This is a genomic window from Aliiroseovarius sp. xm-d-517 (assembly GCF_013283135.1).
Lineage (GTDB): Bacteria > Pseudomonadota > Alphaproteobacteria > Rhodobacterales > Rhodobacteraceae > Aliiroseovarius > Aliiroseovarius crassostreae.
Genome location: NZ_WBXT01000001.1, coordinates 3005292 through 3177654 on the forward strand (window position 1 = coordinate 3005292; position 172363 = coordinate 3177654).

Sequence of the window (172363 nt, forward strand, 5' to 3'; positions counted from 1 at the left end):
GCATTGCAGTGCTGGTGGTGGTGCTGACCTTTGCGCTGGGGATGCTCAGCCTGCTGGCGGACCCGCCGATGGAGCATATTCCCCTGCCGCGCGGCACCATTGATGCGATCGGATTTGGCCGGGCCGCGATGTTGCATGACACCTCCTATCTTGCGGGAGGGTTTGGCCTCTTGGTGGGGCTGGTGTTGATGGGGCGGAAAGTCAGACATGCGCGCCGCTCTTTCTAAGACGCTGCTGTTCGGGCTGGGGCTGATCGCCGTGGTGGCGGGCTGTGCCCGTCCGCTGACCCCAAATGAGCGCGCTTTGGCGCAGGAGGTTTTTGGCGACAGTTTCGACCCGGAGCCGGTGCGGGTGCGCATCGGGATCGGGCTGGCAGCCCTGCCAACACAGGCGCCATCTGATGGACGCGCGGCGCGTCTGGCGGAAAAGACGGGGCAAGATGGCGGGCGCCCTGCGCCTGTCCCGGGCAACGATATTCCCAAGGATGCCTGCGACCGGGTGGCCACCCCTGATGCGGTGGGCTGGCGGTTCCCGGCAGGGTTCGTGCTGGGCAATCAGGTGTTTTTGGTGCGTGCCGCCTATCGCCCCGACATGTTTGCGGGCTGGCCAGCGGCGCTGCCCATGGCGCAGTCGCTTCTGATGGCACATGAACTGGTCCATGTCTGGCAGTATCAGAACCGCGCGCGGACCGGGTTCACCACGCTGAAATCCGGGGCCGAATCCTTCCGCGAAGGTGACCCGTATTACTGGCCCGACAAAGGCCACAACACGCTGCTGGCCTTCAATTTCGAAGCGCAGGCCACGATTGTCGAAGATTACCTGTGTTACAGCCTGCTGTTGCCGGACCATCCAAAACGTGCCGAGCTGGCCGCGCTCATTGGGGACACGCTGCCCGTGACCCGAAATTTCGGCCCCTGAAGCCGCGCGTTCACCTGCAGGACCGGTCGTGTTTTTCCCCGCGGCGTGGCAAGGGCAGGGGGGCATTTGGCGGGGCATGACGCATCGGATCGGCGCCTTATCTGGCGGACGGAGTGCGTCCATGTCGCTTTTTCCCTGTTTTCGGTCGGCCAGACTTTGAGATGCAACCGGATTTGCGGCACAAATACGCAAACAGTTTTCCCAAAGGGAGTCGTCCATGAAAACTCAAGTCAAAGCGCTTGTCGTCGGCGGTGGTGCCGTTGGCACGTCGATCGCCTATCATCTGGCCAAAGCGGGCTGGGATGATGTCATGCTGATCGAGCGTGACGAGCTGACCTCCGGCTCGACCTGGCACGCAGCAGGCCTGCTGCCGCTCTTCAACATGAGCTATGCCACCACCCACATCCACGACTATTCGGTCAAGTTCTATAAGGAACTGGAAGCGGAAACCGGGTTGAATGCCGGTTTTGCCGTGGTGGGCAACCTGCGGATGGCGCAGACTGATGAGCGGATGGACGAATACCAGCTCTACGCCTCGACCGCGGACACCGTGGGCATCAACTATGAGTTCCTGACCCCGGACCAGATCAAGGAACGCTGGCCGCTGATCGAGACCTCGGACCTGAAGGGTGCGCTTTACCACACCGAAGACGGCTATATTAACCCCGCCGACGTGACCCAGGCCATGGCCAAGGGCGCCCGTCAGCGCGGCGTTGAGATTGTGCGCAAGATGCAGGCCGATGACTTCCACTGGAACGGCACCCACTGGGAAGTGACCTGCACCAAGATGGTGGAAAAAGGCGGCAACCTGATTGAGAGCGATGAGAAGGTCGTGATCACCGCTGAACACGTCGTGACCGCCTCGGGCAACCACGCCCAACGCACCGCCAAGATGCTGGGCATCAAGATGCCGGCGATCCCGGTGGAACACACCTTCATCGTTATGGACCAGGATCCCGAACTGGTGAAATGGCGCGAAGCGGGCAACCCGGAGCACCCGGTTGTGCGTGACGCCGACAACGAATCTTATGCCCGCGAAGAGCGTGGCGGCTGGATCCTCGGCATCTATGAGCGCGGCGCCCCGGCCCGTTTCGAACATGGCGTGCCGGACAGCTTCCGCGCCGACCTGTTCCCGCTGGATCTGGACCGGATTGCGGATCAGTATATGGCAATGGCGGAACGCGTGCCGTCCTGTGCTGAATCGGGTCTGAAAGACGATTTCAACGGCCCGATCTGCTACACCCCCGACGGCAACCCGCTGGTCGGTCCGGCGCCGGGTCTGCGCAACATGTGGCTGGCCGAAGGCTTCTCCTTCGGGATCACCGCGGCTGGCGGCACCGGTTACTACCTCGCCCAGATGATGGTCGATGGTGAGGCCGAGATCGACATGGCGTCGCTCGACCCGAAACGCTATTCATCCAACTGGATGACCACCGAGTTTGCAGCGCGCAAGAACGAAGAATGCTACGAGCATGTCTACATTCTGCACCACCCGGACGAAGAGCGCCCGGCCTGTCGCCCGCTGCGCTGCTCGCCCGCCTATGACCGGCAAAAAGAGCGCGGTGCGCAATTTGGCTGGGTCAACGGCTGGGAACGCCCGAACTACTACGGCCCGCTGAACGCACCGGAAAACTTCGACGAAGAAAGCCGTTCGTTCCGCCGGGGTGAGTGGTGGAAATACGCCGTGGAAGAAGCCAAGGCGATCCGCGAAGGCGTCGGCCTCATCGACGCCACCGCCTTCACCAAACACGTGGTCAAAGGCCCGGGTGCCACCCAGTTCCTCGACTGGTTTACCTGTAACAAACTGCCGAAAATCGGCCGCATCAACCTGACCTATGCCCTGACCGAGGCCGGCACCACCCGCACCGAATACACCATCGTGCGCAATGGCGAGAACAACTACTACCTCGTTTCCGCCGGTGCCTGGACCGAATATGACGCCGACTTCCTGCGCAAAGCCGCAGAAGATAAAATGGAAGAGTTCGGTTACATCGAGATCCAGGACGTGACCACGCAGTGGGGCGTGTTTGCCATCGCAGGACCCAAGTCGCGTGACGTGCTGAACGAGATCATCGTGGATGCCGATCCGGCCACTGCGCTGACCAACAAACGCTTCCCGTGGCTCTCGGCCAAGCAGATCGAACTGGGCATGTGCCCGGTCAATGCGATCCGTGTGGCGTACACGGGTGAGCTGGGTTGGGAACTTCACCACCCGATCGAAATGCAGAACTATCTGTTTGATCTGCTTGAAAAAGCTGGTGAGAAACATGGCATGAAGCTGGTTGGCGCCCGTGCACAGAACTGGCTGCGTCAGGAGAAATCCTACCGTGCGTTCGGCACCGAGCTGGGCCGCGACGCGACCCCGGCCGAGGCCGACCTGCCACGCTTCATCGACCTGGAAAAAGACTTCCACGGCAAAGAAGCGATGATCGAGAAAGGCGTGCGTTTCAAATGCTGCACCCTCTTGATCGACGGGCCGGATGATGCGGATCCGTGGGGCCGCGAGGCGCTGTTCCTTGATGGCAAGAAAGTGGGTCGTCTCACCTCGGGCGGCTACTCGGTGGCGTTTGAGAAGTCGATCGGCATGGGCTACCTGCCGCCGGAGCTTGCCGTTCCGGGCCAGAAGCTCAAGGTCAAGATCATGGGCAACCTGTGGGATGCGGAAGTGACCGTCGACAGCCCCTATGACCCGAAAAACGAAACCATCCGCAAAAACGCAGAAGGTGCGTAACCGCGATCTGGTTTGAAACTGGAAAAGCCCCGGACATGTGCCGGGGCTTTTTCTTTATCTGGCTATGGGGGCGATCAGGGTGCCGGTGAAAGCAGGCGCAGGGTGGTCTGTTACGCGGAGGTCTTTACCAGGCGTCGAGCTCGTGGGCGGTGATGCTGCCATCAAGGTCGGTGTCCACCCGCTTGAACCAGAGGGCAGAATTGCCCTGATATTCGGCCTTGCTGACCAGGCCATTCCCGTCAAGGTCGCTTTCCTCCCAGCTCAGGCTGGCAAGGATACGGTGCGGTTTGTCGCCAAGGGCGCTGACCTCGGGCGTGGCCTCATGCGCGGCATGGGCAAGGGTCAGGCGGGCAAACTCCTCGGCTGTCAGAGCCCGGTCCCCATCCATATCAAATTTCAGGAAGTCCGCCGTGCGCGCCGAGGCGAGCTCCTTGAGGCTCACCGACTGGCTGCCATCCGTGTCAAACTGGGCAAAGAAATGACGCACCATGGCCGAAGGTTCCGCCATGGCGGCCCCGGTTGCTAGGCTGATGGCGACAAGGGTCGGGGGGAGAAGCAAAAAGTGGCGCATGGGGTCCTCTGCGGTGGGGTGTCCTGCCGCCTGCCTGTCATTCCCGCCCCGGTTTCGCAAGCAAACACCCCGGTTATGCGGCGCTTTGTCACCGCATAACCCCTTAACATGTATATGGAAATCAGCCCTGAATCTTCTCCAGAATGTCGTCCATCACCGATCCGTCGCCATCTGCGTCAAGAAAAGAAGTCAACAGATCCAGAGCCGGGCCGGATTTGGGGGCATCGTCCATTGACTTGCCCAGAACCCCGCTGACCAGTGACATCAACCCACCTGCGCCGGTTCGCTCAGGCATCATGGTGGAAAGCGTCTCGTCCGGCATGGATTTCTGCAACCCGCCCTGGACCATCGCCGCGAGCGCCGGCAGGAATGCAGCGATCTGGTCAAGCTCGATCCCGGTGCTGCTGGCCGCTTGTTTGGCAAGGTTTTTGGTGCCTTTGTCGCCCAGAATGCCGGTCAGGAACTGGGCGCCCTGTGCCTGGCCCTGCGCGCTTGCGGCAAGGCTTGCATCCTCATATAGCGCGGCCTGTTCTTGCCCCTGCAACGCGCCGATCACACCGGACAGGCCGCCGTTTTCAACCTGTGCTTTGGTGGCCTGACCAAGCTGAGGGGCCAGCATCTCGGTCAGCTGGGTGGCCTGTGCCGGATCCAGGCCAATCTGTTCGGCCAGCACCGACAGGCCCTGACCGTTCTGGGCTTGTTGCAAAAGATGTAAAAGGGACATGGGGGTCCTCCGCCCTGAAATGGTTACATTCTGCCTTTCTTCACGGATCCCTGGGCGGGCAAAAGGGGAAAGCTTGCGAAACCCTCCCCGGTTTGAAACTGTGGCAGCAATGAACTGCGAAAGGGTTTCAGAATGAGTGACATGATCCAGGGACGCTGCCATTGCGGCAAGGTCACCTTCGAAGTGAGCCGTCCGGAATTTGCGGTGCGGTGCAATTGTTCGATCTGTCGCAGATATGCCGCCACATGGGCGCATTGCCCCCCGAATGAAGGGCGTATCCTGACCGGGGAGGATCACGTGACCAGCTATTCCTGGGGCGACCACCTGATTGATTTTCATGCCTGCAAAACCTGTGGCTGCGTGACCCATTGGGGGCCGGGGTCCGCCGCGGATCAGGATCGGTTTGCCGTCAATCTGAACATGGCAGACCCCGCAGCATTGCACGGGCTGCGCATCCGCCGTTTTGATGGGGCAGACAGCTGGGAGTTTTTCGACTGATCAGGACCCTTGGCGCCGCGATCACACCGCGATCAGGTGGTTGTCCCAGGCCCACTCGCCCGCCACCGGGGTAAAGTGATCGCCCAGGGAGTCATGGTGAAACAGCCCCCCGTCACAGGAAATGATCAGCCCGCCCGCGCGGCTGCGTGCCACGCCAGAGGCCGTCCCGAGGGAGCGCGCCCCGGCAGGCTGTCCTTCGGCGTCAAAGTAAATCACCACGCTGCCTTTCGGGCCGGTGACGGCAAATCCCCCATCATGCGGCGCATAGGCGATCGATCCGGCATAGTTTTTCAGCTGCCCCTGCTCGGGATGGGTCAGAAGGGTGATCTCTTCGCCCCGCTTATGGCGCGCCACCAACGGCACGTCATCCAGCGGGTTGCCCTGCCATTGCAGCGCCATCAACACCGCGCCATCGGCGGCAATGTCGATATGACGGATCGAGTTTTTCTGCATGTTTTCAGGTAGAAACACCTGTTCCTCCAGCACCCCTTTCGCATCCAGATAGACCAGAGAGGAGCGCATGCTGGGGATGTTCAACCGGGCGCGGGGCATATCGGGATGGGTCTGAATTCCCCCATTGGCAACCACAAACCCACCTTCCTCACGGCGCAGGATTTCATGGGGGCCAAGGCCGCCGGATGGCAGTTCTCCCACCCGCCGATAGGCCCTGTCAGCATCGTAAATGCCAATTGCCCCGGTCAGGTCATCATAGTTGTTTTCGGTGGCAAACAGGAGGTTACCATCAGAGGAAAACGCGCCATGCCCATAGAAATGGCGCCCGGGCGGGCTGATGATCCGCGCGCGTTCCCGTCCCCTCACGCAGTCCAGCACAACCGCAAACCTGCCCGGGCGGCGGGCAAACCCGACCACTTCGGCGCGGGTGGGATGGGGCGTGGCGCCATGGCCGCGACCGGGCAGGGGCAGTTGGAAACACAATGTACCGTCTGCCTGCAGCCCGACCAGCCAGGTGGATTTGTCAGGCCGGTTGGCGGCGGTGATGACATCCGGTGCGCCTACTGCGGCCCACCCGGTCAGGCCGGGGGCGGTGGCAAGGGCGGCGGCAGAGGCCAGAAAGTGGCGTCGTTTCATCTGATCAATCCCCATCCCCTGCGCTGAACCCGGCCTGCAGGCCAAGTGCCGGGCCCACCGTGTCCTCAAGATAGATCTGCAGGGTCTGAAACCGGCTGATCACCCCTTCGATCCGAACCCGTAAAAGCGGATCTTCCACCGCATTCTGCAACGGTTGATCAATCTTTTCCAGCCGTTGTGCGAGGTCGGAAAGCCTCCGGGTCAGCTCTGCCCGGATTTCCTCCGGGAGGGCCGGGCCAAACCCGTTCGAGATCACCGGTTCCATCCCGTGCAGCTGGGCGGCGATGATCCGGGTGCTGAGCCCCGCGCGCCAGGCTTCGGCACGTTTCGGAAAGGCACGTTGATAACTGCCCAGCGGGCGTTTCAGGCGATGGTCACGCATCCGCAGGATGGAAAACCCAAGCGCGGTGAACATCTGGCGCGAAAACTCCTGATCGCTCAGATAGGTCGGGTTGTCCGGCCCGGCGCTGCGCACCAGATCCGCCCAACCCGGCTGGCCGAACCACTGATCGTAAAGGGCGTTGGATGTGGCGGCCAGCTGGCCGGTGATGCCGATCAGGACCGGGCATTGGGCGGGGGCGTCACGCGGGGCATCAAACAAAAGCCGTTCAATTGCCGGCAATCCCTGCGCCGCGACCGAATAGCGTGCGATGACCGCCGGATTGGCCTGCTCCTCGGCCGAGAGCCGCCGCAGCTGTGTCAATGCCCGCCCGACAAACCCTTTCTTGTCCGGGAAAAAGTTCACCCGCAACGCCGCGCCGAGGGTTTCCATCGGACCGAACTGATACGGGTCGAGGGGCGCCCAGGCAAGCCAGGTGGCGCGAAAGGCGGAAGTGACCTCTTCTTCCGTGCTGCGCCCTGCGCAAAACCCCTCTGCCTCCTCGGCCAGCTGGGTCGCATGGGTCTGGAACGTGCCGAATTGATGCTGCAACACGCCTAACAGCCGGTCGCCCATGGCGCCATGATCGGGGTTTCCGGCCCAACCGGTCAGGGGAAGCAGGCAGGCTGCTGCGATGACAAGGAAAGGTTTCATAGCGAACTCACAAAAGAAATCAGATCGTTGCGGTCAGAACGCGTCATTTGCTGCACCCGGTTCCGGGCGGCCTCTGCCTCGCCCCCATGCCACAGGATCGCCTCAAGCAGGCTGCGCGCGCGCCCGTCATGCAGATAGGCCTCGCGCCCCGAGACCTGCCGGGTCAGGCCAATGCCCCAAAGCGGCGGTGTGCGCCATTCGCGTCCGGTTGCCAGCCCCTCCGGGCGGTGATCCGCCAGCCCCTCGCCCATGTCATGTAACAACAGGTCGCTATAGGGCCAGATCAGCTGGAACGAGCGGGTGGGGTCCCCGTCCAGCGGGTGGGTGACAAATTTGGGGTTATGACAGGCGGCGCAACCGGTGTCGTAGAAAAGGGCCTTGCCGCGCAGCACCTCGGGGGCGTTAGGAGAGCGACGGGCGGGCACAGCCAGATTGGCCGTATAATGGGTCAGCAGATCCAGCGCCTGTGCCCCCAATTCGACATTGTCCTGGCTGGGCGAGTTGCCATCCCGCTCAGTGCGGCACGCTGTCTGCGCGTCGGTGCAATCGCCCCAGGCTGCGGGAAATAAGGGGCTGGAAAGGCCGATATCCCCGTTTGCCGCATCTGCCGATTGCTGGCGCAGGGTCGGATTGCCGGCCTTGTGACCAAACCGGCCCAGCATCCATTGGTCATATTCGCGTGACCAGACCTTTTGCGCCTTTCCGGAAATCCCATCACCATCCCTGTCCTCGGGGTCCGCAAGGGCAAGGATATCGGCCTCGGGGATGGCTTCAAGCAGCCCCAGCCCGATCATCTGCGGAGCAATCCGGGGGGAGGTCATCAGCGCCTCTCCGGGGGCACCATGAGAGAGCTGGGTGATTTCATATTCGGGCCTGCGCAGCTCAACCACCTCACCCTCCGCCAGCAGGACCGGCGTGGTCGTGTGGCGCAGTTGAAGCTTGCCCTCTGCCGCGTGGCCGGTGATGGCGCGGTCCTGCAATTGCGCGCCATAGATCGGGTGCGGCCTGAACGGGGCGTTTTCTTCCGCACCGGGCACTGATAGCCGCAGCACCAGCCCCGGCGTTGGATCCATGGCATCCTTGGGGGGCATCCCACGCCCATCCTGCTGGTGGCAGGCGGAACAGGCGCGTGCATTGTAAAGCGGGCCCAACCCGTCGGAAGATATGGTGGAGGAAGGGCCCACCACCCAAAGCTTTTCAAACAGTGCCTCGCCGAGGCTGAAATCCAACCGTGCCTCTGCGCTCAGCTTCGGTGCGGGGGTGGAAAAGGGGGGGCGGTCAGAAGGGGCCAGCTGTGTGCTGATCCCACCGGGAAGGGCTTCGAATGTCTCGGGGGTGGTGAAGTCCTCGGTCCATCGCAGCGCGGCCGCCCGTTTTGCCTTTTGCGCAGCGGTCAGCGGCAGATGTTTCAGGTGGGGGTCTCCGAACGCCGTTGACACATCTGCCGAAGCGGTGAAGGGGGAAAAGGCAAGACACAGTGCGGCGAGGGGCAGGGGGCGGCAGAGCATGGTAACATTCCGTTTTCCGTGCTCTACGCCGGATGGACCGAGAGGTAAAGAGTAATCTGACAGAAATACTCGGATAATACCCTTTCAAACGTGACGCGGTGAAGGGCGCGTACGGGTTTCAGGTTGGGATATTGGCGTTTTTCCGAACAAATTGCTCAATCGCCGGGGCGGGGATGGCGCCGGCCTGCCGTGTCACCTCACGCCCGCCCTGAAACAGGATCAGCGCCGGAATGCCGCGAATGCCATGTTTCTGCGAGACTTTGGGATGGTCTTCGGTATTGATCTTGGCCAGCCGGGCCTGCGGGGCCAGCGCGCGGGCGGCCTGTTCAAAAGCAGGGGCCATCATCCGGCAGGGACCACACCATGGCGCCCAGAAATCCACCAGCAGCGGCACGTCGTCGTTTTTCATGGCTTTGGCCAGTGTCGCCGGATCCAAGGCGCGCACCTTGCCATCGTTCATCTTCGCGCCACAGGTGCCGCATTTCGGCCCTGCGCCCAATTTGTCTGCGGGCACGCGATTGACGGCGCTGCACTCAAGGCAGGTCATTTTCAGGGATTTGGTCATGGGGGTCTCTATCGGGGTCTCTATCATATTCCAGTTGATGCATATCTAATGCGATGATGAAGGACTTCAAGGGCAGGCGGCAATGAAACGCCCCCTGCAGCCCCCCAACAAAAGAACCCGCACGGAGCGGCCGCGCGGGTTGCATCTTTCGGGGGCGGGCAGCACTCAGCCGATAAATGCCTTATACCCTGCCTCGTCCATGTAATCTTCCAGCGGCGAGGGGTCGGAGACTTTTATCTTGAAAAACCACGCCTCGCCTTCCGGGTCGTCATTCACCGCGCCGGGATTGTCGGCGAGTGCTTCGTTCACCTCGACAATCTCGCCATCCAGAGGGGCCAGGATGTCGGAGGCGGCTTTCACGCTTTCGATCACTACGACCTCATCGTCTTTCGACACGGTGTCGCCCTCTTCCGGCAGTTCCACAAACACCACGTCGCCCAGCTGTTCCGCGGCATGTGTGGTAATGCCCACCACCATCAGCCCGTCTTCTTCGCGCAGCCATTCATGTTCTTCGGTGTATTTCATCAAGGTCTCTCCAGAATTTGCCTTATTCATTTTGGTAGCGCCGGTCGGGCGGTGTGGCAATCCCTTGGTTGATTTCCAATGGTTGATCCTTGTGCCAGGATCAGGGCAGGGTGCGGGCAGGAGGGGCCGATTATGAAAGACCCGTTTTTCTTTGGATATGGATCGCTGGTGAACCGGCGCACGCATTCTTATGAAAACGCGCAACCCGCCCGGCTGAGCGGCTGGCGCAGGGCGTGGCGGGCCTCGCCGCTCAGGGCCGTGTGCTACCTGACCGCGGTCCCCGTTGAGGGGGGTGAGATTGATGGCCTCATCGCTTCGGTGCCCGGTGCGGATTGGGACGCACTAGACCTGCGCGAACGGGCCTATGCGCGGGTGCCGCTAAATGGCCAGACAGGAAATGGCCAGAGTGGAAATGGCCTGAGCGGAAATGGCAGGGTGGCGCATCAGGCGGGTGAGGTGGATCTTGCGGTTTACGCCATTGAACCCGGAGCGCATTTTGGCCCCACGCGCGAAAACCCGGTGCTTCTGTCCTATCTCGACGTGGTGGTGCAGGGCTATCTGGATGTGTTCGGCCGCAGGGGGGTGGATCATTTCTTTCAGACCACAGATGGCTGGCACGCGCCGATCCGAAACGACCGGGCCGATCCGATCTATCCCCGCGCGCAGGTCACGTCTGCTGAGGAAAAGGATCTGGTGGATGGCTGGCTCAAAGACCTAGCGGCGGAAGTTGAATAGCGCCAGTTGACGGCGTTGCCGGGTAAATCCAGTGGCCACGGTGCAGGTCTCGCGCAGCAACATGCGCTTAAACATCACCAGGGCGATCACCGCAAAGACCAGTCCGCCCATTGCCCAGCCGATCATCACCCCCGGCGCGCCCCAAAGCTGCGCGCCAAGGATCACGAAAGGCACGGTGCCCACGGTCTGACGGCCCCAGTTGATCATGGTTGAGCGGAACGGGTGGCCCAGATTGTTAAAGCCTGCATTGGTGACAAAAATCACCCCGTTGAAGAACCACAGCAATGCCAGCGGCCCACAGAACAGGTAGACCAGCTCGCGTGCGATGCCCTGCGCGTTGAACAGATCCGCAATCGGTGCGCGAAAGGCAAACAGGAGCGTGGCAACACAGAGGGTGACAATGGCGGTGAACAGCAGCCCGTCCCGGAATGCCTGACGCACTCGGTCCATGTTCCCGGCCCCGTAATTCTGGCCAATGACCGGCCCGATCGCGCCAGAGAGCGCAAAAATCACCCCAAAGGCCACCGGCACCAGCCGGCCGGTAATGGCCATGCCCGCCACCGCGTCTTCCCCGAAGGTCGACATGGAGCGGGTGATATAGGCCTGGCCAATCGGCGTGGCAAACTGCGTCAGGATGGCGGGAATGGCAATCTTCATCAGGTCGGGGAAATCGACGCTGAACGCGTCGCGGGTGGGGCGGTCAAGGCCGCCATGATGGATCAGGATCGGCCAGATCGACAGGATGGCGATGGTGATCCGTGCCGCGACCGAGGCCAGGGCTGCACCGGTCAGGTCCAGCCCCAGCCCAAAGATCAGGATCGGGTCGAGGACAGCATTGACCGCGCCGCCGGAAATGGTCGCCATCATCGCGCGGCGCGCATCCCCATGGGCGCGCAGGATCGCCCCTCCGACCATGGCAATGATCAGAACGGGCAGTGAGGGCAGAATGATCTGCAGGTAATGCTGAGCAAGATCAAGCGTGGTGCCAGACGCCCCGAGAAGAGCCGCCAGAGGCCGGATATTCATCCAGACAATTGCCGCAAACACGGCCCCCAGAACGGCCCCGTAAAAGAGGGCCGTGGCTGCGCGCCTGCGTGCTTTCTGCGCCTCGCCCTCTCCCAACGCGCGGGCCACCAATGCACCTGCCGCGATGGACATGCCGATCCCGAAAGACGAGGTGAAAAAAAGGATCGCGCCCGCATAGCCCACCGCCGCCGCCAGCTCGTCACGCCCCAGCCACGAGATAAAGATCATGTCCACAAGGTCGACAAGGAAAATCGCCATGAGGCCCACGGAAGAGGTCAGCGCCATCACCGTGATATGTCGCATCAGGCTGCCGGTCAGAAACTTCGCCTGTGCGGGGGGCTGACCTCCGAGGTCTCCCCGCCTGCATTATCGATTTCATCTGCCATCCGGGCCTCCTGTCGCGCTTTTGCCAGCTTGCCGGAAAACCGGGTCGTGCGCCAGTGGGCGGGATGCACAGGGACTGTGCGCAAACGCGGGCAAAGCTGTGACATCTGGCCTGCCCCTCTTTTCTGGGCCATATGCCCGGACCATTTGCCATACCCTGATGCCTTGACCGCAGCACAGCTGCCCGGCAGGGTTCTGTCAGCTAAACCAGTCAAAAGGAGGCAGCCATGTCCTGGCTACCCACTCTCATCACATCAACCCCCGAAGAAGGCTATGACCTGGCGATCAAACTGTCGCGCATGGCGGTGAAAAAGACCCAGCCCGATGATGAGGCGCGCTCCAAGATGCGCCCGGAATATGCCAATAATGCCGACAGCCTGACCCAGGTCTCGCAGGTCGTTGCCACCAATTTCCAGACCGTGGCACAGGCCAATAACTATTGGCGGGACTGATCCGGCACCCGGATGCTGCAATGAAAAAAGCCGCCCGATTTGGGCGGCTTTTCTGTTTTTTTGTTAAGGGGTTAGCCCTTGGCGCGGATCACCTGCAAAAGTGGCAGAAGGGCCGACATGTCCGGGCCGTGGCTCATCCCGGTCAGTGCCTTCCTGAGCGGCATGAAGAGACCACGCCCCTTGCGGCCGGTCGCGGCTTTCACCTCTTTGGTCCAGTTGCCCCAGGTCTCGCCATCAAACGGGCCTTCGGGCAGCAGCGCCAGCGCCTCGGTGACAAATTCCTTGTCCTCATCGTCGATCACCGGGTCGGCACCGTTTGCACAGAGGTCCCACCACGGCGCCAGATCTTTCAGCACGGTGATGTTTTCGCGGGCCACGTTCCAGAACGCTTCGCCCTGCTCTGTGGGCACACCCAGCCCGGTCACCGTCTCGGCCACCGCATCATAAGGCAGGGCGCCCAGATAGCGTGCGGTCAGGGGGTAAAGGTCATCGACGTCGAACTTGGTCGGGGCGGCGCCGAAGCTGCTCAGGTCAAACCCGTCGGCAATCTCATCAAGGGAGCTCATCAACTCAACCGGCTGTGACGATCCCAGCCGCGCCATCAGCGACAGAAGTGCTGCCGGCTCCACACCGTTTTCGCGCAGATCGCGCAGCGCCAGCGTGCCCAGACGTTTCGACAGGGCTTCCCCTTGCGGGCCGGTCAGAAGCGAGTGGTGGGCAAAGCTGGGCACCGTGCCGCCAAGGGCTTCGATGATCTGAATTTGCGTGCCGGTGTTGGTCACGTGATCGGACCCGCGCACCACATGGGTCACGCCGAAATCCACGTCGTCACAGACCGAGGCGAGCGTGTAGAGGAACTGCCCGTCCCCCCGGATCAGCACCGGGTCAGAGACCGAGGCCGCATCAATTGAAATGTCGCCCAGGATCCCATCGGTCCAGTTGATCCGCTCATGATCCAGCTTGAACCGCCAGTGACCTTGCCCACGCTCTTCGCGCAGGGCGGCCTTTTCGGCCTCGCTGAGCGCCAGCGCCGAGCGGTCATAGACCGGCGGTTTGCCCATGTTGAGCTGCTTCTTGCGCTTCAGGTCCAGCTCGGTCGGGGTTTCAAAACATTCGTAAAACCGCCCCATGTCGCGCAGTTCCTGCGCGGCGGCCTCATACCGCTCCAACCGATCCGATTGCTTTTCCACCCGGTCCCAGGTCAGGCCCAGCCATTCCAGATCTTCCATGATCGCATCAGCATATTCCTGCTTCGACCGCTCCGGGTCGGTGTCATCCAGACGCAGGATGAACTGGCCGCCGGATTTGCGGGCAATCAGGTAGTTGAAAAGCGCGGTGCGCAGGTTGCCCACATGGATATAGCCGGTGGGCGACGGGGCGAAACGGGTGGTGGTCATGCATAGATCTCCTTGGCCGGGACGTGTTTCACATCACGCGGCTTTTGTCCATATCCGCAAAAAGCGAGGGGGCGGGCAGCGGGGGGTGTCAGATCAGCCCGCGAAACCGATCCGGGATGGTGACAACCGGCTCGTCTTTCAACATGCCCGGCTTGTTCAGCGCATAGGGCGCGCGTTCGCGGCGCTGGCGCTGGCGGGCGGTGGGGAAATAGGTGTCGCCGTCATGGGCGCGTGCTTCGGTGATGATCTTGAACAGCGCCTCGCGCCGCTCCAGATGCCCGCCCCAACCGGTGGCCAGCCGGTCCTTGTCCAGCGTCTTGCCGGTTGAGCGTTCATAATCGACCATGCCGAAATGGAAGGTGAACAGGTTGGGGTCGATCCGAAACCCGTGCCCCTTGATCCGGTGCATGCCTGACCCCCAGGTGACGGGGCGAAAGGTGGTGATCGGCTTGGTGTAGCGGGCGGAAAGATGCGCGTAGCGGCGCTGATCCAGAAAGGGGCGGCTGGGATCCAGCGGCCCTTCTTCGACCATATGCTGCCCCACATCCAGACCCAGCCCGGAGACGGAAACCTTGTCGGTGAGCAAAGACAAGTAGCCGGCCAATGTGGTGTTCAGATTGGGATCCACCACCAGAAACTCGTCCACGTCGCAGGCCAGAACACTGTCGAAATACCGATAAAGCCCGCGCGCCAGCGCAGACATGACCCGAGCCCGGCGCCGCATGGCGCCCACGCGCTCCATCGGTTGATGTGGCAGGTAAAGGAAATTCACCTGATCGGCGCCTTCGCAATCAGGTTTTTCCTGATCATGGCCGTCCAGAAACACGTAAAGATGGCGATGACCAAAGGCCCGGCCATAGTGGTCAATCCATTTGGGCAGGAACAGGTCGTCGTTTCGAACCGTTGTCATTGCGGCAAAGAGTTTTGTCATATGCTCCTCGGATCGGGCTGTCCGGTCAGATGTCACCTCCTTTCATATCAGGCCGGATTTGTCCACTGCCCGCGCCGGAGGGGCGACTGCGCATGGCGAGAATTTCCGCCCCCTCTTAGCAAATATCAATGCTTTGGCCCGGGAGGCAGCTAGGGTGCGGGGGCAGAAGCCGGGGCGCAATGACCCCGCCGCGCGAGTTTGGAAAGAGCAACATGTTTTATCTCGTCTTGGTGGTGCATCTGCTGGGGGCCGCGGTCTGGACCGGGGGGCATATCGTGCTGGCGACCACGGTGTTGCCACGGGCGTTGAAGGCGCGCGATCCCGGAATTCTGCTCAGATTTGAGCAGGGATATGAGCGGGTTGGGATGCCTGCCCTGCTGGCGCAGGTGGCGTCCGGTCTGTGGCTGGCCCATGCGTTTGTGCCGGATATCGGTGACTGGTTGCGCTTTTCCGATCCGGCAAGCACCGGGATCGGGGTGAAGCTTGTGCTGCTGGCGATCACCGCGGGCTTTGCGGTGAATGCCCGGTTTCGGGTGATCCCGACCCTGTCGCCGGACACGTTGCCTTTGATGGGCTGGCACATCCGCGCGGTCACGACACTTTCGGTGCTGTTTGTGCTGACCGGGGCGTTCCTGCGCACGGGCGGGTTTTGAGGGCGGACGAGGGAAGAGGGGCGCTGCCCCTCGGCCTGCGGCCTCACCCCGAGGTATTTTGAGCAAGAAAAAGCCGGGAGATGAGCGGGCCAGAAGGGGAGCGGGGGCGGCGGTTTCATGCGGGTCTGTCCCCAGTGTCCGCCGCCAAACAGATACCGGGCCATCAAGCGCCGGAGCAATGGCTCAGCGGGCATCTGAAACGAAAAAGGTCTGCCGATTTGGGGAGGGTCTGGAGCGGGCGGCGGGAATCGAACCCGCGTCATTAGCTTGGAAGGCTAAGGTCTTACCACTACACAACGCCCGCGCAGTGAGGTCATGATCTATGACATGACAAATTGGGGGTCAAGGCCATTTCCGGTTGTCCGGGTAGAGTTTTGGAAAAATTCTTTTCGTCCGTTCCTCGTGTCATCGTGACGGGAGGCGTGGCGGCCATCGTGGCTGGTGGATCCGCCCGCGGGCCGGAACCGCTCGGGCAGATCTGTTATGTCCATTAGGGCAGCGCGACCGGTTAGCTCATGTCGCGCCAGCGGTTCACGATCGGATAGCGTCGGTCCAGCCAGAATGCCCCTTTGGTGAGCCGTGTGCCTGGCGCCGACTGGAAGCGTTTATATTCCGAGATGAACACCAGATGTTCGACCTTTTTCACGATGGCCCGGTCAAACCCTGCCGTGACCAGCTTGTCCACCGATTTCTCGTGGTCGACCAACCCTTCGAGGATCGCATCCAGCACGTCATAGGGGGGGAGGCTGTCCTCGTCTTTCTGGTCCGGGCGCAGTTCGGCCGACGGGGGTTTGTCGATGATCGACACCGGGATGATTTCCCCTGCTGGTGCCTTCATCCAGGGGCGATGATTGGCGTTGCGCCAGCGGCATTGTTCAAAGACGCGGGTTTTGTAGAGGTCTTTGATCGGATTGTAACCGCCTGACATGTCACCATAAATCGTGGCGTATCCCACGGCGACCTCGGATTTGTTGCCGGTGGTGAGCAGCATGGCCCCGGTCTTGTTCGACAGCGCCATCAGCAGCAGGCCCCGCAGGCGGGACTGGATGTTTTCTTCGGTAATGTCCGGTGCCATCCCTTCAAAAAACGGCGCAAGCGTGTTGGTGATCGCATCGCGCCCTTCCTTGATCGGCACGAAATCATACTGGCAGCCAAGGCGCTGGGCGATGTCCTTGGCGTCCTCCAGAGAGCCTTGTGAGGTGTATTCTGATGGCAGCATCACGCAGCGCACATTCTCAGGCCCCAGCGCATCGGCGGCAATGGTGGCCACGATGGCGCTGTCGATCCCGCCAGAAAGGCCCAAGAGCACCTGTTTGAACCCGGTTTTGCCCATGTAATCGCGCAGGCTGTCCACCATGGCGCGGTAATCCTGTTCCCATTCGTTGGGCTGGGGGGCGACCTCGCCCGCCGCAATGCGCCAGCCCGTGTCGGTCTCGGTCAGGTCGATATGGCGGATTTCTTCGTCAAACACCGACATACGCAGGGCAAGCTCCCCGCCGGGGTTCAGCGCAAAGGTGCCGCCATCAAACACCTGATCATCCTGACCGCCCACCATATTGAGGTAAATCAGCGGCAGACCGGTTTCCACCACGCGACCCACCATGTGATTGAGGCGCACGTCATATTTGCCGCGGAAATAGGGCGAACCATTGGGGATCAGCAGGATCTCGGCGCCGCTTTCCGCCAGTGTTTCGCAGACGTCATGGGCGTGCCACGCATCTTCGCAGATCGGGGTGCCGATGCGCAGCGGGCCAATGGAATAAGGGCCTTGTGGCGCGGCGGAGGTGAAATGGCGTACCTCGTCAAATACGGTTTCATTGGGAAGGCGTTGTTTCAGCACGCGGGTTTTCACCGCCCCCCCTTCCAGCACCCACCAGGCGTTATAGAGGTTCTTTCCGTCATGATACGGCGCGCCAATGCCCATGGCAGGGCCATCGGCGCAGTCGCGGGCGAGTTGCTCTACGGCCTCCATCGCGTCGCGGTAGAATTGCGGGCGCAGCACCAGATCCTGGGTCTGATAGCCGGTGAGGAAGGCCTCGGGCAGGGCGACCATCTGGCTGCCGGCCTCTTTCGCGGCGGCCCAGGCGGCCCGCGCCTTGTCGGCATTGGCGGCGATGGCGCCCACCGTGGGGTTCAGTTGGGCCAGGGTCAGGCGGAATTGGGCGGGGCGGAAATCGGGGGTGTGGAAATTCTCACTCATCGCGCGTCTTCTATTACCGGGTCTCAGGACATTTGCGCACAGATGTAGCAGTATTTGGCCGAAGGGGAAGCCCCCGCGCCGGAATGTGGGGGAAAAGCGTTGTTTCGCCCCGGAGGCTCCTCTATCTTGCCAAAGATGCCCTGATGATGTCGGGGCCTGTCTTGTCGTTTGATTTGAAGAGGTTGGGCATGAAGCACCTGCTGCGCTTTCCCGCGATCGGGGCCGTGATGGCCACAACAGCTCTGGCCGCGGGCCTGATGCCGGGGGGCGTCGTGGCCCAGGATGTCGAGATCAAGCAATATGATGACGGGGCTGTCTATGAGGGCACGTTCAAGGGCGGTCTTCAGCATGGGATGGGCACCTACCGTCTGCCCTCTGGCTATGAATATACCGGCGAATTCATTGACGGCGAGATTGTCGGGCAGGGCGTGGCCCGTTTCCCGAACGGATCGGTTTACGAAGGCAGTTTCGCCAAGGGCAAGCCGGACGGGTTTGGCCGGATCACCTTTGCCGATGGCGGCACCTATGAGGGCGATTGGGTGGATGGCAAGATCAACGGCACCGGCCTGGCAATCTATGCCAATGGCGTGACCTATGAAGGTGGGTTTCGCAATGCCATGCACCATGGCAAGGGCCGGATGGAGAGCCCCTCTGGCTATATCTATGAAGGCGACTGGGTGATCGGTGTGAAAACCGGGCGCGGTGTCGCCAGTTACGCCGATGGCTCGGTCTATGACGGAGAGCTGCGCGATGACCAGCGCGATGGTGAGGGCAAGCTGATCTCGGCGGACGGGATGATCTATGAAGGCCAATGGGCCAAGGGGCAGATGCATGGGCAGGGCAAGCTGACCCAGGTCAACGGCGATGTCTATGAAGGCATGTTCAGCGCCGGTGCGCGCGACGGCAAGGGTAAGGTGACCTATGCGGGGGGCGATGTGTACGAGGGGATGTTCTCGGGTGACAAGCGTCATGGCAAGGGCCGCTTTTCCGGTGCGGATGGCTATGTCTATGAAGGGGACTGGATCGAGGGGCGCATCGAGGGGACCGGCGTGGCAACTTACCCGGATGGCTCGGTCTACCAGGGCGCGTTTGTGGATGGGGTGGCGCAGGGGCAGGGCATGATCGTCTATCCCGACACCAGCTCTTACGAAGGCGAATGGGTCGCCGGGGTGATCGAAGGCAATGGCGTGGCCCGTTATGCGGATGGAACGCAATATGACGGTGCTTTTGTGAATGCGCTTTATGATGGGCAGGGCAGCCTGACCACCGCCACGGGGGCAAGCTACAAGGGGGACTGGCAGGCCGGTCTGCCCAGCGGGCAGGGCGTGTCGGTGCTGGAAGATGGCAGCACCTATGAAGGCGGTTTCTTTGCCGGCCAGCGTCAGGGACAGGGCGTGCTGACAACCGCTGATGGCTTCCGCTACGAAGGCGAATGGCGGGCGGGGCTCTTTCATGGCAAGGGCGTGGCGGTCTATGCCAATGGCGATCTGTATGATGGCGGCTTTGCCGATGGCAAACGCCATGGCCCGGGTGTGGTGATCCGCGCGGATGGTGCGCGGGAAGATGGCGTCTGGGAGGAGGGCTTTCTGCAAGGCAGCGTGCGGCACCCGGATCTGTCCTTGCCCGCCGATGAAGGGGACGCGGCCGCAGATCAGCCGGAGGCCGGATCAAATCCTGGCTCTGACCCGGCAGCGGAACTGACGGTAGAAACGTCCCCCGAGGTGCCCGCAGAAGCCGAGCCGGGCACATCGACCGGAAACTGAGACCGGACCTGAAGCGCTCGCTCCGGGTGTGTCCTTGGGCCGTGTTAATGGGCGGTGTTTCTGGTGGATCCATCACCGGATTTGCCAGAGATTTACCGGAGAATTACCGGCGAATTATGAGGGGAAGCCGAAAAAACCTCTTTCCCCCGGTAAAAACTGCCCTATAGTCACCGCCATGGTAACGCAGACACATATCGCTCCCTCGGCCCGTATCGGCCTGGCTGCTCTTTCGCTGCTAACACGCCTCTGAGCGTGCCATCTCGGCGCGTCCGCTCAGAGGATTTGCCTGATCGCGCCCCTTCCCAACATCCCGCTTGCAACTGATCGCTGTTCTTTCGTTGATCCCCGCCAAAAATGGCATGCGAAAACTGGTAATCCGCCGCGATCCGGGATACTCCACGGGCACGTTATGGCCCGACCCAAGATTTGATGAAGAGACCAGAGATATGACCCAGCCCAAATCCGACCACGTGTTGATCTTTGACACCACGCTGCGCGACGGCGAACAATCGCCCGGCGCCACCATGACCCATGACGAAAAGCTCGAAATTGCCGAGATGCTGGACGAGATGGGTGTCGACATTATCGAAGCGGGCTTCCCGATTGCCTCAGAAGGCGATTTCGCCGCCGTGTCCGAGATTGCCCAGCGGTCGAAAAACTCGACCATCTGCGGATTGTCGCGCGCCAATTTCAAGGATATCGACCGCTGCGCCGAGGCCGTGCGCAATGCCGCCAAGCCGCGCATCCATACCTTCATCGGCACCTCGCCGCTGCACCGCGCGATCCCCAACCTCACGCAAGATGAGATGGCCGATCTGATCCATGAAACCGTCAGCCACGCGCGCAACCTTGTGGATGACGTGCAATGGTCGCCGATGGATGCCACCCGGACCGAGCATGATTACCTGTGCCGGGTGATCGAGATTGCGATCAAGGCCGGGGCCACCACCATCAATATCCCGGACACGGTGGGCTATACCGCGCCGCGTGAAAGCGCCGACCTCATTCGCATGTTGATCGAAAACGTGCCCGGCGCGGATGAGATCACCTTTGCCACCCATTGCCATAACGACCTCGGCATGGCCACCGCCAACGCGCTGGCCGCGGTTGAGGCCGGTGCGCGCCAGATCGAATGCACCATCAATGGCCTCGGCGAACGGGCGGGCAATACCGCGCTGGAAGAGGTGGTGATGGCACTTAAGGTGCGCCATGACATCATGCCCTATAAAACCCGGATCGATACGCGCAAGATCATGAACATTTCGCGCCGCGTGGCGCAGGTGTCGGGTTTCCCGGTGCAGTTCAACAAGGCGATTGTCGGCAAAAACGCCTTTGCCCATGAAAGCGGCATCCACCAGGACGGGATGCTGAAGAACCCGGAAAACTTCGAGATCATGCGGCCCGAAGATATCGGCCTCGCCGGCACCTCGCTGCCGCTTGGCAAACATTCGGGGCGTGCCGCGTTGAAGGCAAAGCTGAACGATCTTGGCTTTGACGTGGGTGACAACCAGTTGAAGGATGTGTTTGTCCGCTTCAAGGATCTGGCCGACAGCAAGAAAGAGGTGTTTGACGAGGACATCATCGCGCTGATGACCGATGGGACCGATGCGCAGAATGACCGCCTTCAGGTGAAATTCCTGCGCGTGATCTGCGGCACCGAAGCGCCGCAATCGGCGGATCTGACCATGGCGATCGACGGGGTTGATCGTCAGGTCACCGCCCAGGGGGACGGCCCGGTTGATGCCACGTTCAATGCGATCAAGATGCTGTTCCCGCATGAGGCGCGGCTCAAGCTTTACCAGGTGCATGCGGTCACCGAAGGCACCGATGCGCAGGCCACTGTCAGCGTGCGGATGGAAGAGAACGGCAAGATCGTGACCGGCCAGTCGGCCCATACCGATACGGTGGTCGCCTCGGCCAAAGCCTATGTCAACGCGCTCAACAACCTTCTGGTGCGCCGGGAAAAGACCAAACCCGAGGCGGTCTGACGCATCTGACCCGGATGTTCGAAAAGTGAAAGCGTGGCCCGAAAATGCCGCGCTTTTTCATGTTTGGTGGCTGGCATAAATCGGAAATGTGCAACCTGTCTATTGAGGGCGGCGAGAAGCCGCCGGACCCCTGCAATTCGGGCTTCCACCAAACCCCATCGGGGCCTATAACGCTATGGTCTGCACTCGGGGGGAGTCGTGGACCATTTCTATTTTGCATGAAGGTTGGCAACACATGGCAGGTCTCGCAGGTTTGTTTTCATCGGATATGGCCATTGATTTGGGAACGGCGAACACGCTGGTCTATGTCAAGGGCAAGGGCGTGATCCTGAATGAACCCTCGGTGGTGGCCTATCACGTCAAGGATGGCGTGAAAAAAGTGCTCGCCGTGGGGGAAGATGCCAAGCTGATGCTGGGCCGCACACCAGGCTCGATCGAGGCGATCCGCCCGATGCGGGACGGGGTGATTGCCGATTTCGACAGTGCGGAAGAGATGATCAAGAACTTCATCCGCAAGGTCCACAGACGCACCACCTTCTCGAAACCGAAGATCATTGTCTGTGTGCCGCATGGCGCCACCCCGGTTGAAAAACGCGCGATTCGCCAGTCGGTCCTGTCTGCTGGCGCGCGCCGCGCCGGGCTGGTCGCGGAACCGATTGCCGCAGCCATCGGTGCTGGCATGCCGATCACCGACCCGACCGGCAACATGGTTGTGGATATTGGCGGCGGCACCACCGAGGTGGCGGTCCTGTCCCTGGGCGACATCGTTTATGCGCGCTCGGTGCGCGTGGGCGGCGACCGGATGGATGATGCAATCATTTCCTACCTGCGCCGCAACCAGAACATTCTTGTGGGCGAAAGCACCGCCGAACGCATCAAGACCGAGATCGGCACCGCCCGGATGCCCGATGACGGGCGCGGCGCGTCGCTGCAGATCCGGGGGCGTGACCTTCTGAACGGGGTGCCGAAAGAGACCGAGATCAACCAGGCGCAGGTTGCCGAGGCGCTGGCCGAGCCGGTGCAGCAGATCTGCGAAGCGGTCATGACCGCGCTGGAAGCCACCCCGCCGGATCTGGCCGCGGATATTGTGGATCGTGGCGTGATGCTCACCGGGGGCGGCGCGCTGCTGGGGGATCTGGATCTGGCGCTGCGCGAACAGACCGGCCTGTCCATTTCGGTTGCAGATGAAAGCCTGAACTGCGTGGCGCTGGGCACCGGCAAGGCGCTGGAATATGAAAAGCAGCTGCGCCACGTGATTGATTACGATAGCTGATCGCGCGTAGCCTGTTCTGGACCTGACCTGACGGGGCCCGGACCGGGGCCCGCCGGTGTGATCTGAGGCCAAAGTGATCGGAGGCCAAATTGGCGACAAACAAACAGCAAAATGTCGAATATGCGGGGCCGCTGCGGCGGCTCTTCATGGCGATGCTTGTGCTGTTTCTGGCGCTGGTGTTCCTGATCTGGCGGATCGACAGCCCACGGGTGGAACGGTTCCGTGCCCAGCTGATTGATACGGTGGTGCCCAGTTTCGAATGGGCCCTGGTGCCGGTCACCCATGTGGTGGGCATGGTCGAGGATTTCCAAAGCTACCAGCGGATTTATCAGCAAAACCAGGAACTGCGCCGCGAGCTGCGCCAGATGAAAGCCTGGAAAGAAGCGGCGCTGCAGCTGGAACAGGAAAACGCACGGCTTCTGAACCTGAACAATGTGCGGCTGGATGCGCAGCTCAGCTATGTGACCGGGGTCGTGCTGGCCGATAGCGGCTCGCCGTTTCGCCAGTCGGTCCTGCTGAATGTCGGCACCCGCGATGGCATCGTTGATGGCTGGGCGGCCACGGACGGGCTGGGGCTGGTGGGCCGGATCTCTGGTGTGGGGCGTCAGACCAGCCGTGTGATGCTTTTGACCGACAGCAATTCGCGCATTCCGATCACGGTGCAGCCCTCGGGTCAGACCGCACTTTTGCATGGTGACAACACGGCGTCACCGCCGCTGGAATTTCTGGAAAGCCCGGACAAGGTGCGTCCTGGGGACCGGGTGATTTCCTCCGGTGACGGCGGGGTGTTCCCGGCGGGATTGCTGGTTGGGCATGTGGCCATGGGCACGGATCGCCGGTTGCGCGTGCGCCTCTCGGCGGATTACGAGCGGCTTGAATTCCTGCGTGTGCTGCGCAGCCATCCCGGCGAACGGGTGCTCGATAGTGATGCGCTGATTGTCTCGACCCCGGCGCAGCCGCCGGTGGAAGACATCCTTCGTGAAGGCGAAGCGGATGAGACGCCCGGGGCCAGCGCGGAGAGTGGGCAATGATTGACCGCATCGCCCTCAGCCGTGGATATTATCGCCTGTTGCTGGTGGTGGTTGCCATCGTGCTTCTGTTCGGGCGCCTGTTGCCGCTGGAGCTTGGTGCCGGGCGCCTTCCCGGCCCGGATCTTTTGCTGGTTCTGGTGATGGCCTGGGTGGTGCGCCGGCCGGATTATGCGCCGGTCTTCCTGATCGCGCCGGTGTTCTTCCTGACCGACATGTTGCTTTTGAAACCTCCTGCGGTCTGGACCCTGATGGTGGTGTTTGGCACGGAATTCCTGCGCCGTCGCGAAACGCGCCTGCGCGAACAAAGCTTTCTGATCGAGTTCGGGCTGGTGGCTGCCACGCTTGTGGCCATGCTGATCGGCCAAAGATTGCTGCTGGGCGTGTTCCTGGTTGAGCAGGTTTCGTTCGGGCGCGAGATCCTTTACCTTCTGGCCACGATCGCCGCCTATCCGCTGGCCGCGCTGGTCACGGTCTATGGGTTCGGCATCCATAAATCGCAGCCGGGTGAGGACGAAATTTCGGGGCATTACGCATGAAACGCACCGGTGTGGATACGGATAAAAGCGCCCGCATAATCACCCGGCGGGGCCTGTTTCTGGGTGGGTTGCAAGTGTCTTTTGCGGCCCTTCTGGTTGGGCGGATGCGCTATATGCAGGTGGATCAGGGCGACGAATACCGCCTGCTGGCCGAAGAAAACCGTATCAATATCCGACTGATTCCCCCCTCACGCGGGTTGATCCATGACCGCAATGGCGTGCTGATCGCCGGCAATGAACAGAATTACCGCATCGTTCTGGTGCGCGAGGATGCAGGCGACCCCGAGGCGGTGCTGCGCAAGCTGTCCCATATTGTCTGGATGTCGGAGGAGGACATCGCCAACGCGCTGAAAGAAATCAAACGACGCAGCCCCTTTGTGCCGGTTGCCGTCGCGGATCGGGTCAGTTGGGACGAGGTGGCCGAAGTGGCGGTGAATGCGCCGGCCCTGCCCGGCATCACCCCCGAGGTGGGCCTGTCGCGGATCTATCCGCAACGCGGCGATTTCGCCCATATTCTGGGCTATGTGGGGCCTGTTTCGGATTACGACCTGTCCAAGCTTGATGACCCGGATCCCTTGTTGCAGATCCCCCGGTTCCAGATCGGCAAATCCGGGGTCGAGGCCAAGATGGAGCATGCGCTGCGCGGCTCTGCCGGGTCCCGCGAGATCGAGGTGAACGCGGTGGGCCGTGAGATGCGCGAACTGTCGCGCGAAGAAGGGCAGGCCGGGGCGGCGGTGCAGCTGACCATTGATGCCAAGCTGCAAAGTTATGTGCAGGCGCGCATGGCGGGGGAAAGTGCGGCTGCGGTGGTTATGGACACGGTGAGCGGGGATATCCTCGCGCTGGGATCGGCCCCCACCTTTGATGCCAACAAATTCGTGCACGGGATCTCCAGCGCGGATTACAAGGCGCTGTTGGAAGACCCCTATCGCCCGCTGGCGGCAAAAACCGCGCAGGGCACCTATCCGCCGGGGTCGACCTTCAAGATGGTCACGGCGCTGGCGGCGTTGGAAGAAGGGGTGATCGGCCCCGGCGAAACCGTGACCTGCTGGGGCAAGATCGAGGTCTATAACCGCAATTTCCATTGCTGGAAACGGGCGGGTCACGGCAAGGTTGATCTGCTCAAGAGCCTCGAGCAGAGCTGTGACATCTATTATTATGAGATCGCCCAGCGGGTTGGGATCGACAAGATTGCCGAGATGGCGCGCCGCCTTGGGCTTGGGGAAAAACACGACCTGCCGCTGTCTGCGGTGGCGCAGGGGTTGATCCCGAACAAGGCGTGGAAGCTGGAAAACCGCGGTGCGGATTGGGTCGTCGGGGACAGTCTGAATGCGGGTATCGGGCAGGGCTTTGTGCTGGCCTCTCCGCTGCAACTGGCGGTGATGACCTCCCGGCTTGCCACCGGACGAGCGGTGGTGCCGCGCTTGGTGCGCTCCATCAACGGGGTGGATCAGCCGATTGCAGAGCAGGCGCCGCTTGGGATCAGCTCATCGAACCTCGCCGCGGTGCGCCAGGGCATGTATGCGGTGGTCAATGCCCGGCGTGGCACGGCGGGCCGGTCGAAAATCACCGGGGATGAGTTTCGGATGGCGGGCAAGACCGGCACCAGCCAGGTGCGCAATATCACCAAGGCAGAGCGTGCGCGCGGTGTGACCCGCAACGAAGACCTGCCCTGGGAGCGGCGTGACCACGCGCTGTTTGTTGCCTATGCGCCTGCGGAAAACCCGCGCTATGCGGTGTCGGTTGTGGTGGAGCATGGCGGCGGCGGCTCGACGGCTGCGGCCCCGATTGCGCGGGACGTGATGTTGCAGACGCTGTACGGTGGCACCCCCCCGCTGAGCGCCTACCCATCCTCGCAGCGCGGCACCATCCGGTCGCGGCAAAAAGAGATCGAGGACATGATGCAACTGCCCTCTGACGACGGTGCGCAGGGGAGCGGGCGCGCATGAGTTATCTTGAATACAACGTCAAATACGTGCCCACCGGGCTGCGCAAGGTGCTGTATCTGAACTGGTTTCTGGTGCTGCTGCTGAGCGCCGTGGCCGGGGTCGGGTTCCTGATGCTGTATTCCGTGGCCGGTGGCAGCCTTGATCCCTGGTCGGCGGCGCAGATGAAACGGTTTGCGCTGGGGATGGTCCTGATGTTCATCACGGCAATGGTGCCGATCTGGTTCTGGCGCAATATGGCGGGGCTTGGCTATCTCGTCTCTCTGGTGCTTTTGGTGCTGGTGGAGCTGATTGGCACAACCGGCATGGGGGCACAGCGTTGGATTGACCTTGGTTTCATGCGTTTGCAGCCTTCGGAGCTGATGAAGATCAGCCTGATCATGATCCTTGCCGCCTATTACGACTGGCTGGATGTGAAAAAGGTTTCGCGTCCGCTTTGGGTGCTTTTGCCGCTGGTGTTGATTGCCCTGCCGACCATGCTGGTGCTGAAACAGCCCGATCTGGGCACGTCGATCCTGCTGGTGACCGGTGGTGGGGTGGTGATGTTTCTGGCCGGGGTCAGCCTGTGGTATTTTGGGGCGGTGATCCTGAGCGGCGTGGGGCTGGTTACCGGTGTGTTCCTGTCACGCGGCACGCCCTGGCAGCTTCTGAAAGACTATCAGTATCGTCGCATCGACACCTTCCTTGATCCCTCTTCGGACCCGTTAGGGGCGGGCTATCACATCACCCAGTCAAAGATTGCATTGGGGTCCGGTGGCTGGACCGGGCGGGGGTTCATGCAGGGCACGCAGTCGCGGCTGAACTTCCTGCCGGAAAAACACACGGATTTCATCTTTACCACGCTGGCTGAGGAGTTCGGCTTTCTGGGCGGAGCGGGTCTGCTTGGGCTTTACGTGCTGATCCTTGTGTTCTGCGTGATTTCCGCCGTGCAGAACCGGGACCGGTTCTCGTCCCTTCTGATCCTTGGGATCGCGGTCACCTTTTTCCTGTTTTTCGCGGTGAATATGTCGATGGTGATGGGAATGGCGCCGGTGGTGGGCGTGCCGCTGCCGATGGTCAGCTATGGGGGCTCGTCCATGCTGGTGCTTCTCATCGGCTTTGGTCTGGTGCAGTCTGCCCATGTGCATAGGGCGCGACAGAAGCGTTAGGCATCTGCGGCGCGTCCGATATCTTGAAAAGGATCCCCTGATGACCCCAGCCTCGATTGTTGCCCCGACCGCTGCCCACAGGAGTGTCAATGTGCTGTTTGCCGGGCGTGATGCGCTTTGGCCAGTGTATAAGCCCGCGCTGGAAGCCGCTTTTTGCGAGGCGGGCGTGGTGGCGGATCTGCGTCAGGCCTTTGCTCCGGAGGAGGTGGATTACATCATCTACGCCCCGTTTGGTCCCCTGTCTGACCTCAGCCCCTATACCCGGTGCAAGGCTGTGCTGGGCCTCTGGGCTGGGGTGGAGAGCATCGTCACCAACCCGACCCTGACCCAGCCTTATACCAGGATGGTGGACCAGGGGTTGACCGAAGGGATGGTGGAATGGGTGGTGGGGCATACCCTGCGCTATCACCTTGATATGGATCTGGATATCTGCCGGCAGGATCAAGCGTGGGAGGTTCACATTCCGCCGCTTGCACGGCACCGGACCGTGGGGGTGCTGGGATTGGGGAATTTGGGTGCTGCCTGTGCGCAGGCCCTGTCGGCGCTGAATTTCAATGTGCATGGGTGGAGCCGGAGCGCAAAATCCCTGCCGGGGGTCGGCTGTCATAGTGGGGAAGACGGGTTGCGCGATGTTCTGACCCAGGCAGAGATCCTTGTGTTGCTTCTGCCCGATACACCGGCCACGGAAAACACCCTCAATGCTAACACGCTGGCACTGCTGCCCAAAGGCGCGCGGATCCTGAACCCCGGGCGTGGCCCGTTGATCGAGGATAACGCCCTGCTCGCAGCGCTTGATAGCGGGCAGGTGGGCCATGCCACGCTGGACGTGTTCCGGGTGGAGCCCCTGCCCAAAACTCACCCCTACTGGGCGCACCCCAATGTAACCGTGACCCCGCATATCGCCTCTGAAACCCGGCCAGACACGGCCAGCCAGGTGATTGCGGAGAACATACGAAGATCCGAGGCGGGAGAGGCGCTGTTACATCTGGTGGACAAAACGCGCGGCTATTGAGGGCTTGACGGCCGGGAGGGGCAGTTTTCTAGTTTGCGCAGTGTCGAGTTTGCGCAGTGTCGAGGGCGGGGCAGGGGCGCTGCCCCTCGGACTGCGTCCTCACCCCGAGGTATTTTCGGCAAGAAAATGAGACATGAGGATGGCGATATGGCCCGTCGGGCGGGCCGCCACCCCGCTGCGTCAGCGCAGATGAAAGCTTGGCGCGCGGCCAATTGGGAGCGGCCCCAGGGACATGAAACCGCCGGAAAATCCCAAAGGCACATCCAGCGTGTCAGGGTCCCCCGAGAGGCTGGACAACAGTTGAAGCGCGCCGATGACGGTGCCTTCAAAGGCCGGATCAATCAGCCCAGAGGCTTTGGCCAGCGCCACCATTTCGCGCCAGTTCCGCGCCTTCACGGTGATTTTCCCGTTGGGCTGACCGGCGCTGTTCACGGTGAGGGCGCCTGCGGCCTGCAATACCATCTCACCCCATTTGGCCCGCAGCATGTCCAGTTTGATCTCGGTGGGCTGCGGGCGTTCCTGTTCCAGGGCGGCCAGATCCCAGGGGGCGTCAAACGCCACTTTGCCCTGCACTGTAACGCCTTCAAAAGACGGGGGCAGCAGGCTGTTGGTATCAAAGCTTTGCACAAGTTCTGAGGGGGGGACGAACTCTTTCACCTCCAGATGAACTTCATGTTCGGTCGGTTTCCCGTCCACTTGCCGGGTGGCGATATTGGCGGACCCCAGCGTGGCGGTCCAACCCAGAGAGGAGGTCAGGGTCATGTCTTCGATCACGAATGAGGAGCGGTTCAGGGGCAGGGAGGGCGTGGGATCCACGACAAGTGACGCTTTGAAATCCTGCGCCGTGATGTCGATATTCTGCAAGGGGGTCGACAGGCGCTGGGTGCCGGGCCAGACAGCGATCAGGTGGTTGGGCTTGTAGCTGAGGGTGAGAAGCTGGAACAGATCTGCCGACCAGGCCAGCCCGGTCTCCGGGTCCGCGAGATGAACGCCTTCAGCCACCATATCGAACCGGTTCGGAAACCCCTGCACGCGCAATGCCTCGTAGTCGGACACCCAGCCATCTGCCCGCCGTTCGGCAAACCAGCCCTGATAGGCGCGCTCGGCCGCTCCGGCCCCAACCCACCAATACCCGGACCAGAGCCCCGCCAGAACCACTGCAATCACAATCAGTTTGCGCATACCGCTTCCCTCTTAACACCTGCCCCCTTATATGGGGAGCGCGCGCTGGACGGAAAGGGTATGGGCATGGGCAATTCCGAATTGTGGGTCTTTGGTTACGGATCTCTGATCTGGCATCCGGGCTTTGATCATGATGAAACCGTGATCGCGACCCTTGCGGGGTATCACCGGTCTTTCTGCATGCGCTCGATCCATCATCGCGGCACCGAGGAAAAGCCCGGTCTTGTGCTGGCGCTTGACGAGGAGGCGGGGGCATCCTGTCAGGGCGTGGCCTTTCGCGTCACCCCGGGACGCGAAGACAAGACCATGGCAGAGCTGCGTGAGCGCGAGCTGGTCTCCTCTGCCTATCTTGAGAAAACCCTGAAAATCACCCTGGCCGATGGGCGCGAGGTCGAGGCCGTGACCTATGTGATCGACCCCGATCATGTGCAATATTGCCATATCGACCTGTTGGACCAGGCCCATATCATCGCCACTGCCGTTGGTGGGCGCGGCCCCAACACCGATTATCTTTATAACACCGCTGACCATCTGGCGACGCTGGGGATCGAAGACCCGGATCTCAGCTGGCTTGCGGCCCGTGTGCGCGAAATCACCGAAGCCCTCTGACCGCATCTGCCCCCTGATCGGCCTCCTGTTTCCCGAACCGCATTCGCGCTTGGCAGGGCGCCCAATCCCCCCTATCCTGACCGCAAAACATTCAGGCGATAGGGAAAATACCCGATGAAAGAGCCAGATAGCAGGCCGTCCGTGACGCGCCGCAAAGGGGCCGAGCCGCAATTTTCTCAACCTTTCCGCCAGATCTTTGTGATGCTGGTGGTGTTGGGCCTTGTGGGCTTCGGGGGCTTTGTCGCCCTGCCGCAGGTGCTGCCGGTCTTCCTTGCCAATCTTTATCTCAATGCCTTTATCGCTCTGGTCTTCGTGGTTGGCCTTCTGGCCTGTTTCTGGCAGGTCTGGCAGGTGGCGGCCTCGGTGATCTGGATCGAAGGATTTGTGGGCGAGCGTGAAGGGACCAACCCGGATCGCGCGCCACGCCTGCTCGCGGCCCTGGCCAAGCTGCTGTCGACCCGAGGGGCACGGCTGCAGATCGGGGCCTCGTCATCGCGCTCGATCCTCGACAGTGTGGCCACTCGCATTGACGAGGCCCGTGATATCACGCGTTACATTGTCAACCTCCTGATTTTCCTTGGACTTCTGGGGACATTTTTCGGCCTCGCCACCACCGTTCCCGCGGTTGTAAAGACCATCGGCTCGCTCGCGCCCTCTGGCGATGAAGGCGGGGTTGAGGTATTCAACCGCCTGATGAGCGGGCTGGAAGAGCAGCTGGGCGGCATGGGAACGGCCTTTTCCTCCTCCCTTCTCGGCCTGGCCGGGTCGCTGGTTGTGGGGCTGATGGAGCTGTTTGCAGGCCATGGCCAGAACCGGTTTTACCGCGAGCTTGAGGAATGGCTGTCCACCATCACCAAATTGTCCATCGCCCCTGCAGAGGGGGACGGGGACAGCGCCGCGGTTGCCTATCTTTCCGCCATGGCCGAACAGGTTGAGGCAATGCAGGCGATGTTCCTGCAGACCGATGTGAACCGGGCGAAACTGGATGCGCGGCTGGGGGATCTTGCAGGCCAGGTCCATGCGTTGACGGAAAAGATCGACGCCACACAGCACCAGCCCGCCCCGATGCCCGCCCCTGACCTGACCCCGCATCTTGCGCAACTTACCGACCTCAACCTTGCCATGAAACAGATGATCGACGGGCAGGGCCGGGTGATCAATGCGCTCGAAGGGCAGGGCGAAGTGGGCACCCATCCCGATGCCGAAAGCCGGATGCGCCTGCGCTCGATCGACGTGCAGATGTTGCGCCTGCTTGAGGAAATGCAGGCCGGGCGTCAGGAAAGCATGGCGGAACTGCGCCAGGATCTGGGGACCCTGATCCAGGTGATCCGCGTGGCGGCCGGGCAGGACGAAACAGAGGGTCAGGTGTAACCCATGGCCATGTCGCGGCGTTCCACCAATCGGGTCAGCGGGTCAATCTGGCCCGGCTTTGTCGATGCGATGACCGCGCTGCTTCTGGTGCTGTTTTTCGTGCTGACCATCTTTATGGTGGTGCAGTTTGTCCTGCGCGAAACCATCTCAGGTCAGGCGCATGAACTGGATGAGCTGAGCCTGCAGGTGGCCGAACTTGCTGATGCGCTGGGGCTGGAACGCACCCGCTCTGCGGATCTGGAAGGGCAGGTCGGGCGGCTCAGCGCAACCCTGTCCGAGGCGCGCAATATTGCCGATGCCCAGACCGCGCTGATTGCCCAGCTCACCGCGCAGACCACAGCACAGGAAGAGCAGATCGCCGCCCAGTCCGCCCAGATCACCAGCTTCGAGGCGCAGGTCGCCGCCCTCCTGTCGCAACGCGATGAGGCCCTTGCCGCGGGCACGCAAATGGCCGCAACGATTGAAGATCTGGAGGCTGCCAAAGCCGCGCTGATTTCAGATCAGGAGGCGTTGCAACTCGCGCTGGCCCAGGCCCGCGATGAGATTGACGCAGGCGTCGAAGCCGCGCGGCTGGCTGCGGCCAAGCGCGAAGCACTGGAGGCGCTGGTGGCCGGTCTTGAGGCGGACGTGGCGGAGGGGCAAAAGGCGTTAAGCGAAGAAGAGGCCGGGCGCCTTGCAGAAGCCGCCGCCGCCGAGGCGCTTCGCGCGCGGCTTGAAAATGCCGATGCGGAGCTGACCGCGATGACCCTCGCGCTGGAAGCAAGCCGCAAAGAGGCCGAGGAAACGCTGACCCTGCTGGCGGCGGCAAAAGCGGCCGGTGTGGATCTGGATGCGCGTCTGGCGGCCGCGATGCTGGAGCTTGAGGCGTTGAAATCCGAAGGGGTGGACGCCAAGCGGCTGGGCGAAGAGCTGCGTGCAGCCCTTGCCGAGCGGCTCGCCGCTGAAACCCGCGCCGAGGCGGCCCTGTCGGAGGCGGAGGAGCAAAAGCGCCTGCTGGCGGTGGCCAATTTGGCCTTGTCCGAAGAAGAGGCCAGCTCTGCCGAGGCTCAGCGTCAGGTGGCCCTGCTCAATGAACAGGTGGCGGCATTGCGCGCGCAGCTTGGCTCCTTGCAGGCGATACTGGATGCGGGAAATGAACGCGATGAACGCGCGCAGGTGCAGATCCAGAAACTGGGCACCGAGCTGAATGCGGCACTGGCGCGGGTCGCCGCCGAGGAGCGCAAACGGGCCGCGTTGGAAGAGGCGGAACGTCGGCGTTTGGAAGAAGAAGCCAAGGAGCTTGCCGCCTATCGGTCTGAATTCTTTGGGAAACTGCGTCAGGTTCTTGGGGATCGAGAAGGGGTGCAGATTGTTGGAGACCGGTTTGTGTTCTCCTCCGAGGTGCTGTTTTCCTCGGGTGATGCGGTGCTGAAACCTGCGGGACAGGCGCAGGTGGCCAAGGTGGCCGCGCTATTGTTCGAAGTGGCGGATCTGATCCCGCCCGAAGTGGATTGGGTGATCCGCGTTGATGGGCACACCGACAACCAGCCCTTGTCGGGGACGGGGGAGTTTCGCAATAACTGGGCGCTCAGCCAGGCCCGTGCCCTGTCGGTGGTGGAATACATGATTGACGATCTGGGCTTTCCGCCGAACCGGCTGGCCGCCACCGGTTTTGGGGAATACCGCCCGGTGAACCCCGCAGATACCGATGCCGCGCGCGCGCAGAACCGGCGGATTGAGCTGAAACTGACAGAGCGGTAAGAGGGCCAGCCTCCAGTGTTTTTGGGGGGCTTGCGACGGTGTTTCGGGAGGGGGCGGCCTTCGTCTATTCCGCGGCTCACCTTATGCGGCCCCTGCGGTCAGGACGCGTCCCGCCGCGTCTGGTCTGCCCGTTTCAGCGGACCGCAACCTCGGTTGAGGTGGCATCAATCACCTTGCCAGCCCGGATCATCCAGCTATCCAGCCGATATATTCCCTCAGGCCACGCCGTGCGGGTCTTTTTGCCAAAGGCGCGAAAGGCCAGAACCTGCGTTTTGGTCATCTCGATCTTCTGCTCGCCCACCATCCCCGTGGGACCTTCAATGCGCAGGTGCAGAATGTCCCCCCGGCGTGGGCCGTAAACCATGCTCCAACCCACCAGGGCCGGGCCGTCTGCGGGAAGAGGGGTGATAGGGGTGTTGCCCTGCTTGATCTCATCAAATTGGGGGATATCGCTGGCAAACCCGGTGCTGGCAATGCCGCCGGTCGGGTAGGGGATCGGGGTCAGCCAGAGCTGCCCGTCTGACAGGTCAGGTGAGAGGCATTTGGTTGGTGCTGCAAAAGCTGCGTCGGGGTGGAACGGGTCCACAACTTTTCCATCTTTGCGTAGGGACAGGTGCAGATGTGGAAATTGCGTCTTGCCGGACAGGCCAACCCGGCCGAGCACCTGGCCCATCCGGACCTTGTCGCCGGTTCGCACCGTCACCGATCCCTGGGCCATATGGCAATATTGACTTTCCCAACCACCGCCATGGTCGATCACAACCCCGTTGCCGCATTCCCGCCCGCTCACATCAGGGGCGCCTTCGGATCCGTAAAGCGCATCCTCCATGCCGTCCCGCCGCCCCTTGACCCGGCCGGGCGCCGCGGCCAGCACAGTCACACCCTTTCGCATTGCCGCGTAAGAGGGCAGGGCGAAATCGGTGCCTTTATGCCCGTCGTAGCTGCGCGGGCCGCAGGTGTAATCGGCCACGCCCTCGCCGGGGTCCGCGTCTGTGAGGTTCAGGATGAAACAGCTTTCGCCCAGAACACACTCAACCGGCTGGGCAAATTTTGGTCCTCTTAGTTTCGCGTGCCCGATATCTGTGCCCCCTATATCTGCAAAGGCCGCAGCGGGGGCTGCGGCCAGGGCAAGGATCATCAGATATCCGGTTTTCCGCATCAGTCCGCGGTGAGCAGCGGGGGCTTTTTACGGGATCCCAGCTGCGGCTTTTTCGGCTTCTCGATACGCAGCTCCAATTCGCCGCCCTTGATGCCGACTTGCACCATGCCGCCCTTGGACAGCTTGCCGAACAGGAGCTCTTCTGCCAGCGGCTTCTTGATATGTTCCTGGATCACCCGACCCAGCGGGCGGGCGCCCATCCGGTCGTCATAGCCCTTGTCGGCGATCCATTCGGCGGCGGCGCGGGTCAGTTCGATGGTCACACCGCGATCCAGAAGCTGGGCCTCCAGTTGCAGCACGAATTTCTCGACCACTTGCAAGATCACCTCTTTGCCCAGCGGCGCAAAGCTGATCACCGCGTCCAGACGGTTGCGGAATTCCGGCGTGAAGGTGCGTTCAATCGCGGCGGTGTCTTCGCCTTCGCGCCGCTCACGGCCAAAGCCCACGGCCGCCTTGGCCTGTTCCGACGCCCCTGCGTTCGAGGTCATGATCAGCACCACGTTGCGGAAGCTGACGGTGCGACCGTTGTGATCGGTCAGTTCGCCATTATCCATGACCTGCAGCAGGATGTTGTAGACATCCGGATGGGCCTTTTCCATCTCATCCAGAAGCAGCACGCAATGCGGATGCTGATCCACGCCATCGGTCAGGAGGCCGCCCTGATCAAACCCGACATAGCCGGGAGGGGCGCCGATCAGGCGGGAAACGGCGTGTTTCTCCATATATTCCGACATGTCGAAGCGCAGCAGCTCCACGCCGAGGTTGTCGGCAAGCTGTTTGGCGACCTCGGTCTTGCCGACGCCGGTGGGGCCCGCGAACAGGTAGTTGCCGATGGGTTTTTCCGGCTCGCGCAGCCCGGCACGGGCCAATTTGATGGCCGAGGACAGCGCTTCGATCGCCTTGTCCTGTCCAAACACCACCCGCTTGAGCGATTTTTCCAGATCACGCAGCGTTTCCGCATCATCCTTGGACACGGTTTTCGGCGGGATCCGGGCGATCTTGGCGACCACGGCTTCAATTTCGGTCACGCCGATCGAGGTCTTGCGCTTGTCCTTGGGCAGGAGGTGCTGGGCCGCGCCAGCTTCGTCAATCACATCAATCGCCTTGTCCGGCAATTTGCGGTCATTCACATAGCGGTCGGACAGTTCCACAGCAGATTTGATGGCATCGGCGGTGAAGCTGACCCCGTGATGTTCTTCGAAATAGGGTTTCAGCCCTTTGAGGATCTTCACCGCGTCTTCGACCGACGGTTCGTTCACGTCGATTTTCTGGAACCGGCGCGACAGGGCGCGGTCTTTTTCGAAATGCTGGCGGAACTCCTTGTAGGTGGTGGACCCCATGCAGCGCAGCTTGCCGCCCTGAAGGGCAGGTTTGAGCAGGTTCGAGGCATCCATCGCCCCGCCCGAGGTGGCACCGGCACCGATCACCGTATGGATCTCGTCGATGAACAGCACCGCGTCGGGATGGTCTTCCAGCTCTTTCATCACCGCTTTCAGCCGCTCTTCAAAGTCGCCGCGATAACGGGTGCCTGCCAGAAGCGCGCCCATGTCGAGCGAGTAGATCGTGGTTTCTGACAGGATTTCAGGGGTTTGCCCGCCAACGATCTTGGTGGCCAGCCCTTCGGCAATGGCGGTCTTGCCCACGCCGGGATCGCCCACCAGAAGCGGGTTGTTCTTGCGGCGACGACACAGGACCTGAATGGCACGTTCGACTTCGTGGTCGCGCCCGATCAGCGGGTCAATCTCGCCTTCGCGGGCTTTTGCATTGAGATCGACACAATATTTGCCCAGGGCGGTTTCCTTTTCCTCAACCGGCTGCGCTTCGGACATTTCCTCGTCGAAATCGGGGGTGCCGGTGATGGGGCGGGGCTCTCCGAAATCGGGATCTTTTGCCACGCCATGGGCGATGTAATTCACCGCGTCATAGCGGGTCATGTCCTGTTCTTGCAGGAAGAAGGCCGCGTTGGATTCGCGTTCGGCAAAGATCGCAACCAGCACATTTGCCCCGGTCACTTCGGTGCGGCCCGAGCTTTGCACATGGATGGCGGCCCGTTGGATCACCCGCTGGAAGGCAGCGGTCGGCACGGCCTCATTGCCGTCGACATCAGTGATCAGGGTCGCAAGCTCGGTTTCGATGAATTCCAGCAGATCCTTGCGCAGGGCGTTCAGATCGACCGAACAGGCCTGCATCACCCGTGCAGCGTCGGGTTCGTCAATCAGGGCCAGCAGCAGATGCTCCAGCGTGGCCAGTTCATGTTTTCGCTCATTGGCAAGCGCAAGCGCGTGGTGAATGGCGTCTTCCAGCGGTTTAGAAAAGGACGGCACGTGGCATTCTCCTCGTAATCTGCACAGGCTTCCCTGCTTGGGGTCAATTTCCCCCAGATTGGCCTCATATGTTTAAGTTTCGGTTTTCCCGGCGCTTCTTCAAGGGGTTTTATGTCAATTTTCTGGGAATTTACCGTGAAGATTAACGGTCTTCTATTGGCCCCGACAGGCGGAGGCAACAGAGAAACCCCTCATCCCAAGTGCTGCGCAAGCTGCTCAAGACATTGATATGATACGCGATTTTTTGGGAAAACTGAACTCGTGAATTGTTGAAAACGTCAAAACGTGTCTTTTCGGTGCCGAATTTCGGCAAACACATCGACATCAGCGGCACCTGTCATGCCAAGGGCGGCTTTCACCTCGGGCAGATGGGCACGCAGGAACGGGTTGGTAGCAAGTTCAAGCGACAGCGGGGCCGGAACGGTGGGCAGGCGCTGCGCGCGCGCCTTGTCGATATCCTGCCGGCGGGCGGCAAGGGTTGCGTTGTCAGGTTCGATGGTGATCGCAAAGGCGGCGTTGGAGGCCGTGTATTCATGGCCGGAACAGATATTGGTATCGGCGGGCAGTTTTGCAAGGGCAGACAGGCTGTGCCACATCTGCTCGGGACTGCCTTCGAACAGGCGACCACAGCCCATCACCATCAGGCTGTCGCCGGTAAAGGCGGCGCGGGCGGCCGGGACGTGAAAGGCGATATGACCGATTGTATGGCCAGGCACGTCAAGGATGTCGACGGTATGGGACCCGAATAAGAACGTCTCACCGGGCGAAACAGCCCTGGCCAGCGGGGGCAGGCGGTGGGCATCCGCAGCCGCCCCCAGAACCGGGGCACCGGTGGCGGCCACAAGATCAGCCACGCCATCAATGTGATCCCAGTGGTGATGGGTCAGCCAGATCTCACTCAGGTGCCAGCCGCGCATCTTCAACTCGCGCAGGATCGGCGCCGCCTCCGGCACATCAATCGCCGCGGTCGACCCGGTTTCATCATCATGCAGAAGATAGGCGTAATTGTCGGTCAGGCAGGGCAGGGTCACAAGGGTCAGCATGGAGGGCCTTTCATCACGTGGACAACCACTCTTGCGCAATTGCCGCCGGGACACAATACTGAGACACAGGACAATATGTGACAGGATGCAGAACGGAGCGGCGCATGGTCGGAGAGGTGCCCCATTCCACGGCCCATCCCGTTGGCCCGGAAGGGGCAGCGGCGCGCGATGATGTGCGCCTGTCCGCCCCGTCTGCGGCCCGCAATATCCCCCCGATCCTTGACGCCATAGCGCCCTATCTGCCGGAACGTGGCTATGGGCTGGAACTTGCGTCCGGGACCGGCGAACATGCCATTGCCTATGCCGGGGCCTTTCCCGGCATCGTCTGGCAACCCACCGATATCGCGCCAGAGCGGCTTGACAGTATCGACGCCTGGCGGGCCCGGGCGGGCCATCGCAATATGCGGATCGCGCAGTTTCTGGATGCCAGCGCACCGGGCTGGAAGGTGGAGGGGTTTGACGTGCTGATGACCGTAAACCTGTTGCATCTGATCAGCGAGGAGGCCCTGCGCGAAGTGGTGGCCGGGGTGGCGCGCTCGTTGGAAAAAGGCGGACGGTGGTGCCTTTATGGCCCGTTTCGGATGGGCGGACAGTTCCGGTCCGACGGGGATCGCGCCTTTGACGCCCGCTTGCGCGGCAGCGATGCCGCGATTGGCTATAAGGCCGTCGAAGATGTGACCCGGCTGGCGGAGGGGGGCGGCCTCACCCAGCTTGCCCTGATCGAAATGCCGGCCAACAACCTCCTTTGCGTGTTTGAGAAGACGGCGTGAGCTGCCCCCCCTCGCCAGTCCTGAGGCTGGGCGGTCCTGAGGCCGGGTGGTTGGAAAAGGGGCGGTTGGAAAAGGGGCGCTGCCCCTCGGACTTCGTCCTCACCCCGGGATATTTCTGACAAGAAAATAAGCTGAGCCAGTCCTTGGGTTTCCAGGCCGGGGTTGGGCCGGGGCGGGGGGAGGAAAGCTGCCGGGGCTTGAGTGCCGGGGGCGCGGCAGATCGGTTCTACCGACACAGCTTTTGTCGAACGGATTGAGAGTGCTGGCATTTCTCGCCGGGTGCGCTATCGTGCGGGGAAGATCCGCCAGTCAAAGGCCGCCCATGCATCTTGATGTGCAAGACCTTCGCAATTTTTATTACCGCAGCACGCTGGGCCGTTCGGCGCAGAAGGCGGTGCGTGACAAGGTGGTGGCGCTGTGGCCGCCCGAACGCTGCAAGGGGCAGACCGTGGCGGGGTTCGGTTTTGCGGTGCCTTTGCTGCGCCCCTATCTGAAGACCGCGCGCCGGGTGATGGGGTTGATGCCTGCCCCGCAGGGGGTGATGCCCTGGCCTGCGGGAATGGCCAATGTGGCCGCGCTGGTTGAGGATACGATCTGGCCGCTCGAAAACGGGGTGGTGGATCGGCTGGTCCTGATGCACGGGCTGGAGACAAGCGAAAACCCGGCCTTCCTGCTGGATGAGTGTTACCGGGTGCTGGGCCCCGGTGGCCGCGCGCTGTTTGTGGTGCCGAACCGGGCCGGGCTTTGGGCACGCTCTGACAAGACGCCCTTTGGTTATGGCCGGCCCTATTCGGCGGGGCAGCTTGAGGGGCAGCTCAAGACATATGGCTTTAACGTCGAGCGGCATCTGTCGGCACTTTACCAGCCCCCCTCGTCGCGCCGGTTCTGGCTCAAGACCGGGAATTTCTGGGAACGCGCCGGGCAGCAGTTGCCGATTGTGATGGGCGGGGGCGTCCTGATGGTCGAAGTGTCCAAACAGATCCCGGCACCACGCCGTCCGGGCCTGGCGCAGCGGGTGCGCAAGCCGCTGAAGGTGCTGGAAGGCATGGGGGTGCCGGAACCCACGGCGCCGACGACCTCCGGGTGATCTTTGGACAATACTCACTGCGCGGCACCTGTTGGACGGGGCAGGGGTTCAGGCCCCCGGTTGGTGGGGCGGCCCTGCGTGGGGTCGCAAATCGTCCTGAAAATGGCGAGAATCACATGCTGAACAGTCGCCGGAATAGGGTGTGGAGGGGGGCTTACTGTGGCAATTGGGGAACGATTTAACCTGTGAAATGCTTTTTGGGATGCAATTGCATACCGAAAACGACTCGTTATGACTTTTCCCCGGTTTTTCCAGATTTCCCCATGCCCATAGGGGTCTGACCGCGACAGATTGCGTTTAAGGGCGTCAGAACGGTATTATGTTGGCGTTAAACCCGTGCAAGCCTGTTGCGAGATTGGGAATTCCTTGCTACATCCCGACCCGATTTAGATGACACGCGAAAACCGCGGCATCTGTAGGCCGCCCCGATGTGCTTAACGGCACGTCACAAAGGGGCTCAAGACATCGGAAGGGTGGACGTGTCCGAACCAGTCGCGATCTCTGCTGGAATTGCCCAGCGATATGCCACGGCCGTTTTCGAACTGGCTAAGGAAGGCAAAGACCTGAAAGCTGTGGAAGGGGATATCGACGCCCTGGACGCAGCTCTCGCCGATAGTGCCGATTTCCGCAACCTGATCACTTCGCCGGTTGTAACCCGCGAAGAACAGGGCGCCGCAATCGCCGCCATCGCCAAGAAAATGAAACTTTCGCCAATGGTGGCAAACACGCTGGGTCTGATGGCCCAGAAGCGTCGTTTGTTTGCTGTGCCTCAACTGGTCGCCGCGCTGCGCGCGCTGATCGCCGAGGACAAGGGTGAGGTGACCGCTGAGGTGACTTCGGCCAAGGCCATGACCAAGGCGCAACAAGACAAGCTTGCCAAGGCGCTCACGGGCTCCATTGGCAAGGATGTGAAAGTGAGTGTGGCCGTTGATGAAAGCCTCATCGGCGGCCTCGTCGTGAAAGTGGGCTCGCGCATGATCGATACGTCGATCAAAGCCAAGCTCAATGCATTGCAGAATTCCATGAAAGAGGTCGGATAATGGGTATCCAAGCAGCAGAAATCTCTGCGATCCTTAAGGACCAGATCAAGAACTTTGGCCAGGACGCCGAAGTTGCTGAAGTTGGTCGTGTGCTCTCCGTCGGTGACGGTATTGCCCGCGTGCACGGTCTGGACAACATCCAGGCCGGTGAAATGGTCGAATTCCCCGGTGGTATCCGCGGGATGGCCCTGAACCTCGAAGCCGACAACGTTGGTGTTGTTATCTTCGGTTCGGACCGCGACATTAAAGAAGGCGACACCGTCAAACGTACGAACGCCATTGTGGACGTGCCCACCGGTGACGAACTTCTGGGTCGCGTTGTGGACGGTCTGGGCAACCCGATCGACGGCAAAGGCCCGCTGAACGCGAAAAAGCGTGGCGTGGCTGACGTGAAAGCCCCGGGCATCATCCCGCGTAAATCGGTTCACGAACCGATGGCAACCGGCCTGAAATCGGTTGACGCCATGATCCCGATCGGCCGTGGCCAGCGCGAGCTGATCATTGGTGACCGTCAGACCGGTAAAACCGCCGTTGCTCTGGACGCGATCCTGAACCAGAAATCCTACAACGACGCCGCCGGCGACGACGAATCCAAAAAGCTGTACTGCGTCTATGTCGCCGTCGGCCAAAAGCGTTCGACCGTTGCCCAGCTGGTGAAGAAACTGGAAGAAACCGGCGCGATTGAATATTCGATTGTCGTGGCTGCTACCGCATCCGACCCGGCGCCCATGCAGTTCCTGGCACCCTATGCCGCAACCGCCATGGCCGAGCACTTCCGTGACAATGGCCGCCACGCGCTGATCATCTATGATGACCTGTCGAAACAGGCCGTGTCCTATCGTCAGATGTCGCTGCTGCTGCGTCGTCCGCCGGGACGTGAAGCCTATCCGGGTGACGTTTTCTATCTTCACTCGCGCCTGCTGGAACGTTCGGCCAAGCTGAACGAAGATTTCGGCGCCGGTTCGCTGACCGCTCTGCCGATCATTGAAACCCAGGGCGGCGACGTGTCCGCGTTTATTCCGACCAACGTGATCTCGATCACCGACGGTCAGATCTTCCTGGAAACCGAACTGTTCTACCAAGGGATCCGTCCCGCTGTGAACACCGGTCTGTCGGTGTCGCGCGTTGGCTCCTCGGCCCAGACCAAAGCCATGTCTTCGGTTGCCGGCCCGGTGAAACTGTCGCTGGCTCAGTATCGCGAGATGGCAGCCTTTGCTCAGTTCGGCTCGGACCTTGATGCCGCAACCCAGCAGCTCCTGAACCGTGGTGCCCGCCTGACCGAGCTGATGAAGCAGGCCCAGTACTCGCCGCTGACCAACGCAGAAATCGTCTGCGTGATCTTCGCCGGGACCAATGGTTACCTCGACAAGATCGACGTGTCGGAAGTGGGTCGTTTCGAAGCTGGTCTTCTGAACCACCTGCGTTCGAACCACGCAGATCTGCTGGCAGATATCACCAACAATGACCGTAAGGTTAAAGGTGAGCTGGAAGACAAAGTCAAAGCTGCGCTGGACGCGTTCGCCGCTGACTTCGCTTAAGGGGGGCTCAAACGATGCCCAACCTTAAGGACCTCAAAAACCGGATCGAAAGCGTGAAATCCACGCGGAAGATCACGAAGGCCATGCAGATGGTGGCCGCCGCAAAACTGCGGCGGGCACAGGAAGCTGCCGAAGCAGGTCGTCCCTATGCAGAACGGTTCAACGCCGTTCTGGGTAGCTTGGCGGCCGCCTCGGCCGGGGGCAATGCCCCTGCGCTTCTGGCAGGCTCGGGTTCCGATCAAGTCCACATGCTTGTGGTCATGACCGCCGAACGCGGCCTCTGCGGTGGCTTCAACTCGTCGATCGTGAAGATGGCGCGTGCAAAGGCAGCTGAGCTGACGGCCAACGGCAAGACGGTGAAAATCCTGACGGTCGGCAAAAAAGGCCGCGAGCAGATGAAGCGTGATTTCGAAGACCAGATGGTGGACCATGTGGATCTTTCGGCTGTGCGCAACGTCGGCTATGCCAACGCACAATCCATCGCCCATGACCTCATCCATCGTTTCAACGAAGGTGAGTTCGACGTGGCGACGATCTTTTACAACAAGTTCGAAAGCGTGATCAGCCAGATCCCGACCGCGACGCAGGTCATCCCGGCCAGCTTCGACGCGCCTGAAGAGGGTGCGGATGCATCGGTGGTCTATGATTACGAACCGTCGGAAGAAGGCATTCTGAAAACGCTGCTGCCCTCGGGCGTGGCCACCCAGATCTTCTCGGCGCTTCTGGAAAACGCGGCGTCAGAGCAGGGCGCGCGGATGTCCGCCATGGACAACGCAACCCGCAACGCTGGCGAAATGATCGACAAGCTGACCATCGAGTTCAACCGCTCGCGTCAGGCTGTGATCACCAACGAACTTATCGAAATCATTTCGGGCGCCGAGGCGCTCTAAGAAATCGGAGAAACGACAATGGCAAATGCAAAAGGTAAGATCACCCAGGTGATCGGCGCCGTTGTAGACGTTCAGTTCGAGGATGCCCTTCCCGAAATTCTGAACGCACTCAACACCGACAACAATGGCAACAAACTGGTTCTGGAAGTGTCGCAGCACCTCGGTGAAAACACCGTGCGCTGTATCGCTATGGACGCCACCGAAGGTCTGGTTCGCGGCGCCGCCGTGGAAGACACCGGCGCACCGATCTCGGTTCCGGTTGGCAACGCCACCCTGGGCCGCATCCTGAACGTGGTTGGCGAACCCGTGGACGAAAAAGGTCCGGTTGAAGCCAAGGAATACCGCGCCATCCACCAGCCTGCTCCTGAATTTGACGAGCAAGCCACGGAATCGGAAATCCTCGTCACCGGCATCAAGGTGATCGACCTGCTCGCCCCCTATTCCAAGGGTGGTAAAATTGGTCTGTTCGGCGGCGCCGGCGTGGGCAAAACCGTTCTGATCATGGAACTCATCAACAACATCGCAAAAGTGCACTCGGGCTACTCGGTGTTTGCGGGTGTTGGCGAACGGACCCGTGAAGGCAACGACCTTTACTGGGAAATGATCGAATCGAACGTTATCAAGCCGGACAACCTGGAAGAAAGCCAAGTGGCCCTGGTTTACGGTCAGATGAACGAACCTCCGGGGGCACGTGCTCGTGTTGCTCTGACCGGCCTGACCCTGGCTGAACAGTTCCGTGACCAGTCCGGCACCGACGTTCTGTTCTTCGTCGACAACATCTTCCGCTTTACCCAAGCGGGTTCCGAGGTGTCGGCCCTTCTCGGTCGTATCCCCTCCGCTGTGGGCTACCAGCCGACGCTGGCCACCGACATGGGTGCGATGCAGGAACGCATTACCTCGACCAAGCAAGGTTCGATTACCTCGATCCAGGCCGTCTACGTTCCCGCAGATGACCTTACCGACCCGGCTCCGGCAACCACCTTTGCTCACCTCGACGCCACGACCGTTCTGTCGCGTGCGATCTCTGAGCTCGGCATCTACCCGGCTGTGGACCCGCTCGACTCGTCGTCGCGGATCCTCGACCCGCAGATCGTTGGTGAAGAGCACTACAAGGTTGCAAACGACGTTCAGCAGATCCTCCAGCGCTACAAGTCGCTGCAGGACATCATCGCCATCCTCGGCATGGACGAACTGTCGGAAGAGGACAAGCTGACCGTGGCCCGTGCCCGGAAAATCCAGCGTTTCCTCTCGCAACCCTTCGACGTGGCAAAAGTGTTCACCGGCTCGGACGGTGTTCAGGTTCAGCTCGAAGACACGATCAGCTCGTTCAAAGCTGTTGTGGCCGGCGAATATGACCACCTGCCGGAAGGCGCCTTCTACATGGTTGGCGGCATCGACGAAGTGATCGCCAAAGCCGAGAAAATGGCCGCTGACGCCGCTTAATCGGATGCGCGACGGGGTGGGGCAACCCACCCCTGACCATCCTGAAAGGAGACCCTAAATGGCAGATACGATGCAATTTGATCTGGTGTCGCCCGAGCGCAGCCTGGCCTCGCTCAAGGCAACCGCCGTTCAGCTGCCCGGGGCAGATGGCGACATGACGGCCATGCCGATGCACGCGCCGACCATCACCACGCTGCGTCCCGGCATCGTCAAGGTGGAAAGCCCCGAGGGCAACGCCGAATATGCCGTGACCGGCGGCTTTGCGGAAATCACCGCAGAAGGCACCTCGGTTCTGGCCGAACGCGCCGTGCCGGTGGCTGAAATGACCCAAGAGGTCGTGGACAGCTTTGTGCAGGACGCCGCCAACGCGACGGAAAACGCCACCGCCGAGAACCTCGACGAACTGGCCAAACGCACCGTCGACATCGCCGCCATGGCCAGCGAACTGGGCCTTTCCGCCCGCTAACGCGCAGCCAAACGGCCCCCGGACAAACCGGATAAAGATAAAAAAACCCCGCCCAAGTGGCGGGGTTTTTTGTTGGGCGGTCTACACGAATGTGTATTTTCCGCCGCACCCGTGAAATCTACTCCATTTTCTCTGCGCCTTATATTGGCCCAGTTCGTCGGATATCTCGGCTTTAAGCTAAGTTGAATATCAATCACGTTTTGAGGTGAGGATCCTGATTTTGAACAAGCAAGAAATTATGCACCTGCTTAATGATACCCGGCAGGAATTTGTCCATCTCAGAACCAATGGACAAGTAAAACTACCATTCATACCCGGCTCACAGATGAGTGTTCAGTTTGACCCATCCAATATCTCAATCAATGAAGTAGCGGATGCCGTTGGTGCAATTTCTGCGCGCCGTATCGGGCGGCAAAAAGAAGCAGAAAAAGCCCTGTTTCGGTCATGCATGCAGTCGTTTGAGGATTGCGAGGAAGACTTTGAAACGCCCCAGAAGCAGTTGGATTGGGAGGCGGAACAAACGGCTGCATTTGATGCACCGAAAGTGCCAAAAAGGCGGCGTGACATTTGGAAGCTCGTCAGATTTACGACCATTCAAGTGGAAATATCAACGGACCCTGCGCCTCTTTCCGGGACAATCGTGTCGTTGTTTGCTGAATGTGCTTGGGATGGGGAGCATGGGGTCGCATTACACTACACCTCCGGCAAGCGTTTGATCAAAGCAGGGTGAGCGAGGTTATAAAAACACTGGGCGGAGTCACAGTTTTTCTATTTTGCCCCCCCCTGTAAAACTTTAAACTTTCCCCTTCCACCCCCCTAAAAACTTTAAAGTTTCGCCTTCCCGGCCCCTCAAAACTTTAAAGATTGCAACCCGCGCGGCTTCCGGTCAGAACTTGACCCATTGGTTAATACTCACCGGACCCCCCAATGAGAAATCGCGCCGCCCTTTGGTTCATCCTTGCCACCCTGTTCCTTGATGCGATCGGGGTCGGGATCGTGTTTCCGATCATGCCGGATCTGATGGCAAAAGTGGGGGCGGGCAGTACTGCGGACGGGGCGTTCTGGGGCGGCATTCTGATGGCGTCCTATGCCGGGATGCAGTTCCTGTTTGCGCCGATTATCGGTGGTTTGTCAGATAGTTACGGGCGGCGTCCGGTGCTGCTGTTGGCCCTTGTGGCCCTATGTGTGGACTATGTCATCATGGCGCTGTCGACCACGTTTATCTGGCTTTTGATTGGTCGTGCCATGGCCGGGATTGCCGGGGGGACCTATATCACCGCCACGGCCTATCTTTCGGACATTTCGAAACCCGAGGAGCGCGCGGCGAATTTTGGTCTGATTGGCGCAGCGTTCGGCATCGGTTTTGTCATCGGACCTGCCATCGGTGGGGTGGTGGCCAGCTGGCATATCACCGCTCCGTTCTGGCTATCTGCGGCCATGGCTGGTATCAATGTCCTGTTTGGAATTTTCGTTTTGCCAGAAAGCCTTAGCAAGGAAAAACGACGCAGCTTTGTGCGCCGGGACCTCAATCCGTTCAGCTCTATTCTGGATGCGTTCCGCCTGCCGGGGCTGGGGCTTCCGCTGATCCTTCTGTTCCTGTTTGAGTTTGCCAATATGGTCTATCCCACCCTCTGGGCGTTCTGGACGCGCGAGGTATTTGGTTGGGGCACGGCGCTGATTGGCCTGACACTGGCGGCCTATGGGGTCGGGATCACCTTTACCCAGGGCGTGGTGATGCGGTTCATGATTCCACGCTTTGGGGAGTTTAAAACGCTCATCTTTTCAATAGGTTGTGCGATAGCTGCCTTTGTTGTCTTTGGCCTGACTGCAAGTGTGATGGTGATGTTTTCCTTCCTTCTGGTCGCGGCCCTTTCGGATATGGCGCCACCGACAATGACAGCGCTGATGGCCAATCGCGTGGCCGAGGACCGGCAGGGATTGTTGCAAGGGGTCATCGCCTCTCTTGGCTCGATCTCCGCCGTGATTGCCCCTATGGTCATGACCGGCATGTTCCAGTTTTTCGCCACCGAAGAGGCGGTTCTTTACCTGCCCGGTGCGCCCTTTCTATTCTCGGGCCTGATTGTGATCGTAATCTTCCCCCTCTTCTTCAGATTGCGCAGAATGCCTTGAAAACGCCTGAATTCTTTGGCTTATTGGCATGAAAGGAAATTTTCAGGTTCAACCATGAGGACATTTGATCGCAACTTATTGGGCGTCGAACAGGGCAGTCGCGTTCTGTTTTCCGATTTTGAACATGACGGCGATATGTGGACCGGAGAGGGACCGCGAGAGTTCCGCGCGTCGGTCAGCTTCAATGGGCGTTTTGCCGAAGTGCCGGTCGTGCAGGTAAGCATGTCCATGTGGGATATGTCCTGCAACACCAATCTCCGGGCGGATATCTGTGCTGAAAACGTCACCCATGAAGGGTTTGAGATCGTGTTCCGGACCTGGGGGGACACGAAGGTCGCCCGTATCCGTGCCGACTGGCTGGCGATGGGGCCGATGCCGGATCCGGATAATTGGGATGTAGAGTAATCCCTGGTGCGTAAAGCATTTCGGGACCAGCCGCAGACATAGGGTATTCCCGACACGCCCACATCATTGATAGCTCGTGCCGCAATTCGATTTTCCCTTTTCGATCTCCCCTTTGTGGGGTGAAAACGAATGGCTTTCGGTGGAATGGAAAAGGGCCCTGACGGGCCCTTCTGTTTGAACAAAGTTCTTTCAACGCCTTGAAAACGCTCAGGTATACATGCCTTCGTAAAGCGGTTCCAGCGTGTCATGGTCAAAGAGTGACGAAACCGACATGCCGCCCCAGATGTTCTGGATGGCCTGCGCAAAGATCGGTGCGGTGGGCACGATGCGGATATTCGGTGCGTTCTGCACGGCCTCGGTGGGTTCAATCGAATCCGTGATCACCAGTGATTTCATCACCGATTTGGTCACGCGTTCCACGGCCGGCCCAGACATGACGCCATGGGTGATATAGGCATGCACTTCGCTGGCGCCCTGTTCGATCAGAACCTCGGCGGCCTTGCACAGGGTGCCTGCGGTGTCACAGATGTCGTCGACGATGATGCAGCGTTTGCCGGTCACGTCGCCAATCACGGTCATTTCAGCCACTTCCCCGGCCTTTTCGCGGCGCTTGTCCACGATGGCAAGCGGGGCGTTGATGCGTTTTGCCAATTCGCGGGCGCGGGCCACACCGCCCACGTCGGGTGAGATGACCATCACCTCGTCGAGGCAATCCTTGAAATGGTGTTTCACGTCGAGGGCAAAGACCGGGCTGGCGTAAAGGTTGTCCACCGGAATATCAAAGAACCCCTGGATCTGGGTGGCGTGCAGGTCCATGGTCAGCACCCGCTCGATGCCCGACTGGGCGATCAGGTTTGCCACCAGCTTGGCCGAAATCGGGGTGCGGGCCTTGGTGCGGCGGTCCTGACGGGCATAGCCGAAATAGGGGATCACGGCGGTGATGCGGGCGGCGGAGGAGCGGCGCAGCGTGTCCGAGATGATCAACAGCTCCATCAGGTTGTCATTGGCCGGGTTCGAGGTCGGCTGGATGATGAACATATCCTCGCCGCGAACGTTTTCGTAGATCTCGACAAAGACCTCCTGATCGTTGAAACGTTCGACGCGGGCATCCACCAGCCCCACACGTTCGCCGCGATGAAGCGACATGCGTTTGGCAACAGCCTTGGCCAGCGGTTGGTTGGCATTGCCAGAGATGAGTTTCGGTTCGGTGATCGACGGCATGGTAGCTTCCCCAAGTGGCCCGTATGACAGAATCGTGACGATGACCTCCCTTACCACCCGCACAGATTCCTTTAAACAGGTTGCAGGAAAGAGGAGGGATTATTTTGGCCCATATCGACTATTATTTCACGGTTCTGTCCCCCTGGGCCTATCTGGCCGGGGCGCGGCTTGAGGAGATCGCAGCGCGGCACGGGGTGGGCATCACCTACAAACCGATGGACATCATGGCGATTTTCGAGCGGATGGGCGGGCAGAAACCCGCAGATCGCCATCCCAGCCGGATGGACTATCGGATGCAGGAGCTGAAACGCTGGTCGGCAGAGCTGGGCATGGAGATGAACCACACGCCCGCTTTCTGGCCAACCAATCCCGCCCCCGCCTCCTACGCGATCATTGCGGCGGCGAAAGCGGGCGGTGGTGATGTGGGCGCGCTGGTGCAGGCCATTTTGCGTGCCACTTGGGCCGAGGAAAAGGACATCGCCCAAGACGAGGTGATTGGGGATGCGCTGGAGGCCCATGGCTTTTCACGCATGTTGACCATAACCGGGATGCTTGATGGGGCCGAAACCTATGCGTCTAACACCGAGGATGCGGTGAAAGCAGGCGTGTTCGGGTCGCCTTTCTATGTCACCGATGATGACGCAAGGTTCTGGGGGCAGGACCGTCTGGTCCAGCTTGACGCCCATCTCGCCGCCCGCTCATAAGCGAGGCATGAGCAAAGAGAGTTTTTCGGGCACGCAAACCTTTTGGACACGCATGGGGCAGGGCAGTCGCGAGGCGCTTTTGCTGCATTGTTCGCTGGCCCATTCCGGGGCGTGGCGCGGTGTGGCCCGCCTGCTGGATGATGACCTGTCGATGCTGGCACCGGATCTGCCGGGCCATGGGCAAAGCGGGGATTGGGACCCGCAGCGGGACTATACCGCGCAGGCGGTAGATGCGGTTTTAGGGCTTCTGGACCGTGAGGCTACTGGCCCCGTCGATCTGGTCGGGCACAGCTTTGGCGCAGTGATTGCGTTGCGCGTGGCGCAGATTGCCCCCGCAAAGGTGCGCAGCCTGACCCTGATCGAGCCGGTCCTGTTTGCGGCGGCAAGAGGGCAGGAGGTGTTTGACGCGCTGGATGGCTTCATGAACGGGGCTTTTGCCTCGGCGTTCCATGCAGGAGACCGGATCGAAGCGGCGCGTCTGTTCCACGGGCTTTGGGGCGGTGGCACCCCGTGGGAGCGGCTGCCGACCATTCTGCGCGACGATATGGCGGCGCGGATCCATCTGATTGTTGCCTGCGCCCCGGTGACCGGGGACGACCTTTATGGTCAGGCAGCACTCGGTGCGCTTGAGGCGCTGACAATGCCGTGCCTGCTGATTGAAGGCGCGCAATCCCCGTCGATTGTCGCAGCCATTCACGACGTCTTTGAAGCCCGCCTGCCGGACGTTCGGCGGGTGGTTGTCGAGGGGGCAGGACATATGGCGCCAATTTCCCACCCGCAACTGGTTTCTGAAGAGATCAGGCGACATCTTGAACATGCGTCTGTTGGGGGCTGATCCCCCATTTGCGGCCTGTTCCAGCATTGGCGCTGCGCTTGGTTTTTGTGCCTCCGGCGGGGATATTTCTGACCAGAAAATGATCCCCCATCAGGATGTGTCCGCCGGTGGCGTTATCCCCGGATCAGCGACAGAAACTGGTCGACGTTCTCATCCGTTGTGGCCCAGTTGGTGACAAGGCGCGCCTCCAGCGCCTCATCCGGGTCATCCCCGGCAAGGTCGTCATTCCAGACATAATAGGCTGCCCCTGCCTTGTGCAGTGTCTGGTGGGCACGGCGCGACCAGCGTGCAAAGCTGATATTGGCCTCGGGCTCATAGATGTAGGACGTGCCGTCGATCTGTTTTAGCCCCCGTGCCAGACGAGCGTTGGCAGCGTTTGCACGCGCCGCCAGATCCAGCCAGAGATTGTCTTCGAGATAGGCCAGCAGCTGTGCCGACAGGAACCGGTGTTTTGAGAAAAGATGCGCTCCGCGTTTGCGGCGCAATTCAAATTCCCAGGCATGTTTGGGGTCGAAAAAGATCACCGCTTCCGCACCCATGCAGCCATTTTTGGTGCCGCCAAAGCTCACTGCGTCAATGCCCGCTTTCCAGGTCATGTCAGCGGGCGAACAGCCGAGTGCGACCAGCGCATTGGCAAACCGTGCACCGTCCAGGTGGGTGGCAAGGCCGTAGTCTTTTGCGACGGATGTCAGCGCCGCGATTTGGGCCACGGAATAAACAGTGCCCCGCTCGGTCACATTGGTCAGCGATACCGGGCCGCGCTGCGGGCCATGCACGCCGCGGGTTTCTTCCTTGGCGATGCTGGTGCGCAGGCTGTCCGGTGTCATTTTCGCGTCCACAGAGGGCACAAGGGTGAGTTTCGCACCACCGGAATAGAACTCTGGGGCGTTGCATTCATCTTCGTGGATATGCGCCTCACCAGTGCAGAAAATGGTTTCAAAGGGCTGGGCCAGGGTGGCCAGTGCCAGTGAGTTGGCCGCAGTGCCGGTGGCAACCAGATAAACGGCTGCCTCGGGGGCTTCGAACAGGTCACGAATACGCGCGGTCACCTGTGCATTCAGGTCATCCGCCCCATAGGGCATGGCGTAGCCATCATTGGCGGCGGTCAGGGCGGCAAGGATGTCGGGATGCACCGGGCCGGTGTTGTCAGAGGCAAAGAACATCAGTGTGGCTCCTCGATCAGGTGATCTTCCCATTCTTCTTCCGGGACATCGAATTCCGGAATGGTCCAGCCTTTGACCGACCGGCCCTCCGCGTGCATCCGTTCCGGCCCGCCCGCAATCAGCGGATGCCAGTCGGCAAGGGGTTTGCCTTCATGGCGCAAGCGATAGGCGCAGGACGCGGGCATGAAATACGCAATTTCGGCAATGTTCCGGCGGCTCAGCACAATGCATTCCGGTACGAAATTCAACCGGATGTCATATTGGGCGCAACGGCAGGTGTCATTGTCCAGAAGACGGCAGGCGATGCGGGTAAAGACCACTTCGCCACTTTCCTCATCTTCCAGCTTGTTCAGGCAGCATTTCCCGCATCCGTCACACAGGGCTTCCCACTCGTCAGGGGTCAGATCCTGTAGCGGGCGTTCCCAGAATTTCTTGCGCAAAGCGGCAGCCATCGGGTCAGCTCTGACCGGTCAGGAAATCAGCCGACATGCGCAGATCCCGCAACGGGCGGACCTTGTCGATGCTGGCCTGATATAGGGGATGGGCCTTGAAGGCGGCCAGCTGCGTTTCATTGTCAAATTCGCCATAGACCACAAAATCCGGGTGTGTGCCGGGGATCGGGTCCGTGGCCAGATTGCGTCCGACTTCAAGAAAACGCTTGTGCGGGATGCCCTGCAACAGGTTCAACCCGTCAAAGATCTGGTCGCGATATTTCGCCTCGCGCGCAGTGAAGAACACGACATGCCGGATCATGTATCCCTCCGTTTGCGCGCAGTCAGAATGTCACGCGCGGTATCACAATCGGCGTTCATCTGGGTGATCAGCGCGTCCAGATTGTCAAAGACCCGCTCCGGGCGCAGATATTCGATCAGCGCCACCGACAGGTGCTCGCCATAGATGTCGCCTTTGAAATCAAACAGGAAACTTTCGATATTGGGCAGGTTTTCCCCGAACATCGGGCGGGTGCCCATTGAGGCGGCGCCCCCGTAAGTGCCCTGGTGCGGACCGGTGAGAATATCGACCTCAACCACGTAGACACCAAATTTCGGCGGGTGTAGCCCCGCGATAGACATGTTGGCAGTCGGATAGCCCAGATCCCGACCGCGTTGATCGCCCCGGATCACCTCGCCCTCGATCCGGTGCAAATGGCCCAGCATCCGCGCCGCATCCTGCGGGCGACCCTCGCTCAGTGCCTGCCGGATCGCGGTGGAGCTGACCTCCCGACCGGCATCCTCCATCAAAGGCGCAATGGTGACACCAAAGCCAAGTTCCTGCCCAAGGGCCACCAGATCATCAGCATGACCCGCGCGCCCCTGACCAAAGCAGAAATCCGCGCCGACAACCACATGGGCCAGCCCCAGACCGTCAACAATCACGTCCTGTGCAAATTCACGCGGTGTGAGGGCGGACAGCGTGTCGTTGAAGCTCAGCTCATAAAGCCGCTCGACCCCCAGCTTTTCCAGACGGTGCGCGCGCGCCTCCGATCCCATCAGGCGAAAGGGCGGGGCCTTGGGGGCAAAATACTCGCGCGGATGGGGTTCAAAGGTCATGACCCCAAGCGGAGCACCAGACTGGGCTGCCGCCTTGCGGGCAATGTCGATCACATATTGATGGCCCAGATGGACGCCATCAAAATTGCCAATCACCGCGGAAGCACCACGGTCTTCAGGGGCAATAAACTGATAGTCTCGAACGATGCGCATGAGGCTGCATTACCGCTCCCGCCGCGCCTGTGCAACCCCGGTGATCAGCTCGGATGACAGCAAATCTGCACCACTGCTTCTTCTTGGCACAAATACTCCGGGGTGAGCCTCAGAGAGGCGAGGGGCAGAGCCCCTCTTTGCCGGGCCTTCCGGATGTCGGTCCTGCTGTCATCCACGCTTCGGGGCAAGCACTTTGGCCTCGCCAGTCAGAACCGGCTTTCCGTCCACCAGGCATTCGGTCTTGAGCGTGGCACGACCTTTTGCCGGGTCCACCTCCATCACCGTTACCTCTGCAGTGACCACATCACCGGGACGCACCGGCGCTTTGAAGGCAAGGTTCTGACCAAGGTAAATTGTGCCATGACCGGGCAGTTGCTCACCGATCACAGCTGAAATCAGTCCGGCGGTCAGCATTCCGTGGGCGATCCGGCCCTTGAACATGGTGTCCTTGGCATAGTCGTCATCCAGATGCACCGGATTGCGGTCGGTGGACACTTCGGCAAACAGCTCGATATCGCGATCGGTCACTTCTTTGGTGAGGGTGCGGCACATGCCGACCTCAAGCTCGTCTGCGTGGATGGTGCCACGGGTGATCGTGTCTGACATGGATTTCCCTTTGCTGTCCTTTGATTGCCGTTCGGCGAGTAACAAAAGGACGCGACTTGCGCCCTGCGCGCAACAATATTACTTTGCGGCCGCAGAAAGCAAGAGGGGAATTTTCGTCAGCGCAAATACCCGATGGCAAAGCTGGGGCTGATTTGCTCATCTGCAACAAATTGCGCCAGCTTCACCGGGTCAGGCTGCGTCAAGGTGCCGGTTTCCTCGCGGGCCAGCCCGCCGGTGATGAACAGAGAGTCGATATCCTCTCCCAATGCGCCACGAATATCGGTGTGGATGCCATCGCCAATGGCCAGAATGCGCGCATTGGGGATATCGCACCCTTCGGCCAGCATGCGGCGGCGGGCAAGGTCGTAGATGGGCGGGTGGGGTTTTCCGAAGTAGAGGCTCTCACCCCCCATTTCCGTATACATACGCGCCACGGCGCCTGCGCACCATTCCCGTGCCTCGCCTCGGTCGACGATAATGTCCGGGTTGGCGCAAAGCAGCTTCGCCCCCATCTGTTTCGCCATCATCAGATCCGCGCGCCATGTGTCCGGATCTGCCATCGGGTCGAACGGCCCACAGCAGACGATGCCCTCTGCCTCTGCCACCGGAACGCGGGTGATTTCAACCGGGGTGTCAATCACCTGCATCGGCTCAAAGAACCCGGCGTCGCGCTCCCATTCGCCCATGAAATAGACCTTGTTGCCCACAGCCCCGGTGAACATCGCGGCGCGCGCGCTGTCGCCTGAGGTGGCGATCGTGTCATAGCAATCCGAAGGCACACCAAAGTCCGGCAATTGTGCTGCGACGCCCGCGCGCGGTTTGGGAGAGTTGGTCACCAGCACCACAAAGCCGCCGCCCGCACGATAGGCGCGCAGCGCGGCCACCGCCTCGTCAAAGGCTGTGATGCCATTATGCACGCAGCCCCAGAGGTCAACGAACATCGCGTCGTAGTTTGCAGAAATCTCGGACAGGGCAGTGATGATACGGGGCATGGGGATCCTTTTCGCTTATGTGCGGGATATGCCAAAACAAAGCTGGTTTGACCATGAATAATCGCTAAATCATATCAGAGTTTAGAGCATTGCGTTGAATTTGGAGAGGGGAGTGGCCATGGTGTCCAGCTTTGCATTCGGGTGTTGTCTGCGCAAACTGGTGATCGTGTCAGCGGTGGTTCTGGCGGGGTGTGCGACGACAACTGAGCTCCCAAAGACGCGGCAGAGCGATCAATCGCAGGCGCAGGAGCTTTATCATGCGGCGCAATATGAAAACGTGGGCAAACTGTCACGCAGTGCCGCGCTGGCCCGGTTCAACCGGGTGATGCCGCGGGTGCGCCATGCGGGGGTGCGATATTGTCAGAAGGTGCGTCCGGGCGGAAACACCGCCTTTTGCAATGTTGATTTCGGGATTGATGCAACGCTGAAAGACCCCAACGCCTATTTCACTTTCGACAACGGGCGACCCATTGTGCGTGTGTCTGTGCCGCTGCTGCAGGCAAGCGGGTCGGATGATGAAGTCGCCTTTGTGCTGGGGCATGAATATGGGCATATGCTCGGCCAACATATCCAGAAGTCGGTGCAGCAGGCGCAGGCTGGCGCGTTGATCCTGGGCGCGCTGACGGCTGCGGTGGGCGCAGATGTCACAGCGATTGAGGCCAGCATGGACCTTGGCGCTGCCATTGGTGGGCGGGCCTACTCGCAGGATTATGAGCTGGAGAGTGACGTCCTTGGCGCGCGTATTGCCTATGCGGCTGGCTATGACCCGGTCAAAGGGTTGCAGTTCTTTACCCGCGCTTCGGCACAGGGCGCTCAGGGGCAGGGAGGGTTTTGGTCCACCCACCCCGCAGACCGTCGCCGCGTGGAAACGGTGTTGGCCGAGGTGGATCGGCTGAAAGCAGGGCGGTGATCGCACGGACATGATCGGATGAGCATAATCGAACGGATCTGGCCCAAAAGAAAAAGACCCGCGACAGGCGCGGGCCTTTTGAGTGTTCCGAAAGGCAGTGATTACACAGCCAGGTTCGGGATGATCTGTTTCTTGCGGCTCATGATGCCGGGCAGGACCACGGTGTCGCCCTCGACGGTGGCGCCAAAGCTTTTCTCGGCCACGCCTTTCACCAGATCGTTCGGCACGAACAGGGTGGCTTCTTCGTTCAGGATGTCGACGACAAACAGCAGCACCTGATCCAGCCCGTCTTCCTTGGCGACCTCCGGCATGGCGGCGACCAGTTCTTCTTTGCGGTCGAGGATCATTTTCGGCGCGGTTGTTTCCAGCACACCTACGCGGAACTTCACCCCGTCCACTTCGTATTCTTTCGAATCGAGGCGGCAAAGCTCGGCGGCGGTGAAGGCGGAAACATCCGATTTCGCTTCGAACATTTCAGACGCATAGGCCGAGATGTCGATGCCCAGATCGGCGGCCAGTTTCTCGGTCACTTCACGGTCGTGATCGGTGGTGGTGGGCGAGCGGAATTCGAGCGTGTCCGACAGGATGCAGGTCAGCGCGGCGCCCTTGATATTGTCGGGCATTTTGGCGGCATCATCGCCCATCAGGTCAATCATGATGGTGGCGGTGCAGGCCAGCGGACGGATGGTGATGTCGATCGGACCTTTGGTCTCCAGGCCACCAACCAGCTTGTGGTGGTCGATAATGGCCTGCACATCCGCGCCGTTGATGTTGGCGGGCAATTCGGCGGGGTTGTTGGTATCAACCACCACGCAGGGCTGGCCATCGGCCACGTCCTCGATAATCTCTGGCAGGTCAAATCCCCAGCGTTCAACCATGAACTGGGCTTCGGTATTGGGGGTGCCAAGAAGAACGGGTTTGGCCTCGACGCCTTTCACTTCGTTCAGGTACCAAGACCAGATGATGGGCGAACCGGTGGAGTCGGTGTCGGGGGATTTGTGGCCGAAAACAAGCGTGGTCATGTGTTCATTCCGTCTTTGCAATAAGGGATTTGCGCGCCTTATACGGGCGTTGTCTGGGCTTGTCACCCGTGTTGGCGCTGACAGGGCGAGGGATTGTGATTTTGGTTGACGATTGGGCCTGATGGGCATTTCCTAGAAAACTAGAAAACTAGAAAACTAGAAAACTAGAAAACTAGAAAACTAGAAAACTAGAAAACTAGAAAACTAGAAAACTAGAAAACTAGTTTTCTGGTTTTGTTGGGGGCGGAACGCGGGTGAGCAGGATATCCGAAACTGATCTTTACCTGCCGGTCAAGGCTTGGCTCGAAGGGCTGGGATATGGGGTGAAGTCCGAAGTCGCCGGGGCGGATGTGGTTGCGCTGCGTGATGGCAGTGACCCGCTGGTGGTGGAGCTGAAAGCCGGGTTTTCCCTGACCCTTCTGCAGCAGGCTGTGGCGCGTCAGGCCATCAGTGATCACGTTTATGTGGCGGTGCCGCGCTGGTCAGGGCGGTCTGGGTGGCGCGCTTTCAAGGGAAATATCGGTCTGTGCCGCCGGCTTGGGCTGGGGGTTCTCTCGGTGCGCCTGAAAGATGGGTTTGTGCAACTTCATTGTGATCCCGCGCCCTTCCTTCCCCGTAAGTCCAAAGTGAAATCGGCGCGGCTGTTGGGGGAATTTGTCCGTCGTGACGGGGACCCCAATATGGGGGGGACCAATGGCAAGATCGTCACCGCCTATCGTCAGGATGCCGAGAAGCTCGCGACGCATCTGGCTGAGCATGGGCCGATGAAAGGGGCGGATCTGGCCAAGGCGACGGGCGTGGAAAAAGCAACGACCATGATGGCGGCAAACCATTATGGCTGGTTTGAACGGGTTGAGCGGGGCATTTATGGGCTGAGCGATGCGGGTCGGGTTGCATTAAGTTGACTGTTTTGATCAGGATCAATTCCCTTCCGACCCTTTCCACGGTAGGGAACAGGAATGTAACAGGAGTTTTCCATGCGTCGCCTTGCCTTTCTGATCAGTCTGACCGCCGCCACACCTGCCGCCGCCTTTGATACGCTGGAAGCGTTGGGGGAGGCGTTGTTTTTTGACGTCAACCTGTCGAAGAACCGCACGCAAAGCTGCGCCACCTGCCATGACCCCGAGGCTGGATTTGTCGATCCGCGCGGCCCGGTGTCGCTGGGCGATGATGGGGAAAGCCTGGGCGGGCGCACCGCGCCGACAGCGACTTATGCGATGATGACACCTGAATTTAGCCAGCTCGACGAGGGGGCCTGGGTTGGTGGCATGTTCTGGGATGGGCGGGCTGCAGATTTGGCCGAGCAGGCAGGCGGCCCGCCGCTGAACCCGATTGAAATGGGGATGCCCGACAAGGCGTCCGTGGTGGCACGCCTGCAGGAAAACGCCGACTACGTCAGCAGTTTCAAGGCGCTCTTCGGCGAGGAGATTTTTGCTGATGACGCCGCCGCCTATCGCGCCATGACACAATCCATTGCGGCGTTTGAAAAGACCGATCTGTTCGCCCCGTTCGACAGCAAATATGATCGTTTCCTGCGCGGTGAGGCCAAATTGACCGATCAGGAAGAACTCGGACGGGTTTTGTTCTTTTCGCAGCAATTTACCAATTGCAACCAATGTCACCAGCTGCGCCCATCCCCGATCGCGGCGAATGAGACCTTTTCGACCTATGAATACCACAATATTGGCACGCCAAAGAACCCGGCCTTAAGGGGGCTGTTGGGGCCAACTGGCGTGGATGGCGGGTTGATCCAGAACCCTGATGTGGTGGATGGCAAAGCCTCGGGCCGGTTCAAAACACCAACCCTGCGCAATGTGGCCGTCACCGGACCTTACATGCATAACAGCGTGTTTGAAGATCTGCGCACCGTGGTGCTGTTTTACAATCGCTACAACACCACCGACCCTGCGCGCCAGATCAACCCGGAAACCGGCAAACCCTTTGGCAATCCGGAAATCCCGATGAACCTGGCCAATGATATCCTGACAGATGGGCCCGCACTGGACGACAAGCGCATTGATGCCTTGGTGGCCTTTCTGAAAACATTAACGGATAAGAGGTATGAGTCCCTTCTGGAAGAGTGAGGGCCGCGTCCCTATATCTGCCCCTCCGGATGTCCAGGTGCATCCTGAAGCCAGCGGCGGCGTGACCTTGAATTTTCTTGCGTCCTCCTGTTGACAGCCCGGATATCCATGCCTAACTGTTTCGCCGTTAGCACTCTCCGAAGGTGAGTGCCAAAGCGCCGGCCCATAAAGGACCGCGCGCAAAACGGAAACGAAACTGAGCTTAGGGAGCCTCAGAAATGGCATTTACTCCGCTGCATGACCGCGTTCTGGTCCGCCGTGTTGAAAGCGACGAAAAAACCGCTGGTGGTCTGATCATCCCCGACAGCGCCAAAGAAAAACCCGCAGAAGGCGAAGTGATCGCCGTGGGTGAAGGTGCACGCAAGGACAGCGGCGAGCTGATCGCACCCGCCGTGAAAGCTGGCGACAAGGTCCTGTTCGGCAAATGGTCCGGCACCGAAATCACCATCGACGGTGAAGAACTGCTGATCATGAAAGAAAACGACATCATGGGCATTCTGTCCTGATCGTCTGACCAGATTTACCAAGAATTCTAGGAGCAAGCACAATGGCTGCTAAGGACGTAAAGTTCGCAACTGACGCCCGCAATTCCATGCTGCGCGGCGTGAATATCCTCGCTGATGCTGTAAAAGTGACCCTCGGCCCGAAAGGCCGCAACGTGGTTCTGGACAAATCCTTCGGCGCCCCGCGCATCACCAAAGACGGTGTGTCGGTTGCCAAGGAAATCGAACTGGAAGACAAGTTCGAAAACATGGGCGCGCAAATGGTGAAAGAAGTCGCCTCGCGCACCAATGACGAAGCTGGCGACGGCACCACCACCGCAACCGTTCTGGCCCAGGCCATCGTTCGCGAAGGTCTGAAGCAGGTTGCAGCTGGCCTGAACCCGATGGACCTGAAGCGCGGCATCGACCTGGCAACGGCCAAGGTTGTTGAAGGCATCAAAGCTTCGGCCCGCGACGTGAAAGACAGCGAAGAAGTGGCCCAGGTTGGCACCATCTCCGCCAACGGCGAAGCCGAAATCGGCCAGCAAATCGCAGACGCGATGCAAAAAGTTGGCAACGAAGGTGTGATCACCGTTGAAGAAAACAAAGGTCTGGAAACCGAGACCACCGTTGTGGAAGGCATGCAGTTCGACCGCGGCTACCTGTCGCCCTACTTCGTGACCAACCCGGACAAGATGATTGCTGATCTGGACGACTGTCTGGTTCTCCTGCACGAGAAGAAACTCTCGTCGCTGCAGCCGATGGTTCCGCTGCTGGAGCAAGTGATCCAGTCGCAAAAACCGCTGCTGATCATTGCCGAGGATGTGGAAGGCGAAGCGCTGGCCACTCTGGTTGTGAACAAACTGCGTGGCGGTCTGAAAATCGCCGCCGTTAAGGCTCCGGGCTTCGGCGATCGTCGCAAAGCCATGCTGCAGGACATCGCGATCCTGACCGGTGGTCAGGTGATCTCGGAAGATCTGGGCATGAAGCTCGAGAGCGTGACCATGGACATGCTGGGCACCGCCAAGAAGATCGAAATCACCAAAGACGAAACCACCATCGTCGACGGTGCTGGCGAGAAAGCCGAGATCGAAGCACGTGTTGCCCAGATCCGCACCCAAGCCGAAGAAACCACCTCGGATTACGACCGTGAGAAACTGCAAGAGCGCGTGGCCAAACTGGCTGGCGGTGTTGCCGTGATCCGTGTTGGCGGCATGACCGAAGTGGAAGTGAAAGAGCGCAAAGACCGTGTGGACGATGCTCTGAACGCAACCCGCGCTGCTGTGCAGGAAGGCGTGATCGTTGGTGGCGGTGTTGCTCTGGTTCAGGCTGGTAAAGCCCTGGAAGGTCTGAAAGGCGCAAACGCCGACCAGAACGCCGGTATCAATATCGTGCGTAAAGCCATCGAAGCTCCGCTGCGTCAGATCGCTGAAAACGCTGGCGTCGATGGCGCTGTTGTGGCTGGCAAAGTGCGCGAGTCGGAGGACACCTCGTTCGGCTTTAACGCTCAGACCGAAGAATATGGCGACATGTTCTCGTTCGGCGTGATCGACCCGGCCAAAGTGACCCGGACCGCTCTGGAAGATGCGGCATCGGTTGCCGGCCTGCTGATCACCACCGAAGCCATGGTTGCTGACAAGCCGGCCAAAGACGGTGGCGCCGCTGCTGGCATGCCCGACATGGGCGGCATGGGCGGCATGGGCGGCATGATGTAATCTGAATTTCCTCTGGAAATTCAGGTGCCGCAGGCAAGTGGTCGACCGGCCAGTTTGCCGAGCCAAGAAAAATAGGGAAATGGCGGTCTTTTGGCCGCCATTTTCTTTTGCGTTTCAACTGGCAAGAAATTTCACATTCCCTCTTACAAGTTTCTTATTAGCAGCATATGTTAATGCGCATAACATCCAACTTTGGCGGGGACAGCCATGTTTCGACCTTTTCTGATGACCCTTCTTTCCTCACTGCTCGTGATCACGGCACTGCCCTCCCGCGCGCAGGAGGTCTATCGCTTTGGAGATGACGCCTATATTGCAGGTGACAATGTGACCCTGTCGGGGGAGGCGGTGGACGATGCCTTTGTCGTCGGCAACACTGTGCTTATTTCCGCCCCGGTGCAGGGCTCGGCCCATGCCGGAGGGCGCTCCGTCTCAATTTCGGCGCCGGTTGGCCAGAATGTCTATGCCGCCGGGATCAATGTGAATGTCTCGGCTGAGGTCGGCCGGGATGCACAGCTTGCCGGGGATACCGTCCTCGTCGCGGCCCCGGTTGCCGGGGATCTGCGGGTGGCAGCGCAGCGGGCTGAAATCACCGCGAATGTGGGCGACAGCGCGCTTGTTGCAGCAGAGAACATCCTGCTCACAGGGGTGATCTCGGGGGATGCAAGCTTTGCCGCCGATAACATCTCCTTTGGGGAAGGCGCCCGGATTGATGGCACGCTTTACCTTTTTTCAGAAGATTCGGACGGGATCCAGGTGCCGGAGCATGTGGTTGCCGCCGACCGCGTTGAGCGCCATGCCGAAGCCGAGTTTGATGGGTCCGCAGATCCAAAAGGTGGGGCCAAGGCAAAGCCCGCGTCGGGGTCAGGCTGGTTTGCTTCTGTCATGAACACGGTTGGATCCATCCTCGTGCTGGCCGTGTTGGCCAGCATCGTGGCCTATTTCGCGCCTGGGTTCCTGATGGCTCTGCGCGACAGAACAATTGAAAGCCCGTTTCGTGCGATGTGGATGGGTCTTTTGGCAGTATCGGCCCTGACCGGGACCGTGTTTGTGCTAGGGGCAACGGGGTATGGGATCCTGCTGGCGCCGTTCACGCTGCTGGCAGCGGGCCTGCTTGCGGCCGCTGGCTATGTCATCGGCGCCTACCTGCTGGGGGTCTGGGTGGTCAAACTGGCGGGCCAGCCCCTGCCGGTGACATTTGCGGAACGCGCGGTCGCGGCCCTTTCCGGGGCGGCTGTCACCACCATTCTGGCGATGATCCCGGTGATCGGGTGGCCGCTGGTGCTGGCGGTGACGCTGGCCGGGGCAGGGGCCCTTGTAATCCGCTGGGTGGCGCCGGGCTTCTACACGGAAGTCTGAGCCGCGGGCTGCTTGCGAACCACGACAAAATGGGCACCTCAGAGCGTTTCGAACTTACCTGAAGAGGGGAAATCCGGAACGTATTGGGGTGTCCCTGACGTCAGGAGGCGCAAATTGGCGCAGTTACGCATCCTCCCCTCGCAATAACACCGCGCCCGCCCTAGATAATGAGAATGTTTGGTTCCTTTCTACCTGTTCTGACCCTGTCCCTGATGGCTCTCACCGCCTTTGCCCCGCCCGCACGTGCGGAATGTGTTGTGCTGTTGCATGGGCTTGCCCGCGGTCCGTCCTCCCTCTGGGTGATGGAAGAGGCGCTGGAACTTGAAGGGTATCAGGTGGTCAACCTGGGCTATCCGTCGACCGAGGCCAAAATTGAAACCCTTGTCGCGCAAGCGATCCCTCCGGCGGTGCAGGCCTGTGGAGCGCAGAAGATCAATTTCGTGACCCATTCCATGGGCGGCATTCTGGTGCGGGTCTGGTTGCAGGACAATCACCCGGACAATCTGGGGCGCGTCGTGATGCTGGCCCCTCCCAATCAGGGATCGGAGCTGGTGGATGCCTTTGCGGATCTCGAACCGTTTGAGTGGATCAACGGTCCGGCGGGGCTTGAACTGGGGACAGATCGGGGCTCAATTCCCAATCAGACGGCCCCCCCGGATTTTGAGTTGGGGATCATTGCCGGCAACCGCTCGCTCAACCCGATTTACTCGTCGCTGATCACCGGTGAAGATGATGGCAAAGTGTCGGTTGAAAACACCAAGGTAGAGGGTATGAAGGATCACATCGTCATGCCGGTGACCCATACGTTCATGATGACCAATCCACTGGTGATTGCACAGGTGCTCGCGTTCCTGAAAGAGGGCGCGTTCGCGCATGGTCTGACCCTTGGGGCCGTGATCGAAAAGGTGGCCCGTGAGTCCGGCTACATCGACTGACCCCGACTGCGCTGGAAGGTGGGAAGCCCGATTGATGGGGCAGGCCGCGCCCATGGCACTTGCCAAATGAAAAGGGCGCTCCCTGATGCAGGAGCGCCCTAAAATGTTTCGGGATGAGTGGCCTTAGACAGCCTGACTGTGGCCCGCCTCGTTCATCTCATAGGCATCGAAGTAGCGCGCAATGATCCGGGCCAGCGGATAGGCTTCCTTGCGGATCAGCATCTTGCTGCCCTCAAATTCAAGCGTCTCCGGCATCGCTTCGTCCAGCCCGTCGGCCATGGCGGCAAGGCGTGCAGGGTCGTCGTTCAACTCTTCTGCCACCTGCGCGAAATCAACCTCGAAATCGCACAGCAACAGTTCAATGATCCGGCCGCGCACCAGGTCTTCGTGATCGAAGGCATGCCCCTTGGCAGTGGTCAGCGTGCCCGCCCGCGCCGCAGCCTGGTATTTCGAGGTGGCCGGTTCGTTCTGCGCATACCCCTGCGGGTAACGCGAAATCGAGCTGGCCCCAATCCCGATCAGCACTTCCGAACTGTCTTCGGTATAGCCCTGGAAATTGCGGCGCATCGTGCCCGCCTTGTGGGCAGTGGCCAGCCCGTCGCCGGGTTTGGCGAAATGGTCGATGCCAATCTCGTCAAATCCTGCTTCAAGGAACAGGTTGCGGGCCGTGTTGAACAGCTCCAGACGACCCTCGGGGGTCGGCAGGGCCTCGGTCGGGATCAGGTTCTGACGGCGTGCCATCCAGGGCACATGGGCATAGCCAAACAGCGCCACCCGGTCAGGGGCAAGGCTGATCAGTTTGTTCACCGAGTCGGTGATCCGGGCCTCGTTCTGATGAGGCAGGCCGTAAAGGATATCCATGTTCAGGCTGGTGATGCCGCGCTCACGCAGGCCATCCACAGTTTCCTTCGTGATTTCATAGCTTTGCGGGCGGCCAATGACCTCCTGGATCATCGGATCGAAATCCTGCACCCCGATCGAGGCCCGGTTCATGCCCGCCTCAGCCAGCGCATCCAGACGTGCACCATCCACCTCTGAGGGGTCGATCTCGACCGAGAACTGCGCCTCATCCGCCAGGGGCATGGTGTCGAGAATCGCTGCCGTCAGTTCGGTGATCATCTCAGGCTGCAGCAAGGTGGGCGTGCCGCCGCCCCAGTGCAGGTGCTCGATCTTGACGCCAGGGGCCACAATGCCCTTCAGGGTGGCAAGCTCCTGTTTCAGCGTATCGAGATAGGCGCGCACCGGCTCTGCCGTGGCCGTGCCCTGGGTGCGACATGCGCAAAACCAGCACAAACGACGGCAAAACGGGATATGCACGTAAAGGGAAACCGTGTCACCTGAGGGGATCGCCTTGATCCAGTCGGCAACAACCTCCGGCCCGAAGCCGGGTTTGAAATGCGGGGCCGTCGGATAGCTGGTGTAACGGGGGACACGAGCGTCAAAAAGTCCGAGGCGTCTGAGTTGCGTAAGTGTCTGCATTCCAGTAGCGTGTACAGTGAAACGCGCCCATAACCTTGATCAGGATCAAGCAGATGCTTCATCTGCGAAATTTTTAGCCATGACAACAGCCATAAAAGACGCCGCCTTCAACCTTCGCGATTGCGGCTCCTGCCCAATTCGCCACCGTGCCGTGTGTTCACGTTGCGAACCGGATGAGCTTGAAGCACTGGATAATATCAAGTTTTACCGCTCCTACGAGGCTGGGCAGCCGGTGCTTTGGGCCGGGGATCCCATGGAATTCGTGGCCTCTGTCGTCAGCGGTATCGCGACACTCAGTCAAACCATGGAAGATGGCCGCACCCAAATGGTCGGGCTGCTGCTGCCCTCCGACTTCATCGGCCGTCCGGGACGAGATTTTGCCCCCTTCGACGTGGTCGCTGTGTCTGATCTCACGGTTTGCTGTTTCCGCAAGAAACCGTTTGAGGAGCTGATGGCCTCAACACCGTCGATTGGCACCCGTCTGTTGCAGATGACCCTGGATGAACTGGACAGTGCGCGCGAATGGATGCTGGTGCTGGGCCGCAAAACTGCGCGCGAAAAGATCGCCAGCCTTCTTGCCATTCTCGCCCGCCGCGACGCGTCTCTGAACAAAATCCCCCCCAGCTCAGGCATGAGCTTGGACCTGCCGCTCACGCGTGAGGCAATGGCGGATTATCTTGGCCTGACCCTGGAAACGGTCAGCCGCCAGATTTCGGCACTGAAAAAGGCCGGGATCATCACCCTGGAAGGCAAACGCCACGTGATCATCCCAGACATCGAAGCACTTTTGGCTGAGACCGGCGATGACGTGGATGGTGGTCCGCTCTGAACGACTTGTGGCGGGTCTGATCTAAGGAACACGTCGTTGCCCTAAACACGTAACCAAGACCGGTCTTGGGGTGCGCGCCGCGCGCGCTTCCCCCACCTCATTTTCTGGTTGTAAATATCCCGGGGTGAGCGCGAAGCGCGAGGGGCAGCGCCCCTTTCGTTCCATTGCTTCAGGCTGGCATCAATGCGCCAGAAAGACCGGTTTCTCGGCGACCTCCAACATGTGACGCGTGGCCCCCCCAAGGATGCTCTCGCGGAAACGGCTGTGGCCGTAGGCCCCCATCACAATCAGGTCGGCATCCTTGTCGCGGGCATGTCGGTTCAGGATGTCGGAAATCCGCGGCAGGGTCTTGGCCATGACCGACACTTCGGCGCGCACGCCATGACGTGAAAGCATCTGGGTCAGGGATCCCCCCGGATCCGAGCGCTCCGGTCCGTGGGTTGGTGGATCAATGATCGCGATGGACACATTGCGCGCCTGGCTCAGGATTGGCATTGCATGGCGGATTGCCCGCAGGGCTTCGGTGCTTTCATTCCAGGCGACCACAACATTGCCGATGGTTTCCGGCAGCTCTGCCCCGTCAGGCATGACCATTACCGGAACGGAGCCGTCGAACAGGGCGGCTTCGACGATGGCTTCCATTTCATGTCCGCGCCCCTCGCCATATGGGCGGGGCAGGACCACGAGGTCGGAAAACCGGGTGTGGTGGGCGATCAGGCCGTTCAGGGCCACCATCTGGGCGGTCACGGATGATGTGGACCAGCAATGCGCGGCGCCGCCAAGTTGTGAGCGGCAATACTCCTCAGTCTCTCTGGCGTCTTCTCGGGCCTGCGCCAAATTGTCCTGAATAACCATTGCCGAGGCACCTGCGTAGTAAAAACCCTGCTGGGAATGGTCGAGCCCAAGGCAGATCGCATTCAGATGTGCGTCCTCTGACCGACACAGGGCGGCAGCCGCGTCAAATGCTGATTTGCAAAGGGTTTTGTCGGTTAAGACAGTCGTAATGGTCTTGTAGTCCATGGATTGCTCCGGGGGCTGGAAAGGTCTGATTTCGCGTCCAGCCTGCCTTTTTGCCCCCCTGCGACGCTTTGACATGGGTCAAGGGGCTGGAAATCTGCCCCACTGCGACAGTTTTGACATGGATCAAGGTAGGCAAATGGGGATAGGTGCGACACCGACGACAGTCGAAAAGTGTCCCCGAATCCAATTTCGGGATCTGGGGGCATTGCGTGACAAAGACGAAGGGACGCAAAATGTGGGATTACCTCAAATTGGTAGTGTATGGCCTTGTTGCACTTTTGGCCGCCATTGCCGCTAGCTATGCCCGCGACGTAGCCTACCAGGTACATGCCATCCTGGTGACACTCATCGCGGTCGGCCTTTTCATCTACTCGCTGAAGCGCGTGGGTGAACCGAAGGTCGTAGAAACTGGATATATGGATGGGCCGGTGCGTGTGGGCGCCGCGCTGACTGCGTTCTGGGGCGCAGTCGGGTTCCTGGTCGGGACGTTTATCGCGTTCCAGCTGGCATTCCCGTCGCTGAACTTTTCCTGGGCCGAAGGGTATATGAACTTTGGGCGTTTGCGTCCGCTTCACACCTCGGCTGTTATTTTTGCGTTTGGTGGAACCGCGCTGATCACCAGCTCGTTTTACGTGGTGCAGCGCACCTCGGGCGCACGCCTTTGGGGCGGCAACCTGGGTTGGTTCGTGTTCTGGGGGTACCAGATCGTGATCCTGCTGGCGGCAACCGGCTATGTGCTGGGGTCGACCCAAGGTAAAGAATACGCTGAACCCAACTGGTACACTGACCTTTGGCTGACCATCGTGTGGGTGGCTTACCTTCTGGTCTTCATGGGCACGCTGATGAAGCGCAAAGAGCCGCATATCTACGTGGCCAACTGGTTCTACCTGGCGTTCATCGTAACCATTGCCATGCTGCACGTCGTGAACAACCTGGTTGTTCCGGTGTCGATCTTCGGCTCGGCTTCGGTGCAGGTGATGGCTGGTGTGCAAGATGCAATGACCCAGTGGTGGTATGGCCACAACGCTGTGGGCTTCTTCCTGACCGCGGGTTTCCTGGGCATGATGTACTACTTCGTGCCGAAACAGGCTGAACGCCCGGTCTTCTCGTACAAACTGTCGATCATCCACTTCTGGGCGCTGATCTTCCTGTATATCTGGGCTGGTCCGCACCACCTGCACTACACCGCGCTGCCGGATTGGGCATCGACCCTTGGCATGGTGTTCTCGGTGATCCTGTGGATGCCGTCCTGGGGTGGCATGATCAACGGCCTGATGACCCTGTCGGGTGCATGGGACAAGCTGCGCACCGACCCGGTGATCCGTATGATGGTTGTGTCGATCGGTTTCTACGGCATGTCGACCTTTGAAGGTCCGATGATGTCGATCCGCGCCGTGAACTCGCTGTCGCACTACACTGACTGGACCATTGGTCACGTGCACTCGGGTGCTCTTGGCTGGAACGGTATGATCACCTTCGGGATGCTCTACTTCCTCGTTCCCCGTCTGTGGGGCCGCGCAGGTCTTTACAGCCTGAAACTCGTGAGCTGGCACTTCTGGCTCGCCACCATCGGTATCGTGCTTTACGCCGCGTCGATGTGGGTGACCGGGATCCTCGAAGGCCTGATGTGGCGCGAAGTTGACGCACAAGGCTTCCTCGTGAACTCGTTTGCCGACACTGTTGGCGCCAAGTTCCCGATGTATGTTGTGCGTGCTCTGGGTGGTGTGATGTTCCTCTCTGGCGCACTGATCATGTGCTATAACCTCTGGATGACCGTTAAGGCGTCGCCGGCAGCAGAAACTGCCAACGATACCGCAGCGGCACCGGCCGAATAAGGAGGGCTGGACCTATGGGAATTCTCGACAAACACGTCGTTCTCGAAAAGAACGCCACGCTCCTCCTGGTTGGCAGCCTTCTGGTTGTGACCGTCGGTGGCATCGTGGAAATCGCACCGCTCTTCTACCTCGAAAATACCATTGAGGATGTGGAAGGCGTGCGCCCCTACTCGCCGCTCGAACTGCAAGGTCGGAACATCTATATCCGCGAAGGCTGCTATGTCTGCCACTCGCAGATGATCCGTCCGATGCGTGACGAGGTAGAGCGTTATGGTCACTATTCGCTGGCAGCTGAAAGCCAGTATGACCACCCGTTCCAGTGGGGCTCCAAGCGGACAGGTCCTGACCTGGCGCGCGTGGGTGGCCGTTACTCGGACGAGTGGCATGTGGACCACCTGGCGGACCCGCAATCGGTTGTGCCGGAATCGGTGATGCCGAAATATGCTTACCTGCTGGATCGCCCGATCGAGCCGAAGTATATCCGCGAAGTCATGGAGACCAACAGGCTGGTGGGTGTGCCTTACACCGACGAGCAGCTGGCCAATGCCGAAGCTGACTGGCTGACCCAGGCAAATCCGGATGGCGATAACTCGGATCCGGATGCCCTTGAGGCCCGTTATCCGAAGGCACCGATCCGTAACTTTGATGGCCAGCCGGCCGTCACGGAAATGGATGCGCTGGTCGCCTATTTGCAGATGTTGGGTACCCTGGTCGACTTCTCGACCTTTACGCCTGACGCAAGCCGGTAAGGAGCAGGGATGATGGACACCTATAGCCTCATGCGCGCATTTGCAGACAGCTGGTTCCTGATCGCGATGTTCGCCTTTTTCATCGGGGCCGCAATTTTTGTGTTTCGCCCCGGAGTGAACAAAGTGCACGAAGACATCGCGAACATCCCCTTCCGCCACGAAGACAAACCTGCCGGTGATCAGGACTGATGTCCTGACGCTCAGCTCAAGGAGTTGCGGCAAATGAGTAAAAAACCTGTAGAGAAGAAAGAGATCGAAACGACCGGTCACGAATGGGATGGGATTCAGGAGTTCAACAACCCCCTCCCGCGTTGGTGGGTCTGGATCTTCTATGTCACCATTGTCTGGGGTGTCTGGTACACCATCGCCTATCCCGCATGGCCGCTGATCAAAGGCGCCACCGCCGGGTATCTGGGCTATTCGACCCGCGGTGAAGTTGCTGCCGAGATCCAGCGTTTTGATGAGATGAACGCTTCGATCAACGCAGAGCTGGCTGCGGCGGATCTGACCGAGATCCAGCCGGGGACCGAACTGTATAACTACGCTTCGCAATCCGGTCGTGCCACTTTTGCAACCTGGTGTTCGCAGTGTCACGGTGCGGGTGCGGACGGTGCCGTTGGCTATCCGAACCTGCTGGACGACGACTGGCTGTGGGGCGGCGATATCGAAGCCATCCACACCACCATTCAGCACGGTATCCGCGATGCATCTAATGATGACACCCGTCTGAACGACATGCCTGCCCATGACGAACTGCTGGAGGCCGAGGAAATCACCCAGGTGGTTGACTATGTCCTGTCGCTGAGCGGCGGCGAAGCCGATGCAGCCAATGTGGAAGCCGGTGCGGTGGTGTTCGAAGACAATTGTTCATCCTGCCACGCAGAAGGTGGTGTTGGGGATCGCGATATGGGCGGCCCGAACCTGACCGACTTCATCTGGCTTTATGGCGGTGACAAAGAGACCATTACGGAATCTGTTGCCAAAGGTCGTACCGGTGTGATGCCGGCATGGTCTGCCAAACTGACCGACGCTCAAATCAAGGGTGTTGCAGTTTACGTTCACCAGCTGGGCGGCGGCGAATAAGCCTTCGGCCAGAAGAGATCCGGGGCCTCACTCCCCGGTTCGGCACCGATCCCTGATCCTGTTCGCGCGTTTCTCCGGGATCGGTGCCTCCAAATTCAAAAGGTCCGGGCCGTGGGTCCGGGCCTTTTTCATGGGTAACGATAAAAATGTGCAAACCGTTCCCGGATTGCAATCCCTAAAGCGTTTCGACTTATTATTAAGACACAATAATGAGGCGAAACGCTCGAAACCTACTGATGTTGCGGGCGTTTCGAAATCAACTTGTGACTCAAGTTAATCTCGAAACGCTTTAAAACGCTGAAATCTGAGGGGTGAGTCTTGCAGCTCCCGGGCGTGAGGCTGGGAGGTTTGGACAGACGTGATTGGAAAATGGGCGTCCTGCACAGCGGTCGTTCAAAGCGTTTCAGCATTGACCAGAGGCGGGAGAAACCGAAACGCCTTAGGTGCGGCCTTTTGACTATGTGCGACGAGATGGCACTGCGTCAAATGCGAAATCCTATTATTAATAATGCCTTATGGGATATTAATGTGTGAACTATCTGAGAAGATTTTGATCCACATCAAGGCTTAAATGTAGAATAATTCTTAGATCGGAGCAGATCCGGGTCGCGCAGCGGCATGGTTTTGCAACGCCCGCCCCTTGCTCTCGCCCCGCGCTCGTTACGAGCGTTTTGCCGCATTGCCCCTCAGGTGAAAACAGGCGACACGCTTGGGAAACAGACACTTTTGATTACTCAGGACAGGATTCTGTCGATGTCAGACGCACCGGAACAGCTTTACGCACCACGCGAGCCAGTCTTTCCCAAACGGGTAAAAGGCACTTTCCGCAGCCTCAAGTGGTGGATCATGGCGATCACACTCGGGATTTATTACCTTGCCCCCTGGATCCGTTGGGATCGCGGGCCCAACCTGCCGAACCAGGCCATCCTCATTGATATGGCGGATCGCCGGTTCTATTTCTTCTGGATCGAAATCTGGCCGCACGAATTCTATTTCATTGCGGGCCTGCTGATCATGGCGGGGCTCGGGTTGTTTCTGTTCACCTCTGCGGCCGGGCGGGTCTGGTGTGGCTATGCCTGCCCCCAAACGGTCTGGACTGATCTGTTCATTCTGGTGGAGCGTTGGGTCGAGGGCGATCGGAACGCACGTCTGCGCCTGCATCGCCAGAAATGGAACGGTGAAAAAGTCCGTAAACGCCTGACCAAGTTCGTTCTCTGGATCATGATTGCCGTGGCCACGGGGGGCGCCTGGGTGTTCTATTTTGCAGATGCCCCGACCTTGCTGGTTGACCTGATCACCATGCAGGCCCATCCGATGGCCTATTCCACGCTGATGGTGCTGACCGCAACCACGTTCTTCTTCGGCGGCATCGCCCGTGAGCAGGTCTGTATCTATGCCTGCCCCTGGCCGCGCATTCAGGCTGCGATGATGGATGAAGACACAATCACCATCGCCTATCGCGACTGGCGCGGAGAGCCGCGCGGGCGTGGTAAGAAACGGGATGATCTGGGGGATTGCATCGACTGCAACGCCTGTGTTGCCGTGTGCCCGATGGGCATCGACATTCGCGATGGCCAGCAGATGGAATGTATCACCTGTGGCCTTTGTATCGACGCCTGTGACGAGATGATGGACAAGGTTGGCAAGGAACGCGGGCTGATTGACTATCTTGCATGGAAAGACGAGGCTAACGAACGTGCCGGACAGGCGAAAGTGCCGGTGATCAAGCACCTTCTGCGCCCGCGCACTATTTTGTATACGTCCCTTTGGACATTGGTTGGCGTTGGTTTGACCGTGGCCCTGTTTGTCCGTCCCGCCGTGGATGTGACCGTGCGGCCTGTGCGCAATCCGACCTATGTGACCCTGTCTGATGGGTCGATCCGCAACACCTATGACGTTGGGGTGCGCAACCGCCATGGGGAAGAATGGCCCTACTATTTCGCCCTGCCGCTTGGCTCTGACCTGAAACTTGAACTGGAAGGGTCAGACAAGTTGGTGGTGGTTGCAGACCCGGATACCGAAGCCAAGCAACGGGTGTATGTCATTGCCCCGCGCGGGTCGGAAACAGCCCGCAAGGACCGCACTGAAATCCGTTTGTGGATTGTCGATGGCGTGACCGGCGACCGTGCCTATCTGGATACGGTCTTCAACGGGCGCGGCAGCTGATCTGCATCCCATGTCTGGGCAGTGAACCCCGGATCATGCTACAACTCCGCCGGATGCGTCGAGGCGCTTCCGGCACACTCGAAAAAGGCGCGAACAGATGAGTGAACCAACCGAAAAGAAGGAATTCGAGCTGACGGGCAAGCATGTCCTCGCGATCACCGTGTCAGCTTTTGCCGTGATCATCGGCGTGAATATCTACATGGCCTATTCCGCGATCAATACGTTTCCCGGGCTGGAGACCGACAACTCCTATGTGGCCAGTCAGCAGTTTGACCGCATGAAAGAGGGGCAACTGGGGCTTGGCTGGGATGTGTCTGCCAAGGTCGAGGGGGAAACTCTGGTTCTGGATATCCGTGATGAGGACGGCCACGCGGTAGAGGTCAAATCCATCTATGCGATTTTCGGTCGGGCCACCCATGTGCGTGACGACCAGGAACCCAGTTTCAGCCAATCCTCCTCCGGGGCCTACACCGCTGCGGTGGGCGCGCTGGATTATGGCAACTGGAACCTGCGGGTAAACATCCTGTCCAAGGAGGATGTTCCCTTCCAGCAGCGCATTCAGATCTATATCCCGAAAACCAGCTGAGGCTTTCCCATGTCGACGCCGATTTCTGCCTGTCCCGCCTGTGATGCCGCCCCCCTTGCCAAGGAACAGGCAGGCAAGGGGCAATCAGGCAACGGAATGATAGGCAAACGCATTCTGTTGTCGCTGCCGCAGATCTATTGTGCGGCCTGTATCGCCGGTGTTGAGGCCGGGTTGTCAAAACAGCCCGGCGTTCGTCAGGCGCGGGTCAACCTCACCCTCAAACGTGCCACGATTGAAGCGGATCCGGAGGTCGAAGCGCAGGACCTGGCGGATTATCTGACGGGTATCGGGTTTGAGGCCTATGAGCTCGACCCCGGCCAGCTACGCTCCACGGCAACCGATCAGAAGGGCAAGGATCTGCTGATGCGCCTCGGCGTGGCAGGGTTTGCGATGATGAACGTGATGCTGCTGAGTGTCGCGGTCTGGTCGGGGGCGGCAGATGCCACCAGAGATCTGTTTCACTGGATATCCGCCGCCATCGCCATTCCAACCGTCGGCTTCTCCAGCCAGGTGTTTTTCCGGTCCGCCTGGACCGCGTTGCGGGTGGGGCGGCTCAATATGGATGTGCCGATTTCTCTGGCGATCCTGCTTGCGCTTGGCATGTCGCTTTATGAAACAATGCATTCAGGGGCACATGCCTATTTCGACGCGGCCCTGTCACTGACCTTCTTCCTGCTTGCCGGACGTTACCTTGACTATCGCACCCGGTCGGTGGCGCGCTCTGCCGCGGAAGAGCTGGCCGCCCTTGAGGTGCCGCGTGCCGCCCGTGTGACCGATACGGGTGATGAACAGGTGGCCGTGTCCGAGCTCCAACCCGGTGATATCGTGCGTGTCGTGCCCGGGGCCCGCGTGCCGGTGGACGGGATTGTCCTGACCGGGGAAAGTGAACTGGACCGAGCCCTTCTGACCGGGGAAAGCCTGCCTGTCGCGGCGGGTCCCGACACGATCGTCTCAACCGGGGAGGTCAACCTGACCGGCCCGCTGACCGTGCGGGTGACCGCGGCTGGCAAGGACAGCTCGCTGCACCGTATGGCGGATCTTGTTGCGATCGCGGAAACCGCGCGCAATCGCTACACCTCTCTCGCTGACAAGGCCGCCGCGGTTTATGCGCCGGTGGTGCATTTGCTGGCGCTTGCGGCGTTTCTGTTCTGGGTCTGGTATTCCGGTGGTGACTGGCGCATGGCGATGAATATTGCGGTGGCGACCCTGATCATCACCTGCCCCTGTGCGCTTGGCCTTGCCGTGCCGGCGGTGACCACCGCCTCCTCGGGGACGCTGTTCAAGCAGGGCATGCTGCTCAAATCCGCCACGGCGATGGAACGTCTGGCAGAGGTGGATCATGTCGTGTTTGACAAGACGGGCACCCTGACACAGGGCAAGCCGGTCATGGACGGGATTGAACGCCATCGCGAACAGGATCTGCAGGTGGCCCTTGCCCTGGCCGAAGGATCCAGCCACCCGCTGGCCACCTCGCTGACACAGGCCGCCCGCGCGCGTGGGATCCAGCCCGCCGAGGTAAGTGGCCTGCGTGAGGTGCCGGGCAAAGGGATCGAAGGGCAATGGAATGACAAGACTGTGCGCCTTGGTCGCGCCGAGTGGCTGGGGGCCAACGCGGTCGGGCAGACCGCAACCTACCTGTCCATCTCAGGCACACGCCCGGTTGCCTTTACCTTTACCGACAATCTGCGCGAAGGCGCTGAAGACGCCATTGCTGCGTTCAAGGCGCAGGGGCTTGGGATCACGCTGATCTCCGGCGATGTGCCTGCGGCTGTTGGTGAGCTTGCCGGGCGGGTCGGGATCTCTGACTGGAAGGCGGATACACTGCCCGAGGACAAGGCCGAGTTCGTGGCCCGTCTGGGGAAATCCGGCAAGAAGGTTCTGATGGTCGGGGATGGGTTGAATGACACGGCGGCGCTTGCTGCCGCGCATGTGTCGATCTCGCCCTCATCGGCGCTTGAGGCCGCGCGGGTGGTGTCCGACATCGTGTTGCTGGGGCAATCCATGGCCCCCCTGGGGCGCGCAACCGTGCTGGCGAAATCCGCAACCCGCCGGATCATTGAGAATTTTGCGATTGCGGCGGGCTATAATGCGATTGCCATTCCGATTGCGTTGGTGGGGCTGGCGACACCACTGGCGGCGGCTCTGGCCATGTCCCTGTCTTCCATCACGGTCAGCGTGAACGCGCTGCGCCTGACCACGTTCAAAGATCCGTAGTCTTCGCCCCGTAACATTCTCCAAGGTCCAGCCAACGGGAGCGTTTCGGTTTGTCCGAATGGCTGGCCTTTCCCGCAGGTCTGAGGCAAAATTGCACCGAAGCAATCGGTGACTTCCATTTGAAAGGCTGCGTCATGAACGTGCTTGTGTATCTCATCCCAATTTCGCTGCTGTTGGGCGGGGCAGGGCTGGCGGCCTTTTTCTGGACCCTCAGGAGCGAGCAATATGACGACCCGGATGGCAACAGCCAACGGATCCTGTCAGATCGCTGGGATGACACCCCTCCCGAGGAGTGAGTGCTCAGATCAGGTTGAGGTCACGGGCGATCATCGCGGCATGGGTGCGGTTCTTGGCGCCCAGTTTGCGCACCACGGCGCGCATGTGCATTTTGACGGTCACTTCCTGAATGGAAAAGGAATGGGCGATCTCCTTGTTCTGAAGCCCGTCGCACAGCCCGCGCAGCACCTGAATTTCACGCTCGGACAGATGAGACAGCGGGCGTCGACCGTTGACGTGAAACAGGTCATTCAGCAAGGTCACATACTTCCCCCTCAGGGCGAGGGGCAAGACACGCGCCAGATCCGTTGCGTCCAGTTCGCGCGATAAAACGGCGTTGGCCCCTGCTTGTTGGGCCCGTTGCGCCAGCTCAAGCGATCCCCCCTGCAAGACAAGGGCCATCTTTGTCTGCGCGAAGGCACGGGACAATCGCGACACAGTATTCATCCCCTGCAGGTCAGGCAGTTGATAGTCCAGGATGACCAGATCAAATGGGCCATGCCCCACCGCTTCAAGCGCCTGTCGTGATGTGGAAACCAGCAACCGTTCGTGGAATGGCAGCGTGTCCAGAGCTGTGTTCAGAGAGTTGGACAGCGTGGGATCTTCTACTGCTAGGAGAATTTTCAATGACGCGCCTAAGTGTTTGAAATGCTAGGTGACAATAAAAAACACTGACATATGGGTGGGTTGTGGAACACCTATCAATAAGTATAGGTGTATTGGGGTGCAATTTTGGCCAATTGCAAAATGATAACACCCAAAGGTTGTTCGTGTAAAAATAGAACCATTTTGCAAAACTGACCTTTGGGAAGGTTTCGTGGACGCAAAATCGTTTCGGTTTTGCACTGTGGCAAAGAGGAAACAATGTGAAGAAAAAGAGTTCATTGTTTCGCGTGGTTCGGGGTAAACCCGTGCCTCAAACCTGTCCAGAAATGCTTTATTGTTGCCCATCTGCGCTGTTGCTGGTCGCAGCTGGAAGGGCCATCAGAATTGTCGGGCCGATCTGATCCACGATCAGCTTCACACCTTGCCGGGTCGGGTGAAGCCCGTCCGGTTGCATGTAGTCCCGCAGCGCGGCCTGTCGGTCTTCCTGCGTTGTTTCAGCGTTGTCCAGGGCTGTGAAAAAGTTGGGGATGAATGTGCTCCCATGCTTTGACGCGAGATCGGCAAAGGCCTGATCATACGCCGCTTTCTCTGCTGTGCCGAAATTCAGGGAGGCGGGCACACGGATCAACACAGAAGGCAGGTTGCGGGTATTGATTTCGGTGAGGATCGCATCAAGGTTTCTGCGCGTTTCCGTAGCAGGCAGGCCACGCAGCATGTCATTCCCGCCCAGATTGACCAGCACCAGATCCACCTCATCTGTCAGGGACCAGCCCAGCCGCGCCCTGCCTCCCGCTGTTGTGTCACCCGAGACCCCGGCATTGATGACGGTTACGTTGCGCCCGTGCGTGCGCAGCCATGTCTGCAATTGCGGAACAAACCCGTCGCCTTGGTTCAGGCCGTATCCGGCGGTCAGACTGTCCCCAAGGGCCAGAAGGGTGACGGGCGTGTCGGCGTGGCTGAGATGCGGAACAGACAGGGCAAAGACGAAAGACAGGCGCGCCAGATGCGCCAGCCGGGCGGCAATTTTCGCAAAGGGCTTGTTCATGGCTTTTTTCACCCCATATCCGTTGGAACTCATTGCTTTTCTCCTGACAGGTGCCCGATGCCCGATGCCGCCCAATCCGCCGTCCTGACCCTGACTGATGCCCGGTTGACGCTGGGGCGCAATGCAGGACGGACCGAGATCCTCAAGGGCATTGATCTGGCTGTTGAGCGTGGGGAAACGCTTGGGCTGACGGGGCCGTCGGGGTCTGGCAAAAGCTCTCTCCTCATGCTGATGGGCGGGTTGGAACGCGCCACCGGGGGCACCATCACCGCCTTGGGGCAGAATTTGGGGCAGATGGGCGAGGATCAGCTTGCTCGGTTCCGCAGGGATCATATGGGGGTGGTGTTTCAATCTTTCCACCTTATCCCGACCATGACAGCGCTGGAAAATGTTGCAACCCCTCTGGAGCTTGCAGGCGTCCCAGAGGCGTTTGTCCGGGCCGAGGAAGAGCTGTCTGCGGTTGGGCTTGACCATCGTATGCACCATTATCCCAGCCAGATGTCCGGGGGGGAACAGCAACGTGTGGCGCTTGCGCGGGCTGCGGCCCCGCGCCCGGATATCCTGCTTGCGGATGAACCGACCGGAAATCTTGACGGTGCCACCGGGGATGTGATCATGGATCTTCTGTTTGGATTGCGCGACCGCCACGGGGCGACCCTGATCATGGTCACCCACGCAGCTGAGCTTGCGGCCCGCTGCGACCGGACCCTGTGCCTTCAGGACGGGGTCCTGGTATGATCCGTGAGATGAGGCAGGCCGCTCGGATCGCCCGGCGCGATATGCGCGGGGGGCTGCGCGGCTTTCGTATTTTCCTGGCCTGCCTGATCTTGGGGGTGGCCGCGATTGCGGCCATCGGCTCAGTGCGTGAAAGCCTGCAGCAGGGGCTGGCGGATCAGGGGGCGGTGCTTCTTGGCGGTGATGCGTCGGTTTCCTTCACATACCGGTTTGCAGATGAGGCCGAACAGGCGGTGCTGATGCAATCAGCCGACGCTGTTTCGGTGATCGCCGACTTTCGCTCCATGGCTGTGGTGGAGGAGGATCGAGGCCTCACGCAGGTGAAGGCTGTGGATGAAAACTATCCCCTTTATGGACAGGTTATTTTGGACCCGCCGATCCCGCTTGCGCAGGCGTTTTCGGGCAAGGATAACCTGCCCGGCGCGGTGATGGATGACCTGTTGATGGACCGGTTGGGGCTGGTGGTCGGTCAGGAATTTGCGCTGGGGGGCAACCGGTTTGTTCTGATGGCAGAGCTGGTCAGCGAGCCAGACAATGCCACCGGCGGGTTTGGTCTTGGGCCACGCACACTGGTTGCACGCGAGGATCTGACGCGCCTGGGAATGCTCGCGCAGGGCACCTTGTTTGACAGCGAATACCGGTTGCGTCTGGACGAAGGGCACGATCTGACAGAGGTCAAACCCAGCGTCATGGCGCAGCTCGGACAAACCGGAGCGCGCTGGCAGGATGCGCGCGATGGTGCGCCCGGGATCAGCCGGTTCATCGAGCGTCTCTCCTCGTTCCTTGTTCTGGTTGGACTTGCCGGTCTGGCGGTTGGAGGTGTCGGGATTTCAGCGGCCGTCAGGGCCTATCTTGATGGCAAGACAGAAACCATTGCCATTCTGCGTGCGCTGGGTGCCACGCGGCGAGTGATTTTCTTCAGCTACTTCATGCAGATTGCGGTTCTGACCATGCTGGGGCTGATGATCGGGCTCGCAATTGGAGCGGCCATTCCGCTTGTGCTTGCCCCTGTTATCGCAGCGGCCTTGCCCATTGAGGCAGCCGTTTCCGTTTATGCCAGCCCCCTGATCGAGGCCGCCATCTATGGCGCGCTGGCAACGCTTCTCTTCACGCTTTGGCCGCTGGCCCAGACCGAAGACGTGCAGCCAGCCTCTCTGTTTCGCGATGCCGCCCTTGGCCGCGCGCGCTGGCCCCGTCTTGTGTATGTTCTGATGACCCTTGCCGTGCTGGTGATCCTGGTCTTTCTTGCCGCACTCCTGTCAGGCATGTTTGAGCTGGCGCTCTGGACGTTTGTCGGCGTTGCGGGGGCCTTTGCGGCGCTCGCCCTGACCGGGCTGGGAATTCGGCATCTGGCCCGTTGGCTTGGGCATCTGCCTGGTCTGCGAGGGCACCCGATCCCGCGTATGGCCCTCAGCGCCGTGGGGGGGCCGGGTGGAGAGGCCGGCGCGGTGGTGCTCTCCCTTGGACTGGGGCTTTCGGTGCTCGCCGCTGTGGGGCAGATCGACAACAACCTGCGCGGCGCGATTGCGCGTGACCTGCCTGCCGTTGCGCCAAGCTTTTTTGTGGTTGATATCCAGCCTGATCAGATCGAGGGCGTTCTGGCGCGACTGAATGCGGATGAAGGCGTGTCGCGGGTCGATACCGCGCCGATGCTGCGAGGGGTGATGACCAGGATCAATGGCCAGCCCGCGCAGGAGGTCGCGGGCAATCATTGGGTGGTGCAAGGGGATCGTGCGCTGACCTATTCGGCCAAGCCCACCCGTACCCATGTTGTGGCGGGGGAATGGTGGCCCGAGGATTACCAGGGCCCGCCGCAGATTTCCTTTGCCGCAGAGGAGGCCGAGGAAATGGGGATTGGGCTGGGAGACAGCGTGACCATGAATATTCTGGGCCGGGACATCACGGGAGAGATCACCAGCCTGCGCGAAGTGGATTTTTCACAAGCAGGTATGGGGTTTGTTCTGACCATGAACCCCTCTGCATTGACCGGCGCCCCCCATACCTGGCTTGCGACGATCTATGCGGAGCCGGAGGCCGAGCCTGCCATCTTGCGTGATCTGGGCCGGAATTTCCCGAATATCACGCTGATTTCGGTAAGGGATGCTATCACCCGCATCTCTGGCCTGATGGGACAGGTGGCCGCCGCCGTCACCTATGGGGCGTTGGCCACTTTGGTGACCGGGTTTGTGGTGTTGATCGGTGCCGCAGCCGCAGGCGAGCGTGTGCGAACCTACGAGGCGGCGGTTCTGAAGACACTGGGCGCCACACGGGCGGAAATCCTGATGAGTTTTGCGCTGCGATCTGCCGTTCTGGGGGCCGCTGCAGGGGGCGTGGCCGTGATTGCCGGTGGCGTCGCGGGCTGGGCTGTGACCCATTATATTATGGAAAACGACTATGTTTTTGAGCCGGCTTCGGCCATTGCCATTGTTGTCGGGGGGATCATCGCGACCATTCTGGCTGGGCTGTTTTATGCGTGGCGTCCGTTGTCCGTGCGACCGGCACAGGTTTTGCGCGCAAGGGACTGATGGGGGCTCCCGCGCCTTTTCTCCCTGAGGGTCGGCAGGCTTGGGGGTGGCTCACTGCGTGAGCCTTGCCTCCGGCGGAGGTATTTCAGGCAAGAAAAAAAGATCAGGGAAGGGGGCGAGTGGCGCGGTGTTCCTTGCGGATGACGAGTTTGAGGCCGGACCAGATCCTGTCCACGGCGCAGACTTTCACGTCAACAAGGGTGGTTTTGAGGGCGGCGTTGCGGATCATGTCTTCGCTCATATCGGTTGGAACTTTCGACGCTTTCTTGGGCCAGGAGATCCAGATCATGCCGTCGCGATCGAGGTTTGCGAGGAGGATGGGCAGGACGGTTTCCAAGGTGGCGCGGTCATCGGTGAACATATGGATCACGTCATAGGGGCCGGAGAGGTGATCCGGCGTGGCGTCATCCACGAGGATAAACGCGCGGCTGGTGGTGAGGGGATTATGGGCTGCGGGGCGATTGATCCACGCCACGCGCTGCCCGTCTTTGAGGCCGAGTTTCTTGGCGAGGGGTGTGGTGGAATATCCTGTCATGACGTCAGGATATGTCCAGCCAATCCAAATGCAAAACCCAAGATTGCCCCCAGAGGCGGGGACCAGCTGTGTTTGACGGAAACTTGCGGGGCAATGTCCTGAAATATCAGGTAAAGGATGCCGCCTGCTGAAAACAACATAAATGCGCCAAGAACAGTGGGAAGGTCTGCCAGGAATTGATGCCCTGTGAGAGCGGCAAGGGGGCCAAGCGGCACAAGGGCTGCAAAAAGTATCAGTCGCGTATGACGTGGCACTGAGCCGACTGCCAGCTCGCGGTCTGCGTTGAAACCTTCCGGTAAGTTCTGGGCACCAATCATGCAGGCGAGCAATGCAGCCACTTTTGGATCAGCAGTCAAAATGGCGCCGAGGGCGAGGGATTCTGGAATGAAATCCATCAGCATGGCCATGAACTGAGCTTTGGAGCCCCCCCTACGTGCAAGGGTTATGTCCGCGAATAATGCGACCAGAGACCCCAGTAGGAAAAGCAACAGGGCAGGCGGTCCCGGGAGGCGGGACAGGCCTTCGGGAACAAGGATCAAGGCAATTGCCGAGAGAAGGGCACCTGCCCCGAAGGCCATGATCCAGTGATTGGTCTGATTGCGGATCGTGCCAGGCAGAAGCTGGTCGAACCGGGCAAGCCACGCCCCAAAAGGAATGGCCGCCCCGGCAAGGGCGGCCAATGTGATTGCATAGATGAGATCACCCATGTCCTATACCTGCTTACAGGTGGCGTTCCACCATCATCTTCTTGATCGACGCAATGGCCTTGGCCGGGTTCAGGCCTTTCGGGCAGGTCTTGGCGCAGTTCATGATGGTGTGGCAGCGGTAGAGCTTGAACGGATCTTCCAGATTGTCCAGACGCTCGCCGGTGGCCTCATCGCGCGAGTCGATCAGCCAGCGATAGGCATGAAGCAGCGCGGCCGGGCCGAGGTAGCGATCGCCGTTCCACCAGTAGCTCGGGCAAGAGGTCGAGCAGCTGGCGCACATCACGCATTCATAGAGACCATCAAGCTTCTTGCGGTCCTCAATGGACTGCTTCCACTCTTTTGCCGGGCGGTTGGTCTTGGTTTCCAGCCACGGCATGATCGAGGCATGCTGGGCGTAGAAATGGGTCAGATCCGGGATCAGGTCTTTCACCACCGGCATATGCGGCAGCGGATAAATCTTCACGTCACCCTTGATCTCATCCATTCCGTAAATACAGGCCAGCGTGTTGATCCCGTCGATGTTCATCGCGCAAGATCCACAGATCCCCTCGCGGCAGGAACGGCGGAAGGTGAGGGTCGGATCAATCTCGTTCTTGATCTTGATCAGCGCGTCCAGAACCATCGGCCCGCATTCGTCCATATTGACGAAATAGCTGTCCACCCGCGGGTTTTCGCCATCATCCGGGTTCCAGCGATAGATCTGGAACTTGCGGACATTGGTGGCGCCTTCGGGCTTGGGCCAGGTTTTGCCGACGCGAACGGTCGAGTTCTTGGGGAGCTTGAATTGTACCATCTGGCGTCCTCCTTAGAACGTCCGCGCTTTGGGCGCGATTTTCTTGAGATTGATGCCGCCTTCGGCTTCGGTGGTGAGCGGATCCACAATCACGGGGCGGTAAGACAGGTCTACCTTGGTGCCGGTCTCGTCGATGCGTGAAATGGTGTGAACACGCCAGTTCTCATCGTCCCGATCCGGGAAATCCTCATGCGCGTGGGCGCCGCGGCTTTCCTTGCGGGCCTCGGCCGATACGATGGTCGAGATGGCTGACGGCATCAGGTTGGTGAGTTCCAGCGTTTCCATCAGGTCCGAGTTCCAGACCAGCGACGTATCGGTGACCTTCAGGTCGCCCATCTTGCCGGCAATCTCGGTCATCGCTTCAACGCCTTCAGCCATGGTTTTCGCGGTGCGGAAGACGGCCGCGTCGCGTTGCATGGTTTTCTGCATTTCCAGACGCAGGTCGGCGGTCGGGATCGCGCCTTTTGCATAGCGCAGGCCGTCAAACCGTTCGAAGATCTTGTCGACGGCACCGGTGTTCAGCTCGGGATGCGCGGCGTTCTTGTCCACCACTTTACCGGCCCGGATCGCAGCCGCGCGGCCAAACACCACGAGGTCAATCAGCGAGTTGGAGCCGAGGCGGTTTGCCCCGTGCACAGACGCACAGCCTGCTTCACCTGCCGCCATCAGCCCCGGCACAACAGCGGTCGGATCTTCTGCGGTCGGGTTCAGCACTTCGCCCCAATAGTTGGTCGGGATGCCGCCCATGTTGTAGTGAACGGTGGGCAGAACCGGGATCGGTTCCTTGTTCACATCCACGCCTGCAAAGATCTTGGCGCTTTCCGAAATGCCCGGCAGGCGTTCGGCCAGTGCCTCGGCGGGCAGGTGGTCGAGATGCAGGAAGATGTGATCGCCATCTTTGCCCACGCCACGGCCTTCGCGGATTTCCATGGTCATGGACCGCGACACGTAATCGCGCGGGGCGAGGTCTTTATACTGGGGCGCGTAACGCTCCATGAACCGCTCGCCTTCGCTGTTCACAAGGTAGCCGCCTTCGCCGCGGGCACCCTCGGTGATCAGACAGCCAGAGCCGTAGATGCCGGTCGGGTGGAACTGAACAAACTCAAGGTCCTGCATTGGCAGGCCTGCGCGCATCACCATGCCGCCACCGTCGCCGGTGCAGGTATGGGCTGAGGTGGCCGAGAAATAGGCGCGGCCGTAACCGCCGGTGGCCAGCACAACCATCTTTGCCTTGAAGACATGGAATGTGCCGTCATCGAGCTTCCAGCACACCACACCCTGACACTGACCATCGTCAGACATCAGCAGGTCGATGGCGAAGTATTCGATGTAAAACTCGGCGTTGTTCTTGACCGACTGGCCGTAGAGCGTGTGCAGGATCGCGTGACCGGTGCGGTCTGCAGCGGCACAGGTCCGTTGCACGGGGGGGCCTTCACCGAACTCGGTGGTGTGGCCGCCAAACGGGCGCTGATAGATCTTGCCTTCTTCGGTGCGCGAGAACGGCACGCCGTAATGTTCCAGCTCGTAAACCGCCTTGGGCGCTTCGCGGGCCAGATATTCCATAGCGTCGGTGTCACCCAGCCAGTCAGAGCCTTTCACCGTGTCATACATGTGCCACTGCCAGTTGTCCGGGCCCATGTTAGAAAGCGATGCGGCGATGCCACCCTGTGCGGCCACAGTGTGCGAACGGGTCGGGAAAACCTTGGTCACACAGGCGGTGCGCAGGCCTTGTTCTGCCATGCCGAGGGTCGCGCGCAGACCGGCGCCACCGGCACCGACCACGACCACGTCATATTCGTGGGTTTCGTATTCGTAAGCTGCCATTGGGGTGCTCCGGTCTTAAAATGCAATGCGGCCAAGGCCATAAAGGGCCGTGGCGATGATGGTGTAGGAGATGGCGGTGCAACCGGCCACCAGCACCTTTTTGGTCACCCCGCGCGAGTAATCCTCGATCACGACCTGAATGCCGTGGCGGAAGTGGACCATGGCGGTGACGATGGTCATCGCGGCGATGATGGCGGGGAAGGGGCGTTGGTAATAGGCAAGTGCCTCTTCATAGCCCATGCCAAGCGCGTGGCCGAAGGTCAGGGCGAAAAGGGGCATCAGCACCAGCAGGCCAAGGGCCGAAATCGCCTGGCCCCAGAAATGATCTGTTCCGGATCCGGAAGAACCTTTGCCAACGGCGCGTTTGCGGTCAGTCAGAAACTGCATGTCAGGTTCCTTCTCAGATAATCAGAGCGACGAGGATCGCCAGCACAACCGAGCCACCGATCACAGCGAGGCCCATTTTCTCGGCGGTTTCGATATCAAGTCCGATACCGATATCCCAGATCAGGTGACGCAGGCCGGACAGCGCGTGGTAACACAGCGCCCAGAGCGCCATGAACATGACCAGATCGCCAATGAACGAGGTCATCAGGCCGTTCACGAAATCATAATAGCCCGGTCCCATTGCGGCTGCGAAAAACCACCAGGCGACCAATACGGCGCCACCCAGAAGTGCCACGCCGGTGATGCGGGCAAAAATGGAGGAGATGGAGGTCAGCTGCGGACGGTAAATCTGCAAGTGTGGGGAAAGAGGGCGGTTGCCTCTGTTCACATCGGCCATGGCGGCCTCCTCTTGATCTGTTGCGACTTTGATGCGCTCTGGAGATCGGGCCGCAGGGGCGTCAAATCCTAAGCGCGCGTGGTCTTGGAAAGTGTCTGCCAGACGGGGTGAACGGGTCCGGCAAAAACCCTTTGCGACAGGAATAGACCCTTTTGCGGCACAGAGTCACGTCTTGACTCGGGATAAAAATGCGTAATTTGCGCTAACAGATGCGAAAAAACACGTCTGTGATCACAAAAAAATAATTTGTGATCACGAAATGACGTGCTGCAATTCTGACGGAAAGAGTTGGTTAATGTATGCCGTGGCACACAGAAATATGCCGCCCTTTTTGCACCACCGCAGGGCTGATCTGAGCCGTTGCGGTGGCGCTATTGAAGGTTGGTTCCCTCAAATTACATCGGCATCAGAGCCCAGTAATCAAGATCCAACATGACATCGGGCAGGTATTTGCCATCGTCACCTTTCAGCGCAAACGCTTCTGCGCCATGTTTGACCGCGACAAGGCGCAGGCGAATGGCCCCAACGCCCGGCACCCCGGTTTCGGCCTTGTCGAGAACCTCTGACCACGCTCGGATCGTATCGCCCGAGAAGCAGGGGTTGGCATGGGCACCGCCATTGAGACCGACAATCATCTGCGCGTTGGCAAGCCCGTTGAAGGACAGGGCGCGGGCCATGGAAATCACATGCCCCCCATAAATCAACCGCTGCCCATCCGGACGGAAGGTGGCGTCAAAATGCACCTTGGCAGTATTCTGCCACAGGCGGGTCGCCATCATGTGCTCGGCTTCCTCCACGGTGACGCCGTCCACGTGATCAATTTTCTCACCGATCTCGTAGTCGCCCCAGCGATGCGGCTCACCTGCAAGGGTGAAATCGTAATCCTCAAAGGACAGCCCCTCCGGGATGACAAGGTCTTCGACGCCCAGAACCTGTTTCAGCTCCGGGATCACGGTTTCCGGGGCAGGGGCCTCCAGATTGCCTTTGCGCACCATGACCCAGCGCACATATTCCAGCACAGCCTCGCCGGTCTGGTTGATGCCCACCGTGTGCACCCAGACCACGCCGGATTTGCCATTGGAATTTTCTTTCAGGCCGATCACCTTGGACATCGAACGCAGCGTGTCGCCCGGATAAACCGGTTTCAGCCAGCGGCCTTCAGCGTAGCCCAGATTGGCCACCGCGTTCAGCGAGATATCCGGCACGGTTTTTCCAAAGACAACGTGAAAGGCAATCAGATCATCCAGCGGTGACCCTTCCAGCCCACAGGCCCCGGCAAACTCGTCCGAGGAGTAAAGCGCGTGACGGGCCGGATACAACGCGTGGTAAAGGGCGCGTTCCCCCTCGGCCACGGTGCGGGGCACCGCGTGGGCAATCTCGTCGCCCAGTTTATAGTCTTCAAAGAAGCGGCCCGGATTGGTTTTGGCCATCTTTCATCTCCTAGATTTGAGGTCACGCCCCAAAAGGCGCAGGGCCGATCAGCCCGTGTATATATCCGATCACGGCAAGCAAGATCACCGAGGCCACAAGGAACATCGCGTCCTTGGCAATGCTGCCTTTCGGGTTTGGGGTCCAGTTGGGGTCCGCCGCATTGATCACCTTCATCTCGGCCACTGCCCAGACGGTCAAGCCGCCAAACAGCACGTAAGAGGCCGGGTCAGGGTTCACCATCATATGCGCCACTGCCCAAACGATCATACCGGTCAGCATCGGGTGGCGCATCTTGTAGAGGATTGTGCCTTTCGACGGGCCGGGGCTCATCAGGTAGATGGCGATGAGCACTGCCAGGTTGTTGATATGTTTGAAGAAGGTCGGATAGGCAAACAGGTCATAGCTTTCCCATGCCTTGTAGCCGATCACCATCACGACCACGCCCGCCAGAATGATCCCGGCGGACACAGCTTTGGCCTTCTCACCCATGGCGGCATGGCGCCCGGGCAGGGCGCGTTTCCAGAAATGGCCGATATACCACAGGGCGAGGCCGAGGATGAGAAGGGTCATGATGGGTCTCCGAACGTGTTGGGCCTCAGCCCTCCAGCGCCTTGATCGCCTCGGCTTTGGCCAGAATACCTTTTGCCGTCACAACATGCAGGTTTTCGACGATTTTACCATCCACAACCGCAACGCCCTGACCCGAGGCTTCTGCCTCTTCAAAAGCGGCAATCTGGCGCTGGGCGAGGTCAATTTCCGCGTCAGAAGGCGCAAAGGCGTCGTTGGCAACGGCCAGTTGGGCCGGGTGGATCAGCGTTTTGCCATCCATGCCCATATCGCGCCCCTGGTCACATTCGGCCCGCAGACCGTCTTCGTCCTTGAAAGCGTTGTAGACGCCATCGACGATCACAACATCATAAGCCTTGGCGGCGATCAGGCACATATGCAGCCCGCCCATCATCGGCAGGCGGTCGGCGCGGAACCGGGTGTTCAACTCCTTGGCCAGATCATTGGTGCCCATGACAAAGCCCTTCAGGCGCGGATGGGCTGCAATTTCAGCAGCATTCAGCATCCCCATCGGAGTTTCCATCATTGCCCAGAGATCCACGTCAGGGATCAGCGCGGCCAGGTCATCGAGCTGCGCGGCTGAGCCCACTTTCGGCATCAGGATGGCGTCGATATCCGCGCCCACCATGGCCGCCACATCCTCTTTGCCCCATTCGGTATCAAACCCGTTGATGCGAACAATCTTGGCGCGGTTGCCATATCCGCCCTTGTCGAGTTCGGCGCGCAGAGTGGCGCGGGCTTCGACCTTGGCATCGGGGGCAACGGCGTCTTCGAGGTCGAAAATGATCGCATCGCAGGCCAGGCCACGCGCCTTTTCCAAAGCGCGCTCTTTCGAGCCGGGAATGTAGAGGACGGACCGGTAGGGACGTTGAGACATGATTCTGGTTCTCCGCAATATTCTTGCGCACAGCATCGCGATTGCGCAGCATTTCGCAAGGGTAGATTTGCTGCATTGCAGAATTTCTACGTGGCGTTCCTGCCCGTCAGGGCCAAAGTGCGGCGCGTTAACCAGTTCTTCGGGCTTGAGGCGCAGGCTGATTGGACCCGCCGAGCGACGGGAGGGCCCGTGGTCGGCCACCGATGTCACCCAGGTGACACGGGATGCAGCTCGGCACCTGATCGGACTTGGGATCTGTATCGCCGTAACCCGGATGGCCCGGTGCAGCGCCCCTGTATGAAAGGGAAGACACATGAACCTTTTGTTGAAACAACGGATCCTGGCCTTGGCGCTGGTGTCGGGGGCGCTGCTCCTGTCGATGCAGAATGCCTATGCTCAGGGGCGCAATTGTGCGCCGCGATTGGCGGTGGTGGAGCGCTTGGCGGAAACCTATGGCGAGACCCGGCAGTCGATCGGTCTGGCGACAAATAATACGGTGGTCGAAGTGTTTGCCTCTGCGGAAAGCGGCAGCTGGACCATTACCGTGACCAATCCGCAGGGGATCACCTGCCTGGTGGCCGCAGGCCGCAGCTTTGAGGTGCTGAACGAAGAACTGACTCCGGCCATGCTGGGGGAACCCGCCTAATGGCGGGGCTGACTGCCAGCTTCAGGTCAGCCCTTCCCAGATCAGCTTGGTGCCGGTTATCAGCAGGAACGCATAGGTCAGTCGGAAAAACCAATGCTCGGGCATCAAATGGTGCAGTTTCACACCCGCCCAGATGCCCGCGACCGCAAAGGGGGCAAGGAACAGATCGGCCTTGATCGTTTGCCATGAAAAGATGCCAAGGGCCGCATAGGGGATGAATTTCATCCCGTTGATCGCCCAAAAGACGATCACCGTGGTGGCCTGAAAGCTCAGCTTGTCGAGGCGGCGCGACAGCAGGAACACCGCCGCGGGGGGGCCGCCCGCATGGCTGATAAAGCTGGTCAGTCCCGCCAAAACGCCCCAGAACAAGCCCGGTCCCTTGCCCATCGGGCGCGCCGCCGGCGGGATCCACCCCCGGCCTCGGGCAATCTGGAAGGCGACAAACCCCACCGCAATCAGTCCGATCAGCAGGCGAAACAGATCCGCATTGGCGATGGAATACAGCACCGCCCCCAATGCGACGCCGGGCAGCGCGCCGAGGATCAGCGTCTTCGCCGCATCTCCGTTCCATTTGCCCCAATAGGGGCGCAGGGCGGTCACATCCATCAACATCAACAGCGGCAGCATCAGGCCAATTGCAGCGCCTGGCTCAAGAATCAGCGCAAGCAGTGGGGTTGCCGCAAAGGCAGCCCCCGAGCCAAATCCCCCCTTGGAAATGCCTGCAAACAGCACGGCCGGGATCGCGAAGGCAAAGAATGTGAAATCCAGAATTTCCGGCATAGGTTCGGTGCAAACTGCATGTTTTAAGTCGCTTTAGCGCTATCGTGTCACCTTGCTCTACGCAACCTCCAAGATATGCCGCATCGCAGCGCCCTTGCGTGAAAACGACATTGCGACTAGGCATAGCGTCAAATTTCAATGGATGGAGATCATTCTCATGGCACGACCCAAAATTGCCCTCATCGGTTCGGGTATGATCGGTGGCACCCTGGCCCACCTCGCAGCTCTGAAAGAAATGGGCGACGTTGTCCTTTTCGACATCGCCGACGGTATCCCGCAGGGCAAGGCACTGGACATCGCGGAAAGCGGCCCGGTTGAAGGTTTTGACGCTGCCCTGTCCGGCACCACCGACTATGCCGATATTGCTGGTGCTGACGTCTGCATCGTGACCGCCGGTGTGCCGCGCAAACCGGGCATGTCGCGTGATGACCTTCTGGGGATCAACCTGAAAGTCATGAAATCGGTGGGTGAAGGCATTGCCCAGCACGCCCCGAACGCTTTTGTGATCTGCATCACCAACCCGCTGGACGCCATGGTTTGGGCGCTGCGCGAGTTCTCGGGCCTGCCGCATGAGAAAGTGGTCGGCATGGCCGGCGTTCTGGACTCGGCGCGCTTCCGTCACTTCCTGTCGGTCGAGTTTGACGTGTCGATGCGTGACGTGACCGCGTTCGTTCTGGGTGGTCACGGTGACACCATGGTTCCGCTGACCCGTTACTCGACCGTTGGCGGCATCCCGCTGCCGGATCTGGTGAAAATGGGCTGGACCAGCCAAGAGAAACTGGACGCAATCGTTCAGCGCACCCGTGACGGTGGCGCCGAGATCGTTGGCCTTTTGAAAACCGGTTCGGCATATTATGCCCCGGCGGCTTCGGCGATCGAAATGGCTCAGGCTTACCTGAACGACCAGAAACGCCTGCTGCCCTGCGCGGCTTACGTTGACGGTGCCTACGGTCTTGACGGCTTCTATGTGGGCGTTCCGACCATCATCGGCGCAAACGGCATCGAGAAAGTCATCGACATTGAGCTGAACAAAGAAGAACAAGCCATGTTCGACAAGTCGGTTGACGCGGTGAAGGGCCTTGTCTCTGCCTGTAAAGAAATCGACCCCTCGCTGGCTTAATTCAAGTTATTGAGATGAAAAAGAAAAGCCGGTGCAACTGCGCCGGCTTTTTGCATTTCGTGGGGATCGGGGACTGTCAGAGGTTGCGTTCTCGGATCCGCTTTGCCAGCGTTTCGGCCTCTGTCCGAAGATTGGCGTTGAACCCGCTGGTGGTGAGGTCGACCTCAAGCCCGGGGGCGATCTTGGCAATGGACGCCAAGGGATCAATCGCCATCTCAATCAGCTTGCCGCGCTTTGACAATTGTCGTGCCTGCCAGCCGTTCAGGCAAAACAGCTCATCATAAATCAGAAGCGCCTCGGCCAGGGGATCTTCCGCACCATTGATCGCCATCACGTTGCGTTTGCGTGCGTTGTTCAACAGCATGTTCCAATGGTTGGTACGTTCGACATATTTCAGCGATTTATAGGCCCAGTGCAGCGGCGTGATACCGTCAAAATGCAAGATCCGAAGATGCTGCGCCGTTTCGTGAGGCAGCACATCCCCCCCGCGTTTTGTCTTGGCGTTGTGGATGGCAATAAAACCGTCCTCTTTGCGCGGGGTCAGGGTCTTTCCGCTGCTATGCCCACCCATGCCGCCAGACATGAACCGGTTGCTGGCCCCATAGATGTCTCGGGCCAGATCACGATCCTTGATCGCGCCGCGCAACATCCCTCCGAACAGGCCATAGGTCTGAGCGGGGTGGGGGACAGGCCCCCAGCACCGTTCCAGATTGGGAATTTTCAGCCAGGGTGTTTGAAAGCTGAAATCCTGCGCCATCGCGTCGCCCGGTGCCCAAAGAAATTCGTCCGCATCAATATGCAAGATCAGATCTGCTTTGCTTCTGTGCTTGGCATCGTTTGCGTTCAGCGCCTGTCGCCCGGTCTGCAGCGGCGGGACGGTGCCATTGTTCAACCTGGCCCAGTGGGCGGGATCGCAACGGGTGACCTCGACGCCATCAAGGGTCTCAAGCAGCTCTGCCGCCGGGTCCTGCGGGTTGTCGAAATAAAGGTGAACCCGATGCGCCCCAAGCGAGAGGTGATGACAGGCAAAGGCAAGAACCAGCGGAATTGGTTCGCGCACGGTGGACACGACGGACCAGCTTGGACAAGGTGTTTCGGGCAAAAGGGAACTCGCAGGTAATGATCTTGCTTGCACTCTAGCCAGCCCGATGTGAGAAGCCAATTCAGAAAGAGATTCGCGCCAGATTTACGGGTTTCTTCCCAGAAGTTGCTGATTTTGGGTGATTTACGTTCTTTCGGGCAGAAGCAGCGACATTTTCAGGGCAATATGCGGCATTTCCAATTTGTGATCACAGGTTTTGAGGGTGTGATCACAAATGAGAAAAAAATACCGAAAAAACCCATTTTCCCGTCAAAAATCGTTTCTTTACATGTTCTGTTGTGCATTCTGACCGGGAACACACTGGACCAACTGGATAGGATGATTTCATGAACATTCATGAATACCAGGCGAAGGCCCTTCTGAAATCCTACGGTGCCCCCGTTTCCGAGGGTCGCGCCGTATTGAAAGCAGAAGATGCCAAGACCGCCGCAGGTGAACTCGACGGCCCGCTTTGGGTGGTCAAAGCCCAAATTCACGCAGGTGGCCGCGGCAAAGGTTCCTTCAAGGAAGCTGATGCTGGCGAAAAAGGCGGTGTGCGCCTGACCAAATCGGTGGAAGAAGCCGCCGAAGAAGCCAAGAAGATGCTGGGCCGCACCCTTGTGACCCACCAGACCGGCCCGGCCGGCAAGCAAGTCAACCGCATCTATATCGAAGCCGGCTCCGGCATCGAGCGCGAACTGTATCTCGCTCTGCTGGTCGACCGTCAGACCTCGCGCATTTCGTTCGTTTGCTCGACCGAAGGTGGCATGGACATTGAGGAGGTGGCCGCAGCGACCCCCGAAAAGATCCTGTCCTTCTCGGTGGATCCGGCAACCGGTTACCAAGGCTTCCACGGCCGCCGCATCGCGTTTGCGCTGGGCCTTGAAGGCGCTCAGATCAAGCAATGCGTGAAACTGATGGGCCAGCTCTACAAGGCTTTCGTTGAGAAAGACATGGAGATGCTGGAGATCAACCCGCTGATCGTGGCCGAAGGCGGCGACCTCAAGGTGCTCGACGCCAAGGTTGGCTTTGACGGCAACGCAGTCTATCGCCACCCGGATATTGCCGAGCTGCGCGATGTGACCGAAGAAGACCCGAAAGAGCTGGAAGCGTCGAAATACGACCTGAACTACATCGCTCTGGACGGTGAAATCGGCTGCATGGTGAACGGTGCAGGTCTGGCCATGGCCACCATGGACATCATCAAGCTCTACGGCGCTGAACCGGCCAACTTCCTCGACGTGGGTGGCGGTGCGACCAAAGAGAAAGTGACCGAAGCCTTCAAGATCATCACCTCGGACCCCAATGTGAAGGGCATCCTTGTGAACATTTTCGGCGGCATCATGCGCTGTGACGTGATCGCCGAGGGCGTGGTTGCAGCCGTGAAAGAAGTGGGCCTGCAGGTTCCGCTGGTTGTGCGTCTGGAAGGCACCAATGTGGAAGCCGGTAAAGAGATCATCAACACCTCAGGTCTTGACGTGATCGCTGCCGACAACCTGTCGGACGGCGCCGAGAAAATCGTGAAAGCGGTGAAAGGCTGATGAAAAAAGCTTCTTACAAACTGGTGTTGGGCTTCGGAATTCTTGGACTAGGTTTTGCTAGTTCAGTGGCAGAAGCTGATCCCAACTCCGTTTTGAAGGGGTTTTCAAATGCCTGCCTGCAAGGAGAGATTTCGAATGCAAAATCGCGCCCTCTTATTTCCCATGCTGGAATGAGGGTTGCGAGTATGAACGAAGAGCTCTTTACCCTCGAAAATGAAGATGCCAAAGGGACGATCTACGAAGTCGATCCTTCCATGCTCAATTACAGACGACCGTTTGTTGCTGGTTGCAATGTTGTCTCGGTTGGGCGTTTCGCTGCTGATCTGAAAGCCCCACTGGAAGCGTTGCTGTTGAAGCGCGGTTATGTTGCCGTGAAAGCAAAGCTTAAAGCGGGCAAAATTTCGGGTGCGAAGACGGCTATTCTAGGGGCCTACAAGCGCGGGTCTCGTGTCTACGAAATCTACGTAGGGGATGTGAAATACTCTGGCCGGAAAGGCAGAACATTTCTCCTTGTTGGGCAATTACCGTGAAATTTGCGTTCGATAGATCGCTGAAATTTACAAATTAGGAGACTACCAAATGGCAGTCCTTATCGACGAAAATACCAAGGTCATCTGTCAGGGCTTTACCGGCTCGCAGGGCACCTTCCACTCGGAACAGGCAATTGCCTATGGCACCAAAATGGTCGGGGGCGTGACCCCGGGCAAAGGTGGCATGGAGCATCTGAACCTGCCCGTTTTCAACTCGGTGCACGAGGCGAAAGCCAAGACCGAAGCCAACGCATCGGTGATCTATGTTCCGCCGCCCTTCGCCGCGGATTCGATCCTTGAAGCGATCGACGCTGAGATGGAGCTGATTGTCTGCATCACCGAAGGCATTCCGGTGCTGGACATGATGGGTGTGCAACGAGCTCTGGAAGGCTCCAAGTCGCGCCTGATCGGCCCGAACTGCCCCGGCGTGATCACGCCTGATGCGTGCAAAATCGGCATTATGCCCGGTCACATCCACAAACGTGGCTCGGTTGGTGTTGTGTCGCGCTCCGGCACCCTGACCTATGAGGCTGTGAAACAGACCTCTGACATTGGTCTGGGCCAGTCGACCGCAGTTGGTATCGGTGGTGACCCCATCAAGGGCACCGAGCATATCGACGTCTTGGACATGTTCCTGGACGATGATGAGACCCAGTCGATCATCATGATCGGTGAGATCGGTGGTTCGGCAGAAGAAGAAGCTGCTGAATTCCTGGCCGAACAGAAGAAAAAAGGCCGCTGGAAGCCGGTTGCTGGCTTTATTGCTGGCCGCACCGCCCCTCCGGGCCGTCGCATGGGCCATGCCGGTGCGATTGTGGCCGGCGGCAAAGGTGGCGCCGAGGACAAGATCGAAGCCATGCGTTCCGCTGGCATCGTGGTGGCCGACAGCCCGGCAACGCTGGGCGAGGCCGTTCTGGAAGCCATTGGCAAATAAACATTTAAAACGCAGGCGTCCGGTATGGTCCGGGCGCCTGCATTCCAATTTCAGTTGAGACCGACACCCATGACGGATCAAAGCCCCAACGACATCTTCCATGCGTCCAGCTTTATGCAAGGCCATAATGCCGAGTATCTGGAACAGCTTTACGCACAATATGCCAAGGACCCTTCGGCGGTCGACGCAGCCTGGGCTGCGTTTTTTGCCGAAATGGGGGACGATGGTCAGGACGCCATTGCCGAGGCCGAAGGGCCCAGCTGGGCGCGCACTGACTGGCCGCCGACACCGACCGGTGATCTGGTGCACAGCCTTGATGGCATGTGGCCGGATGAGGAGACTGCCAAGGATGGCAAGGCTGCGGGCAAGAAAATTGCCGACAAGGCTGCCGAAAAGGGCATTCAGGTCTCTGATCAGGCGATCAAACAGGCGGTGCTGGACAGTATCCGCGCGCTGATGATCATCCGCGCCTACCGGATCCGTGGCCACCTGGCTGCTGACCTTGATCCGCTTGGCATGCGCGAGGCGACAAATCATCCCGAGCTGAACCCGGCATCCTACGGGTTCACCGAGGCCGACATGGACCGGCCGATTTTCATCGACAACGTGCTGGGGCTGGAAATCGCCTCGATGCGCCAGATTGTCGAGATCGTGAAACGCACCTATTGTGGCACATTCGCCCTGCAATACATGCATATTTCGGACCCGGAGCAGGCTGCCTGGCTGAAAGAGCGGATCGAGGGGTTCGACAAGGAAATCACCTTCACCCGCGAGGGGCGTCGTGCGATCCTGAACAAGCTGGTCGAGGCCGAGGGGTTCGAGAAATTCCTGCATGTGAAATACATGGGCACCAAACGCTTTGGTCTGGACGGGGGTGAGGCGCTGATCCCCGCCATGGAACAGATCATCAAACGCGGCGGTGCGCTGGGCGTGAAGGACATCATCATCGGCATGCCGCACCGCGGTCGTCTGTCGGTGCTCGCCAATGTGATGCAGAAACCCTATCGCGCGATTTTCAACGAATTTCAGGGCGGCAGCTTCAAACCGGAAGAGGTTGATGGCTCGGGGGACGTGAAATACCACCTTGGCGCCAGCTCGGACCGTGAATTTGACGGCAATAATGTGCACCTCAGCCTGACCGCCAACCCCTCGCACCTTGAGGCGGTGAACCCGGTGGTTCTGGGCAAGGCCCGCGCCAAGCAGGAACAGCTGGGCGACAAGGACCGCATGCAGGTTCTGCCGATCCTTCTGCATGGCGATGCCGCCTTTGCCGGTCAGGGTGTTGTGGCAGAATGTTTCGGCCTGTCGGGTCTTGTTGGTCACAAGACCGGCGGCACCATGCATATCGTGGTGAACAACCAGATCGGCTTTACCACTGCGCCGCATTTCTCGCGGTCAAGCCCCTATCCGACTGACATCGCCCTGATGGTGGAAGCCCCGATCTTCCACGTGAATGGCGATGATCCCGAGGCCGTGGTGCATGCCGCACGGGTGGCCACCGAATTCCGTCAGAAATTCCACAAGGACGTGGTTCTGGATATCTTCTGCTATCGCCGCTTTGGTCATAACGAGGGCGACGAGCCCATGTTCACCAACCCGGTGATGTATAAGAAGATCAAGAAACACCAGACCACGCTGCAGGTCTATACGGATCGCCTTGTGAAAGAGGGGCTGATCCCGGCTGGCGAAATCGAGGACATGAAAGCCGCGTTCCAGGCCCGCATGAATGAAGAGTTCGAAGCGGGCAAGGAGTTCAAGCCGAATAAGGCGGACTGGCTGGATGGCCGCTGGTCGCATCTTGACAAGAAGGCTGAGGAATATCAGCGCGGTCAGACGGCGATCAAGGACGAGACCTTTGTCGAAGTGGGCAAGGCTTTGTCGACGGCGCCTGAAGGGTATCCGCTGCACAAGACGGTGGGACGCCTGCTCGATACCAAGGCGAAAATGTTCGAAACCGGTAAGGGCTTTGACTGGGCAACGGCCGAGGCGCTGGCCTTCGGGTCCCTGCTGACCGAAGGGTTCCCGGTGCGTCTCGCTGGTCAGGACTGTACCCGCGGCACCTTCTCGCAACGCCATTCAGGCCTGATCAACCAGGACAACGAAGAACGTTACTATCCGCTGAACAACATCCGCGAGGGTCAGGCCCATTACGAGGTCATCGACTCGATGTTGTCGGAATATGCGGTGCTGGGCTTTGAATATGGCTATTCGCTGGCTGAGCCGAATGCTCTGGTGATGTGGGAAGCGCAGTTTGGCGATTTTGCCAACGGGGCGCAGATCATGTTCGACCAGTTCATCTCGTCAGGTGAAGCGAAATGGCTGCGCATGTCCGGTCTGACCGTGCTTCTGCCACATGGCTTCGAAGGGCAGGGGCCGGAGCACAGCTCGGCGCGTCTGGAGCGGTTCTTGCAGATGTGTGGCGGGGACAACTGGATTGTTGCCAACTGCTCGACGCCCGCGAACTATTTCCACATCCTGCGTCGCCAGATGCACCGTGGATACCGCAAGCCGCTGATCCTGATGACGCCGAAATCGCTTCTGCGCCACAAGATGTGTGTCTCAACCGCTGAGGATTTCACCGAAGGGTCAAGCTTCCACCGGGTCCTCTGGGATGACGCGCAGAAGGGCAATTCGGACACGAAACTGGTGGCTGATGACAAGATCAAACGCGTGGTGCTGTGTTCGGGCAAGGTCTATTACGACCTGCTGGAAGAGCGCGATGCCCGCGGCATTGACGACATCTATCTTCTGCGGCTTGAGCAATTCTATCCGTTCCCGGCCATGTCGATGGTCCGTGAAATGGAGCGCTTCAAGAACGCCGAAATCGTCTGGTGTCAGGAAGAACCGAAGAACCAGGGCGCCTGGACCTTCGTGGAACCCAATATCGAATGGGTGCAGACGCGCATCGGCGCCAAGCATACCCGCCCGATCTATGCCGGTCGTCCGGCTTCGGCTTCGCCCGCAACGGGCCTGGCCTCACAGCACAAAGCACAACAGGAAGCGCTGGTGAACGACGCGCTGAACTTGGAAGGGAATTAACCCATGAGCATTGAAGTACGTGTGCCCACCCTGGGTGAAAGCGTGACGGAAGCAACCGTAGCCACCTGGTTCAAGAAACCAGGGGACAGCGTCGCCGCAGATGAAATGCTCTGCGAGCTGGAAACCGATAAGGTGACGGTCGAAGTGCCGGCCCCCTCTGCGGGTGTTCTGGGCGAAATCGTCGCCGGTGAAGGCGTGACCGTTGGGGTGGATGCCCTGCTGGCCACGATCGGCGAAGGCGCGGGCGCCGCCTCGGCCCCGGCTGCTGCCGCGCCCGCTCAGGCGGCGTCTTCGGACGCGGCCGCATCGGTTGACGTGATGGTGCCGAGCCTTGGCGAAAGCGTGTCGGAAGCCACGGTTGCCAGCTGGTTCAAACAGGTGGGTGACACGGTTGCCGCCGATGAGATGCTTTGCGAACTGGAAACCGACAAAGTGTCGGTTGAGGTTCCGGCCCCCGCAGCTGGCGTGCTGACCGAGATCCTTGCCCCGGAGGGTTCCACCGTGGACGCCACCGCCAAGCTTGCCGTAATCGGTGGGGCAGGCGCTGTGGCTGCCCCTGCGGCCCCTGCCGCGGCCCAGAACCCGGCGGCCGCCGTGGCCTCTGGCAAGGACGTGGAAGACGCACCCTCGGCCAAGGTGATGATGGCGCAGGCGGGTCTGGCTGCCGGGTCGGTTCAGGGCACCGGACGTGACGGTCGCGTGATGAAACATGATGTGCAGGCTGCGATGGCGGCGCCCAAAGCGGCGGCTGCTCCGGCCCCGGCAGCTGTTCCGGCTGCGGCAAAAGCACCGGTTGATAATGCCGCTCGTGAAGAGCGCGTGAAGATGACGCGCCTGCGTCAGACCATTGCGCGCCGTCTGAAGGACAGCCAGAACACCGCGGCCATGCTGACCACCTATAACGAGGTGGACATGACCGAGGTGATGGCGCTGCGCAACGAATACAAAGCCGAGTTTGAAAAGAAACACGGCGTGCGTCTGGGCTTCATGTCGTTCTTCACCAAGGCCTGCTGCCACGCGCTGAAAGAAGTGCCGGAAGTGAATGCTGAAATCGACGGCACCGACATTGTCTACAAGAACTATGTGAACATGGGCGTTGCCGCGGGCACCCCCACGGGTCTTGTGGTTCCGGTGATCAACGATGCGGATGCGATGTCCTTTGCTGCCATCGAAAAAGCCATTGCCGAGAAGGGCCGCCGCGCCCGTGATGGCAAGCTCTCGATGGAAGAGATGCAGGGCGGCACCTTCACTATCTCGAACGGTGGTGTCTATGGCTCGCTGATGTCCTCGCCGATCCTGAACCCGCCGCAATCGGGGATCCTTGGTATGCACAAGATCCAGGACCGCCCGATGGCGATTAACGGTCAGGTGGTGATCCGCCCGATGATGTATCTGGCGCTCAGCTATGACCACCGGATCGTTGACGGCAAAGGCGCCGTGACCTTCCTGGTGCGCGTGAAAGAAGCCCTGGAAGATCCGCGTCGCCTTTTGATGGATCTGTAACGCATTCATGGCCCGGGGAAACTCTCCGGGCCTTATCTTCTCGCCATGAATAAGGGGGCAAGGCGCATAAGTCCGCCCCCGGCAAAAGGAATAAGAAATGGCAACACATGTTTTGTGGCAAGCGGATGTCGCAGATTTTGACGCTTGGTATGAGGTGTTCAAAAAGGACCGGTTCAATCGCAAGGCGGTTGGCATTCGCGAACTGCATGTTTGGCAGGACCCCGAAAACAAGAACCACGCCGTTGCCCTGTTCGAGATCCTGAACCTTGAAAAGGCGCGCGCGTTTTTCGATTCGGAAGAGCTGGCAATGCATATGGAGCGCGATGGCGTGTGCCATGTGCAGACCAAGTTGCTGGCACCAGTTTGATATTCAGGTCTATGGACCTGGCCCCACCTGTTCGGGAGGGGCAGAAATTGTCGATGCACCAATCAAATGGAGACCCCCATGGCATCTTATGACGTAATCGTAATCGGTGGTGGCCCGGGCGGCTATGTCTGCGCCATCCGTTGTGCCCAGCTGGGCCTGAAAACGGCCTGTGTCGAGGGCCGTGAAACCCTCGGTGGCACCTGTCTGAATGTGGGGTGCATCCCGTCGAAGGCCCTTCTGCACGCCTCGCACAGCCTGCATGAGGCAGAGCACAATTTCGCCAAGATGGGCCTGAAAGGGAAATCCCCCTCGGTCGATTGGAAGGACATGCTGGCCTATAAAGATGACGTGATTGGCCAGAACACCAAGGGCATTGAATTCCTGTTCAAGAAGAACAAGGTGGACTGGATCAAGGGCTGGGCATCCGTGCCTGCCGCCGGTCAGGTGAAAGTTGGGGACGAGGTCCACGAGGCCAAGCATATCGTGATTGCCTCCGGGTCTGAACCGTCGAGCCTGCCGGGTGTCGAGGTGGATGAGAAGGTTGTTGTGACCTCCACCGGGGCGCTCAGCTTGCCGAAGATCCCGAAGAAAATGGTTGTGATCGGCGCGGGCGTGATCGGCCTCGAAATGGGCTCGGTCTATGCGCGTCTGGGGTCCGAAGTGACCGTTGTGGAATTCATGGATCAGATCACTCCGGGCATGGATGGCGACCTGTCCAAAACCTTTGCCCGTGCGCTGAAAAAGCAGGGGCTGAAGTTTGTCATGGGGGCCGCCGTGCAAAAGGTCGAGGCGACCAAGACCAAAGCCAAGGTGCATTACAAGCTGAAGAAAAACGACAAGGAAGAGATGCTGGACGCGGATTGCGTGCTGGTCGCCACTGGTCGTCGTCCCTTCACCGAGGGGCTTGGCCTCGATGCGCTGGGCATTCAGATGACCCAACGCGGGCAAATTGCAACGGATCACTGGAAAACCTCCATCCCCGGCGTCTGGGCGATTGGCGACGTGACCGAAGGTCCGATGCTGGCGCATAAGGCCGAAGATGAAGGCATGGCTGCGGCTGAGGCGATCGCGGGCAAAGTGGGCCACGTGAACTATGACGTCATTCCGGGGGTCGTTTACACCTCGCCGGAAGTGGCCGCGGTGGGCAAAACCGAAGAGCAACTGAAGGCCGAAGGTGTCGATTACAAGGTCGGCAAGTTCAGCTTCATGGGCAATGGCCGCGCGAAGGCCGTGTTCCAGGGCGAAGGTTTTGTGAAGATCCTTGCTGACAAGGCGACAGACCGCGTGCTGGGGGTTCACATCATGGGGCCTGCTGCCGGTGAGTTGATCCACGAAGCCTGCGTGCTGATGGAATTTGGCGGCTCTGCAGAAGATCTGGCCCGCACCTGCCACGCCCACCCGACGTTTTCGGAAGCGGTGCGCGAAGCGGCTCTGGCCTGTGGTGATGGCCCGATCCACTCGTAAGAGCGGACCATCAGGAAACAAGAAAAGCGCGTCCTGCGGGGCGCGCTTTTTTTTGGTAAGGAGCGGCGCTGCCCCTCGAGCTGCGCAGGGCTCCGCCCGTTCTTCGGGCGAAACACTCTCCCAGACTGTTTCCGGGAAGCCCTCGAACCCCCGAGGTATTTGGAGCAGGAAAAAGCCCGGTGGCGTGGGATCAGTCCCCGATCATCTTCAGGCTCTGGGTGACATCCGTGCGCACCGCGAGCCGCAGGGCGGGCTCATCCCCGGCGGCAAGGGCCGCGAGAATCATCCGGTGGTGTTTTTGCAGGTCAGGCCGGTGTTTGCGGGCATAAAGCGCGCGCATGGTGGGACCAAGCTGCAACCAGACTGTTTCCGCCATGGCCAGCATGGCTGGCGCGTGGGCGCGCAGGTAGAGCGTGCGGTGAAACTCGAGATTGGTGCGCAGATACCCGACGGCGTCCTGTTTGGCGACAAACTCTGACACGCGCGCGTTGATGGTGCGCAGCCGGTCAATCAGCGCCATATGGGCGCGGGGCAGGGCGCGGGCGGCGAGTTCGGGCTCCAGCAGGGCGCGCAGGGCGGCAAGTTCTTCGATCCGTTCCGGGTTGAGATCGGGGGCCGATACGCGTCCGGAGCTGGACAGGGTCAAGGCCCCTTCGGCTGCCAGCCTGCGCACGGCTTCGCGCGCGGGGGTCATGGAAACGTCGAAGCGTTTGCCGATGCCACGCAGGGTCAGCGCGTCGCCCGGATCAATTTCGCCATGCATAATCTGGGCACGCAGGGTGCGATATACCCGCTCATGGGCGGCACCAGATTCGGGAGGAGGGCGCGTGGAGGTGATCATGGCGAATTGTGATCACAAATCACGGCGGGCGTCAATCACGCAGGATCAGTCCTTGAAGCGATACCGGTGCAGATCATTTCCCTTGTCCCTCAGCCATTTGCGTGCCGGGCGGTGGTTGGGAAAGATTTCCGCCACCTGCGCCCAGAAAGCAGGGGAATGGTCCATATGGACCAGATGAGAGACCTCGTGCGCCGCAACATAATTCAGCACCTCGGGCGGGGCCATGATCAGCCGCCAGGAATACATCAGATTGCCCTGGGACGAGCATGACCCCCAGCGCGATCGTGTGTCGCGCAGGGTGATACGGCCAAATTCCTGCCCGATCAGACGGGCATAATACAGGCTGGCGTGGTCCAGATGGGCGCGCGCTTCATGTTTCAGAAATGCCAGCAGGCGCGGAGCAGGGTCGTCCGCCGCCGCCAGAGGAAGGAGGATCGATCCGTCGCCCAGTTTGGGGGCACGGGTGCGGGCGATTTCAAGGCGATGCAACTGGCCGCGAAAGGGGATGCTGTTGCCGATTGCGGGGCGCATATCCTGAGGAATGTCGGCCAGATGGGTGCGAATCCAATCCGCGCGTTCTTCGGCAAACCCCACGGCCTCACGTCGAGGGGTTCCCGTGGGCACGGTCAATGTCACCCGCCCATCCAGGCGGGAAATCCGGAGCGACAGGCGTCGGGCGCGGGCAGAGGGGCGCAGCATCAGCTCCACCTCGGGGGCGGCGGTCAGGCGCATTATTTCTGCTGACTTGATCCGGGAGCCAAACACGGGCTACATCCTTTCTTTAGACCTTTGCGACAGTGTCGATACCAGCATCAAAGCAGCCCTTCCTGCCGGGGATGGCAAAAGCCTTTGACAGCTGGGTCTACATATGGCAACTGGCGTCAAATTTCGCATGTAGATATGAAAACGGAAAGGGGGCAACGATGCCCAAGGAAGAATGGGGTGTAAAACGTGTCTGCCCGACGACAGGCAAACGTTTCTATGACCTGAACGCCAATCCGATCGTAAGCCCCTATACGGGTGAGGTTCTGAACCTCGACGCCGGCAAGGGGACCCGCACCATGGTGGCGGACAAGGAAGACAAGGCGTCTTTGGCTGAGGATCTGGTGGATGACGCTGATGCGGTCCTCGAAGATGATGATGCGTCTGACGTGGATCTGGGCGATGATGTTCTGGATGACGATGACGATGATGATGTGTCGCTTGACGAAATCGCCGACATGCCAGCGGAAGATGACGAGTAACTGAGGCCTGAACTGGTAAAACTCCAGCCGGTCAAAAAAAATCGACAAAGGCGCATTTTTTGGGTTGCACCCCCCCGCGCCTTTGCCTAAATACCGCCGCACAGACAGCGACACACTGTCACCAAGCAAACGGTCTGATCCGGGATGATTTGGTGAGGCGGCGCTGAAAAGGTTGGGGCCTTAGCTCAGTTGGTAGAGCGCTTGCATGGCATGCAAGAGGTCAGCGGTTCGACCCCGCTAGGCTCCACCAAATTTTCCAAGTTGAACTTCCAGCGCAGTGTAAGCCGACGGATGGTTTGTCCCTTTGGGCACCCGTTAGCATCGATAAAGCGTTCCGACCCTCACCTGAGGCATGGAAAAGTCGACGCGCCGCAAGAGACATCAATGTCGTGGGTGCTTCGCGCATTTTCAGAAAAACCGGTGGGTCACCTTTTGCCAGAAACGTTTTAGTTCTGGATCAGGGCGCTTTGCCATTCCGACAGAAACTTGTTTCGCTTCAGGGTATCAAGGAATGTCATCAACGCAGGTTCCAATGCGATCGTTGCATGCTCGACGCCATTTTTTTGTCCGTTGAGTGGTGGCAGCGGCCGGGCATCTTCGGTGTGACTGGTTTGATAGGCGACGAGGAATTGAATAAATCGCTCGGCGGCTTGCGGTTCCTTGGAGGCGCTTGAAACCAGAGCGGTCCGCATCATCGTTGTGGGAAAGTCGGACGGCAATACAATTTCGAGGATGTCCTGGCTTTCGGTGCGGGCCTGGGCATAGCTGCCAAGCACATTATAGGCGACAACAATCTTTCCATCGATCAGATCGTCGATCATGTCACCCGAACAGCAGTAAAGCTGAACACCCAGGCTGCCCATCACCTCCATGAGCCGCCAGAACGTATCTGATGCCCGCGCGTCTTGTGTCGCAAACAGATAGCCAAGCCCCGATTGTTGAACGTCATAGGTTCCGACGCGATTTCGGAAGACGTCCGGGCGGGCGCGCAACGCTTCGATGAGCTCCTGCCGCGATTTTGGGATTGGCAGGCCCTCGAAGGCTGCGCGATTGATAACGATTGCCGCGGGCTCTGACGTGAAAGCAAAGAGGCTGTGCCGCCAATGTGCCCAGGACGGGTGAGAGACAGTGCCAAGTTCGAGCGCATAGCCATCATTTGCCAGTTTGAACTGCAAATCCATGGCGCTCGAGATTGCGATATCGAAGAGATCGGGGGTTTCCCGAAAGCGCCGGTCGAGATCCGCTGTGCCGGTGACAAGATAGTCTATCGAGATATCGGGACTTTGGGCGGTGAAGGCCTGTATCAAGGGGGCAAACAGATCGGTATCCGTGCTTGAGAGGACCCGGAGGGTCGTCACCGCCTGCGCGCCATTGAACGTTTTCTGATCTTCCCAGGCCTGGGAAGATGACGCCTGAAAAAAGAAAACAAGGGCTAAAGTAAGATAGAAACGCATGCGCCGCCCCCCGGTTGGTTTTTCAATCTGACCGTTCCGCCATGTGCTTCGGCAACGTCCAGTGCAATGGTCAGGCCCAGGCCGGATCCGATACTGTCCTTCGCGTTGGCCCCTCGCTGAAAACGCGTTGTCAGAGTGTCCATTTCACCTTCTGGAAAACCCGGACCACAGTCGCAGACCGTGATCTGCGTTTCGGGGCTTGCCGAAACAATGATCTCGATCCGGCTTTCGGCGGGGCCGTATTTCATGGCGTTGTCGATCAGGTTGCGTATGGCGTTCTGGAGCAAAATCGGATCGCCAGAAAAGGGCACATGGGGGTCACCCTGCAAGATGAGCGACAAATCCTTCATCTCGGCGATGGGGGTCATGCGCTGCACCAGATCACGCACCAATTCGACAAGGTCGAGCTGTTCCCTTTCAAGGTGGTCGGCGCGGAAGGTGATCATCGCATGGTCCAGCAACTGTCCCGCCGCGCGCGAGCTTTCATCAATGGCTTTCATCATCGCCCGCATTGCTTCGCGGTTTTCTGATTTGTCGACCCGTTGCAACGTGGCCTCAGCATAGGAGCGCACCGTTGCAAGCGGGGTGCGGACCCGATGCGCAGCCTCGGCAATGAAATCCTCCGACTGGCTCAAGGAGTGATCAAGCCGTCCCATCAGGGAATTCAGCGATCTGACCAAAGGGGCCATTTCGCGCGGCACAGGTTTGTTGAACGGGCTGAGGTCCTGCGGCCCCCGGCGCGTGACCGAAGTTGTCAGCTTGCCCAGTTGGCCGATGGTGGTTGCCGTTGCCCAATAGGATAAAACGGCGGTCAGGGCAAAGAAGCCTAAGCCAAGCAGGGCGGCATTACGCGAAATCTGGCGCAATGTTTCTGAAAGCGCGTCTTGGGTTTGGGCAAGGACAATCTGTATGTCCGTCCGTTTGTCTTCTCCGATGAGCGGGCGCGCGGCGCTGATCTTGCGCACCTGAGATCCCCGCATCTGGCCGGATTGGAACGGGGGATCGTCTGAGAACGCAAGATCCTCGTAGCCCGACAGAAAGGTTCCATCCTGATAAACCGCATAGAAAACCCTGTCATCCGCCGGGGTGCCCAGCATCGAAAACGCCGAATAGGGCAGGTCGAGCTCAATCTCACCATTGCGAATGGCCGCGGCGTCCAGCATGGATGCCACAGAGGCCCGCAGGATTTCGTCCTGCCCTTGTTGTGCAACCTGCACCGCGAAACTGCGCACCGCGAAAAACAACAGCAATGCGAGGAGTGCGGCCCCCCCGATCAGGGCCAGCATCAAGCGGTTTCTGAGGGATCCTGAGACAGCTGGCCTATCCATCTTGGTCCAACCGATAGCCAAGCCCACGCAGGGTCGTTATCCGCAGATCGGACGCGGACAGGAGTTTGCGTAAGCGGCCGACATAGACCTCAATCGCATTTTCGGACACATCGTCGTCATAGGAAAACAATCTGTCGGACAGTTTGCTTTTGGAAAAAATCTTTCCCGGCGCGTTCAGGAAGACTTCAAGCAGACGGAGTTCACGGTTGCGCAGGTTCACCGCTTCGCCCGCAACGGTCAGAAAACCTGCAACCGGATCAAAGATGATCCCCCCCACCTCAATCGTGGTCTTCGCATTGCCGGTCTGGCGACGCAGAACGGCACGACAGCGCGCTTCAAGTTCGGCGTGATCGAAGGGTTTGGTGACATAGTCGTCAGCCCCAAGATCAAGTGATCCGATTCGGTCTGACACCTGACTGCGTGCGGTCAAAACGATGACCGGTGTATCAAAATCACTCGCCCTGTGGCGTTTGAGAAAGTCCCGCCCGTCCCCATCGGGAAGCATGATGTCAAGCAAGATCAGGTCATATTCCCCGGTCGCGACAAACTCCCAGGCGTCCTCTAAATTTTCTGCGTGATCAACAACATGGCCATCAAGGCGCATACGAGAACCAATGGCATTGGCCAGCTCTTGATTGTCTTCGATCAGCAGAAACTTCATGTGAAGGCGAGGCTCTTTTCAGGCGTGTGACAGGTTTGTGTCAGGTTGGTGTGTTCTGGTTCCTTCAGCTGACCCGCGATGCGGGGAGTTGTCAATTGGGAGGAAAACATGACGAAATTTGAACTAGGTCGCCGCAGCTTTATTGCGGCTGTCGCAGCCCTTGGCCTTGCCGCTCCGGCGATGGCAGATGGGCACAAGGTTGCGGACAGCATCCACTTTCTGATCCCCGGAGGCGCCGGAGGGGGCTGGGACGGAACCGCCCGCGGCACGGGTGAGGCCCTCACGCGATCGGGGCTGGTCGGGACCGCCTCTTACGAGAACATGTCAGGTGGCGGCGGCGGCAAAGCCATCGGCTACATGATTGAAAATGCCGACAGCAATCAGGGCACGTTGATGGTCAACTCGACCCCGATCGTGATCCGGTCCCTGACCGGCATGTTCCCGTATAACTTCCGCGACCTGACACTGGTGGCGGGCACAATCGGGGATTACGCGGCGGTCGTCGTGGGCAAGGACAGCCCGATCAACAGCATGGCTGATCTGATTGCGGCGTTTGACGCCAACCCGTCGGGAACGGCGATTGGTGGCGGGTCCGTGCCGGGTGGCATGGATCACCTTGTTGCGGCCATGGTGATGGAAGCCGCGGGCAAGGATGCGCTGGAGGTCAAATACATTCCTTATGATGCGGGGGGCAAGGCAATGGCCGCGCTGCTCTCGGGTGAGATCGCCGCCCTGTCGACCGGTTTTTCAGAAGCTGTCGACCTTTCCAAAGCGGGCGAGGTTAAAATTATCGGTGTTACGTCGGATGAGCGTGTGGCCGCGGCGCCGGATGCGATGACGATGAAAGAGCAGGGTATCGACACCACTTTCGTCAACTGGCGCGGCTTCTTTGGCGTGCCCGGCCTGCCAGCGGACAAGCTGGCCATGTATCAGGACGCAATTGCCAAGATGTATGACACGCCCGAATGGGAAGAGGTTCGTGCCCGCAACGGTTGGGTCAATATCCACAATTCAGGCGATGATTTCCTCAGCTTCCTTGAAAGCCAGGAAAAGACCATCGGCGACCTGATGAAGAAGCTTGGCTTCCTCTGATCGCCCATCAGGCAGGGCGGTTCGCCGTCCTGCCAAATCCGTTTTAAGGGAGTGAAAAACATGGCCTTGGATCGTTGGATTGCACTGGTTCTGCTGGGTGTCTGCCTCGCATACGGTTATGCAGCCTGGTTCACAATGGATGCCAGCCTGGCGCCTTTCATGAAGCGAAATCCGATCTGGCCCAGCACTTTTCCCAAAGTTCTGTCGATCTTGGGCGGGCTGGCCAGCCTGGCGATCCTGCTGGGCTTGGAAAAGACCATGCCCAAGGAGGCGGAAATCGATTATCGCCGTTTGTGGGAATACCATTTGGGGCAGGCGCTTTTGTTGCTCGGGTTGATGGTTGCCTATGCTCTTTGCCTGCGTCCGCTGGGCTTCCTGCTGTCGACCTCGGGTTTTCTGATCCTGGGATCCTTCATTCTGGGCGAGCGTAAATGGCACATCATGCTTCCTGTGTCGGTCATAGCAACACTCGCTGTCTGGTATCTCGTGCAAGAGGTGCTTGGTATCTATATGCGCGCCCTGCCGGGCGTATTGGGAGGCTGATATGCTTGAAGGACTTCTGATTGGCCTGCAAACGGCCCTGTCTTTGCAAAATCTTCTGATGGTGATCGGTGGCTGCCTGATTGGCACTTTTATCGGCATGCTTCCGGGGCTGGGGCCCATGTCCATCATCGCGATCATGATCCCCGTTGCCATTTCCATGGGCGACCCGTCGGCGGCGCTGATTTTGCTCGCAGGCGTGTATTACGGTGCAATTTTCGGGGGGTCGACCTCTTCGATCCTTCTCAATGCTCCCGGCGTTGCCGGAACTGTCGCATCAAGTTTTGACGGCTACCCGATGGCGCAGCAGGGCAAGGCAGGTAAGGCGCTGACCATTGCCGCAATTGCAAGCTTTGCCGGCGGCACCATTGGCGCGTTGCTTCTGATGGTCTTTGCGCCTGCGCTTTCTTCGGTTGCGCTGCTGTTTCACTCGGCCGAATATTTCGCGCTGATGGTGGTTGGCCTGTCTGCCATCGCGGCATTTGCCGGAACGGGTCAGGTTGCGAAAGCGATGATCATGACCATTCTCGGCCTGATCATGGCAACGGTTGGCGAAGGGGCGTTGTTCAATCTGCCGCGCTTCACCATGGGTATCATGGACCTGCAATCGGGATTTGGCTTTATCACGCTTGCCATGGCGATGTTTGCCTTGCCCGAGGCTCTGTTCCTTGTCCTCAAGCCGAAAAACCTGAAAGGGGATGACGGCGAAATCAAGGATCTCCGTATCACCGGTGCGGAAGCCAAGGCCATTGCGCCGGTCATTGGGCGGCAGTCGCTGCAAGGGTTCTTTATCGGTGTTCTGCCCGGGGCGGGGGCGACAATCGCAAGTTTCCTTGGCTACGCGGTTGAGCGCAATATCGCACCGAAACATGAGCAAGAAGAGTTCGGCAAAGGGTCAATCAAAGGGCTCGCTGCGCCAGAGACCGCGAATAACGCCGCCTGCACCGGGTCTTTCGTGCCGCTCCTGACGCTGGGTATTCCCGGTTCCGGCACCACGGCCATCCTTCTGGGCGCGCTGATCGCTTTGAACGTCACACCGGGCCCGCGCCTGATGCTGGATGAGCCGCAGATCTTCTGGGCGGTCATCATGTCGATGTTCATCGGCAACCTTGTGCTCTTGATCCTGAACCTGCCGCTGATCCCCTATATCGCCAAGGTTCTGGCGGTGCCGCGCAATTACCTGATCCCGTTCATCCTGTTCTTTACCCTGATGGGCGCCTATATCGGCCAGAACAATGCAACAGAGCTTCTGCTGCTGGTCGGCTTCGGGATCTGCGCCACCGCGATGAAGTTTGCGGACTACCCGCTTGCGCCATTGCTGATTGGCTTCATCCTGGGCGGTATGATGGAGGATAACTTTGCGCGCTCCATGCAGCTTTATGACGGTATCGCCTTCATCTGGGAACGCCCGATGACATTGGCCCTTCTGGTCATTGCGGCCATTCTGATTGTCCTGCCAAGCTACCGCGCCAGACGGGCGAAAGCTCGGGCAGCGGGGGTTGCCGACGGCGATTGAGGCATCTTTACAGGCGGGCTGGTTATGCCCCCGACGGAAGACAGTGTTGGGAAGATCTGGAAAGAACAGACACTCCAAACGGTTCCTCTGTCGGGGCGTGACCAGCCTCACCCCCTTGATCGCTCTCCGCGGAACGGCTGATTTCATTTGATCATTCTCTGATGGCTTGGCTTTTGGCTTGTCGCATGTAACCCAACACTAACGGGTTACGCTTTGACGCCGGAAAGGATTGCCCTGTCATAGCCGCGCGTTATGCTGCGGCTATGACACATGCTGATGACATTGCCTTGCTGACATCGCTTTACGATGCGGCGATCAAGGCCGCCGATCCGAAGCACGCCCTGGCGCGCCACCTGCCTGCGCCGCCAAAGGGGCGGGTTGTTGTTGTGGGGGCGGGCAAGGGGGCGGCCCATATGGCGGCGGCGTTGGAGGCGCTTTGGGATGGCCCATTGCAAGGTGTCGTGGTCACTCGCTACGGGTTTTCGGTTCCTTGTGAACAGATCAGGGTGCTTGAGGCGGCGCACCCGGTGCCGGATGAGGCCGGTGTCGAGGCCAGCAAGGCGCTGTTTGAGGCTGTCCGGGATCTGACGCCAGATGACCTTGTGATTGCATTGATCTGTGGCGGCGGCTCCGCCTTGTTGCCCTGTCCGCCAGAGGGGATGACGCTTGCGGATGAGCAGCAGCTGAACAAGGCGCTGCTGGCCTCTGGCGCCCCCATTTCAGCCATGAACGCGATCCGGAAACATATGTCCGGGATCAAAGGCGGGCGCCTTGCCGCAGCATGTCACCCGGCCAAGCTGGTCAGCCTGATTGTATCTGATGTGCCCGGGGATGATCCCGCGCAGGTGGCCTCAGGTCCCACCGTGCCGGATGCAACCGGACGCAAGGCGGCTCTTGCGGCCATTCGGGACTATTGCATCGACGTGCCGGACCATATCATCGCGCATATCAAAGAGAGTGCTGCCGCCAATCCAACCCACTCTGATTTTGCCGACAATGAGGTGCGTGTGATTGCCTCTGCCGCCAAATCGCTTGAAGCCGCCGCCGAGCGGGCCGGGGCGCTTGGATTGCCTGCGCTCATCCTGTCCGACGCGATTGAGGGAGAGGCACGCGACATTGGCCGGATGCATGCCGCCCTTGCGCGCGAAGTTGCACTGCGGGACCGCCCATTTGCCAAACCCGTGGTGCTCCTGTCAGGGGGCGAAACCACGGTCACTCTGCGTGACGGGGGTGAGAGGGCCGGGCGCGGAGGGCGCAACACCGAGTTCCTCCTGTCCTTTGCGCTCGATATGGAAGGGGTGGCCGGGGTCAGCGCCCTTGCCGCAGATACGGATGGAATTGATGGATCCGAGGAGAATGCCGGGGCGTTTGCCAGTGGACAGACTGCGCAGGCAATCCGCGATACGGGTCATGACCCGCGCGAGCTGCTGGCGTGTCACGATGCTTATACCGCCTTCGAACAGATAGCTGGGCTGTTCACTCCGGGGCCGTCCGGGACCAATGTGAATGATTTTCGCGCCATATTGATCCGCGAATGATGCCCGCACCGGTCATAAACCGGTGCGGAAAAATGGGCGGTCGGGATCAGGCGGCAAGCTTGTCAAGATCTGCTTCGGCCGTGGCAATGCCCTCGGCACCCGCAGCACCCACAAACTCCACATCGGTGATGCCGAGAAAGCCAAACATGTGCTTCAGGTAAGGGGTGGCAAAATCCACAGGGGCCCCGACCGGAACGCCGCCAGAGGCCAGCACCACCACCACGCGTTTGCCGCCCAGCAACCCTTCAGGACCATTTTCAGTGTAGCGGAAACTCACCCCGGCGCGGGCGAGGTGATCCAGCCATGTCTTCAGGGTCGACGGGATGGTGAAATTGTAAATCGGTGTCGAGATCACGATCGTGTCCGCCGCCTGCACTTCGGACAGAAGCTCGTCCGACAGGGCGAGGGCGGCGGCTTGTTCTTCGCTACGCGCGTCAACCGGGGTGAAGGTGGCGCCGGTCCAGACCGCATCAAGATGTGGCAGCCCGTCCGCCAGATCGCGATGGGTTACGTCGCCTGTCAACCGGGCCATAAAGCGATCCGCCAATTGGCGCGAAACCGAACCTTCGGTGCGGGCAGAGCTGTCGATACGCAGAATGTTGGTCATGTCAGTGTCCTTTGGAAGAGTGTTTTTGCGTTGCACTGACTATGAGGATTTGCAAATTCGAACTCAATCTGAGATATATCACATATATTGTGCGAAAATGAACATTATCCGGGAGGGCGCATCGTGCAGCATTGGGATGAAATCAGAACGGCCTATTTCGTCGTGCGTGAAGGCACCGTCAGCGGGGCCGCATCCGCGCTGGGCGTGCACCACGCCACCGTGATCCGCCATATTGATGCCTTGGAAGAGCGGCTTGGGGTCAAGCTGTTCCAGCGTCATGCGCGGGGGTATACACCGACCGAGGCCGGGGCGGATCTGGCGCGGGTGGCGCAGACCACGGATGACCAGTTTTCTCAGCTCGGCGGGCGATTGCGGGGGCAGGGGGACAGTGTCAGCGGGGATCTGGTTGTGACGGCCTTGCCTTCCTTCGCCGAACGGGTCACGCCGGTTCTGGTTCAGTTTCAACGTGACCACCCCGAAGTGCGGGTGCGGCTGTTAACCGGCGCGCGGGTGTTCCGTCTGGAATATGGCGAAGCGCATCTTGCCATTCGTGCGGGCAGTGCCCCCGAAGAGCCTGACAATGTGGTGCAGCCCTATTTCACCATGGAGATGGGCCTGTTTGCTGCCCCGTGTTATGTCGAGCGGTTTGGTCTGCCTACGATCGAGACCTTTGACCAGCACCGCTTTGTCGGTTTTTCGGATATCCGCTCCCGCGCGCCTTTCATGCAATGGCAGGAAAAACATGTGCCGCCTTCCACGGTGCGCTATCGCGCCACCGATGACCGGTCCTTGGCTGCGGCCGTGCGCGCCGGGGCTGGGGTGGGCTTCATGGCGGTCAACACGGCAGGGGGGCTGATCGAAGTGATGGATCGTCGCCCGGAATGGAACGCCCAGACCTGGCTTGTGACCCATGTGGATCTGCACCGCTCTGCCAAAGTGCAGGCCGCATTGTCCGCGTTCAAAGCGGCGGCAAAGGAATGGGCGCGGGAAGAAGAGGGGATCAGCCTGCCCTGAGGGCGGCAATATCTGTGCGGTCATCCCTCTGACAGCTGCACCTCAAGAAACCGCTCGAAATCATCCAGGTTGACCGGTTCGAACTGGCCAAACCCCTGCATCCAGACCGATGCGGATTTAAGGGCGTCCGGTTCCAGTTTGCACCATTTCACCCGGCCGCGCTTTTCCTGGCTGATCAGCCCGGCCCGGCTGAGGATCGTCAGATGTTTAGAGATGGCCGCCAGGGACATGTCAAAAGGCGTGGCCACATCGGAAACAGCCATGTCGTCTTCCAGAAGCATGGTGAGGATGGCGCGCCGTGTGGGATCACCCAGGGCGGCAAAGACATGGTCCAGATGCTGATCGGATGCGGTGGTCATGGGATTATGCCTATTGGGATGCGATCAGATCGTCAACCAATCGGTTGAATTTGCAATTGTGAAGGAATTTGGCCTGCTCGGCGGGTGTCGGGGCGATGGTCTCCCATAGTAAAATTATTAAACTGTTTTAAAACAATGCCTTACCTGTTTTCATGTTGGCGCTAAACAGCGTTGACTCATGACTGCTTCCCGCTTAGCAAAGGGCGCAAGTATTACCCGGGGGTGATCCATGTCCAATGATCCCGATCCCGAGCGCCTCAAGGCGCTTGAGAAACGCCTGAAACAGGTGCGAGGAACTGAGGAAAAGGAACACGCGGGGGACAAGGCCTACAATCAGGCACAATATGCCTGGCAGATGGTCGTCGAGTTGATTGCCGGTCTCGGGATCGGTTTCGGCATCGGATACGGGTTGGATGCGCTTTTGGGCACAAAACCCATCATGATGGTGCTGTTCATAATGTTGGGGTTCGCGGCCGGCGTGAAGGTCATGCTTGGCACCGCAGCCCATATGCAGAAGTCCGCGGACGCAGATGCAGGGACAACACCCGGCACGCGTTCCGAAGAAGAAGAGGGTAAGACAGGTGGCTGATCAAAGCACAAACAAAGGGTCTGGCGGCATCGCCAAAATCGCATTCTTCGCCGTGCTGGCGCTTGTGCTGGTCTCGGGCCTGATCTTTGCGCCTGAGCACCCGGGTCTGGCGATCCATCCGATGGATCAGTTCCAGCTGGCCCCGCTGTTTCAGAGCCATGATGTAGTCCAGAGCTTTGATGCCTCTTCGCATATGGGTGTTTTGGCAAGTGGTGCCGAGGTTGCTCTGACAAACCATCAAGTTGAACTGCTTACTGCTGGTAAAGAAGTGTCTGTTAACCTTTGGGCCGCCGGTGTTCAAAAATTGTCTACCTTCACCGTGACCAACCAAACCCTGTGGATGGTGCTGGCAATTGTTGGCATCGTGGCCCTGCTGGTGGTTGGCACCTCGGGCGGCAAGGAAATCCCGACCCGCGCCCAATCTGTTGCGGAACTGGCCTATGGCTTTGTTTACAAAATGGTCGAGGATGTGGCCGGCAAAGATGCCGTCAAGTATTTCCCCGGCATCATGACGCTGTTCATGTTCATCGTTTTCGCCAACTTCCTCGGCCTGATCCCGATGTCGTTCACCTCGACCTCGCATATCGCCGTGACCGCCGTTCTGGCCCTGATCGTGTTCGTCTTCGTGACCGTGCTGGGGTTTGTGAAAAACGGTGCTGGCTTCCTCGGTCTCTTCTGGGTGTCCTCGGCTCCTCTGGCGCTGCGTCCGATCCTGGCCGTGATCGAACTGATCTCGTATTTCGTGCGCCCGGTCAGCCATTCCATTCGTTTGGCAGGCAACGTGATGGCCGGCCACGCAGTTATCAAAGTGTTTGCTGGCTTTGCCGCGGCACTGGGCCTCTTCGGCTTCTTCCCGATCTTCGCGATCGCCGCGGTTTACGCGCTGGAAGTTCTGGTGGCCTTCATTCAGGCATACGTGTTCACCATCCTGACCTGCGTATACCTCAAAGACGCTCTGCATCCGTCGCACTAATCGCGCCGGTTGCAGCCCGCTCACACACTAATTCAAAGCATTCCAACGTAAGGAGAAACGAAAATGGAAGGCAATATCGCTCAAATGGGTCAATTCATCGGTGCAGGTCTGGCAGCTATCGGTTCGGGTGCCGCCGCTATCGGTGTGGGCCACGTTGCTGGTAACTTCCTGGCCGGTGCTCTGCGCAACCCGTCGGCTGCTGCCGCTCAAACCGCCACCCTCTTCATCGGTATCGCATTTGCAGAAGCCCTGGGCATCTTCTCGTTCCTGGTTGCTCTGCTGCTGATGTTCGCCGTCTAAGACCTGAACCATCCTTACGCCCGGGCGGGGGTAGGGGTGAGAAACCACCCGGTTTCGCATTCCAACCGCCGCCCGAAGTAACTCGGTTCCAGGAGAGAAGACATGGCAAGTAACACACATACCACGGATGCTGCACACGGCGCTGCCGAAGCTGCAGGCATGCCGCAGCTGGATTTCTCGACCTTCGGGAACCAGATCTTCTGGCTCGTGGTGACGCTGGTCGTGATCTACTTCGTGCTGACCAAGATTGCCCTTCCCCGTATCGAAGGCATTCTGCAGTCGCGCCAAACCCGGATCACCAACTATCTGACCACTGCCGAAGAGATGAAGCAGAAAGCCGTTGAGGCCGAAGCTGCATACAATCAGGCGCTGGCAGATGCCCGCCTTGAGGCCAACAAGATCGTGGCCGAAGCGCGTGCTGAAATTCAGGCTGAGGTGGATGCCGCCGCTGCCAAGGCAGATGCCGAGATCGCTGCAAAGGCCGCTGAAAGCGAAGCCGCCATCGCAGAGATCCGCGCAGGGGCCGTGGACAGCATCAAGGCAGTTGCCAAAGATACCGCCAAGGAAATCATTGGCGCTCTGGGGCACTCGGCTGACGCCAAAACCGTGACCGCGGCTGTGACCGCTCGGATGAAAGGGTAAGGACATGATGAAACGCGTTCTCACCCCGCTCGCCCTGATCGCTGCCCAACCGGCATTTGCTGCCGGTGGCGGGCTGGACCTGTCCAACACCAACCTGGTGGTCTGGCTGGCCTTCCTGCTGTTTGTGACCTTCCTGGGTTACATGGGCGTGCACAAACTGTTGGGCGGCAAGCTCGACGAACGTGCCGAGGGCATCAAATCCGAGATCGAAGAAGCTCAGAAACTTGCTGACGAAGCACGCGAAGTTCTCGCGTCTTATGAACGCAAGCAAAAGGAAGTGGCTGAACAGGCAGAGCGCATTGTCGCCCATGCCAAGGAAGAAGCCGCCAATGCCGCTGAGCTGGCCAAGGAAGATTTGAAGGCTTCAATTGCACGCCGTCTGGCTGCTGCCGAAGATCAGATCGCATCGGCCCAGGCCTCGGCTGTCAAGGAAGTGCGCGACAGCGCAGTTTCCGTGGCCATCGGCGCCGCACGTGACGTGATCGCCAAACAGATGACCGCGACCGAAGGCAACAAGCTGATCGACGCCGCCATCAAGGACGTGGAAGCCAAGCTCCACTGATCGCGATAGCGAGACCAGACATCAAAAACCCCGGCTGCAGATCTCTGCAGCCGGGGTGTTCTTTGATGGTTACGGTGATTGACATATTCGCGGTGATGAATATATATCCCCCAAACATCAAGGAGACCGTTCATGAACGCCCAACGCGCCACCATGTCCATTGCCGGACTGTTCATCCTTATCAGCCTGGGGCTTGCCCACCTGTCCGGGCAGGTCAATCTTGGCCAGGTCAGCTGGCTGTGGTTCACCCTTTTCGTCGGGGCCAACCTGTTCCAGTCCGGCCTGTCCGGTTTCTGCCCTCTGACCCGCATTCTGGTGCGTCTGGGATTGCGCGCGGCCTGATCCGATTTGCACAAATGAAGGTGCCCTACTGGGCGCTTTCGTGGCTCAGGCGCTGTTTTGCAATCTCTTCATTGCGTTCCGCACGCCGCATATCCGCATAGCCCTGGGCCACAAAATCAAGATGCGCTTCAATTGCTTCCCGGGCGCGCACCGGGTCGCGGGCCTGCAGGGCATCATTGATGTCCCGGTGCTGGTTCAAAAGGTCGGCACGGGTGTTGTAAAGCTGGATGATAACCTGCCGATTGTAGAATACGCCACGCTTTAGCAGGTCATACATCGCACGCATCACATGCACGATCATCACGTTGTGGCTGGCTTCGACAATGGCGGAATGGAAATTGGCATCCAGATCAGCCCCTTTGCCAGCCGGCGCGTCTTCCATCTTGCGAAAAATGCTGTCAATCACTTCCAGATCGGTGTCTGACGCCAGCCGGGCAGCGCGTTCTGCCGCCATCCCTTCGAGGTCACGCCGAAACGCCAGATAGTCATAAACCGCTTCGTCATGACGCCCCAGCAACCCGGTCAGGGCGGGCGAGAAGGAGCTGTCCAGATCTTCGGAGATGAAAATCCCGGACCCGGCGCGACTTTGCAAAAGCCCCAGCGATTGCAACTCGGCAATGGCTTCGCGCAGGGACGGGCGCGATACCCCCATCCGTTCGGATAAATCGCGCTCCGAGGGCAGCCGCTCGCCAGGACGCAGCACGCCACGCAGGATCAAAAGTTCGATCTGTTCCACAACGGATTTGGACAGCTTTCCGGCATTGATCTTCTGAAACGGCATCTTGATCCTCGTTCTGGGTGGTAAACTATTATGACCACATGAGGCAGAGAGGCTCAAGCATTCAGCGGAAAAGAAAAAGGCCAGACGGGTGTCGTCTGGCCTTTCTCGTGTCAACGGGCGTGTGCCGGATCAGGTATAGGGGCGAATGATGATCTCAACCCGGCGGTTCTGCTGACGCCCCTCGGGGGTCAGGTTCGAGGCCACCGGGCGGCTTTCGCCACGCCCGATCGTGACCACGCGCGAGCTTGGCACGCCATTTTGGAACAGAACCGACGCGACAGAGGCCGCACGGCGTTGCGACAGGGCAAGGTTATAGCCGGCATCGCCCACATTATCGGTGTGCCCGATCACTTCCACCGCCGAGTTCGGATAGTTCAGCAGGTTGCGTGCCAGTGCGCCAAGGTCGCTCCGCAGGCCGGGGTTCACAACGGCACTGTCGGTGGCAAACAGGATGTCCTGCGGCATGGTCACAACCAGGCTTTCCCCGGTGTTCACAATGCGCACCTGATCGTTGCCCATCGAGGCTTCGAGCTCACGTGCTTGTTTGTCCAGCTGCGACCCGATCACGCCACCGACGCCCGCGCCGATGGCGGCACCAAGGGCTGCGCTGCCCAGTTTGTTGTCATCTCCGCTGATCGCGCCGATCAGACCACCGACCATTGCACCGGCCACGGCACCGTCCTTGGTGCGGGGCCCCATCTCGCCGGTGGGCGAGGTACAGGCGGTGATCGACAGGGCACCGATGGTGCCGAGAATCAAAAGGGGTTTGGTTTGGAACATTTCTGCCGCTCCTCAATGCGTTAAACTCATGTCTCTGCTACCATGATGCCCTGTTGTTATCGAATAACAAGGGGGAGAATGCGCGGCAGATTGCCGGTAACGCGTTGGTTTCGTGAAGGTGTCGCCCAGCTATCGTAACGGAAACCAGATCCTGTCAGGCGCTCCGTTTGTTGGAGGGTGCTGCGTGTGTCGTCTGAAATGCGCTCTGGGTTTCCAGCTGAGCTGCCTCTCTGGCAAGAAGGGCGCGTTTGACCGGAAGCCCCCAATGATACCCCCCCAACGCACCGGATTTGCGCAATGCACGGTGACAGGGGATCAGCCAGCTCACCGGGTTGCGGCCAATGGCGGTGCCCACGGCGCGCACGGCGCGGGGATTGCCAATGGCTGTGGCAACTTCCGAATAGGTTGAGACATGCCCTGACGGGATGCGCAGCAGGGCTTCCCATACCTTGATCTGCAAGGGGGATCCGATCAGGTGCAACGGGGTCTTGCCGCGTTCACCGGGGACCATGTCATAGGCGGCGAGCACCCAGGGGCGCAGGAATGCCGGGTCTTCGATGAACGTGGCGTTGGGCCAGCGGGATCTGAGGTCGGCCAGTGCCACTTCGGCGCCGGTTTCTTCGGCAAACCCGATCCCACAGATCCCCTTTTCGGTTCCCATCACCAAAGAGGTCCCGAACGGGCTGTCGAACCAGCCCCAATAGATGGTCAACCCGGTGCCCTTCTTGGCATATTCTCCCGGGCTCATCGCCTCCCACCGCAAAAACAGGTCATGCAACCGCCCCTGTCCGGACAGGCCCACCGAATGGGTGGTGTCCAGCGTGGTGTGCCGGTCCCTGAGCAGGGTTTTGGCGTGGCCAAGTGTCAGGAATTGCTGATAGCGTTTGGGGGAGATGCCCACGAACCGTGAAAACACCCGCTGGAAATGCGCGGGAGAAAGACCCACCCTGCGGGCCAGCTCATCCAGGGACAGGGTGTCCTGGGCGGCATCAATCTCTTGGATGGCCCGCCCGATCAGCTTGTAATGATAGCTTTCTTCCGCCGTGGTCATGGTGTTCTCCTTCCCCTCGAGCATGGCCCAAACCTGCGATGTGCGCGACCCGAATGTTGCGCTTTTGTCTGTCTGGTGAGGGATCGGGGCAAAACACCCCCTGAACCGACCAGCCCCCCTTGTGTCCCAATAAGAGGGCGGGCATATGGATTTCATGACCAGACGTGCTGCCAAACAAATGAGCTACCACGAGATCCGTGAGGTATTTCGTCGGTTTCACGAAGCTGAGCCCGCTCCGAAAGGCGAGCTGGACCACACCAACGCCTATACGCTGGTGGTTGCCGTGGCCCTGTCGGCGCAGGCCACCGATGTTGGTGTGAACAAGGCAACGCGGGATCTGTTCCCGATTGCGGATACACCGCAGAAAATGCTGGAGCTGGGCGAAGAGGGGCTGATCCAACATATCAAGACCATCGGGCTTTACCGCCAGAAGGCCAAGAATGTGATCAAGCTGTCACGCATTCTGGTGGAGGAGTATGGTGGCGAGGTGCCCTCGTCGCGTGCGGCGCTTGAAAGCCTGCCGGGTGTGGGGCGCAAGACCGCCAATGTGGTTTTGAACATGTGGTGGAATGTGCCGACCCAGGCGGTGGATACCCATATCTTTCGTGTCGGAAACCGAACCGGGATCTGCCCGGGCAAGGATGTGGTCGCGGTTGAACGCGCGGTCGAGGACAATATCCCGGCCGAATATCTGCAACATGCGCATCACTGGCTGATCCTGCATGGACGGTATGTCTGCAAGGCGCGCAAACCTGTCTGCGGGAACTGCCTGATCCGCGACATCTGTCTCTTTGAGGAAAAGAATCTATGACAAAGACTTACAAGGTTGTCGGCATCGGCAACGCAATTGTGGATGTGCTGACCACGGCAGATGACTCGTTCCTCGAACTGATGGGGATCGAGAAGGGCATCATGCAGCTGGTTGAAAAAGACCGCGCAGAGGTGCTTTACGGCGCGATGGAGGGCCGCAAGCAAGCGGCTGGTGGATCGGTGGCAAACACGCTTGCGGGGATCGGCAAGCTTGGGCTGAAAACAGGTTTTGTCGGTCGCGTTCATGATGATGCGCTTGGGCATTTCTATGCTGACGCGATGGAGATGGACGGAACGCGTTTTGTGAACCCGCCGGTGCCGGGGGGAGAGCTGCCGACGTCGCGCTCGATGATTTTTGTGTCTCCCGATGGGGAGCGGTCAATGAACACCTATCTGGGGATCTCGGCCGAGCTTGGACCCCAGGATGTGGACCCGGCGGTGGCTTCGGATGCCGAGATCGTGTTCCTTGAAGGATATCTGTTCGATAAGGACAAAGGCAAAGAGGCGTTCATCGCCATGGCGCGGGCCTGCCCTGGGGCAGGGGGCAAAGCGGGGATCGCCATTTCCGATCCGTTCTGCGTGGAACGCCACCGCACCGATTTCCTGATGCTGATCGAGCACGAGCTGGACTATGTGATCGGGAATGAGGATGAGATCAAATCCCTGTTTGAAACCGATGATCTGGAAGAGGCGCTGGCGAAAACCGCTGCGATCTGCCCGCTGGTGGCCTGCACCAGATCGGGTGATGGCGTGACGATTGTGCAAAATGGCGCACGTGTGGATGTGCCGGTGGAAGAGATCACCCCCGTGGACGCAACAGGGGCCGGAGATGGGTTTGCCGCCGGTTTCCTGTATGGGCTTGCCACCGGCGCCGATATCCGGACCTGTGGTGAAATGGGCTGTGTCGTGGCGGGGGAAGTGATCCGCCATATGGGGCCGCGCGCCGACCGAAATCTTCAGGCGCTGCTGCGGGATCAGGGATTGCTTGCGTGAGCAGAGGTTTTGAAAAACTTGTTACCAAGCGCGCCCCTTTGAGGGCGCGTTTTTGTTTGAGTAAGCTTGGGATACTGCGCATTTCGAAGAAAACTAGAAAACTAGAAAACTAGAAAACTAGAAAACTAGAAAACTAGAAAACTAGTTTTCTGGTTTTGTCTGAGTAAAGGCGCAATGTGGGTGCCGCCATGCAAGTCCATAGCAGCACGAAAATCTTACGGCGCTCGTTGAGGCTCAAAAAAGAAAAGGCCCCGCAGAAATGCGGAGCCTGAAAGAGGTCTGACCAAGGCGGGTCACTCTGTATCCACAACCTCAAAATCATGGGTGACGTCAGCCGTGGCGGCCATCATGGCGGAGGCTGAGCAATATTTGTCGACCGAGAGTGAAATTGCCCGTTCGACCTTATCTGCCCCGACACCGCGCCCTTTCACGACGAAATGCAGGTGGATTTTGGTGAACACCTTGGGGTCCGTTTCCGCGCGCTCAGCATCCACCTCTACCTGAACATCCTCGATCTTCTGACGGGATTTTTCGAGGATCGACACCACGTCATAGGCCGAGCACCCTGCCGTTCCGATCAGCAGAAGCTCCATCGGGCTGGGACCGGGCGTGCCGCCCTCTCCATGGCTTGTGCCCAGAACGATATTGTGACCCGTGCCGGATGTGCCGACAAAAGTCCGGGCTTCCGCCCAAGTTACGCGCGCTTTCATGTCTCTCTCACTTTGTTGTTGATGCGGCTGGTCAGTCGCCCAGCTTTGCATGAACCTCGTCCAGGTCGATCTCACCGATTGGCATCTTGTTGCCCGGGTTCTCGAAGTCATATTTGAACAGGTTGAAGTCCCGTTTGTAGATTTCATAGACCAGATGCATGGACAGGTCGTCGAAATAATCCTCAACCGGGTGGGCGCGTTTCGGCCCGTGCCCTTCGCTTTCGTTAAAGCGCGGAATTGCGTTCAGATCCACCTTGTGCAGCGTGTCGATACTGTCGAGCACCTGCTGCATCCCGTCATTGAACTGTTCGGTCCAGAAGATCTTGTCATATGTGCCACCATTCAGGATGAAGGTGGACACATGGCCCGACATTGCGGACCAGTGAATGTCCGGATCCATCGGTCGTTTCCAGCGGATCGTGTCGCGCGCAAACAGAAGAAAGCGGCGAAAGCTCTTGATCTGGTCGAAATCAAACGCGTCATCCGGGCTGCCCACCTCGATCCCGTATTTCTGAATAAGCATCGGAACCAGATTTCCGCGGTAGCGTTTGCCATTGCGCTGGATGCCGCAAATCTTGTCAAAGAAGCTGGACAGGATGCGGGTATAGGGGTTTCGAACGCAGGTGAAGGCATAGCTGTTATGGGCCTTCACGTTGTTGATGATCAACTGTTGCGAATGCTCTTGCGACCACTTGTGCAGGCGATCCTTGCTGTCGTGAATGTCGCCGTCAAAAAATTCGCCATGGTCAGAATAGAACATGATCTGACCAATGGTCGAGCAGGCGCATTTGGGCACCACGCGGTAGACCACGCTTTCACTTTCCGTCATCCAGGTGCCGGGAAATCCCATCTAACGCAGCCTCCTTGCCAAATACTTGTGATCGAAACGTCTGTCACGAAATGCAGTTATCACCACTTAGAGGAAAAAAAGCAAAGAAACTCTGTTTATTCAATGGTTCTTCACGTTATTTATGGCAACAATGTCGCTGAAACTGAGGGATTATTTGGTAAATGGCAAAGATTGCCTTCATCTTGTTGTGTCACAAAGACCCTGATGCGATCATCAACCAGGCAACGCGGCTGACAGCTGCGGGCGATTGCATGGCGATTCACTTTGATGCCCGCGCAAAACCCGCACATTTTCAAAAAATATACGACGCCCTGAAAGACAATCCCAACGTCACCTTTGCCCGCAAGAGGATCAAATGCGGCTGGGGGGGCTGGTCTTTGGTGCAGGCCACGCTTCATGCCGTTGAAGCTGCGGTCGAAGCGTTCCCTCGTGCCACCCATTTCTACATGGTGTCCGGCGACTGCATGGCGATCAAATCCGCAGAATATGCCCATGCTTTTCTGGATCGCGAAGATGTCGATTACATTGAAAGCTTCGATTATTTCGCCAGCGACTGGATCAAGACTGGAATGAAGGAAGAGCGGCTGATCTACCGCCATTATTTCAATGAACGCACGCAGAAGTTCTTGTTTTACACAAGCTACAACTTGCAAAAACGTCTGGGCCTGACACGTGAAATCCCACATGACATCCAGGTGCAGATTGGCAGCCAGTGGTGGTGTCTGCGCCGCCGGACGATCGAATGGATCCTCGATTTTACCCGCAAGCGCAAAGACGTGATGCGATTCTTCCGCTCAACCTGGATTCCGGACGAAACCTTCTTCCAGACGCTGGTGCGCCATATCGTGCCTGGCCAGGAAATCCGCAGCCGCACCCTGACATTTTTGATGTTTACCGACTATGGGATGCCGGTCACGTTTTATAACGACCACTATGATCTTCTTCTGTCGCAGGACTTCCTGTTTGCGCGGAAAATCAGCCCCGAGGCCCATGTGCTCAAACGTCGTCTCGGTGACCTGTTTGCTGCCGAAGGGGTTGAGTTTCAGATTTCAAATGAAGGGCGCTCCCTGTTCAAGTTCCTGACCGGGCGCGGGCGGGTCGGGCAACGGTTTGCCCCGCGTTTCTGGGAACAGGAAGCCACCTTGGGGCGCGAACGTGAACTGTTGATCGTGGTGGCGAAGAAATGGCATGTGGGCAAGCGGGTGGCCCATCGGATCAAACAGGTCACCAATATCCCGACAATTGATTACCTGTTCGATGAAGAAAGCTGCCCGATGCCGGATCTTGGTGGCATCCAGACCCGGCTTGGAAAACGGACCCGGCATCGCAGGGCGTTGATGCGGATGCTGTTTGACTATTACGAAACAGAGCGGCTGGTGGTCTGTATGGATCCCAATAACATGGATCTGCTGCGGGACTTCTTTTCAGATCGCTCGCAGACCAAGCTGCTGGAAGTGGAATGCAATTTCACCAATGACTACCTGCTTGGTCACGCCATGCGGGTTGGGCTGGCCGGCGAAAACACGCCGCGCGAAACCATTGACAGGCTGTTGCCCACCATCCGGTCGGACGTGATGAATGAAAGCGATGAAATCCGTGACGCGGCTTTTGAAGGCTACTTCCGCTTCAGCGAGTTTGCCTCCTCTGAAACCAATACACGCGCCCTTGCAGATTTCCTCTCCATCCCGGACAGTCACGCAAGGGAAATTGCCGAAACGGATCACCTCTTTTCGGACTGATCCCCCTCGGATTGACACCACAAGGCGAATAGCCAGAGAAAAGAAGCGGAGCGCCCCATGGCCTATATCTATGATGACCAGAATATCTTTGCCAAGATCCTGCGCGGTGAAATCCCCAATGACACCGTGCTGGACACGGAACATGCGCTGGCCTTTCGGGACATCACGCCGCAGGCACCGGTCCATGTGCTGGTGATCCCCAAAGGGCCCTATGTGAACGCAGACCACTTTGCCAATGACGCCACTGACGAAGAGGTTCTGGGCTATATCCGCACCATCGGAGCCGTCTGCAAAATGCTCGATCTTGCCCCCGGAGATCAACAGGACGGGTATCGCACCATCGCCAATTCCGGCGCGCATGGGGTGCAGGAAGTGCCGCATTATCACACCCATATCCTCGGCGGCCGACCGCTGGGCCGAATGCTTGGTCGCGTAGAGGGCTGATCTCATTTTCTGGGCATAAATATCCCGGGGTGAGCGGTGAAACCGCGGGGGGCAGCGCCCCCAGGCTCAAACCGCAGGTTTGAGCCACCCTTAAAACGTTTCGGTGTGTCGTGCGTTTTGAGAGTGTGCTGTGTTTCAACCAAACCTCGAAACGCTTTTGTGAAACCGACCCCGCAGGGGCGGCTTTTCGACCGAAGAGCGGCCAATCCAAGCGCTTCCCTCTTGCCGCCGCGCCGATCATCACTATCATGCCCACAACGCATTACATGAGGTGAGCCATGAGCCAATCCGCACCGGAAACCAAACTTGTTGACAGCTACAAACTGGCCTGTGATGGCGGTGAGGGCGCGCTGGGCCATCCGCGCGTCTATTTGCAGATCCCCAATGAACATGGCTGGGTCGAATGCCCCTATTGCGATTGCAAATTCGTGCATAAGGACCATGCCGACAAGACGGATGACCAAGCGGCGTAAATCCTCGCTCATCTGACAGTTTTTCGGCTGCGGGCAGGCGCTTCGCAGCCGTTTTTGCCTTTGGGATCACGCCGGGGCCACAGGAATGAAGGACGCAACATGACCAGTGACACCGCCGCGCTCGACCAAGGTTTCGGCAAGGGCTGCCACCTGCATCTGGTGGATGGGTCCGCCTTCATCTTCCGCGCCTATCACGCGCTGCCCCCACTCACCCGCAAATCCGACGGGTTGCCGATTGGCGCCGTGTCCGGCTTTTGCAATATGCTGCTCAAGTTCATTGAAGATCAGACCGGTCCGGATGCCCCCACCCATGTGGCGGTAATCTTTGACCATTCCGGCAAGAGCTTTCGCAACAAGATCTATCCGGCTTACAAGGCCAACCGCCCGCCCGCACCCGAAGATCTTGTGCCGCAATTCCCGCTGACCCGTGACGCCACCCGCGCCTTTAATATCGCCTGTATCGAGGTCGAAGGGTTCGAAGCTGACGATATCATCGCAACACTTGCGCGCCGCGCTGATGCGGCGGGCGGGCGCGTCACGATCCTGTCTTCCGACAAGGACCTGATGCAGCTGGTCGGCGGTGGGGTCGAAATGCTTGACCCGATGAAGAACAAGCGTATCGGCGTGGAAGGTGTGGAAGAGAAATTCGGCGTCGGTCCTGATCGAGTGGTCGATGTGCAGGCGCTGGCAGGTGACAGCGTGGACAACGTACCCGGTGCACCGGGGATTGGCATCAAGACGGCGGCGCTTTTGATCAATGAATTTGGCGACCTCGACAGCTTGCTCGCCCGGGCCGAAGAGATCAAACAGCCCAAACGACGACAGACCCTGATTGAAAAGGCGGATCAGATCCGCCTCTCTCGCGAGTTGGTCAAACTGGATGATCAGATGGACTTGGATCTGGATCTCGCCACGCTCGAGATGCAGGATCCGGAGCCGGAAACATTGCTGTCATTCCTTGCGGATATGGAATTTCGCACCCTTACCAATCGCATCGCCACCCGTCTGGGAGTAGACGCGCCCGAGATCCGACAGCCTGAAACCGTGCCCGGCCTTTCCGCGCCTGAAGCCCCCGCAATCAACCCAGAGGCCTATGAATGGGTCCGGGACGGCGCCGCGCTGGCCCGTTGGGTAGAGGGGATCCGCGCCCGCGGTTACGTGGCCATCGACACCGAAACCACCGGTTTGGACGAGATGCTTGTGGATCTTGTGGGGATCTCGCTTTGTGTGGAACCGGGCACCGCCTGCTATATCCCGCTGACTCACAAGACCAGCCAGTCCGATGATCTTTTTGGGGGGGATGAGCTGGCAGAAGGGCAGATGGCGCTGGACGAGGCGCTGGCGATCCTGAAACCGGTGCTCGAAGATCCGGCCATCCTCAAAATTGGCCAGAACATGAAATATGATGCCAAGATCTTTGCCCGGAACGGGGTGATGGTGGCGCCGATTGATGACACGATGCTGATGTCATATGCCCAGAATGCGGGGCTGCATAATCACGGCATGGACATTTTGTCCGAACGCTATCTCGATCATAAACCGATCTCGATCAAAACCCTGCTGGGCACCGGCAAATCCGCGATCACATTTGACCGGGTGCCGGTCGAGGAGGCGGTGAAATATGCTGCCGAAGATGCCGATATCACCTTGCGCCTGTGGCAGCTGTTGAAACCGCGCCTGCACAGCGCAGGGGTGACGCGCGTCTATGAACGGCTCGAACGCCCGCTGGTGCCGGTTCTGGCCGAGATGGAAATGACCGGGATCAAGGTGGACCGCGATGTGCTTTCGCGCATGTCCAACGCCTTTGCGCAGAAAATGGCCGGTTATGAGGCCGAGCTGCACGAGATTGCAGGACGCGCATTTAACGTGCAAAGCCCTGCACAGGTGGGTGAAATCCTGTTTGGGGAAATGGAACTGCCCGGGGGCAAGAAAACCAAGACAGGGCAATGGTCAACCCCGGCGGATGTGCTGGAAGATCTCGCCGCTGAGCATGAATTTGCCGCGCGCGTTCTGGATTATCGCCAGTTGCAAAAGCTCAAATCCACCTATACCGATGCGCTTCAGGACCATATCCACCCGGAGACAGGGCGGGTGCATACCTCGTATCTGCAAACCGGGGCCAATACGGGCCGCATGGCGTCAAAAGACCCGAACCTGCAAAACATCCCGGTGCGCTCAGAAGAGGGCCGCCGCATCCGTGAGGCCTTTGTGGCCCCGGAAGGGAAAAAACTGATCAGCCTGGACTATAGCCAGATCGAACTGCGCATTCTCGCCCATATGGCTGGAATTGATGCGTTGAAACAGGCATTCCGTGATGGGCAGGATATTCACGCCATGACCGCGTCGGAAATGTTTGATGTGCCGCTGGATCAGATGACGCCAGAGATTCGCCGCCAGGCCAAGGCGATCAACTTCGGTGTGATCTACGGCATCTCCGGCTTTGGTCTCGCCCGCAACCTGCGCATCCCCCGCGCAGATGCACAGGGCTTTATCGACCGCTATTTCGAACGCTTCCCGGGCATTCGCAAATATATGGATGAAACCGTGGCCTTCGCAAAGGAACATAAGCGGGTCGAAACCCTGTTTGGGCGCCAGATCCACACACCGGAAATTGGTGCAAAAGGCCCGCAGGCGGGTTTTGCAAAACGCGCGGCGATCAACGCCCCCATTCAGGGCACCGCTGCGGATATTATTCGCCGTGCCATGATCCGCATGCCGGATGCCATCAAAGGGCTGCCTGCCAAGATGCTGCTACAGGTCCATGATGAGCTTATCTTCGAAGTGGATGAAGCCGCCGTGGAGGACGTGATCGGCGTTGTGCGCAACGTGATGGAGGGGGCGTCGGAACCCGCCATCAAGCTTGACCTGCCGCTTGTTGTTGACGCGGGCGTTGGTATGAACTGGGCCGAAGCGCATTAAGCCCCCTTTCCTGCGCTCCCCCCGAGAATAGCTCCCCCGACGCGTCTTTTTCTTGCCTGAAATACCTCGGGGTGAGCCTCGAAGAGGCGAGGGGCAGCGCCCCTTTCCCGCATCACATCCGTCTGCTTGGAAAAATGCAAAGACCTGCAAAAAGCCCCTTGAACCTCTAGTTGCTAGAGCAATTAAGTAGTGAGGTGAAACAGAAATCCGGGTGTTGCTCCGCAGCTGACCAGCCCCGGCCTGTGCTCACAATCAGCGAAGGGTGACCCGATGCCTCATGACCACAATCACACTCATACCCACCAAACTGGGCATAAACACGGGCATGGCGGGGGGCACGGGCATCATCACCACCATATTGACCCGGAGGCCGGGGACCTGAGGGTTGGCCTCGCCGTTGCGGTAAACGTGCTGTTGACCGTGGCTCAGATCATCGGCGGTGTCCTGTCCGGCTCTGTCGCTCTGATTGCGGATGCGATCCACAACCTGTCAGATGCAGCGTCACTGGCGATTGCCTTTTTTGCCCGAAAAATTGCGCGCCGCCCTACCGATGCCCAGATGACTTTTGGATATAAGCGGGTTGAACTGGTCGCTGCCCTGATCAACCTGACCACATTGGTGGTGATCGGGATTTACCTGGCCTACGAAGGGATCATGCGGTTTTTTGAACCGCCCGAGGTGGCCGGGTGGCTGGTGATTATCGTGGCCGGTGTGGCGCTGGTGGTGGATGTGATCACCGCGTTGCTGACCTGGAGCATGGCCAAGGACAGCGCCAATATCCGCGCAGCCTTTCTGCATAACGTGGCAGATGCGCTGGGCTCGGTGGCGGTGATTGTGGTGGGGGGTCTGATTGTCGCCTTTGACTGGTATCTCGCCGATCCGATCGCCACGCTGGGGATCGCGGCCTATATCATCTGGATGGGGTTGGGGGAGCTGAGGGGCGTGGCGCGTATCCTGATGCTCGGCGCCCCTCCGGGGCTGGATGTGGAAGAGGTGATCCGTGCCATGGAAACGGTGGAGGGGGTGGAGGAAGTCCACCATGTTCACCTGTGGCAGATCAGTGAAGAGGTGACCTCGCTTGAAGCGCATGTTGTTGTCACGCCCACCAACTGGTCTGATGCAAATGCGGTGAAAACCGCCCTCAAAACCACCCTGAACAACCGGTTCGGAATTGGTCATGTCACGCTGGACATGGAAGCACCGGGGGATGTCTGCGTGGCGCCGCGGCGGATTGGTGGCACCCGCCAAAGCGTTTCGGGTTAACCCAGGCAACATGATTGGCTCGAAATGCGCACAATTTGATGCCGCCTGCCGCGGTTCGGTTTCCCCCTGCCCGGGGCGCTGACACGCAATGGAATGCATGGGGGGGCGGGCTGATCCAGGGCAGGTGTGAAGTCAGGTTTCGCAGGCCTCTGCCTGCATGCGGGCATAGAAGGCGGAGAGGGACTTCTCGCGTTCTTCGCGAAACACCTCTCCGGTGGTGAAACCTTCAATGCGATCCACGCGAAACATGCGAAAATCCGAGCGCAATTCACACCATCCCACCACGCACCAGCCGGTTTGCCACAGCCACAGGCCCAGCGGACGAATGGTGCGGGTGGTCTGGCAACCGTCGCCATCGGCATAGGTCAGATGCAGGCGTCTGCGCGCGCCGACGGCGGCCTCGATCTGATCGATGAAATGACGATCCCGGTCCGATGGTGTCAGGGTGGGGCCGGCATGTACTTCCACCCGGTCTGCCGCCGCCGACAGCGCTTCGGGCAGCACCGCGCGGATTTTTCCGCGTGCGTCACGGGCTGATCTTGCCATTGCGGCCCCGCCCATGCGTTCGATCATCGAGATCCCGGCGATGACCGCCATCACCTCGTCACGGGTGAACATCAGCGGAGGAATGTCATAGCCCGCACGCATCACGTATCCGACCCCGGCTTCGCCCTCGATCGGCACGCCAGAGCCGATCAGATCGGCAATATCGCGATAGATCGTCCGAGGGGAGACCTCAAGTTCGGAGGCAAGATCTGCAGCCCGCGTCAGACGGCCACCCCGCAGCAACTGGACAATCTGGAACAGGCGATCAGCGCGGCGCATCTTTCTGTTCCTCCTGACATTTGCTGCGGGGGCCGGGTTGGTTTAGGTCGTTTTCGGCTCGAACAGGCCTATCGTATTGCCATCAGGGTCGGTGGCATAGACAAAACGTCCATAGGGGATTTCCACCGGATCACTGCTGATTTTGCCCCCCGCCTTTTCCCAGGCCTTGCAGGCGTCTTCCAGGGGGCAGGTCAGGTTGATATGCACGATATTGCCGGTGCCTGACGCTGCGGGAGTGCCTTCGTAAAGATTGCCCCCGACCGTGTCCATGCGCCCCCCCAGAACGGCCATCGGCGCGGGGCTGTTCGTGTCGATCTCCATCGACCAGCCAAAGGCCGCATTGTAAAAGGCCACGGCTTTTTGCAGGTTGCGGACGGGAATTTCGGTCCAGACCACAAGCGGGGCAGGTTGGGTGTCCATGTCATATCTCCTTATCTGATGTGATAAAAACAGTGTGACACAGCCCTGCTGACAGCGTTCTGTCAGGAGCCTTGGGCCGGGCGGTTTTTTCTTATGTAAGCCGCAAGGTGACGGTCATGGTCATGGTCATGGCCACGGTCGGGGTGGGCAAGGTGGTTTCAGCCCAGACCGTCGGTCAACCAGATCAGCCCTGACTGGGTCTGCGCCGTAGGGTGGTATTCGCCGCTGACCCAGCCATTATACCCTTCACGGTCCAATTGCCGAAACCAGCGCGGATAGTCGAATTCGCCCCGGATCGGTTCCTTGCGATCCGGTATGCCACCCACCTGGATGTGGCGCACCAGATGGCGGTGTGCGGCCCAGCAGCCCAGCACATCCCCGGTGATGCGATCTGCATGATAGGCGTCAAACTGCAGGCCCAGATTGGGGGCGTTGACCTCGGCAATTACCTCGGCCGCCTGATCAAAGGAGTTGAGGAAATATCCCGGCATGTCATCCGTGTTGATCGGTTCGATGGTCAGGCTTTGCCCGGGGGCCATCCGGGCCGCCCATTTCAGGTTTTCGACATAGGTCCTGTGTGCAACAAGCCCCTCGGCCTTGCCTGCCATAATGTGGATGTGGCTGGCTTGAAAAGCTTTTGCATAGCGCAGGGTGCGTTTGAAATCATACTGAAACCGTTGCTGCCCATTTGGCGTTGCTGCAAAACCACGCGCCCCCCCGGTGTAGTTTGGTGGCGGAGTGTTGATCAGCACCATATGCAACCCGTTTGCGATCAGCTGCCGTGTCACCAGCTGGGCGGCGTCATCATAGGGAAACAGCACTTCCACAGCCTGAAACCCCGCCTCTGCCGCGGCCTGAAAACGTTCCAGAAACGGAAGCTCCTTGAACAGGAAGGTCAGGTTGGCTGCAAAACGAGGCATCAGGGGGTAAGCTCGTCAGCGGGGGTGATCGGGAAGAAAACCCCGTCGGACCAGAGGCCATACCAGCGTGTTCCCTCCAGCTCATGTGGGCAGGCCAGATCCATCAGACGATAAAAGGTCTTGCGGTCAATGCGGGCATCCAGATTGCCACGCACCCGCACATAGGGGCGCGGCGCACCGTCAGGTCCATCCAATTCAATCCTCAGCGCCGCCGCGGGGCCGGCGGTGGTGGTGTCCCCCAAATTGGTGGTGAAGGTCAGGCGTTGATCGTGCCCTTCCCCCGTCACATCGACATCTTCGGCGATGAAGGGCACATCCTCCACCTGAATGCGAAACCGTTCAACCGGGGTGACCAGCATATAGCCCGCCTCGTTGCCGTCTTCGCCCGTGTCATATCGCAAGATTGAGGCAAACAGGCGCACCAGCCCAGGGCGGGTGATCGGGCGCCCCTCGTGGATCCACGCTCCGTCACGGGTGATGCGCATATCCATGTCCCCCGAAAAGGCAGGATGCCACAGATGCACCGGCGGCGGGCCTTTGGGCGCGGCCAGCTTAACCGCCTCTGACAAGCGTTTGGCGTCCGGTCCGGCCCCTGCCACCGGCGATTTCCCGTCACTTGGCGCTTTTGTCATTTGTTCCCCGCGAGTTTTCGGACTTAAATACAAGCTAAAGCGTTTCGACGTTCACCTGAGACAGGGAAAGGTCGAAGCGCTGCAAGAGATATCAAAGTTATGGGCGTTTCGGAATAACCATGTGTCACAAGTTTATCCCGAAACGCTTTAAAGTGTTTGCGGATCAAGATGAAGCACCGACAGCTGCCCCAATTGTTTTGCTGCGACATTTTCACGAAAGGGAGGGTTCATGGATCAGGGTATTTCCGACCACGGCATCGTGGCTGAGCTGGAGGCGCTGGGCGAGAAACTCGTCTCTGCAAAGGGGGAAATCACGCGCCAGATCATCGGTCAGGATTTGGTGGTGGAACAGGCGCTTGCGGCCCTTCTTGCCGGCGGGCATGCGCTGTTGGTTGGGCTGCCCGGATTGGGGAAAACCCGACTGGTTGAAACCATGGGCGCGGTGATGGGGCTGCGTGATCGTCGCATTCAGTTCACCCCGGACCTGATGCCCGCCGATATTCTTGGCGCCGAGGTGCTTGAAGAAGGGGATGACGGGCGACGTCATTTCCGGTTCGTCAAAGGTCCTGTCTTTTGTCAGCTTTTGCTGGCGGATGAGATCAATCGCGCCAGCCCCCGCACCCAGTCGGCCCTGTTGCAGGCGATGCAGGAACGTGAGGTTTCGGTCGCAGGCCACACCCATGCGCTGCCCGCCCCGTTCCATGTGCTGGCAACCCAGAACCCGCTGGAGCAGGAGGGCACCTATCCCTTGCCCGAAGCGCAGCTTGACCGGTTCTTGCTGCAAATTGATGTTGATTACCCCAATCGCGCAGATGAGCGCGCAATCCTCTTGGCCACTACCGGTGAGGCCGAAACCGCGACACGTCAGGTCCTGACACAAGATGAGCTTCTCCGGGCGCAGGAACTGATCCGTCTGATGCCGGTCGGTGACAGTGTGGTCGAAATGATCCTGGATCTGGTGCGTGCCTGTCGCCCGGATGACCCGACCGCGCCTGAGGCGCTGAAAAAGGCAGTCAGTTGGGGGCCAGGGACCCGGGCCGCCCAGGCGCTGATGCTTCTGGTGCGGGCCCGCGCGGCTCTTGATGGGCGGCTGGCCCCGGATGCGGGGGATGTGCACGCCCTGGCGCGCCCGGTCTTAAGCCATCGTATGGCGCTTGGATATGGGGCGCGGGCAGAAGGGGTGGTGCTTTCCGACCTGATTGACACGGTGCTGACCCATATCGGGGCAACCGCATGACCGCCGCGGGCACCTCTGGCCAGTTGCGCGCGGCTGCGCAATTGACCGAGGGGTTGCCCTCACTTCTGCTGGCGGCCCGTCACCTTGCGGATACGGTGCAGCTCGGAGATCACGGGCGCAGGCGGGCCGGGCAGGGGGATGCGTTCTGGCAGTTTCGCACGGCCCAGCCCGGCGACCCGGCGCATCGGGTCGACTGGCGTCGCTCGGCCCGTTCGGATCAGGCCTTTATCCGTGACCGGGAATGGCAGGCCGCTCAGACGGTGATGATCTGGGTGGATCCTGCGGCGTCGATGGGGTTCAGTTCAGAGCGAAACCTGCCCAGCAAAGGCGCGCGCGCACAGCTGATTTCCCTTGCCGCGGCCCTTTTGTTTCTGCGTGCGGGGGAGCGGGTGGGGTTTGTCGGTGACGCACGCCCACCCATGCTAGGAGAAGGGCGCCTGCCGTCCCGACTGGATGGGTTGACCATGGCCCCCGCAATGCCAGACTATTTTCCACGCCGCGCCCGTGCGCTGATCCTGACCGATGGATTGGCGGACCCAGAAACCTATTTGGGCGCGCTGGAGCAGGCCGCTCAGGCCCGTGTGAAAGGGGCCTTCCTTCAGGTGCTGGATCCGGCAGAAGAACACTTCCCATACACCGGGCGCACCCTGTTCATGGATATGCTGGACAGCCCCCGTTATGAAACACAGGAGGCTGCTGATCTGCGCGACGCGTATCAGGCGCGGTTGAAAGCCCGTAAAACCCTGCTGTCCGGTGCCTGTGCTCAGGCCGGGTGGGTCTATCATGCCCATGTCACCCACGATGCGCCTGCCGCAGTGCTGATGTGGCTTTATCGTGCATTGGAAGGGGGGGCGTGATGGGCGCGCTGGGGTTTGCATCACCATGGTTGCTGCTGGCCCTGTTGGGGCTGCCCGCCCTGTGGTGGCTGTTGCGGGCCATACCGCCCGCGCCAATCCGGCGCCGTTTTCCAGCGGTCACATTGCTGCTTGGCCTTTCGGATCAGCGGGTAGAGGCGCGTAAAATGCCGCTTTGGCTGCTCTTGCTGCGCCTGCTGGCCCTGGCCCTTGTGATTATTGGCCTCGCGGGGCCGGTTCTGTCGCCGGACAAACCTCGCAGCGCCGAGGGGCCACTGATTGTGGTGATCGACAGTTTCTGGCCCGCTGCCGCGGATTGGGGGCAGCGCGTGGCGGCCGTGGACAAGATCCTGCAACAGGCTGAACAGGCCGGGCAGGTGGCGTTGATTGCCCTGTCCGATCAGGAAACCCTGCCCGCTCTGGCACCCGCCGCCTTCTGGCGGGAACGGCTGGGGACAATGACACCTGTGCCATGGGACGGGGCATACCCGCTGTCCACCCTTGCAGCCCTGCCCGACGGGCACACGGTCTGGATTTCTGACGGGGTGGCGCGGTCAGGGCGTGGCGAAGCGCTTGCGCTGAGAGAGGCGCGTGGCACGGTCGAGGTGATGCAGCCTGAGCGAACGGTTCTGGCGCTTGCCCCGGCGGTGCTGGACGGAAACGATGTGCACCTGCGCGCGCTTCGTATCCCCGCGGGGCCCAGCCTGTCGGCAAAACTGCAGGCCTTTGGCCGTGATCCCATGGGGCAGCTGCGCCTTCTGCACAGTGAAGACGTGGCATTTGTCGCGGGCAACAGCCAGGCCACGATCCGCCTGACCCTGCCACCAGAACTGCGCCACCGGGTGCAACGGTTCGAAGTGTCGGAGGAAGGGGCTGGGGCGTCAATGGGGCGCTCTGCCGGGCAGGTGTCACTGGTGGGAGAGGGGCTGACCCGCCGCCGGGTCGCCCTGCTGGGCGCGCAGGACAGCGAAACGCTTGCGCTTTTGCGACCGGATCATTTCCTTCGCGCCGCACTGGAGCCGACGACCGAAATCGTCGAGGCTCAGCGGTTGGAAGATGCGCTGCGGGCCAGCCCACATGTGATTATTCTGCCCGATGTGCCGTCGATCCCGGAACCGGATCAGCGCGTGCTTGCAGAGTTTGTGGCCGAGGGCGGGCTGCTATTGCGGTTCGCAGGTCCCCGTCTTGCGACGGCCGAGGGCGCGCGCCGCGTGGAAGAGCTGTTGTTGCCGGTGCGCCTGCGGGGGAACGGCCGCGCGGTGGGCGGTGCGATGAGCTGGGGCGCCCCGCAGCACTTGGCCCCTTTCCCCGCGGATGGCCCCTTTGCCGGGCTGCGCGTTCCTGATGATGTCAGTGTCCGGCGGCAGGTGCTGGCGGAACCCGGCCCCGATCTGGCCGAGCGCGTTCTGGCGCGCCTGTCCGATGGCACGCCGCTTGTGACCCGCAAGCTGATAGGGGCGGGGCAGGTGGTGCTGTTCCATGTCGGGGCAAATGCCGAATGGTCCAATCTGGTTCTGTCCGGGCTGTTTGTCGAAATGCTGGAGCGCCTGACCTCGGCCACGGCAACGCAACCCATGACCTTGCAGCCGGGGGACCCGCAGGATTTGCAGACCTCCCTTTGGCAGATGGATGTCGCCCTGAGCGCCTTTGGACAGCTTGAGAGCAGACAGCCCCCGCTCGTGATCAATGGCCAGGAGATGGCCCTGGCCCTGTCGGGGCAGGTGGGGCGCAACACGCCGCCCGGGCTTTATGTCAGCGACGTGCGGCAGAGCGTGATCAACGCCGTGTCATCGGACACCGAGCTTCTGCCCGCCAATTGGCCAACGCGCATCGTGCCGCATTGGGGCGGGGAAACCGGCCCGCGCGAATTCGCCGGGCAGGTGCTTTTGGTGGCGTTCCTGCTGATTTTGCTGGATGGGATTGCAACGCTCTGGGTCTCTGGCCGGATTTTTGGTCAAACCCCTGTAAGGGCGGCGGTCCGGGATGTTCCACGGGTCTTCATCCTGACTGTGATGTTGTCCGGGGCGGCGCTTGTGGTGGTGCCTGATCGTGCGCGTGCGCAGGGGGCGGGGGCAGACGAGGCTGATGGCGGCAAGGTGGCCCGGGCCGCCGCCGAGGTGACGTTGGCACATGTGTTGACGGGGGATGCCGATCTGGACCGGCTGGCTCGGGCGGGGTTGACCGGCCTGTCCGAGGCCTTGTTTACACGCAGTTCGGTTGAACCCGCGGCTCCGGTCGGGGTGGACCTTGAGCAAGATGAGCTGTCGGTGTTTCCGCTGCTCTACTGGCCGGTCTCAGAGCAGCAACCCCTGCCGTCCGCATCGGCCTATGATCGGTTAGCGCAATATCTGGCAACGGGGGGGCTGATCTTGTTTGACACCCGTGATGCAGGGCTTGGCGGCGGTGGGGCAGAGACGCGGAAATTGCAGGATCTGGCGGCCCCTTTGTCCCTGCCGCCCCTCGACCCAATCCCGCCCGATCATGTTCTGACACGGAGCTTTTACCTGATCGACAGTTTCCCCGGTCGTCACAGTGGCCCGGTCTGGGCCGAGGCCGCTTCGCGCGGGGCAGAGCAGGTGGAGGGGATGCCATTTCGCCTGCTCAATGACGGGGTGACCCCTGTGATCATTGGTGGAAATGACTGGGCAGGGGCCTGGGCCATCGATCCCGATGGAAGGCCGATCCTGCCGGTGGGACGTGGCTATGCCGGCGAGCGTCAGCGCGAAATGGCGCTGCGGTTCGGGATCAATCTGGTGATGCATGTGCTGACCGGAAATTACAAATCGGACCAGGTGCATGTCCCGGCGCTTTTGCAAAGGTTGGGGCAATGAACGACCCTTTTCCCGATTGGCAGATCCTGTTTGCCCCCCTTCTGCCATGGACGTGGCTGGCATTTCTCGCGGTGCTGGGCGCGGCGTCTCTGGCCGTGGTGGTCTGGCGCAGACTGCCGGGATGGCCGTTGCGCGCCCTTGCGCTGCTGGCGCTGGGCGTGGTGCTGACGGGGCCGAAACTGCAAGAGGAAACCCGCGATCCGCTGCCGGATATTCTGTTGGTGCTGTCTGATGAAAGCGCATCGCAAGGCCTTGGTGACCGGGCGCAGATGCGGGCGCAGGCGCTGGGCTGGCTTGGGCAGGCTGCCGGTGTCGCCCAGCTTGATCTGCGGCAGCATGTGATCCCGACCGCGCCCGGTGACGAGGGCACGTTGCTCATGCCCGTGTTGGACGAGGCGCTTGCGACCCTGCCGCTGGCACAGTTGGCGGGGGTGGTGATCGTTTCTGACGGGGGGCTTCAGGATTTTGAACCCGCTGCCGCGCGCCTGAGCGCGCTTTCCGTGCCGGTGCATCTTCTGCAAACCGGTCGGCAGTCGGATTGGGACCGGCGCCTGACCATCCTGCGGGCGCCGAGGTTTGCCCTGGCAGGAGAGCCTGCGGTGATCCAGCTGAGGGTGGAGGCGCTGGGGCCTTTCCAGCAAGGGCCGGCCGAGCTGCGCCTCTCTGTCGATGGGGCCGCGCCCAGCCGCCATATCATCCCGGTGGGACGGGACATGGAACTTCCCGTCACCCTTGACCATGCGGGGGAGACCGTGGTGCATCTTGAACTTGTGCCGCTTGAGGGTGAGTTGACGGATCGCAACAATCAGGCGGCGTTGCGTATCAATGCAATCCGTGATCGGCTGCGGGTGCTGCTGGTGTCTGGCGAACCCCACCCCGGAACACGCACCTGGCGCAATCTGCTGAAATCAGATGCCTCTGTCGATCTGGTGCATTTCACGATCCTGCGCCCGCCAAACAAGCAAGACGGGGTGCCGGTAAATGAGCTGAGCCTGATCCCCTTTCCGACGCAGGAGCTGTTCATTGACAAGATTGACGAGTTCGACCTGATCATTTTCGATCGGTATCGGCTGCGGGGAATCCTGCCAGGATATTATCTGGAAAGTGTGCGCGATTACGTGGACCGCGGCGGGGCGGTGCTGGTTGCGGCTGGACCGGAATTTGCGGGCGTGGAAAGCCTGTCCCGCTCCCCTCTCGGAGAGGTCCTGCCGGCCCGGCCAACCGGTCTTGTGATCAACGAAGCGATGCGCCCGGAAGTGACCGGGCTGGGCCAGCGTCACCCGGTTACAAGGGCGCTGCAATCCGATACGCCCACCAATAAGCCATGGGGAAAGTGGCTGCGCCATCTGGAGGTTGCGCAAGATAGCGGGCAGGTGGTTATTCAGTCTCCTGCAGGGCGGCCTTTGCTGGCTCTGGACCGCGCAGGCGAGGGGCGCGTGGCGCTGATTGCCACCGATCAGCTCTGGCTCTGGGCGCGGGAGTTTGACGGAGGAGGGCCACAACTGGAGCTTTTGCGGCGGCTGGCCCATTGGATGATGGGAGAGCCGGAGCTTGAGGATGAGGCGCTGAATGTTCGGGAAACCGAAGACGGGGGCATCGTGGTCACCCGGCAGACCCTTGCTGACACGCCGGAGCCCTTATTTGTGCAAACGCCGGAAGGGGAGAGGCAAGAAATGTCGATGCAACCGGACGGGCCGGGACGGTTCATGGCGCAGCTTTCCGGGGAGGGGGGCGCGGCTGAGGGGCGCGCGCAAGGCGTCTACCGGTTCTCACAAGGGGACAAGACGGCGGTCGCGGTGCATGGCGCGGCGGCACCAAAAGAGTTTGCCCAGCCGCTGGTCTCTCCGAACGCGCTCGGGGGCGTTCTTCCCGCAAGGCTCGGCAGGGTCTGGCTGCTCGAAACCGGGATGCCAAGGCTGCGGGCGATAGATGCCGGGGATGTGGTGTCCGGGCGGGGATGGATCGGATACCAGCCACGCAAGGCCTATCTTCGCCGGGATCTGCGGTTGCGGCCTGTGCTGCCTGCGTTTCTGTGGCTTTTGAGTGTCGCAGGCGCAGTGATACTGGCCTGGTGGCTGGAAGGGCGCCGCCGGTCGGGCTGACACTTCGGAATCTGGATCGGTGTGTAGGCGTCCCACCCAGCTGCAACCGGAATTTTGCCCTAAAAGCCTCAATATTGGTGCGCGCTCTTGCTTGCTGCGCTGATTGGTTATAATTTCTTACCAATCAAGTTTTCTAGCCGACCGAGAGAGCCACCATGGATATGCCAAAACCAGATGATAGCGTGCTCGGTCGTAAGGCCAGGATTGTCGGGCGGTTGCAAGCGGCCATGGGGGGCAAGGGCGTCATCCATGACCCGGTTGAACTTCGCGTATATGAGTGTGATGCGCTGACCGCATATAAATGCCCGCCGCTTTGTGCCGTTCTGCCCAGATCCACTGAAGAGGTGGCCGCTGTGATGACGATCTGCTTTGAGGAAAGTGTGCCGGTGGTGCCCCGTGGGGCGGGCACGTCCCTGGCTGGGGGATCCCTGCCGACGGCGGACAGCGTGGTGCTTGGCGTGGCGCGCATGAACGAGGTGCTGGAAACGGATTACGACAACCGTTTTATCCGGGTGCAGGCCGGGCGCACCAACCTCTCGGTGACTGCCGCGGTTGAGGAACACGGGTTTTTCTACGCCCCTGACCCGTCATCGCAGCTGGCCTGTGCCATTTCGGGAAATATTGCGATGAACTCCGGCGGGGCCCATTGCCTGAAATACGGTGTCACCACCAACAACTTGATGGGGGTGAAGATGGTCATGGCCAATGGTGAGGTGGTTGAGATAGGGGGCGCGCATCTGGATGCGGGGGGGCTGGATCTGCTGGGGCTGATCTGCGGCTCAGAAGGCCAGCTGGGCATCGTGACCGAAGCAACGCTGCGCATTCTTGCCAGCCCGGAAGGGGCGCGACCCGTTCTGGTTGGGTTTGACAGCAATGAGGTCGCGGGGGCCTGTGTTTCGGACATTATCAAATCCGGGATCCTGCCCGTCGCGATTGAGTTCATGGATCGACCCTGCATTCGTGCCACCGAGGCGTTCGCGGGCGCAGGTTACCCCGATTGCGAGGCGCTTTTGATCATCGAGGTGGAAGGATCGGAGGGCGAGATCAATGATCAGCTGTCGCGCATCATCCAGATCGCGCGTCGCCACGATCCGGTGGAGATCCGTGAAAGTGGGTCGCCTGAGGAAAGTGCACGGATCTGGTTGGGGCGCAAATCGGCCTTTGGCGCCATGGGGCAGATCAATGATTACATGTGTCTGGATGGGACCATCCCGGTCAGCGCACTTCCCTATGTCCTGAAACGCATTGGCGAGATGAATGCGGAGTACGGGCTGGGTGTGGGCAATGTGTTCCATGCGGGGGACGGCAATATGCACCCACTGATCCTGTTTGATGCCAACAAACCCGGGGACCTTGAAAAATGCGAAGCATTTGGCGCGGATATCCTACGCCTTTGTGTCGAAGTGGGGGGGTGCCTGACCGGAGAGCATGGTGTGGGCGTGGAGAAGAGAGACCTCATGGAGGTGCAGTATTCAGCCGCGGATCTTGAGGCTCAGATGTCGGTCAAGGATGTGTTCGACCCAGGTTGGATCCTGAACCCTGCGAAAGTTTTCCCCCTTGCGTTGACAGCCGGCCGGCGGGTGGAAGGTGGATTGGAATAAGGGGCGCTGCCCCTCGGCCATTCGGCCTCACCCCGGGATATTTGGAACAAGAAAAAGATGATGACACCTGAGACTGAGGCTGATCTGGCAGAGATTTTGGCAGGCGCGCGCGCGTCTTGGCGCATTCAGGGGGGCGGCACCCGGGATATCGGGGCACCTGTGGAAGGGGAAATGCTGTCCGTCGCGGGGCTGACCGGGGTGACGCTTTATGAACCGGGTGCTTTGACGCTTGTGGCGCAAGCGGGGACGCCGCTGGCGGAGATCGAGGCGTTGCTGGCGTCAGAAGGGCAGCGTCTGGCGTTTGAACCTTCGGATTTTCAGACCCTTCTGGGGGGGGCAGGGGCATCGACCATTGGCGGCGTGGTTGCGTCAAACAGCTCGGGGCCACGGCGCATTCAGGCGGGGGCGGTGCGGGATCATTGCCTTGGGGTGCGATTTGTCGATGGGTGTGGTCGGGTGATCAAGAACGGTGGCCGGGTGATGAAAAATGTCACCGGCTATGATCTGGTCAAGCTGCTGTGCGGATCCTGGGGCACGCTGGGTGTTCTCAGCGAAGTGAGCCTGAAAGTGCAGGCTCTGCCGGAAGCAGAGGTCACACTGGTTGGGAAAGGATTGCGTGACGCAGAGGCGGTGGCGCGCCTGTCTGTTGCTTTGGGATCGCCATATGACGTGACCGGGGCGGCCTGTGTTGGTGGTGAAACACGGGTGCGGGTTGAGGGGCTGGCTGCTTCGGTTGCCTACCGTGCGCGCGCGCTTCAACAGGGGGTGCTGCGGGGGTTTGACCTGGTGGAGGGAGAGGCCTCCTCTCGCCGTTGGGAGGAGCTGCGTCAGGTGGCGCCGTTTGCCGATAAACCCGGTGCGGTCTGGCGCATCTCGGTGAAACCTTCGGATGGGCCAGTTCTGGTGCGCGCGCTGGCATCCATCGAACCGGAGGTGATGTATGACTGGGGCGGGGGGCTTGTCTGGATGCGTGTTGATGAGGGGCAAGAGGCGTTTGCCTCGCTGATCCGGTCCGAAGTGAACCGTCTGGGCGGTCATGCGCTTTTGGTTCGGGCATCGGCCGCGACGCGTGCAAAGGTGCCGGTTTTCCCGCCAGAGCCTGCACCGCTTGCAGCCATAAGTGCCGCGCTGCGCAAGAGATTTGATCCAAACGGGGTGCTGAACTCCGGCCTGATGGGGGGCTGAGATGCAAACGCATTTTACCGAAGAGCAGTTGAAGGATCCGGCCATCGAACGGGCCAATGAGATCCTGCGCGCCTGTGTGCATTGCGGGTTCTGCACCGCGACCTGCCCGAGTTACCAGGTTCTGGGCGATGAACTTGATAGTCCGCGGGGGCGGATCTATCTGATCAAGGATATGCTGGAGGCCGGGCGACCAGCTGATGCCAGAACCGTGGAACATGTGGATCGGTGCCTGTCTTGTCTGGCCTGTATGTCCACTTGCCCGTCGGGGGTGCATTACATGCATCTGATCGACCATGCGCGCGCTCACATCGAAAAGACCTACAGGCGCCCGTTTCTGGATCGGCTGCTGCGCTGGGCGCTGGCAAAGATCATCCCCTTTCCCCGCCGGTTTCGCGCAGCGATGACGCTGGCGCGGGCAGGACGCCCCTTACGTGGCCTCCTGCCGGATCCCCGTCTCAGGGCAATGTTAGAGATGGCGCCACCGAAACTGCCACGCCCCTCGGCCAATGATCAGCCGCAGGTATTCCCGGCGAAGGGTGCACGCAGGAAGCGCGTCGCCTTGCTGACCGGATGTGCGCAGAAGGCGCTGGATACGGATATCAATGACGCGACCATCCGGTTGCTCACCCGGTTGGGATGCGAGGTGGTGATTGCCCGTGATATGGGCTGTTGTGGTGCGCTGACCCACCATATGGGCAAGGAGGAGGATAGCCACGCACAGGCGGCGCGCAATATCCGGGCCTGGATGGCGGAACATAATACGGCGGGGCTGGACGCAATTGTCATCAACACATCCGGTTGCGGGACAACGGTGAAGGACTATGCCCATATTTTTCGCAACGCACCGCTGGCAGAGGATGCGGCCAAAGTGTCTGAGCTGGCCTGTGATGTGACCGAACTTTTGATGGAGCTTGAGCTTCCAGAGCGACAAATGGGCCTGCGGGTGGCCTATCATTCTGCGTGTTCGCTGCAGCATGGCCAGCAGGTCAAAACACCGCCGAGGCGTTTGCTTGAACGGGCCGGGTTTGAGGTGGTTGACCCCAAGGACCCGCATTTATGTTGCGGGTCCGCAGGAATCTATAATATTTTGCAGCCTGATATTTCGGCACAATTGAAGGCGCGCAAAATCGAAACGCTTGAGGCGCGGGCGCCGCAGGTGATTGCGGCGGGAAATATCGGCTGCATGTTACAGATTGGTTCGGGAACCGAGGTGCCGGTTGTGCATACGGTTGAGCTTCTGGATTGGGCAACTGGCGGGCCACAACCTCGGAAATTAATTGCTCTTTAACCCGCTTTAAACGTTTTTGGGTTTTCCTGAGATAGAGTTTGCCCCTAAGCTGCCCCCATGAGAGGGCACTCAATGCCCCGGTTGAGGCAAAGACATGAAGAAACTATTCGCGTTTGTCGCGGTGGTGCTGTGGTTCACAGGGCCGCTTGGGGCATCCGATCCATCCCCTCTGCAGAAACTGATGACCGGTGATGACAGCCGGGGCTGGGAAGCTGTCGGGCGTCTGAATATGGCAGGTGACAGTTTCTGCACCGGCGCGCTGATCTCCGAAAACCTGGTTCTGACGGCGGGCCATTGCATGTTCGACAAGGTGACCGGGCGGCAATATGAAGCGGATGAAATCGAGTTTCTGGCCGGGTGGCGCAATGGGCGCGCGTCGGCCTATCGCGGGGTGCGCCGTGCGCTTGTTCATCCGAAATTTGCCTTCAAGGATCTGAACAATGCGGCAAGAGTGGTCAATGACCTTGCCTTGCTGGAACTGGATCAACCCATTCGAAAATCTTCGGTCAAGCCGTTTGCAACGCTCCACCGTCCGCGCAAAGGGGCAGAGGTTGGCGTTGTTTCTTATGCGCATGATCGTGCCGAAAGCCCGGCTTTGCAGGAAACCTGCCAGGTTCTGGCACGCCAGTCCGGTGTGCTTGTCATGTCCTGTGAGGTGGATTTCGGCTCTTCCGGCGCCCCTGTCTTTGTGGTGGAAAATGGCGAGCCGCGCATTGTGTCGGTGATTTCAGCCAAAGCCATGGTGCGCGATATCCCCGTGTCTCTCGGCACCAATCTCGAAGCACCGCTGGCTGAGCTGAAATCCATTCTGGCACGTGGTGACGGGATGTTTGAGCAGGTCGAGACCACATCCACCCCCAATGTGCGGCGACTGGAGCTGGAACCAAACCGGGGTGGCGGGGCGAAATTTGCCCGCCCCTGAGGGTGCTCAGCCGCCTCTTGAAAGCGATAAAAACACGCCTACATCCTGATTGCAGGTGCCGCAGTGGCGGGCCTGTGTTCTGCCTGTCCCATAAGGGAAGGCGCAAATCTGATGTCGCTTTTGGAAAGGACACCCTATGCGAAATTTTGACCTGACTCCGCTGTACCGTGCTACGGTTGGATTTGATCAAATTGCCGACCTGATGGACCGCGTGCTGACCAACGAAGGCAGCCGTGACAGCTACCCCCCTTATAATATTGAAAAGACCGATGACGATGCCTGGCGTATTTCCGTCGCCGTTGCCGGGTTTTCAGAAGATGAGCTGGGCGTTGAAGTGCGGGAAAATGCGCTGCTGATTTCGGCCAGGAAACCCCCCGAAGATGGCAACCGGACCTATCTGCACCGTGGCATTGCCACCCGTGCCTTTGAACGTCGCTTCCACCTTGCCGATCATGTGCGGGTGACCGGGGCCAGCCATGAACATGGGATGTTGCATATCGACCTGACCCGCGAGGTGCCAGAAGCCCTGAAACCACGCCAGATTGAAATCAATGGGCCGAAAGCCGTTGAAAGCAAGGCGGTTGAGGTCTGACCCATCTGTCAAAGTGACTGCCGCAAGGGCGTGGGGAACACCCCGCGCCCTTTTTTCTGAGACTGCAAAACGAGATGAGCGCAGCACAAAAAAAGAGGGCCAAATGACCCTCTTTTTCTTTATTTATAGCGATTTACACCGACATGCAGATATATTTCATCTCAAGGTAATCCTCGATCCCATGACGTGATCCTTCGCGTCCCAGACCCGATTGCTTGACCCCGCCAAAAGGGGCCACCTCGGTTGAAATGATGCCGGTATTTACACCGACAATGCCATATTCCAACTCTTCCGCCACTTTGTAGACGCGGCTCAGATCCTTGGCGAAGAAATAGCTGGCGAGGCCGAAAATCGTGTCATTGGCCTGGGCGATCACATCGTCCTCGTCCTTGAACTTGAACAGCGGCGCAAGTGGCCCGAAGGTCTCATCTGAGGCAAACGCCATTTCCTTTGTGGCACCTTTCACAATGGTTGGTTCAAAGAACAGCCCACCAAGGTCATGCGCCTTGCCACCAAGGATCACCTCGGCCCCTTTTGAGGTCGCGTCCGCGATATGCTCTCGAACCTTGTTGACCGCACCTTCGTTGATCAGCGGGCCAAGGGCGACCCCTTCATCCAGCCCATCCCCCACCGGCAGGGCCGCAACCGCTTTGGCAAGTTTTTCGGCAAAGGCGTCATAGACCCCTTCCTGCACGTAAATCCGGTTGGCACAGACACAGGTCTGGCCGTTATTGCGGAATTTGCAGGCAATGGCCCCTTCGACAGCCGCATCGAGATCCGCGTCATCAAACACGATGAACGGGGCGTTTCCACCCAGTTCCATTGAACATTTCATCACCTGATCTGCGGCTTGCCCCAGCAGGATCCGACCCACACCGGTCGATCCGGTAAAGGTCAGTTTGCGCACCTTGTGGTTTTCACAAAACTCCTTGCCAATGTCAGACGCGCGCGAGCTGGGCACCACGTTGAACACACCGGCAGGCAGCCCGGCACGCTCCGCCAGAACAGCCAGCGCAAGGGCGGACAGCGGGGTCAGTTCCGCAGGGCGAGCCACAAAGCCGCAGCCCGCTGCAATCGCCGGGCCGCATTTGCGGGTGATCATCGCATTGGGGAAGTTCCACGGCGTGATCGAGGCCGCCACACCAATCGGCTGCTTGATCACCATCAGGCGCTTGTCGGGCTGGTGGCCGGGGATGGTTTCACCGTAGATACGCTTGGCTTCTTCCGCAAACCATTCGATGAACGAGGCCCCATAGGCAATTTCGCCCATGGCTTCTGCCAGTGGCTTGCCCATTTCAGCGGTCAGGATAATGGCCAGATCTCCCTGGTTTTCCATCATCAGCTCATACCAGCGGCGCATGATATTGGCGCGCTCTTTGGCGGTGCGTTTTGCCCATTTGCGGCCCTCGATATCGGCGGCCTCGATGGCACGGGCCACTTCGACCCGGCTCAGATCCGCCACCTGCGCGATTTCCGTGCCGCGCGCCGGGTTGGAGACGGTGAATGTTGCACCATCGTCCGCGTCGATCCACTGGCCATTCACATAGGCGCGGGTTTCGACCAGCGAGGGGTCTTTCAGAAGGCTTTTCAGCTCAGTTGCATTGACGGCCATGTGCTTCTCCCATTTCACGTTTTCGAGCGGATGCGAAATTTGATATGGGCATCCCTGCGCGAACGCGTCAAGTAAATTTGATCATATCCGCAGGGCGGTATGTGAAACGGACATATCTTACTGTTTGGAGGATTTCATCCAGAAAGGCCGGAGCAATCCAGACTTCTTGAGAGATCCTTCTGTGATTGCAGAAATGTTTCGAAGATTGGCCCGGATATGCCCCGGTTTGCGCAGAGTATCTATGGCCTGGATCAAGTTTGCGGTGAAAGTCACAGCACCATCAGCACGTTCAGCGCCTGTTGGGCACCATCCACCTTGCTAACCTTTATTGCCAAATCGCGTGCTCCAACTGGGCAGAAGATCTCCTTCAGAAGGGGTGGCGGCATGGACTGCGCGCGCTATGGCCCGGGCAAGGCAGGTGGCCGCCGCATGGCCCAGGCGAAGGGTGTCAAATTCCCCGGCTTCAAGATCAATTTGCCCCGTGGCCGCGGTAAAAATCAAATCCCCATCAAACGGCGTGTGGCTGGGATGGATTGCACGTGCCATGCCGTCATGGGCAGCTGTCGCCATGCGCATGGCCTGGGCCTGTGTCAGCTTGGCATCCGTGGCGACAATGGCAATGGTGGTGTTTTCTCCGAGACTGGTCTCCGGCGTGGGTTCCACCTGTGGATCATGCCGACCAGAGCCCAACCCTCCGAACTCAGCCCCCATTTCCCAAGGGGCGGCCCAGAACTCCGGCCCATCCCCCATTGTGACCGCCCCCAACGCGTTTACGGCAACCAGCGCCCCCACAGTGATCCCATTGTCCAACACCAAAGAAGACGACCCCAACCCGCCCTTCAGCGCGGTTCCAAAGGCTTTTCCAACCGTTGCGCCGCAACCTGCCCCGACGGATCCCAGTGAAAAGACTGGATCAGCAGCCCTCAGAGCAGCGATGCCGAGCGCCTTGTAAGGGTTCTCCTCCCACGCCTTGTCCCCCCCGTTCATCAGATCGAACAGGATGGCCCCGGGGACAATCGGAACCGTCTGGGTGCCCACCCGAAATCCGCGTCCGTCTGCGCGCAAACCATCGGCCACGCCCGATGCCGCATCCAGCCCAAAGGCCGACCCGCCGGAAAGCACCAACGCATCCACCTGTTGCACCAGCTTGTCCGGGGCTAAAAGATCTGTCTCTCGTGTGCCAGGCGCCCCGCCCATGACTGAAACCGCCGCCGTGAAGGGCGCGTCCCCCACCAGAACCGTGGCACCCGTTTTGACTGCCTGATCTTCGGCATTGCCAACCCGCAATCCCGCCACATCCGTTATCAGATTTCGTGCACCCGGCTTCATGAAACCCTCTTTTCCTCTTGTTCCAAATATCCCGGGGTGAGGCCGCAAGGCCGAGGGGCAGCGCCCCTTTCCCCTAAAGGGTTCCGCCAAAAACCTGTATGACGGGTTTGTGGCGGAACGCGCGAAACGCTCGTATGTTGCGTCGCGTCCTACCTTATCCCTACTGCAGGTATAAGGCGGGACGCTTTAAATACAGCGCCCACCATCCACTTCCAGCGCAACCCCCGTTACCATGCTCGCTTCATCTGAACACAAAAAACAGGCCGCATTGCCCATGTCCTGCGGGGTAGAGAACCGGCCGATCGGTATGGTTGCCAGAAACTTGGCGCGCATCTCGGGGGTGTCCTCCCCCATGAAGCTTGCCAAAAGCGGCGTGTCCCCCGCCACCGGGCAAATGGCATTGACCCGCACCCCCGCTGGGGCCAGTTCAACCGCCATGGTCTTGGTGGCGGTGATCATCCAGCCTTTTGACGCATTGTACCAGTTGAGCTTCGGGCGCGGGCTTATTCCGGCCGTTGAGGCCACATTCAGGATTGCGCCATGCCCGGCCTTTTTCATCATCGGCACAAAGGCACGCGCGGTGAGGTAGACAGATTTTGCATTCACCGCGAACACGCGGTCAAACTCCTCTTCCGTCACCTCTTCCATCGGTTTCGGCAAATGGGTGATACCGGCATTATTGACCAGAATATCAACATGGCCCCAATGCCTGCGGGCGGCCTCGGCCATCTCATCCACGCTGTCTGAACGCGACACATCCACGCGTTGGGCAATCCCCCCCAGCTCTTGTGCAAGCGTTTTAGCTTCGGGGGCATTCAGGTCTGCCACCATCACCTCTGCGCCTTCGGACGCAAATTTGCGGGCAATCCCGGCCCCAAAGCCTGAGGCCGCCCCGGTTACAATCGCCGTCTTTCCCTTAAGTCGCATGGGCAGGCCCCCGAAGTCCTTGATTTCAAATCTCTTGTCATTACCTTGCGACGCTTTCATCGGGCTGGCAAGGGCAACCCTCAGGGGAGGTGCCAGGTGACCCGCTCAAGCCCTGCAAACCGGGCAAATCGCGCAAGTTCCGCCTCCAGCTTGCCGCGTCGCTGCGCGCCCCAGCGCACGCCCTGCTCTGGCCAGAACCCAATCACGCTCAACGTTCCTTTCTTGCGATCGGCCTTCAGCTCCATCCGCCCCACAAAGCGTGCCCCTTCCAGCAGGGGATAGACGTAATAGCCCCATTTCCGCTGCGCCTTGGGCACGAACATTTCATTGCGATACTCAAATCCAAAGATCTGTTCGGTGCGTTTGCGGTCGCGGATCATCGGGTCAAACGGGTTGAGGATACGCAGCCGTGACGTGGGCGGAGGGGCATTTTGCAGCCGGGTTTCGATATCCGGATGTGCCAGACCCGACCGGCGCGTGCCATCTGCACAGACCACGTCAACCGGAACAAGATCTTTTTGCGCCTCCGCCCAGAGTTTCGCCTCCCGCGCCGACATGGCGTCCCAAAATCGCTGGATCTCTCCCGCCGTGCCAATGGTCAGCCGATCCATCGCGGCGCGACACAGCCAGTCCACCGCTTCGGCGTCCTCAACCGGATCTTGTGCCAGCAAAGCCGTAGGCAAGACCTCTGGGAACACCCGCGTGCCCAGATCGTAGAATTTCACGAAATTTCTGCGGTGGCAGGTGGCCAATGTGCCGCCATACCACATCTGGTCGAGCGCCTTTTTATGGGGCGGGCGCGCCCACATCTCGCGCGAGGCCACCTTGGTGTCGAAAGCGTGGGTCGAAAGCGGCCCTTCCTCCTCAATGCGTTTGAGAATGGCGGCAATCTGGTCCTGTGCCAGTTTCGACTGATACCAGTCATGCCGGGCCACATGTTCGCCAAGTCTGCGAAATTGGCGGGTCCAGTAGGGCAGCACATTGCCCGCAATCAGGCTGGCATCATGGGTGAAATGTTCAAATAGGTCGCGGCGGGACAAGTGATCCCAGATGCGCCCCTCGCGGTAGTTCTGATTGCGGGACCACAGGATGTGGTTATGGGCGCGGGTCACATTGCGGATCGTGTCGATCTGCACGAATCCCAGCCGGTCGACTATTCCCATGAGGTCGCAAGGCCCGGTGGGTGTGTCGGCCAGGCCATTGGTCCAGATCCACAACCGGCGCAGATCAGCGTTGGAAATCGTCAGCGGCGCCATCTATGCCACCTGCTCGTGATCAATCAGATAGCGGCGCATGTTCTGGGCAAGCGGCGCGTCAATCACCGTGGCTTTGCGCCGCTCAAGGTCCATCAGCACGGCCTTGGCCGTGGCATCAAACAAAAGCGTTTCATCGGTGGCCCTGAACATCTGGTGATGAAATGTTGCGGAGCGACGCCCGATCTCGGTGATGCCAGACCGGATGAAGATCCATTCACCAGGCCGCACCTCCTTGTGAAAGTTCGTGTCGAAATGGACCACGGCAAAGGCCTGCCTGCGCCCGCCGACGATCTGATCCTGTCCGAGGCCGAATGCGGTCATCAGGCCAAGCCCCGCATCCGAGACACAGGCAAAATAGCGGCTGATATTCATGTGACCCAGCATGTCGCAATCGCTTGGGTCCACGATGCGGCGGAACGTTTCGATCATCGGCATTCGGCTCTCCTTGATGGGGTGCGGGTTGGGCGTGCTTCAGGCCCGGAGCGCGTTTTGGCATGATGGGCGCGCGCGGTGTCAGCCATGTTTGGCGGCAATTGTTTTGAGGGTCGAAAACCCATAGAGCGCCTCGAAGCCTTTTTCGCGCCCGTGGCCGGATTTTCCAACGCCGCCGAACGGCAGCTCAACCCCGCCGCCCGCGCCGTAATTATTGATGAAAACCTGCCCGGCCCGCAGCTTCTTGGCCAGCCGCATTTGCCGGGCACCACTTTCGGTCCAAAGGCTCGCCACCAGCCCGTATTCGGTGCCATTGGCAATGGCGATGGCTTCCTCTTCGGTGTCAAAGGGGATGATCACCTGAACCGGGCCAAAGATTTCGTCCTGGGCAAGAGGGTGCTCCGGTGGCACATCCGCAAACAGGGTTGGGGCCACGTAATGCCCACCCTTGGGCAGCTCGCCAATCTGGCCACGCCCCGCGAGGCGCAGATCCGCCCCTTGGGCAAGGTAACCCTCAACCCGCTGCTTTTGCCGAGCAGAAATCAACGGGCCGACCGACAGGTCCTCCATCGCCGGACCTACCCGCAACGCATCATAAGCCGCGCCCATGCGCCGGACCACATCGTCATAGATGCCACGCTGAACCAGGATGCGGGAGCTGGCGGAACAGGTCTGGCCCGCGTTTTGAATGCAGGCCCCGACCAGAAAGGGCAGGGCGGCGTCAAGATCGGCATCCGCGAACACCAGCTGCGGGGACTTTCCGCCAAGCTCCAGCGTAACCGGCACCACGTTGGCCGCGGCTGCCCGCTGGACCTCGGCCCCGACCGCGACAGAACCGGTAAAGCTGAGATGGTGCACCGCCGGGTGGGATGCGAGCGCACCCCCCGCTTCCCGCCCAAGCCCGGGCACCACATTCAGCGCGCCCGCCGGCAACCCGGCCTCTTCGGCAATCCGGGCAAATCCCAGCGCGGTAAGACAGGCATCTTCGGCGGGTTTCAGGACACAGGCATTGCCCATCGCCAAAGCCGCCCCCACCGAGCGACCAATGATCTGCATCGGATAGTTCCAGGGCACGATATGGCCGGTTACCCCATGGGGTTCACGCAGGGTGTAGACGGTATAGCCTTCAAGATAGGGGATTGTTTCGCCGTGGATTTTATCTGCCGCACCGCCGTAGAACTCCAGATACCGGGCCAGTGCGACCGCATCATTGCGCGCCTGGGTGAGTGGTTTGCCCACATCACGGGCTTCCAGCTCGGCAAGTTCGTCGATACGCGCTTCCACCAGCCGCCCCATGCGGGTAAGGCACCGGCCCCGCTCCAGCGCGGACATTTGCCCCCAGGCACCTTGCAGGGCGGCATTTGCCGCGCTGACAGCGGCATCGACATCTGAAGCGTTCGAGCGGCCAACGCGGGCAATCTCTGCGCCGGTCGATGGGTCCTCGACGGGCAAGGTGCCGCCCGAGGCCGCCTGCCATTGGCCTGCGATCAGGATCTGGGTGGGATCAAACCAAAGCGCTTCCATCATGCTCCTCCTGTGGGTGTGTGATCGTGCCGGGCGCCCAGTCCGACGGGATGCCAGTTTGACGGGATGACCGGGGCGGCGCTGATCAGGGCCTGGGTATAGGGGTGCTGCGGCTGATCAAAGACGCGATCGGTGGGGCCTTCTTCGACAATCTCGCCGGCTTTCATCACCAGCACCCTGTCGGTGATATTGCGCACCACCGTAAGGTCATGGCTGATGAACAGATAGGCCAGCCCCTTGTCGCGTTGCAGGGTCGTCAGAAGGTCAAGGATCTGCGCCCGAACCGAAACATCCAGCGCCGACACCGCTTCGTCCAGAACAATCAGGTCAGGCCGCAGGATCAGCGCGCGGGCAATGGCGATACGCTGACGCTGTCCGCCGGAAAACTCGTGCGGATAGCGCGAAAGGCTGTCTGCTGGCAGGCCCACATCGTCCAGTGCCTGCAAGATCTCATCGCGCCAGTTTTCCGGCCGGCCGGTCAGGTGAAAGGGTTCGGACAGAATACGTTCCACGGTCCAGCGCGGGTTGAAACTGGCGTACGGGTCTTGAAACACGACCTGTAGCCCCGATCTCCGGGAGGCGGGCATCGCGGGGGTGATGGGCTGACCATCCAGCATGATCTCTCCGCCCTGCACGGGTTCAAGCCCCAGAATGGCGCGGGTCAGGGTGGATTTTCCACAACCGCTTTCGCCAACAAGACCAAGGCTCTCACCTTTGTCCAGCGTGAAACTGACCCCGTTCACGGCGCGAAAATGCGGGGCTGGGCCGAACAGAGATTTGCGGGGCAGCCGGTAGTCGCGCGTTGCGTTGTGCACCGCCAGAAGCGGGGCCGCGCGGGCAGGTCTTGCGCGATCAGGCTGATGGGCCGAAGCCGCAAGAAGGGCCCGCGTGTAGGGATGTGACATGGTGCGAAACAGATGCTCCGTAGGACCCTGTTCGACGATTACACCCCGCTGCATTACCGCCACATGATCTGCCGTCTGCGCAACAACCGCGAGGTCATGGGTGATCAGGAGCAGCCCCATACCCTCCTCGCGGACCAGCTCCCGCAACAGGTCAAGGATCTGCGCCTGCGTGGTTACATCAAGTGCCGTCGTGGGTTCGTCGGCGATCAGCAGATCTGGCCTGAGCGCAATTGCCTGGGCAATGCACACCCGCTGGCGCTGTCCACCTGAAAGCTCGTGCGGGTAGCGGTCCGCTGGCACCTTGTCGGGGGGCAATCCCACGCGGCGGAGTTTTTCCTGCGCGATGCGCCGCGCCTCTGCACGACTGGCCGCCCCGTGGATCAGCACTGTTTCGGCCACCTGATCACCGATGGTCTTGACCGGGTTCAGGGCGGTCATCGGTTCTTGAAAAATCATCGACAGGCGCTGGCCGCGCAACCGGTTCATGGCTGTGTCACTCCGCGTGCGTGCGCGGGTCGGCAGGGGGGCGCCATCGAGCAGGATCTCTCCTCCGGTTTTGGCCCCCTGCGGCAACAGATCCATCAGGGCCAGAGCGGTCAGGGATTTTCCCGACCCGCTTTCGCCCACCAGCCCAACCACCTGACCGGGCGCAATCGACAGGTCAACATCTTGCAGGATCGGGGTGTCGTGAATGGTCAGGGACAGGTTTCGGGTCTCGATCATGCGGCCCCCTCGCGCAGGCGGCGCAGCCTTGGATCCAACAGATCCCGCAGCCCGTCACCCATCAGGTTCAACCCCAAAACCATGAGTACAATTGCCATGCCCGGTGCAATGGCAAGCCGTGGGGCCGTGTAGATCATCGTCTGTGCTTCGGCCAGCATCCGCCCCCAGCTCGGGGTTGGGGGTTGTGCGCCCAGCCCGACATAACTCAGCCCGGCCTCCGCCAGAATGCCAAGTGAAAATTGAATTGTTCCCTGCACAATCAACAGGTTGGCGATATTGGGCAGGATGTGTTCGGCGCTGATCCTGACCGCGCCCTTGCCGGCCACCCGGGCGGCCATGATGAAATCCTGGGTCCAGATTGTCAGGGCCCCGGCCCGGGCCACACGCGCAAAGACGGGGATGTTGAAGATGCCAATCGCAAGGATTGCATTGGTGGCCGAGGGGCCAAAGCTGGCGGTGATCAGGATGGCAATGACCAGAGAGGGGAACGCAAAGATCAGGTCGTTTAAGCGCATGATCACCTCGTCCAGAACGGACCCCCGCTGTGCGGCCGCCATCAGCCCCAACGGCACACCGATCCCGATCCCGATGCCCACAGCCAGCACGGCGACGGCAATTGAGGTGCGGGCACCCACCATCAGCATCGATACAAGATCGCGGCCAAAATGGTCCGTGCCCAGCCAGTATTGTGCCGAAGGGGCACGCAGCTTGGCCGCGATGTTCAACGTCATGTGGTCATGGGGCACCCAGAGGAATGACACAGATACCAAAATCAGGAACAGGGCGCTCAGACCGGCGCCGATCCAAAGGGTCAGGGGCAGGCGTTTCATGAGCGCCTCCGCAGGCGTGGATCCACCAGCGCATAGGTGACGTCCACAAGGAATGTCACAAGGATCACCGCAAAAACCAGCAGCATGACCACGCTTTCAACCACCACCAGATCGCGCTGCGTGATGGCCTGAAAGATCAACCGGCCCAGACCGGGAAGGAAAAACACGTTTTCAATGATGATGGCACCGGCCAGCAGAAAGGAAAACTGCAGCCCCAGAATGGTCACCACCGGGATCAATGCGTTGCGCAGCGCGTGCCGCCGTGTCGCTTGCCCAACCGAAAGCCCCTTGGCGCGCGCGGTGCGGATGTAATCCTGATGCAGTACATCCAGCAGCGCAGACCGCATCACCCGCGCAAGGATCGATGCCTGCGGCAGGGCCAACGCAATTGCGGGCAATGTCAACGCCTTGAGCGCCGGCAGAGCCCCGGCCTCCCACCCCGGAAAACCACCGGCGGAAAACCAGCGCAGATTGATGGCAAAGACCAGAACCAACAGCATGGCAAACCAGAAATTCGGCACCGCAACGCCCAGCTGCGTGGCCCCCATCACCCCTAGATCCGTCGCGCGCCCCCGTCGGCTGGCGGCCAGAAGACCGGCCGGAATGGCGATCACGGTGGACAGGAAAAGGGCATAAAGCGCCAGTGGCAATGAGAGGGTGAGACGTTCCCGGACCAGTTCGGAAACGGCGACGCGATAGGTGTAGGAGGTGCCAAAATCCCCCGTCAGCATCCCCCCCATCCAACTCAGATACCGCGTGATTGCAGTGCCTTCCAACCCAAGCTCCCGGCGCAAGGCGGCCACGGTGTCGGGCTGGGCATTCAATCCCAGCATGAAGGCGGCCGGATCGCCGGGCACCAGCTCAATCATCGCAAAGATCACCCATGAGGCCACCAGCAGGCTTGCCCCCAGGGACAGGGCGCGGAGGATAAGATAGCGAAACATGTGAAGACGTTAGCGGGCCTGCGCCAGGTGTGAAAGCTCAAATCCCCCGCGCGCTCCGTAACGCTACGCACGCACCGATGCTGCCTTCATTTTCTGGTCAGAAATATCCCGGGGTGAGGCCGCATGGCCGAGGGGCAGAGCCCCTTTGGTACGCTGTCGAAAATATCCGTCCACATCCGTCCCCGTGTCCGCACTAGCCCACAACAGACCGCGAAACAAAAAGACGCAGGAACTCCCGCGTCTTTTGTTGTTCTGAAGCCTCAAACCTGACCGGAACCGGTCAGAACCGAACCTCGACATCAGGCAGGTTCAGCGCCTTCAGCAACTCGCGCAGTTCCTGTCTTGCGGCCACGTTTGAGATGTTCATCTGTCCCGCAACCCCAACGTCGCGCAGATCCAGCAGGGTCAGGCCCCGTGGGAACAGCTCACGGAAGATCACCCGCTCGTTAAAGCCGGGAGCGACGCGAAACCCGATCCGTTTCGACAGATCGTCCAGCGCGTCCCCGACCTTCTTCTTGTTATGCATCATCTGCGCGCCCAGACGGTTGCGCACCACCACCCAGTCAATCGGTTTCAACCCGGCCTGCGCCCGCAACTGCCGCGCGTTCCAGACCATTTCCGAATAGACCGACGGTCCCTGCACCTTGTTGGTCTCCGCATCAATATGGGCAAGCAGATCAAAATCGACAAAACTGTCATTCATCGGCGTGATCAGCGTATCGGCCAGGGAATGGGCGACCTGGCTCAGCCTTGTGTGCGAGCCGGGGCAGTCGATCACGATGAAATCGCGGTCTGCCTCCATCCCGGAAACCGCAATCGACAGGCGGCGGTCAAACGGGTTTTCGCCCGGCTCCAGCGCGGATTGATCAATCTCGGGCAGGTCCTGGTAATGCGGTGTGGGCAACTCCAGCCCAAGCCGTTCCATCGTCGCCCGCCGGTTTTCCATGTAGCGGCCAAAGGTCTTCTGGCGCAGATCCAGATCCAGAACCCCAACCGACTTTCCCAACCGCGCAAGTGCGGTCGCCACATGCATCGAGACGGTGGACTTGCCCGCCCCGCCTTTTTCATTCCCCACAACAATAATATGTGCCACGCCTGTATCCCCGGTTGTTATGTTATGCAGCCATCAGGTGGCGCGACTATAAGACCGATACAGGGCAGGGGGAAGAGGGGGAATGCAGCGCAATTCGCCCCTTGATTGAGCCAACATGCCCTTGTTGTCAGAGGATCTTTGCACCAAATTTTGGCGTGCCTCGCCTTCTGGTGAACGCAGAAGGCTATGTCCGTCGGGAGCTGATTGATCAGTCCGGACGCGGCACAGGGCAGGGACTTTTCCACTGGGACGATTGAGGCCGGATGGCCTGATCTGGCGGGCAGGTGCCCCCCCCCGGGCCTACCCCCCCCACATCATACCCGCCGCGAGTGACATCCGCCGGAAAGGTGTTGCCAACATTTCTATTGGCACGCTGCCCGTTTGCCCGCATAGGAAAGTCAGGATCGGTCCTCATGCCATGATTCGCGCCGTGTTTTATCGGCCCAAAGCTGAGGTCGGCGTTCTTACGAAATGAGAGGAACTCGTGATGACCCGTTTTTCCGTGGGTTGGGAAGAATGGTTGGCCCTTCCTGAACTGGGCCTGCCCGCCGTGAAGGCAAAGGTGGATACCGGGGCAAAAACGTCTGCCCTGCACGCATTTGCAATCGAACCTTTCGGCCCGGCAGATCGCCCGATGGTGCGGTTTGCCATTCACCCGGACCCGGATGATGCCGCGTTGGAAATCATCTGCTCTGCCCCGTTGAAAGACCGCCGCGAGGTCACTTCGTCAAATGGCGAAACGGAGCTGCGATTTGTGATCGAAACGGTGATCTCGATGGGTGAGCACAGCTGGCCGATTGAGGTGACACTGACCGATCGCGGGGCAATGGCTTATCGGATGTTGCTGGGGCGCACCGCGCTGACGGGGGATGTTCAGGTCATGCCTGCGCTCAGTTTCCAGCAGCCGGTGCTGAGTTTCGATGCCTATCGGAGCTTCCCCCGCGGCAGCTGGACCAAACGCGCCCTGCGCATGGCGCTCCTGACGCGTGAGCCCGAGAATTATTCGAACCGCCGCCTGATTGCCGCCGCCGAAGAGCGCGGGCATTCGGTGGAAGTGATCGACACGTCGCGGTGTTACATGAAAATTCAGGGGGTTGGGGCCGAAGTGCATTATGATGGCCGCAAGCTGCCCCATTTTGATGCAATTATCCCGCGTATCGGGGCGTCAATCACCTCATATGGCACCTCGGTTGTGCGTCAGTTTGAAAGCACCGGCACCTATTGCCTGTCCGGTTCGGAAGGGATTTCGATCTCACGCGACAAGCTGCATGCGCATCAGGTCCTGGCACGCCACCGGATTGGCATGCCGGACACCGCCTTTGCGCGCAGCCCGAAAGACAGCAAGAACCTGATCAATCTGGTCGGTGACGCTCCGGTCATTCTGAAACTTCTGGAAAGTGCGCAGGGCAAGGGGGTGGTTCTGGCAGAAACCCGCAAGGCCGCGGAAAGCGTGATTTCTGCGTTTCGTGGGTTGAAGGCGGATTTTCTGGTCCAGCATTTCGTAAAGGAAGCGGCAGGCGAGGATATCCGCTGCATCGTTCTTGGCGGCAAGGTTGTGGCTGCAATGCGCAGGCAGGGCCCGCCGGGCGAGTTCCGCTCGAACCTGCATCAGGGTGGCAGCGCGCAGAAAGTGCGGATCACCAAGCAGGAGCGCGAAACCGCGCTGAAAGCCGCCCGGGCCATGCGTCTGGAATTTGCCGGTGTCGATCTGTTGCGCTCTGAAGGTGGGCCAAAAGTGCTTGAGGTGAACTCCTCTCCGGGGCTGGAAGGTATCGAGAAAACCACCGGCAAAGATATCGCTGCGCAGGTGATTGAGCATATCGAAAAACAGGTGGCCCCGAAACTGCCACGGACCAAGCGGCGCAAATAGACTTTCGCAAAAAGGTCAGAGATGAGACGGGTCCTGCTTCCAGCCCTTTCAGGGCGCGTCTCAACAGCCGTCTCATCGCCGCGTGTCCTTGCTGCGATCTGATGTGCCCGCGGTCTGGTGGGGAATGAGCCCGACAAGACAAGAAACAGGTCACATCCAACAAAAAACGCCGCCCCGAGGGACGGCGTTTCCTGTTCGAAAGACGTCTGACTTAGAAGCCAAAACCTTCGTATTTCGATTTGAACTTCGACACGCGGCCACCGGTGTCCAGCAGACGCGAGCTGCCGCCGTTCCAGGCCGGGTGAGCGGTGGGGTCGATGTCCAGCGCCAGGGTGTCGCCTTCTTTGCCCCAGGTCGATTTCATTTGCACGATCGTGCCGTCGGTCATTTTGACGTCGATCATGTGGTAGTCGGGATGGATATCCTTTTTCATGCTGACGCTCCTCAGGCTTTCTTCGGCTTATAGTTGGTGTCTTCTGCGATACGGGCGGATTTGCCGCGACGCGAACGCAGGTAGTAGAGTTTGGCGCGGCGCACACGGCCACGGCGCACAACGGTGATCGATTCGATGTTGGTCGAATAGAGCGGGAACACACGTTCCACGCCTTCACCGAAGGAAATTTTGCGAACGGTGAACGAGCCGGCAATGCCTTTGCCGTTGTTGCGCGCGATGCAGACGCCTTCGTAGTTCTGCACACGGGTGCGGGTGCCTTCGGTCACCTTAAAGCCTACGCGAATGGTGTCGCCGGCTTTGAAGTCGGGGATCTCTTTCCCCAGCGAAGCGATCTGTTCCGCTTCGAGCTGTGCGATCAGGTCCATCTGATCTCTCCTAAATCTGCTTGCGGTTTTTCCGCAAAGGTTGCTGTCGCCCAGAGCTCCGCGCCTTCATCGGGTCCATTCGGATGGTGCCATCCGTGCCCGCGGGAGAATACGTCGTCGTTTCTTTTTGCTGCCTTGCCGGTGTGCCACGGTGCGCCTTGCAGCCCACCCCGCGGAAAGAACGCGGCCCAAACAAAACAGGTCCACTCGACTCATTGAGCCGGTGAACAAGGGCGGTATAGGCCAATCCGGGAAGGGGATCAAGGCCCCGCGCACAGGTGGTGAAACCGTCAGGCGCGGCCATGTGGGGCTGGTGGGGAAAGGCGCGCCGGTCGGACCGAGAAGGGGGCGATCAATATGGCGCCCCTGCGATTGGGTGGCCTATTTGTCGTCGGGCTGCGTCCCGTCATCCAGCAGGTGCTTTTCCCACAGATCCGGGCGGCGGGTCTTGGTGATTTCCTCACTTTTTTCCCGGCGCCATTCGGCGATCTTGCCATGGTGGCCAGACATCAGCACATCGGGGATTTTGCGCCCCTTCCATTCGGCGGGACGGGTGTATTGGGGATGTTCCAAAAGCCCGTGGGAAAAGCTCTCTTCGTCGATGCTGTCGGCGTTGCCGAGCACGTCCGGGATCAGGCGGACGGTGGCATCCAGCATCGCCTGGGCGGCAATCTCTCCGCCGGTCAGGACAAAATCGCCCAGGCTCACCTCTTCGATCTGGTAGTGTTCCAGCACGCGCTCATCAACACCTTCGAAGCGACCGCAGAGCACGGTCATGCCACGGCAATTCGAAAATCGCCGCGCCATCGCCTGATCCAGCGGTTTGCCGCGCGGTGACATATAGATGATCGGCCAGCCCAAGCGATCCTGCGGCACGCCGGATTGCGCCATTTCGATGGCACGTCCCAAAACATCCGGGCGCAGAACCATTCCGGCCCCACCCCCCGCCGGGGTGTCATCCACATTGCGGTGTTTGCCCATGCCGAAAATGCGCAGATCAATGGTTTCCAGCGCCCATTTGCCGTCTTTCAGCGCGCGGCCGGTCAGGCTTTCGCCAAGCACGCCGGGAAAGGCATCGGGGAAAAGCGTGATGATTTTTGCAGTCCACGCCCCCGCCAGTCGCGGTGTCGGGCTCATCAACTCGCGCGGCTTCAGGCTGGCCGAAATGGACAGGCGGCCATGCGATTTGCTGGCTTGAGAATTACTGGCCTGCGATTTGCTGCCCTCGGATGCACTGCCCTCGGATGTGCTGACCTGCGACGTGCTGGTCCCAGGGTCCGATGCGCTGGCCTCACCGGCTGTGTCCGATTGTTGCTGCGGCGTATTTTTATTGACGTCTGACATGGGGGCTGTCTACGACAGATTGATCAAAATGCAAACAGTTGGAACGGGTTGGTGATCGACGAAATGCACAGTCAGGACGCTTTGCACGAGACCTTGGAGGTCGCGGCCCATCATGACTGGCTCAGACCACATCTGCCCCAACTCAGGCCCTTGCTGCTGGCGGACCGGAAAAATGACAAAGGACGCCGCTTTGTGTTGCGTCTTACCGGGGTGGCGCAAGGGGCGGAGCAGGGTGGTGCGATTGATGTGGTGGTGAAAGGCGACACCACCGGGGCGGATATCGCCGGTTTTGTGCGGGATGTGGAGGGGCATCGCCACGCGCTGGATATCCTTGGCCCAGAGGCGGTGCCGGATATCCTCTCGGTCCACCCGGATACGCGCAGCCTTGTGCTTCGCCATATTCCGGGCCGCTCTGCCCATCAGATGCTGGAACTGGCGGATCTGGGGCTGGCCGATCGGTGTGATGTCCTGGCCGCGTGCGGAACATGGCTGGGGCGGTTTCACCGAAAGACATTGGGTGAGACGCGGTTGATCAAACCGGATGCAATGCTTCGATGGGCCAAAACGATGCGCACGCAGGCTGAAAACCGCAGTGTGGATGTGCCCAGGCGCGACCTGTTTCTTGCCTGTGCGGCGCAGATCCCGGCCATGGCTGAAAAAGCCCGGGGGCAGGAAACCCTGACGGCGGCCACCCACGGGGATCTGCATCTGCGCAACCTGCTGATCACGGATCAGGGGGCTGTCGGCATTGATTTCGGTCCGGTGTGTCAGGTCGCGACCGCGCATGACCTTGGCAAGTTCCTCGTGCGCTATCACGGGTGGTTTGACCCCGATCCCTCATCGGCTCCGGTTCAGGCGTTCTGGGCGGGATACGGAGCGGACCTTGCCAAAGCGGCCCGGCCTGCGCTGGACTATATCCTGCCAATTCAGGTGCTGGGCGACTGGAGTGACATTCCGAAACGGCGCGAGGACCGACGCGAGGGGCAACAGCACCGGTTGCAGCAGATCTTGAAATTTGCCGAACAGGTCTTTGCGCTTTAATCCGTGCCCTCGTCGCCGTCTTCGTCAGACGCAAACACCCCGTCAGGCGGATCAGCGATGATGCGCCCCGCGGTCAGGTCAACGGTCGGCACGGCCGCGCGGGTGAACGGAAGGAGCGCACCGGTGCTCATGCCGGGGCCCAGCACTTCCAGCACATCCCCTGCGCCATGATTATGCACGGCTTTCACCCGGCCCAGTTCGTGCCCGCCCGCATCCAGAACCAACAGGCCAATCAGGTCAGCGTGGTAAAACTCATCATCCGGCAATGAGGGTAGGGCGTCGCGGTCGGCGTAAAGCTGCACCCCTTGGGCCGCATCCGCCTGTTCTTTTGTTTCAATTCCTGAGACACGCCCGGCAAAGCCGCTTTTAATCGGCCGGGACAGGGTGATTTCATAGCTTTTGCGGCCATCTTCGGACCAGAGTGTGCCATAGTCGGCAATGGCACCGGGATCCGCGCAAAAGCTTTTGATCCGCACCTCACCATGCACCCCAAAGGCCCCCGCAAGGGCGCCCACACAAATCCGATCGTCGCTCATTTCACACCTGTGCAAATGCCGTTCTGAACGGATCCGCCCCGGTCCAGACAGGTGTCTTTCATCTGGAAACGTTCGAAAAAGACACCAGCAAGGAAAACGGATCCCAGCAGAAGAATGGTGCGGATAGGACGGAAAATCAAACCCATTTCATTACCTTACTTCAAGTGGCAGGTGGCCCCGGCGGACCTCCCAGCCTTGTTCTTCCAACTCGGGGCTGTCTGTCACAACCTCAGGCCAGCCCAGACAGAAATACCCAACCAGCTTGTAAGTGTCCGGGACATTCAGATCGCGGCAAATCTGCTCTGGGTCAAGGATCGATACCCAGCCCAATCCCAACCCACGGGCACGGGTCGCAAGCCAGAACAGCATGATGGCCGACACCACGGAATAGCGGCGCATTTCAGGCATTGTGCCTGCGCCCAGCCCAGACCCCTTGGCGGTGTCCTCATCGCAGAAAACCGCCAATTGCACCGGGGCATCACGCATCCCAGAGAGCTTTAGTCCCGCATAAGTCTTTGCTTTTTCACCGGAATACCCGGCAAGGGCAGCCTTGTTTGCTACCTGAAAGTTTTCAAGCGCCGCCTTGCGTGCGCACGCGCTCTCCACCCTGACCACGCGCCAGGGTTCTGATAGACCCACGGAAGGGGCCAGCAGGAAGGTGTCGAGGCAGTCTTGCAAAAGCGCCTCATCCACCGGGTCGGAACGGAAGCGGCGCACATCGCGCCGCCACCGCATAAGGGTTTCAAGATCCGATTGAAACGCGTCGGAAAAGGCGTGCATCGCAGATCTTTCTCCCGTTCTCCGTCAGGGCTGGCAAGGCCGGTCTGCCCGGTTGCCAGCCCGAAAGAGGATTACTCCTCAGCCGGGGCTTCAGCAGCCTCAGCAGCTTTGGCAGCTTTTTCCTCGGCACGTTCCTGTGCTTTCTTGCCCGGAACGGCTTTTTTCGGGTTGTTGCGCTCTTTCTTGGCCAGAACGCCAGCAGCTTCGAGGAAGCGCGAAACGCGATCCGACGGCTGGGCGCCTTGGTCGAGCCAGTACTGAACGCGTTCCATGTCCAGCTTCACGCGCTCTTCGCTGTCTTTCGGCAGCAGCGGGTTGTAGGTGCCCAGTTTCTCGATGAAGCGACCATCGCGCGGCATGCGCGAGTCAGCGGCCACAACACGGTAGAAGGGGCGTTTTTTCGAGCCACCACGGGCAAGACGGATTTTCATAGCCATGAGAGTTTTCCTTTTTTCCAGCTATTGAGGGGGTTGGCCGCGGTGCAGCATGGCCCCAATTCGGTGTTCGGTTGTTCCTGCAATCTCAGGGTTTTATTCCTGATGTTTTTTATGATGCCTGATCACTTCATCAATGATGAAGTTCAGGAATTTCTTGGCAAATTCCGGGTCCAGATCGGCGCGGCGGGCAAGGTTTTCAAGCCGCTCAATCTGTGACGCCTCACGGGCCGGATCCGACGGGGGCAGATCATGGGTCGCCTTGAGCTTGCCCACCGCCTGCGTGTGCTTGAACCGTTCGCCCAGCGTGTAGACCAGGATCGCGTCCAGCCGGTCGATGCTTTCACGATGCTCTTTCAGCAGCTCGGCTGCGCGGATGGCTGCGTCACTCATGCGCGTGTCTCCTTCATCTCTGCCAGTTCCTGCTTTGAGGGGTGGCGATAGACCAGCTCTGTTCCGTGGGTCGGGCTGTCCCATTCGGCCTCAAGGCGGGCGCCCATGCGTTCGGCCAGCGTAACGGAACGTTCATTGCCGGGAAAAATGTTGGAACACAGCGCGTCCCAGCCCAGCGTGTCATAGGCATGAGCCCGCACTGCTTCGGCAGCCTCACGGGCATAACCCTTGCCTTCTGCCCCTTCGAACATGACCCAGCCCAGCTCGGTCTCGTTCCAGCCTTCGGGGCCCCACAGCCCCACCATACCAACGGTTTCACCCTCGGTTGTTTCGAGGAACCAGAAGCCAAACCCTTTCAGCGCGAAGTGGCCAATATTGGCAGCAAACCAGCGCCAGGCGCCGGTGCGGTCCAACGGTCCACCAAAGCCCCAGCTGCGTTCCTTCGAGGCAAAGAAAGTGGCCACATGTTCAAAATCTGCCTCAACCGGCGCGCGCAGGGTCAAGCGGTCTGTGGTCAGGGTGGGGATACCGGAGAGGCGCGTCATGCATAGGCCTCCGGATTGCCATCACTGTCCGGGGCTGGGTGGCGCCAGACGTGATAGGGCGTTGCATCCAGCGGTTCTTCGACCGCAAAGCGCGGCGCGTCCGGATCGATTTCGCAGCCCAGCCGTTTTGCCAGCGCAACCGAACGCAGGTTGTCTTCGTCAATATAGCTGACGCAAGTGTCCCAGCCGAGGGTCTCATATGCCCAGCTGCGGGTCGCAAGCGCCGCCTCAAAGGCCAGCCCCTTGCCCTCGATGGAGGGGTCCCAGACCGACCAGCCGATTTCCGCTTCGGGCCAGCCGACCGGCTTCCATGGACCGGCGGACAGCACGGGTTTGCCCGAGGATTTCTCGACGCCCACGAACAGACCGAACCCCAGCAGGGTCCAATGCCCGGCCATATGGCCAAAGGCGCGCCAGGCGTTGCGGTCGCTGTAGGGCCCGCCGATGAAACCGGCACGATCCGACCCCAGGAAGGCGGCAAAAGCCTCCCAGTCGCCCATTTCGGGCTGGCGCAACACAAGGCGCGGGGTTTCGATCGTGACATTCATGACGGGGTCTGCTTTGCCTTATTTCTTTTTGCCAAGGCCCGAGAGGCCACCGGGCAGGCCGCCTGGGCCGCCGAGGCCGGGCAGGCCACCGGGCAGCTTGCCCCCCATGGCTTTTGCTGCGGCTTCCAGTGCTTTGGGATCCATTTGCGACGGATCCATGCCCCCCATATCGGGCATGCCACCGCCTTTTCCGAACATCCCGCCAAGGGCCTGTTTCAGCATCTTGCCTTTGCCCATCTTGCCCATCTTTTTCATGGCGTCGGACATCTGGCGTTGCATTTTCAAAAGTTTGTTCAGGTCGGAAACCTGCATGCCCGCGCCGGCGGCAATACGTTTCTTGCGGCTTGCCTGCAGGATTTGCGGGTTGGCGCGTTCGCGCTTGGTCATGGATTGGATCAGGGCGATCTGCTGTTTCAGAACCTTGTCATCCATGCCGGCGGCTTCGGCCTGTTTGGCCATCTTGCCCATGCCGGGCATCATCCCCATGATCCCCTGCATGCCACCCATCTTGATCATCTGTTCAAGCTGCGTTTTCAGGTCGTTCATGTTGAACTGACCCTTGGCAAACCGCTTCATCATGCGTTCGGCCTGTTCGGCCTCGATGGTTTCCTGTGCCTTTTCCACAAGGGCCACAATGTCGCCCATGCCCAGGATCCGACCGGCAATCCGGTCCGGTTCAAAGGTTTCCAGCGCGTCCATCTTTTCGCCGAGGCCGACATATTTGATCGGCTTGCCGGTCACGGCGCGCATCGACAGGGCCGCACCACCGCGCCCGTCACCGTCCATACGGGTCAGAACCACGCCCGAGATGCCGATCTTGTCGTCAAATTCCTGTGCAACCTCGACGGCGACCTGACCGGTCAGACCATCAACCACCAGCAGGGTTTCGCGCGGGGTGACGATCTTGGAAACCTCCTCGACCTCGCCCATCAGCACGTCGTCGATATGCAACCGTCCGGCCGTGTCGAGCATGTAGACGTCATAGCCGCCCATCGTCGCCTGTTGCTTGGCGCGCTTGGCGATGTCGGCGGGTTTTTGACCTTTCACAATCGGCAGAGTGTCGACGCCGATCTGTGTGCCAAGCACCGCAAGCTGGTCCATTGCTGCGGGACGATAAACGTCCAGCGAGGCCATCAGAACGCGCTTGCCGTCTTTTTCTTTCAGCCGTTTGGCGAGCTTCGCCGTGGTGGTGGTTTTACCGCCACCTTGTAGACCAACCATCAGGATCGGGGCGGGCGGGCTGTCGATTTTCAGCGCACCGGGTTCCCCTTCGCCGGTCAGCACATCCACCAGCGCGTCATGAACGATCTTCACGACCTGCTGGCCGGGGGTGACCGATTTGGTCACGGCCTGACCGGTGGCGGCCTCTTGCACTTTCTTGATGAAATCACGCGCAACCGGCAGCGAGACGTCCGCCTCAAGCAGGGCCACGCGCACTTCGCGTAGCGCGGTTTTTACATCCTCTTCGGACAATGCACCCTGTTTCGTCAGGCGGTCAAAGACACCGGAAAGGCGATCTGACAGGCTCTCAAACATTTGCGGCTCCTTTCGCCGTTTCATTGACCCTCAGATAAGGGCGCACGGGTGCATATCCAACTGTTCCCAGACGCTCAAACGAGTAACGCCCCTGTGGGCGCGACGCGCTGACAGGGGGCGATCCCGGCATAAGCCATGGGACCGGAAGTTACACGACTCCCGGGGTTTGAGGAGGATTTAGGGTGTCTTGGGGGCAGAGTCAAGCCAGCAAGCCGTTCTGCAGCCGGGCAGGGGTACGGACATAAGGGGCGCTGCCCCTCGGACTGCGTCCTTCACCCCGGGATATTTGTGACAAGAAAAAAGCGCGATGGTTTGGGGTGGGATCTGGGGCAGGGGGCGGACACGGTGGCTGGCCCCGATGGAAGGGGTAAATGTTTGACTTCGATCATGGTGGCGCTCGCATTTCAGGCTTACCGTCAGCTGTGAATGGATATGCGCGCAGGAAAAAGGAGCGCCCTCATGTATAAAAACATCCTCGTCCCGATCGCCCTTGATCATGACCGTGACAGCAATCAGTCGCTGAAGATTGCGAAAGTGCTGGCTGATGAAGGTGCGAAGATCACCGCGCTGCACGTGATGGAGGAAATTCCCTCTTACGTGGCGCAATACCTGCCCGAGGGGCAGATCTCGGGCAATGCCCATCAGCTGGAGGACCGGCTGCAGCAGGAACTGGCTGATATGCCGGGGGTGGAGGCCAAGGTTGTGTCCGGGCATGCCGGGCATGCGATTGTGGATTATGCCACGCGTCACGACGTTGATTGCATCGTTGTGGCGTCGCACCGTCCGGGTCTGACCGATTTCCTGCTGGGCTCAACGGCGGCGCGGGTTGTGCGCCATGCGCCCTGCTGTGTGCATGTGTCGCGCTGATCCTTTACGAGATCAGCAACTTGGGAAAGGCGGGCCTTGTTGCCCGCTTTTTTCATGCCCATATCCTGTTCAAGACAGGAGGAGCTGGTGATGAAATGTCCCGTTGATGGCGCTGAATTGAGGATGGCAGAGCGGCAGGGGATCGAAATCGACTATTGCCCGCAATGTCGTGGTGTGTGGTTGGATCGAGGTGAATTGGACAAGATCATTGAAAAAGCCACGCCCGCGGTGGAACTGGCTGATCCTGACCCCTATCGCGAGGCTCCTCCGCCCAGCTTGCGTCGGACATCAGAGGATTTGCCGGATGATCCACGCCTTTTGCGGGGCTGTGATCCCGACCCGCGGCGGGATTGGGAAGAGGCCGAAAGGGCGGCACCGTATGATGACGATGATCATGGCAAGGCACGCGGTAAAAAACATCGATATGAGAAGCGTGGCTCTGACGACAAACGCGCGGGATACAAGAAATCTTATCGCAAGAAAAAGCGCACATCTTTCCTGAAAGAGCTGTTTGACGTTTTCGACTGATCTGGAAACTAGGGGGCCTCTGCGTCATTTGCGGCCTCCTGTCAAAAACACCTATTCATATATTTAAAAGGGGGTTAGGCTTTTCTTATGGGTGCCGTGACGTTTTGATCCGTACCCCCGCGGCGGTCAGTGGCGTCAGGGACGGCCATGGTCCTGCGGCGTGCTGCCCCTTGGTGGTTGTTTTGCGGATCGGTTCCCGCCCGTGACAGTCAGGCCCGTGAAAGTCAGGCCCGCGAAAGTCGGGTCCTAGGTAAGTCAGGCCAGGAACAACCAAGAACAACAAGGAGGACACCATGCCCACCATCAGCAAAGCCCCCGATTACCAGACCGTCATTACCACTTTTGAGATGACCCCCGGCACCTGCCAGGACCTTCTGGATGCGCTGACCGATGCCTATGAGAATTTCATTTCGAAACAGCCGGGCTTCATGGGGGCAGGTCTGCATGTGAACGATGCGCAGACGCGGATCGCCAATTATTCGCAATGGAATCGCCGCGAAGATTTCCAGGCGATGCTGCGCACACCCGAGATGCGGGAACGCAACCGCAGGATTGCCGAGCTGTGCAAGAGCTTTGAGCCGGTGATGTACGACGTATTTGAAACCTACAACTGACAAGACTTCATAAACCAACAGGATGAATTATGAGAAAGATCTTTTTTGCCGCTGCCGTTTCGGCCCTGGCCAGTTCGGTTATTGCCGGGCCGGTTCTTGCAGGGGATGTGAATATCAGGCCCGATATCGCCTCGGTCACCGTGCCCACCACAAACGGAGATGTGGTGATCGAGCGGGTGCAGGATACCGCCAATGAACTGTCCGGTGAATGGGCGCGCACCTCGCGCGCGTGCCCGAATTTCTGCGTGCAGCCGATGTATCCGGCACCGGGGGTGACGCCGGTGGGGGAGTTGGAAATGCTGGAGTTCTTGCAAGATCCCGAGGTGATTGTGGTCGACAGCCGTGTCGCTGACCACCACGCCACCGGCACCATTCCGGGCGCGATTTCCATTCCGTATAACGAGGCCGCGGACCGCTTGGATGAGTTGGGCTGCGAAGTGGATTTCGACGGGTTCGACTGTGAAGGTGCCAAACCGGTGGCGCTGTTTTGCAACGGGAACTGGTGTGGTCAGTCGCCCACGGCCATCCGCCGCATGATCGAGGCAGGGTATCCGGCCGAACGCATCCATTATTATCGCGGTGGAATGCATGCGTGGCGTATGCTGGGGCTGACTGTTACTGGCGGGTGATTGATGCTGGCGGGTGATTGACCGTCTTCTGGCTGGTGGGCTTGGGGGATCCCCCGCAGGCCCCCGGCTCCAAGTGCGACTATGGCCTCTGACCCCGCAAACGCATATGGTGGCGGTGGAGAATTGACCACAGCTGCCGCAGGCCGCAAACTGACCCAAACAGGGAGACCCATCATGGCTATTGTGAAATCCTTTGCCTTGCCGATCGTGGCCGTTCTTGCATTGACGGGGGCGGTGATGCCGGCAATGGCAGATGAGCTGATCGGTGCCTATCGGGCCTATATCGGCAAGGCGGACCTGACCAATGACAAAGGTGCCCGCCTGAGTGAACCCTGGCAGGTGCTGCGTCAGGATCGTGCCAACTACCACCGGTTTGGCGTCAGTCAGTCGGGCGATGAGTGGGATCCCTTTTTCGGATCAATCGACAATCGCGCGATCATGGAACAGATGGTGAAGAACGGGACCATAGACCCGAAGGCCGCCAGAAATCTGGTGCAGGGAGGGGCCACGGTATACGTGCGCATCTATGGGCGCGGCAGTCTGGGCACCTCGGTGCAGGTGAGCGTCAGCAAGTAAATATGATCTGCCTTTGCCGCTCAGAGGCGTGGGCCGAGGAGAAGATAGTATAGCATTGCCGCCGCCTCGCGCAGGCGGCTTTGCAGTCTGAGGGGGAGGGGCGTGTGGCGATCCGACGGGCAATCCACCCGGACCCTCACCCCCTGACGTCGTGCCATCAATCTGGCCCGTGGCGCATGATATCTGTCTGTGATCAAAGTGATCTCTGCCCCCTCCGCGATGAGAGGGCGTGAGAGGGCAATATTCTCCCAGGTGTTACGGGCCTGATCTTCCAGAATGATCCTCTCCCCTGCAACGCCGGTCTCGCGCAGCAGTTCAGCCATTGCGGAGGCTTCGGTGATCCCGGATTGCGGCACACCACCAGAAACCACAATCAGGTCGATCTCTCCGCGATGCCACAGCTGGGCCGCATGGCCCGCGCGCCTGCGCAGGGCGCCGGTGGCGCGCCCGTCCGGGGTAAGCTTGGCCCCCAGCACCAAGGCGATTTTTGGGGCAGCAGGGGGAAGTGCCACGGCGTCGATCTTTATTCAGGGAACTGGGCGATGCAGCTTTGTGTGGCGCTCGCCACTTTGGGTCGCTCTTGGGCGATAATCTTTCGCAGTTCGGCCAGCTTGCGCCGCTCTTCTGCAATATCGATGGCGACAGGTGTTTCGATCACCTGGTGATCGTGATCCATGCAGGTATAGGTCGACCCGTCCGGGTTGGTGCAGATTTCCACCGTGGGAACGCGGATGGTCTGGCGGTGGATGGCATAGCCTCGGGCGATATTACCTTCAATGCGTTTCGCATTGCGTTCTGCCTTGCGCATGGTCGCGGACGCATCTGAAATACAGCGTTGTTGCGGCGTGGCGCAGGCGGTCAGAGCCAACAGGGTGAGACTGATGCAAAAGGGTCGTAACATAAGGGGCCTCCGAAAGATATCTGCACCATAACAGCAAGTAGGGTGGGCAGAAATCCCATAATTCGGAGGCCCGACCAGCCGGGAGAAGAGGGGGTCTCTTGTCCCGGCTGGTATCTTGTTCGGGGCGTGTCTCAGGGACCGGATCTCAGGGGCCGGAGCTGATGCTGCGCGGATCCAAAAGCCCCTCGATCGCCTGGGCGCGCACCACCTCACCGATCAACGCGCCTTCATGCACGACCGAGACGCGGTTTTCCGTGTCGGTCATCATTTCAAGGATCTCACGCACGGGGGTGAATTTGCCCACCTGCATCGGCAGGATTTCGGGGCCCGGCGGGTCCATCACGTCGCGGGCGGTCAGAACGCCCAGCGGGTTCATATGGGCGACGAAATCCGCCACATATTCATCCACCGGATTGGTGAAAATCTCGCGCGGGGTGCCGCATTGCACGATGCGCCCGCCCTCCATGATGGCGATCCGGTCGCCCAGTTTGAACGCCTCGTCCAGATCGTGGGACACGAAGATGATGGTGCGTTTGAGCTTGTGTTGCAGCTCGATCAGCTCGTCTTGAAGCCGCGCCCGGATCAGCGGGTCAAGGGCCGAGAAGGGCTCGTCCATCAAAAGGATTGGGGCGTCGGTGGCAAAGGCACGGGCAAGGCCCACACGTTGCTGCATACCTCCTGACAGTTCGCCCACTTTGCGTTCGGCCCATTCGGTCAGGTTCACAAGGGCAAGCTGCTCATCCACCTTGGTGTTGCGAGTGGCCAGGGGGACGCCGGCCAGCTCCAGCCCAAGGCCGACATTTTCGCGCACCGTGCGCCAGGGCAGCAGGCCAAACTGCTGGAAGACCATGGCGACATTGTTCTGGCGGATCCGGCGCAGGGTGGCGGCGTCTGCATTGGTCACATCAACCAACCCGTTGCCGTCATTCACCCGCACACAGCCACGCACCACCGGATTGAGGGCATTCACGCCGCGCAGCAGGGTGGACTTGCCGGACCCTGACAGGCCCATCAACACCAGGATTTCCCCTTCGGCGACAGACAGCGAGCAGTTATGCACCCCCAGCACCTGGCTGGTTTCCGCCTTCACCTGCGCCCGGTCCTTGCCGGCATCCATTGCGGGCAGGGCGGATAGGGGTTTGTCGCCAAAGACGATCGAGACATTATCAAATTCAACAGCGGTCATGATCAGCTCTCCACACGCAGCATACGGTCAAGGGCAATGGCAACCGCAACGATCACCAGCCCGCTTTCGAACCCCAGAGAGGCATTCACGGTATTGAGCGCCCGCACCACCGGAACACCAAGGCCATCTGCGCCCACAAGGGCTGCAATCACCACCATCGACAGCGACAGCATGATGGTCTGGTTGAGGCCGGTCATGATCTGCGGAAAGGCCGAGGGCAGCTCGATCTTCCACAGGGTCTGCATCCGGGTGGCGCCAAAGGCCGCGCCCGCCTCGGTCAGGGCCGTGGGCACCTGGCTGACCCCCAGTTGGGTCAGGCGAATGGGGGCGGGGATCACGAAGATGAAGGTTGCGACAAGGCCCGGCACCATGCCAATTCCAAACAGCACGATCATCGGGATCAGGTAAACGAAGGTGGGAATCGTCTGCATCATGTCGAGGATCGGCAGGATTGCCTTGAAGAACCGTGGCCGGTGCGCGGCATAGATGCCAATTGGCACCCCAACCCCCATGCAGAAGATCACCGCAAAGACGATCAATGTCAGGCTTTCCGTGGTCTCTTCCCAATAGCCCTGATTGAGCAC

Annotated in this window: 171 protein-coding genes and 2 tRNA genes (1 of these 173 running past the window's edge); 93 read left to right on the plus strand and 80 right to left on the minus strand. The window is 59.9% G+C overall.

The genetic code is table 11. The annotated features are described in order from the left end of the window. The 3 genes from XMD517_RS14305 to XMD517_RS14315 all read left to right on the plus strand — a co-directional run. Positions 1-227 carry the final stretch of a hypothetical protein gene (locus XMD517_RS14305; protein ID WP_173485247.1) on the plus strand. It extends 283 nt beyond the left edge of the window, so only the last 227 of its 510 coding nucleotides appear in the window; its start codon lies off the left edge, out of view; its stop codon occupies positions 225-227. Continuing rightward, positions 208-918 carry a hypothetical protein gene (locus tag XMD517_RS14310; RefSeq protein ID WP_173485248.1) on the plus strand — a complete coding sequence of 237 codons (711 nt, stop codon included), beginning with the start codon at positions 208-210 and terminating at the stop codon, positions 916-918. Before XMD517_RS14305 ends, XMD517_RS14310 begins: the two co-directional genes overlap by 20 nt. A gap of 217 nt (positions 919-1135) precedes the next feature. Then, positions 1136-3649 (plus strand): FAD-dependent oxidoreductase, encoded by a 2514-nt coding sequence (locus XMD517_RS14315; RefSeq protein WP_173485249.1) that lies wholly within the window; start codon positions 1136-1138, stop codon positions 3647-3649. A 124-nt stretch (positions 3650-3773) separates the two neighbouring features. Here XMD517_RS14315 and XMD517_RS14320 read toward each other — a convergent pair whose 3' ends face one another. Together XMD517_RS14320 and XMD517_RS14325 are read right to left on the minus strand one after the other, a co-directional pair. Then, on the minus strand, positions 3774-4220 hold the full coding sequence (locus XMD517_RS14320; protein ID WP_173485250.1) for an EF-hand domain-containing protein: 447 nt from the start codon (positions 4218-4220) through the stop codon (positions 3774-3776). A 121-nt stretch (positions 4221-4341) separates the two neighbouring features. Beyond that, complete coding sequence (locus XMD517_RS14325) at positions 4342-4944, minus strand: DUF937 domain-containing protein (protein WP_173485251.1); 603 nt, start codon at positions 4942-4944, stop codon at positions 4342-4344. Between the two features lie 132 nt (positions 4945-5076). On the opposite strand from XMD517_RS14325, the gene XMD517_RS14330 reads away from it, so the two are divergent. Next, entirely contained in the window at positions 5077-5442 is a 366-nt protein-coding gene (locus XMD517_RS14330) for a GFA family protein (protein ID WP_217360416.1), read from the plus strand. A 21-nt stretch (positions 5443-5463) separates the two neighbouring features. Here XMD517_RS14330 and XMD517_RS14335 read toward each other — a convergent pair whose 3' ends face one another. The 5 genes from XMD517_RS14335 to gcvH all read right to left on the minus strand — a co-directional run bounded on the left by XMD517_RS14335 (position 5464) and on the right by gcvH (position 10162). Continuing rightward, the gene (locus XMD517_RS14335; protein WP_173485252.1) at positions 5464-6531 is read right to left on the minus strand and encodes a DUF1513 domain-containing protein; all 1068 of its coding nucleotides are present in this window, start codon (positions 6529-6531) and stop codon (positions 5464-5466) included. 4 nt (positions 6532-6535) lie between these two features. Further along, positions 6536-7564, minus strand: coding sequence for an imelysin family protein (locus XMD517_RS14340; protein ID WP_173487952.1), 1029 nt, complete (start codon positions 7562-7564; stop codon positions 6536-6538). Next, on the minus strand, positions 7561-9072 hold the full coding sequence (locus XMD517_RS14345; RefSeq protein WP_173485254.1) for a di-heme oxidoredictase family protein: 1512 nt from the start codon (positions 9070-9072) through the stop codon (positions 7561-7563). Before XMD517_RS14345 ends, XMD517_RS14340 begins: the two co-directional genes overlap by 4 nt. 118 nt (positions 9073-9190) lie before the next feature. Continuing rightward, positions 9191-9637 (minus strand): thioredoxin TrxC, encoded by a 447-nt coding sequence (gene trxC / locus XMD517_RS14350; RefSeq protein ID WP_173485255.1) that lies wholly within the window; start codon positions 9635-9637, stop codon positions 9191-9193. A gap of 165 nt (positions 9638-9802) precedes the next feature. Beyond that, positions 9803-10162 carry a glycine cleavage system protein GcvH gene (gene gcvH, locus XMD517_RS14355; RefSeq protein ID WP_173485256.1) on the minus strand — a complete coding sequence of 120 codons (360 nt, stop codon included), beginning with the start codon at positions 10160-10162 and terminating at the stop codon, positions 9803-9805. Positions 10163-10294: 132 nt separating this feature from the next. On the opposite strand from gcvH, the gene XMD517_RS14360 reads away from it, so the two are divergent. Further along, complete coding sequence (locus tag XMD517_RS14360; protein ID WP_173485257.1) at positions 10295-10897, plus strand: gamma-glutamylcyclotransferase family protein; 603 nt, start codon at positions 10295-10297, stop codon at positions 10895-10897. On the opposite strand, the gene XMD517_RS14365 is transcribed toward XMD517_RS14360, so the two are convergent. Beyond that, on the minus strand, positions 10877-12226 hold the full coding sequence (locus XMD517_RS14365) for an MATE family efflux transporter (RefSeq protein WP_173485258.1): 1350 nt from the start codon (positions 12224-12226) through the stop codon (positions 10877-10879). The genes XMD517_RS14360 and XMD517_RS14365 overlap by 21 nt on opposite strands. A 308-nt stretch (positions 12227-12534) precedes the next feature. Here XMD517_RS14365 and XMD517_RS14370 point away from each other — a divergent pair, with 308 nt between their 5' ends. Then, on the plus strand, positions 12535-12759 hold the full coding sequence (locus XMD517_RS14370) for a hexameric tyrosine-coordinated heme protein (RefSeq protein WP_055188392.1): 225 nt from the start codon (positions 12535-12537) through the stop codon (positions 12757-12759). A gap of 71 nt (positions 12760-12830) precedes the next feature. Here the strand turns inward: XMD517_RS14370 and gltX are convergent, their stop codons facing one another. Together gltX and XMD517_RS14380 are read right to left on the minus strand one after the other, a co-directional pair. Then, positions 12831-14156, minus strand: a complete 1326-nt coding sequence (gene gltX, locus XMD517_RS14375) for a glutamate--tRNA ligase (protein ID WP_173485259.1) — start codon at positions 14154-14156, stop codon at positions 12831-12833. Positions 14157-14244: 88 nt separating this feature from the next. Continuing rightward, the gene (locus tag XMD517_RS14380; protein WP_173485260.1) at positions 14245-15087 is read right to left on the minus strand and encodes a glycosyltransferase family 2 protein; all 843 of its coding nucleotides are present in this window, start codon (positions 15085-15087) and stop codon (positions 14245-14247) included. 212 nt (positions 15088-15299) lie between these two features. Between XMD517_RS14380 and XMD517_RS14385 the strand changes: the two genes are divergently transcribed. After that, positions 15300-15740, plus strand: a complete 441-nt coding sequence (locus XMD517_RS14385; RefSeq protein WP_173485261.1) for a CopD family protein — start codon at positions 15300-15302, stop codon at positions 15738-15740. A gap of 230 nt (positions 15741-15970) precedes the next feature. Here the strand turns inward: XMD517_RS14385 and XMD517_RS14390 are convergent. After that, positions 15971-16044: transfer RNA gene (locus XMD517_RS14390), tRNA-Gly, on the minus strand. A 204-nt stretch (positions 16045-16248) separates the two neighbouring features. Beyond that, complete coding sequence (locus XMD517_RS14395) at positions 16249-17940, minus strand: NAD+ synthase (RefSeq protein WP_173485262.1); 1692 nt, start codon at positions 17938-17940, stop codon at positions 16249-16251. 188 nt (positions 17941-18128) lie between these two features. On the opposite strand from XMD517_RS14395, the gene XMD517_RS14400 reads away from it, so the two are divergent. The 8 genes from XMD517_RS14400 to XMD517_RS14435 all read left to right on the plus strand — a co-directional run bounded on the left by XMD517_RS14400 (position 18129) and on the right by XMD517_RS14435 (position 28637). Further along, positions 18129-19703 carry an MORN repeat-containing protein gene (locus tag XMD517_RS14400; RefSeq protein ID WP_371732367.1) on the plus strand — a complete coding sequence of 525 codons (1575 nt, stop codon included), beginning with the start codon at positions 18129-18131 and terminating at the stop codon, positions 19701-19703. Positions 19704-20149: 446 nt separating this feature from the next. Beyond that, positions 20150-21691, plus strand: coding sequence for a 2-isopropylmalate synthase (locus tag XMD517_RS14405; protein WP_173485263.1), 1542 nt, complete (start codon positions 20150-20152; stop codon positions 21689-21691). A gap of 235 nt (positions 21692-21926) precedes the next feature. Continuing rightward, complete coding sequence (locus tag XMD517_RS14410; RefSeq protein WP_173485264.1) at positions 21927-22964, plus strand: rod shape-determining protein; 1038 nt, start codon at positions 21927-21929, stop codon at positions 22962-22964. Positions 22965-23053: 89 nt separating this feature from the next. Further along, positions 23054-23995 (plus strand): rod shape-determining protein MreC, encoded by a 942-nt coding sequence (mreC, locus tag XMD517_RS14415; protein ID WP_173485265.1) that lies wholly within the window; start codon positions 23054-23056, stop codon positions 23993-23995. Continuing rightward, positions 23992-24531, plus strand: a complete 540-nt coding sequence (locus tag XMD517_RS14420) for a rod shape-determining protein MreD (protein ID WP_173485266.1) — start codon at positions 23992-23994, stop codon at positions 24529-24531. The genes mreC and XMD517_RS14420 overlap by 4 nt, the downstream gene beginning before the upstream one ends. After that, complete coding sequence (mrdA, locus tag XMD517_RS14425; protein WP_173487953.1) at positions 24528-26480, plus strand: penicillin-binding protein 2; 1953 nt, start codon at positions 24528-24530, stop codon at positions 26478-26480. The genes XMD517_RS14420 and mrdA overlap by 4 nt, the downstream gene beginning before the upstream one ends. Further along, on the plus strand, positions 26477-27625 hold the full coding sequence (rodA, locus tag XMD517_RS14430) for a rod shape-determining protein RodA (protein ID WP_173485268.1): 1149 nt from the start codon (positions 26477-26479) through the stop codon (positions 27623-27625). The genes mrdA and rodA overlap by 4 nt, the downstream gene beginning before the upstream one ends. A 40-nt stretch (positions 27626-27665) precedes the next feature. Beyond that, positions 27666-28637 (plus strand): glyoxylate/hydroxypyruvate reductase A, encoded by a 972-nt coding sequence (locus XMD517_RS14435; RefSeq protein ID WP_173485269.1) that lies wholly within the window; start codon positions 27666-27668, stop codon positions 28635-28637. 180 nt (positions 28638-28817) lie between these two features. On the opposite strand, the gene XMD517_RS14440 is transcribed toward XMD517_RS14435, so the two are convergent. Further along, positions 28818-29819 (minus strand): DUF2125 domain-containing protein, encoded by a 1002-nt coding sequence (locus tag XMD517_RS14440; RefSeq protein ID WP_173487954.1) that lies wholly within the window; start codon positions 29817-29819, stop codon positions 28818-28820. A gap of 66 nt (positions 29820-29885) precedes the next feature. Here XMD517_RS14440 and XMD517_RS14445 point away from each other — a divergent pair, with 66 nt between their 5' ends. The 3 genes from XMD517_RS14445 (at position 29886) to XMD517_RS14455 (ending at position 33539) form a co-directional block, all read left to right on the plus strand. Then, complete coding sequence (locus XMD517_RS14445; RefSeq protein WP_173485271.1) at positions 29886-30428, plus strand: gamma-glutamylcyclotransferase; 543 nt, start codon at positions 29886-29888, stop codon at positions 30426-30428. 114 nt (positions 30429-30542) lie between these two features. Then, on the plus strand, positions 30543-31799 hold the full coding sequence (locus XMD517_RS14450) for a biopolymer transporter ExbB (RefSeq protein ID WP_173485272.1): 1257 nt from the start codon (positions 30543-30545) through the stop codon (positions 31797-31799). Between the two features lie 3 nt (positions 31800-31802). Next, positions 31803-33539, plus strand: a complete 1737-nt coding sequence (locus XMD517_RS14455) for a peptidoglycan -binding protein (RefSeq protein WP_173485273.1) — start codon at positions 31803-31805, stop codon at positions 33537-33539. Between the two features lie 133 nt (positions 33540-33672). Here XMD517_RS14455 and XMD517_RS14460 read toward each other — a convergent pair whose 3' ends face one another. The 3 genes from XMD517_RS14460 to gloB form a co-directional block, all read right to left on the minus strand. Continuing rightward, on the minus strand, positions 33673-34677 hold the full coding sequence (locus XMD517_RS14460; protein WP_173485274.1) for a M23 family metallopeptidase: 1005 nt from the start codon (positions 34675-34677) through the stop codon (positions 33673-33675). A gap of 20 nt (positions 34678-34697) precedes the next feature. Next, positions 34698-37022 (minus strand): ATP-dependent Clp protease ATP-binding subunit ClpA, encoded by a 2325-nt coding sequence (gene clpA, locus XMD517_RS14465; protein WP_173485275.1) that lies wholly within the window; start codon positions 37020-37022, stop codon positions 34698-34700. Positions 37023-37300: 278 nt separating this feature from the next. Next, entirely contained in the window at positions 37301-38065 is a 765-nt protein-coding gene (gene gloB, locus XMD517_RS14470) for a hydroxyacylglutathione hydrolase (RefSeq protein WP_173485276.1), read from the minus strand. 104 nt (positions 38066-38169) lie between these two features. On the opposite strand from gloB, the gene XMD517_RS14475 reads away from it, so the two are divergent. From XMD517_RS14475 to XMD517_RS14520, 10 genes are all read left to right on the plus strand, one after another. Continuing rightward, positions 38170-38835 (plus strand): DUF938 domain-containing protein, encoded by a 666-nt coding sequence (locus XMD517_RS14475; RefSeq protein ID WP_173485606.1) that lies wholly within the window; start codon positions 38170-38172, stop codon positions 38833-38835. Between the two features lie 322 nt (positions 38836-39157). Then, positions 39158-39922 carry a class I SAM-dependent methyltransferase gene (locus XMD517_RS14480; protein WP_173485277.1) on the plus strand — a complete coding sequence of 255 codons (765 nt, stop codon included), beginning with the start codon at positions 39158-39160 and terminating at the stop codon, positions 39920-39922. A gap of 473 nt (positions 39923-40395) precedes the next feature. After that, positions 40396-40962, plus strand: coding sequence for a F0F1 ATP synthase subunit delta (locus XMD517_RS14485; RefSeq protein WP_368493340.1), 567 nt, complete (start codon positions 40396-40398; stop codon positions 40960-40962). Next, a complete protein-coding gene (gene atpA / locus XMD517_RS14490; protein ID WP_173485279.1) occupies positions 40962-42500 on the plus strand; it encodes a F0F1 ATP synthase subunit alpha in 1539 nt (512 codons plus the stop codon). Before XMD517_RS14485 ends, atpA begins: the two co-directional genes overlap by 1 nt. A 14-nt stretch (positions 42501-42514) precedes the next feature. Further along, complete coding sequence (locus XMD517_RS14495) at positions 42515-43390, plus strand: F0F1 ATP synthase subunit gamma (protein ID WP_173485280.1); 876 nt, start codon at positions 42515-42517, stop codon at positions 43388-43390. Between the two features lie 18 nt (positions 43391-43408). Further along, a complete protein-coding gene (gene atpD, locus XMD517_RS14500) occupies positions 43409-44833 on the plus strand; it encodes a F0F1 ATP synthase subunit beta (RefSeq protein ID WP_173485281.1) in 1425 nt (474 codons plus the stop codon). Positions 44834-44891: 58 nt separating this feature from the next. Next, a complete protein-coding gene (locus tag XMD517_RS14505) occupies positions 44892-45299 on the plus strand; it encodes a F0F1 ATP synthase subunit epsilon (RefSeq protein ID WP_055188438.1) in 408 nt (135 codons plus the stop codon). Between the two features lie 220 nt (positions 45300-45519). Continuing rightward, positions 45520-46029, plus strand: coding sequence for a hypothetical protein (locus XMD517_RS14510; protein ID WP_173485282.1), 510 nt, complete (start codon positions 45520-45522; stop codon positions 46027-46029). A 197-nt stretch (positions 46030-46226) separates the two neighbouring features. Then, on the plus strand, positions 46227-47429 hold the full coding sequence (locus XMD517_RS14515; RefSeq protein ID WP_173485283.1) for an MFS transporter: 1203 nt from the start codon (positions 46227-46229) through the stop codon (positions 47427-47429). A 54-nt stretch (positions 47430-47483) separates the two neighbouring features. Next, the gene (locus tag XMD517_RS14520) at positions 47484-47834 is read left to right on the plus strand and encodes an H-type lectin domain-containing protein (protein WP_173485284.1); all 351 of its coding nucleotides are present in this window, start codon (positions 47484-47486) and stop codon (positions 47832-47834) included. A 207-nt stretch (positions 47835-48041) separates the two neighbouring features. Here XMD517_RS14520 and XMD517_RS14525 read toward each other — a convergent pair whose 3' ends face one another. Then, on the minus strand, positions 48042-49055 hold the full coding sequence (locus XMD517_RS14525) for a ribose-phosphate pyrophosphokinase (RefSeq protein WP_173485285.1): 1014 nt from the start codon (positions 49053-49055) through the stop codon (positions 48042-48044). A gap of 104 nt (positions 49056-49159) precedes the next feature. On the opposite strand from XMD517_RS14525, the gene XMD517_RS14530 reads away from it, so the two are divergent. Both XMD517_RS14530 and XMD517_RS14535 read left to right on the plus strand, forming a co-directional pair. Beyond that, positions 49160-49759: a 2-hydroxychromene-2-carboxylate isomerase gene (locus XMD517_RS14530; protein ID WP_173485286.1), complete on the plus strand. Its 600-nt coding sequence runs from the start codon at positions 49160-49162 to the stop codon at positions 49757-49759. A gap of 7 nt (positions 49760-49766) precedes the next feature. Continuing rightward, positions 49767-50594, plus strand: coding sequence for an alpha/beta fold hydrolase (locus tag XMD517_RS14535; protein WP_173485287.1), 828 nt, complete (start codon positions 49767-49769; stop codon positions 50592-50594). A gap of 113 nt (positions 50595-50707) precedes the next feature. On the opposite strand, the gene XMD517_RS14540 is transcribed toward XMD517_RS14535, so the two are convergent. The 6 genes from XMD517_RS14540 to XMD517_RS14565 form a co-directional block, all read right to left on the minus strand. After that, on the minus strand, positions 50708-51757 hold the full coding sequence (locus tag XMD517_RS14540; protein ID WP_173485288.1) for a low specificity L-threonine aldolase: 1050 nt from the start codon (positions 51755-51757) through the stop codon (positions 50708-50710). Further along, the gene (locus XMD517_RS14545) at positions 51757-52209 is read right to left on the minus strand and encodes a YcgN family cysteine cluster protein (protein ID WP_055188453.1); all 453 of its coding nucleotides are present in this window, start codon (positions 52207-52209) and stop codon (positions 51757-51759) included. Before XMD517_RS14545 ends, XMD517_RS14540 begins: the two co-directional genes overlap by 1 nt. 4 nt (positions 52210-52213) lie before the next feature. Further along, positions 52214-52510: a Dabb family protein gene (locus XMD517_RS14550; RefSeq protein ID WP_055188455.1), complete on the minus strand. Its 297-nt coding sequence runs from the start codon at positions 52508-52510 to the stop codon at positions 52214-52216. Next, on the minus strand, positions 52507-53460 hold the full coding sequence (locus XMD517_RS14555) for a bifunctional riboflavin kinase/FAD synthetase (RefSeq protein ID WP_173485289.1): 954 nt from the start codon (positions 53458-53460) through the stop codon (positions 52507-52509). Before XMD517_RS14555 ends, XMD517_RS14550 begins: the two co-directional genes overlap by 4 nt. A 168-nt stretch (positions 53461-53628) precedes the next feature. Continuing rightward, positions 53629-54066 (minus strand): MaoC family dehydratase, encoded by a 438-nt coding sequence (locus XMD517_RS14560; protein ID WP_173485290.1) that lies wholly within the window; start codon positions 54064-54066, stop codon positions 53629-53631. 116 nt (positions 54067-54182) lie between these two features. Next, entirely contained in the window at positions 54183-55058 is an 876-nt protein-coding gene (locus tag XMD517_RS14565) for a TIGR01459 family HAD-type hydrolase (RefSeq protein ID WP_173485291.1), read from the minus strand. A 118-nt stretch (positions 55059-55176) separates the two neighbouring features. Between XMD517_RS14565 and XMD517_RS14570 the strand changes: the two genes are divergently transcribed. Beyond that, on the plus strand, positions 55177-55968 hold the full coding sequence (locus XMD517_RS14570; protein WP_173485292.1) for a M48 family metalloprotease: 792 nt from the start codon (positions 55177-55179) through the stop codon (positions 55966-55968). 101 nt (positions 55969-56069) lie between these two features. Here the strand turns inward: XMD517_RS14570 and XMD517_RS14575 are convergent, their stop codons facing one another. Then, positions 56070-56990 (minus strand): manganese-dependent inorganic pyrophosphatase, encoded by a 921-nt coding sequence (locus tag XMD517_RS14575; protein ID WP_173485293.1) that lies wholly within the window; start codon positions 56988-56990, stop codon positions 56070-56072. A gap of 254 nt (positions 56991-57244) precedes the next feature. Between XMD517_RS14575 and XMD517_RS14580 the strand changes: the two genes are divergently transcribed. From XMD517_RS14580 to XMD517_RS14605, 6 genes are all read left to right on the plus strand, one after another. Continuing rightward, positions 57245-57895 carry a DUF2161 family putative PD-(D/E)XK-type phosphodiesterase gene (locus XMD517_RS14580; protein WP_173485294.1) on the plus strand — a complete coding sequence of 217 codons (651 nt, stop codon included), beginning with the start codon at positions 57245-57247 and terminating at the stop codon, positions 57893-57895. A 72-nt stretch (positions 57896-57967) separates the two neighbouring features. Continuing rightward, positions 57968-59074 (plus strand): cytochrome-c peroxidase, encoded by a 1107-nt coding sequence (locus tag XMD517_RS14585; protein ID WP_173485295.1) that lies wholly within the window; start codon positions 57968-57970, stop codon positions 59072-59074. A 218-nt stretch (positions 59075-59292) separates the two neighbouring features. Beyond that, positions 59293-59580: a co-chaperone GroES gene (locus XMD517_RS14590; protein ID WP_173485296.1), complete on the plus strand. Its 288-nt coding sequence runs from the start codon at positions 59293-59295 to the stop codon at positions 59578-59580. A 41-nt stretch (positions 59581-59621) separates the two neighbouring features. Then, entirely contained in the window at positions 59622-61271 is a 1650-nt protein-coding gene (groL, locus tag XMD517_RS14595) for a chaperonin GroEL (RefSeq protein ID WP_173485297.1), read from the plus strand. 207 nt (positions 61272-61478) lie between these two features. Next, the gene (locus XMD517_RS14600; RefSeq protein WP_173487955.1) at positions 61479-62627 is read left to right on the plus strand and encodes a hypothetical protein; all 1149 of its coding nucleotides are present in this window, start codon (positions 61479-61481) and stop codon (positions 62625-62627) included. A 173-nt stretch (positions 62628-62800) separates the two neighbouring features. Beyond that, entirely contained in the window at positions 62801-63562 is a 762-nt protein-coding gene (locus XMD517_RS14605; RefSeq protein WP_173485299.1) for an alpha/beta fold hydrolase, read from the plus strand. Positions 63563-63685: 123 nt separating this feature from the next. Here XMD517_RS14605 and hemN read toward each other — a convergent pair whose 3' ends face one another. After that, positions 63686-65041 (minus strand): oxygen-independent coproporphyrinogen III oxidase, encoded by a 1356-nt coding sequence (hemN, locus tag XMD517_RS14610; protein WP_173485300.1) that lies wholly within the window; start codon positions 65039-65041, stop codon positions 63686-63688. 79 nt (positions 65042-65120) lie between these two features. Between hemN and fnrL the strand changes: the two genes are divergently transcribed. After that, positions 65121-65870, plus strand: coding sequence for a transcriptional regulator FnrL (gene fnrL / locus XMD517_RS14615; protein ID WP_173487956.1), 750 nt, complete (start codon positions 65121-65123; stop codon positions 65868-65870). A gap of 180 nt (positions 65871-66050) precedes the next feature. Here fnrL and XMD517_RS14620 read toward each other — a convergent pair whose 3' ends face one another. Then, positions 66051-66890, minus strand: a complete 840-nt coding sequence (locus XMD517_RS14620; RefSeq protein WP_173485302.1) for a universal stress protein — start codon at positions 66888-66890, stop codon at positions 66051-66053. Positions 66891-67123: 233 nt separating this feature from the next. Here XMD517_RS14620 and ccoN point away from each other — a divergent pair, with 233 nt between their 5' ends. The 8 genes from ccoN to ccoS all read left to right on the plus strand — a co-directional run bounded on the left by ccoN (position 67124) and on the right by ccoS (position 75819). After that, the gene (ccoN, locus tag XMD517_RS14625; protein ID WP_173485607.1) at positions 67124-68725 is read left to right on the plus strand and encodes a cytochrome-c oxidase, cbb3-type subunit I; all 1602 of its coding nucleotides are present in this window, start codon (positions 67124-67126) and stop codon (positions 68723-68725) included. 14 nt (positions 68726-68739) lie between these two features. After that, positions 68740-69474, plus strand: coding sequence for a cytochrome-c oxidase, cbb3-type subunit II (gene ccoO, locus XMD517_RS14630; RefSeq protein WP_173485303.1), 735 nt, complete (start codon positions 68740-68742; stop codon positions 69472-69474). Positions 69475-69486: 12 nt separating this feature from the next. Continuing rightward, complete coding sequence (locus tag XMD517_RS14635) at positions 69487-69663, plus strand: cbb3-type cytochrome c oxidase subunit 3 (RefSeq protein WP_173485608.1); 177 nt, start codon at positions 69487-69489, stop codon at positions 69661-69663. A gap of 33 nt (positions 69664-69696) precedes the next feature. After that, positions 69697-70557, plus strand: a complete 861-nt coding sequence (gene ccoP, locus XMD517_RS14640) for a cytochrome-c oxidase, cbb3-type subunit III (RefSeq protein ID WP_173485304.1) — start codon at positions 69697-69699, stop codon at positions 70555-70557. Positions 70558-71310: 753 nt separating this feature from the next. Continuing rightward, complete coding sequence (gene ccoG, locus XMD517_RS14645; RefSeq protein WP_173485305.1) at positions 71311-72723, plus strand: cytochrome c oxidase accessory protein CcoG; 1413 nt, start codon at positions 71311-71313, stop codon at positions 72721-72723. A 97-nt stretch (positions 72724-72820) separates the two neighbouring features. Beyond that, on the plus strand, positions 72821-73309 hold the full coding sequence (locus XMD517_RS14650; RefSeq protein WP_173485306.1) for a FixH family protein: 489 nt from the start codon (positions 72821-72823) through the stop codon (positions 73307-73309). Between the two features lie 9 nt (positions 73310-73318). Further along, positions 73319-75523: a heavy metal translocating P-type ATPase gene (locus XMD517_RS14655; RefSeq protein WP_173485307.1), complete on the plus strand. Its 2205-nt coding sequence runs from the start codon at positions 73319-73321 to the stop codon at positions 75521-75523. Positions 75524-75657: 134 nt separating this feature from the next. Further along, entirely contained in the window at positions 75658-75819 is a 162-nt protein-coding gene (ccoS, locus tag XMD517_RS14660) for a cbb3-type cytochrome oxidase assembly protein CcoS (protein ID WP_173485308.1), read from the plus strand. A gap of 4 nt (positions 75820-75823) precedes the next feature. On the opposite strand, the gene XMD517_RS14665 is transcribed toward ccoS, so the two are convergent. Further along, positions 75824-76426, minus strand: a complete 603-nt coding sequence (locus XMD517_RS14665; protein WP_173485309.1) for a LuxR C-terminal-related transcriptional regulator — start codon at positions 76424-76426, stop codon at positions 75824-75826. 310 nt (positions 76427-76736) lie between these two features. After that, positions 76737-77483, minus strand: a complete 747-nt coding sequence (locus tag XMD517_RS14670) for an arylesterase (protein WP_368493339.1) — start codon at positions 77481-77483, stop codon at positions 76737-76739. 24 nt (positions 77484-77507) lie between these two features. Between XMD517_RS14670 and XMD517_RS14675 the strand changes: the two genes are divergently transcribed. Beyond that, a complete protein-coding gene (locus tag XMD517_RS14675; RefSeq protein ID WP_173485310.1) occupies positions 77508-78188 on the plus strand; it encodes an ABC transporter ATP-binding protein in 681 nt (226 codons plus the stop codon). 8 nt (positions 78189-78196) lie between these two features. Then, the gene (locus XMD517_RS14680) at positions 78197-80710 is read left to right on the plus strand and encodes an ABC transporter permease (protein WP_173485610.1); all 2514 of its coding nucleotides are present in this window, start codon (positions 78197-78199) and stop codon (positions 80708-80710) included. A gap of 103 nt (positions 80711-80813) precedes the next feature. Here XMD517_RS14680 and XMD517_RS14685 read toward each other — a convergent pair whose 3' ends face one another. From XMD517_RS14685 to XMD517_RS14725, 9 genes are all read right to left on the minus strand, one after another. Further along, positions 80814-81245 carry a DUF3052 family protein gene (locus XMD517_RS14685; RefSeq protein WP_173485311.1) on the minus strand — a complete coding sequence of 144 codons (432 nt, stop codon included), beginning with the start codon at positions 81243-81245 and terminating at the stop codon, positions 80814-80816. Continuing rightward, on the minus strand, positions 81242-81652 hold the full coding sequence (locus XMD517_RS15760) for a ZIP family metal transporter (protein ID WP_254449624.1): 411 nt from the start codon (positions 81650-81652) through the stop codon (positions 81242-81244). The genes XMD517_RS14685 and XMD517_RS15760 overlap by 4 nt, the downstream gene beginning before the upstream one ends. Before the next feature lie 313 nt (positions 81653-81965). Beyond that, positions 81966-82745 (minus strand): succinate dehydrogenase iron-sulfur subunit, encoded by a 780-nt coding sequence (locus XMD517_RS14695; RefSeq protein ID WP_055188506.1) that lies wholly within the window; start codon positions 82743-82745, stop codon positions 81966-81968. Between the two features lie 12 nt (positions 82746-82757). Then, a complete protein-coding gene (sdhA, locus tag XMD517_RS14700; RefSeq protein WP_055188508.1) occupies positions 82758-84569 on the minus strand; it encodes a succinate dehydrogenase flavoprotein subunit in 1812 nt (603 codons plus the stop codon). Between the two features lie 15 nt (positions 84570-84584). After that, positions 84585-84956, minus strand: a complete 372-nt coding sequence (gene sdhD, locus XMD517_RS14705) for a succinate dehydrogenase, hydrophobic membrane anchor protein (RefSeq protein ID WP_055188510.1) — start codon at positions 84954-84956, stop codon at positions 84585-84587. Between the two features lie 13 nt (positions 84957-84969). Beyond that, positions 84970-85353, minus strand: a complete 384-nt coding sequence (sdhC, locus tag XMD517_RS14710) for a succinate dehydrogenase, cytochrome b556 subunit (protein ID WP_173485313.1) — start codon at positions 85351-85353, stop codon at positions 84970-84972. Between the two features lie 395 nt (positions 85354-85748). Then, positions 85749-86783, minus strand: coding sequence for a MaoC family dehydratase (locus tag XMD517_RS14715; RefSeq protein ID WP_173485314.1), 1035 nt, complete (start codon positions 86781-86783; stop codon positions 85749-85751). 22 nt (positions 86784-86805) lie between these two features. Then, positions 86806-87354 (minus strand): NnrU family protein, encoded by a 549-nt coding sequence (locus XMD517_RS14720; RefSeq protein ID WP_173485315.1) that lies wholly within the window; start codon positions 87352-87354, stop codon positions 86806-86808. A 25-nt stretch (positions 87355-87379) separates the two neighbouring features. Further along, positions 87380-88228, minus strand: a complete 849-nt coding sequence (locus XMD517_RS14725; RefSeq protein ID WP_173487957.1) for a CoA ester lyase — start codon at positions 88226-88228, stop codon at positions 87380-87382. 313 nt (positions 88229-88541) lie between these two features. Here XMD517_RS14725 and XMD517_RS14730 point away from each other — a divergent pair, with 313 nt between their 5' ends. After that, the gene (locus XMD517_RS14730) at positions 88542-88874 is read left to right on the plus strand and encodes a hypothetical protein (RefSeq protein ID WP_173485317.1); all 333 of its coding nucleotides are present in this window, start codon (positions 88542-88544) and stop codon (positions 88872-88874) included. A gap of 21 nt (positions 88875-88895) precedes the next feature. On the opposite strand, the gene XMD517_RS14735 is transcribed toward XMD517_RS14730, so the two are convergent. Continuing rightward, entirely contained in the window at positions 88896-89654 is a 759-nt protein-coding gene (locus XMD517_RS14735; protein WP_173485318.1) for a sulfite exporter TauE/SafE family protein, read from the minus strand. 157 nt (positions 89655-89811) lie between these two features. Between XMD517_RS14735 and mdh the strand changes: the two genes are divergently transcribed. Further along, complete coding sequence (gene mdh / locus XMD517_RS14740; RefSeq protein WP_055189046.1) at positions 89812-90774, plus strand: malate dehydrogenase; 963 nt, start codon at positions 89812-89814, stop codon at positions 90772-90774. 76 nt (positions 90775-90850) lie between these two features. On the opposite strand, the gene XMD517_RS14745 is transcribed toward mdh, so the two are convergent. Next, entirely contained in the window at positions 90851-91843 is a 993-nt protein-coding gene (locus XMD517_RS14745; RefSeq protein WP_173487958.1) for a glycosyltransferase family 2 protein, read from the minus strand. Positions 91844-92202: 359 nt separating this feature from the next. Between XMD517_RS14745 and sucC the strand changes: the two genes are divergently transcribed. The 7 genes from sucC to lpdA all read left to right on the plus strand — a co-directional run bounded on the left by sucC (position 92203) and on the right by lpdA (position 101233). Continuing rightward, positions 92203-93396 carry an ADP-forming succinate--CoA ligase subunit beta gene (gene sucC, locus XMD517_RS14750; protein WP_173485320.1) on the plus strand — a complete coding sequence of 398 codons (1194 nt, stop codon included), beginning with the start codon at positions 92203-92205 and terminating at the stop codon, positions 93394-93396. After that, entirely contained in the window at positions 93396-93926 is a 531-nt protein-coding gene (locus XMD517_RS14755) for a hypothetical protein (protein WP_173485321.1), read from the plus strand. The genes sucC and XMD517_RS14755 overlap by 1 nt, the downstream gene beginning before the upstream one ends. A 49-nt stretch (positions 93927-93975) precedes the next feature. Next, positions 93976-94860 (plus strand): succinate--CoA ligase subunit alpha, encoded by an 885-nt coding sequence (sucD, locus tag XMD517_RS14760; RefSeq protein ID WP_173485322.1) that lies wholly within the window; start codon positions 93976-93978, stop codon positions 94858-94860. 69 nt (positions 94861-94929) lie between these two features. Next, the gene (locus XMD517_RS14765) at positions 94930-97899 is read left to right on the plus strand and encodes a 2-oxoglutarate dehydrogenase E1 component (protein WP_173485323.1); all 2970 of its coding nucleotides are present in this window, start codon (positions 94930-94932) and stop codon (positions 97897-97899) included. Between the two features lie 3 nt (positions 97900-97902). Further along, positions 97903-99402: a 2-oxoglutarate dehydrogenase complex dihydrolipoyllysine-residue succinyltransferase gene (gene odhB / locus XMD517_RS14770; RefSeq protein WP_173485324.1), complete on the plus strand. Its 1500-nt coding sequence runs from the start codon at positions 97903-97905 to the stop codon at positions 99400-99402. 97 nt (positions 99403-99499) lie between these two features. Then, positions 99500-99769, plus strand: a complete 270-nt coding sequence (locus XMD517_RS14775) for a hypothetical protein (RefSeq protein WP_055188534.1) — start codon at positions 99500-99502, stop codon at positions 99767-99769. A 78-nt stretch (positions 99770-99847) separates the two neighbouring features. Next, positions 99848-101233, plus strand: coding sequence for a dihydrolipoyl dehydrogenase (gene lpdA / locus XMD517_RS14780; protein ID WP_173485325.1), 1386 nt, complete (start codon positions 99848-99850; stop codon positions 101231-101233). Positions 101234-101423: 190 nt separating this feature from the next. Here lpdA and XMD517_RS14785 read toward each other — a convergent pair whose 3' ends face one another. Next, positions 101424-102074 (minus strand): GntR family transcriptional regulator, encoded by a 651-nt coding sequence (locus XMD517_RS14785; protein ID WP_055188538.1) that lies wholly within the window; start codon positions 102072-102074, stop codon positions 101424-101426. 45 nt (positions 102075-102119) lie between these two features. Beyond that, positions 102120-102806 carry a M48 family metallopeptidase gene (locus XMD517_RS14790; protein ID WP_173485611.1) on the minus strand — a complete coding sequence of 229 codons (687 nt, stop codon included), beginning with the start codon at positions 102804-102806 and terminating at the stop codon, positions 102120-102122. A gap of 191 nt (positions 102807-102997) precedes the next feature. On the opposite strand from XMD517_RS14790, the gene XMD517_RS14795 reads away from it, so the two are divergent. Together XMD517_RS14795 and XMD517_RS14800 are read left to right on the plus strand one after the other, a co-directional pair. Further along, positions 102998-103318 (plus strand): TIGR02300 family protein, encoded by a 321-nt coding sequence (locus XMD517_RS14795; RefSeq protein ID WP_173485326.1) that lies wholly within the window; start codon positions 102998-103000, stop codon positions 103316-103318. A 174-nt stretch (positions 103319-103492) separates the two neighbouring features. Further along, positions 103493-103568, plus strand: a tRNA-Ala gene (locus XMD517_RS14800). A 196-nt stretch (positions 103569-103764) separates the two neighbouring features. Here XMD517_RS14800 and XMD517_RS14805 read toward each other — a convergent pair. Genes XMD517_RS14805 through XMD517_RS14815 form a run of 3 tightly spaced genes read right to left on the minus strand, consistent with a single transcriptional unit; the run spans position 103765 to position 106761 of the window. Beyond that, positions 103765-104772 (minus strand): ABC transporter substrate-binding protein, encoded by a 1008-nt coding sequence (locus XMD517_RS14805; RefSeq protein ID WP_173485327.1) that lies wholly within the window; start codon positions 104770-104772, stop codon positions 103765-103767. Continuing rightward, positions 104751-106058, minus strand: coding sequence for a sensor histidine kinase (locus tag XMD517_RS14810; RefSeq protein ID WP_254449625.1), 1308 nt, complete (start codon positions 106056-106058; stop codon positions 104751-104753). The genes XMD517_RS14805 and XMD517_RS14810 overlap by 22 nt, the downstream gene beginning before the upstream one ends. A 34-nt stretch (positions 106059-106092) precedes the next feature. Further along, on the minus strand, positions 106093-106761 hold the full coding sequence (locus tag XMD517_RS14815; protein WP_173485329.1) for a response regulator transcription factor: 669 nt from the start codon (positions 106759-106761) through the stop codon (positions 106093-106095). Positions 106762-106869: 108 nt separating this feature from the next. On the opposite strand from XMD517_RS14815, the gene XMD517_RS14820 reads away from it, so the two are divergent. The 4 genes from XMD517_RS14820 to XMD517_RS14835 all read left to right on the plus strand — a co-directional run bounded on the left by XMD517_RS14820 (position 106870) and on the right by XMD517_RS14835 (position 111447). Beyond that, a complete protein-coding gene (locus tag XMD517_RS14820; protein ID WP_173485330.1) occupies positions 106870-107853 on the plus strand; it encodes a tripartite tricarboxylate transporter substrate binding protein in 984 nt (327 codons plus the stop codon). 60 nt (positions 107854-107913) lie between these two features. Then, entirely contained in the window at positions 107914-108396 is a 483-nt protein-coding gene (locus XMD517_RS14825) for a tripartite tricarboxylate transporter TctB family protein (RefSeq protein ID WP_173485331.1), read from the plus strand. A 1-nt stretch (position 108397) separates the two neighbouring features. Further along, positions 108398-109909: a tripartite tricarboxylate transporter permease gene (locus XMD517_RS14830; RefSeq protein ID WP_173485332.1), complete on the plus strand. Its 1512-nt coding sequence runs from the start codon at positions 108398-108400 to the stop codon at positions 109907-109909. A gap of 263 nt (positions 109910-110172) precedes the next feature. After that, positions 110173-111447: a glycerate kinase gene (locus tag XMD517_RS14835; RefSeq protein ID WP_173485333.1), complete on the plus strand. Its 1275-nt coding sequence runs from the start codon at positions 110173-110175 to the stop codon at positions 111445-111447. 46 nt (positions 111448-111493) lie between these two features. On the opposite strand, the gene XMD517_RS14840 is transcribed toward XMD517_RS14835, so the two are convergent. Beyond that, positions 111494-112054 carry an FMN-dependent NADH-azoreductase gene (locus tag XMD517_RS14840; protein WP_173485334.1) on the minus strand — a complete coding sequence of 187 codons (561 nt, stop codon included), beginning with the start codon at positions 112052-112054 and terminating at the stop codon, positions 111494-111496. 123 nt (positions 112055-112177) lie between these two features. Between XMD517_RS14840 and XMD517_RS14845 the strand changes: the two genes are divergently transcribed. Next, positions 112178-113068 carry a LysR family transcriptional regulator gene (locus XMD517_RS14845; RefSeq protein WP_173485335.1) on the plus strand — a complete coding sequence of 297 codons (891 nt, stop codon included), beginning with the start codon at positions 112178-112180 and terminating at the stop codon, positions 113066-113068. Positions 113069-113088: 20 nt separating this feature from the next. Here XMD517_RS14845 and XMD517_RS14850 read toward each other — a convergent pair whose 3' ends face one another. After that, positions 113089-113427 carry a helix-turn-helix transcriptional regulator gene (locus XMD517_RS14850; protein WP_055188560.1) on the minus strand — a complete coding sequence of 113 codons (339 nt, stop codon included), beginning with the start codon at positions 113425-113427 and terminating at the stop codon, positions 113089-113091. A 229-nt stretch (positions 113428-113656) separates the two neighbouring features. Here XMD517_RS14850 and XMD517_RS14855 point away from each other — a divergent pair, with 229 nt between their 5' ends. The 6 genes from XMD517_RS14855 to XMD517_RS14885 all read left to right on the plus strand — a co-directional run bounded on the left by XMD517_RS14855 (position 113657) and on the right by XMD517_RS14885 (position 116835). After that, entirely contained in the window at positions 113657-114016 is a 360-nt protein-coding gene (locus XMD517_RS14855) for an AtpZ/AtpI family protein (protein WP_173485336.1), read from the plus strand. A 28-nt stretch (positions 114017-114044) separates the two neighbouring features. Then, positions 114045-114989, plus strand: coding sequence for a F0F1 ATP synthase subunit A (locus tag XMD517_RS14865; protein WP_368493347.1), 945 nt, complete (start codon positions 114045-114047; stop codon positions 114987-114989). Positions 114990-115052: 63 nt separating this feature from the next. Continuing rightward, positions 115053-115289: a F0F1 ATP synthase subunit C gene (locus XMD517_RS14870; protein ID WP_055188564.1), complete on the plus strand. Its 237-nt coding sequence runs from the start codon at positions 115053-115055 to the stop codon at positions 115287-115289. 102 nt (positions 115290-115391) lie between these two features. Next, the gene (locus XMD517_RS14875) at positions 115392-115931 is read left to right on the plus strand and encodes a F0F1 ATP synthase subunit B' (protein WP_173485337.1); all 540 of its coding nucleotides are present in this window, start codon (positions 115392-115394) and stop codon (positions 115929-115931) included. Between the two features lie 4 nt (positions 115932-115935). Next, the gene (locus XMD517_RS14880) at positions 115936-116493 is read left to right on the plus strand and encodes a F0F1 ATP synthase subunit B (RefSeq protein WP_371732369.1); all 558 of its coding nucleotides are present in this window, start codon (positions 115936-115938) and stop codon (positions 116491-116493) included. 132 nt (positions 116494-116625) lie between these two features. After that, entirely contained in the window at positions 116626-116835 is a 210-nt protein-coding gene (locus tag XMD517_RS14885; RefSeq protein ID WP_173485338.1) for a DUF2892 domain-containing protein, read from the plus strand. A 25-nt stretch (positions 116836-116860) separates the two neighbouring features. Here the strand turns inward: XMD517_RS14885 and XMD517_RS14890 are convergent, their stop codons facing one another. The 3 genes from XMD517_RS14890 to XMD517_RS14900 all read right to left on the minus strand — a co-directional run bounded on the left by XMD517_RS14890 (position 116861) and on the right by XMD517_RS14900 (position 119447). Then, positions 116861-117616, minus strand: coding sequence for a FadR/GntR family transcriptional regulator (locus XMD517_RS14890; protein WP_173485339.1), 756 nt, complete (start codon positions 117614-117616; stop codon positions 116861-116863). Between the two features lie 129 nt (positions 117617-117745). Then, complete coding sequence (locus tag XMD517_RS14895; RefSeq protein ID WP_173485340.1) at positions 117746-118396, minus strand: OmpA family protein; 651 nt, start codon at positions 118394-118396, stop codon at positions 117746-117748. A 154-nt stretch (positions 118397-118550) separates the two neighbouring features. Beyond that, entirely contained in the window at positions 118551-119447 is an 897-nt protein-coding gene (locus tag XMD517_RS14900) for a bifunctional helix-turn-helix domain-containing protein/methylated-DNA--[protein]-cysteine S-methyltransferase (RefSeq protein WP_173485341.1), read from the minus strand. A gap of 154 nt (positions 119448-119601) precedes the next feature. Here XMD517_RS14900 and nth point away from each other — a divergent pair, with 154 nt between their 5' ends. Beyond that, on the plus strand, positions 119602-120258 hold the full coding sequence (gene nth, locus XMD517_RS14905) for an endonuclease III (RefSeq protein WP_254449626.1): 657 nt from the start codon (positions 119602-119604) through the stop codon (positions 120256-120258). Next, on the plus strand, positions 120255-121250 hold the full coding sequence (locus XMD517_RS14910) for an adenosine kinase (RefSeq protein WP_173487959.1): 996 nt from the start codon (positions 120255-120257) through the stop codon (positions 121248-121250). The genes nth and XMD517_RS14910 overlap by 4 nt, the downstream gene beginning before the upstream one ends. 293 nt (positions 121251-121543) lie before the next feature. Here XMD517_RS14910 and XMD517_RS14915 read toward each other — a convergent pair whose 3' ends face one another. Together XMD517_RS14915 and XMD517_RS14920 are read right to left on the minus strand one after the other, a co-directional pair. Beyond that, entirely contained in the window at positions 121544-121960 is a 417-nt protein-coding gene (locus XMD517_RS14915) for an OsmC family protein (protein ID WP_173485343.1), read from the minus strand. 31 nt (positions 121961-121991) lie between these two features. Then, entirely contained in the window at positions 121992-122810 is an 819-nt protein-coding gene (locus XMD517_RS14920; RefSeq protein WP_173485344.1) for a sulfotransferase family protein, read from the minus strand. A 161-nt stretch (positions 122811-122971) separates the two neighbouring features. On the opposite strand from XMD517_RS14920, the gene XMD517_RS14925 reads away from it, so the two are divergent. The 5 genes from XMD517_RS14925 to XMD517_RS14945 all read left to right on the plus strand — a co-directional run bounded on the left by XMD517_RS14925 (position 122972) and on the right by XMD517_RS14945 (position 129648). Continuing rightward, positions 122972-124549, plus strand: a complete 1578-nt coding sequence (locus XMD517_RS14925; protein WP_173485345.1) for a DUF5928 domain-containing protein — start codon at positions 122972-122974, stop codon at positions 124547-124549. Positions 124550-124606: 57 nt separating this feature from the next. Beyond that, the gene (locus XMD517_RS14930; protein ID WP_173485346.1) at positions 124607-124993 is read left to right on the plus strand and encodes an HIT domain-containing protein; all 387 of its coding nucleotides are present in this window, start codon (positions 124607-124609) and stop codon (positions 124991-124993) included. 278 nt (positions 124994-125271) lie between these two features. After that, on the plus strand, positions 125272-125466 hold the full coding sequence (locus XMD517_RS14935; protein WP_173485347.1) for a zinc-finger domain-containing protein: 195 nt from the start codon (positions 125272-125274) through the stop codon (positions 125464-125466). Positions 125467-125565: 99 nt separating this feature from the next. Beyond that, positions 125566-128385: a DNA polymerase I gene (gene polA / locus XMD517_RS14940; RefSeq protein WP_173485348.1), complete on the plus strand. Its 2820-nt coding sequence runs from the start codon at positions 125566-125568 to the stop codon at positions 128383-128385. A gap of 270 nt (positions 128386-128655) precedes the next feature. Further along, on the plus strand, positions 128656-129648 hold the full coding sequence (locus XMD517_RS14945) for a cation diffusion facilitator family transporter (RefSeq protein WP_173485349.1): 993 nt from the start codon (positions 128656-128658) through the stop codon (positions 129646-129648). 132 nt (positions 129649-129780) lie between these two features. On the opposite strand, the gene XMD517_RS14950 is transcribed toward XMD517_RS14945, so the two are convergent. From XMD517_RS14950 to XMD517_RS14965, 4 genes are all read right to left on the minus strand, one after another. Then, the gene (locus tag XMD517_RS14950; protein WP_173485350.1) at positions 129781-130473 is read right to left on the minus strand and encodes a YafY family protein; all 693 of its coding nucleotides are present in this window, start codon (positions 130471-130473) and stop codon (positions 129781-129783) included. Positions 130474-130515: 42 nt separating this feature from the next. After that, positions 130516-130893, minus strand: coding sequence for a VOC family protein (locus XMD517_RS14955; protein WP_217360418.1), 378 nt, complete (start codon positions 130891-130893; stop codon positions 130516-130518). Between the two features lie 158 nt (positions 130894-131051). After that, positions 131052-131813 (minus strand): hydroxypyruvate isomerase family protein, encoded by a 762-nt coding sequence (locus XMD517_RS14960; RefSeq protein WP_173485351.1) that lies wholly within the window; start codon positions 131811-131813, stop codon positions 131052-131054. After that, a complete protein-coding gene (locus tag XMD517_RS14965; RefSeq protein WP_173485352.1) occupies positions 131813-132445 on the minus strand; it encodes a DUF1285 domain-containing protein in 633 nt (210 codons plus the stop codon). Before XMD517_RS14965 ends, XMD517_RS14960 begins: the two co-directional genes overlap by 1 nt. Before the next feature lie 229 nt (positions 132446-132674). On the opposite strand from XMD517_RS14965, the gene XMD517_RS14970 reads away from it, so the two are divergent. The 9 genes from XMD517_RS14970 (at position 132675) to XMD517_RS15010 (ending at position 145057) form a co-directional block, all read left to right on the plus strand. Next, positions 132675-133682, plus strand: a complete 1008-nt coding sequence (locus tag XMD517_RS14970) for a MoxR family ATPase (protein ID WP_173485353.1) — start codon at positions 132675-132677, stop codon at positions 133680-133682. Beyond that, entirely contained in the window at positions 133679-134539 is an 861-nt protein-coding gene (locus XMD517_RS14975; protein ID WP_173485354.1) for a DUF58 domain-containing protein, read from the plus strand. Before XMD517_RS14970 ends, XMD517_RS14975 begins: the two co-directional genes overlap by 4 nt. Continuing rightward, the gene (locus XMD517_RS14980; RefSeq protein ID WP_173485355.1) at positions 134539-137367 is read left to right on the plus strand and encodes a DUF4159 domain-containing protein; all 2829 of its coding nucleotides are present in this window, start codon (positions 134539-134541) and stop codon (positions 137365-137367) included. The genes XMD517_RS14975 and XMD517_RS14980 overlap by 1 nt, the downstream gene beginning before the upstream one ends. Next, positions 137364-139469, plus strand: a complete 2106-nt coding sequence (locus XMD517_RS14985) for a hypothetical protein (RefSeq protein WP_173485356.1) — start codon at positions 137364-137366, stop codon at positions 139467-139469. The genes XMD517_RS14980 and XMD517_RS14985 overlap by 4 nt, the downstream gene beginning before the upstream one ends. 155 nt (positions 139470-139624) lie before the next feature. After that, positions 139625-141070: an FAD-linked oxidase C-terminal domain-containing protein gene (locus tag XMD517_RS14990; protein ID WP_173485357.1), complete on the plus strand. Its 1446-nt coding sequence runs from the start codon at positions 139625-139627 to the stop codon at positions 141068-141070. Between the two features lie 60 nt (positions 141071-141130). Continuing rightward, positions 141131-142255 carry an FAD-binding protein gene (locus tag XMD517_RS14995; RefSeq protein WP_173485358.1) on the plus strand — a complete coding sequence of 375 codons (1125 nt, stop codon included), beginning with the start codon at positions 141131-141133 and terminating at the stop codon, positions 142253-142255. A 1-nt stretch (position 142256) separates the two neighbouring features. Beyond that, the gene (glcF, locus tag XMD517_RS15000; RefSeq protein WP_173485359.1) at positions 142257-143543 is read left to right on the plus strand and encodes a glycolate oxidase subunit GlcF; all 1287 of its coding nucleotides are present in this window, start codon (positions 142257-142259) and stop codon (positions 143541-143543) included. A gap of 94 nt (positions 143544-143637) precedes the next feature. After that, positions 143638-144465 carry a serine protease gene (locus XMD517_RS15005; protein WP_173485360.1) on the plus strand — a complete coding sequence of 276 codons (828 nt, stop codon included), beginning with the start codon at positions 143638-143640 and terminating at the stop codon, positions 144463-144465. 136 nt (positions 144466-144601) lie between these two features. Next, positions 144602-145057, plus strand: a complete 456-nt coding sequence (locus XMD517_RS15010; RefSeq protein WP_173485361.1) for an Hsp20 family protein — start codon at positions 144602-144604, stop codon at positions 145055-145057. A gap of 133 nt (positions 145058-145190) precedes the next feature. Here the strand turns inward: XMD517_RS15010 and XMD517_RS15015 are convergent, their stop codons facing one another. From XMD517_RS15015 to XMD517_RS15060, 10 genes are all read right to left on the minus strand, one after another. Next, the gene (locus XMD517_RS15015; protein WP_173485362.1) at positions 145191-146669 is read right to left on the minus strand and encodes an NAD-dependent succinate-semialdehyde dehydrogenase; all 1479 of its coding nucleotides are present in this window, start codon (positions 146667-146669) and stop codon (positions 145191-145193) included. Positions 146670-146987: 318 nt separating this feature from the next. Then, complete coding sequence (locus XMD517_RS15020) at positions 146988-147998, minus strand: P1 family peptidase (RefSeq protein ID WP_173485363.1); 1011 nt, start codon at positions 147996-147998, stop codon at positions 146988-146990. Between the two features lie 186 nt (positions 147999-148184). After that, positions 148185-148925 (minus strand): SDR family oxidoreductase, encoded by a 741-nt coding sequence (locus XMD517_RS15025; RefSeq protein WP_173485364.1) that lies wholly within the window; start codon positions 148923-148925, stop codon positions 148185-148187. 80 nt (positions 148926-149005) lie between these two features. Beyond that, the gene (locus tag XMD517_RS15030) at positions 149006-150181 is read right to left on the minus strand and encodes a winged helix-turn-helix domain-containing protein (protein ID WP_173485365.1); all 1176 of its coding nucleotides are present in this window, start codon (positions 150179-150181) and stop codon (positions 149006-149008) included. Then, positions 150182-150616, minus strand: a complete 435-nt coding sequence (locus XMD517_RS15035; protein ID WP_173485366.1) for a thioesterase family protein — start codon at positions 150614-150616, stop codon at positions 150182-150184. A gap of 78 nt (positions 150617-150694) precedes the next feature. Beyond that, complete coding sequence (locus tag XMD517_RS15040) at positions 150695-152140, minus strand: aldehyde dehydrogenase family protein (RefSeq protein ID WP_173485367.1); 1446 nt, start codon at positions 152138-152140, stop codon at positions 150695-150697. Next, the gene (locus tag XMD517_RS15045; protein WP_173485368.1) at positions 152137-153765 is read right to left on the minus strand and encodes an ABC transporter ATP-binding protein; all 1629 of its coding nucleotides are present in this window, start codon (positions 153763-153765) and stop codon (positions 152137-152139) included. The genes XMD517_RS15040 and XMD517_RS15045 overlap by 4 nt, the downstream gene beginning before the upstream one ends. Next, complete coding sequence (locus tag XMD517_RS15050) at positions 153762-154595, minus strand: ABC transporter permease (protein WP_371732370.1); 834 nt, start codon at positions 154593-154595, stop codon at positions 153762-153764. The genes XMD517_RS15045 and XMD517_RS15050 overlap by 4 nt, the downstream gene beginning before the upstream one ends. After that, positions 154592-155539, minus strand: coding sequence for an ABC transporter permease (locus tag XMD517_RS15055; protein ID WP_173485369.1), 948 nt, complete (start codon positions 155537-155539; stop codon positions 154592-154594). The genes XMD517_RS15050 and XMD517_RS15055 overlap by 4 nt, the downstream gene beginning before the upstream one ends. A 280-nt stretch (positions 155540-155819) precedes the next feature. Next, positions 155820-156632, minus strand: a complete 813-nt coding sequence (locus XMD517_RS15060; RefSeq protein ID WP_173485370.1) for a division plane positioning ATPase MipZ — start codon at positions 156630-156632, stop codon at positions 155820-155822. A 487-nt stretch (positions 156633-157119) separates the two neighbouring features. On the opposite strand from XMD517_RS15060, the gene rimK reads away from it, so the two are divergent. Next, entirely contained in the window at positions 157120-158502 is a 1383-nt protein-coding gene (rimK, locus tag XMD517_RS15065; protein ID WP_173485371.1) for a 30S ribosomal protein S6--L-glutamate ligase, read from the plus strand. Positions 158503-158713: 211 nt separating this feature from the next. On the opposite strand, the gene rpmE is transcribed toward rimK, so the two are convergent. From rpmE to trmD, 3 genes are all read right to left on the minus strand, one after another. Continuing rightward, entirely contained in the window at positions 158714-158935 is a 222-nt protein-coding gene (rpmE, locus tag XMD517_RS15070) for a 50S ribosomal protein L31 (RefSeq protein WP_173485372.1), read from the minus strand. Between the two features lie 11 nt (positions 158936-158946). After that, entirely contained in the window at positions 158947-159321 is a 375-nt protein-coding gene (gene rplS / locus XMD517_RS15075) for a 50S ribosomal protein L19 (protein ID WP_055188631.1), read from the minus strand. A 381-nt stretch (positions 159322-159702) separates the two neighbouring features. Next, positions 159703-160665: a tRNA (guanosine(37)-N1)-methyltransferase TrmD gene (gene trmD / locus XMD517_RS15080; RefSeq protein WP_173485373.1), complete on the minus strand. Its 963-nt coding sequence runs from the start codon at positions 160663-160665 to the stop codon at positions 159703-159705. A gap of 51 nt (positions 160666-160716) precedes the next feature. Here trmD and XMD517_RS15085 point away from each other — a divergent pair, with 51 nt between their 5' ends. Beyond that, positions 160717-161706, plus strand: coding sequence for a phosphotransferase (locus tag XMD517_RS15085; protein ID WP_173485374.1), 990 nt, complete (start codon positions 160717-160719; stop codon positions 161704-161706). Here XMD517_RS15085 and rimM read toward each other — a convergent pair. The 8 genes from rimM to ffh all read right to left on the minus strand — a co-directional run bounded on the left by rimM (position 161703) and on the right by ffh (position 166478). After that, positions 161703-162242: a ribosome maturation factor RimM gene (gene rimM / locus XMD517_RS15090; protein ID WP_173485375.1), complete on the minus strand. Its 540-nt coding sequence runs from the start codon at positions 162240-162242 to the stop codon at positions 161703-161705. The two genes, XMD517_RS15085 and rimM, sit on opposite strands and share 4 nt — an antisense overlap. Continuing rightward, positions 162239-162388: a hypothetical protein gene (locus XMD517_RS15095; protein WP_173484793.1), complete on the minus strand. Its 150-nt coding sequence runs from the start codon at positions 162386-162388 to the stop codon at positions 162239-162241. Before XMD517_RS15095 ends, rimM begins: the two co-directional genes overlap by 4 nt. A 4-nt stretch (positions 162389-162392) precedes the next feature. After that, a complete protein-coding gene (gene bluB, locus XMD517_RS15100; protein ID WP_173485376.1) occupies positions 162393-163022 on the minus strand; it encodes a 5,6-dimethylbenzimidazole synthase in 630 nt (209 codons plus the stop codon). Positions 163023-163093: 71 nt separating this feature from the next. After that, the gene (gene rpsP / locus XMD517_RS15105; protein WP_173485377.1) at positions 163094-163459 is read right to left on the minus strand and encodes a 30S ribosomal protein S16; all 366 of its coding nucleotides are present in this window, start codon (positions 163457-163459) and stop codon (positions 163094-163096) included. A gap of 93 nt (positions 163460-163552) precedes the next feature. Continuing rightward, positions 163553-163849: a chorismate mutase gene (locus tag XMD517_RS15110; protein ID WP_173485378.1), complete on the minus strand. Its 297-nt coding sequence runs from the start codon at positions 163847-163849 to the stop codon at positions 163553-163555. Next, positions 163846-164394: a GNAT family N-acetyltransferase gene (locus XMD517_RS15115; protein ID WP_173485379.1), complete on the minus strand. Its 549-nt coding sequence runs from the start codon at positions 164392-164394 to the stop codon at positions 163846-163848. Before XMD517_RS15115 ends, XMD517_RS15110 begins: the two co-directional genes overlap by 4 nt. Next, positions 164391-164942: a GNAT family N-acetyltransferase gene (locus XMD517_RS15120; protein ID WP_173485380.1), complete on the minus strand. Its 552-nt coding sequence runs from the start codon at positions 164940-164942 to the stop codon at positions 164391-164393. The genes XMD517_RS15115 and XMD517_RS15120 overlap by 4 nt, the downstream gene beginning before the upstream one ends. 18 nt (positions 164943-164960) lie before the next feature. Beyond that, on the minus strand, positions 164961-166478 hold the full coding sequence (gene ffh, locus XMD517_RS15125; protein ID WP_055188646.1) for a signal recognition particle protein: 1518 nt from the start codon (positions 166476-166478) through the stop codon (positions 164961-164963). Positions 166479-166937: 459 nt separating this feature from the next. On the opposite strand from ffh, the gene XMD517_RS15130 reads away from it, so the two are divergent. The 5 genes from XMD517_RS15130 to XMD517_RS15150 all read left to right on the plus strand — a co-directional run bounded on the left by XMD517_RS15130 (position 166938) and on the right by XMD517_RS15150 (position 169692). Further along, positions 166938-167345 (plus strand): universal stress protein, encoded by a 408-nt coding sequence (locus XMD517_RS15130; protein WP_173485381.1) that lies wholly within the window; start codon positions 166938-166940, stop codon positions 167343-167345. 90 nt (positions 167346-167435) lie between these two features. Then, positions 167436-167873, plus strand: a complete 438-nt coding sequence (locus tag XMD517_RS15865; RefSeq protein WP_173485382.1) for a zf-TFIIB domain-containing protein — start codon at positions 167436-167438, stop codon at positions 167871-167873. A gap of 293 nt (positions 167874-168166) precedes the next feature. Then, entirely contained in the window at positions 168167-168487 is a 321-nt protein-coding gene (locus XMD517_RS15140; protein WP_173485383.1) for an antibiotic biosynthesis monooxygenase, read from the plus strand. A 29-nt stretch (positions 168488-168516) separates the two neighbouring features. After that, positions 168517-169116: a rhodanese-like domain-containing protein gene (locus XMD517_RS15145; RefSeq protein WP_173485384.1), complete on the plus strand. Its 600-nt coding sequence runs from the start codon at positions 168517-168519 to the stop codon at positions 169114-169116. Positions 169117-169290: 174 nt separating this feature from the next. Then, the gene (locus XMD517_RS15150; RefSeq protein ID WP_254449627.1) at positions 169291-169692 is read left to right on the plus strand and encodes a hypothetical protein; all 402 of its coding nucleotides are present in this window, start codon (positions 169291-169293) and stop codon (positions 169690-169692) included. A gap of 20 nt (positions 169693-169712) precedes the next feature. On the opposite strand, the gene XMD517_RS15155 is transcribed toward XMD517_RS15150, so the two are convergent. The 4 genes from XMD517_RS15155 to XMD517_RS15170 all read right to left on the minus strand — a co-directional run. After that, positions 169713-170204, minus strand: coding sequence for a YdcF family protein (locus XMD517_RS15155; RefSeq protein ID WP_173485385.1), 492 nt, complete (start codon positions 170202-170204; stop codon positions 169713-169715). Positions 170205-170215: 11 nt separating this feature from the next. After that, on the minus strand, positions 170216-170593 hold the full coding sequence (locus tag XMD517_RS15160) for a hypothetical protein (RefSeq protein ID WP_173485386.1): 378 nt from the start codon (positions 170591-170593) through the stop codon (positions 170216-170218). 145 nt (positions 170594-170738) lie between these two features. Then, on the minus strand, positions 170739-171779 hold the full coding sequence (gene choV / locus XMD517_RS15165) for a choline ABC transporter ATP-binding protein (protein ID WP_173485387.1): 1041 nt from the start codon (positions 171777-171779) through the stop codon (positions 170739-170741). 2 nt (positions 171780-171781) lie between these two features. After that, on the minus strand, positions 171782-172363 hold a 582-nt coding region (locus XMD517_RS15170), incomplete at its 5' end, for an ABC transporter permease subunit (RefSeq protein ID WP_173507587.1).

What these genes read in the sequence shown, in the direction of transcription:
- sdhA (WP_055188508.1), bottom strand. Translation starts at nt 84,569, where the DNA reads ATGGCAGCTTACGAATACGAAACCCACGAATATGACGTGGTCGTGGTC.
- XMD517_RS14395 (WP_173485262.1), bottom strand. Translation starts at nt 17,940, where the DNA reads ATGAGTGAGAATTTCCACACCCCCGATTTCCGCCCCGCCCAATTCCGC.
- fnrL (WP_173487956.1), top strand. Translation starts at nt 65,121, where the DNA reads ATGACAACAGCCATAAAAGACGCCGCCTTCAACCTTCGCGATTGCGGC.
- ccoO (WP_173485303.1), top strand. Translation starts at nt 68,740, where the DNA reads ATGGGAATTCTCGACAAACACGTCGTTCTCGAAAAGAACGCCACGCTC.
- hemN (WP_173485300.1), bottom strand. Translation starts at nt 65,041, where the DNA reads ATGCAGACACTTACGCAACTCAGACGCCTCGGACTTTTTGACGCTCGT.
- XMD517_RS15130 (WP_173485381.1), top strand. Translation starts at nt 166,938, where the DNA reads ATGTATAAAAACATCCTCGTCCCGATCGCCCTTGATCATGACCGTGAC.
- XMD517_RS14890 (WP_173485339.1), bottom strand. Translation starts at nt 117,616, where the DNA reads ATGCCGTTTCAGAAGATCAATGCCGGAAAGCTGTCCAAATCCGTTGTG.
- XMD517_RS15035 (WP_173485366.1), bottom strand. Translation starts at nt 150,616, where the DNA reads ATGCCGATGATCGAAACGTTCCGCCGCATCGTGGACCCAAGCGATTGC.
- XMD517_RS14385 (WP_173485261.1), top strand. Translation starts at nt 15,300, where the DNA reads ATGTTTTATCTCGTCTTGGTGGTGCATCTGCTGGGGGCCGCGGTCTGG.
- gcvH (WP_173485256.1), bottom strand. Translation starts at nt 10,162, where the DNA reads ATGAAATACACCGAAGAACATGAATGGCTGCGCGAAGAAGACGGGCTG.
- atpA (WP_173485279.1), top strand. Translation starts at nt 40,962, where the DNA reads ATGGGTATCCAAGCAGCAGAAATCTCTGCGATCCTTAAGGACCAGATC.
- XMD517_RS15020 (WP_173485363.1), bottom strand. Translation starts at nt 147,998, where the DNA reads ATGAAGCCGGGTGCACGAAATCTGATAACGGATGTGGCGGGATTGCGG.
- XMD517_RS15040 (WP_173485367.1), bottom strand. Translation starts at nt 152,140, where the DNA reads ATGATGGAAGCGCTTTGGTTTGATCCCACCCAGATCCTGATCGCAGGC.
- lpdA (WP_173485325.1), top strand. Translation starts at nt 99,848, where the DNA reads ATGGCATCTTATGACGTAATCGTAATCGGTGGTGGCCCGGGCGGCTAT.
- XMD517_RS14785 (WP_055188538.1), bottom strand. Translation starts at nt 102,074, where the DNA reads ATGATCACCTCCACGCGCCCTCCTCCCGAATCTGGTGCCGCCCATGAG.
- XMD517_RS14680 (WP_173485610.1), top strand. Translation starts at nt 78,197, where the DNA reads ATGAGGCAGGCCGCTCGGATCGCCCGGCGCGATATGCGCGGGGGGCTG.
- rodA (WP_173485268.1), top strand. Translation starts at nt 26,477, where the DNA reads ATGAGTTATCTTGAATACAACGTCAAATACGTGCCCACCGGGCTGCGC.
- XMD517_RS15150 (WP_254449627.1), top strand. Translation starts at nt 169,291, where the DNA reads ATGGCTATTGTGAAATCCTTTGCCTTGCCGATCGTGGCCGTTCTTGCA.
- XMD517_RS14685 (WP_173485311.1), bottom strand. Translation starts at nt 81,245, where the DNA reads ATGACAGGATATTCCACCACACCCCTCGCCAAGAAACTCGGCCTCAAA.
- XMD517_RS14920 (WP_173485344.1), bottom strand. Translation starts at nt 122,810, where the DNA reads ATGGGATTTCCCGGCACCTGGATGACGGAAAGTGAAAGCGTGGTCTAC.
- trmD (WP_173485373.1), bottom strand. Translation starts at nt 160,665, where the DNA reads ATGTCAGACGTCAATAAAAATACGCCGCAGCAACAATCGGACACAGCC.
- ccoN (WP_173485607.1), top strand. Translation starts at nt 67,124, where the DNA reads ATGTGGGATTACCTCAAATTGGTAGTGTATGGCCTTGTTGCACTTTTG.
- XMD517_RS14550 (WP_055188455.1), bottom strand. Translation starts at nt 52,510, where the DNA reads ATGATCCGGCATGTCGTGTTCTTCACTGCGCGCGAGGCGAAATATCGC.
- XMD517_RS14540 (WP_173485288.1), bottom strand. Translation starts at nt 51,757, where the DNA reads ATGTTCTTTGCCTCTGACAACACCGGCCCGGTGCATCCCGACATCCTT.
- XMD517_RS14875 (WP_173485337.1), top strand. Translation starts at nt 115,392, where the DNA reads ATGGCAAGTAACACACATACCACGGATGCTGCACACGGCGCTGCCGAA.
- XMD517_RS14420 (WP_173485266.1), top strand. Translation starts at nt 23,992, where the DNA reads ATGATTGACCGCATCGCCCTCAGCCGTGGATATTATCGCCTGTTGCTG.
- XMD517_RS14315 (WP_173485249.1), top strand. Translation starts at nt 1,136, where the DNA reads ATGAAAACTCAAGTCAAAGCGCTTGTCGTCGGCGGTGGTGCCGTTGGC.
- XMD517_RS14495 (WP_173485280.1), top strand. Translation starts at nt 42,515, where the DNA reads ATGCCCAACCTTAAGGACCTCAAAAACCGGATCGAAAGCGTGAAATCC.
- XMD517_RS14965 (WP_173485352.1), bottom strand. Translation starts at nt 132,445, where the DNA reads ATGACAAAAGCGCCAAGTGACGGGAAATCGCCGGTGGCAGGGGCCGGA.
- XMD517_RS14945 (WP_173485349.1), top strand. Translation starts at nt 128,656, where the DNA reads ATGCCTCATGACCACAATCACACTCATACCCACCAAACTGGGCATAAA.
- XMD517_RS14585 (WP_173485295.1), top strand. Translation starts at nt 57,968, where the DNA reads ATGCGTCGCCTTGCCTTTCTGATCAGTCTGACCGCCGCCACACCTGCC.
- sucC (WP_173485320.1), top strand. Translation starts at nt 92,203, where the DNA reads ATGAACATTCATGAATACCAGGCGAAGGCCCTTCTGAAATCCTACGGT.
- rpsP (WP_173485377.1), bottom strand. Translation starts at nt 163,459, where the DNA reads ATGGCTATGAAAATCCGTCTTGCCCGTGGTGGCTCGAAAAAACGCCCC.
- XMD517_RS14715 (WP_173485314.1), bottom strand. Translation starts at nt 86,783, where the DNA reads ATGGCCAAAACCAATCCGGGCCGCTTCTTTGAAGACTATAAACTGGGC.
- rpmE (WP_173485372.1), bottom strand. Translation starts at nt 158,935, where the DNA reads ATGAAAAAGGATATCCATCCCGACTACCACATGATCGACGTCAAAATG.
- XMD517_RS14755 (WP_173485321.1), top strand. Translation starts at nt 93,396, where the DNA reads ATGAAAAAAGCTTCTTACAAACTGGTGTTGGGCTTCGGAATTCTTGGA.
- XMD517_RS14400 (WP_371732367.1), top strand. Translation starts at nt 18,129, where the DNA reads ATGAAGCACCTGCTGCGCTTTCCCGCGATCGGGGCCGTGATGGCCACA.
- XMD517_RS15120 (WP_173485380.1), bottom strand. Translation starts at nt 164,942, where the DNA reads ATGAATGTCACGATCGAAACCCCGCGCCTTGTGTTGCGCCAGCCCGAA.
- XMD517_RS14560 (WP_173485290.1), bottom strand. Translation starts at nt 54,066, where the DNA reads ATGTCAGACACGATCACCCGTGGCACCATCCACGCAGACGAGCTTGAG.
- XMD517_RS14970 (WP_173485353.1), top strand. Translation starts at nt 132,675, where the DNA reads ATGGATCAGGGTATTTCCGACCACGGCATCGTGGCTGAGCTGGAGGCG.
- XMD517_RS14360 (WP_173485257.1), top strand. Translation starts at nt 10,295, where the DNA reads ATGAAAGACCCGTTTTTCTTTGGATATGGATCGCTGGTGAACCGGCGC.
- XMD517_RS14565 (WP_173485291.1), bottom strand. Translation starts at nt 55,058, where the DNA reads ATGCCCCGTATCATCACTGCCCTGTCCGAGATTTCTGCAAACTACGAC.
- trxC (WP_173485255.1), bottom strand. Translation starts at nt 9,637, where the DNA reads ATGACCAAATCCCTGAAAATGACCTGCCTTGAGTGCAGCGCCGTCAAT.
- XMD517_RS14855 (WP_173485336.1), top strand. Translation starts at nt 113,657, where the DNA reads ATGTCCAATGATCCCGATCCCGAGCGCCTCAAGGCGCTTGAGAAACGC.
- XMD517_RS14910 (WP_173487959.1), top strand. Translation starts at nt 120,255, where the DNA reads ATGACAAAGACTTACAAGGTTGTCGGCATCGGCAACGCAATTGTGGAT.
- XMD517_RS14980 (WP_173485355.1), top strand. Translation starts at nt 134,539, where the DNA reads ATGGGCGCGCTGGGGTTTGCATCACCATGGTTGCTGCTGGCCCTGTTG.
- XMD517_RS14825 (WP_173485331.1), top strand. Translation starts at nt 107,914, where the DNA reads ATGGCCTTGGATCGTTGGATTGCACTGGTTCTGCTGGGTGTCTGCCTC.
- XMD517_RS15115 (WP_173485379.1), bottom strand. Translation starts at nt 164,394, where the DNA reads ATGACGCGCCTCTCCGGTATCCCCACCCTGACCACAGACCGCTTGACC.
- XMD517_RS14455 (WP_173485273.1), top strand. Translation starts at nt 31,803, where the DNA reads ATGGCCATGTCGCGGCGTTCCACCAATCGGGTCAGCGGGTCAATCTGG.
- XMD517_RS15005 (WP_173485360.1), top strand. Translation starts at nt 143,638, where the DNA reads ATGAAGAAACTATTCGCGTTTGTCGCGGTGGTGCTGTGGTTCACAGGG.
- XMD517_RS14520 (WP_173485284.1), top strand. Translation starts at nt 47,484, where the DNA reads ATGAGGACATTTGATCGCAACTTATTGGGCGTCGAACAGGGCAGTCGC.
- sdhD (WP_055188510.1), bottom strand. Translation starts at nt 84,956, where the DNA reads ATGCAGTTTCTGACTGACCGCAAACGCGCCGTTGGCAAAGGTTCTTCC.
- XMD517_RS15010 (WP_173485361.1), top strand. Translation starts at nt 144,602, where the DNA reads ATGCGAAATTTTGACCTGACTCCGCTGTACCGTGCTACGGTTGGATTT.
- XMD517_RS14535 (WP_173485287.1), top strand. Translation starts at nt 49,767, where the DNA reads ATGAGCAAAGAGAGTTTTTCGGGCACGCAAACCTTTTGGACACGCATG.
- XMD517_RS14835 (WP_173485333.1), top strand. Translation starts at nt 110,173, where the DNA reads ATGACACATGCTGATGACATTGCCTTGCTGACATCGCTTTACGATGCG.
- XMD517_RS14870 (WP_055188564.1), top strand. Translation starts at nt 115,053, where the DNA reads ATGGAAGGCAATATCGCTCAAATGGGTCAATTCATCGGTGCAGGTCTG.
- XMD517_RS15760 (WP_254449624.1), bottom strand. Translation starts at nt 81,652, where the DNA reads ATGGCCATGCTGATGGATTTCATTCCAGAATCCCTCGCCCTCGGCGCC.
- XMD517_RS14950 (WP_173485350.1), bottom strand. Translation starts at nt 130,473, where the DNA reads ATGCGCCGCGCTGATCGCCTGTTCCAGATTGTCCAGTTGCTGCGGGGT.
- XMD517_RS15110 (WP_173485378.1), bottom strand. Translation starts at nt 163,849, where the DNA reads ATGAGTGACGCAGCCATCCGCGCAGCCGAGCTGCTGAAAGAGCATCGT.
- XMD517_RS14460 (WP_173485274.1), bottom strand. Translation starts at nt 34,677, where the DNA reads ATGATCCTTGCCCTGGCCGCAGCCCCCGCTGCGGCCTTTGCAGATATA.
- XMD517_RS15030 (WP_173485365.1), bottom strand. Translation starts at nt 150,181, where the DNA reads ATGGCGCCGCTGACGATTTCCAACGCTGATCTGCGCCGGTTGTGGATC.
- sdhC (WP_173485313.1), bottom strand. Translation starts at nt 85,353, where the DNA reads ATGGCCGATGTGAACAGAGGCAACCGCCCTCTTTCCCCACACTTGCAG.
- XMD517_RS14765 (WP_173485323.1), top strand. Translation starts at nt 94,930, where the DNA reads ATGACGGATCAAAGCCCCAACGACATCTTCCATGCGTCCAGCTTTATG.
- XMD517_RS14480 (WP_173485277.1), top strand. Translation starts at nt 39,158, where the DNA reads ATGCATCTTGATGTGCAAGACCTTCGCAATTTTTATTACCGCAGCACG.
- XMD517_RS14990 (WP_173485357.1), top strand. Translation starts at nt 139,625, where the DNA reads ATGGATATGCCAAAACCAGATGATAGCGTGCTCGGTCGTAAGGCCAGG.
- XMD517_RS15050 (WP_371732370.1), bottom strand. Translation starts at nt 154,595, where the DNA reads ATGAAACGCCTGCCCCTGACCCTTTGGATCGGCGCCGGTCTGAGCGCC.
- XMD517_RS14380 (WP_173485260.1), bottom strand. Translation starts at nt 15,087, where the DNA reads ATGACAAAACTCTTTGCCGCAATGACAACGGTTCGAAACGACGACCTG.
- XMD517_RS14900 (WP_173485341.1), bottom strand. Translation starts at nt 119,447, where the DNA reads ATGACCACGGCGGAAGAAAGCTATCATTACAAGCTGATCGGGCGGGCC.
- XMD517_RS15095 (WP_173484793.1), bottom strand. Translation starts at nt 162,388, where the DNA reads ATGGGTTTGATTTTCCGTCCTATCCGCACCATTCTTCTGCTGGGATCC.
- XMD517_RS14885 (WP_173485338.1), top strand. Translation starts at nt 116,626, where the DNA reads ATGAACGCCCAACGCGCCACCATGTCCATTGCCGGACTGTTCATCCTT.
- XMD517_RS14810 (WP_254449625.1), bottom strand. Translation starts at nt 106,058, where the DNA reads ATGCTGGCCCTGATCGGGGGGGCCGCACTCCTCGCATTGCTGTTGTTT.
- XMD517_RS15045 (WP_173485368.1), bottom strand. Translation starts at nt 153,765, where the DNA reads ATGATCGAGACCCGAAACCTGTCCCTGACCATTCACGACACCCCGATC.
- XMD517_RS14365 (WP_173485258.1), bottom strand. Translation starts at nt 12,226, where the DNA reads ATGCGACATATCACGGTGATGGCGCTGACCTCTTCCGTGGGCCTCATG.
- XMD517_RS14730 (WP_173485317.1), top strand. Translation starts at nt 88,542, where the DNA reads ATGAACCTTTTGTTGAAACAACGGATCCTGGCCTTGGCGCTGGTGTCG.
- XMD517_RS14840 (WP_173485334.1), bottom strand. Translation starts at nt 112,054, where the DNA reads ATGACCAACATTCTGCGTATCGACAGCTCTGCCCGCACCGAAGGTTCG.
- XMD517_RS14975 (WP_173485354.1), top strand. Translation starts at nt 133,679, where the DNA reads ATGACCGCCGCGGGCACCTCTGGCCAGTTGCGCGCGGCTGCGCAATTG.
- atpD (WP_173485281.1), top strand. Translation starts at nt 43,409, where the DNA reads ATGGCAAATGCAAAAGGTAAGATCACCCAGGTGATCGGCGCCGTTGTA.
- XMD517_RS14340 (WP_173487952.1), bottom strand. Translation starts at nt 7,564, where the DNA reads ATGAAACCTTTCCTTGTCATCGCAGCAGCCTGCCTGCTTCCCCTGACC.
- XMD517_RS14695 (WP_055188506.1), bottom strand. Translation starts at nt 82,745, where the DNA reads ATGGTACAATTCAAGCTCCCCAAGAACTCGACCGTTCGCGTCGGCAAA.
- XMD517_RS15865 (WP_173485382.1), top strand. Translation starts at nt 167,436, where the DNA reads ATGAAATGTCCCGTTGATGGCGCTGAATTGAGGATGGCAGAGCGGCAG.
- XMD517_RS14515 (WP_173485283.1), top strand. Translation starts at nt 46,227, where the DNA reads ATGAGAAATCGCGCCGCCCTTTGGTTCATCCTTGCCACCCTGTTCCTT.
- XMD517_RS15025 (WP_173485364.1), bottom strand. Translation starts at nt 148,925, where the DNA reads ATGCGACTTAAGGGAAAGACGGCGATTGTAACCGGGGCGGCCTCAGGC.
- XMD517_RS14655 (WP_173485307.1), top strand. Translation starts at nt 73,319, where the DNA reads ATGTCGACGCCGATTTCTGCCTGTCCCGCCTGTGATGCCGCCCCCCTT.
- XMD517_RS14960 (WP_173485351.1), bottom strand. Translation starts at nt 131,813, where the DNA reads ATGCCTCGTTTTGCAGCCAACCTGACCTTCCTGTTCAAGGAGCTTCCG.
- XMD517_RS15140 (WP_173485383.1), top strand. Translation starts at nt 168,167, where the DNA reads ATGCCCACCATCAGCAAAGCCCCCGATTACCAGACCGTCATTACCACT.
- ffh (WP_055188646.1), bottom strand. Translation starts at nt 166,478, where the DNA reads ATGTTTGAGAGCCTGTCAGATCGCCTTTCCGGTGTCTTTGACCGCCTG.
- XMD517_RS14505 (WP_055188438.1), top strand. Translation starts at nt 44,892, where the DNA reads ATGGCAGATACGATGCAATTTGATCTGGTGTCGCCCGAGCGCAGCCTG.
- XMD517_RS14815 (WP_173485329.1), bottom strand. Translation starts at nt 106,761, where the DNA reads ATGAAGTTTCTGCTGATCGAAGACAATCAAGAGCTGGCCAATGCCATT.
- XMD517_RS14830 (WP_173485332.1), top strand. Translation starts at nt 108,398, where the DNA reads ATGCTTGAAGGACTTCTGATTGGCCTGCAAACGGCCCTGTCTTTGCAA.
- XMD517_RS14675 (WP_173485310.1), top strand. Translation starts at nt 77,508, where the DNA reads ATGCCCGATGCCGCCCAATCCGCCGTCCTGACCCTGACTGATGCCCGG.
- XMD517_RS14955 (WP_217360418.1), bottom strand. Translation starts at nt 130,893, where the DNA reads ATGGACACCCAACCTGCCCCGCTTGTGGTCTGGACCGAAATTCCCGTC.
- XMD517_RS14590 (WP_173485296.1), top strand. Translation starts at nt 59,293, where the DNA reads ATGGCATTTACTCCGCTGCATGACCGCGTTCTGGTCCGCCGTGTTGAA.
- XMD517_RS14725 (WP_173487957.1), bottom strand. Translation starts at nt 88,228, where the DNA reads ATGTCTCAACGTCCCTACCGGTCCGTCCTCTACATTCCCGGCTCGAAA.
- XMD517_RS14330 (WP_217360416.1), top strand. Translation starts at nt 5,077, where the DNA reads ATGAGTGACATGATCCAGGGACGCTGCCATTGCGGCAAGGTCACCTTC.
- mdh (WP_055189046.1), top strand. Translation starts at nt 89,812, where the DNA reads ATGGCACGACCCAAAATTGCCCTCATCGGTTCGGGTATGATCGGTGGC.
- XMD517_RS14820 (WP_173485330.1), top strand. Translation starts at nt 106,870, where the DNA reads ATGACGAAATTTGAACTAGGTCGCCGCAGCTTTATTGCGGCTGTCGCA.
- XMD517_RS14930 (WP_173485346.1), top strand. Translation starts at nt 124,607, where the DNA reads ATGGCCTATATCTATGATGACCAGAATATCTTTGCCAAGATCCTGCGC.
- XMD517_RS14440 (WP_173487954.1), bottom strand. Translation starts at nt 29,819, where the DNA reads ATGCGCAAACTGATTGTGATTGCAGTGGTTCTGGCGGGGCTCTGGTCC.
- bluB (WP_173485376.1), bottom strand. Translation starts at nt 163,022, where the DNA reads ATGCACGCCTTTTCCGACGCGTTTCAATCGGATCTTGAAACCCTTATG.
- groL (WP_173485297.1), top strand. Translation starts at nt 59,622, where the DNA reads ATGGCTGCTAAGGACGTAAAGTTCGCAACTGACGCCCGCAATTCCATG.
- XMD517_RS14790 (WP_173485611.1), bottom strand. Translation starts at nt 102,806, where the DNA reads ATGCGCCTGACCGCCGCCCCCGAGGTGGAGCTGATGCTGCGCCCCTCT.
- XMD517_RS15160 (WP_173485386.1), bottom strand. Translation starts at nt 170,593, where the DNA reads ATGTTACGACCCTTTTGCATCAGTCTCACCCTGTTGGCTCTGACCGCC.
- XMD517_RS14620 (WP_173485302.1), bottom strand. Translation starts at nt 66,890, where the DNA reads ATGGACTACAAGACCATTACGACTGTCTTAACCGACAAAACCCTTTGC.
- rimM (WP_173485375.1), bottom strand. Translation starts at nt 162,242, where the DNA reads ATGAGCGACGATCGGATTTGTGTGGGCGCCCTTGCGGGGGCCTTTGGG.
- XMD517_RS14335 (WP_173485252.1), bottom strand. Translation starts at nt 6,531, where the DNA reads ATGAAACGACGCCACTTTCTGGCCTCTGCCGCCGCCCTTGCCACCGCC.
- XMD517_RS14850 (WP_055188560.1), bottom strand. Translation starts at nt 113,427, where the DNA reads ATGACCACCGCATCCGATCAGCATCTGGACCATGTCTTTGCCGCCCTG.
- odhB (WP_173485324.1), top strand. Translation starts at nt 97,903, where the DNA reads ATGAGCATTGAAGTACGTGTGCCCACCCTGGGTGAAAGCGTGACGGAA.
- XMD517_RS14445 (WP_173485271.1), top strand. Translation starts at nt 29,886, where the DNA reads ATGGGCAATTCCGAATTGTGGGTCTTTGGTTACGGATCTCTGATCTGG.
- choV (WP_173485387.1), bottom strand. Translation starts at nt 171,779, where the DNA reads ATGACCGCTGTTGAATTTGATAATGTCTCGATCGTCTTTGGCGACAAA.
- XMD517_RS14670 (WP_368493339.1), bottom strand. Translation starts at nt 77,483, where the DNA reads ATGAGTTCCAACGGATATGGGGTGAAAAAAGCCATGAACAAGCCCTTT.
- rimK (WP_173485371.1), top strand. Translation starts at nt 157,120, where the DNA reads ATGACCCGTTTTTCCGTGGGTTGGGAAGAATGGTTGGCCCTTCCTGAA.
- nth (WP_254449626.1), top strand. Translation starts at nt 119,602, where the DNA reads ATGACCAGACGTGCTGCCAAACAAATGAGCTACCACGAGATCCGTGAG.
- rplS (WP_055188631.1), bottom strand. Translation starts at nt 159,321, where the DNA reads ATGGACCTGATCGCACAGCTCGAAGCGGAACAGATCGCTTCGCTGGGG.
- XMD517_RS14600 (WP_173487955.1), top strand. Translation starts at nt 61,479, where the DNA reads ATGTTTCGACCTTTTCTGATGACCCTTCTTTCCTCACTGCTCGTGATC.
- XMD517_RS14635 (WP_173485608.1), top strand. Translation starts at nt 69,487, where the DNA reads ATGGACACCTATAGCCTCATGCGCGCATTTGCAGACAGCTGGTTCCTG.
- XMD517_RS14925 (WP_173485345.1), top strand. Translation starts at nt 122,972, where the DNA reads ATGGCAAAGATTGCCTTCATCTTGTTGTGTCACAAAGACCCTGATGCG.
- XMD517_RS14895 (WP_173485340.1), bottom strand. Translation starts at nt 118,396, where the DNA reads ATGTTCCAAACCAAACCCCTTTTGATTCTCGGCACCATCGGTGCCCTG.
- XMD517_RS14370 (WP_055188392.1), top strand. Translation starts at nt 12,535, where the DNA reads ATGTCCTGGCTACCCACTCTCATCACATCAACCCCCGAAGAAGGCTAT.
- XMD517_RS14775 (WP_055188534.1), top strand. Translation starts at nt 99,500, where the DNA reads ATGGCAACACATGTTTTGTGGCAAGCGGATGTCGCAGATTTTGACGCT.
- polA (WP_173485348.1), top strand. Translation starts at nt 125,566, where the DNA reads ATGACCAGTGACACCGCCGCGCTCGACCAAGGTTTCGGCAAGGGCTGC.
- XMD517_RS14915 (WP_173485343.1), bottom strand. Translation starts at nt 121,960, where the DNA reads ATGAAAGCGCGCGTAACTTGGGCGGAAGCCCGGACTTTTGTCGGCACA.
- XMD517_RS14985 (WP_173485356.1), top strand. Translation starts at nt 137,364, where the DNA reads ATGAACGACCCTTTTCCCGATTGGCAGATCCTGTTTGCCCCCCTTCTG.
- glcF (WP_173485359.1), top strand. Translation starts at nt 142,257, where the DNA reads ATGCAAACGCATTTTACCGAAGAGCAGTTGAAGGATCCGGCCATCGAA.
- XMD517_RS14995 (WP_173485358.1), top strand. Translation starts at nt 141,131, where the DNA reads ATGACACCTGAGACTGAGGCTGATCTGGCAGAGATTTTGGCAGGCGCG.
- XMD517_RS14650 (WP_173485306.1), top strand. Translation starts at nt 72,821, where the DNA reads ATGAGTGAACCAACCGAAAAGAAGGAATTCGAGCTGACGGGCAAGCAT.
- XMD517_RS14795 (WP_173485326.1), top strand. Translation starts at nt 102,998, where the DNA reads ATGCCCAAGGAAGAATGGGGTGTAAAACGTGTCTGCCCGACGACAGGC.
- XMD517_RS15015 (WP_173485362.1), bottom strand. Translation starts at nt 146,669, where the DNA reads ATGGCCGTCAATGCAACTGAGCTGAAAAGCCTTCTGAAAGACCCCTCG.
- XMD517_RS14735 (WP_173485318.1), bottom strand. Translation starts at nt 89,654, where the DNA reads ATGCCGGAAATTCTGGATTTCACATTCTTTGCCTTCGCGATCCCGGCC.
- gltX (WP_173485259.1), bottom strand. Translation starts at nt 14,156, where the DNA reads ATGACCACCACCCGTTTCGCCCCGTCGCCCACCGGCTATATCCATGTG.
- XMD517_RS14805 (WP_173485327.1), bottom strand. Translation starts at nt 104,772, where the DNA reads ATGCGTTTCTATCTTACTTTAGCCCTTGTTTTCTTTTTTCAGGCGTCA.
- XMD517_RS14545 (WP_055188453.1), bottom strand. Translation starts at nt 52,209, where the DNA reads ATGGCTGCCGCTTTGCGCAAGAAATTCTGGGAACGCCCGCTACAGGAT.
- XMD517_RS14555 (WP_173485289.1), bottom strand. Translation starts at nt 53,460, where the DNA reads ATGCGCATCGTTCGAGACTATCAGTTTATTGCCCCTGAAGACCGTGGT.
- XMD517_RS14475 (WP_173485606.1), top strand. Translation starts at nt 38,170, where the DNA reads ATGGTCGGAGAGGTGCCCCATTCCACGGCCCATCCCGTTGGCCCGGAA.
- XMD517_RS15055 (WP_173485369.1), bottom strand. Translation starts at nt 155,539, where the DNA reads ATGTTTCGCTATCTTATCCTCCGCGCCCTGTCCCTGGGGGCAAGCCTG.
- XMD517_RS14435 (WP_173485269.1), top strand. Translation starts at nt 27,666, where the DNA reads ATGACCCCAGCCTCGATTGTTGCCCCGACCGCTGCCCACAGGAGTGTC.
- XMD517_RS14605 (WP_173485299.1), top strand. Translation starts at nt 62,801, where the DNA reads ATGTTTGGTTCCTTTCTACCTGTTCTGACCCTGTCCCTGATGGCTCTC.
- XMD517_RS14935 (WP_173485347.1), top strand. Translation starts at nt 125,272, where the DNA reads ATGAGCCAATCCGCACCGGAAACCAAACTTGTTGACAGCTACAAACTG.
- ccoS (WP_173485308.1), top strand. Translation starts at nt 75,658, where the DNA reads ATGAACGTGCTTGTGTATCTCATCCCAATTTCGCTGCTGTTGGGCGGG.
- sucD (WP_173485322.1), top strand. Translation starts at nt 93,976, where the DNA reads ATGGCAGTCCTTATCGACGAAAATACCAAGGTCATCTGTCAGGGCTTT.
- XMD517_RS14450 (WP_173485272.1), top strand. Translation starts at nt 30,543, where the DNA reads ATGAAAGAGCCAGATAGCAGGCCGTCCGTGACGCGCCGCAAAGGGGCC.
- gloB (WP_173485276.1), bottom strand. Translation starts at nt 38,065, where the DNA reads ATGCTGACCCTTGTGACCCTGCCCTGCCTGACCGACAATTACGCCTAT.
- XMD517_RS14320 (WP_173485250.1), bottom strand. Translation starts at nt 4,220, where the DNA reads ATGCGCCACTTTTTGCTTCTCCCCCCGACCCTTGTCGCCATCAGCCTA.
- XMD517_RS14575 (WP_173485293.1), bottom strand. Translation starts at nt 56,990, where the DNA reads ATGACCACGCTTGTTTTCGGCCACAAATCCCCCGACACCGACTCCACC.
- XMD517_RS14410 (WP_173485264.1), top strand. Translation starts at nt 21,927, where the DNA reads ATGGCAGGTCTCGCAGGTTTGTTTTCATCGGATATGGCCATTGATTTG.
- XMD517_RS14720 (WP_173485315.1), bottom strand. Translation starts at nt 87,354, where the DNA reads ATGACCCTTCTCATCCTCGGCCTCGCCCTGTGGTATATCGGCCATTTC.
- XMD517_RS14405 (WP_173485263.1), top strand. Translation starts at nt 20,150, where the DNA reads ATGACCCAGCCCAAATCCGACCACGTGTTGATCTTTGACACCACGCTG.
- ccoP (WP_173485304.1), top strand. Translation starts at nt 69,697, where the DNA reads ATGAGTAAAAAACCTGTAGAGAAGAAAGAGATCGAAACGACCGGTCAC.
- ccoG (WP_173485305.1), top strand. Translation starts at nt 71,311, where the DNA reads ATGTCAGACGCACCGGAACAGCTTTACGCACCACGCGAGCCAGTCTTT.
- mrdA (WP_173487953.1), top strand. Translation starts at nt 24,528, where the DNA reads ATGAAACGCACCGGTGTGGATACGGATAAAAGCGCCCGCATAATCACC.
- XMD517_RS14525 (WP_173485285.1), bottom strand. Translation starts at nt 49,055, where the DNA reads ATGCCGTCGATCACCGAACCGAAACTCATCTCTGGCAATGCCAACCAA.
- XMD517_RS14345 (WP_173485254.1), bottom strand. Translation starts at nt 9,072, where the DNA reads ATGCTCTGCCGCCCCCTGCCCCTCGCCGCACTGTGTCTTGCCTTTTCC.
- XMD517_RS15145 (WP_173485384.1), top strand. Translation starts at nt 168,517, where the DNA reads ATGAGAAAGATCTTTTTTGCCGCTGCCGTTTCGGCCCTGGCCAGTTCG.
- XMD517_RS14570 (WP_173485292.1), top strand. Translation starts at nt 55,177, where the DNA reads ATGGTGTCCAGCTTTGCATTCGGGTGTTGTCTGCGCAAACTGGTGATC.
- XMD517_RS14880 (WP_371732369.1), top strand. Translation starts at nt 115,936, where the DNA reads ATGATGAAACGCGTTCTCACCCCGCTCGCCCTGATCGCTGCCCAACCG.
- XMD517_RS14310 (WP_173485248.1), top strand. Translation starts at nt 208, where the DNA reads ATGCGCGCCGCTCTTTCTAAGACGCTGCTGTTCGGGCTGGGGCTGATC.
- XMD517_RS14325 (WP_173485251.1), bottom strand. Translation starts at nt 4,944, where the DNA reads ATGTCCCTTTTACATCTTTTGCAACAAGCCCAGAACGGTCAGGGCCTG.